The organism is Enterococcus sp. DIV0175, assembly GCF_050529075.1.
Taxonomy (GTDB): domain Bacteria; phylum Bacillota; class Bacilli; order Lactobacillales; family Enterococcaceae; genus Enterococcus_B; species Enterococcus_B thailandicus.
Window position 1 is genome coordinate 230,687 of sequence record NZ_CP172880.1, and the last position, 230,686, is coordinate 461,372.

A 230,686-nucleotide genomic window follows, 5' to 3' on the forward strand; every position below is an offset into this window, starting at 1 on the left:
AATTTCATTTAAAAATGAACGCCCAACAGTACAAGATTCATTTTACTGAAGGACAAACGATGCAAGGAATTGCTGAAAGTTCAGAAATATATAATCAACTCACTACACATCAACGAATCGAAAATAAAATTCAGTGTCAAGAAACAGCTACCACTTGGGTAACTGTAATCAGCACCACAGACGTCGAAGTTTCTCCAATAGAAGTCAAACAGGTTGGTGAAACGAAAAAATTTGATCAAGCAATTGGCTTAAGATTGAAAAATCAAAAGGAGAAGTTTGATCTGTTTATGTTGCAAGAGGATATTGTTTGCGGAAATAAACTGCTAGTTAGTGAGTTCAACCAATTCTTTTATGGCCAAATTATTCTGATTGACCAGAATGAGCGAACAACGAGAATAAAATAGAAGAAACACAGGGGGCAGCATATGAAATTTTTAGTAACCGGACATGATGACTTTTCAATTGGATTGAAAAGTGCACTTACGATGATTGCGGGAACACTTGATGATGTAGTAATAGTTCCTTTCAAGGCAGAAGAACAACTTGAGGCTTATCGTACAAAAATTGATTCAGAATTACAGACAAATGATAGCGTCATCTGTTTTACCGATTTATTAGGAGGAACACCGTTTAAAACCTGTGTAGAATTAGCCATTTCAAAAAATCAGGTTTTTGTATTGAGTGGCACGAATTTAGGGATGTTACTTGAAGCAAGTCTGTTAAGAAAATTGGTTAAAGAACCAGCTGAATTGTGCCAGTTAGTGTTGCAGTCGGGTAAAGAGAATATCACATTGTTTAGTCAGAACAAGGATACCTTAGTAGAAGAAATTTCTGAAGCAGGAATCTAGTGTTGTTTATGGGAAATTGATTTTTAATAAACAACCTGGTGGAGTTTGTTTTGATAAATAAAAAAGCCTGCTCATTGAGCGGGCTCTTTGCTTTTTATAAGTGAGAAAAAAGCAACATCCAGTAGCTGGGAGTGTTGCTTGATGGACAGATTTAAGTATTTCTTTAGTCAGGTCGCATTTCTTGTAAAAGCTTCACACGACCACCGATTTGTTTGGCGAAAGTTTCAGACTTCTTTTTGTCTTTAAAAACGAGTAGATTGTCAGGATTCTTTTCACGAGTGCGGCAGCCAGTTTTGTCGATATAACCATGTAATACTTTAACAACGTACATGCTCATCACCTGCTTTTTTCTTATAATTATACGAACTTGACGCCGTAAAACAAGAAAAATGCTTGGTCCTTTTTTATTTTTCTTTCGCGTTGACCAATTGTGCATAGTTTTTAAATAGTGCATCCAACTCTGAATAAAATCGGCTAAGCTTTAATAAACGCTGATTTTCCGCGGAGAGGAAACAATGTTTACTGCTGCCAATCGTGCGTAGTTTTTGATCCTCAGCACCATAAATTTGATAACTAAAATCTAAACGTGTCCCCGTATATTTTTCAATTGTTGGATAAATAATGACTGACTCACCATAGCGAATCATTTCTTTGTATTGGCAATTGACTTCAAGAACTGGAATAATAATCCCTGTTTCTTCAATTTTTTGGTAACTAAAATCAAGATGATCAAGTAGTGCGACACGTGCTTCTTCAAACCAGCGAATATAATTGCTGTGATGAATGATCCCCATTTGATCCGTTTCATAATAAAAAGGTGTGCGCAGATATCCTGTAAATTTTTCCATAATCAAACTCCTATTTTTATTCTGTACAAAAGTGTGCCATCCATTGTGGAATGGCTTGGCTAATCAATGTCGGCAGTACGACATAGTGTGTTTGTGCTAAGTGATCACCAATGAAACTGTGTAAGTAAACGGCGGCTGCGACCGTGTGATCGTTTTGAGGAAATTGGGCAAGAAAAGCCGTAATCATTCCTGCCAAGGTATCACCAGTTCCTCCAGTTGCCATTGCGGCAGATCCAGCCTGATTATAATAGATATTTTCTTTATTATAAATAGTAGTTTGGTGACTTTTAACGACAAGAATTGCACCTAATTCGTGTTGCTTCTCCTGATTTAATTGATCTGTTTGCGTAGCGATAGCAATTCCGCTTAGGCGTTGCCATTCCATTTGATGTGGTGTTAATACAGTATGTTCCGGATAAGGCAAAGAAAGTTTTGCTTCGGCAAGCAAAGTTAATGCTGAACCATCAATGACTAACCATTGCTGATTTGTTTGAACCTTCAAGACCATTTGGAGTAAGCCTAGACTGAAAGTGGAAGTACCTAATCCTGGACCAATCAATAACACATCTGCCTGTTGAATGACTGTTAGACAGGTCGCTTGATCGTACCAGTCAACAACCATTGCTTCGGGGAGCTGAACATGGAGTGGGCCATGGTTCTTCTTGTCTGTTATCACTGTGGTCAATCCAGCACCACTGTTAACTGCAGCTAAAGCACTCATGATGATTGCGCCGCCATACTGTTGATTTCCGCCAATCAACACAACTCGACCAAAAGTACCTTTGTGAGAGTGCTTAGGTCGTTTTGTAATTACCTCTCGTAACAGTTGCTCATCAAGAATCATTCAGTATCCCCTCCAATAAGTTGAACGCCTTGAGCATTCACAAAAGAACTACAAGCTGACGAAATTGTCAGACTTTTTGAACTATTTTTTTCTTGATTTTATGGTATCATAAAACACGAAGACTTAATAAGGTGGAGGATTAACTTTATGACAATTGATTGGCAAAAAGAAGTAGAAGCACGTAAAGAAGACTTACTTGAAGATTTAAAAAATTTGTTACGCGTCAACAGTGAACGCGATGATTCTAAGGTGACTGCAGATGCACCGTTTGGCCCTGGACCACGTGATGCACTAAAACACATGCTTGCTTATGGTGAACGTGATGGTTTCGTAGTGAAAAACGTTGATAATTATGCTGGACACATTGATATGGGTGAAGGCGATGAAACGTTAGGTATCTTTGGACACATGGATGTTGTTCCTGCTGGCGACGGTTGGGATACAGATCCTTATGAACCAGTAATCAAAGATGGCAAAATTTTTGCTCGTGGTTCAAGTGATGATAAAGGACCAAGTATGGCAGCTTATTATGCAATGAAAATTATCAAAGATTTAGATTTAAAATTATCTAAAAAAGTTCGCTTTGTTGTTGGTAGTGATGAAGAAAGTGGCTGGGGCGACATGGCTTATTACTTCGAACATGAAGAAGAGCCTGATTTTGGTTTCTCACCAGATGCAGAATTTCCAATTATCAATGGTGAAAAAGGAAATGTTTCTTTAGGACTACACTTCCAAGGAAATAACGGAGGCGACTATGTCTTAAAATCTTTCACTTCTGGTTTGCGTGAAAACATGGTCCCAGGAACAGCTGAAGCAAAACTTGAAGTACCGAATGTTGATGCTGCCATCGCGATGGAAGAAGCATTCTTTAAATTTATTGAAGCAAATCCTGTTAGCGGAATGATTGAAGCGGATGAAACATTTGTATCAATCGAATTAGTCGGAAAAGGGGCTCACGGTGCAAGTCCTCAATCTGGAATCAATGCGGGAACATTCTTAGCAACATTCTTAGACACTTACGCTTTTGGTGGTGCTTCAAAACAATTTATCCATGTAGCTGCTGCTTATGTCCATGAAGATTTCTATGGTGAAAAATTAGGCGTGGCTTATGAAGATGAAAAAATGGGTAAATTAACAATGAATGCTGGGTTGTTTGCATTTAAGGCAGATGATGACAGCACACAAGCAGAAAACTTTATCAATATGAACTTCCGTTTCCCTAAAGGAGTAACTGTTGAAGGGCTAGAAATTGGCGTAGAAAAAACAGTTGGAATGGAAGGTGCCACTGTTACGCGTGGTGCACGCGTAATGGAACCACATTATGTGCCAATGGATGATCCATTGGTTGCAACGCTATTACAAGTATACGAAGATCACACTGGTGAAAAAGGCTATGAACAAATTATTGGTGGTGGAACGTATGGTCGCTTGCTAAAACGCGGTGTTGCCTATGGCGCAATGTTCCCAGGCTATACAGATACAATGCACCAAGCAAATGAATTTATGAGTCTTGATGACTTGTTCAGAGCAACTGCGATTTATGCGGATGCAATTTATCGTTTGGCTAAGTAAGAGTTGGTATGGTCATAAAAAAACAGATGCGAGACAATGTTGTCTTGCATCTGTTTTTTATTAATGATATTTATAAAATCATACGGATCGATCTTTATGATATTCATGATAGACATGGTATAAGTTCAGTTCGTATTCTTTTTTTGCATTAGACACGACAGTATCTAAAATCATACCGGTGATCAAAGAAAGCATAGCCATTGTCATTAACCCAGTACTCAAAATAGCAGAAGGAATTCGACTGATGAGACCTGTTAGCATAAATTCACGAATGACTGGTATACCAACCAAGAGTCCAAAAAGGAAAAACAGTGTGGTCCAGATACCAAAAAACAATAGAGGTTTATAGTCTTTACACATTTTGATAATCATCATGATCACTTTAAAACCATCCGAAAAAGTATTTAGCTTTGATTCGCTACCTTCTGGGCGGTCACGGTAATCAATCGGCACTTCGACCAGTTTGAATTTTTTATCCAAAGCGTGGATTGTTAACTCCGTTTCGATTTGAAAACCCGAACTCATAATTGGAAAACTCTTGACGAAAATTCGATTGAACCCACGATAGCCAGTCATAACATCTTTAATGTCTGTTTTATACAATTTTGCAATCGAGTTTTTGACTAAGTTATTACCAAAATCATGAAAAGGTCGTTTATTTTCATCGAAATACGTACCGTTTGATAAACGGTCGCCGATTACCATGTCAGCTTCGGCTGAACGTAATTTTTCTAATAAGCCATGAACAGCTTCGGCTGGATACGTATCATCGCCATCGACCATCATGTAATAATCAGCATCAATATCAAAAAACATTTGGCGAATCACGTTTCCTTTACCTTGGCGTGGTTCTTTTTTGACGATAGCGCCACCTTGAACGGCAAGCTCATATGTTTTATCGGTTGAATTATTATCATAGACATAAATATCTGCCTCAGGTAATTCCCGTTTAAAATCAGCAATAACTGTTGAAATCGTTGCTTCTTCATTGTAGCAGGGAATCAATACGGCAATTTTTTCGCGTTGCTTCATGTTGCACTCTCCTTAGAATAAAAGCTAGTTTAAGAATAGCTTATTCTTTCATAGAATGCTAGTTAAGTTCATATGTGTTGCTCAAATAGTGCTAAAAAATAACCTACTATGATGTAAAGACGCCCAAAAGTCTAACTTTTTGGGGTCACTACATGATTTTAGTAGGTTATTTTTTGCTTTTATTTAGTTTAGAAAACTGACGTTGCGGATTCATACTTCTCTCGGGAAATATCTAACACAGTTCCAGTATAAGCATCAGCTAAAAACTCATAGTAGACGATTTCGCCATCTTCCATTCGAGAAATTCCTCCGCGATAACCATTTGAATGGATAGCAAATTTTCTGATTGGTTCTTTTTCAAAAGAAATCCATGAACCTTCGATAGAACCTTCTTTTAAAAAGGCATTTTTAATTTTGGAAAGGACTTGATCAGCGGTCAATGATTTTTTGCGATGATACCAGACTGTCGAAGCAACGCCAGTCAAGAGACCAAGGCCAACACCAAGCGCTAGTCCGCCTTTAAAATAATTGTAGTCTTTTTCTTTGGACATTCAGGTAACCCTCCTTCTTTTACTTCATGTATCTGGGTTTATTCTACCATACTCTCTGTTTTTCTCAGAAATAAATAACCAAACTTTAGCAAAATAAGTTATAATGAAAACGTCGATTTATTCGGAGAAAACTTTTTTTGAATGGATCAAATAAAAGTCTGAGAGGAGTTTAGTCTGAAATTTAGACGATGTATTATGGAAGAAAAAACATTTCAACGTATTAAAGAATTAACAGAGTTACAAGGAACAAGCGGATTTGAACAAGATATTCGTGCATACATGGAAGGCCACATGGAACCATTAGTTGATGAGTTACAATTAGATGGTCTTGGTGGCATTTTTGGGTTACGTAACCATGAAGATGCAGATGCACCACGAGTAATGGTTGCGGCACACATGGATGAAGTTGGGTTTATGCTAACTCAAATCCAAGATAATGGTTTATTTAAAGTAGTTCCTTTAGGTGGCTGGAATCCTTACGTTGTTTCAGCACAACGTTTTACTTTGAAGACATCATCTGGTAAAAACTATCCTTGTATTTCTTCATCTGTTCCACCACATTTGTTACGTGGAACAAGCGGTCAAAAATCAGTTGAAGTAACAGATATTTTATTTGATGCAGGATTTGAATCACGTGAAGAAGCCATAAGCTATGGCGTTTTACCTGGTGATACAATCGTACCTTTTGCTGAAACAATCAAAACAGCAAATGGAAAAAATATCATTAGCAAATCTTGGGACAATCGTTATGGTTGTACAATGGTTTTAGAAGCACTAGAAGCGTTACAAAATGAAAAATTAGGGCACGCATTGATTGCAGGGGCAAACGTGCAAGAAGAAGTTGGCTTGCGTGGATCAAAAGCATCTGTCAATAAATTTAAACCTGATTTATTCTTTGCAGTAGATTGTTCTGCTGCAGATGATACTGTAACGAAAAAAGGAACATTTGGACACTTAGGTGAAGGCACTTTGATGCGTATCCAAGATCCGGGCTTGATCATGTTACCACGTTTGCGTGAATATTTATTAGATGTAGCAGAAACAAATAATATTCCATACCAATACTTCGTTTCAAAAGGTGGAACAGACGCAGGCGCTGCTCATACTCAAAATGAAGGAATCCCAAGTACAGTTATTGGAGTAGTTGGACGTTATATTCATACACATCAAACAATGTTTAGCATCAGCGACTTTGAAGCAGCAAGAGAAATGTTGATTCAAACATTGAAAGGCTTAGACAAATCAACAGTGAACACGATTGTTTACGGGAAATAATTGAAGCTTAAAATAAGAAATCTGATAAGATAGAAACTTTCTATTTTATCAGATTTTTTTATATCAGAATAAAAAACTTCAAACGTTTGTCACTTTGTGAGAAAGGTGTATAATTTAGGTAAAGAATGTGACAGTAGGAGGAACGAAAACGGATGATTATTCCAGAAAATTTAGAGGAATTAGCAGGATATGTAGAAAAAGGAAAAAATGTTTTTTTCTTCACAGCTGATTGGTGTGGTGATTGTCGATTTATCAAACCAAAAATGCCAGAAATTGAACAAGATTTTTCTGATTGGCGCTTCATTGAAGTCGATCGTGATAAATATATCGATCTTGCTGCAAGTTGGAGTATTTTTGGTATCCCTAGCTTTGTAGTCATTGAAGATGGCAAAGAATTAGGACGATTAGTTAATAAAAATCGTAAAACCAAGCAAGAGATTGAAGATTTCCTAAAAAGTGTCACAGTTGATTAGCATCTATTAGGAGGGGTCAAAATGGATCAAGAGTATAAAAATATTTTAGTAGGTATTGATGGTAGTGAACAAGCGAGTGCAGCATTTAAAAAAGCAGTAGAAGTCGCTCGTCGAAATAACGGGACAGTCTACGTTGCCAATGTGATTGACCAACAATTTTATAATTTTATGGGTTATGCACCAATGGATCAAAACTTGATCGATCAAGGAACAGAAAATGCCAAAGAAATGATTCAAAGTTGTAAAGACTATGGTAAATCTGTAAACTACACAAAAATTGAAGGAATTATTGCCTATGGCTCAGTCAAAGAAGCAATGGCTGTTAATTTACCAAAAAAATATCAGATTGATCTGATCATGGTTGGACAATCTGGCTTAAATGCTGTTGAACGTTTTATGACTGGTAGTGTGGCTAGCCACGTCATTCGTCGTGCACCTTGTGATGTTTTGATTGTGACAGAAACAAAAGAGGACGAGGAATAGAATCTTTGCTTTCTTTTAGTTAATAATTGTTGTAAAGTATTATGTTGAAAAGAAGTGGGTGGCAAACTCGAAAGTTGACTTTTGTCACTCCCTTTTTTTGGTCATTTTTCATGACACGAATGAAAAAAATCTCATGCAGGAGTATATTTTTTTTGTTAAGATAAACCTCAGCAAGAGATAATGGAGGAAAGAACATGATTTTTGCTTATAACAAAGCACATGTCGGAGATACCTTAATGGTAGTTGTAGCCGACGATAAAGGAACTGAGAACACGGTTGAACGAAAATGGAATGTAGCTCAAGTGAAAGATGCCTCTGGCCAAATCGTTGCTTGGAACTTTTTCCATATTTCTGATCATTTGACCATTGAAGGCAATGGACAAGTAACAATTAATGAAGAACAATTAACGGAATTAAATCGTTTGATTAAAGAGGCTGGTTTTACTGAAACTTTGATTGCAGATAACGAACCTAAAATCGTTGTTGGTTATGTCAAAACGTGTGTTCCACATCCAGACTCTGATCATTTATCTATTACTGAAACAGAAGTTGATAATGGACATGTCTTACAAATCGTTTGTGGTGCGCCAAATATTGAAGCGGGTCAAAAAGTAGTTGTAGCAAAACCAGGTGCAATGATGCCTGATGGCTTGATGATTTGGCCAGGCTCATTACGTGGCGTAGAGAGCTATGGGATGATCTGCTCAGCTCGTGAATTGCATTTACCGGATGCACCAACAGAAAAAGGAATTTTAGTCTTACCAGAAGATGCAGTTGTTGGTGAAGCATTTCCTAAATAGAAATTAAATGAATAGAAAAAGGTGGAACAAAAAAGGTGGGACAAAACGTGTTTCGTTTTGTCCCACCTTTTTTGTTCCACTTCATTACTCATTCGAATTATTTTGTTTCAATGAAGATTGATCGATTGTCAACTCTACCGTAGCAGTTTTTTCTTCAGATCCTCGGTAGTAAGTCACTTTGACACTGTCGCCGACTTTTTTCTTGTAAAGTGCAGTTTGTAACTCAACACCAGAAGAAACTTCGGTATCATCAATCTTAGTGATAACATCGTATTGTTTCAATCCCGCCTTTTCAGCAGGAGTAGCTGCTTGAACATTGGTTACAATGACACCATTTGTTACAGAAGTTGGAATCTTCAAGACTTGTTCTTGTTGTTGTGTAGAAACAGCAGATAAATCGACCATCGTAATTCCAAGAGCTGGACGGGTTACTTTTCCGTCTTTTTCTAATTGATTGATTACATTTACTACATCATTACTTGGAATTGCAAAACCCATTCCTTCCACATTCACATCAGAGGAAGATTCTGAGGTACTAGCAATCTTACTTGAATTGATTCCGATTACTTGTCCTTCAATGTTTACTAATGGGCCACCTGAATTACCAGGATTGATTGCAGCATCTGTTTGGATTGCGTTGATGTTGACTGTTTCGTTTGATTCATTCGTACTAGTTACTTGACGATTTAAAGAAGACACGATACCTGAAGTTACTGAGTTAGCATAAGCTGAGCCTAATGGTGAGCCAATCGCAATAGCAGGTTCACCAACTTTTAAGGATTCAGAGTCGCCAAATGAAGCGACTGTGTCGACTTTGTCAGCACTGATTTTTAATACAGCTAAGTCAGAGTAGGCGTCTGTTCCAACTAGTTCAGCCTTCACTTTACTGCCATCTTTCAGTAAAACTTCCAAGCCTTGTTGCCCATCAACCACGTGATTATTTGTAACGATGTAGGCAGAGTCGCCATCTTTCTTATAAATGACACCACTGCCTTCACTATAAGCTTCTAAAGCTTCATCAGAGCTGCTTTGTTCCTGTTGTCCAAAGAGCTGACCGAATTCACTTGATTGATTTTGATTTTGTAAATTGATTACTGAAACAACAGCGCCTTGTACTTTATCAACAGCGCTAGTAATATCTGATTCAACGTTTACTTTGACATTCTCAACGACTGTCTCACCAGCAGAATTTTGATTTCCACTTGCGCTTGTCGAAGAAGTTGTAAAAGACGATCCCATAGCGCCGTAAAAAATTCCTGCAGTAATCAATCCACCAAGGACGCCACCAACAAGTCCGAGGCCTAACTTCTTCCAAAATCCATACTTATTTTTTTTCATTTTAGGTGTCACATCTTTTTTATCCATGTGTTTCCTCCTCCGTTCACTTTTTTATCTATCATTAGTATAGACTCATTTAATAAATTTAGTCTACTTTTAGACTGTGAACTTTTTATGAAAAACTTTAGGAAAAATATCTGTTTTCAGATGAAAAAATCGCGTTTTACTTTTCCACAGTATCTGTGTAAAACTTTTTCATTTTATTGAGGAAAACTCAGATAAAAAAGTTATCCACAGGTTGTTGATAAAGGGGATAAAAAAGGTGGAAACATATGTTTGTATAAGAAATAGTGATAAAATAAGGAAAAAAAGCGCAGTTTCTGTGGATAAACCTGTGGATGTTGTGCATAAGTATGTGTGTAAAACTTTTCCACTTGGGCTGAAGAAAAAAAGAAAGAAGCATGATAAACTAAGGTGAAGTGCTAATAGTAGCAATTTTGTGTTGATAAAGGAGTAGAACATGAATATTAAAATAATATCTGTTGGGAAATTAAAGGAAAAGTATCTCATTCAAGGAATCAACGAATATGTAAAACGTCTTGGTGCTTATGCAAAAATGGAATTGATTGAGGTACCTGATGAAAAAGCACCAGAAAATTTAAGCGATGCACAGATGCAACAGGTCAAAGATAAGGAAGGCGAGCGTATTCTTTCAAAGATTAAGGAACATGATTATGTCTTTGCATTGGCAATTGAAGGGAAAAATCCAACGAGTGAAGCATTTGCAAAACAAATTGATCAGTTAGGTATTCAAGGGAAGAGTCATCTAACATTTGTGATTGGTGGGTCGCTTGGACTAAGCGAATCTGTCATGAAACGGAGCAATACGCAAATCTCATTTGGAAAAATGACTTATCCACATCAATTGATGCGCCTGATTTTAGTGGAGCAAATCTATCGTGTGTTTCGGATTAATTCTGGGGCGCCTTATCATAAGTGATGCGGTTTTTATCATTGATCCTAAAAATCTTAGCAAGACAAAAAGTACGTAAGAAAGTAAAGACTAAATACTTCGGAGGAACAAATGAATAACAATGATAGATTATTGCGATTACGTTATGCGATTGATTTGAAAGATACGGATTTGATTAAAGCTTTTGAGCTAGGCGGTGTACCACTGACTAAAGAAGAAGCTCAGGCGGTACTGACCAAAGTACAGGATAAGAACAAAGATAATGCAGAAAATAATGTGTATGAAAAAACCATCAACAACCAAGTTTTTGACGCATTCCTAAATGGCCTGATTCTCTTGGCGCGTGGTCCGCAAAAAGATAAGTCGATAGTAGACACGCCGCAAAAAAGCAAGGAAATCAAATATATCAACAATGTGTTGCTAAAAAAATTAAAAATCGCCTTGTCTATGACCACTGATGATATTTTAGACGTTTTTGCTGAGGCAGAAATCTATCCATCAAAAGGCGAAATCGGGGCATTTTTGAGAAAAGAAGGCCAACGAAATTTTAAGCCTTGCGGAGATAAATATATGCGTAATTTTCTCAAGGGGTTAGGAATTTATAATCGGAGAAAAGTATAAAGAAATTTCATGAGAAATCAAAACAATGGTTGTTTCGATGAGAGCTAGTTTTTGTATGAGATTAAAATATTATCTTAATCGAGGAGCTGGATTGGTTTTATGAATGATGAATATAAGAATGATGAAGATAAGATGCTTTTTGAAGAGATAGAGAATCGATGTAGGCTCAATTTTGAGCTTCGGGGAAAGATGTCTTTAATACAACAAAAAAAGTATTTAGCGAATAAATCAGAGTTTACTCTGGGACATGTTGAAAAATTAATCTCGGATTGGATTAGTAGTAGAAGCGAATTTACAAAAATAAAACAGCCGATTAAATTTGACATGAAAAAACTTTTGTTAAATAAGAGTGAGATAGGTAATAGAGATCAATATATTAGAGCTAAAGGGCAAGAAATAATTGATTCATTAGGTGAAATGAGGTCATACAATTATTTGTATGTAACACATAGAGCTGATGGAATGGTCATTACTGTGGGGAAATCTTCTTCTAATGATATTTTTTTAGCTGGAGATCTTTTTTATCAACTCAATACAAATCACTTGTCTGGCACTGAAAATATAATTTTAAGGACGGAATATGGCAATGAAATATTTGCCAAATATGATGAGCTTTTAAAAAATTATTTGGACTGGGCTTGGATAATTCCGGTTGAGTCAGGAGATGCTAAGAAACTGGAGAGATTATTGGGCGATGAACTAATTAATAAAAAAGTACCAATTTTAAATTATTATTCCCATAGACAATAAAAGGCTATTTTTCATGATAATACTAGTTATAACTGTAAAAATGGAAGAAAATCTGGGAAAGAACTTTTTAAATAAGTGTATTGTTCGATTTTAATAAATAATAAGCAATACCATCCGTCTGTGTTGCGCAACATCGTACTAAAATGAATAGTTTTTCACAAAAAGAAAATCATCCATCGAATGAATGGAAGGTTTTAGTATACACGAGGTTAATGCCCCACTCTTTTATAATCAGAGGAGTGAGGTTTTTTCTATGAATGTTTCTATTTTCTTATTGCTAGTCTAGTTTCTCTTACGATGAAATTGGGATTCTATTCCAGTTTTTATTGATTTGCTGATAAAATAACTTGAATAGTGGATATAAACATGATAAATAAGAGAAGAATAACAAAACAAGATTGTGAAATGATTCTCAAATGAGTATAATAGAAAGAAAAAGGAGGAAGAATCAATGAAAATAGCAATTGCAGGCGCTGGCGCAATGGGAAGTCGCTTTGGGTTAATGCTTCACCAAGGTGGGAACGAGGTATTATTAATCGATGGCTGGGCAGAACATGTCCAACAAATCAAAGAACATGGATTACAAGCAAATTTTAATGGTAAAGAGGTAGAAGCAAAACTACCAATCGTTCTTCAATCCGAAGTAGAAAAAGAAGATCAAGTTGATCTGATTATTCTGTTTACCAAAGCGATGCAGCTGGAAAAAATGCTGCAGGATATCCAATCATTAATCAAAAAAGATACAGAGGTCTTATGTCTATTAAATGGTATCGGGCATGAAGATATTATTGAGAAATTTGTACCAATGGAAAATATCTATATTGGAAATACCATGTGGACGGCAGGTCTTGAAGGTCCTGGTCAGGTCAAATTATTTGGAAGTGGTTCAGTAGAATTACAAAATTTAGGTGATGGAAAAGAAGCAGCTGCAAAAAAATTAGCAGACAAATTGTCTGAATCAGGATTAAATGCTCATTTTTCTGATAATATTCACTATTCTATTTATCGCAAAGCATGTGTGAACGGAACAATGAACGGACTATGCACAATCTTAGACGTTAATATGGCTGAGCTAGGAAAAACATCGACTGCTCATAAAATGGTGGCGACGATTGTCAATGAGTTTGCCAAAGTAGCAGCAGTAGAGAAGATTGAATTAGATGTCCCAGAAGTCATTGCACATTGTGAATCTTGTTTTGACCCGGAAACAATTGGGCTACATTATCCTTCAATGTATCAAGACTTGATTAAGAACCATCGATTAACAGAAATCGATTATATCAATGGCGCAATTTCTAGAAAAGGGAAGAAATATGGTGTTGCGACGCCTTATTGTGATTTCTTGACTGAGCTTGTCCATGCAAAAGAAGATAGCTTGAACGTAAAATAAAGGAGAGATTGAATGGAAACTTCACAAAAAATATCACCGAAAATTTTTCTGAATAAAGTCCTCGCTGGTACAGCAACAGGAATCATTATTGGATTGATTCCTAATGCAGTATTAGGTGCCATTTTAAAATATTTTAGTGCGTATCCCTTTGCGGTAACGATCGCACAGTTAGCAGTTATTTTTCAACTAGCAACACCTTTGATCATTGGTGGTTTGATTGCCTTACAATTTGGATTTGATCCGATGAGAATGATGGTTGTAGCCGGAGCTTCTTTTGTTGGTTCTGGTGTAGTCAAATTCACACCTGATTTGGGTGAAACAGGTGTTTACGTTGGTGCTGGTACAGGCGATATTATTAATACGATGCTGACAGCGTCGATTGCTGTCGGGCTGATTTTACTGATTGGAAATAGTTTTGGGTCAGTGTCGATTGTGTTAACACCGATTGTTGTAGGTGTAGGTGCAGGTTTACTTGGTTTTTATTTATTCCCTTTTGTAACAGCAATTACTTCTGCAATTGGATCATTGATTAATAACTTCACTACCTTACAACCGCTGTTAATGTCTATCTTGATTGGTTGTTCCTTTGCCTTTTTGATTATCTCTCCTATTTCAACAGTAGCAATCGGAATGGCAATCCAACTAGATGGTGTTTCTGCTGGTGCGGCTGCGATGGGCGTAGCTGCAACCACTTTTGTTTTAGTAGTGAACTCTTGGAAGGTTAATAAGTCAGGTGTGACAATTGCGATTGCTTTAGGCGCTATGAAGATGATGATGCCTAATCTATTTAGAAAACCTGTGATTCTTATTCCTTGTTTAGTTAGTGCAGTGATTACAGCTATTCCTGTCGCTCTATTTTCTATTTCAGGTACGCCTGCTTCTGCTGGTTTCGGCGTGGTCGGACTTGTTGGTCCGTTGGCTTCTTTAGATGCAGGGCTAAATGGCTTTCTTGTTGTTCTTTGTTGGTTAATCATCCCTGTTTTTGCGGCACTAATTACTCAATTTTTATGCGAGAAAGTATTTAAACTGTATGATCGAGAAGAAGTCTTCAAATTTTTAGGCTAGTAGATTTTACTAAGAAATTTTCAATCAATGGATGCGTAAGTGAGATGTCAACAACATCTGACTTACGTTTTTTTGCCTTTTTGAGTAGGATTGATGCTGACAACTGAACTCTTCAGTGCCATTCGATTTTTTTAAGTGTAGAAGAAACTCACCTTTATGTTATTGGTTGTTCAAAAGGTAACTAGAATAAAAATATGTGTTAAAATGAGAAAAAATTTGATTGTTGGATGTATCGAATAATCACTAAAAAGTAGGGGAAGAAAATGATTTTTTTGCAAAAATATGGTTTTTATTTTTTATTATTAGGTGTGATTAGTGATTTATCGACACCGTATATCCTTGGCCTTTTTTATCCCAAACTGAATCAAATGACTACCGTAATTAGTGTGTTTGGTGACGTAGATAGTCCAGTCAGACGTGCTTTCTTGGTCTGGTCAGTTGTATCTGGACTTTTTTTTGTTCTTTCGTTGCCTGCGTTGTATCACCTATTTGTTGGAACATCAAAAACACTTGCAATACTTGCTGTTGCAACAGTTGGTTTATATGGGATAGGTGATTGTGTTTTTACTGGGTTATTCAGTATCAATACAAATGAAAGCTCTTGGAATCTATCGACTTGGATCCATAATATAGGTTCTGGGCTAGGCTATGCAGGCTTTCTACTTTTCCCATTGTTACTTGTTCTGCTTTATCGTCAAAGTGGTCAAGGTACGCTTAGCCATTTTTATCTTGTTTTAACAGTTATTAGTTTACTAATTGCAGGTCTTTACGGATTAGCACGGATTCCGTCGATTAGTCAGTTTGCCTTCTTTAAGCAATTGGGCTTCTTTCAACGCTTAAGTTTTTTCTTTAACTATTTGCCGATGATTTGTTTAAGTTTTTTTCAACTACGAAAGTAGAAAAAGCAGTGTGAAGCTGATTAAGTAAAAGAACTTCTCTGTGGGTAACCATTCGTGTGGATGTGTTCGACTAAGAATAGAGATGAGGAGAGCGAAAAGCAAGTTAGTCTTAACTTGTTATGCGTTGTGCTAAATTTCAGGTAGTCATTTTTTGAATGAATAAGAAGAAAACTTGAAAGAGGGTGACTTCATGTTAGATGTGGAGCAGATGGAAATAGACCTTTATAATATTATTTTAAATCGAAATACAAGAGAATGGGAAAGAACACAATTTGAAGAGGCAAAAGAAGACCTAGCAAAAATGTCGATAAAGCAGGTGATAGAAAAACTAGAGGTCAACTTGCGTCCGCTAGCACTACGAGATAATTTGACACCAGATGCGATGGATTTTTATTTAAGAATCACAGGGGAGTCAGCGAGTGCAAAAGCTTATGATTATGCCAAACATAAGATAACGTCACCCTTATACCAAGAACGGGCGATTTTTGCCGGTGGCTGTTTCTGGTGTATGGTTGAGCCTTTTGAAACAAAACCAGGTGTAATCTCAGTGTTATCTGGTTATACAGGTGGAGAGACCAAAAAACCAAATTACGATCAAGTCAGTGGTGGATATACTGGGCATGTTGAAGCGGTTGAAATCATATTTGATACACGTCAAATAACCTATGAAGAGCTGTTGGAGATTTATTGGCAAATTTCAGACCCTACAGATGCCTTTGGTCAATTTCAAGATCGGGGGAAACAATATCGTTCAATTCTATTTGTTGTTAATGAAAAGCAAAGGCGATTGGCTGAAAAATCAAGAGAACAACTGATTCAATCTAACCGATTTAGCCGTCCTATCGTTACAGAGATTCGCCAAGCAAAGACTTTTTGGCCAGCTGAAAATCATCATCAACAATTTTATCAGAAGCAACCTAAAAGATATAAAAAGATCAAGCATTCGCATCAGCTTCATTTATTTTTTCAGCGACATAGATAGAGGAAGGTTGTGGCGCAAAGCGTTCAGCTTCAAGTCGCAAGGAAACAGGAGGTATGACAAGTCTTTTGTCACAACTCCTGTTTTTTTACTAGCCTTTATTTCCATGTGAAAGAGAATTCGAATTGTAGAATCTTGATTTTTCTATGGAATTTTGTAGAGAATCATCTTGATAATCAATAGACACCTAATCGAATTCCACATTAATGATGAACTAAATTCCGTATGAAAGCGCAAACAATAACTATAAAATAAAAATGTATTCAGGAGGTGCTTATGTGAGTATCAAGTTAGACGATCGTCAAATGAGAATTTTAAATTTTCTATTGGAAAATGATCACACCACTTATCAAGAATTAGCTGAGCAACTTCAAGTTTCGACGAAAACAATTAGTAAAGCTATTGCTAATTTAAAAACTGTAGTTGAAAAGGAGATAAATCTACAAATTGTTGTTCAACCAAAAAAAGGTGTTTCGTTAGTAGGTGATAAAGAAGATTTAAGAAAACTACTGCCAGATTTTGAGATTACTAAAGTTGATACATCAGAAGATCGTATCACTTATGTCTTTGCTAAGTTACTGAATACAACTGGCTCTTTGAAAATACAAGATCTTGCAGATGAGCTTTTTGTTAGCAGATCAACGATGGAAAGTACGATCAAGGAAGTAAAAAAGAGAGTGATGAAGCACGGTATGGCAGTAATTTCTGACCGCAATGGATTGAAAATCAATGCGAGTGAGAAGGGTAAACGTAAGCTAATGTCAGAAGTATTGAATTATTATTGGGGTGGTTTTACGGCGTCTAGTAATAAATCAGATTTATTGGATTTGAATATTAATCTCTTGGGTGAAGCAAATAATTTTTTGGATAAAGAAATTTTGAAAAAAGTAGCAATGATTCTTAATCGCTTCATGGAAGAAACCCAGTTACAATTTACGGATTACGAATTTCAAACGCTAGCTATTCATCTAGCAATTGCGCTGGAACGAATTGATTCCAATAATTTTTTATTACAAGAAGGCGGGACAGAAAAAGAAATTTTAGAAAACACTAGCTACTTGATTGACATGTTAGAACAAGCCTTTCATTTTAACATTCCAAAGTATGAGCAAGAATATATTGATATTCATATCTCAGCGATCGAAAAAAATGCCATGAACCATAACTTGAGTGAGACCGCTTTACCTAATCTTGATCTGGGAGAGCAACTTAAGCAACTGGTACTTGATGAGCTGAATGAGTTTCATGCAGATGCAGAGCTCATTAACAATCTTGTGCTTCATCTCAATGCAGCTGTTAAACGATTACGTTTAGGCGTGAACATCCATAATCCATATACAGAAAAAATTAAATCATCATTTAAACAAGCCTTCTTTCTTAGTGTCGATTTACTCGAAAAAATAGAAGAACAATTTTTGGTGAGGTTTGATGATGACGAAATTGCTTATGTGACACTTCATATCCAATCCTTTTTGGACAGGTACAGACCTAATAAATCTGAAGTGTTGTTAGTTTGCAGCAGTGGATACGGAACTTCAAAATTATTGGAACAACGAATCAATAGAAACTTTGCAGATTCGATAAAAATCAAAAAAGTCCTGAGCATCAATGAACTTCAGGAAGAATATATCACAGATGAATTAGTAATCAGTACGATTCCAATTAAGAACGCTAAATTTCCGGTAGTAGTCGTTAGCCCATTGATGCTTGAAACAGATATCAAAAGAGTTCAACGATACTTGAAAGTTTCATTAGATCCAGAAAGTACATTTTTCGCATTACTTGATAAGAAATTTTGCTTTTTTAGCAAACAAAAAGGGGATACACAGAAAAATGTTCTTAGAATGATTACTTGCACCCTTCAAGAAATGGGCTATGCGAAGATAGGTATCTTAGAAAGTGCAACCCGTAGAGAGCAGTTGTCTTCTACTGCACTAAATGATTTTGCAATGCCGCATGCGGAGATAGCCTATGTCAATGAACCTGTTATTAGCATCTATGTTAATCCACAAGGCATCGACTGGAACGGAACTGTTGTACATTCAGTGTTTTTCTTCGCGTTAAATGAGCAAGTAAAACCAGAATTAAATAGCTTGTATGAAACATTTAATGAAATTGTTTCGAATCAACAAGCCCTAACAACACTAAGAGCTAGTTCCTCTTTTGAAGAATTAGTAAAAATATTGAAAGAGGCGGTATAGATGATACGTGAAAAAATCGACGAACGAAATGTCGTATTAGACTTAGAGGCTGGCTCTAAAGAAGAAGTAGTAGATCAATTAGCAACGTTACTGACAACTAACGGGTTTGTCTCTGAAGTTAATCAATTTAAAAAAGATGTTTTTGAACGAGAAGAACATATGACAACTGGAATTGGTCACAACATAGCGATCCCGCACGGAAAAAGCCAAGCAGTGATTGATTCAACGGTTGCAGTTGCCAAACTAAAGAATGAAGTCGACTGGGGTTCATTGGACAATCAGCCAGTAAACATCGTTTTCTTATTAGCTATCAAAGAAGCTGATAAGGGAAACGAGCATTTACGTGTTCTTGCAGAGCTATCTGGGAAATTAATGGATGATGATTTTGTGAAGGAAATCAAAGAATCAAAAAATAAAAAGGAGTTAATCAAAGCATTGACTTTTTAACAATTGGAGGAGAAGGAATATGACAAAAATGGTTGCAGTAACAGCATGTATCGCAGGAATCGCGCACACTTATATGGCGAAAGCAAACTTGGAAAAATTTGCTAAGAAAAATGGTATTGAAATCAAAGTTGAAACACAAGGCGCAATGGGAATGGAAAATAAATTGTCTGAAGCAGAAATTGCCGACGCCGACGTAGTCATCTTTGCGGTAGATACGAATGTGGCAGAACGTAGCCGGTTTGACGGAAAAAAAATTCTTACCGTGAGCACTTCCGAAGTGGTAAAAGATGGAGAAGAAACAATCAAGGAAGCAATGGCACGAATCAATAACTAATAATTTTTTGGGGGTAGGATCAATGGATATCAAGAAACAGGGAAAAGAAATATTAAACCATTTCCAAAGTGGAGTTTCCTATATGATTCCACTAGTAGTAGCTGCAGGTTTGTTGACTTCAATTGCTGTAATATTTGGTGGAACCGGTGTTTGGGATCAGACGGATACTTTCTGGGGTGTCTTGCGAATGATTGGTCAAACAGGGTTACAATTTATTGTGCCAATGATTTCCGCCTATATCGCGTACTCGATTGCTGATCGTCCTGGTTTAGCACCTGCATTTATTACAGGTATGATGTGTCAAAACTTAGGAATGGGCTTTATTGGAGGGATGGTTGCTGGTTTAGCCTGTGGTTACTTAGCAAATGCGTTGAAAAAAGTGAAAGTTCCGATGCAAGTAATCAGTTTAAAATCAATCATGCTAATTCCTTTTGTAACAACTTTAGTAGTAGGGCTAGTTTTATGGTATGTATTAGCAGCACCAATTCAAGGAATGACAGCTGGCTTAACGGCTTGGTTAGAAGGGATGTCTGGTGTTAATGCAGCACTAATGTCCGCAATATTAGGTGCCATGATGGCCTTTGATATGGGTGGACCAATCAATAAAATTGCGTATGCTTTTGGTGTTGCATCATTTTCAAGTGGAAGTTTTGGACCAAGTACAGCAATGCTGTTAGCTATTGCCATTCCCCCGTTTGGCATGTTTTTAGCAACTTTATTAAATAAAAAATTATATGATGATGCAGAACGTGATAACGCTAAGACTGCCATGATTATGGGATTAGTTGGTATTACAGAAGGAACGATTCCTTTTGCGGTGAAAGATCCATTACGTGTTATTCCAAGTATTGTAGTCGGAACTTCAATCGGCTGTGGATTGAGTGGTTTCTTTGGAATTACGCAAGAAACGATGCTTTCTACTTTCATGGCGATTCCATTTGTCACAAATATTCCATTATACCTAGTATCTATTGCAGTTGGCGGAATCATTACTGCGTTAATGGTAAATGCTTTGAAATCAATTAAATACAAGAAAGATCTAAAAACGACACAAGAAACATCAGTAGAATAAAGAAAGTAGGGTAATCGTAAATGGTAAAAGCACACGTTATTCAGCATACTCATTGGGATCGTGAATGGTATTTTACAAAAGAAGATGCCATCGTGTTATCCGATCAAGTATTTACTGAAGTTTTGGATGAGTTAGAGCGTAATCCAAACGTGAATTTTTGTTTGGATGGTCAAACATCTATTGTTGATGAATATGTAGAAATCAATCCAGAGAAACTAGAAACAATTCAACGATTAATGAAAGAAGGTCGGCTTTTTGTTGGCCCTTGGTACGCGCAAACAGATGCTTTGTTAGTTGACGCAGAATCTATTTTACGTAATTTAATGATTGGCATCAGCGACACAATTAATAAATATGGTGAACCAATGATGGTAGGCTACTTACCAGATACATTTGGATTTAATGCAAACTTACCAACATTGTTGCATCAAGCAGAAATTGATAATTTTATGTGCTGGCGGGGATTGAATTTTGAAACGATGGTATCGTCACCATATTTTATTTGGAAAGGTTTAGGGGATAAAATTGTTTATGCGATGAACTTCCCATACGGTTATATGACTGGCATGATGAATCTTGATGCCATTAATGATGTGCCGAAGTTTGTGAAAGATAAGTTGGATGTTGCTGTAGAAATGCTTCATATGCATGGGAACAATGAAGATATTTTGGTTCCATCTGGTGTGGATCAAAAGTCAATGGTACTTAACTTTGACCAAATCATCAATGAAATGAATCATTCGAGTAAGTATGACAATGTAATTTCGGATTATCCTTCTTATGTGGAAGTCATTCGGAGTAAAAAAGACTTACCACAATATGAAGGAGAGTTGAGACAACCAGTTTATTCTCGGGTTCATCGTTCAATTGGTTCTGTTCGAACACAGATGAAATTAGCTAATTTTAAACTGGAGCAAAAGATTTTGAAACGAATTGAGCCATTGATGCTGATTGCTGAAAAAAATGGAATTCGTATCGGAAAAGGTTTACTACGCCGTCTATGGAAAAAGGTATTAGAAAATCAAGCGCATGACAGTATCGGCGGCTGTGTTTCTGATAATGTTATGGAGGACATCAACCATAGAATCAAAGAAGCTAATGAGATTGCAGATGGGATAGAAAATCTCATTGTCAAAAGAATTGCAGATGCTTTAGATTTAAATGCAAATCAAGTTTTGGTCTTCAATACGACAACTGCACAGTATCAAGGTCCTAAGACAGTTCATATTGTTGCTAATTCAAAAAAAATTCAATTCAAAGGAAGCTCTTATGCCATTGTTGAAAAAGAAATATTTTATCCTGAACGTCAGAATGCTTATCGGATGACCGCCATTGGCTATGAATATTTTGACGAACCAGCTTACTATGAGTTAGATGTCAAAATAGAAGTAGAAGTCCCCGCGTTAGGATACACAATTGTTGAATTCGAGGAGAGCGAAGAAGAATTAGAAGCAGCTGTGAAAATGAATAAGACAGAAATCAAAAATGATGCACTAACAATTACCTTCAGCAAAGGTTCTCTGAAACTGATAGTCGGGAGCGTTGAATACCCTGATTTTATTCGTTTGGTTGATTCAGGGAATGCGGGTGACACTTATGATTATTCACCTCTTGAAGGAGATCACGAGGTACCGTTGAACTTCGACAAAGCAGAAGTGTTACTTGATTCTTCTAAAGAAACCTTGATTATTAATGGAAAGACTAAGCTACCGAAAAACTTGGAAGATCGACTAGCAAAACATCCAGAGGAAGCAGAAGTGGACTATCAAATTACTCTGAGCATTGGTGCTGGGGAAGTTGTGGAAGGTTCCATTAAAATAAAAAATACTATTTACTCACATCGTATTCGAATGGTAGTAAATGTATTGGATGACTCTGAAAAATCAATTGCCCAAATTCAAAATGGCTTTATCGAAAATAAACCGGACATTATTCCTGAAGATTGGCAAGAACGAATGGTTGAGAAGCCAGTGAATTTAGAAATTTTTGATAAAAGTGTGTCAGTTGTCAAGGATGATTCTTATCTAACTTTTTACGCAGATGGTTTGAAGGAATACGAACGGATTGGCCAAAAATTGTACATCACATTAATGGCAACAACTGGTGAACTTGGAAAGCCAAACCTTGCATGGCGTCCAGGGCGTGCTTCCGGAGATACGACTAATGAAGGACATATCATGATGCAAACACCATTAGCACAGGAAATAGGTGAATATCATTTTACTTTTGGATTTACGGTAAGAAATGGTGTGTTTGATGAATGGAAAGTCGCGAAACTATCCGAATCACGATTAGACCAATCAATTTCCTATCAAAAACAAAACTTAAACGTTTTTATTCAGCGGATAGATAATAAGATTTGGCCGTTGCAAAATGAATTAACTATTCCAACAGAATTTTCATTGGTTGAGTTTCCCGAAGAGCTACTCGTGTCAGCAATTTATCCCTCCTATTTTAATGAAGGCTATTATGTGGTTCGTTTTGCCAATCCAACAGCGAAGGAAGTGATTTTGCCAAAAGAAATTCTGGAAATGGGTGACGTGGTGAATGCTATTGAAAGAAAACAAGCGTCAACAACGATCCAACCTTATGACTATTTATCTCTTTTAATAACTATAGAAAAAACAACTGAAAAATAAGTAAACATCATTTAAAAATGAATAGCAACAAAGGACTCTGTGGGGATGACTGCAGAGCCTTTTTTTGGTTTGTATTTGTTCTTTTTCTCAGTCAGTTTTCTAGAAGACTGACTGATAAAAAGATTGATATTCTTGAATTTTTCAGTATGGCTGAAAAATTATGCTGTTGAATAAACAAAAGCAAAAAACTATTGATATCTTAACCAATTAAAGCATTCCCAAAGAAAACATGCTAAAATCGAGACAGAAATGATTTTCGTGTGAGGTCTGATTGGAGAGAAAATAATGAACATTGAAAAATTTATTACGGCAAGAAAGGCTGCCAACTTATCTCAAAAAGAAGTGTCTGAAGGAATTTGTACACAAGCAACATTAAGTAAATTTGAGAACAATGGTCAAGTCCCTTCGTTAAAAATTTTAATCAAATTATGTAATCGAATCAATCTTCCGTTAGTTGAACTTTTTTCTTCGATGAACGTGATCAATACACAACTTGATGAACAGCTAGAAAAAGCAGAGTTTTCATTGATTACGAGTGAATATGAACAATTGACACAGATTTTAGCAGCCATTGATCCCAAGGTAATTGACGAGTCTGAGCTGATTGCACGTTACTACTATCTAAAAGGATTTGAAATGATTTTTACGAATGCACCAATTACGGATGTGTTGTTCCATTTTGATCAGTTGTTGATGGCAGAAACAGCCAATACGTTGTTTCGTTTATTGGCATATACAGGTATTGGAATGGTCTATGCTAGAGAAAAAGAGTTGGAAAAAGCAGAAGTTTATTTCAATCGAGTGTTTGAAAAAATTTATACGTATCCGATTCATACAACAGAAGATATCTGGCGGGTGTTAAATATCGTCTTTCATTGTGGTGTTTTTTTTGCGCAAGACGGTGATTTGGAAACAAGTGATGCACTACTAAATTACGCAATCGATATTTGTTCGGATAACCATTTGACTTATTACTTAGCACGAGCTGCTGCCCAATTAGCGAAGAACGCACAGGCTAAAAATAAGTCGAAGGCAGAAGTGCTCGAATTGATTCAAGATGCACTAGCTTTTGCTAAAATTAATAAAAACAAAAAATTAATTGATGAATTAAATCGTATGAAAAAAAATGATACTATTGATTAACGAAGGAAAAAATACTTATTTTTGTTATGCTAACTTTGAAAAAATTCACCAAAGATGATTAGGGATAGACGGGTATGGCAGCAAGATAGAGTAATAAAATAAAGTCGTAATTCTCGTAAAATACGTTATAAAGCATGCTTGATCTCCGTTTGTCGTTGCAGTATTTATTTTAAGTAGGTTAACCATCAAATAGAAAACGATAGTTAGAGGGAAATAAGCAACACACAAAAATGTGTTGTTTGTTTCCCTTATTTGTTTTTTTACAATATAAAATTTTATATTAAAATTACCTTATTATATAAAAAAATATATAAAATTGGTTGACAAATAAATCTAGCAGGCGTATCCTCTGATTGTGAAAACAGTAACAAAAATAAAAACTAATTACTCATGTAATCCGTAGTTCAAGTAAAGAAGGTACAAAAATGAATCAGGTGATCGAAGAAACGAAAATCTGGCAAATGATGGGGACAACAATTACATTACAAGTTGGGCATGAAGAGCCTAGTCGATTACTAGCAGAGTTAGGCGAATGGTTGCACGTTTATGAACATCGCTTCAGCGCACATGATGCAACATCTGAATTAATGGCCATCAATCAAGCTGCTGGACGACAAGCTGTGATTGTACATCCTGAACTTTTTGAGCTCATCAAATTAGGAAAAGCACATAGTTGTGCAAGAAATAGTTATCTGAATATTGCTATTGGTCCGGTTGTACAAAAATGGCACATTGGGTTTGAAGATGCATTGGTTCCAACAAAAGCAGAGATAACTGAGTTACTTCCGCTAACGGATCCACACCAAATTCAATTAGATGAAAAAATGAAAACCGTTTTTTTAACCAAACCAGGAATGATGATTGACTTGGGGGCGTTAGCAAAAGGTTACATTGCAGATAAATTAATTACACATTGCCGAGAGCGAAATGCAGCGTTTGCTTTAGTTAACTTAGGAGGAAATATCGTTGTTTTTGGTGAATCACCAAGACGTTCGGATGGTGCTTGGCGTATTGGTTTGCGAAATCCTAAAGGTTCACGTGAAGAGTCGCTTGCGGTGGTTAAATTAAGCAACCAATCTTTAGTTACCTCTGGAATCTACGAACGTTATCTACAAAATGGTTCGTCAGTGTATCATCACATCATTGATCCGAAAACTGGCTTTCCAGTTAAAAATGACGTAGCAAGCCTGACGATTTTGTCTGATTCTTCTGTAGATGGAGAAATCTGGACTACACGTTTATTTGGAGCATCTTCTTTAGAAGTGTTGAAAGCGCTTGAAGAACAGCCGGGTATCGAGGGAGCAGTTGTAACAAAAGAGAATCAATTCTTGTATACAAAAGGATTTGAAAAAATTTAGTACGTGCGAACAGTCAGAAATCGATGTTAGAAAGGAAAGAGAATGAAGATGAAATTTATTGGATTAGTAGGAACAAATTCAACGCGGTCAACAAACCGTGAATTATTACAGTTTATGAAAAATTATTTTGTAAATGAGGCAGAAATCGAAATTGTCGAAATCAAGGAGCTGCCACTATTTAACAAACCTGAAAACACAGAACTACCAAATGTTGTTAAAGAAATTGCTGGAAAAATTGAACAAGCAGATGGCGTAATCATCAGCACACCAGAGTATGACCATGCGGTTCCTGCTTCATTGATTAACGCATTAAATTGGCTTTCATATGGTATTTTTCCGTTTGTGGATAAACCAGTGATGATTACCGGAGCGTCTTACGGCACGTTAGGTTCTTCACGCGCACAAGCACATTTGCGCCAAGTATTGGATTCACCAGAGTTAAAGGCACGAATTATGCCAAGCTCAGAATTTTTATTGGGTCATTCACTCCAAGCCTTTGATGAGCAAGGACGACTCATTGATGAAGAACAAGTCGCAAAATTACGTGAACTATTCAAAGATTTCTTACTCTTTGTCACAATCACTAGTCAATTGCAACATGCGCACCAAGCAAATAAACGTGAAGCCGAAAACTTTTCATGGGAAACGATTTAATCGAGGGGAGCAAACAAAGATGAAATTAATAGGTATCGTCGGATCAGCAGCTGAACTTTCATATAACCGTAAATTATTAACATTTATCCAAAAACAATATCATGAACTATTTAATTTAGAAATCATTGAAATCAAAGATTTGCCTCTGTTCAATCAAGATGATGATCAAACAAATAGTCCTGCTATTCAACAGCTAAATCGCAAAATCTTAATGGCTGATGGGGTAATTATTGCTACGCCAGAACACAATCATACGGTTCCAGCAGGATTGAAAAGTGCACTTGAATGGCTATCATTTAAAATCCATCCACTTGAAAATAAACCTGTAATGGTTGTGGGTGCTTCTTACTACGATCAAGGAACTTCACGCGCGCAATTACACTTGCGCCAAATTTTGGACGCACCAGGTGTGAATGCATTAGTGATGCCCGGAAATGAATTTTTATTGGGAAAAGCAAAAGAAGCATTTGACCAAGAGGGTCGCTTGATTGATCCACGAACTGTTGACTTTTTAGGCAGTACATTAGCAAGTTTTGTAAAATTCATTAAAGTCGTGTCTACCTTAGCAGGGCCTAAAAAGCTTCCACCAGAAGATTTGCATGCGACAGGAACAATTGCTACGACAATACCCGATGTTGATATGTCAGATGATCATTGGTTGGAAAAAGCTTCTGAAGCAGTCGGTGCCGTTTCTGGAAATACTTACGTCAAATTAAATCGTGGGTTATTGACAGTGGATCAAATCAATTACTTTTTAGATTCGATGCCGATGGAATTAACTTTTGCAGATAATAATAACCAATTTTTATATTATAATTTGCGCCAAGAAGCGAAAGAGATGTTAGCTGCTCGTGTGCCCGGTCAGGTAGGGAATCCATTAGCCAACTGTCACCCAGAAAAATCGTATAAAAATGTAGAGTGGGTAATTCAACAACTGCGAAGCGGAGCAACAGATGCGGTACGTGTTCATGTACCAAAACAAGTGCCAGAAAAATATATTGTGCATAATTACCAAGCAATGCATGATGAAAATGGAGAGTATGCTGGAATCAATGAATACATTCTTGATTTCAAACCAATCATTGAGTGGTATTTACAACAAACGGGTCAACAACTTGTTGGAAATGAAGATGCGGTTTCAAGTGCATCTGTTCATGATGAAAAAACAGATGCAGTAACCAGCGCCAGCACACACGATGAAACTGCAGTAGATGCAGTTTCGAGTGCTTCTGTAAAATAAAAACAATAAAACAATCAGGACAGCGCTCAATTCGTTGTTTCTGATTGTTTTTTATTGGCGCAAAAAAGTTGTTAGTAGAAAACAGTTCCTTTTTTTAATATGAGCAATGATCTTTGGTATAATGAGCGATGAGTTAAGAAACGAAATTGCGTCATTCACAACGCATCATTCATAATAAGAGGAGCAGACACATGAGAAATATCAAACTAACAATTGAGTATGATGGACGTCGCTATCTTGGCTGGCAACGACTTGGTGATTCAGATAAAACGATTCAAGGTAAAATTGAAGCTGTGTTAAAACAAATGACAGGTGAAACCATTGAGATTATTGGCTCAGGGCGTACAGACGCTGGTGCACATGCGAGAGGACAGATTGCTAATTTTAAGACAGAGTCAACAATGGATCGTTTGGCTATGTGTGAATTTTTGAATCGTTTCTTACCTGGTGATATTGTCGTTAAGAAGGTTGAAGAAGTGCCAGAAAGATTCCACGCTCGTTACAACGCAAGTGGTAAAAAGTACAGCTATTATGTTTGGAACGACCCAATCCCAACAGCTTTTGAACGTTATCACAGTTTTTATGTTCCACAAGAGTTAAATCTGGATACGATGAACGAGGCTTGCAAACGATTAGTAGGTACACATGATTTTATTGGTTTTTCTGCCTTGAAAAAGAGCAAGAAATCTACAACAAGAACGGTTGAAAAAATTACGATTGAAAAAGATGGAAGTATGCTTCACTTTACTTTTGTTGGTAATGGTTTTTTATATAAAATGGTTCGAATTATGATGGGCACATTGTTAGAGATTGGTGCAGGAAAGATGCCAGTGGCTGCCATTGATGAGATTTTTGAACAAAAAGTGCGGAAAAGTGCGGGAGAAACAGTGCCAGCGCAAGGACTATTTCTTGATGAAGTATATTACCACTAAATCCAAAATAATTAAAGTAGCTGAAAAAGAAGAAATGAGCCTTTGGGTTTCATTTCTTCTTTTTGCAACTATTTTCAAAATGTAAAAATAGATTCATGATAACAAATCACAATCAAGTCGCTAAAAAGCTGTGCTACACTTTGGTTGAATAAATATGAAAGGGGTTTCTTTTATGAAAAAGTTATTTTGTGTATTGGCTGTGGTAAGTGTTGGATTGAGTTTAGAAAAAGTGGTAGCAGCAGAGGAACAAATTCCAGAAAAAAATGGATATACCCTAGATTTTCATGATGAATTTAATGGACCAACTTTGGATCAATCAAAATGGAGCGATAAGTATTTGGAACATTGGGCAGATAATCCGGATGATGCCAAAGCAAATTATCGTTTTGAAGAAGGAAAATTGATTGAGTCTATTCAACCAGATCAAAAAGCTTGGGCACCAACACTAGACAAGGATAATTATGGATACGGAACAACAGGTGTCAAATCCAGTGCAATTCAATCATTTAATAAAAACTGGATTCATAATTTTAGTGGCAGCAAGAAGCTAATGTCTCCTATCTCACCTGAAAATGAAATGTTGGGGGATGAGAAAACTGGTGGTTATGCGACAACGTATGGTTATTTTGAAATTCGAGCAAAATTATCAAATAGTAGTGGTGGCGGTCATCAAGCATGGTGGTTAGTTGGTATGCAAAATGACACGAATGATTGGGAAAATTCAAAAGAAACAGGCGAAATTGATATTATTGAAACTTTTTTTGATTACAGTAAAAATGTTCAGCGACCAGTTGGAACAAAGAACGTTACAGAAGACAATCGCCAGAAAGGCTTATGGCAAGTATGCACATATGGTTGGAATGATCCTTTCTTTTCAAGATCGTGGACAGATAGTACGACAGCAACAATTGGCGGTGCAGAAGCTGTTGTTCCAGGAGCAGTTGGAGTAGATAGCTTAACTAATGAATTTCATACGTATGGTATGGAATGGGAACCTGGTTCACTGAAATTTTATTTTGATGGTCAATTGTTCAGGACAATTAATCAAGCACCAGATTATCCAATGGGGATGATTTTAAATATATACACAGATGCAGGATCAGGAAAACACAATGAGGTCTATCCTAAAGAATGGGCGATTGATTATGTACGGGTTTATAAAAAAGATGCGGGCTATGATATACCAAAACAAGGAATTAAAAATCGTGAGACAGGTGAATTTCTTAGTTTGGCTACGGAATCAGACAAGGTGATTCTGTCTACGACAAACGAAAATCTTGAAAAGTGGCAAATGATTCCTAAAGGTGAGTATTTTCTGATTAAAAATGCAAGGACAAATGAGTTGTTACACAATGAGCACCAAAAAGGTTATGTAGAACACGGCGTAGTGCCAGAAACGTATTACAGTGCACAGTGGAAAAAAGAAACCGTCGGTAATTACACTCGGTTCGTGAATCGTTGGAAACCGACACAAGTAATCCATATAGAAAATAACCTAGGCTATCTTGAATGTAGTCCTATTCACACTGGCGCTTGGAGAAGTCAATGGGAAATGATTGACTAAAAAGACCAAAGGAAATTTTGTTTTTTCTACGGGAAACGGTGAGGCTTATAAAATAATAAATAATATCAGAAAAAGGACGCGAGGAATGTACTGCCCCAAAAAATAGATTAAAAATCTAATGTTTTGGAAGTGGGTACAAGATTAGCGTCCTTTTTTTGCATCGCTGATTGGTAAAAATCGATGCGTTGATTCAACAAGTGAATAGAAACAATAGCAAATTTAGTAGTGTTATCAATTGGCATAACGAGCAATCAGATACTCAATCAAATTTAAAGCATTACCGAAAAAATAATTTAGTTGTTGATTTTCTGGCCCAGAGTCAACAGTACCACTTTCGACTAGAAATGAGAGATCTCCTTTTTTGGCATAACTGCTGTTTTCGTTAGCCGTAATCGTGATAACATGTCCACCGTAATTTTTGCACTCGTTCATTTTGATTAAACCATTTTGATTTTCACCAGATTGAGAAAAAGTAATCAAGGTATGTGGGGTTTCGTCAGTAACGAGGCTAATTTCCACTCCCTCTAAGTCGATTGCATAAATTTTTTTTAGTAATAATTTTCGGTAAGTATAATCAACGAGAAACTGGCAAAATCCCTCGCCAAACAGATAGATCTTTCTCTCAGAAAAAGCTTCATTGAAGTAACAATCAATTTTTTCCCACTCATGATTAGTTGTGACAAACGAAAGTTCTTCGATTTGATTGACTGAAGAGGCAGAAAACTTATTGGAAAGAAAAAAAATAAGTTCTTTGAAATTATTAAATCCTGCTCGTTTGGCTAGGCGGCTGATTGATGAAGGCGAGGTGTAATTGATCTTGGCGATATTGCGAATATCTAAGTTTTCATCACTATGGATTGCTTCGACAATTTTTTCAATCATTCGTTCATCATCTGAATGAAATGAGTTATTTGGGAATAAACGATTAAGATAATAAATTTTTGTCATTGAATAGTTCCTCTCTTGAAAATATTTTCAGTGTGTGAAAACGGAGCCAACCTGTTAAATAAGCATTGTATGCGCTTTATTAAGATACTATACTATGGCTATAAAGAAAGCAAATACAATTGTATGAATCTATTTTCTTTGATGAAAGAAGGTTAAGCATGAAAAAAGTAATTATCAATGCAGATGATTTTGGTTATTCTGCAGCTGTCAACGCAGGAATTATCAAAGCCTATCAAGATGGGGTATTAACTTCGACTACTTTGATGGCGAACATGTCAGGAAGAGACGGAGCGATTCAGCTTGCAAAAGAGAATCAGGGACTTGGCGTAGGTGGGCATCTTGTATTGACTTGCGGGCAACCATTGACACCTGCAACGTCATTAACAAATGAAGAAGGGCAGTTTTATCATTTGGAAGATTATAAAAAAAATCGTCCGCTTATGAAAGAAGAAGAGATTTTCCATGAATGGTCAAGTCAAATTGATTACTTGTTGGAAAATGGTTTGAAACTAACCCATTTAGATAGCCATCATCATGTGCATACATTCCCAGAAAATTTAGCGATTACGCAACGAATTGCTGAAAAATACCAGCTATGCTTTCGAAACGCATTTGATTTGGAAAAACAAATCAACTTACCTTATCAAAAAAATATCAGTGGATTTCTTGATTTGATGAATTATCCTTCGATTCGTGATTTGAATCAATCATTTGCTGAAAATATGGCTGCTTGTTTGGCCGAGATCCAATCAGTAGTGGAACAAGTAGAAGATGATGAGGTGACTGAATTGATGGTTCATCCAGCATTTGTTGATGAGTCGTTATACTTTGGCTCAAGTTTTCATCTTCAACGAACCAAAGAAGTTGCCATTTTGTGTGCTGAACAATTAAAAAATTTATTGGATGAGCAAGAGATCACGTTGTGTAATTATCAAGAGATCTCAGCAGGTCACTTGATTGTCAATCATTAGCAAGTAGCTTAGTAGCATAAAGCCAAACTAAAAAAGGAGAAATAGAATGAAAGAGAAAGTTATGAAGTCGGCTAGTGTTTTTTCTAAAGCAATTATCCAACCAGTGATGTTCATGGCTGTTACAGGGATTATTTTGTCTGTCTGTGCAATCTTAAAACTTGAGATGATGCCAACTTTCACCAAAGATGTCGGAAATTTTGTATTTAATATTTTGTCTTCAGGTATGATTGGCCAGCTAAGTGCGATTTTTTGTGTGGGGATTGCTGCAGCTTTAGCAAAACCAAAGTTCAAAACGGATGCCGCCATTTTAGGAATTATTACTTACTTGCTTTTCTTATACGCAAATAATTCATGGTTAACAATAACTGATCGTTTGGCAACCGCAGGTGAACAAGGTCTTTATGGAACTGGTCAAGGAATGGTCTTCGGGATTCAAGTCACAGACATGGGGGTCTTTTTAGGAATCTCATTAGGAGTGATGGTTGGCTGGATGGTGAATCGATTTGGTGAGATTAAGTTGCACCGGTATCTTTCACCTTACTCTGGGACAAAGTCTGTTTACTTATTGATTGTCTTTGTTACGATTTTGTTTGCAATGGGTATTACTTATGTTTGGCCAATGATTAATTTCGGTGTTGAAAGCTTAGTTAAGGCAACAACAACTGCTGGCTCAGCCGGATTTTTCTTTTATGGTTTCTTAAATCGTTTATTGCTACCACTTGGATTACATCATTTCTTATGGATGCCGATTTTTTATACACCATTAGGGGGAAGCGCCGAAATTGCAGGTCAAGTTTATGAAGGAGCTTACAATATTTGGCTGGCAGAATTGGGGAATGCTAGTCAAATCACATCAATGCATCCATCTATTGGTTATCTATCTAATTTTGGTTCGATTTCATTGCCTATTGGGATTGCTTTTGCTATTTGGAAAACAGCTAGAATCGAGAATCGTAAAAAAGTTGCGGCTATTTTAATTCCAATGGTTACAACGGCATTTTTAGCGGGTGTGACTGAACCATTAGAATTTTTATTTTTATTCTTGTCACCTGTTTTATGGTTAGCACATTCAGTTGTTTACGGACTAAGCTTATTCTTTACAAATTTAGTGGGTATCAATATCCAATTTGATACAGGCATCAATATGATTATCAACAGCTTTGCATTTCCAAGTCGGCTAGGTCATCAGTACTTGATTCCAATTATGTTTCTTGCAACGGCTGTCTTAGAATATGTCGTATTTAAGCAATTGATTGTTCGTTTAGATATTCCGACTTTAGGACGCGAGAAAAGTGAAGCTCAACTTGCGGCACTTGATGAAACAGTTGTTACAACAGGTATCGATAGCGAATTTGAGCCGCAAACACAAACAATTGTTGCTGGTTTAGGCGGTGCGGAAAATATTGAAAGCATCGTTAACTGCTATACGCGTCTACGAGTAGATGTAAAAGATGAACAAAAAGTTGACATCGACTTACTGAAACAAAAAGTGAAGGCGTCAGGTATTGTGGATAAAGGAAAGCATATCCAGATTATTATTGGGATGGGTGTAGAAGAAGAACGGGAAAAAGTAGAAGCGTATCTGACTCATCTAAAAGAAATGAATAATTAAGATAAATGGAGGAAAACAACAGTGGGAAATAAATTTGTAATGATTGGTGGAGGATCAACACAGTCACCAGGAATTTTAGAAGTTTTACGAAAACGTGCAGAAGAATTGAATCTAAGTGAATTAGTTTTATATGATATTGATGAAGAAAGAGTGTCACTACTTGGCCAATATACGAAAATGTACTATCAAGAACTAGGTTCAAAAGTGACAGTTAGTTATACAACAAACATTGATGAAGCATTAGTTGATGCTGATTTCTTATTCATGCAAATTAGACCAGGCTTGAACAAACAACGTGCAATTGATGAAAAAATTTGTCTTAACAATGGTGTTGTTGGGCAAGAAACTTGTGGACTAGGTGGATTTTCATTTGCTATGCGTGTGATTCCAGCAGTGTTAGAAATTATTCGAAAGGTAAAAGAAATTTGTCCAAAGGCGTGGATTCTCAATTACACAAATCCAGAAGCCATTTTGTCAGAAGCAATCTATCGAGAATTTCCTGATGCAAATGTATTGTGTATTTGTGATATGCCGATTTCAATTGAAGGTGCGATAGCTAAATATTTCAATAAAGATTTACGTGACTTAACCTTTAAATATTTTGGAATGAATCATTTTGGTTGGTGGACGAATATTATTGATGAGACAGGAACAGACCTTTTACCAATCTTAAGAGAAGACGTTCTTTCTGGTAAAATCGATACATTATTACAATCAAATGATGAAACGAAAGAAGATCAATATTGGATCGATACCTATCGTCAGATGATTAGTTTATTCAAACGGTTCCCAGAATATTTCCCAAATTGCTACTTGCAGTATTATTTAACACCAGACGAAATGATTGTGCATGATGATCCTTCGTTTACTCGTGGCGATTACGTAATGCAAGGTCGTGAAAAACGAATTTACGAAGAATGTCGGCGTGTGATTGCTAATGGCAGTGCCAAAGATTCAAGCTTACACGCGGGTGTCCACGGAAATTATATTGTGGATATTGCCTATGCGATTATCCACAATACGCGCGAACGCTTTACGGTCAACAAAAAAAATCAGGGCTCAATCGCAAATTTTGATCCAGAAGCAGTAATCGAAGTTCCAGCATATGTGGGAAGTATGGGGGCAGAAACAATTACCGTCGGACACATACCAACTTTCCAAAAAGGACTGATGGAGATGCAAAAAGCTTACGAAAAAATGACAGTCGATGCAGCTTTGTCAGGTTCGTATCAAACAGCATTAGAAGCAGTTATGTTAAATAAAACAATTCCTAACTATACAGTGGGTAAAAAAGTTTTAGATGAGCTTCACGAAGCAAACAAAGAGTTCTGGCCAGAGTTAAGTTAAAGCAACTGTCAAACGCAAAAAATAAAAAAGTAAAGAAAGCGGTTGACAAAATACTATTTGGTCTATACAATTTAATTGTTAACAATATTGATTTCATGTGACTAGATCATACTAGGCATGGAAAGATGACGTGGGAGAGCAATTTTCCAGGTGATTTTTCCATGCTTTTCTTTTGTCTGGAAATTCTTTAGGCCAAAAAATTTCTGGAAAATGATTGTTAGTTGTGAAATCAAAAACCTATTTCTGCAGAAAAGGAACTCATTATGAAAATCAAAAAAATCTTTAATCAAAATGCTGTGTTGGTAGACGATGACGGACAAGAAAAAGTTGCAATTGGAAAAGGAATCAGCTTTGAGAAGAAACGAAATGACCTTATTTTTATGAAGGACATCGAGCGCCTCTTTGTCATGGAACCGGAAGGACAACTTCGTTTGCAAAACTTATTGAATCAAATTGATGAAAAATATTTATTTGCAGCTGAGGAAATCATTCAGCATGCAGAAACGATTTTAATGGAGCCGTTGAATGAACATATTTTGATTGCATTAACAGACCATATCGCATTTGCTGCCGAAAATATGAAAAATGGTATCGTGATTCGTAACAAACTATTACGAGAAATCGAAGTTTTGTACGCTGAAGAATTTCAAATTGCACAATGGGCAGTAGAACATTTGACGAAAACGTTAGATGTGCCATTTACTTACGATCAGGCAGGCTATATTGCCATTCATATTCATTCGAGTCGCAGAAATCAATTGAACAATCATCGAAGTATTCGAGAGGTGACAATTATTTCAGATGTGATTCGTTTAATCGAAGCAGAGCTTGAGGTTGATTTGCATACTCAAGAGATGTCTTTGAGCTACACGCGTTTAGCAAATCACTTGAGATTATTATTACAACGTTATAAGAACCAGCAGTACGCTGTTTTGGATGAAGATATTTTAAAAATGGTCAAGAAAAAATATATAGCAAGTTATGAAATGACGAAAAAAATTCGTGTTTTATTACTTAAACAATATCAAATGTCGATTACGAGTGAGGAAATGGGATACTTAGCAATCCACATTGAACGCTTACGTAGCGCTGTTTGTGATTAAAAATTAGGGAGAGAAAAAGATGAAAGCTTATATGCAAAGAATGGGTCGCTCATTGATGTTGCCAGTTGCAACATTACCTGTAGCAGCTTTGTTCATGGGGATTGGTTATTGGATTGATCCAAGTGGTTGGGGTGGCAATAATATTTTGGCGGCTTTTTTAATTAAAGCTGGTAGTACGATTTTAGATAATTTAGGATTGTTGTTCGCGGTCGGCTTGGCATTAGGAATGTCGAAAGACAAAGATGGTTCTTCAGCTTTGGCAGGGTTGGTTGCTTTCTTGACACCGATGACTTTGGTAAGTAGTGCATCAGTTGCATTGTTCACAAAAGTTGATGTTGAACAAGTAAACATTGCGTTTGGCGCAATTAACAACAAAAATGTCTTTATTGGGATTTTGGCTGGGCTAGTTGCCGCAGCAATGTACAATCGTTTTAGTAAAGTAAAATTGCCAATGGCTTTATCTTTCTTTAGCGGGAAGCGCGCAGTTCCCATTGTAACTGCCGGTGTAATGACTTTGATTTCGGCATTATTGATTTTTATTTGGCCACCAGTTTACAATACGCTTGTTTCATTTGGTGAATTAATTTCTGGAATGGGAGCAGTTGGTGCTGGACTATATGGTTTCTTTAACCGTCTATTGATCCCAACAGGTTTGCATCATGCGTTGAACAATGTGTTCTGGTTCAACCTTGCAGGAATTGATGATATTGGTAAATTCTGGGCAAGTGAAGGAACAAAAGGAATTACAGGAATGTATCAAGCTGGGTTCTTCCCAGTAATGATGTTTGGATTGCCAGCAGGTGCGTTAGCCATTTATCAATGTGCTCGTCCAGAGAAGAAAAAACAAACAGCTTCATTGATGTTAGCAGCTGCATTTGCTTCATTCTTTACTGGTGTTACTGAACCACTAGAATTTTCATTTATGTTTGTTGCTTGGCCACTGTATGTTGTTCATGCAGCTTTAACAGGTATTTCAATGTTTGTAGCAGCACTTTTCCATTGGACAGCAGGATTTAACTTTAGTGCTGGTTTTATTGATTTCTTCTTGAGTTTACGCGTACCAATTGCGAATAAACCATACATGTTGATTTTACTAGGTTTGGTTATGGCTGTCGTTTACTATGTTACCTTTATGTTTGTTATCAAGAAATTTAACTTGATGACACCAGGCCGCGAAGAAGGTACAGGTGAAGAAACGCCTGATTTAGCAACTGGTAACGATAAGTTTTCTGCTTTAGCAGATAGCATCTATGCGGCTCTTGGTGGAGCAAGCAATGTGACATCAATTGATAACTGTACAACACGTCTTCGTTTACAAGTGAAAGATACAAAACAAGTTGATCAATCAAAAATCAAAGCAACTGGTGTTCCGGGATTGAAAGTAATTGATGATCAAAATATCCAAGTTATTGTTGGAACAGAGGTTCAATTTGTAGCAGATGAAATGAGTAAATTACATGGAAGTCCTGTCAGCCAATCAGCTGGGACAGTAGTAGTTACCGAAGAAATCAGCAAACCAGAAGGACCACAAACACAAGATGTATATGCTGTAGCTACTGGGAAAGTGATTCCAATCACTGAAGTCGGTGACGAAGTGTTCTCACAAAAAATGATGGGTGACGGTTTTGCAGTTATTCCTGAATCAGGCGAAATTTTTGCGCCAGTTGCTGGGAAAGTGACAAGTGTCTTTCCTACAAAACATGCGATTGGTTTAGTAACTGACTCTGGAATTGAAGTCTTAGTTCACATGGGAATCGATACTGTTCAATTAAATGGTGAACCATTCACTGTCTTTGTTAAAGAAGGACAACAAGTGGGACGTGGACAAATGCTTGCAAAAGTCAATCTAGCAAGTTTGAAGGCAAGTGGTAAAGAAGCTGACATGATCGTTGTCTTTACAAATCCAGATAAAATCGATACATTCTCAGTAACAACTGGCCAAGATGGTGAAGTGAACGAAATTATTGGGACGGTAACGAGTAAATAGAGGTTGTGGCGCAAAACATTTAGCTCCGACTAGATAATGAGCAGGAACTCAAAGTAACTTCCAATGCTTTGTAGTAAATGTAAGTTATATCTATATAGAAGAGTCACTTTGAATCAACTCATGTAACTAAAAAAGGTTGCGACTTTTGTCGTAGCCTTTTTTTGATGAACAATAAAACGTGTGAATATTTGCTATACTAGAAGAAATAACTGGGAAAAATGAAAGATAGGTCTGCTTATCATGAGTTGTCATCATTTATAGATGAGGAGTTTTTTTATGAAAAAAAAGGAATTTATTGTTCAAGATTTGCTGAGTAAAATTTATCAAGAAGAGTTCAAGGATGGTAAGTTGCCTGCCCAACGAACACTCGCACAAAAATACCAAGTATCTCGTTTTACGATTCAACAAGCAATCAAAAGCTTAGAGGAGATTGGAATTGTGCGCGTCGTTCAAGGATCAGGAATCTTTGTTCACGAAAAATGGGTTAAGAACCCATTGATATTTAATTCTTTGACACGCACGCCTTATGATCGAATAGAGTCTAAAATGTTGACGTTAGAAAAACGTTTAGCAAGTAGTGAAGAGTGTCAACTATTTCAATTAGAAGTTGGAGAAGAAATCTGGTCATTTTCGCGAATTCGATTAGTGAACTATAAAATTGAGCAACTAGAAAAATCATTGTTGCCAGTTAAATTGTTCCCTAAAGTAACAAAAGAAGTAGTCGAACATTCGATTCAACGCTTTGTTGAAAAAGAAGGGTACCGAATTTCACATTATATTAGTAACTACACACCAGTGACTTTAACAAAGGCACAATCAGAAGTTTTAATGGTTAGAAGAGGAACACCAGCAATGCAAATCAAAAATCGAGCTTTATTGGCTGATGGTCGGATTTTTGAATATAGTGAGATTACAGCTATTGATTACTCGGTTACCTATATTCGTCCATTTGATCGAATGATTCATCAATCAAGAATTGATTGATGAGCTAATGAGAAAGAGGCAAGGACAATCAGTTGAATTGTCTTTGCCTCTTAGTGTATATCTTGAATTTTTTTGTTGGTACTTGTTTTTTTCAAATCTAACCGCTTTATGCTGCAACCTTATTCACGGTGTTCCCAAAGCAGCTCCTTCGGCAATAAGTCCTCTTTTCTTAAAATATGGAAAACTATTTTTAGAAAAGCATTCTTATTGCTTGAAGCTAAACGCTTTGCGCCACAACCTTATTCACGGTGTTCCCAAAGCATCTCCTTCGGCAATAAGTCCTCTTTTCTTAAAATATGGAAAACTATTTTTAGAAAAGCATTCTTATTGCTTGAAGCTAAACGCTTTGCGCCACAGCCTTTTCCTCGGTGTTCAAGAAGTAACTCCTTCCAAATAAGCCTAAATTACTCAAAAATTTGGGAAGCAATTTCTGGTAATTTTTTCTTATTTATTGGAGCTAAGCACTTCTCTCACAACCTTTCTCACGGCGTAACAATTGCCCCATCTGGCGTCCTACTTTGTGTCCATTCATGCGGTCGATAAACAACCGGAAATTCAGCCGCTAGTTCTTCATTAAATGTAACACCAATGCCGACTTCTTCAATTGGATAGAAGAAACCATTTTTAGGTTGAGGAATATGCCCAAAAAGCTGTTGTGTATTTTTTGGCACATCAATATTTTCTTGGATAGCAGCATTATGAAGATGAATATTTAAATGTGTATTTACAGCTAAGCCAATTGGTGTGATATCTGACGGAGTATGCCAAGCAATACGAATTCCCATTGCATCACAAAAATGAGCTAATTTTAGTGCAGGTGTAATTCCACCAATCTGAGAAACGTGTGCACGCAGATAGTCGATCATTCGATTTCGTACAAGTTCTTGCCACTCCATTGGATTATTAAATAGTTCCCCAGTAGCAATAGGTGTAGAAGCTTGATTTCTGAGTTGTGTAAGCCATTCATTTTGATTAGGAGGCAAAAGGTCTTCTAGGAAAAATAAATGATAAGGTTCAGCAGCCTTTGCAAAACGAATCGCCTGATTTGGATGAAGACGTTCATGAACATCATGAAGCATCTGAAATTGATGACCATATTTTTGTTGAATGGTAGCAAACATTTTTAGTGTGGTATCCATGTATTCTTCTTGATTGAAATAAGAACCAGCGATTGGATTTTCAGGTGTTTGCAAATTTTTTGGATTACCTCCATAAAAACCTAATTGGCAACGAATATACTGGTATCCCTCAGACAAGAAACGATCAATTTCACTGAATAAATCGTCAATATTATCAGCAACTGCATGTGTATATGCGGGAATTGCGGTGCGTGCTTTTCCGCCTAGTAGTTGATAGAGTGGCATATCTGCTAACTTTGCTTTGATATCCCATAAAGCCATGTCAACACCTGCAATTGCATTGTTGGTAATTGGACCGTTTCGCCAATAAGAATTAACGTTCATCATTTGCCAAAGATCTTCAATTTGATTTGCATCTCGCCCTATAAGCAGAGGTTTGAGGTAGTCATCCACAACAGTTTTGACAGCTAGTGGGCGGAACTGAAAAGTACCACAACCTAAGCCAAAAACGCCCTTATTTGTTTCAACTTTGACCACTAATAAATTATGCCGATCTGGTTTGATCGCAAAACTTTTTATGTTCGTAATAATTGTTGGTGTCATTATATTCACTCCTATAGAAAATAATCTTGTGCTTCGTAGTTAGTAAAACATGTCATTTATAGCGCTGTCAATTTGGCCTAAAAAAAAGGTCGTATAGCTTTAAAAATCAGTCCAATTATCATTTTTTTTGTTTGGGAATATTGTTAAATAAAGTTTTTTGTTAGTTGTTTGTATAATAGGACTGGTTTTACAACGAGATGTCTCCATGCTAATATAGCTCGTGTAAACGCAAACAAGGAGGAGCGAGAAATGAATCATAAAGAAACTTCACAAGCAATCATTGAAGCTGTTGGTGGAAAAGAGAATGTTAATAATGCTTGGCACTGTATGACACGCTTACGATTTAACTTAAAAAAAGTTGAAGCAGTTGATTATGAGGCGTTAGAAAAAATTCCACATGTGGTTGGGACAAAGTATCAGAGCGACCAACTACAAGTAGTTATTGGAACGGATGTCGCAGACTATTTTCGTCCATTGGCAAAGGAATTAGGGTTGGAGGAAACACGGATAGTTGATTCAGGTGAAAAGAAGGGACTTGTATCATTGTTTATGGATACGGTTTCTGGAGTTTTTGGTCCGCTGGTGCCGGCGATTGCTGGTGCTGGGATGATCAAGGGACTGATGGCTGGATTGGTAGCATTGAATGTACTTTCAAATCAAACAGATTCCTATTTGGTTATTGATATGATTGCAAGCGGTGTGTTTACTTTCTTGCCATTTTTTGTAGCAGCATCTGCTGCGAAAATTTTTCAAACGAATCAGTATTTAGCAATTGCGATTGCAGCAGCTATGCAATTTCCAACTATGACGGCAGCTGTTGCACAAGGAGAAGTCTCTCAATTCTTATTATTTGGCTTAGTTCCAGTTCCTGTATTTAATTATGCTGGAACAGTTATTCCAATTATTTTTGCCGTATTAGCGTTAAGTTATATTTATCGTTGGGTCGACAAAGTTCTACCGCAAGTGTTACGAACTGTTTTCACGCCAACGTTGTCATTATTTATTGCAGGAATACTTTCGTTAACGGTCATTGGACCCATCAGTATTTTTCTAGGAAACTTATTGGCAAGTGGGGTAGAAGGGCTATTTGCAATATCACCGATCTTAGCTGGAATTGTCGTTGGCGCAATTCGCCCAATCGCGATATTTACGGGGCTTCATCATGCAATGACCCCGATTGCGTTACAAAATTTTGCAAATCAAGGCTATGATATGTTAATGCCAATGATGTTTATGGCGAACATGGCAATCACTGGTGCAACTGCAGCAATTTATACCAAGGTAACGACAAAAGAAGAAAAAACACTTGTCTTATCTTCAGCAATTTCAGGTATTTTAGGAATCACTGAACCGGCGCTATTTGGTATTTTATCGAAGTATAAGAAAGCTTTTGCTGCGGCTACGATTGGTAGTGCCTTAGCTTCAGCGTTCATTAGCTTTTTTGGGGTTAGAATTTATGGTTATATTTTGTCGAGTATTTTTAGTTTGCCGGCCTACATTGGGCAATATTTTATTTTTGCAGTGCTAGGTATTTTGATTGCTTTAGTTTCTTCGTTTCTAGTGACATATCTACTTGTACCAAAAGAAGAAACAGAAGATTTTGTAACCAATGAAGTTGATTTACATGCGGTAGCCCAAGGTGCTTATGTACCTTTAGAGGATGTTCCCGATGAAGTATTCTCGACAAAAATGATGGGAGATGGATTTGCTATTGAGCCAATCAATGGTGAAATTTATGCGCCAGTATCCGGAGTTGTTACCACAATTTTTCCTTCTAAACATGCGATTGGAATCAAAACAACTAATGGCGTGGAAATTTTGGTTCATATGGGAATCGACACAGTTTCGTTGAATGGCGAAGGATTTGAGCTATTTGTTCAAGCTGGAGATAAAGTTTCAAGTAAAACAAAAATTGCAAAGATGGATTTAGATTATATTCGCACGCAAAAAAAATCAACAATAGTCATGGTCATCATCTTGAACATGGAGCGCGTAGTGACACTTCATGGTGAAAAAAGGTTGGATGGCACGCATCAATCTGGTGAATTGTTAGAAAAAGTTGTTTTGAATTAATCAATTTTGTGCACGAAAAAGGATGAGGCAAAACGTTATTTCGTTTTGCTTCATCCTTTTTTCTCTGTTAAGTAAAAATTAGGCTTCGTAAGAACGGGTGAATAATTCAACGATGTCTGACTTTGTACCTTTGCGTGGATTTGAAAAGGCGTTGCCGTCTTTTAACGCATTTTCAGCCATCAATTCAAAATCTTTTGGGTCTGCCCCAATTGATTTGATATTTGTTGGGATACCAACATCTTCAGAAATTCTTTCGAGTGCATGAATTCCCTTTTCAGCTGCTTCCATTGGAGATAATCCAGTAATGTTTTCTCCTAAGAAAGTAGCAATATCAGCAAAGCGTTCTGGACTAGCAATCATATTCCAACGTTCAACAGTCGGCATTAACACAGCGCAGCAAACGCCATGTGGGGCATCATATTGACCACCTAATTGATGTGCCATCGCATGAACGTAACCTAGGTCGGCATTGTTGAATGCCATTCCGGCAAGTAAAGAAGCATAAGCCATATTGGTACGTGCTTCAACATCATGACCATTCGCAACCGCTCGACGTAAATATTGGCCAATCAATTTCATTCCTTGAATTGCTTGAGCATCTGTAATTGGATTACGATTTTCTGAAACGTAAGATTCTACACAGTGACACAAAGCGTCCATTCCAGTAGCTGCTGTCAATTTACTTGGAACATCAAGCATCAACAATGGATCATTGAAAGAAACTAAAGGTACATTTCGCCACGAAACAATGACAAATTTCAAATGTGTATCTTCGTTTGTTAGCACGGCATGTCGTGTAATTTCAGAAGCTGTTCCAGCGGTGGTATTCACGGCCATCAGTGGTGGTAATGGTTGGGTCAACGTTTCGATTCCAGCTAATTTTGCAAGATCTTCACCATTTGTCAGGGCAATCCCAATTCCTTTACCACAATCATGGGCAGAACCACCACCAACAGTGATGATACTATCACAATTATTTTCTTGATACATCGCAGCTCCGGCTTGAACGTTACGAATTTTAGGATTTGGCTCGACACCGTCAAAAATAGTATAAGAAATCCCAGCTAATCGTAAGCTTTCTTCGGTTTGTTTGACAGGTCCATCTTCTAAATGATGTAAAAAAGAATCAGTTACAATCAAAATATTGTTCATGCCTAACAATTTTGCACGTTCACCAATTTTGGCAATGACCCCAGGACCAAAGAAATTGACGCTAGGTATCATAAAATCATAATTTGTTTTCATGTCAGTTGCTTCTTTCTAGTTAAGATAAGGTAATAACGTTTGGAATAAAATAGCGCTGGAAGCAGCACCCGGATCAATATGGCCAATAGAACGCTCACCCAAGTAAGAAGCGCGTCCTTTTTTGGCTTGTAACTCTTTTGTATGTTCTTTGGCAGATGTGATTTCTTCTGTTGTTAAGGGTTGATTTTTTTTGAGTATTTCAGCTACAGGAGCCCAAACATCGACCATTGTTTTATCGTCTACATTGGCTTTTCCACGTAATTGGATCCCGTTCAATCCTTCTTGTATAAGTTCACCTAGCTGTTCTTCATTTGTAATGGCAGTAACTTCTTTTGTTGCTTTGGCAAAATTCATGAATGCTGTACCATACAATGGACCTGAAGCCCCACCTACTTTTGAAATCAAAGACATGGCTAAGATCTTAAATGTATCAGTAATAGTTTTCGGTTGTTGTGCAGCAAATGCTTCTTGATAAGCTGCCATGCCACGAGCCATATTGTTTCCATGGTCACCATCACCAATTGGCGTATCTAATTCACTGAGCATGTGTTTATTTTTTTCGATTTCTTGAGAAAAATCATTCAACCATGCTTGTATTTTTTCGACTGTTAAATCCATTGTCATTCTCCTTTAGTCAATCATTTTCTTAAATTAGCCCCATGAGATGGTTGCAACTGGACTGGTTAAAGCTTTTGTCCATTCCGTTGTTGTCAAATCAATCAATGTCAGAGAAAGACCTTGCATATCAATAGAGGTCATATAGTTCCCAACCTTGTGGAAATCAACGTCAATATCTTTAGCCGCAAGTAAAGTTAACACATCATTTATAAAGACAAATTGTTCCATTAAAGGAGTGCCACCCATACCATTGACCAAGACACCAACTTTTTTTGGCGTTTCTGGATAAGCCTGAACTAATTTTTCAACTAATTCTTGTGCTAATTGTTTTGAAGGTTGTAATTTTTCGCGACGATATCCTGGCTCTCCATGAATACCAACGCCGAATTCGATTTCATCTTCTGCTAAAGTAAAACCAGGTTTCCCAACTTCAGGGACAGTTGCCGCTGCTAAAGCAACGCCAATCGTTTTGGTTGCTTGGACAACCTTTTCACCGAGCTCTTTTAATTCTGCTAAAGAAGCGCCACTTCGTGCAGCGTCACCTAAGATTTTATGAACAAGAACTGTTCCGGCAACACCACGCTTTCCAGCGGTATAAGTGCTGTCTTCTACAGCAATATCGTCATCAACAACAACGATTTCTGTTGGAATGTCGTTCATTTCGGCTAAGTCTTTTGCCATTTCAAAGTTCAAGATGTCACCAGTATAATTTTTAACAATCAATAAAACACCTTTGCCTTGGTTGGTTGCTTCGATAGCGCGTTCGATTTGATCTGGTGTAGGAGAAGTGAAGACATCACCTAAAACCGCTGCACTTAACATTCCGTCACCGACAAAACCAGCATGTGCAGGCTCATGTCCGCTTCCGCCACCAGAAACTAATCCGACTTGTGCATTCTCTGTTTGATTTTTAGCAATTACTCTGGAATCATCGACGCGATGAACAAGTGTTGAATAACTTTTTACCATTCCTTCAAGCATTTCTTCGATAATATTTTGTGGTTCATTAATGATTTTCTTCATTTTATTTCCAACCTTTCTTTGCTGCCTGCTTTGCTTCATTGACAATGTGATCAGGATCGTCAGAAACACTTGCTGTGATTCCAGCTGCGAATGCTCCTTCAACTAAGGGGGCATCAACTAACACATATTTTTCTTGTTGTTCTGGTTCTAATAAATCATATGCAAGTTCAGCACTTAAGACAGCACTGCCAAGATCAGCGAAGACAAAAAAGATATCACTATCAGTTGCTTCATTGATTGCATCTACAATTTTGGTTGGATCGCTACCTAATTCTCCGTCAGAAGTTCCACCTAGGGAAAAGAGCACGACATTCTCACTTTTGCCCATTTGCTCAATCATTTCTTTGAGCCCATCTGTAATCATTTGACTATGAGAAACGAGTAAGATACTTTTTTTCATTCCAAAAAACTCCTTTTTAGTTACGCATTCTATCTTTGTAGGCTTGTCCAATTCGATCAGCGACGATTAGAGCGTTTGCGACATCTTCGACAACAATTGGGAACGGCATTGAATGAATGGATTCTTCAGGAATGCAAGCGATTTTTGCTACTTCAAGTGCTTCTTCATAAGTAATGTGATCCACACCTAGATCAGCTAGCGTCAATGGCAATCCAACAGAAGCCATGAAGTCCATGACGTCATTCATTTCTTCCGTTTTTGCATCTTCCAGAACTAACTGAGTTAAGGTTGCAAAAGCAACTTTTTCACCATGAAGGTAACTATGTGCACCAGGTAAAACAGTCATTCCGTTATGAATGGCATGAGCTGCAGCTAAACCACCACTTTCAAATCCTAAACCAGATAACAAAATATTTGTTTCGACAATTTTACTCAATGATTCAGTCACTAAATTCGCATCACAAGCAATTTTTGCATTCAAGCCGTCTTCTTGTAAATGTTCCCAACATAATTTTGCCATCGCTAAGGCAGCATAAGTGCCACTAGCCGGAGGAGTTAATCCTTCTCTTGAACCCATTGGCAAACTTGCGTTAACGCGGGAATAAGAATCATGCGTTGCACGTGCTTCAAAATAAGTTGATAATGCGTCACCCATACCAGCAACCAAGAAACGAGTAGGTGCTTTTGCCACCACTTTTGTATCCACTAAGACAACGCTTGGACTTTGTTTAAAGTAAGCATAGTCGTCAAACGAACCGTCTTCATGGTACAAAACAGCCGAGTGAGAGGTTGGCGCATCTTGTGCTGCAATTGTTGGAACAATAATTAATTTTTCACCCTCAGCTACAACTTTTGAAGCATCAATCGCTTTTCCGCCACCTAAACCAATAATGCAATCAGTATGTTGTTCTTTAGCTACTTGTTGCAATCGTTTTGTTTCTGCTCGAGTGACTTCACCACTGAAACCGCCTTCAATAAATGATACGCCAAATTTCTCTGCGGTAGCATCTAGTTGTGGTCGAATACGATCCACATCAGCCGGGTTTGCAATCAGTAATGCAGAAGACCCAAAAGTCGATACGAAGTAACCTAAGTTCAGTAATTCATCTTCACCTTGTACATATTTGGTTGGTAAAATTAGTGCTTTTCTCATCAATAGTTCCTCCTTGTTATCGTTTACTATTATAGCATAAAGCGTTATCATCAAAGAATCATTGAACTTTGATACCGCTTTCTTTCGAGAATGTGTTGAAGTATTTTGTGAAATAGGATTATTTTGTCATTTTTAGAAAATCGTCCTATACTACTAACTAGAGGTGAGAAAATGAGCACAACTTTATTTGATATCGAACAAGTTTTAGATTTAGATAAATGGGAAAAAGTTCAAGAAAGTCTAGCCCTCGCTACACATTTGGCCATTATTTTAGTAGATTATCGAGGTAGACCAATTACGAAACACAGCCAAGTTCAACCTTTTTGCCAGTTAGTACGTAATCACCCTGAATTGGCTGTTTATTGTGAAAAATGTGATTCAAGAGGAGGCCTGGAAGCTGTTCGAACAGGAGAGCCGTTTATTTACCGTTGCCATTTTAATATTGTTGATATGGCAATCCCAATTATGGTTGATAATCAATATGTTGGTGCAATCATGGCTGGAGAAGTTCGGCTAATAGATGGACAAGAAAAGTTAGAACAAGTTTTACAAGTAGAAGACCAAGAAAGATTGGAAGCATTTAAAGAAGAACACCACGAATTATTTGAACAATATCCCCAGTTTACCTTGGCTGATTTGCAGAGAACAGCTGTAATGTTAGAAAGTTTAAGCGAATACATCGTAACGGAAGCAATCAAAAAAGATTATTTAATCAAAGCGTATAAGCAGACACTCCGCATTTCAAAAAAAGCAGAAGTACCGGATCAATCAGTTGATTTAAAAACAGTGCAAGCAGACATTCGTCAATCTTTATTGGAAAACCAATTAGGGACAGAAAAAGATAGGTATCTAGCCAAAAATAAAATGCTGCAACCTGCAATTGATCTGATTTTTGCTAATAAAGGAAGTCATGTCGATCTAAATATGTTAGCCGATGTAACGAATTTGAGTCCAAGCTACTTAAGCCGACAGTTGAAAGAAGAGTTTGGAGAACCTTTCAGTCAAATTTATGCGAAATTAAAAATCTATTGGGCGGAACAATTATTGAGGACAACAGATTTAACAATCAGCGAAATTAGCGATCAATTAGGTTATGTTGAGGCCAGTTACTTTGTACGTTCATTCAAAAAAATCAAGGGAATCACACCATTGAATTACCGTAAGCGACACAAACATTTTCCGATGGATTGAAGCAAGTTGCTAATCAAGCACAAGAAAAAAGCAGTTGACATTCTTTTTTTTGAACGTTATGCTTTTTTTGTTAATTGAATATGTTTCTTCGGGGCAGGGTGTAATTCCCGACCGACGGTGACAAGTCTAACTTGAAGTCCGTGACCCGCAATAGTTTGCGGTTGATCTAGTGAAAATCTAGAACCGACAGTTAAAGTCTGGATGGGAGAAGAAAAACTTATCGAAAAAATGACGGGAAAAGTGTCCCTTTTTTTGTCGTGTTTCTTTGAGTTTATTTTGACTATGAGCCTCGTGTAATTACACGGGGCTTTTTTGTTTGGAAAGGAGGAATTCATTTGCATGAACGATTTATGAAAAAAGCGATTCTAGCAGCGGAAAAAGGGCGTGGGAAAACATTTACGAACCCTTTAGTCGGTGCAGTCATTGTGAAAGGCAATCAAGTCCTAGCAGTCGGCGCACATTTAGCATATGGCGATGCGCATGCGGAAAAAGTAGCAATTGATTATTTATGCGATACTCCCGAAAAACTACTCAATTCAACAATTTATGTCACTCTAGAACCTTGTGACCATCACGGAAAACAACCACCTTGTACAGAGGCAATTATTGCTGCTGGAATCAGACAAGTAGTAGTCGGACAAGTAGACCCTAATCCTATAGTGTCTGGTCAGGGAATAAAAAAACTACGAGATCATGGGATTCATGTTTTAGTTGGTGTGTTAGAAGAAGAGGTTCGAAATTTAAACAGACATTACAATTATTTTTTTGAAAAGAAGCGGCCATTTGTTGCGCTAAAACAAGCAATATCATTAGATGGAAAGTTAGCATTATTGAACCAACGAACCAGATTAACAAGTGAATATGTGGTGCAAAAAGTTCGCGAAGAAAGGGCGAATTACCAAGCAATTTTGGTAGGAAGTCAAACTATTTTGACTGACAATCCCAAGTTAACAAGTGCGATAAACGATTTTCCGTTTTATCGAGTAATCTTAGATCGACGAGGAAGGGTGTTCGAACACGAAAATCTTGCTGTTTTTCAAGATGAAACAGCGCCAGTTTTGATTTTTACAGAACAGTCTGAAATTTGTCGGACATTACCGAAACATGTTGAGGTAATTTATCTGCCGAAAGTTTTGATTTCCGAGGTATTAACGAAATTAGGAGAACGACTGATCCAATCTGTGTATGTTGAAGGTGGTGCAAAAATCCATGATGCTTTTTTGGCAAGTGCGTGTTGGGAAGAGCTGATTACTTACGTTGCACCTAAAATTTTAGGTGGTGATAGTGTTGCGAGTATGTCCTCTAGTCGACATGTTGAAAAAGTAACAGAATTGAACAATGTCACAGTCCAAGCGTTAGACAACACAATAAAAATCGTGGGGAGCAGAGTATAAAATGTTTACTGGATTGATTCAAGAGCAGGGAAAAGTGACTAAGATTACACGACATGGACACACAATCGAACTTACTTGCGAAGCGTCTGAACAATTGTTAGACAATTATCGAATTGGAGACAGTATGGCTATCAATGGTACATGTCTAACGGCTATTGCAATCAACAATCAACGATTCTGTGTGGAAATGATGCCAGAAACGTATCAGCGAACGACTTTTTCGCAAATGAAAGTCGGAGATCCGGTCAATTTGGAACGCGCATTGCCTTATAATGGACGACTAGAAGGACACTTGGTAACCGGGCACGTAGATGGTACGACTCGTTTGCTACAAAAAAGAATGCAAGAAAATGCCTTTGTTTTTGTTTTCGGATTACCGGGTACTTTTAAAGGTGAAATTATCCCGCAAGGATCGATTGCAATCAATGGTGTTAGTTTAACTGTTACATCAGTGACCGAGCAGACCTTTTCGGTTAGCTTGATTCCACACTCAAAAGAACAAACGAATTTAGGAAAACTGGTTCAAGGACAGTTGGTCAATGTTGAAACTGACTTACTAGGCAAGTATGTAAAGGCACAAGGAATTCTTAAGTGGTGAAAGAAGGACAAGAGAGATGAACCATAAAAAAATTGAAGAAGCTTTACTAGAATTACGAAAAGGAAACTTAATTATCGTAGCAGATGATGAAAGTCGGGAGGCAGAAGGAGATTTAGTTGGGATTGCAAACTTAGTATCACCAGAAACAATTAATTTTATGACTAAATTTGCTCGAGGACTCATTTGTGCGCCAATCTCTCTTCAACGTGCCAAGCAGCTACAGTTAACGGAGATGGTCCAAAAAAATACCGATCCATTTGGTACGGCATTTACGATCAGTGTTGATTATGAAACAACGGTAACTGGTATTTCTGCTTACGATCGAGCAAAGACGATCAAAGCTTTAGGGCAAACAACAACGAAAGCTACGATGTTCCATCAACCGGGCCACATTTTTCCGTTGATAGGCAAGGAAGGCGGCGTCTTGAAGCGAAGAGGACACACGGAAGCTGCACTTGATTTAGCAAAATTAACCAATCAATCAGAAGCTGCCTATATATGTGAGATTTTAAATGAAGATGGAACTATGGCACGTTTGGAGCAACTAAAAGTTTTGGCGCATAGCTGGCAGATGCCACTTATTACTGTCGAAGAGTTGAAACAATATTTGGAAGAGCAACGACCAACTGTTCAACTACCTACAGCATACGGTGACTTTGAATTAACTTTGTTTGAGGACAGCGCTGGTGAAGAACATTTATTGCTAACAAAAGGTGACTTGCGAAAGAGTGAAGAACCTTTACTCGTGCGTATTCATTCTGAATGTTTGACTGGCGATGTATTTGGTTCCCACCGTTGTGACTGTGGCGACCAGCTTCATGAAGCTATGAGGATGATTTCGGAAAGAGGAACAGGCGCTATTCTTTATTTACGTCAAGAAGGCAGAGGCATTGGTTTAAAAAATAAATTATTGGCTTATCAACTACAAGAAACAGGTATTGATACTTATGATGCGAATCTTGCTTTAGGATTTGAGCCAGATGAGCGAACGTACCAATTTGCGGTAGAAATGTTAAAGAAAACGGGTATTCAGAGAATCGAATTATTGACGAATAATCCAGAAAAAGTGACACAGTTGATGGAACAAGGAATTGAGGTCGTTAAACGCGTGCCGCTTGAGATCCCGCCAGAAAAAGAAAACTATACGTATCTACAAACGAAAAAAACAAGATTTCATCACTTACTATCAATTTGAGAATGGAGAAAACAATGCATACTTTTGAAGGAAACTTTCATGGACAAACGAAAAAAATTGGGATTGTTATTGGACGATTTAACGAATTTATTACATCAAAACTACTAAGCGGGGCAATTGACAGCTTGGTTCGTCACGGCGTAGAAGAAGAAAATATTGATGTTTATTGGGTTCCAGGAGCCTTTGAAATTCCCTTTATGACCAAAAAAATCGTTGCAACGAATCAATATGATGGTGTGTTGACTCTTGGGGCGGTGATTCGTGGAGCAACGACTCATTACGAATTGGTTAGTAATGAAGTAGCAAAAGGTGTGGCACAAGTTGGTTTAGCATCAGAAATTCCAGTTATGTTTGGTGTTCTGACGACAGAAACAATTGAACAAGCAATTGAACGTTCAGGCACAAAAGCTGGAAATAATGGGGCAAACGTGGCACAAGGATTACTCGAGATGATTTCCTTAACGCAACAAATTAGGAACAACTGATTGCGGCTGCCTTAATTTGTTCGTTTACTTCAGTAAAGAATAAAAAGAGCAAGGGTTGAACTTTTTACTGACTAGAAACAGTAGGAGGTTCAACCCTTGCTCTTGTATAAGTGATGCGTATTTGTAATAACAGAATTTTTCTTGTTTTCGATAGAAAAATAAGGAAAATTGTATAACGTTTGTAATAAAAACGAAAAACGGTTACATTTATCATTGACTTTTGAAGAAGTTACCGTTATGATGTTCACATAAAAGGCGTGTTACTGGTCCGACCAGGCATCAACCAGCATGTAATAGACTGTGGGAGCAGTGTATTAATGTTGGCTTTTTTATTGTCTTAGATTGGAGGTGGCGAGTTGGAGATCATCAAGAGTATCAACAACAATTTTGCATTAGCGATGAAAGATGGCAAAGAAGTTATTGTTGCAGAAGTGGGAATTGGCTTTGGAAAATTTCCTAAAACGATTGCAGAAGATGAAGTCGAAAAAGTATATCAATTAAATGATTCCAATTTAAATGGGATTAACTTGGCTCAGTTTCCGCTAGAAGTCATGAACTACTCTCATCAAATTGTCAAAAAAGCTGAGCAAGAACTCCAGTTACCAACGACAGATCTTTTGTTTTTAAATGTTGCGGATCACACGAACTACATGTTGCAACGTTTGGACCAAGGAATTTCTTTAAGTGCACCGTTTCGAATTGAAATCGAAAAGTTTTTCCCGAAAGAATTTGAGCTGGGAAATTGGGCGGTGAATTATTTGGCGGAAGAGACAGGTAAACAAATTCCTAGACAAGAAGCACACGCCTACGCCTTACATTTTATCAATAGTCAAGCAAGTCTTGGTGAGCGTGAAAAAGTAGATCCTTACATTAAAATTATCAGTGATGTGAACAATATTATTACGTATCATTTTCATAAAGAGTTCCCAGAAGATTCATTCTACTACTTACGTTTTGTGACGCATCTTAAATATTTTATTGCTAGGAAACTTAACCATGAGACAACTGAGTATCGAAAAAATGAATTATATCAAACACTGCGTGCACAATATGTGCAAGAAGCGCAGTGCGTAAAGAAAATCGAGCATTATTTGCAGGAGTCTTACGGTTGGACGTTGGACGAAGAAGATTTGCTTTATCTGCTAATCCACATCAAAAAAATAAGTGAAATTTGAGTGTAACTGGTTCGACCAGGCATAACCAAAAAAACGACTCTCTTTTGATTGAAGAGGGCTAGTTTTTTTGGTTTTTTGTTTTTTACGAACAATTTTTAAGGAGGAAAAAGAAATGGACGATCGACAAAGAGCACAAGCAATTTTAGAAGCAGTGGGAGGAAAAGAAAATGTTTCATCACTAACACACTGCGCGACGCGCCTACGTTTTTATTTAAACAATGGACAAAAAGTTGAAAAAGAAGAAATCAAAGAAGTACCTGGTGTGATTCAATATGTCGAGTCTGGTGGACAACATCAAGTAGTAATTGGAAGTGACGTGGTGGATGTCTTTGATGAATTAGTGAAACTATTACCAGAAGATGCGGAGAAACAAGTAAATGAGCCAAAAGAGAAACAAACATGGTACGATGAATTATTTGCGACAATTTCAGCTATCTTCACCCCATATATTGGTGTGTTGGCAGCAGCGGGGATTTTAAAAGGATTTTTGATTCCACTTTCCATGTACAATATTTTGCCGGCAGATAGCGGACTATATCAATTGTTAAGTATCTTAGCATCTGGTGTCTTCACATTATTACCCTTGTTTATCGCAGTAACAGCAGCCAATCGATTTAAGACAAATCAATTTATAGCGTTGGCAATCGCAGCGGCAATGATCTATCCATTAACAGATGCTAGTATTTTAGATAGTGCGTCATTGCTGGGATTAACGATTAGTTTCAAAACTTATGGTGGTGCTGTTGTTCCAACGATTTTAGCAATTTGGGCACAAAGCTATATCGAACGTGGTGTCAAAAAAGTTTTGCCTAAAGTCACTCACACAGTATTTGTTCCTTTCTTTACAATCATCATTACCGGAATTGCAGTCTTTGCTTTGATCGGTCCTTTAGGAAATGGAATCGCCAATTTGATTGGTACAGCATACTTTAGCGTGTATGCGTTTAGTCCGATTTTAGCGGGTGCATTATTAGGTGGCTTGTTCCAATTATTAGTGATGGTTGGTTTACATTGGGGAATTTTACCAATTGCGTTAATCAATATTCAAAACACTGGTGCAGATACGATTTTACCAATTGGTTCTAACGGTGTATTTGGTCAATTTGGTGCTGTAGTTGGCGCGTGGCTATTTTTAAGAAAAGGAAAAGATAAAGAAATTGCTGCCTCTGCTTCATTATCAGGCTTTTTTGGGATCACAGAGCCTGCCATTTATTATTGGTTCGATTTCTGCAGCACTTGGCGGCGCAATCAGTGGCTTTTTTGAAACCAAAGCTTATTCTTTTACCCCAGTAGCCAATATTTTTACATTCTCAATGTTTGTAGGACCTGGAAATAATTTTAGTGCACAATTATTAGCGAATGGTGTGTCATTCTTCGTGGCGCTAGTAGCTACTGCTTTGTGGATGCGTAAGCAAATGAAAACAGTCTCAATTAGTGAAGAAGAACAGAAAATAATTTCTGCAGAACCAGTTGCATCTACTAACTTAGTAGTAGCACCTTTAAATGGAGAGTACTTGCCGATTTCAGAAATCAATGATCCAGTATTTTCTTCAAAAAGCATGGGCGAAGGTTTTGCAATCAAACCAAGTGAGGGTACGGTATATGCACCTGTTAGCGGTGTTGTAGAGCTAGTGGCTCAAACAAAACATGCGATTGGGTTCACTGCTGATGATGGTAAGCAATTATTAATCCATATTGGTCTCAATACAGTAGAATTAAATGGAAAAGGTTTTTCTTGGCAGGTTAAACAAGGTGATCGAGTAACTGCAGGACAAGTCATTGGACAAGTGGATTTCAGTCAATTAGCTGATTACGATACGACAACAGCAGTCGTTTTAACAAACACACTTGATTATCCAGAAGTCAAGATTTCATTAACAGATAAAAATCATCTGATTCAAACGAAGTAAGTGAAAAGGAAGGCTGAATGATGAGAAAATTTATTTTAAATGCAGATGACTTAGGAATGTCAGAGGCTATTAATTTAGGAATTGCCAAAAGTGTGGAAGAAGGAATCGTTAGGAGTACTTCGTTAATGGTGAATATGCCTGAAGCTAAAGCTGGAGTTACGTTGATCCAAGCAATTGATCCAACGGTTGAAATCAATCTGCATATCAACTTTACTTTAGGAAAACCAGTGACAGATGCGAAAAAAATTCCTAGTTTAGTGGATGAAAAGGGGCTATTCCTCTCTTCAAGTCATTACAAAAATGGTGGAACATTGACGTTTAACTATCATGAAATCAAACAAGAAATGGAAGCACAAATCTTACATTTTAAGGAATTACTTGGTGAATTCCCAGTGCACATGGAAACACATTCTGTTGGCGATCAAGCAGTTGGACAAGCTTTATTTGAATTGGCTGAAAAATATGGCATCCATGCCAATTTATTTTATGGATACCAACCACCAAAAAAATTGCCCTATCAACTGGCAGAAATTCCTGATTTTGATAAATTGATGACGGTCCTCAATCGTGGAACGAAGCTTAGTGACTTTGCAGACGATGCGTTTGGTTACCAAGCATTACCAGAAGAAACAGTGATTGAATTACATCTTCACCCTGGTTTCTTAGATCAATACGTTTTAGACCACAGCACATTAACCTTGCCACGTTGTCAAGATTTAGAAACATTGACTTCCTCTGAGTTAAAAAAATGGTTTGAAACAACAGAGTATCAAGTTGTTGATTTTGCCAGTTTAAAATAGAAAAAGAGAAGCTGGACAAAGCGTAGTTACGCGCTTTGTTCAGCTTCTCTTTTGATCTTTTGGACTAATGCTTTTAGAGCATCTAAACGAGTTGGTGTTAAAGAAGAGATCCGAATACATGTCTTACCCAAATTGCTTTTGCCAAAGATCTGAGCATATTGTTCAACCAATGGCGGTTCATTTTCATCAATGGGTACATAAATATTCACTGTTTTTGCGTATTGCTTGACTGCAATTAGTGGTGAAGCGGGTTCTTCTGGCGAATGTTGGATAAATAGCCAGCCAATGCCTGTGAACTTTCCAACAGTGAAGCTTTTGCCTGCTTGATTGGTTTCTTGTTCAATGAGTTGTTTGATCTGAGTATATGATTTTTCACTATTCACTAGATTCACCTCTTAGTTATTTCCTATTTTCTATCCACTTATTGTATCATGTTTATAAGGGAAAAGACTCATCGGAAGAACCAGATGAGCAAAGGAGCTTGTTATGAAAAAAAACTGGTTGGACAAGAAAAAGATTATTTTTTATTTAGTCTTTATTTTACTAGCAATTTCTACCGTATATGCCATTGTCATGATGATTCAAACGCCATCTGGAACATCGACAACTGAGTACGAACATGTCAAAAGTGATTATGTGTTGATGATTTTGCAATGTGTGGCAGGAATGATTATTATTTTTTTACCAAGGCAAGTAGAACAGAAATTTGATATTGAGATTCCTGATACGATGGAAATTCTTTTCTTTCTTTTTTTGTTTTGTGCAATTTATTTGGGTGAGGTACGCAATTTCTACTATAAAATACCATTTTGGGATATGATCTTACATGGATTTAGCGCGGCAATGCTGGGTTCGCTAGGATTTATTATTGTCGCTTATTTAAATCGAAGTAAACGAGTAGCGCTTCAATTAAGTCCATTTTTTATTAGCTTGTTTGCCTTTTGCTTTGCAACAACAGTCGGGTTGCTTTGGGAAGTCTACGAATTTTTAGCGGATCATTTATTAGGGACTAACATGCAAAAATTTATGACAGGCGAAGGCGAGATTTTAAGTGGGCATGAGGCACTGATTGATACGATGAAAGATTGCATCGTAAATATGCTTGGTGCTCTGGTCATAGTTAGCTGGGGATATATTCATTTAAAACATCAAGAAAAGCGATTAAGTAATCTTTCTCGAGTACATCAAAAAGTTGAGGAAAACAATTCAGAAAGACACAAGAAGGAAGAATAAAAAATGACTGATATATTTTTAGGTATTGACATCGGAACCACTGCAATCAAATTTGGTGCAATTGCTCAAGGAGAAACCATTTTTTATCATCGTGTACCATTGGAAACTTACAGCGAATCTGGGGGTGTCCGTTATCAAAAAGCTTCTGAAATTTTAGTGATTATCCAAAATGAATTGCGAGAAATACCTCGCTCATTAAAACAGAGAATCACAAAAATCAGTTTTAGCGTGGCGATGCACAGTTGTATGCCTGTGGTTGCTGGTGAATTTGAACAAGTCTTTATTTGGTCTGACACTCAAAGCAAAGAAGCGATAGCGGTCTTCAAGCAGGCGAATGAAGCCGAACGTTTTTATCAAAAAACAGGTACACCGATTCATGAAATGACACCTTTTGCCAAAATTCTCTATTTTAAGAAAAGAAAAATGTATCCTGAAAATACGAAATGGTTGGGTCTGAAGGAATTGCTCATGGGCTTTTTCACTGGTGTTTCAACAATTGATTTGTCTACGGCGTCTGCTACAGGTTTATTGAATTTAGCCAAACGTCAATGGGATAAAGAAATCTTAGGTTACCTTGGTATCAGCACGGATCAATTAGGCCAGTTAGTAGAACCAACTACTTCATATTTAATCAAAAGAGAACTGGCTGACGAGCTACACTTTTTACCTGGCGTACAAGTTTTTGCAGGGGCAAGTGATGGTTGTTTAGCGGCTTATGGTGGTTATCTGGCAAACGGATTGTCAGCAAGTTTGACCATTGGTACGAGTGCTGCTGTTCGAGAAATAACTAGTACACCAGTTTTGGATTGGCAGCGTCAAAACTTTTGCTACTATCTAACTGAAAATATTTATGTGATTGGTGCGCCATCAAATAACGGTGGGAAAGTACTTGAGTGGGCAAGCCAAGTCTTTGCAGATGACCCCGTACAATTCTATGAAAAGATTCCGGACTATTTAGCACAATCGCCAATCGGTGCCAAGGGATTACGTTTCTTCCCCTATATCAACGGTGAGCGAGCTCCACTTTGGAAAGCCAATCAAACAGCGGAATTTAAAGGTTTAACGATTCATCACCGCCGAGCTGAGATGGTTCGAGCAGTGATTGAAGGGGTACTGTTCAACGTTAAGCGACTCCATGAAATGGTGAATGAACCAAGTAACTTAGCAGTCAGTGGTGGTTTTTTTGAGTCAGCTGTTTTGTGCCAATTAACAGCAGATATCTTAGGAGCAGATTGTTGGTTGGCTGGTGAAAATGAACCGATTTATGGTTTGTATGGGTTAATTACTCAGGTAGCTTCAAAACAGTCGCCAATTCGTCTGCAGAAATGGTCGGCTAATCAAGAAAGCCATGCGGAGTTTCAACCAGTATTTCAGACTTACTTTGACTAACGTGTAGCTCAACGACGAAAATTGCGTGAGCTATATGCTGTTTCAAAGATGAGTCGTGTTTTGATTGTCTATTTCAGTCGGATTGACTTATTTTATGAATGACGACTGCCATTTTTGAGAAAAGTAGAACTGAAATTTTTTCAGTTTGAACAGATATGAGCGAGGGGAATTGTATGACTTTTTATAGCATCACCTATTTGGAAGCACAAACGAACTTAAATGATTATGTAAAATATTTTTTTATTTTTGGTTCATTGATTCTATTGGTCGTAGTTTTTAGTTTGTATTTACGACATCGAATTCAAACGAAGTATCGAGATCTTAGCATTATCTTTTTCTTATTCTTATTGTTTGTTTCTGGCGTTCAGTATTCGGATTATCAAGTGAACCAAAGTAGACACTCCCAATCTTCTCAAATGGTTAACCTAGTGGAACAAATTTCAAAAGAAAAAAACTTAGCGAAAGAAGAGATCTTGGTCAATTCCACACAATTGGCAGACGGAATCATTGTGAAAATCGCAGATGATTTTTATAAAGTCAACTTAAGCGGTGACCAGACATCTTATACGCTAGAACGAGCATATGTTACTAATCCAGAGATTAAAATCATCAATGAGTAAGGAGAAAAAATATGCAGTTTTATACACCAATTATTATTAAATTTGCGTTAGGTATCATTTGTTTGATTATTCAAATTAATTTGATGGGAAAAGGAAACTTGGCTCCTTCTTCAGCATTGGATCAGGTTCAAAATTATGTATTGGGTGGAATTATTGGCGGTGTTATCTATAATGACTCAATTACTGTATTGCAATTTGTACTGGTGCTGATTATCTGGACGTTACTAGTATTAGTTCTCAAATTTGCTAAAGAACACAACCGCTATGTGAAACGAGTGGTGGATGGTCGACCGATTACCTTGATTCAAAATGGTGTCGTTGATGTGAATGAATGTTTGAAAAATGGAATCTCAGCCAATGAATTGATGTTTAAGCTTCGAGCAAATGGCATTTACGAAGTAGAAAATGTAAAACGTGCTGTCTTGGAACAAAACGGCCAATTGACACTGATTGAATTTGGGGATGAAAACATCCGCTATCCAATTATCGTTGATGGTCAATCTAATGAAGATGTGTTGGAATTGATCAAAAAAGATGAGGTTTGGTTAGAAGAGCAAATTCAACAAAATGGGTACCAGAAAATCAATGAAATCTATCTTGGAGAGTACTTGTCTGGAAAATTAAATCTCTATGGCTATAAGAAATGAGTAGTGTACAATCAATTTAGTAATCAAAAATAATTAAAGTGTGAAGCAGTTGATCGAAAGAAAACTGTTTCACGCTCTTTTTTTGCACAGAAATCACGTATGAAACCGAAAACACTGCACACTAATAATAACTTGTGTATTTTTATTTATTAGTGTGCGCACGAACGGTTTGTGGCTGTAACCCTTGATAGAGTAGTGCTGTAAAGCGCTTTTATTTTTGGCACGGTACTTGCGTTATATAAAAGTGTAAGTAAGAGAAAAGGATGTGTTCTAAATGGAAAAGAAAACAATTATGCTTGTCTGCTCAGCAGGAATGAGTACTAGTCTATTAGTAACGAAAATGCAAAAAGTGGCTGAAGAAAAAGGTGTAGAAGCAGATATCTTTGCTGTATCAGCATCTGATGCTGATCGTCATCTAGAAGATAAAAATGTAGACGTTTTACTTTTAGGCCCACAAGTTCGTTTTATGAAAAATCAATTTGAAGAAAAACTTGCACCAAAAGGAATTCCTTTAGACGTAATCAATATGCAAGACTACGGCATGATGAACGGTGCAAAAGTTTTAGAACAAGCGGAAAACTTAATTAACCAATAAAAACTTGAATAGAAAATAGAGGGGATGAAGAACAATGGAAGATCAAAAAAATCTTGAGGCAATCATGGGCTTGATCATGTTTGGCGGAAACGCAAAAAGCGATGCAATGGAAGCGATTGCTGCTGCAAAAAGTGGCGACTTTGAATTAGCAGATGCAAAAATCAAAGATGCAGAAGAATCTTTAGTGCAAGCACATCATTCACAAACAGAAATGCTTACACAAGAAGCACAAGGCAATCATGTGGACGTTACATTATTGACTGTTCATAGTCAAGATCACTTGATGACATCAATTGCATTTACTGATTTAGCAAAAGAAATTATTGATTTATACCGTCGAATCGACGCGTAAAGGGGTAAAAGAAAGAGGTAGGAAAGATGGATAGATTTGTTGCATTTATGGAGAAACATTTTATACCTGTAGCATCAAAAATTGGTGCTCAACGACATTTGGTTGCCATTCGTGATTCATTTATGGTAAGTATGCCGTTAATGATTCTAGGAGCGTTAGCAGTTATGATCAATAACTTGCCAATCCCTGGATTCCAAGAGTTGATGAATTCAATTTTTGGTGGCGAAGCATGGAAAGGTTTCGGTGGCGCAGCTTGGAACGGAACATTCGCAATCCTTTCAGTACTGATTGCTTTCTTGTTAGCTTATCATTTAGCGAATGGTTATAAAAAAGACGGTGTGTCTGCCGGTGTTATTTCATTAGGATCATTCTTCGCTTTAGGCGGAGCATTGGGCATGAGCTCAACTGGTTTATTTATTGCAATTATTGTTGGGATCGTCTCAACAGAAATTTTTGTTCGATTAAGTGGAAATGAAAAATTAATTATTAAAATGCCTGACGGTGTTCCGCCAGCAGTTGCAAAAGCATTTGCTTCATTATTACCTGCAATGATTACTATTTCATTCTTTGCACTAATTGCTGCAATCTTTGCTGCATTTGGCGTAGCTGATATTGTAGGTGCATTTTACACATTAGTTCAAGAACCATTTATGGGACTTGCAAACTCATATCCATCAGCATTATTATTAGCATTCATTACACCATTCTTATGGTTCTTCGGATTACATGGGGCAAACATGGTTGACCCATTGATGCAAACAATCAATGCACCTGCAATCGAAGCAAATGTGAAAGCAATTGCTGCAGGACATGATGCACCTTTTATTGTTAATAAACCATTCTTTGATAGTTTCGTTAACTTAGGTGGTACAGGTGCTACATTAGGTTTGTTATTAGCTATTTACTTGGTTGGTCGTAAAAACAAACCTTATATGGTCGTAACAAACTTATCAATTGCACCAGGTATCTTTAATATCAATGAACCAACAATGTTTGGTTTACCAATCGTATTGAACCCGATTATGTTTATTCCGTTTATCTTGACTCCAATGATCTTAGTTAGTGTTGCTTACTTCGCCACACTAACAGGAATCGTTCCGGCAGCAACAGTTATGCCTCCATGGGTAACACCACCAGTTATCGGTGGGATTTTGGCAACTAAGAGTATGGCAGGCGGAGTGTTAGCTGCGGTTAACTTGCTTCTTTCAGTCTTGATTTACTTGCCATTCGTAAAAGTTGCAACAGTACAAGAACAACGTAAAGTAGCGCAATAAAAAGAAAATTAGCTGTTCGGTTAAGAATGGACAAGCTTGAAAGCAGTGAGGTTGTGACGTTAGTCGCAACCTCTTTTTTGTGTCCGCTAATAGCTTGAAATAGTTCATAAAAAACAAATTAGTGTGTAATTAGCCACGTATTGTGAAAATAATACGTGTTATAAAAAAGTTTTCGAAATTTTCTATCATTTTAATTTCATAAAAGGATAATTATTTATCGTTAGTATAAAGCCTTGATACATAGCTATTAACAAACAAAAAATTAAAAAACAATGAATTTTCATTTGTTTTAGATTAGAGAATAAAGTATAATCTAATTGTAAATATTAGATTGCGGTTAGATTGATTGTTAGATAATGAACTTTTGATAAGTGGAAGGAAGGGTGATTGATAGTGAAAGTTGTTTCTAAGTGGATGATGCCTTTAATTGCAGTTGGGATGATTCTTGCACCTTATATCGAAACAGCTGTGAGTGCACAACAGGTATTTGCTGAAGCGCAGACAGCAGAGAAACAAACCGTGCAAGAAGAAGCAGAAATAGACTTGGAAGTGTTATTAGATGAAGATTACGCAAAGGTGGAAGGAGGTTATATTGAAAAAGAAAATGCCTTAGAATGGACGATTCAATTTGAAAAAAAGGCCAGCACGAATGAAGGACGGATTCGACTAGCAATTGATACAGCAGCTGCTGGAATTGGCACGGTAAAAAATGTTCGCGGACAGGGACTTTCTTCTTATGATTCAGAAGGTACAGATTTGAAGACAGAAGAAATTTCAGGTGAAACTTGGTATGTTGGAAAGGTTTATTCGACAGAAGCAAAGAGCGGGACGCTGACTTTCGAGACAGAAAAAGGGACAGAAATCACCGATGGAGAACTTCCCTTGCAAGTTGTCGTAGATGAAAAAGTGCAAGAAGAAAGCGCCGATGAAGAAGTAAAAGAAACAGATAAAGAAATAGAAACAAGTAAAACAGAAGACAACGCAACACAAAACACCACAGATGAAAGCGTCCAAAATGAAGATGCTGAAAAAACAAACACCACAGAACAACCCAACGAAACAAGTGAAGTAGAAAGTCAAGGAACACCATTGGTTAGAAATCAAAGTCCGCTGTTTGCGGGTATCCTTGAAAGACTTGGCCCCACAGCAACAAATGATCCTTACAAATATATTTATCCAACAAACGGAAATACACAACACCGTTACCCATATTTTGCAACAAATGATTATACGAAAGTATTAGCTGGTGGACAAGAATCTGCTACATATACTGGTGATAAAGGTGAACTATATGAGGATGGCAATGACGAACCAATTTCAGATGAAGAATATCAAAGTGGCGGAGCCAATTGGCGTAATTATAACTATGCAACTGACAATGGTTCAACAGCAGGAACTGGCGAAACAGATACACGCGCACCGACAGTTCAACTGTGGGGAAATGATCGAACATTTGCAAATAGTTATTTAGACTATAGTGGTGCTTATATTAAAAAATGGGTAGAACCTGTTTTGCAAGAAAGCACTAGTAGTGAGATAAACCCAGAAGACAATACCACATTATACAACGTTTATCTTGATGTGATTGGTGGAGAAAACCGTGATGTTCACCCAGTTGATGTGGTTTTCGTATTAGACAAATCAGCAAGTATGAATGAAACCACGGGTACAAATAATAACCAATCAAAAAATAATGCTTTAGTAGAAGCCGTTGAAGAACTCAGTCAGAATCTACTGTCCAACCCAACAATGGATGCACGAATCGGAATGGTCAATTTTTATTCCAATGGCAAAGCGGGAATCAATTCGAATGTAACAGCAATGACAAATGATATTAGTAGGCTAACTAACCAAGCGAGTAACAATGCGCTATACAAACTACCCAGTGGCGGAACACCTCTTTCATTGGGACTAAGAAAAGGCTATGAAGTTTTATACGCAAATAACGGTGGTAACGAGAGAAATCCAGAAAAAATCTTAATCGTTATTGGAGATGGTATTCCAACGTATAGTTACGGACCAGTTAAAAGTAATGGTAATGTTATGTCAAGTAAGGTCGTCACGACAACAGTGAATAATATTGAACCTTTCAAAAATTTTGAAACCTATTCTGGAAATACATCAGGTGCAGGTTTTGTTGGACCTTTGACTTATCCAAGTGATTTTAATCGACCGTCTGGCGATCAATACACTGGTGGTGAGGTTAAAGATAATGAAAGTACATCGCTTTGGGTTGGTGATGGTTCAGCAAATAATTCGACAACTGGAGCTGCGAGTACAAAAGAAAAAAGTGCAGCAATTAATACAGTTGCTTATCATCACTGGTTAAAAAATAAGATGGCTGATCCACCGAATATTTTCACGATTGGTCTAGGAATTGATGGTTCTGTTAGTGGCCGTCAACGATTAGATGCGATTGGTCGGAATGTGTTACAAAATATTGCTGATTCCAAAGACGACGGGACCTCGTACTATTACAATGCAAGCAATAAACAAGATATTGTTACAGCGCTAGAATCGATTTCTTCAACATTTACAAAAACAATTCGTCAAGCAACTTTGTATGATGAAACTGGTTTTAATGTTTCCTTATTTAATGGCGGAACATCGGCTGAAATCAACTATTATCATCTTGATAATAACTCGGAAGGTAGCGTTCGCTATCAAGCACCGGAACTATGGGATGAGGAAAAGCATGGACAAAGGCCAGCTGATGTTGTAGCAATGCCGACTAGTTATCAAGGACGAGATAATCATGCCTATAAATTTTCACCAATTTCGTTGGGTGAAGGCGAAATGGTACGAATCAAGTATCAAGTGAAACTAGATGGTGGTGCCCAAGATGGGAATTTCTACACCGTCAATAACTTAGCTTATATCCAAAACCAAGAGGATTACGAGAATGATGTTGAGTCAGGGAAAATGTTTTTCCCAGCACCGTCGATTCGTTTTGAACATCCTGACCGTAATCTACAGATTAAGAAAACTGGAGAAGATGGACAGCCATTAGCAGGTGTGTTGTTTGGCTTATATGATGCAGATCCGAGCTTGTCTGAAGCTAATTTAATTGAGCAAAGTCGAACGACAGATAATGGACAAGCTATCTTTAATACGAAGATTGATGTACTAAGTGATGGAGAAGACGCTACTAGTGATGTTTATTGGGTGAAGGAAATTGACGGACCTGAAAGGTATGAACTAGTAGAAGACGCCTTGAAGTTCCAAATCAAAAAACATATCGCAAAACCTGGTGAATCATTAGGTCATTACGAATTAACTGTGGCAGGGACTTCAGGTAACCGAGTAAGCGAAATCAATGATACCGAAGGTGATGATCCTGATTCTTATTTTGAAGGAAGTCATCATAAATTATCAGTCGTTCAGAAGAAAAACGAATCAGAAACGGACTTTGACGAACTATTTGTACAGTTAGAAATGAAAAATGAGTACAAACCTGTTCAACTAAACTTGAAAAAGGTAGCCAAAGAAAGTCGATTAGCAATCGATGGTGCTGAATTTTCTCTTTATGAAACGAATGGTTCGGGGGAACTTCAAGGGAAGCCTGTGGCAAAAGGCGTTTCTGGAGAAAGTAAAGATGCTATTAAAGGAACGCTGACTTTTTACGAGATTGATGACACCGGAACGTATGTGTTAGACGGAAATGGACAAAGAAAAGTCTATTCTTTAGCCAAATCAGGCAGCTTTGTTCATTCTGGCGATGGTTATCAGTATGTAGAATATCGAGTTGTTGAAACAAAAAATCCCGCGGGGTATCAAGACCCGGTGGAAGAAGAGGATTGGTTATTACAGATCCAAAATAATGATCGGATCCGACTAAAACAAATAAATGCAGCAGATTGGACATTCTTGTCTTATACCGTTGATGAAACTGATAATACGTTGTGGATCGAATTTGAGGTTGAAAATACCTTCTTATATCGAGAAGTCCGCGTGAAAAAATTAGATGCGAATGATCAGCTGTTAAATGGTGCAGGATTTACGATTACAAAAGAAAATGATGCATCTTTCCCTGCTTACCGTGCCTATACAGGGAATCCGTTAGAGCCAAACACGGAACGACAAGCGGATGGTATCGGTTATTTCTACGCCTATCGTTACCATACTGAAAAATATGCTGATTTAGACTATGACATACCGCTGAGATTGATGCCAGGTGAATACACAGTTACAGAAAGCGTTGCACCAAGTGGCTATCAATTATCCAATAAAGTCTTTCAATTTGAAGTTAATGAAGAAGGTAATTTTATTGTTGATGGAATAAATCTTGATGAAGAGTCAGCTCAATCCCCAACTGGCTACCAAATGATTGACGATATTTTAGAATTAACTTTAACGAATGACTTAGCTCCAATATATTTGACACTGGAAAAATTAGACAGTGTAACCAAGCGGAAATTGGAAGGTGCAAGTTTTAGTATTGAGAAACAACTAGATGATGGCTTCGAGTTGATCGAAAATGGATTGGCTGTGGATGAAAATGATTCAGCAAGTTTTATCTCCAAAGATTTAGCAGCTGGTAATTATCGAATTATTGAAACAAAGGCACCAGAAGGTTATCGAAAATTGCCGGGCTATTTCTTGTTAACCATTAGTTACCGAGAACAAGCAGCGCTAGATGGGGATTCAAAAGTCATTCCTGGAAAGGAAAAGGGAAGTTTGAAAGCAGAAATAGCTTATTATCCGACAATGGATGCAAGCTCTCCTGCTGAAACAAAGGAACTTACTTATGAATTGATTGATAACGAGAGAATTGCGTTGTCAGTTGAGGTAGGTAATGATACGGAAAATCCACTTCCAGCTACAGGCGGTCAAGGTAGGCAAATCTTTATGCTGATCTCAGCAATTTTAGTTGGCTTGGCTGGAATAGTTGGTGGAAGTTACTTCTATTATCAAAACAAAAGAAAGAAGGGATTAAAATGAGTCGCAAACTGTTAAATCTAGCTGGTGTGATACTAACGACTCTTTCTTTTCTTTTCATTCCGATGACAATCGTTCAGGCACAAACTAATGATGAAGTTGAGATTATTTTGCATAAGCGCATCATTCGTGATGTGGATTACAGTCAGGAAAATTTTGAGATGTATGAAAATGATGGCAAAGAAATTGATAAGAAGACGACGGATGTAGATGTCATCACACAAACAACGCCATTGAATGGAGCAAAATTTCAGGTGTATGATCTGACCGAATACTATGGTAAAGCAAATAATGGGACAGCAAAACAATTTGTGCAAACCATGGCGGGCTACAGTTTCCAACAGATTGATACATTGATTGAAAAAGAAGCAATTCCATTGGTTGGCACCATTCAAACACAAGATGAAGGTGAAACAAATGGAAAGTATGGCGGAGGAATCGGCAGAATTCGTCTTCCGCGAAAGAGTAACGCCCAAGATGCGGTGTATTTGTTTGTTGAACAAGAGACAGATACGGGGAGTGGAACGAATCTGGCTAAAGATACATTGACTACTCCTCTAGCCGTTGTTTTACCAATTATGGATCCAATGGACACAGCGAAGGAACTACAAGAAATTCATTTATATCCCAAAAACATTGGCTATTTACGAGACCCTTATTTCTTTAAATATGGCCGAACGAAGGGAACAAATGAAGAAGGTACGCCATTAGCAGGAGCAAAATTTGTCCTATATAAACTCGAAGAAGGGGAAAAACTTTATCTGACAGCTGATTCTACTAAAAGCTTTAACAGCAAGTGGGAGAAAGCAAAGAATAATGAGCCATTAACAGACGAAAATATTCGTAAATATCAGTCAAAAGACAATGGGTTAGTCGACACAGATGGTTTGCTTCTAGCACCGAATACTTATTATTTTGAAGAAGTTCAGAGTGTTGAAGGGTATGAGATTAACGAAGAGAGTAAAAAAATCGAGGTGAAAATTCCTGCTTCATGGGTTGATGATGAAGGAAACGAAACCTTTGTAACTGTTGCTGGACAAAAAATGTTGGAACTGCATTCAGGAAAAGTACCTGAGGAGGCAAAAGAAAGTGCAACACCGCGCGTTTATAATGAACGACAAAAAACACCTACAAAAGATTCAGAAGAACCGACGAATATTGGGAATAAACCGCCATTCAGTAAGTTTCCACAAACAGGTGCAGTTAAGACAGGGACGTTTTTGCTTGGCGTCATGATTCTGGTAGGCGTTGGGTATTACTTGCGAAGACAAAAAACAACTAAAAAAGGTTCATAGGAGGAAAAAATGAAAAAATTTTGGAAAGTACTAACGATTATGGGGATGCTTGCCCCACTGTTTCAAGGATTTGGGACTAGTGTTGATGCAGCAGCAGTAACAACGAAACCAGAGGAAGTAACGATTACGCTACATAAACGTAGTTTCTCATCACTGCCTGCTGAAGTACCTAACAATGGACTCGAGGATAATGATTTTGGTGGTGATCCGTTACCAGGTGTCGACTTTAGTCTGTTTGATGTCACAGACGTCTATTATGATTTGCTAAAAGACAATCCAACAACAGTTGGAGTGGATGATGATGGGATGACCTCAGCAGAAGCAATCCAATTGATTCAAAGTGACCTTACGAGTGAATGGTTCCAAGATTACCAGTTAACCGCTGAAAAAACTGTCACGACGACTGGCACAGGTGAAGCCGTCTTCAGCCAATTGGAAGTTACAGAAACAGCTAATGAAAAACGGGATAAAGCGTATCTGTTTTTAGAAACATATTCGCCAGCTGCTATTGCCAAAGTGGCAACACCAATGGTTGTGTTGATGCCAGTGATGATGCCGGATACAACTAATCCAGGGCAATGGTTAGACACATATAATGATGATATCCATTTATACCCAAAAAATGAAACACAAGAGTCTAGTAAAGTCATGAATATTGATCCTTCTGAATTACAAGAAATCGAATTAAGTGATGGGTCGACAGTTTCTTACGCGGATTTAGAAAAAGGTCATTTGATCAATTATACGATTACTGCTCCGATTCCTTACTTTATTGACTCAGTGAATGATGACGGCACACCGGTAATCAATCACTTTATCATTGAAGATAAACCAACTGCTGGCTTAACCTATTTTAATCAAGGATTGGTTGTGACAGCAGGGACGACAGAACTAACTTTAAATGAAGATTATACATTGGAAGAAGTAGATAATGGATTCAAATTAACAATCTTAACAGAAAAAGATGGTACAGCTAACACAACTACATTAACTAAACTTGCCGCTGCGCGTGGAGGACAATTAACCGTCAATTATGCGATGAAGCTCACAGCAACAATCACACCGGATGACCTACAAGATAATACGGCGAAAATTGCGATTGGACGCGGTGATGCGTACGACTACTCAGAAGATGTGACGCCACCAGAAAAAGTAGCAACAGGAGGCCGTCAATTTGAAAAGTATGACGCATCAAGTAAAGCAAAACTTGCAGGAGCAGAGTTTGAATTATGGGATGCAGCAAAAGAAAAATATGCTGTTTTCTATAAAGATGGGACTGCCCTAAGTAGTTATCAGAACGATGCAGATAGCGTTGAATGGGTTGACGATCAAACAGGTGCCACTAAGTTTGTTTCTTTGGTAGACACTGGGAAATTTGAAGTCCAAGGATTAGAGTATGGGACTTATTACATGAAAGAAGTGAAAGCTGCTGACGGCTACGCATTACCAGCTGGGGCTGCTGCGTTTACAGAGTTTACGGTAGAACTTGGAAGCTATAACGGTTTTGAAGAAATTGGGCAACCAACTGATGTAGAAGTTCCTAATACGAAAAAAGGTGCTTTACCTTCAACTGGTGGAAACGGAATTTATCTGTTCTTGCTAATTGGTTCATTCTTAATGCTAGCTGCTTATGGTGGGTATCGTAAATTAAAAAAACCAACAGAAATTTAAGGACATGAAGAGTGGGCGATGATAACTGATGTTAAAGTTGTCGTTGCCCATTTTTTTAATTAATCAAACGTTGGCGAAAGAGGTGAGAGATAATGAAGAAACTGACAAAAAAAGAAAAAAATCAAGCGCAAGAAGAGCCGCTAGGTCTGTTTTTAAAGGGCAGTGCTTTGACGTTGTTTTTGATTGGTTTCTTTATTTTTTTGTATCCATTTGTTGTTGATTCGTTGAACAATGTAATTGACCAAGCTAGGCTACAAACTTACCAACGAGAAGTTCGCCAAAAAGGAGAAGAAGAACAAAAAAAACGGCTAAGCAGTATGGCAAAAGTAAATCAACAGCAACGCGAACAAGGCTTGCTGATTGGTTCTGAAAAATTAGAGGATTATTTCTCAAAGAGTTTCCAAAAGAAAGAGGGAAAACAAAACCAACAATTGAATAATCATTTAATTGGAAGCATCTATATTCCTAAAATCAACGTTAGTCTGCCAATTTTTGATCAGACGAACGAATTGTTTCTGGAAAAAGGAGCGACTTTACTGCAGGGAACGTCCTATCCAATTGGTGGGAAAAGTACACACGCAGTGATTACAGGACACAGTGGTTTGCCCGAGAAAAGATTGTTTACCGACTTAGAGCAATTAAAAATCGGCGATCAATTTTATATTGAAACGCTGGGCAAAAAACTAGCATATGAAGTTAGTCAACTTACGGTTGTTTTACCAACTGACGTGGATGCCTTAGCTATCAAAGAAAATGAAGATTTAGTGACTTTATTGACATGCACGCCTTATGGGATAAATACGCATCGTTTATTAGTTACAAGTAAACGGATTCCTTATGAGGAACAGCAGGCGCAATCAGCGGAAAAGCGAGTAGCAACGTATCATATCAGCAGGTTTATTTTACTTGGGCTGATCTGCTTGGTTCTTTTGGCTAGTGTTAGTCGTTGGTGTTGGCTAAAATGGAATCAGATAAAAAGTAAAGATTTTTATTATTCCTTAGCGTTTTCACTTTTTGTAGACGGTCAACCAAAAGAAAATCAACCTGTGTATCTTACTGATTGGAATCAACAAATAATCATGGATGCACAGGGACAACCTGTTCAACAAAACAGTGATGCGCAGGGACGCGTTTTATTTGAACAATTGCCAGGGGGACGCTATAAAATAATCATCAAAGAGAAATCAAACGAACAGATTGTAAAAGCGAGCATCAACAATTACAAGAAGTTAGTTTTTGTGTTGAAAGTGAAGCGTTTTGGCAACTATCGTCTGAAAAAACAAAATAAGCAATTTATTTTGTGGAAGAAAACGAAAGAATATCATAAATAAAAACAAAAAAAGACTGGAAAAATTCAGTCTTTTTTTCGTATCTATTTATGAATCAGAAACAAAAGTAAAATTAGGGAGTCATGAGTGTGGAGAAATAATCTGTTTTATCTGCTTCAGTAATTGTTCGCAGTATGCGACAGGGATTTCCAACAGCAATGACGTTTGCGGGAATATCTTTTGTAACGACACTGCCAGAGCCGATAATTGTATTTTCGCCAATGGTCACGCCTTGATTCACCGTAACGTTTGCGCCTAGCCAAACTTTGTTGCCAATTGAAACTGGTTTCGCATAGCAGGCACCAGCTGCTCTTTCTTCTGGGTCAATTGCGTGATTGGTAGTAAAAATCCCAACACGTGGTCCAAATAAGACGTCATCACCAATTCGAATTTCTGCACCATCTAGTAAGATACAGTCAAAATTGCTATAAAAACGTTCGCCAATATGAATGTTTTTGCCAAATTCGCAACGAAATCCTAGTTCGAAAAAAGCAGATTCTCCAACAGAACCAAGTAAGTCAGATAGAATCTTTTTTCTGGCAGGTTCATCTGTCCCGTAGAGGTTGTTGTAAGTCAGAAGTGCCCGCATTGTTGTTTGGCGAGTCTGAATCAGTGTGTCAGTTAAATCGTTGTACATCTTTCCGGATTGAATAAAATCAAGATAGTTCTCTTTCATAATGCACCTACTTTGTTTCGTTTGGTCTTTCTTTCAGTTAAGCATAATCTGATTACAAAGACAAACAACTTTGTTAGTAGAAACTCGTGGATGAACATTCATACTGACCCGCGTATCATGGGAACGCATCTACGTGTTGTAAAAGGTATATGCTTAAGTCAAATGTTTATTGGTGGTACAATTAATGGCAGAATGAATCGAAAAGTGAATTAAGGTACGCTAGTTTTTTATGATGAAAGTTGGTGAGTGAGATGCTACGTGAGGTATTAGTAAAAGATGCTGCGGCATTAGCTACAATCAATGCTGATGATCTGGGCTATGAATTAGACAAACAACGTGTTCAAGAAAAAATCAGAGAATTTCAGCAAGATTCATTGCATCATTTTTTGGTCGTTTTCGAAGACTCGAATGAAGAAGTAGTCGGCTATGTTCACGCAGAAGTGTATGCGACATTGTATTCGGAAACGATGTTCAATGTCTTGGGCTTAGCTGTAGCAAAAAGAGCACGACATCAAGGAATTGCAACTTTATTGATGACTGCATTGGAACAAGAAGGAAGACGGCGGAAGTATGCAGGGGTTCGACTGAATTCTGGTGAAGAGAGGATGGGTGCTCATCAATTTTATGAAAAGTTAGGCTATCAAGCAACAAAAAGCCAGAAACGTTTTATAAAGTATCTTTGAAGTTTGAAGATGGGTTTTAAAAGCATAAAAAATGAGAGGCTAGGATCTTACAGTTTCCTAGTCTCTCATTGATTTATTGGTTGCTACAGGAAAATAACATTTATTCAAACATTTTTTTCGCTGCTCTTGCAAGTGTTGGTATGTCTTTATCATAACGCGGTGTTTTGACAAGACGTGACATTGGGATTCCAGCAAAATGGAACGCGGCAATCTCACCAGAACGAACAGCACTTTGTTCTGTAAAAATCATTTGATAAGGTTGTTCGACAAATTCACCTGTAAAGGCAAGATTTGTTGAATGTTGTGGAATAACTTTTGGTCGATCTGTTTTTGCACGATTATTGAACAATGCAGAAGCATATGGCATATACACTGGAATGTTATTAATAACACTAGCAAAAATTTCTTCTTCTTTTTCTCTGATATTTACTGGACCAGGGTCAACTTTTGAGAGTTGTCCAATCAGTTCTTGCAGCATTTCTCGACCAGTCATTTCAATGTAAGGCTTATTCACAAATTCACCGTGACGACGTGGGTAAAGGAAGTAGCCCCAAATAACCGTTTCGTTTGGTTTTTGTGAAGTAAAGTGTGGTTGATGATGAACCACGATCGACATATTGACATCTTTATGTCCTAAAGGTGTGATTGGCGTTGTTGAAATAAATGAATTTAATGCATTGCCAGGTTCTTGAGTTGTGATTCTTGCAATTTCGTTCAACAACAAATGATTTTTGGTTGTTAAAGTAAAGCTGACCCATTCACTAGTGTCTCGATCAGCGAAAAATTTATCAGGATTTCCTAGATTATAGAAACGTTCACTTGCTTTTTTCCATAAACTTGAAGCGGCACCATAGTCCATATTTTCGGCAGCAGGTGTTTCGTAATCGCCCAAAGTTGCTGAGTCAGTGATTGATCCATTAGTAAAGATAACAGCTGTATCATCGTCAACAATGACATGTTCTTTTTCGTTTGTTTCTGTATTGATCATTTCTAAACCAGTCACAGTGATTTCATCTTGCATAGGTGTTTCTTTGAATTCCCAATCAGTGACTAAACGATTTAAGATAATTTGACAACCTTGATCTTTTAAATAATTGATTAGTGGTAACATAATACTTTCGTATTGATTGTAGCGTGTACGATTGACCCCTACTAAATGTTCGATTTGAGTAAATTCATAAATCATTTGGTGCATATAACGACGAAGCTCTTGAGCTGAACTTTGAGTACGGAAAGCAAAAGTTGTTTCCCACATGAACCAGAAATTTGTTTCAAAGAAATGAGGAGAGTCCTTGAAGTATTCAGCAATTGTCACGTTGTCTAATTTTTCTTCTTCTGAATCAGGCATCGAAATTAGTTTTGTTAAGAGCAAGCGATCTTTATTGTTGAATCCTAATTTTCCACCATCAATAATTCCTTTTCCGCCTTCTAACAGACGTGCTTTATCATATGTCCGATGCTTGGCATCGAAATCGCGCGTGTCTTCGGCTGCAGTCATCCCTGGCTCTGTTGCAGATGGAATTCGGCTGAGCAAATCCATCAAGTCAACATAAGTTCGATAGTTGAGCATTCGACCACCACGAGCGATATACCCTTTTGTGTTTTCCATCGGATGATTTTTATTCCAGTATTCATCTGTGACAGTGTCTGTTGGTGCCCCATCATTTGCACCATGGTCATCTAATGAGTAAAAGGTGATTTGATTTCCTTGCCATTTTCCTTCTTGAATTAAATACACAGCAGCAGCCATATTGGCAATGCCTGCCCCGATCATGATTGCTTTACTTTTTTTCATTGTGATTCTTCCTCCAGTACTTGGCTTTGGCAACTATTAAATGATGATTGGACGACTAGATTGATTCATATTCGTCATATAAATGACTATCGTCTTCAAAGAAACCAGTTTTCTTTCCAACGATCAGTGCGCCAATTGCTAGTACACCTAAACCAATGCTTAATTTTATTAGTTTTTTGTTCATAAGAAAATCCTCCTTTATTTCTCGTGACATCCTTCTTATGCTTTAAATGATAGACCCAATTTTTGAAACAACCAAATGATACGCGTGCTGAAAAAAAGATTTTTTGACAAGTTTTATTGTCTGTCTAATTTATCAAAGCAATATGAAAAAGAATTCTTTTTTGTTTTGATTGGACGAGACCTCTTGCATTCTTTACAATAAAGTTATGGAGAATGGAAGAGGTGTGATAAGCGATGTTTGATGAAACGTTTGTTTTCTATTTAGAATGGGCTATTTTTATTTTAAATATTTTTTCCATTTTAATTTTGATCGTAGGAATATTTTTGGTGCTTAAAACGCTGTTTCAGTTTCACTCAATAAGAAAAAGTTATGCACAAAGAAATCAACGCAATGCAGAAGTTAGAAAATTGTTGGCTAGTTATATTTTATTGAGTTTAGAAGTTTTAGTTGTAGCGGATATCGTTGAATCGATTATTCGACCAACTTGGGCAGACATTTTGAAGTTGGCTGTGATGGTTATCATTCGAACAGTGATTTCTTATTTCTTGAACAGGGAAATTTCAGATAAAAAAAACGAGCAAGGGGGAGTGAAGGATGAAGGATATGTTGAGTGAACAATTCTTATCTTATGCACAATACCTCGTTTTAGGATTTAACTTTTTTGCTATCTTATTGTTGTTGTGGGGAGCGGTATTATCTGCAAAAGATTTCTTCTATTTTTCATTTGATAAGCAATTAAACAAGCAAGCAAAAATCAAAAAGAATACCGAAGTTAAAAAAATGTTAGGTGGCTACATTCTTCTAAGCTTAGAAATTATTATTTCTGCTGGAATCATCGAGTCGATCATCAAACCAACGTTGAAAGATATTTTTCAACTAGCGGCATTAGTAGGGATTCGCACGATTATTTCTTATTTCTTGAATGAAGAGTTGGGTGCTATTCATCCTTCTGAAAACGAAGAATGAATAGCACGTAAAGGAAACCAGCTAATAGATGAAATAAATGAAGATGGTTGAATTATTTTCACGAGTGGAAGTTTCTTTTAGTGTAAGTCCAAGACGAATTACTTGAACCTATGAAATCAAAAAAAGTGAGCCAAAACATTTTTCTGTTTTGGTTCACTTTTTTTGGCTGAATAAAAATAACTATATAATTATTTGTTTAAAGTTATTTTAAATTCAATAAAGGTTTTGTTTTTTATTTTTTTGTTCTTATTTTAACAAGATGGATAGCCAATTGTATATTCATTGAAAAGGCTTGCTTGTGTAGTGGGTAGTGGTATAATTTAAAATGGTTAAGTAGCAATTATTTGTTCTAAAAAACAACAAAATATTTTAAAAAAGAGTACAAAAAAAGCACCGAATACAGTGCCAAAGTTTGTTTACGGACTAAGCCTTATTTTAACTCGCTATGTTGTTTTGAATGCTACCAACAAATATATTTTATCACATATTCGAGAATACACAACAGAAATATTCTTTTTATTTTTTACAAGGATCGTTACAGAAGAAAATCCGGGAGGGGTAAAGATGAAGAAAAATTACACGATTGGCCTTGATATTGGAACAGCAAGTGTCGGGTGGGCAGTACTGACAGAAGATTATGAGTTGATAAAACGAAAAATGAAAATTTCGGGTAATACACAAAAAAAAGCAGTCAAAAAAAATTTTTGGGGTGTTCGCTTATTTGAGCAGGGTGAAACAGCTGAAGGACGCCGATTGAAACGAACGACTCGCCGAAGAATCGCTCGACGCCGTCAACGAATTCAATATTTGCGTACAATATTTGATGAAGGAATGAATCAAGTTGATGCGAATTTCTTTGCTCGTTTGGATGAGAGCTTTTCTATCATAGATGAAAAAGAAAATGAACGTCACCCGATTTTTGGAAATGTAGCAGAAGAAGTAGCTTATCATGAACAGTTTCCGACGATTTATCATTTACGTGAGCATTTAGCCAATTCCTCTGAGCAAGCAGATCTACGTTTGGTTTATCTTGCACTAGCGCACATCATTAAATTCAGAGGACACTTTTTGATTGAAGGGGAGCTGAATACAGAAAATTCTTCTGTTTCTGGGACGTTTGAACAGTTTATTAAAGTCTATAATGAAACATTCAACGTTGAAAAAGCATTGGACTTAACGGTCGATTTAGACGGGATTGCCGAGCAAAAAATCTCTCGCATGAAGCGAGCAGAACTGATTTTAAGTTTATTTCCTGAAGAAAAAAGTACAGGAGACTTTGCTCAATTTATCAAAATGATTGTTGGAAATCAAGGGAATGTCAAAAAAACATTTTCGTTGAATGAAGACGCTAAAATCCAATTTTCAAAAGAAGAGTATGAAGAAAATTTGGAAACGTTACTTGCTGAGATAGGTGAGGATTTCCGTAGTGTATTTGATGCAGCAAAAAGTGTCTATGATGCGATTTCGCTAGCCAATATTTTGAAAGTAACGGATGCTACGACACGTGCCAAATTATCAAGTAGTATGGTTGTGCGTTTTACAGATCACAAAGAAGATCTAAAAACATTGAAGCGATTTGTTCGTGAAAACTTACCAGACGAATATGATGATCTATTTAAAAATAAAAAAGTAGCTGGGTACGCAGGGTATATCGATGGCAACGAGACACAAGAAGCATTTTACAAATATTTGAAAAAAACGTTGGCGAAAGCGACAGGCGCGGAAGGTTTCTTAGCAAAAATGGAGCAGGAGGATTTTTTACGCAAACAAAGAACTTTTGATAACGGTGTGATTCCTTATCAACTTCATTTAGAAGAATTAAAAGCAATTATCAAAAATCAAAAATCCTATTATTCATTTTTGGATGAAGAAAAAATTAGTCAGCTCATGACATTTAGAATTCCTTACTATGTAGGTCCGTTGGCTAAAGAAAAGGGACAGTTTGCTTGGCTAACGCGAAAAGAAATGGGGAAAATCACACCTTGGAATCTGAATGAAAAAGTAGATATTGAAAAATCAGCAACGGACTTTGTGGAACGGATGACAAACAACGACTCTTATTTGCCAATGGAAAAAGTCTTGCCTAAGCATAGTCTGTTATATGAAACATTTACTGTTTACAATGAATTGACTAAGGTGAGATACATTGATGATAACGGGCGTGCACAAAATTTTTCGAGTAAAGAGAAACGGCAAATCGTCAATGAGTTATTTAAACAACAACGAAAAGTCAAAAAAGAAATGCTAGAGGCTTTCCTGAAAAATGAGTATGGCATTGAAAATCCAAAGGTTGAAGGAATCGAAAAATCTTTTAATGCATGTTTAGGGACATATCATGATTTAATCAAACTGGGGATCCGCCCAGAGTTATTTGAGCAACCAGAACATGAACAACAATTTGAACAAATCGTGAAAATATTGACTGTCTTTGAAGATCGTAAAATGCGCCGTGAACAATTAGAAAAGTTCTCCAACATATTGACTGAAGAAGAACAAAAGCAATTGGAACGTAAACATTACAAAGGCTGGGGACGTTTATCTGCCAAACTGATTCATGGCATTGTTGACCAAAAAACACAGAAAACGATTCTCGATTATTTAATTGATGATGATGATCTGCCGAAAAATCGTAACCGTAACTTTATGCAATTAATTAACGATGAAAATCTATCTTTTAAAGAAGAAATCGAAAAAATAGCTTTTGATAATGACAAGAGCACAGAAGAAATCGTACAGGAACTAGCAGGTAGCCCCGCGATCAAAAAAGGTATTTTACAAAGCTTAAAAATCGTGGAAGAAATCATTGATATCATGGGAGAATTACCAACAAATATTGTTGTAGAAATGGCGAGAGAAAACCAAACAACCGCTCAGGGAAATCGTGCTTCGAAAGCGCGCATGAAATATTTAGAAGAATCCATCAAAAAATTAGGTAGTAGTATTTTGGAAGATGAACCGATTAGCAAAGACGCTAATTTACTAAGAAATGATCGTTTGTTCTTGTATTATCTGCAAAATGGGCGTGATATGTATACCGGCAATGAGTTAGACATTAACAACTTATCTTCCTATGATATCGATCACATTATTCCTCAAAGTTTCGTCAAAGATGATTCAATCGACAACCGCGTGTTGACTACCTCTAGCATGAATCGTGGAAAATCAAACACAGTACCTGCTGAAAGCGTAGTAAAAAAAATGCGACCTACTTGGGAAAGACTTTTGGCTTCTGGTCTAATCAGTAAAAAGAAATTTAGTTATTTGACGAAAGCAACCAACGGCGGTTTGACTGAAGAGGACAAAGCACATTTCATTCAACGTCAGTTAGTTGAGACACGCCAAATCACAAAAAATGTTGCCCAGATTTTACACCAAAAATATAACAATGAACAATCATCCGAAAAACCAGTTCGTGTGATTACGTTAAAATCTGCTTTAGCAAGCCAGTTTCGAAAAGACTTTTCGTTATATAAAATTCGTGAACTCAATGATTATCACCATGCACAAGATGCTTACTTGAATGGGGTCATTGCTCAAGCTTTATTAAAAGTTTATCCGAAACTTGAGCCTGAATTTGTTTATGGTGAGTACCAAAAAGTTTCGATTCGTGCCCTTAACAAGGCAACTGCAAAAAAAGAGTTCTATTCAAACATTATGAACTTTTTTACAAGTGATGAGATGGTAGCTAACGAAGAAACGGGCGAAGTCCTTTGGAATCGTCAAAGAGACATCAAGACAATCAAAAAAGTGATGAACTATCATCAAATGAATATTGTAAAGAAAGTTGAAATACAAACAGGTGCGTTTACGAAAGAATCAATCTTACCTAAAGGACCGTCGAAAAAATTGATTGCTAGAAAAAACAATTGGGCACCTGTCAATTATGGCGGGGTTGACAGTCCAACGGTGGCGTATTCTGTTATTATTACTCATGAAAAAGGAAAAGCTGCAAAAGTTGTCCAACAATTAGTCGGAATCAAAATTTTAGAACGTCAAGCGTTTGAACAAGACGAAGTCGCCTTCTTAGAAGAAAAAGGCTTTATCCATCCCAAAGTTCAATTGAAGCTACCAAAATATTCTTTATATCAATTTGCTGATGGTCGTCGCCGCCTATTGGCAAGTGCAGAGGAATCACAAAAAGGCAATCAAATGGTCTTGCCAGTGCATCTGATTGAATTGCTATATCATGCGAAACACGTGAGCGATTCTAGTGGTAAAAGCTTGGAGTATTTGAATGAGCATCGCCACGAATTTGCTGAATTACTAGAAGCAATTTTACAGTTCACTGAACAATACATTGATGCGGAAAAAAATAAGAAGAAAGTCCGTGATTTATATGAAAAGAATCAGGATACTGATATGAAAGAACTAGCTTCTTCATTTATTCAGTTACTTCAATTAAATAAACAAGGCGCACCAGCCGATTTCAAATTCTTTGGTGAGACTATTCCACGTAGAAGATATAAAAATACGGCAGAAATAGTTGATGCAACATTTATTAACCAATCAATTACAGGATTATACGAGACTCAAAGAAGGTTGGTCTGAGTTAATGGGTTGGCGGACAGTAGTAGTAAATACGCATTCTAAATTGACTTACAAAAACAATCATCTAGTTTTTCGGACATATGATCGACAAGAATTGATCCATCTGTCTGAAATTGATGTTCTCTTACTGGAAACAACAGACATTACGTTAACTACCATGTTAATTAAACGTTTGATTGATGAAAATATTCTGATTCTTTTTTGCGATGATAAGCGTTTGCCTATTGGTAAATTGTTATCTTTCTATGCACGTCATGATAGCAGTTTACAATTAGCTCGGCAGTTGGAATGGGAAGAAAACAGAAAAGCGGAAATTTGGACCGAAATCATTTCACAAAAAATCTTGAATCAAAGTCAGTTGCTAACTGGCTTTGATCTTCAAGAGAAAGCAGCTTCACTCCTCAACTTGCAAAGCGAGTTAGAAATTTTTGATCCAAGTAATCGCGAAGGCCATGCCGCAAGAATCTATTTCAATGCCTTGTTTGGTAAAGAGTTTACACGTGAGGCGGACAATGCAATCAATGCCGGGTTGAATTATGGCTACACGTTATTATTGAGTATGTTTGCAAGAGAGGTTGTTCAAACAGGTTGCATGACGCAATTTGGATTAAAGCATGCGAATCAGTTCAATGATTTCAACTTAGCAAGTGATTTTATGGAACCATTTCGACCGTTAGTTGATCACATCGTTTATGAAAATCGACATCAGGAATTTCAAGTAATCAAGCGATCACTATTTGATTTGTTTACGAACAACTATCCTTATCATAACAAAAAAATGTTTTTGACCAATATCATCAGTGATTATACGAAAAAAGTAGTGAAATCACTAAATAAAGAGATAGAAGGGGCGCCTAATTTTAGGATATGAGCTATCGTTATATGAGAATGATTTTGATGTTCGACATGCCGACAGAAACTGCAGAAGAAAGAAAAATTTATCGGAGATTTCGGAAATTCTTGCTTAGTGAAGGCTTTATTATGCACCAATTTTCTGTTTATAGTAAGATTTTGCTGAATAACACTGCCAATACTGCTATGATCAATCGCTTGAAGCAACATAATCCTAGAAAGGGATTGGTAACAATTTTGACGGTTACGGAAAAACAATTTGCACGAATGATCTATTTGACAGGAGAACAGGATACTTGCATTGGAAATTCGGATGCAAGGGTCGTTTTTTTAGGAGAAGCACATGATGAATCTGAACTTTAAGCTACTTGATGAATCGTTAAAATTAAATTTATCAACGATTTTAGTAGTTGAAGATGTAAAGACTTACGCACGTACCGTTGAACAGTTTTATCGCTATGATGAGATGAGCGAACTAAAATTGTTTGATAAAAATCAAAAAAATCTCAAAGAATCTGAACTGATTTTGATAACAGATATCTTGGGGTATGAAGTAAATTCACCTGCAACATTGAAATTTATTTATGCAGATTTAGAAAATCAGCTGAATGAAAAGCCAGAAATCAAAACCAAAATTGATCGTTTGTCGATGGAAATTGCCAAAGTGATGCAACACGAATTGTTAGAACATGTGCTAGATCTTGAAGAAGATGAGTTGACCCTCATGGAGATATTTAAGTGCTTAGGAATACGGATTGAAACGAAAAGTGATACCATTTTAGAAAAAATGATTGAAGTAATCCAAGTATATCGTTATCTAGTGAAAAAGAAGCTATTGGTATTCGTGAATGCTTGTTCTTATTTAACCACGACAGAATTACAAACATTAATTGACCATATTTCTTTATACAATGTAGATGTATTATTTTTAGAACCTCGACCAGTTGAGGGAGTTGCACAACAAATTCTAGACCAAGATTATTTTTTGACAAGAAGATAACAGATAGGACTAATTTTTTCGTTCTTTGACAAGTAAATCAAACCAATGAAGCATTCAGGCTGAAGCCTTGCTATGGGCGAATAGTGCGATTACGGAACCTCAAAAATTTGAGCCGAGGTTTTAGAGCTATGTTGTTTTGAATGCTTCCAAAACATCTCAACAAGTAAACCCAACATACCCACTGTTTTAGAGCTATGTTGTTTTGAATGCTTCCAAAACGTACAGATAAGCAACTGTTACAAATGACTAGTTTTAGAGCTATGTTGTTTTGAATGCTTCCAAAACTACACACAACAACACTAATGTAGCAAGTGAGTTTTAGAGCTATGTTGTTTTGAATGCTTCCAAAACTTAAATTTGGCAACGCCTTTTCCTACATTGGTTTTAGAGCTATGTTGTTTTGAATGCTTCCAAAACAATCGAAAAAATACTCGATTTACTACGGCAGTTTTAGAGCTATGTTGTTTTGAATGCTTCCAAAACTTCAGTGATGGTTTTGCTATGTTCTTGTCTGTTTTAGAGCTATGTTGTTTTGAATGCTTCCAAAACTATTTAGTTTTCATTCGTATAGGATTTATCGTTTTAGAGCTATGTTGTTTTGAATGCTTCCAAAACTCTCAATCACAATTCGCAGATAGCAGTACTGTTTTAGAGCTATGTTGTTTTGAATGCTTCCAAAACATATTCTTATACTAAACTTTCAAACGTTGCAGTTTTAGAGCTATGTTGTTTTGAATGCTTCCAAAACATTTGCACGTGTGAACTTGATACGCCACCAGTTTTAGAGCTATGTTGTTTTGAATGCTTCCAAAACGAAACGACCGTTGTCTGTTCGACCGCTTTCGTTTTAGAGCTATGTTGTTTTGAATGCTTCCAAAACTACATTCAATACCTTTTCGTTACTTGGGGCGTTTTAGAGCTATGTTGTTTTGAATGCTTCCAAAACACAACCAAAATTTGGACGTGTTCGCTTTGCGTTTTAGAGCTATGTTGTTTTGAATGCTTCCAAAACGTGAGTATTTTGACCAAAATACAGAACTATGTTTTAGAGCTATGTTGTTTTGAACGCTTCCAAAACTGTTTTTGTCATTTTGTTCCAGTCGAAACTGTTTTAGAGCTATGCTGTTTGACGGACAAACTCATCTGTTTCTGAAAGCAAGCAGTACACATTCATACGATCAAATAAAAAAAGATGTAACAAATGGAAAAATAACAATGATTGAAGATGCAAAAAATTTTGAAGGAAATCCAGTGGTGAGGGTTATAGCACAAACAAGTAAAGAAGATGTCGGAAAGAGTGACACGCTAGGACGAAGCGATTTCCAGTTCCTAGGTGCTAATACTGAATTATTTACACCGCTACTTAGCAAATAGATAGGCAAAAAAAGTGTAAAGGAAGTATTTATGAAAAAGGTTGTTGTTACACTCATAATAATAACTATCCTTGTCGTAGGGTTTCTTTTCGTAGACGCTAAACGTACAGAAAATCTACTACAAAATAAGGTTGAAAGTACCACTACAAGTGATGAAGAGGCAAATGACAGTTCAATCCAGTTCAAAATTATTGATTCAAATAAAAGAGATTTGGGAAAAATGATTAACCTGAATAAGTTAGACTCAAATGAAATCTGTTTTATCTTTGATTATTTGCCTTTCGATTATTATACTGGTCTTTATTTGGATGGCGAAGAGGTCCAGCAACCAACTGGTGCCACTAAACTGGAATTTGGATTTTATTTGGATGAGGACAAAAATAGTCAGTTTTTGAAAAAAGGGAAATACAAGATTGATATAAAAATAGTTGAAATTAAAGAAGATAGTAAAAAAAGGCAATATTTTGAAGAAATATCTTTTGAATATTCCATACAATAATGCTTTGGAGCTATACTGTCTTGAATAGGTACAAAGATTATTTTTGGCACAAATCTGAGGGGAATGCTAGAGACTGTGAAATTTTGTTAATTACTTTAAGTTTTTTTGCTACAAAAACTCATGATTCATGAGCTTGATAGGATGATCCTCTCTACTATATACATAATGTTCACCGAGAATAGACAAAGATACGATGTCACTGGCAAATACTTGATATAATCAGAGAAGTAACGAGTACAGATTCAAAGTAGGGAGACTTGAGACTTTTAAATAAACTTCATTTGTTGGTTGAGTTGCAGGTCGATCGTTTCTAGCGTAAAGTTTGCTCTTGTGATTGTATTTCTGATTTTTACGATAATAATATTAGGGACAGTTTCATAAAATTCATAAAAATTAATACAAAAAATCCTACAAATACAGTGTTTTTTACTGTGATTGCAGGATTTTTTTGCTTATTATAAAATGAAAAATCGAAGAGCTGCTAAAGAGATCATCCCTACGATGACAATTACTAGTAAGTTTTTAGAAATGATTGCACTGATTACTGTTGGCAAGGAAGCAAGTAAGTTTTCCCAGTCAATGCTTGGAAGATGTCCCAGGTTTTGAATGAATAAACTATTGAACCATAAGGCAGACATGATAACGATTGGTACGAAGCTCAAAAATTCTGCTACGGGTTGGGAAAAGTTCATTCGCTTAATAAAAAGAAAAGGTAAGACTCGTGATAACCAAGTCGCTAAGCCGCAACCTAAAATAGTAAAAAAAAGATAACTAGTAGAATACATGTTTCATCATCACCCCAAATCCACAGCCTAAAAGTGTTACCACAATAATTAATAAATTACTTGGTATAAAGATTAATCCAAGAACGATTAATACGAGTGTAAATAGAATAACGGAAAATTGCAGAGAAAGAGGTAATGTCCGATCTGCGATTACCTGAAGATAAAGCAGGCCAATAAACATCGCAACAATTGCAAAATCAAGTCCGAGTTGTTTGGGATCGTTAATAAAGTTACCCATCAGAGCACCAATCATTGTTGCTCCAACCCATGTTAAATAAGAAATAATATTTGCTGTATTGAGCCACTCAAATGATAGCTTTCCTTTACTAAAATTCAATTTGTTCATTCCCAACGCAAAACTTTCATCTGTTAGTAGTGTTCCTAGCATCATATTTTGTGCTAATGTATTTTCTTTCAAATAATTTGCTAAGGTTGTACTCATTAAGATCATACGTGAGTTGACTAGAAAAGTGGATAAAATAATTGATAATACAGGGCTTGAAACAGTTAGCATGCTGACAGTGATGAATTGTGCAGAACCTGCGTAAACAAAAGCTGAGAGCATGAAAATAACGAATAAATGAAGACCAGCAGCGTGTCCAACGACACCGAATGCAATGCCAATGCCGATATACCCAAAAACAGTAGGCAAAGTATCTTTAATGGCTGTTTTATAATCTAATTGTCCGTTCATCCTTTTTCTCCTTTCTTGATGTGCCGCTAAGCATAGCAGAAAACTTATTGAGTTTCTACTTGTGTGTCAAAATAAATACTTGGAAATTTTCTCTAAAGTTTTGTCAAGAAAATTGAAACATTTAGTTAAGCGTAAACGATTGCGTTAGACTGAGAGTAAGTGATTGTATTTTTTGGAAGGAGAAAAGAAGTATGAATGATTTAGAGATGTATCGCAGGCTATTAGCGATTGCTGAAGCAGGATTGTACTATGGAAAAGATGAATTTGACAAAGAGCGGTATCAAGAGTTAAAGAAGCTTTCTTTGGAGCTACTGAGCAAGGTGGGGAAGGAGTCCGTTGACGAGCTAGCTCAATTAACAGAAAGAAATGAAGGATACCCGACACCTAAAGTTGATGTTCGCGCGTATATTAAGGAAGAAGCTAAAGTGTTGCTGGTTGAAGACAAAAAAACAAAAGAATGGGCGTTACCAGGTGGTTATGCCGAAGTAGGTTTGTCTCCAAAAGAAAATATTCAAAAAGAAGTATTAGAAGAAACCGGATTAATTGTTCAAGTGAATGATTTATTAGGTGTTTTTGATACGAATTTGAGAAAAGATATTCCGCAAGTCTATCAATATTATAAACTGATTTTTAGTTGCTCGATTATCAAAGGTTCTTTTGTTGAAAATAACGAAACTTCAAATATGGCTTTTTTTGCATTAGATAGCTTACCTAAACTGTCGGTAAAACGAACAACGAGAGAACAACTAGCGTATTTGCAGCAACAAGAGAACACTTATTTTGAGTGAAGTAATTCAAACCATTGAGTCAAATCAATTAGCAGATGAGCGGATTGATTTGGCTCTTAGTTAATCAAAATAAATTGTTGCATTTACAACAAATAAGAGTAAACTAGAAAATAAATAAGTGAAAAGAGGGGTTTAATTGGTAGAGATTCTTCGAGATATTGGTGTGATTGCTCGAGCATTGGACTCAATCAGTAATATTGAATTCAAAGAAGTTGATTTGACGCGTGGGCAGTATCTTTACCTGGTTCGAATTTGTGAAAATCCCGGAATTATTCAGGAAAAATTAGCAGAAATAATCAAAGTAGATCGGACAACAACTGCTCGTGCCATTAAAAAATTGGAAAAAAACGGGATGATCAAGAAAGAGCAAGATCAAGAAAATAGAAAAATAAGACATCTTTACCCAACAAGTAAAGGAAAAACTGTTTATCCTTTGATCATTCGAGAAAATGAGCATTCAAATCAAGTTGCGTTACAAGGGATTACAGAAGAGGAAGCACAACAACTGAAAACTTTATTAGAAAAAGTGAGTGCAAACGTAAGTGATGATTGGAATTTTGTAAAAAAAGGAAATAAACGAATTTATTGAAAGGAAATCTTATTTTATATGGAAGAAATAACGCTAAAAAAACTAACAGAAGACGATGCACAACAACTACAAACAATCAGCATTGAAACGTATGTAGACACATTTGGAGAATTCAATACAGCAGAAAATATGGCGACTTATTTGGAAGAAGCTTATGAAATCGATAAGTTACGTCGAGAATTAACTACGATTGGTTCGGAATTTTATTTATTAATGGTGTCCGATATCCCAGCAGCTTATCTAAAAATTAATATTGATGAACAACAATCAGAAGAGATGCCAGCAATCTTTTTAGAAATTGAACGCATTTATGTGCGAAAACAGTTTAAACGTATGGGCCTAGGAAATCGTTTGATGGAACTAGCGATTGCTAAAGCGAAGGAAAAAAAGAAAGAAAAAATTTGGTTAGGTGTTTGGGAACACAATAAAACAGCATTAGCTTTTTATGATAAATGGGGATTTACTCATTTTAGTGAACATATTTTTTATATGGGTGATGATGCACAAACAGATTATATCTTTGTCAAAGAACTTCTTGGAGAGGATGAAAAGTGAAATGAAAAAGGTGATAGTTGATACAACATTTTGGGAAGTTTTTCCGGAGGCGACGATTGAACTACTAGTTATTGAAGGAATGAATAATCAGGTTGATCTGTCCAATGAACCGGGATTTACTCAGTTACTGGATCAAGCGGCGAAAAAAGCACAAGTTTATCTAACGGAGGAGCCATTTAGTCAAAATGAAGTGATTGCACAGTGGCGTAAAGCTTTTACGAAATTCAAAACTAAAAAAGGTGCACGTTCATCAATTGAAGCTTTATTAAAGCGAGTTAGCCAAGGCCGCAAATTTTTGCCAATTAATCCATTAGTGGACTGCTACAACAGTATTTCTTTAGAATATGGTGTGCCATGTGGGGGCGAAGATCTAGAAAAAATCAAAGGTCATTTACAACTGGGAAAAGCAGTTGGTGGCGAAAAATTTTTGCCTTTGGGTGCACTAGATGATGCGCCGGCTTTACCAGAAGAACTAATTTATTTTGATGAAGAGGGCGCAATTTGTCGGTGTTTGAATTGGCGTGAAGCACAGCGAACGATGCTGACGGAAGAAACCACAAAGGCAGTCTTGGTGATTGAGTCAATCAATGAAGAGCAAGCATTTCGTGGCGCACAAGCAATGGAAGCTTTGAAAGAATTAACGGAGAAAACGTTCAACATAACTGGAAAAAGAAGTACGTTAACAGCTGAAAACCCTGAAACGGTTATTCAATAAAAAAACTAATGTTAGTATGATCGTCTTAAATGAAAGCTTAGGCTGAAAAATGTTCGTGTTTTGCTGATTATTCTAAATTTTGGTTTACTTATGTTGCTAATTATTATATGATTAAACACGTCGTTTTAGTGTTTAATCATTTTTTTGCGGACTTATTTTTTAATGTTCGGATTTTTAGGAGGATGTCAGATGAAGGAAAAAATACTTTCCTACTTCGAGCTAGAAAAGCTAAATACTACGGTCAAACGTGAGGTGTTAGCTGGTTTTACTACGTTTATTTCGATGGCGTATATTTTATTTGTTAATCCAACTGTATTGGGTGCTTCTGGTATGGATGAAGGAGCGGTCTTTACAGCAACGGCCTTAGCAAGTGCGCTGGGCTGTATTTTAATGGGCGTTTTGGCACGTTATCCGATAGCAACTGCACCAGCACTAGGAATTAATGCGTTCTTTGCTTATTCTGTTTGTTTGGGAATGGGTATTCCTTGGGAAACAGCACTAGCAGGGGTATTTGTAGCTTCGTTGATTTTTATAATCATTACGATTTTTAAATTACGTGAGATGATTATTGATGCGATTCCAGCAGATTTAAAGTATGCGATTTCCGGGGGAATTGGTTTATTTATTGCTTTCTTAGGTTTAAGTGAAGGTGGAATTATTGTAGCAAATGAATCAACATTGGTAGGCTTAGGCCCGTTGAACGTGGGATCTACTTGGTTAACTATATTTGGTTTGGTAGTGACAGCTATTCTATTGGTTCGTCGTGTTCCAGGTGGAATTTTTATTGGGATGATTGGAACCACATTACTTGGTTTAGTTACTGGTTTGATCCAAATGCCAACACAAATCATTTCAGCTGCACCAAGCTTGAAACCAACATTTTTGGTTGCTCTGAAACACATTGGTGACATTAATTCTCTACAAATGTGGGTCGTTGTCTTAACTTTCTTATTAGTTACTTTCTTTGATACAGCCGGAACTTTAGTTGGTTTAGCCAATCAAGCGGGCTTCATGCGAGAGAACAAAATGCCTCGAGTTGGTAAAGCGTTGGCAGCTGATTCAACAGCAATGTTAGCTGGCTCATTGTTAGGAACTTCGCCAGTTGGCGCCTATGTAGAATCTTCCGCAGGGATTGCTGTGGGCGGACGCTCTGGTTTGACTGCTATTACAACGGGTGGATTTTTCTTGCTAGGTTTGTTCTTCTCACCTTTATTAGCAATCGTAACACCACAAGTTACGGCACCAGCATTGATTATTGTAGGTGTACTGATGGCTCAGTCACTTCGCCAAATTGAATGGGGAAAAATGGAAATTGCGATTCCTTCTTTCTTGATTTTGATTGGTATGCCATTAACTTACAGTATCTCTGATGGGATTGCGTTAGGATTTATTTTCTATCCAATCACAATGATTGCTGCCAAACGTGGAAAAGAAGTTTCGCCTATCATGTATTTATTATTCTTTGTTTTTATTGGCTTTATGTGGATTTTAAATGTGAATTAGCAGATAAATCATGGTCTATTTGTAAGTGAAATAACTTACAGATAGGCTTTTTTCTTAATTAAAACAGAAGAAAAGATACAATTTATTGATTTGTAGGCGTTTTATTAGTAAAATTATGATGAGTAAAACTAACTCACAACAATTGGAGGTAACATCATGAAACACACAAAATTAGCAACAACAGTCGTAACTTTGGCAGCAGCAGGAATGTTTTTAACAGCTTGTGGCTCAGATTCAGATAAAGGAACAGCAGCATCTTCTTCAAGCACTGCTTCAACAACAGAAGTAGTTTCAGGTGCATCAGTAAGTGATAAAGCAAGCGACTTAGAAAAAGCATTAGGTGCTGACGGTAACTGGATCGTTGCAACCACTGCAGACGTTACATTTGATAACGACGTAACCGTTGCTGGTGAATTCCACGACAAAGGTGAAGCAAGTAACGATATCTACCGTAAATTTGCTTTGTATGCACAAGATGATAAACATACAGTAACAGATGAATATACAGTAACAGTTCCAACATTGATCGTTGAATCAGAAAACTTCAACATCGTTCACGGAACAGTTAAAGGAAACATCGAAGTAAAAGCAAACGGCTTTGTTTTAAACGGTGCTAAAGTTGACGGAAACATCACATTTGAAAAACAAGAATATAAAGATTCTGCTGTTTTAGATGAAGATGGTGCATCAGTAACTGGTGACGTAACAGTCGCTGAATAAAATGATGTATTTAACTAAATAGCATCTAGCTTTTTCACCAAGTGATCTTGGTAGAGAGAAGTAATCCAGAGGAGAAGTCCTCTGGATTTTTTTGTGTTGTGAAGAGATGTTAATTGATTCAAAAATTGTTATCGTTAACATTTATCACGAATATTCTTTCTAGTGATTGTTGTGAAAGGCTTTTTGTTTTTTTTAATGAAAAACGACAAGAAACGGTCTATTTACTATTTGATTTAGTCACGCTACAATTCAATCAACAAGATTTAAAGCGAAAAAGCTAATTTAGTTGAACAAAAACGTAAGCGATTTCTTTTTTTGCTTTAGTAAATGTGCAGGAGGAATGAATATGAGTGAACAGTGGTGGCAACGCGCAGTCGTTTACCAAATCTATCCACGTAGTTTTCAAGATACAAATGGAGATGGAGTTGGCGATTTACAAGGAATCATTCGGCGATTAGATTATTTAGAAAATTTAGGGATTGATGCTATCTGGCTTTCACCTGTTTATCAATCACCGAACGACGATAATGGGTACGACATCAGTAATTACGAAGAAATCATGAGTGAATTTGGCACGATGACGGATATGGAAGAATTGATTGCAGAAGGAAGAAAGAGAAATATCCGAATCATTATGGATTTGGTAGTCAATCATACCTCAGATGAACATGCTTGGTTTGTTGAAGCACGCAAGAGTCCAGAAAATCCTTATCGTGATTACTACATTTGGCGTGACCCTGTTGCCGGTCAGGTGCCTAATGAGCTGCGTTCTACTTTTAGTGGTTCTGCTTGGGAATTTGATGAGGCATCAGGACAATATTTCTTGCATTTATTTAGTAGAAAACAACCGGATTTAAACTGGGAAAATGAAAAAGTCCGTCAAGAAGTCTATGACATGATGAATTTTTGGATTGAGAAAGGCGTCGGCGGATTCCGAATGGACGTGATTGATTTGATAGGCAAACTTCCAGATCAAGAAATTACAGGAAATGGACCAAGACTTCATGAATATTTACAGGAAATGAATACTGAAACGTTTGGTGGAAAAGATCTCTTAACGGTTGGTGAAACATGGGGTGCCACGCCAGAAATTGCGAAGCGATATTCTGATCCAAAGCGAAATGAACTATCTATGGTTTTCCAATTTGAACATGTTGGCTTAGACCAACAAGCAGGAAAAGAAAAATGGGATTTAGCACCATTAGATTTAACCAAGTTGAAGGAAGTATTGTCAAAATGGCAAACTTCTTTAGGAAACGAAGGGTGGAATAGTTTATTTTGGAATAACCATGATTTGCCGCGAATCGTTTCAAGATGGGGAAACGACCAACAGTATCGAGTAGAGAGTGCCAAAATGTTTGCGATTCTTTTGCACATGATGAAAGGGACGCCGTATATTTATCAAGGAGAAGAAATTGGAATGACGAATTATCCGATTTCTGACATTTCAGAAGCAGAAGACATTGAAACCATCAATATGTATCATGAACGAATTGAAAAAGGCTATACCAAAGAAGAAATTATTCGGTCAATCAATACAAAAGGACGAGATAACGCACGTACCCCCATGCAGTGGGACGACAGTCCAAACGGTGGATTCACTACAGGAACACCATGGTTACATGTGAATCCAAACTATCAAACGATCAATGTGGAACAAGCATTAACAGATTCGAGTTCGATTTTTTATACCTATCAGCAATTGATTGCTTTACGAAAAGAACATGACGTTATTGTGTGGGGGGAGTATGAATTAGTGCAAACATCCACAGAGATTTTTGCTTATTTACGTAGTTTAGGTGATGAAAAATGGCTGATTGCATGCAATTTATCTGAACAAAGTCAGACACTTTCAGTTCCAAAAAGTAAAGAAATTATTTTAACCAACTATGAATTGACTGAGGTACCTGTTGGGGAAGTGACGATGCGTCCTTATGAAGCGTTTGTGTTAAAGGTTTGACAAGAAATAAACGATAAAAGTCAGGCAATTCCAATAATTTTCGTGAGCTGTCTGACTTTATTGACAAGTTATTACGAAAAAATAGGTATAGATTTTTGACAAATAATCCAAAGCATCATATGATATGCACACATGATTTTTTCAACAAAGGTATACAATTGTTTTGTAACTTTAAATAACGAAAATTAAGATGCTTGAATCATTTTTTTCGTGAAAAGAAAGAGTAGCTAACAAATGCAACCGGCGTGGTTCAAATCATTGGAAGTTTTTGCTTAAGTAATAATTCTTGATCAGAAACTTTACATAAATTCGCTCCAATTCATTTACAATTCAAACACACACAAGAAAACTTAGTAAAAGAGACGAACTCACCTGAGGGAGAGAAGGATTCTTTTTTTCTGAGTTTTTTTGTTGTTTTTAAGAAAAAATCGTTAAGAAGAGTGATATTTTTGAAACATTTTGGTTGAAATGCTATTCTGCAAATAGGAAGATCAGAAAAGGAGAACATAGATGAAGATTGTAATCATTGGTGGTTCATTCGCAGGAATCCGCGCAGCTCAATTACTTAACGAAGCGTGTCCACAAGCAGAAATCTATTTGATCGAAAAACAAAATGAAATCGGTTTTATCCCAAGTAGCTTTCATCTGCTTTTGACGAAACAAATCGTTGATAAAAAACAAAGTCACTGGATAACAAAAGAAAGACTTGAAGAAACTAGTCGAATCAATGTATTGACACAAAAGTCAGCGATTGGATTAGTTGAAAACGAAGTGTTATTAGACAACGGCGAAAAGGTGCCTTTTGACCAATTGATTATTGCGACGGGTTCAGCACAAAGCTTTAAACGATTGGACGAGGCTGAGGCACAGCATATTTATTCAGTTAAGAGTGGAACCAATTTTACTGAGCTGGAAACAGTGCTCGCACAAGCGGATAAAGTAGCGGTGGTTGGGGGCGGCCAAGTGGGTGTGGAATTAGCAGAAGACTTAACAACTCTAGGGAAGAAAGTTGATCTTTATGAAAGCCGCAACCAGATTTTGTTTCGTTATCTTGATGAACAAATGACAGAGCCAATCCTGAATGAGATGACAAAAAGCGGCATACAGCTTTTCTTGAATGAACAAGTCCAAGTTTTAGCCGATAAAAATGGTGCTATTTTAGAATCTGAAAAACGCAAAGCTCGTTATGATGTAGTTTTATTAGCGAATCATACGCGCCCAGATAACCGTTTGTGGGCAGAGACTATCAAGCTGAATGATGATGGAACGATTTGGGTAGACGACTATTTACGAACTTCACGAAAAGATGTGTATGCTATTGGCGATGCCATCCAAGTAACCTTTCGACCAACACAAGAAAAAATGTATGTTTCGCTAGTGAACAATGCCATTCGAACAGCACAAGTAGTTAGTCAAACAATCAGCGGCAAACCGACGAAAGATGTGGGCACCTACCGACCCGTTGGTAATAAATGGTTTGGTCACTTTGTTGGCAGTGTAGGCTTAACGGAAAGTGAACGATTTTTTTATGCAAGAAAAGTTCGGAAAATCAATCAAGAACATCGTGTTTCGCTGACGAATAATGAAAAGATTTCTCTTCAGTTATTAGTTGATCAAGAGACGGATCAGTTGATTGGTGCACAACTTCAAAGTAAATCATCGGTTTTCCGATTATTGGATTTATTGACGATTGCGATTGAGCAGCAGTGGACGCTACAACAACTGGAAGCGCATGAGTTATTTTTCAAACCAGAATACCGGACTCCAGAAACGATTTTGACAGAGATGAGTGGGTCTTCCTATGAGGATTGAAGAATTACTAGAAAAGAAGGAGCAACTACAAGTAACAATTTTACGTCAGTTGGTCTTGCGAGGTGGACAGGCATCCTTGAATGAGTTACGTCATGAAGTGGATTTGTCCAAGTCATCCTTTGATTCCTACTTGGAAGAAATTGAACTGATTGGTTTAAGTATGCAAAAAAAAGTAGAAGTTGTTCGAACCGATTATCAAGTAATCTTGTCTTTGGATGAAACAGTAAGTTTGGAACAAATTGTGTTACATCTTTTACAAGATAGCTTGAAATATAAATTACTGACATATTTATTGGAACATCAGCAAGCTTCAATCGTTCAATTAGCAACGGCTTTTTCTATCAGTGAGTCGTCTGTTTTTCGTAAAATCAAAGAATTAAATCTATTATTGAAAGAGTTTGGAATCCAGATAAAGAATGGTCAACTTTACGGAGAAGAACTCCAAGTACGGTATTTTTATTACGAATTATTCCAATTTATTCCTGAAGAACAACGTCCACTTTATCTTCAAAATACACCAGATAAAAAGACCATTATTTTAGGGTTGGAAAATGTGTTAGAAACTAGTTTTTCCGCATTTTCGACTGCCCAACTAGCTTGTTGGGTTGGAATTACGAAGAAGCGATTGGTGAGCGAAAAAACTACTTTTTCAACTTTGCGGGAAAAGAAAAAGCTGTATCAAGAGGACCGGCTATATCAAGCAGTTGACTCGATCTTGATTTTATATTTGAGTCGATTAGCAGCGGATTTAAGTGCATATGAAACACTGATGTTTTATAGTTTTTTTGTTTCTTTTTCTATTTTAGAAGAGGAGACTTTTTACCAATATGAGTTAACCCGAAGCAAAAAATTACCAACTGCGGTTTTGGATACATACATTCGAGAAACAATGTTATGGCATTACCGTCCAAGGAGATTAAAAATTAGTGAAGAAAAGGCTGTGGGGTATCAACTCTCGCAAATCAACAATGAATTATATTTCTTTTATGGTAAATTAACGATTTATGATCGTAAACATTTGCTCGAACAGCAGAAAAAAATGCTTGGTCATTCTTTAAGCAAGTTATTGGAACAACTAAAAGAAACAGCAATCAAGCAGTTACCTGCGAAAAAGTTTGATGCTCAAACGTTGGATAACTTAATGATTTTATATGCCAGCGTTCTGATGATGATTGATTTTTATATTGCTAAATTGGTAGTTATCGGGATTGATTTGACAACGTTACCGATTTACCGCATTGCTTTCCAACAATTTTTATTGAGCGAGCTTAAGGGAATCAGCGGTGTTCAGGTAGAATCGTATCAAGAAGGGAAAAAATACGATCTTATCATAACGTTTAATCAAATCAATAAGGAAGAGAATCGGTATTATCTTTCTGAATTTGCTTCTAGTTATGACATTGTGCGATTGAAAAAACAAATTGAACGCTACAAAAAAGAAAAAAATTAATATCTTTGAAAACCAGATGTATCAAGGGGTTGAAAGAAAACTGTCAAAAATAATTCAAAAAAATCAATTTTTGGCAGTTTCTTTTTTTAAATACATTGTATGATTAGTTCAGTTAAAGAAAGCGTTTGCAAAAAATGGAGGGATAACAATGACAGAATCAACTTACATTATGGCCATTGATCAAGGAACAACGAGCTCACGAGCGATCATCTTTGACAAAAAGGGAAGACACATCGGCAGTTCGCAAAAAGAGTTCACTCAACATTTTCCTCAAGATGGTTGGGTAGAGCACGATGCAAATGAAATTTGGAACTCAGTTCAATCAGTTATTGCAGGAGCATTTATTGAATCAGGAATCAAACCCAATCAAATCGCTGGGATTGGTATTACGAATCAACGTGAAACGACAGTTGTTTGGGAAAAAGATACAGGACGACCAATTTATCACGCAATTGTTTGGCAATCTCGTCAATCAGCAGATATTGCGAATCAATTGAAAGAAGAAGGTTATCAAAAATTCTTCCATGAAAAAACAGGATTAGTGATTGATGCTTACTTCTCGGCTACTAAAATTCGTTGGATTTTAGACCATGTGGAGGGTGCGCAAGAGCGTGCAGAAAAAGGCGAATTACTTTTTGGAACAATTGACTCATGGTTGGTTTGGAAGTTGACGGATGGACAAGCACACGTAACAGACTATTCAAACGCCAGCAGAACGATGTTGTTTAATATTCATAACTTAGAATGGGATCAAGAGATTCTTGATTTGTTGAACATTCCTCGTGCAATGCTACCAAAAGCAACGTCAAATTCAGAAGTTTATGGTCATACACAAGGCTATCATTTTTATGGTAGTGAGGCACCAATTTCAGGAATGGCTGGCGACCAACAAGCAGCATTATTTGGTCAGATGGCATTTGAACCTGGGATGGTAAAAAATACGTATGGTACAGGTTCATTTATTGTCATGAACACTGGAGAAACGCCACAATTATCAAAAAATAATTTATTAACCACGATTGGTTATGGGATCAATGGCAAAGTGTACTATGCGTTAGAAGGAAGTATTTTTGTGGCAGGTTCTTCTATCCAATGGCTACGCGATGGGTTACAGATGATGCAAAAAGCAAGTGACTCAGAGGAAGCGGCAAGACGTTCAACAAGTGATGATGAAGTCTATGTTGTTCCAGCATTTGTAGGTCTAGGTGCCCCTTATTGGGATCAAGCCGCACGTGGAGCAATGTTTGGGATTACTCGTGGAACGACGAAAGAAGATATCATTAAAGCAACATTACAAGGAATTGCTTATCAAGTGCGTGACATCATTGAAACAATGCAGGCAGATACGGGCATTCAAATTCCAGTATTAAAAGTAGATGGTGGAGCTGCCAACAATGAGTATTTGATGCAATTTCAAACAGATATTTTGAACACACCAATCCAACGAGCTGAAAACTTGGAAACCACTGCTTTAGGAGCAGCTTTCTTGGCAGGTTTAGCAGTAGGTTATTGGAAAGATATGGATGAAATTCGTGAATTTTACGAAGCTGGAAAAATGTTTGAGGTTCAAATGGAAGAACCAAGACGTGAGAAACTTTACAGTGGCTGGAAAAAAGCTGTAGAAGCAACACGCGTATTTGAATAAGGGAGGAAAAACCATGTTCTCAAAGAAAACACGACAAGCAAGTATTCAAGCAATGCAAAAAGAAGAGTTGGATTTACTCATCATTGGTGGTGGGATTACTGGTGCTGGGGTAGCAGTGCAAGCTGCTGCGGCTGGCATGAAGACTGGTTTAATCGAAATGCAAGATTTTGCTGAAGGAACTTCTTCACGTTCAACTAAACTAGTTCATGGTGGAATTCGTTATTTGAAAAATTTTGATGTCGAAGTTGTAGCAGACACAGTTACTGAACGTGCTGTGGTACAGCAGATTGCACCACACATTCCTAAGCCAGATCCAATGCTACTACCTATTTATGAAGATGAAGGTGCAACGACTTTCAATATGTTTTCTGTCAAAATTGCTATGGATTTATACGATCGTTTGGCTAATGTGATTGGGACAAAGTATGAAAATTATACATTGACGCCAGATGAAGTTTTAAAACGTGAACCATTTTTGAAAAAAGAGGGGTTGTTAGGTGCGGGCGTGTACCTTGATTTTCGTAACAATGATGCACGATTAGTCATTGACAACATCAAAAAAGCAGCTGAAGATGGTGCTTACTTGGTAAGTAAAATGAAAGCGGTTGGCTTTTTGTATGAAGGAAATCAAATCGTTGGCGTTAAAGCAAGAGATTTATTGACCGACGAAGTAGTTGAAATCAAAGCAAAAGTTGTAATCAATACAAGTGGGCCTTGGGTCGATAAAGTTCGTAATATGAATTTCTCTCGGGCAGTTGTACCAAAAATGCGTCCGACAAAAGGGATTCATCTAGTTGTTGATAGCAAGAAATTACCAGTACCACAACCAACTTACTTTGATACTGGCAAGCAAGATGGTCGAATGGTCTTCGCTATTCCTCGTGAAAACAAAACGTATTTTGGAACAACAGATACGGATTATCAAGGAGAATATACTGATCCAAAAGTAACACAAGAAGATGTTGACTATCTTTTAGATGTTATCAATCATCGTTATCCAGAAGCAGCGATTACTTTAGATGATATTGAAGCAAGCTGGGCGGGATTGCGTCCATTATTGATTGGTAATTCTGGTTCAGATTACAATGGTGGCGATAATGGTTCCATCTCAGATAAAAGTTTTAATCAAGTGATTGATGCAGTAACTCAATTTAAAGAAAATCAACTTTCTCGAATTGAAGTCGAAGATGTCTTGAATCATTTAGAAAATAGTCGTGGCGAAAAAGATTTAGCACCATCTGCCATTTCTCGAGGAAGTTCTCTTGAAATCGAACCAGATGGATTAGTAACTTTGTCAGGTGGGAAAATTACCGATTACCGCAAGATGTCTGAAGGGGCATTGACCTTGATTCGCAAACTATTACAAGAAAAATATGACTTGACCTTCAAAGAAATTGATTCAAAAACCTATGCTATTTCCGGTGGCGATTTTGATCCAACAAAACTAGAAGAAACAGTCGAAGAATTAGCAAAAAGCGGTGTGGAAGCTGGCTTGTCTGAAGAAGATGCACGTTATATCGCTGATTTTTATGGGACGAATGCTAAACGAATCTTTGAATTAGCTAAAGAAATGACACCATATGCTGGGTTGAGTTTGGCAGAATCTGCTCGGTTACGTTATGGGTTAGAAAATGAAATGGTTTTAACACCAGGTGATTACTTCATCCGTCGAACAAACCATCTGTTGTTTGAACGCGATCAGTTAGATGAATTAAAACAACCTGTGATTGACGCAATTGCTACTTATTTCAACTGGTCTGAAGAAGAAAAAGAACAAGAAACAAGTCGCTTCAATCAATTGGTCGATGAGTCAGATTTACGTGAATTAAAGGAGGAGAATAAATGAGCGCAGAAATGACCCAAATCATGGGAGAGTTTATTGGTACGTTGATTTTAGTATTACTTGGTGATGGTGTCTGTGCAGCTGTTAACTTGAACAAAAGTAAAGCACAAGCGTCTGGTTGGATCGTCATTGCTTTAGGCTGGGGGATGGCAGTAACGATGGCTGTTTATATTTCTGGGTTTATGGGACCAGCCCACTTAAACCCTGCAGTTAGTATTGCAATGGCGATGACAGGTGCAATCGGTTGGAATCTTGTTTTTCCATTCATTATTGCTCAAATGTTAGGTGCATTTCTTGGTGCAGTATTAGTATGGCTATCTTACTTACCACATTGGGAAGCAACGAAAGATCAAGGTGCTATTTTAGGAACGTTTGCCACTGGACCAGCAATTAGAAATTATCCTGCAAACTTTATTACAGAGTTGATTGGGACCTTTGTTTTAGTTTTAGGTCTACTAGCATTTGGTGAAAATACATTTGCTGCTGGAACGAACGTATTTGCTGTTGGAGGCTTGATTTTAGCAATCGGTCTATCACTTGGTGGACCTACGGGATATGCAATCAATCCAGCTCGTGACTTGGGTCCGCGTATTGCTCACGCCGTGTTACCAATTGGTAATAAAGGAACTTCGGACTGGGCGTATTCTTGGGTACCAGTTCTTGGACCAGTTGTTGGTGCCATCGTAGCTGTCGGTGTCTTTTCATTGATGGTTTGATTATTAGACAAATTAAATCGTGAATCTTTATCAGTGTGAGGTGAAAATTTGCCTCACACTTTTTTTGCGGACAAGCATTTTATTTTAACTTACAAAAAGTAAGCTGTATACTGGATGTAATCAAATAAATAGAAAAAGAGGATAGAGCGATGGCAATTTTAATACCAGATTTTCAATTAACAGCTACGGCACACATCGGAGTAGTTGCATTAAATGTTTCAAACTTAGTAAAAATGACTGATTTCTATGAACGTGTCATCGGATTAACGTTACTTGAATCAACAGAAAATCAAAGTGTTTTGGGCGTGAAAGATCAAGCGCTATTGATTTTAACCAAAATCGAAAATCCATTACCCGTTACTCGAAAAACTGGGTTATATCATGTCGCGTTTTTATTACCTACACGAGAAGCGTTGGGTGATGCTTTACTTCACTATTTACAAATCGAAGCGCCGATTGCGGGTGCTAGTGACCATGGGTATAGCGAAGCATTGTATCTAACTGATCCCGAAGGAAATGGCATCGAAGTTTATCGAGATAAACCGATGAGTGAATGGATGATTAAAGAAGATGGTGAAATCGTCGGAGTAACGGAAGAGTTGGATGGCGATGGTGTACTGGAAGCAGCTAGCCGGCACTGGCAAGGCTTTCCTAAGGGTACGATTGTAGGTCATGTTCATTTAAAAGTTAGTGATTTAGACCAAACACAAACATTTTTTACAGAAGTGCTCGGTTTGAGTTTGAAAAATGATTTTGGTAACCAAGCAAAATTTTTTGCGGCAGGTTCTTATCATCATCATATTGGTAGCAACATTTGGTTAGGAACACATATCCCAGCGATGGAGCCCAATGATCTTGGCTTAAATTACTATACGTTTGAAGTACCACTAGCTGAATTGACTCGTCTAGAGAAACATTGGAAAACAAAAACAATCGACTATGAAAAAAATGAAGAAGGACAATTGATTCTTTTTGATCCAAATGGAATTCAAGTCAGAATCACTGGCAGAAATCCACAGATTGATGCATAAAATTGACAAACTAAAATTCGCTTGCTATATTTAAGTAGAAAATAAATAAACCTAGATGAATGGGGAATTTTTGTGAGTGTAGCAGGTATCTAATTAGTAAGTTGAATAACCAATGAACCACTAGAGGTTTATTTGGTGTGCTTATGAGTGATACCTGTCAGAAGAACATACTTTTTGACCTTTTAAGGATGGGACACAACTTCTAAGCTGTGTTGCGTCCTTTTTTTGTACGAAAAAAGACGTCATAAGCGAATGTGGGTTGCGTTGCTCCAATGAGTTTTGAAAAGGGCTTGAAGTAAGTGTTTATTTTGTGCAATGAAATGTTTCTAGGTGTTTATTTATTTTGAGACGGGTATCTCTTCGCAGAAAAGGAGAGAATATGAATAATCAAATGATTGAAAAACTACAATTTAATGAAATCAAAGAAGAAGTAAAAAAACGTGCGATTGGGCAATACACCAAGGAGCGAATTGAACAAACAACTGTTCAAACAAATTTGCAAACTGTTCAGGTTTGGCAAATCGAGACAAAAGAAGCACGAATGATTTTGGAAAGTAACCAACATGTACCATTTATGGGACTTAGTCGAATTGGTTATTTAACAGATCAAGTAAAAAAAGGCTTGGTTTTAGCACCCGCAGACTTGGTTGAATATGCTGATTTTTTGAGAAGTAGTCGAATGATTACGAAGTTTTTTGAGAAAAATCAATATCAAACACCCACTTTACATGTGTATAGTAATCATTTGCCAGATTTATTGCCAGTTGAAGAAATGATTTATCAAAAAATAACTAATCAACAAGTAAGCAATGACGCTTCACGAAATTTAAGAAAAGTACGAAAACAATTACAGAATTTAGAAAAAGAAATTCAAGAACGCTTACTAAAAATTTTACGGCATCCGAATCATAAAGAAATGATTCAAGAGGCAATGATTGTTCAAAAGGGTGAGCATTACACGATTCCAATCAAGGCAAGTTATAAAAATAAATTTTCAGGAACGATTATTGAACAATCAAATAAAGGAACGACTGTTTTTATCGAACCCACGGTTATCGCTAAGTCAAACGAGCAGTACCAGTTGCTGAAAGCAGAAGAAATTGCGGAAGAATACCAAGTGTTAGCTGAACTAACCGGGTTACTAGCAGAAGAAGAGCAAGCAATCAGTTTGATTATTGAAACAATTACAGCGTTAGATATCATTTTTGCCCGCGCGAAGTATAGCCGTGAATTACAAGGAATCACGCCACGCGTCAATAAGTCAGAACGAATTTCAATCAAGCAAGGAAAACATCCTTTCTTAGCTGAAAATGCAGTACCATTAGACTTTGAGTTAGGAATTGATTATCGTGGATTGGTGATTACAGGCGCGAATGCTGGTGGGAAAACAGTTGTATTAAAAACAGTAGGATTATTTACATTGATGGCGATGTTTGGTTTGCAAGTTCCAGCACAAGAAGGAACCGAACTTGCTATTTTCGATGAATTATTCGTAGACATTGGCGATCAACAAAATTTAGAAAATGCGTTGAGTACTTTCTCAGGTCATATGCAAAACATTGCAGAAATTCTAAAAAGGGTGAACAGAAATACGTTAGTTTTACTTGATGAAATTGGCAGTGGAACAGAACCAAATGAGGGTGCGGCACTAGCTGTTGCGATTATGGAAACAATGTATGAGCAAGGTGCCTTGTTAGTTGCGACGACCCATTATGGTGAAATCAAAAAGTTTGCTAAGGAGCATGAAGATTTTATTCCTGCAGCGATGGCATTTGATAGAGATGCTTTACAACCGAAATACTTATTACAAGTAGGTGAAACAGGGGATAGCCAAGCGTTGTGGATTGCGAAAAAAATGAAGATGTCTTCCAAACTGATCGATCAAGCACAAACGTATATCCAACAAAAAACGTATCAAACAAAGAAAAAAGACTTTGCTGATTTGGGTCAAATCTTTGAGAATAAAAAGAACGAATTAGCTAAACGGCATTTTGAAAAAGGGGATCGTGTATGGCTAACAGAACATCAAAAAGAGGGACTAGTATTTGAAGATGACGGTTCAGAAAAAGTAATGATTTATTTCAACAACGAAAAGATAGCAGTTCTTCGTCAACGTGTGCAGTTCAGACGAAGTGCAAGTGAACTATATCCTGAAGGTTACGATTTAGATAGTTTGTTTATTGATTTTAAAACGAGAAAAAAACAACGTGATTTAGAAAGAGGATCAAAAAAGGCGCATAAAGAGTTGCTGAAAGAAATGCGTACGCGACAGCATCAAAAGAGAAAAGAAACAGATAGTTACTATCACTAAGAAGCGTAATCCACTACGGTAGTGTTTTAGTAGAGCTTAAGTTAAAATAAAATGGAACAAGTTTTGATAAAGGAGTTGTTAACAGATGAAAATTACGCAAAATTGGCGAGAAGAAATCAAAACAATTCCCAATGGGCTTTCGCTTTTTCGAATCGTTTTGTTGCCGGTATATCTTTATTTTGTTTGGCAACGTTCCTTTTATTTGGCAGGGTTAGTGATTGCTGTCTCAGGATTAACTGATTTTTTGGATGGTTATATCGCGCGCCGTTTCAACCAAATTACTGAATTAGGGAAATTATTAGATCCTTTGTCTGATAAACTTACTCAATTTGTATTGATTTTATCAATGGCATGGTATCGACCATGGATCTGGTTATTGCTGGGGTTATTTGTGATCAAAGAAGGCTTTATGATGATTGCAGGAATAATTGGACTGAAACATGGGGTAAAATTAAGTGGAGCCAAATGGTATGGAAAATTGGCGACAGCAGTGATTTATTTAGGGATGGTAATCTTATTAGTATTCCCTCAATTGGCGGAAACGTGGGTAAGTGTAATCTTCGGTGTAATTGCTATATGCTTGATGTTGTCGTTTGTTCTATATGCCTTAGAGTATCGAAAAATGTTACGTTCGACTAAACTTAACTGAATGTTTTATGAGAAGGTTGTGGCGCAAAGCGTCAAGCTTCAAGCAATAAGGATGCTTTTCTAAAAATAGCTTTCCATATTTTTAAGAAGAGAAGACTTATTGCCGAAGAAGTTGCTTTGGGAACACCGTGAATAAAGGTTGTGGCGCAAAGCGTCAAGCTTCAAGCAATAAGGATGCTTTTCTAAAAATAGCTTTCCATATTTTTAAGAAGAGAGGACTTATTGTCGAAGAAACTGCTTTGGGAACACTATTTATTCGGAAGAAAAGGCTGTGACAAAATATTGTCATAGCCTTTTTTTGTGGAGAGGAACCAACAATCTTTATTTTTTAATAATCATATTGATTGCTTGTTCTAGTTTTTTTGACTGTTCTTCAGGATTGGTTTCAGGGTTTTCAAAACAATTTTTAAGATTGTCGGCAACAATCATTCCCATCACCCGATCAATACTTGAGCGGACGGCGGTTAGCTGAGTGATGACGTCAATGCACTCTTGTTCATTTTCAATCATTTTTTGAATGCCACGGATTTGTCCTTCGGTTCGTTTGAGACGATTCATGATTTTTTTGGTTTCTTTGGTTTCGTTTTCCAATGTGACGTCCTCCTTTGATGATAATAAATGAAATATACCTCAGGTAGGTATTTTTTGCAAATAAAAATCTTTTTTTCAAAGTTAACAAAATTGTTTTTCTTGACAGTTTTGAAATACTTCTGTTAAATATACCCCATGAGGTATATTTCTAAAAAAGAAAAGAGGGAAAGGAATGTTTTCATTTTTTAAGGTTATTCCGACAATCACTACGCAAGAATTGGCTGAAAAATTACCAACTAATCCTAAAATTGTTGATGTTCGGACAAGTTCTGAATACCGAGGGGGGCATATTCGACAAGCCAAAAATCTTCCTTTAGCGCAAATCAATAATTATCGCGGAAATCAAGAAGAAACGGTTTATGTGATTTGTCAATCTGGTATGCGGAGTAAACAAGCTGTTAAGAAGTTAAGAAAAGCGGGCTATTCTGCTGTGAATGTTCGTGGTGGTATGAATCAATGGCGTGGAACGAAAGTGAGAGGAAAGTAAAATGAAGATTGTTATTATCGGTGGTGTAGCTGGTGGGATGTCTGCTGCTACGAGATTAAGACGTTTGATGGAAGATGCAGAGATTATCGTATTTGAAAAGGGTCCATTTGTTTCGTTTGCAAACTGTGGATTACCTTACTTTGTTTCAGGAGAAATTGATGAGCGAGAAAAGTTATTGGTTCAAACACCAGAAGCATTGGCTGCTCGTTTTCGCTTAGATGTCCGACCAAATCATGAAGTAGTGAACATTTCTCCAGAAGAGAAGCAGGTAGAAGTGGTAGCAAATGGACAGAAAGAAACGGTTGAATATGATGCACTGATTCTATCTCCAGGGGCAAAACCATTTGTTCCTAATATTTCGGGAATTTCAACAGCTGAAAATGTTTTTTCAATCAGAAATGTACCTGATATTGACCGAGTAATGCGTGCATTGGAAGCGAAACCTCAAAAAGCGGTTGTTGTTGGTGCTGGTTTTATCGGTTTAGAGATGGCAGAAAATTTACAAAAGAGTGGACTGCAAGTCACGATTGTAGAGCAGGCGCTACACGTCTTACCAACGCTTGACGAAGAGATGGCAGTCTATGTCCAACAAGAATTAATTAAACAAGGTGTAGCAGTTTTAACAAGTCAATCAGTTGTAGGGTTTGAAGAAAAAGGGAAGAAACTTCGTTTAGCAAATGGTGAAACGTTAGCTTCTGATTTGACGATTTTATCAGTGGGTGTTCAACCAGAAAGTACGTTGGCTGAAAATGCTGGATTAAAACTGGGCTTACGTGGCGGAATCGTTGTGAATGAAAACTATCAAACAAGCAACCCTGCGATTTATGCTGTGGGTGATGCAATCGTAGTCAAACAGCAAATTACTGGTGAAGATGCACTGATTTCGTTAGCTTCTCCAGCCAATCGTCAAGGGCGTCAAGTTGCTGATGTTATTGCTGGGTTGCCGAGAACGAATCAAGGAAGTATTGGAACAGCGATTGTTCGAACGTTTGATTTAGCTGCAGGTTCAACTGGCTTGAGCGAAAAAAGTGCGAAAGCAGCTGGGTTGTCAGTGCAAGTGACACATGTGCTTGGAAAAAGTCATGCTTCTTATTATCCTGGTGCAACTGAGTTGTTGTTAAAATTAATTTTTAATCCAATGACTGGTGAAATTTATGGTGGGCAAGGTGTGGGTGTTGCAGGAGTTGATAAGCGTCTAGATATTTTGGCAACAGCAATCAAAGGACAACTGACGATTTTTGATCTACCTGAATTAGAATTTACGTACGCGCCACCGTTTGGTTCGGCAAAAGATCCAGTGAATTTATTAGGATATGCGGCGATGAATATCGCGGAAGGAGTGAGTGAAACGATTCAGTGGCACGAACTTGCAACAGAGCTAGAAAACGGGAAAATTCTTTTAGATGTGCGCGATGAAAATGAGCTAGCTCAAGGAAAATTTAAAGAAGCAATCACTATTCCACTAAATGATTTGAGAGAGCGTTTAGGTGAGTTGGATCAAGGTAAAGAATATATTGTGAGTTGTCATAGTGGATTGCGTAGTTATCTTGCGGAGCGTATTTTGAAACAAGCAGGCTTTAAAGTGAAAAATTTAGACGGTGCGTTTGCGCTGTATAAAATGGTGTTACCAGAGGAGATTAGTTATGTATAGAAGTATTGGTCCAGCAGAATTTTATCAAGAAACAAAAAAGAAAAGTATACCTGTTATTGATGTCCGTGAATCAGTTGAGTATCAAATGGGGCATGTGCCAAGCGCGGAATCATTTCCGTTAAGTGAGCTAGAAGCTGCCAGCTCACAGTTGAAAAAAGAGAAGACGTATTATGTCATCTGCCAATCAGGCGGACGTTCAGCAACTGCTTGTAATTGGTTAGCTTCACAAGGATTTGATGTTATCAATGTAATGGGGGGAACTTCAGCTTGGCCAGATCGTCTGGTTTAGATGGAACTGAATGATAGAATTTAGTGACTGCTTTTTTTGGGCATGTGATCTCAGTAAATGATCTCAGTAAATGATTTTAATTAGTGATTTAAATAAACAGTTAGCTGATAGCTACTCAATTTGATAATAGTGTAAGAGTGGATTGCTAGTAACTTGGTTTTATTAGACAGATTCCTTCGAATGTTTATGTTTCTTTTTCTTGATTTGTTTTATACTAAAACGAATATTGAAGAATAAGGACGGGATCCAGGCATGAAAAAATTTGTTACAAGTCTAGCAGTGACCGTTACTGCTTCGGGATTGTTTTTTTTAGCACAACCAGTCTTAGCAGAAACAACGGGAATAACACAAGCAACTAGCTCGACAAGTATCGAGGACACGGTGACAACGAGTGAGTCACAATCAGCAACACAACCAAATGAGTCAACAGAATCAATGATCACTTCTGATGAAATCGAAAATACAGAATCTTCAACACAGCGATTCGACCCTGATTGGTTTCAAAAGTTGGAAGAACGACGAAAAGAAATCGAACAGTCTTTAGAAGATGCTAAGAATCAATTGAAAGAAAATCAAGAAACAATTCATCAAGATTTGACTGAACTAAAAGAGAACGCACAAAAAAATCATGAACAATTGGAACAAAATTTAGCGCATGCACAAGAAATTGCTGATGCGACACAAAAAGATATTGACGGAAAAATTCAAAAAGCCAAAGAGATTCAAGAACAAATTCATTCATTGGGGACAGACGCATCTACTACTTTAACCAATACACAATCAGATATTGAAACAGCGAGTGCTGAAATTGATGCGAAAATTCAAGATGCACAAGCGGCGATTGAAGACGCAAAGGCAAAGAAAACAGATCTTGAGTCAAGTATCGGTCGAATCAAGTCTATTTTACACTCAGCTGGTTCTAACGTAGAAAACCAAGAAGTTTATGCGGCAGACACGAAACAAAGTGTGGAACCTTTAGCAGCTAGCTCTACGGTAAAAGAGTTACCTAAAACGAATGACGAACAATCAATTGGGTTAGCTGTTTTAGGATTAGGATTGGTTAGTTTCACAGCTATTTTAATGAAAAAAAGAGCCTGAATAGCTTTAGTTAGGCTAAGTAGGAAAAAATTGTTTCTAGTGTTTTAAACGAAAATATGCTAAAATAAGTATAGAAAAAGGAGTTGCGTCAACAACTCCCTAACAGCACCGTTTAAGACGGTGACCAGATTAATTTAACGAAAAAATAATTGTCCTGGTTAGAAGCAGTAGACGGTTATTTTTTTTTGTCTTGGTTGACTACTGCTAGGATGCCAAAAATGATCGTTGCGATTAACGAACCGAAACCGATCATTAGCTCCAAAGCTGATTCAACAGGCAAAAAGGCTTCTCCTCTCTCTGGATTTTGGAAGTACGCACATACGCATCCCCCCTCACTTTTAATTGGATAGCCACCGTCATAAACTCTACTGTCGTTTGTTAGTATACCATGTTCGTCAGGAAAAAAACTTGACTTTAAAATAATCCTGGATGTTTTTTTATAGCACATCCATTCACTTTTAGAAACAGAATAAAAGCATCGCTTTCTCAAAAATAGTCGTTCTTTTGAGAAGCGATGCTTTTGTCTCGTTCTAACTTGTAGAAAAGCTGTTTATCGGGTAGCTACAGCAGTTCCGCTACAAGTAACCATTAACATACCGTTGTCACTACCAAGAACCTCATAGTCCATTTTTACACCAATGATGGCGTTAGCGCCAAGAGTCTCCGCGCGACGTGCCATTTCAGCTAGCGCTTCTTCTCGAGCTTGTAATAGCTCATCTTCGTAGCTTTTTGAGCGTCCGCCAAATACATTTCGTAATCCTGCACCGATATCTTTAAACACGTTGATACCAGTAATTACTTCACCAAACACGATTCCTTTATAAGCCTCGATTGTTGTTCCTTCAACACTATTTGTAGTTGTTGTAATCAATTCGATCACTCCTTTCTTAGCAAAAGTATAGCAAATTTTTTAATAAAGCGCTCTTTTTCAGCGGAAGTGTTGAAAATCTAAGTAAAAATTGCAACTTTGACTCGAGCTGTTTACAATAAAACTGGTGACAGAAAGAGGTGCGCACATGGAATTGAATCAAGCTGATTTCCAATTATTTGATCGAGAAATATATACTTTCAAGCAATTAAAAGAACAGTATTCAACACAAGAAATCGAAGAAATCAAAGCAGATTATAAAAAACAGTGGCAAAAGTGGAAAACGTTACAGTTAGAAGTTGCAACAGCGTTACCTGTAGAATATGGGATGCAAAAACCCAAAGTTGAAAGTTGGACGAATGGCTGGAATTTACGAAGTCATTTTTGGAGTGCTTACCGCAGCGAAGATCGCCAGCGAGAAAATGCATGCTTGGCTGTGTTATTAAATAAAAAACAATTTCAAGTTTATTTGATGTTTCAACAGTATAAAAGTGAAGAGCGAAGTGGTGGAGTGGAAGAATACAATGAGTTGCTAGCTGCATTACCAGAATGGAGTAAACAAGTTGCGATAGAACGCTATTACATTTGGCCTCAAGTGGAACACGAGTTGGAGGATCACTTACCTTTGGCTACCTATTTAGCAGATTCGAAAGGGCAAGAAAAATTGAGAGAAGCAATGGGGAATCGTTCGTTTCAGATTGGTCGCTTGTTTTTTGAAACAGAGGCTCCAGTAGAAAATCTTGTAGCAGAAACAATCAAAGCGTTAAAAGAGTTAGCACCTTTGTATTTTGCATTAAAAAAATAAACCTGTCCCTGTCTTTTCTAGCAAGGCTTGTGAAAAAGTGTGTTAATTTTGAATGAAAATAATAGTAAAGAGGCGTATAATAAGCGAGCATTCATGATTAAAAAGGAGGATGTCAATGAAAGAATTGGATTTATCAAAGTCTTTGTTTGAACTAGTTTCCCTTTACCCCGAAGTAAAGGAATTGATGTATAGATTAGGTTTTGAAGCAATTGCAAAACCAGGAATGTTACAAACAGCGGGTCGTTATATGACGATTCCTAAAGGTGCAAAAATGAAAAAAATTCCTTTAGAAAAAGTGATCGGATTATTTGAAGAAAATGGATTTATTGTGAAAGGAGTAGAGTGATGGAGCGAACAAGACAGCAACGACAAGAACGCATTGTAGAAATTTTAACGTTGTTACATGAAGGTGGTTCGTTTGAAGCAGCGAAAGAATTGTTTAATCAAGAGTTTGACGGAGTGGATGTGACAGAAATCACAGCAGCTGAAAAAGCATTGATTCAGAGTGGCTTAAATCCACAAGAAATCCAACGATTATGTAACATTCATGCGGCAGTATTTAAGGGATCAATTAATGAGATTCATCGATCGAATTTGGAGCATGAACAACCTGGGCATCCTATTCATACGCTGAAGTTAGAAAATCAAGTGTTACAATCTTTGTTAACAGATGAAATTGATGACTTATTGTTAAAAATCAAAGCAGGCGATTGGACACAAAAAGAACGACTACTTAAAGCACTCAAGGATCTAAGACAAATTGATAAGCATTATGCACGTAAAGAAACATTGATTTTTTCTTACATGGAAAAATATGGAATTTCAGCACCACCCAAAGTGATGTGGGGTGTGGATGATGATATTCGCGACATGGTAAAAGCTTTGATTCAGCTAGCGGAAGACGAACGAGCAGCATATAACCCCATTGCTACCAAATGGGAAGAAACGAAAAACGAAATCGAGGAAATGATTTTTAAAGAAGAAGAAATCATGGCGCCGATGACGCTGGATGTCTTTAGTTTATCTGATTGGGAAAAAATCGCAGCAGATAGTTTTGATATTGGTTTTGCCTTTATTCCAGAACCGCTTCCTTGGAAACCGAGCCAAGAGGCATTGGAAAAAGAAAGCGAGCGCGAACCAGCTCGTCAGTTGGCAATCCAACAAGCAAAAGCAACCACAGACGGAATTGCCGAAAGCTTGTTGAACGAAACGGATAGCGTACCAGTATTTGTAGAAAAACAAGACAAAGCCGAAATGAAAGAAGTTTCTGAGCCAATTGTCCTACCAACAGGAACGTTAAAACTGGAACAAATGATTGCAATGTTTCAAGTTCTACCCGTTGATTTAACCTTTGTGGATAACGACGATCGAGTACGCTTTTTCTCTGAAGGAAAAGAACGTGTTTTTCCACGAACGACGTCAGTGATTGGGCGAGAAGTAGTAAATTGTCATCCACCAAAGAGCATGCATATTGTGCAGCAAATCTTAGATGATTTTCGTTCAGGTGCCCGTTCTGAAGCCGAGTTTTGGATTGATATGCGTGGGAAAAAAATCTATATTCGCTATTTTGCGTTAAGAAACGAAGCAGACGACTATCTTGGTTGTTTAGAAGTAACCCAAGATGTGACACCAATCCAGTCACTTGAAGGACAAAAAAGATTATTGGACTAAAGCTAAGGATAAAAGGTTGTAATGAGTGTGACCGCTCATTGCAACCTTTTTTGTTTTCTTGATAGCTATCAATGTTTTTCGCTTCTCTTTTGATTATTCTGTTATTGAAAAGTAAAGGAGGAGTTAGAATGAATAGTCAAAAAATAATTTTAAGTCATAAAAAACAATTGATGGTAATTAGTGGGAGTTTCATCTTTTTAGCGCTTGTTGCTAAATTTTTTTCGTATCAAGAAGGGTATCGTTTAAGTATGGCGATTTCGGCTCTTTTTGGGATTTTACCAATTGGACTTCAAGCATACCAAGCAATTAAAGTGAAAGTTATCAGTATTGATCTGTTAGTAACAATTGCGATTTTTGGTGCGTTTGCGATTGGTGAGTATAATGAAGCTGCGATTGTTGCATTCTTGTTTTTATTTGGTCATTTTCTTGAACAAAAAACATTGGAAAAAACACGTTCTGCTATTCAAAGTCTTGTTCAATTAGCCCCGACGACAGCTTGGAAATTTTTTGAAGACACGGTGGAAAAGATTCCGATTGATGAGGTCGAGGAAGATGATTTGTTATTAGTTAAAACTGGTGCCCAAGTTCCAGTAGATGGGGTAGTTATAGAAGGTGAAGGCTCAATTGATGAATCAAGCGTTACCGGTGAAGCGCAGCGAGTAGCAAAAAAAGCCAAGGATCAAGTGTTTGCTGGAACAATTTTAGAAAATGGAACATTGAAAGTACAGGCAATGCGAGTCGGTGAAGAGACAACTTTTGGGAAAATTATTGAACTAGTTGAAGAAGCACAAGATGCTAAATCAACAACTGAACGATTTATTGACCGATTTGCAACATACTACACACCGTTTGTGTTGATTCTTGCACTTTTAATTGGGGTGTTTTCTAAAGATATTCGTTTGGCAATCACAATTTTAGTTTTAGGATGCCCAGGAGCGTTAATCATAGGTGTTCCTGTCTCCAATGTTGCTGGAATTGGGAACGGTGCAAAAAACGGTGTGCTGGTCAAAGGTAGCGAAGTAATGCAAGTGTTTAGCCGAGTAGATACCATGGTTTTCGATAAAACAGGAACGTTAACTAATGGAAAACCAAGTGTTTCAAGTGTTAAGTCTTATGGTCAATCAGCGACGAATGTTCTGCCATTCGTCGCTAGAATCGAGCAAGAATCAGATCATCCTTTGGGACAGGCAATTGTAAAGTATGTGGAAAAACAGATGGGAAATATTGAACAGTACCAAGTAACAAATACCACTGTAATCAAAGGAAAAGGAATTATTGCGACAGTAGCAGGAGAAAAACTATTTATAGGTAATCGCCAATTGTTAAGCGATCAAGCTATCTCTCTGTCAGAGGTTGAAGCAGACGAGCAACGACTACAACAAGAAGGTAATTCTTTAGTATTTGTGGCAACAAAAAATGAGGTCGTCTTATTGATTGGAATCAAGGATCAACTTCGTGAGGGCGTCAAAGAAACTTTACAGAAACTGCAAGAAAAAGGGATCAAACGGCTCGTGATGTTATCTGGTGATAATCAACTGACTGCTGAAAGCATAGGAAAAGAAATCGGTCTGTCGGAAATACATGGAAACCTATTACCAGAAGAAAAAGCAAACTATATCAAAAAAATACAAAAAGAGGGTCAAGTAGTTGCTTTTGTTGGTGATGGAATCAATGACAGCCCTTCTTTAGCGATTGCAGATATTGGAATTGCAATGGGGAACGGGACAGATGTTGCGGTGGAAACTTCCGATATTGTGTTGATGCAGTCTGATTTTAAAAAATTGCTTTATGCGTTTGATTTAACCAAAAAATCAGTTTTGAATATGAAAGAAAATATTGGGATTGCGTTAGGAACAGTTTTATTCTTACTAATCGGATTGATTTTCGGCTATGTCTATATGGCGAGTGGTATGTTATTTCATGAATTAAGTATTCTACTAGTCGTTTTTAATGGTATGCGTTTATTATCTTATCGGCAAAAAAAGAAAAAACTTGATAGAAATCAATTATTTAAAGAAACAGAGGAATTAAACTAGAGATGTAGTGAAAGGGAGGATTTATCATGAAAAAAGTAATTATCCAATTAGGAACACTGACTTGTCCATCTTGTATGCAAAAAATCGAACAAGGACTTAGTCAACAAACTGGTGTTGAAAAAGTAAAAGTTTTGTTTAATGCCAGCAAAGTAAAAATTGAAATAAATGAAAAAGACATTCAACCAGAAGATTTAAGCAAGAAAATCGAAGCGTTAGGTTATGATGTCGAAGGAATGAAAGTAAAGGAGTTAGCTTAAGATGAATTCAATTCAAAAATATGAACAAGAAAAACTTCAAAGTGAACAAGATCATCATACGCCAACTGCTGCAGCAATGATTAGTCATATTCTGTCTAACTTAGTTATTCATCGTACAAAACTTAAACAGATAAGAGCGTACCTTAAAGGTAACCAACGTAGTTATTTAGAAACCAAGTTACCAACAATCATCGCGAAAGAAGATGAGTTGTTTGACGAATTAAGTCAATTGGTATTAGATGAAGGGGAACTCATTCCAACAACGACTACGGAATTTGTCGATTATACAATGATTAAGGAAAGTGGTCAGCTGAAATATGAATCTCCTGAAAAAATGTTGACCGAGATGGTCGCTGATTTTGCAACTCAAAATTTATTTGTTACTCGTGGAATTGTTTTAGCAGAAAAAGAAAATAAATATGGATTAGCAGAATGGCTCAAAGGATTATATGCTTGGCTTAATCACCAATTGTATACTTGGCAAAGTTATTTAGGAAATGATATTCGAGAAGGGTTAATGGAGGAAGAATAAGGAGGGAGTTACGTGGAACATCAACATTTGTGTGTCTCAGTCGTACCATTATTCAATCATCTGGCAGAAGCAGAACAACAAAAAATCCATGAATTAGTGAGCCACCGAAAGTTTAAGAAAGGTGAACAAATCTTTTCACCAGCTGACGAGGCTCAATTAGTGATTGTCGCTCAAGGAAAGTTGAAAGTGTACCAGCTTTCTTCTAGTGGAAAGGAGCAGTTGTTGCGTGTTTCTTTGCCAGGAAGTTATGAGGGAGAAAGCCAATTGTTTGGTGTTCCTAATGACTCCTTATTTGCTGAAGCATTGGAGCCCACAGAAATTTGCTTGTTAAGACAACGAGATTTTTCAAATTTGTTACTTCATTATCCAGAATTAAGCTTAAAGTTGTTAGAAATTAATGCAGAAAAAATGGCGAAGATTGAGCAACAAACACAATTTTTGATGATGGAAAAAGTGGAAGAACGCTTAGCCACGTATTTGCTTGACCTGTTTCAAGTAGAAGAAAATGTTCAATTAAACCTCCCGATGAAAATGAAAGAGTTAGCTGCTTTTTTGGGAACTACCCCTGAAACATTATCCAGAAAATTCAAGTTGTTGGAAAAACAACAACTAATTCAACGAAAAGGTCGAGTCATTGAACTGACTGACATCGAGGGATTAGAAGAACTGTAACTATTATTAGAATGTCAAAGAGAGGATGAATCCAAACTGATGGTTTGGACTCATCCTCTTTTTAATCGACAATCAAATCTCTTTGACGATAGCCAAGGGCACCTAAGCAAATCATACCTATACTAATGACCATTATCGTGCTAAACGTTGAAAAATCAAATGTTTCCACTGGCATCTTAGGAAACCAACTTTGGATGGCCGTTTTGGCAAACCAATCAGGCAAATTTAAAATTCCGCCGAAGTAATTCAGCATGAACGAATAACCTAAATAGATGTAACTAATTTTGCCGAGTTTGGGTGCCCAACCTAAGAACAATCCAGCTAACCCAATGAAAAACAAAATTGTCGGAAAAAGATTAAACCCAGCTGCTAAAAAAGTAGCTAGTGTCATTGGCGATGTGGCAGTCATCACTGACAATGCTGTTACCCCGAGAGAGCCCGCGCTCAACAAAGTTGCTAACACGCCGGCAATCACAGCCAAAATAATTGTGGTCCAATAAAATGTATTACGAGAAGTCTTAGTTGAAAACAATTGATCCAGGTGCCCGCGAGTTTCTTCTGAGAATAATTTATTCGTTAACGCAATTGGCAAAATGGCCGAAAGGCAAATTAAGACCATCATAATCGTGCTAGTAAATGATTCTTCTATAGAGGAACCTGATTGCATAAACATTTGTTTCATTAACTCATTACTTTCTAAAAAATCTTGCATATCGCCATAAATCGAACCATAAGCAGCACCCATGACAGTAAAAGCTACGAGCCAACTGATAATGACTCCTCGATTTAGACGGAAAAACAGACCGGGAACGGATAATAACGAGCGTTTGGCTCTTGCATGTCCCTCACTTTCTGGAAAATAACCAGAATTCAAATCACGATGTTCTTCTAATAAACCAGCACCAACGCTGATTACTATACTAAACAAAAGGAGGTAAAGGAGTGGAATCCAGTTATTTTTAGTAAAAGGATACGTTAAATAGGTCCAACCTAAAGGATTAAGCATGGACAAATCACTTTTGCTAACGTCAGTCCAGGCTCTCATTAAGTACATCAGACCTAATAGTGAAAGTGATGTGCCAGTCGCGCTTGAAGAAACCGGCATGAGTTGAGCAAAGAATAAAGCAATCACACCACCTAAAAAACCAGCAGCTCCCACGGAAAAACCAAACAGCAAGGATCCTTCCACTGTTATAGAAGAAGCTTGAAAGACAATCATAATTCCACCAGTGAGTCCTGCTAGTAACAAATTGATTAACAAAGTTTCAGCTAAAACAGCAAATGAATTGGCTTGTCGACCAACTCTGAAGGAACGAATCAATTCTGCTAAGCCAAGATCTTCTTCTTTTCTTGTATGGCCGACCACGTGTAAAATGGATAGCACAGCTGCAAATAACCCACAGAAAAGTAACATTTCGTTTGCGTACATCGCACCTAGTGTATAGTCAGCTGCTGAATGGACAGGTGAAGGTCCGACCATTGAAATCATCGCAGGGTTTTGCATCGTTTCATACATTCCTGTTAGACCATTTCCTTTTGCAATCTCTTCGAAGGCTGGAACATAAGCACCAGAAAATAAACCCAAACCAATGACCCAAAAACTTATTTTTTTCCAATCACGCTTGAGGTACTGCAAGAAAAGAACAGACCAACGTGAAAAACGTTCGTTCATAATAAAAAACCTCCCTGTGACTTAATTTTCATAATGACGCATAAATAAGTCTTCGAGTGTTGGTGGGACAGACTCAAACTTCTTCACTCCTAATTTTGTAGCGGCAAGTAAAATTTCATTGAGTTGTTCAGTATCCGCAGAAAAATGTGCTTGATTTTCTTTTTGAACAAAGTCGTGAACACCAGGCAAACTTGCAAGAGTTGCGACATCGCCTTGTGTTTCAATAGTGATTGTTGAGCGAGTCAAGTGTCTTAATTCGGCTAACGAACCTTCTTCGACAACTGTTCCTTGCCGGATAATAACAATCTTATCTGCCAAGCGTTCCACTTCACTGAGAATGTGTGAAGAAAGCAAGATTGCTTTCCCAGCACGTTAGATTTTTTCGACCTCTTCTTGAAATACTGCTTCCATTAACGGATCAAGACCTGAAGTTGGTTCGTCAAACAGATACAAATCAGAATCTACGGATAATGCAGCAATCAATCCAACTTTTTGGCGGTTCCCCTTTGAATAATTTTTGGCTTTTTTCTTAGGATCTAATTCAAAACGTTTAATCAACTCATCACGTTTTTCTTTGTTCCCATTTCCATGTAATTTCATAAATAAGTCAATGATTTCGCCACCAGTCAAACTTCCCCATAAAGCAACATCTCCTGGAACATACGAGAGACGTTCGTGAATGACAAGACTCTCTTTAAATACATCTTTGCCGAAAATTTCAGCTTGTCCGCCATCTTTACGAATGATTCCTAACAATGTTTTGATAGTTGTTGATTTTCCTGCCCCGTTTGGGCCGATAAAACCAACAACTTCACCAGCGTTCACAGAAAAAGACACGTCTTTTAGTGCTTCGAATTTTCCAAACTTTTTTTGTAAATGCTGTACCTTAACAACTTCTGACATCCCCAAGTCACTCCTTTCACATTCAACTACAGGTTCATGTTTGGTTAACTGTAGTGAATCTTGTCACTGATGATATTCCTTTTATTTTTCACTGTCAATAAAAATCATTGCGCAAATAAAACTAAAATACTATTGTTGGTTTAATTTTTTGGGTGTATAATGCCTTTAATTATAAAAATGAACTATTTCTGATAGTAAAGTTTAAAAAAGAGGTTGGTAGAATGAATGGTTTTGAAAAAAGAACAGAAGAAAAAAAGAAACAAATTGTTGAAGCAACATTCGATATAATCAACTCTGAAAATGGGTTGGCAGGTTTAACGATTGATGAAGTAATTGCTAGGACATCTGTTAGTAAAGCAACAGTTTTTAAGTACTTTGGAAACAAAGAAGCGTTAATTTATCAAGTATTCTTTGAGTTTATGGATGAGTTAAAAGATTCAGCAAAACGAATTATGGCACAAAATCTTTCGTTTGAAGAAACTTTAATCAAGATTAGTGAAAATAAGATTGATTACTTAAAACGAGTAGATCAACAATTTTATCTTGATTTAATGGCTTATTATACGAAAAGAAATAACCAACAATTTTCAGAAATGATGGACGAATATACGAAAGAGAGTTTAAACATGATGCTAGACCTTTTTTATCGTGGACGAAAAGAAGGAAAAGTGGACTTGAAATACTCAGATGAATTTTTGTTGCTGTACTTTCAAGCAATGATCGAAGGGATTTCTAAACCTGCTATTTATAGTAAATTATTACCTTACACAGCGGAGTGGACAGAGTTATTATTAAAAGGAATCTCGCCTAACAATTGAAATTGGTATAGATTGGTTTTGCGCGTTTTTATTTTTACAATCGAATATAAGTTTATTTTTAAGTATGAAAATAGCTGGATGAGGAGCATCTTTCTTGTTTGGTGAAATTTTCATGCTTTTTTTTATTTGGAGTGGTATACTTTATTTTGTTGATTTTTTATTTTTCATGAAAACTTTCCGAGAATGAAAATCAATAATAATTTGGACTAGATAAGGGAAATAAATGGTCTTTTTTTTTTTTGGGAGGAAGAGAATGAAAGCATATATGCAAAGGATGGGTCGCTCGCTAATGCTACCCGTTGCAGTTTTGCCAGCGGCATCACTTTTAGTTGGGATTGCGAATTGGATCGTAGGAATGGGGATCAGTAACGCGGGAACAACTTTTTTGATGAATGCTGGTTTAGCTATTTTAAATCATTTGGCTCTATTATTTGCTGTTGGGTTAGCGTTAGGAATGTCTAAAGATAAGGATGGCTCGGCTGCTTTAGCTGGTTTAGTTGCTTATTTAGTTCCACAAACTGTTTTAACTCCGCTTTCTGTTCAAGGATTGTTGGGCTTAACCAATCTTGTTGACGTCAATCCAGCGTTCAATAGTATGGATAACAATGTTTTTGTGGGAATCGTAGCTGGTTTAGTGGCTGCTGAAATGTACAATCGTTTTAGTCAAGTCAAGTTACCAATGGCTTTATCATTTTTCAGTGGGAAACGGTTGGTTCCAATTATGTCAGCATTAGGAATGTTGGTGGTTTCGGCTATTTTATTATTCATTTGGCCTAGTGTATATGATGTGTTAGTTGCATTTGGTAAAGGGATTTCTGGTTTAGGATTCATTGGCGCCGGCGTATATGGTTTGTTTAACCGTTTATTGATTCCTACTGGATTACACCATGCGTTGAATTCGGTTTTTTGGTTTGATGTAGCTGGAATTAATGACATTGGAAACTTCTTGGCCGGACAACAAGCGTTGGATACTGGCAAAGCAATTGTTGGACAAACGGGGATGTATCAAGCAGGATTTTTCCCTGTAATGATGTTTGGCTTACCAGCTGGAGCGTTAGCTATTTATCAAAGTGCTCGTCCTGAAAAGAAAAAACAAACGGCTTCCCTGATGCTTGCAGCAGGCTTTGCTTCATTTTTTACTGGCGTAACGGAACCATTAGAATTTTCATTTATGTTTGTTGCTTGGCCGTTGTATGTTTTGCATGCTATTTTTACGGGAATCTCATTGGCAGTTAGTGCCTTTTTCCATTGGACGGCAGGCTTTGCCTTCAGTGCAGGTTTTGTTGACTATTTTTTGTCATTGAAAAACCCAGTCGCAAATCAACCTTTGATGTTGCTTGTTCAAGGTGCTGCGTTTGCAGTTATTTATTATTTTGGGTTCCGATTTGCTATTCAAAAGTTCAATTTGATGACTCCGGGAAGAGAAGTGGGAACTGGAGAGGAAACACCAGAAGTTGCCACCGGAGAAGACAAGTTTTCACACCTAGCAACTGAAATTTATACAGCACTTGGTGGTAGTGACAATGTTCGAGTAATTGATAATTGTACCACCCGCTTACGTTTACAAGTAAAAGATACTGATCAAGTGAATCAAGAAAAAATCAAAGCAACCGGTGTTCCAGGAGTTAAAGTAATTGATGATACAAATATTCAAGTTATTGTTGGAACTGAGGTACAATTTGTTGCTGATGAAATGGGTAAACTACATGGACAATCAGCACCAGCTAAGAGGATGAACGTACCAAAACAATCATTTGAGGATGAAACGCCAGTTGATAAGGAAGTTGCAAAAACAAATGAGCTGTACGCTGTAGCAAATGGGAAATTGATTCCAATTAGTGAAGTTGCAGATGCGGTTTTTTCTGAAAAAATGATGGGAGATGGCTTTGCGGTTATCCCAACTTCAGGAGAAATTTTTGCACCGGTTTCTGGAACGATTGCAAGTATTTTCCCAACGAAACATGCTGTTGGTATCAAGACGGATAGTGGTATCGAAGTGTTGCTTCATATGGGAATCAACACGGTTGACTTAAAAGGAGAACCGTTTACGATCTATGTTGAGGAAGGTCAGCACATTGCGCGCGGACAATTGATTGCAGAAGTGGATCTAGCCATGTTAGCAGTGAATGAGAAAAAAACCGATATGATTGTTGTTTTCACAAACGGAGAAGCAATTGAAACAGTCATAGTAGACACGGTGACTTCTGTTCATGGAAATGAAGTAATCGGAAAAGTAGAAGCAAAATAAAAAAAGGGTGTGGCTCAAAGTAAATAGCTTCAAGCAATAAGGATTTTTTCTAGAAATAGTTTCTCGTATTTTTGTGAAAAAAAGACTTATAGCCGAAGAAGCTGCTTTGGGAACACCATTTATTCGTAGAGGCTGGGATAAAAGTAGCCTAAATAGAAAAAAGCCTAAAATTCGTTTTTGAAAACGTTGATTTTAGGCTTTTTTTTGTGGAAATTTGTTGAGAACGACTGGCTATCTAGTTTTGTCCCACACTCTTATTTGTGACAGAGTGAGAAAAAGTTGTTACTTTGAAAAAATTTATTTCTTGATGTTTCTTTTTTCTGACTCTCTTTGGATGAATGCTTCTATTAGCTTAACCCACGAGCTTGTTTATCAACAACAGAAGGCACGTTGATGAACTGCTCTAAGACATTATTTTGACCCGAAAGTTCAGATTCAAAGCGAATGCCGTCAATATTGATCCGTGCTTGTCGGTAATAGTTTGCACCTAATTGTCCCCAAGAAGGAGTAGAGGCATCGACATTACAGAAAATTGAAAAACCTTGTGATTTTAAGTAATCAAATTTTTGATTTTCAGCTGTATAGTCGTGCCAATCGCTGATATCTGCGCCAAAAGGATAAATCAACATGGTTGTTTTTCCTAAGATTGGAGCGACTTCGTTTTGCCAAAGTTCATTGTCGCGTTTCACATCTTCCAGGGAAGCATTCGTCATATTCAGATGCCCCCAAGTATGAGAAGCGAAGGTCCAGCCATCTTTTTTCAATTGTTCAGCAACTTTTTTCGCTTTTTTGATTTCTGTATTTGTTTTCTCATTATCCCCGTATTCAGATTTGGATGTTCGATAACCAAGCACACCATTGTAGCCAGTTAATGCGAGTGTTCCCTTAGCTCCTTGATAAGAAAAATCAGGATGTTCTTCAACAAATGTATCGATTAAGGGAACCATATCAAAATCACCGATTTGTTCTTTTTTATTATTAACATACACATTTTTCACTTTGTCCTTATCAATGACCAATTTGTCAGGAAAACCTGAATCTTTCATGTATTCATAGTAGCTGACATCATCTTCTGAAAGGACGAGTGGCTTTTTGTCTTTAGGCAAAGAAACACCTACAAAGGAAACATTTCCTTGATCATCAATCGTAACTAAGTCGGGTAAATTGACTAAAACATAATTATTTTTATAAAGCTGTTCAATCGTTTTGTTGAACTCAGGAATTGTGACCATATATTCCTTATAGCCTTGTGCTTGTTGTGACTGGAATGCTTTAGCTGGATCAACAATCAAGCTATGGAAAAACAAATGAGAAATTTTTGTTGGGTCATCCCATTTGACTAATTGTTCTTTTTCTTTTTTGATGGTTTGAAGGAACGCCTTCGCTTCATCGGAATGAGCGTCAGCTAGTTGCTTGATCGCTTCATCATAGTGATAACTTTTGACTAGTTGTTGTGCTTCACTCAGTTTTTTATCATCGGAATTGACAGCTGCTGGTTGGCTTTCGGTTGATTGTTCAGCCGTGGTTGAAGAAGCTGACTTTTCATTAGAAGTTGCATGAATAATCAAAAATAGGCTGAAGATTGAAATTAGCACTGTTATACCAGCAGTGACTCCAAGAATCTTTTTTTGTTTTTGTTCCATTAACTTATACCCCTACCTTTACACTTTTACTCAAATAATAGAATAACTTTGTTTCTTTTATTGTAACGAAGACAGGAAAGAAGTGAAAGTGATACGCTGATTTATGAGAAAATCAGCTATTTTTATCATCAATTTTGACGAAAAAAATGATATGTTATAAAATTATTCAAAAAACTGCTCGAATGTGATTTTACTCATCATAATTATTAATGTTTTTTGTTATTTAATAAAAAAATATTTGTTTTGTGTTGACAAAGAAAAAAACGGGCTCTATGATAGACACATGTTAATAGATAACAAGACGAAGAACGAAACGAAGTAGTGATTAAGGTCGATGTTTCAGAAAGCTAGTGGTTGCTGCGAACTAGTACAAGCCTTAAAACGAATTACATTTCAGGAGTCTTTGACAGTTTTTGTCACGCGACAGCGTTAAATGTTTGAGAGATATGTTCTTGAAGAACATATAATTTGGGTGGTACCGCGAATTTTCGTCCCTTGACTAGTTATTAGTCAAGGGACTTTTTTTGTTCACTCAAAAAAGTTTTACTAATTTTACGAATGCTAGCAGGTTCCTGCTTTCATAAAAAACTATACGGAGGTCAATATAATGAATATTATTGATGAATTAACTTGGCGTGATGCCATTAATCAACAAACAAACGAAGAAAGACTTCGCGAACTCGTTGAAGAGAAGAGTATTTCACTTTATTGTGGCGTTGATCCGACAGGCGATTCTATGCATATCGGACATTTGATTCCCTTTATGATGATGAAAAGATTTCAATTGGCAGGCCATCATCCATATATTCTTATTGGTGGCGGAACAGGAACAATTGGTGATCCAAGCGGACGACAAACAGAACGTGTTTTACAAACAATGGAACAAGTACAACACAATGTTGATGCACTTTCAGCACAAATGGGTAAATTATTTGGCGCAGATGCAAACATCACATTTGTAAATAACTACGACTGGTTATCAAACATTTCTTTACTAGAATTTTTGAGAGACTACGGTAAAAACTTCAACATTAACACAATGTTGGCAAAAGATATCGTTGCAAGTCGTTTAGAAGTAGGGATTTCATTTACTGAATTCACTTACCAAATCCTTCAATCAATTGATTTCTTGCACTTACACAAAACATTTGATGTGCAATTACAAATCGGTGGCGCTGACCAATGGGGAAATATCACTGCTGGTTTAGACTTAATCCGTAAACTAGAAGGTCCTGATGCAGAAGCCTTTGGACTAACAATTCCATTGATGCTAAAAGCAGACGGAACAAAATTCGGGAAAACAGCTGGTGGAGCAATCTGGCTAGATCCTAAGAAAACATCACCATTTGAATTCTACCAATTCTGGTTAAACCAAGATGATCGTGACGTTGTGAAATACTTGAAATTCTTCACATTCTTAACAGAAGAAGAAATCGATGACTTAGCTAAAAAAGTTGAAACGGAACCTGAAAAACGTGAAGCACAAAGACGTTTAGCAGAAGAAGTAACTGCTTTTGTTCATAGTAAAGAAGACTTGGAAGAAGCGCAAAAAATAACAGCAGCTTTGTTCTCTGGAAACATTAAAGAACTAAATGCTGAAGAAATCGCGCAAGGCTTTGGTAAAATGCCAAACGTTGACATTTCAAGCACACCTGAAAATATCGTGGAACTACTTGTTTCAACAAAAATTGAACCATCAAAACGTCAAGCACGCGAAGATGTTTCAAACGGAGCTATTAGTATTAACGGTGACCGTGTTACCGATTTAAATTTTGTCGTAAATCCATCAGATGAATTCGATGGTAAGTTTGTGGTTATTCGAAAAGGTAAGAAAAATTACTTTTTGGCCAAAGTAGTTGATTAGAATTTAGTAATTTTTTGCCTTGAAAAAGGTAAGCTCTATTACAAGATTCAAACTTTTGAAACCCTTCCTAAAAGGGAACGACGGTTGTCGTTAATACAATCTTTAAGAGGGAATTTACTTTTGTAAATTCCCTCCTTTTTTTAATTTTTTTTAAAATCACATACAATTCGTTCAATTACATATTATTAGAAAATGATTATAAAATCGACTTATTTTTAGTTTACAGAATTAAAGAACAGGTGTAATGTAGGGCTCGACAAAATTTAAATATTTTTTTAGGAGGGTTTCACATGAGTGAATCATTGTCAAATGATCTAAACCTAAATGCACTATTCATTGGTGACAAAGCGGAGAACGGCCAAATCTATAAAGCTTTGTTAAATGAGTTAGTTGATGAACATTTAGGATGGCGTCAAAACTACATGCCTCAAGACATGCCTATTATTACGCCGGAAGAAAAAAGTAGTGCTAGTTTCGAGCACACTGTAAATAAAACGAAAGACGTTTTATCAGAAATTTCAGCACGTATGCGTACCCATTCTGTTCCTTGGCACAATGCCGGACGTTATTGGGGACACATGAACTCTGAAACATTAATGCCATCTTTACTAGCGTACAATTTCGCAATGTTATGGAATGGTAATAACGTTGCCTACGAATCTTCTCCAGCAACAAGTCAAATGGAAGAAGAAGTAGGACATGAATTTGCAAAATTAATGAGCTATGAAGATGGCTGGGGACACATTGTTGCCGATGGTTCTTTAGCAAACTTAGAAGGTCTTTGGTATGCTCGTAATATCAAATCTTTACCTCTTGCGATGCAAGAAGTAACACCTGAATTAGTTGCTGGTAAGAGCGATTGGGAATTAATGAACATGTCAACAGAAGAAATTATGAATCTGTTAGATAGTGTTCCAGAAAAAATTGATGATATCAAAGCTCATTCAGCACGTAGTGGTAAACATTTAACAAAATTAGGTAAATGGTTAGTGCCACAAACAAAACACTATTCATGGCTAAAAGCAGCCGATATCATCGGTGTTGGGTTAGACCAAGTTATTCCAGTACCAGTGGATCATAACTATCGCATGGATATTAACGAATTAGAAAAAATCGTTCGTGAATTAGCTGCTGAAAAAACACCAATCTTAGGTGTAGTCGGAGTTGTTGGTTCAACTGAAGAAGGCGCAATTGATAGCATTGATAAAATCGTTGCTTTGCGTCGTGTCTTAGAAAAAGAAGGAATTTACTTCTACTTGCACGTAGATGCTGCTTACGGTGGATATGGTCGCGCAATTTTCTTAGACGAAGACAACAACTTTATTCCTTTTGAAGAATTAAAAGATGTTCATGCGAAACATCATGTCTTTACTGAAAACAAAAATTATCTTTTAGAAGAAGTTCATCATGCATATGAAGCAATTTCTGAAGCTGAATCTGTAACAATTGACCCACATAAAATGGGTTATGTACCTTATTCAGCTGGTGGAATCGTTATTAAAGATATCCGCATGAGAGACGTTATTTCTTACTTTGCTACTTACGTATTTGAAAAAGGAGCAGATATTCCTGCTTTACTTGGTGCGTACATTCTTGAAGGTTCAAAAGCTGGGGCAACTGCTGCTAGTGTTTGGGCTGCTCACCATGTATTACCTTTAAACGTAACTGGTTACGGAAAATTAATGGGTGCATCAATTGAAGGGGCACATCGTTTCTTCAATTTCCTAAACAACTTGTCATTTAAAGTTGGCGATAAAGAAATCGAAGTTCATCCATTAACTTATCCAGATTTCAACATGGTTGATTATGTGTTCAAAGAAAAAGGAAATGATGATCTAGTTTCTATGAATAAATTAAACCATGACGTGTATGACTACTCTTCATATGTGAAAGGTAGCATCTATGGAAATGAGTTCTTAACTTCACATACTGATTTTGCTATTCCTGATTACGGTAACAGCCCATTACAATTTGTGAACCAACTAGGCTTCTCAGATGAAGAATGGAACCGTGCTGGAAAAGTAACAGTTTTACGCGCAAGTGTAATGACACCATATATGAATAAAGCAGAAAACTTTGAAGAATATGCTGAAAAAATTAAAGCTGCTCTTCAAGAAAAATTGGAAAAAATCTACGCAGACCAATTATTGGCAAGCGAAGCAAAATAAGTTAATCGAGATGGAGTACCCGTTTATTTCGTGAAGGTAGGAGAAGTCTGGGAATGATTGCCCAGACTTCACTTCTCCATTTCTTAGTTTTGAGGTCGTCTTTGGAGCATTGTCGTTTAAGCGATAGGCTGAAGCATGAAACCGAACTTTGAATCGATGGAATTACTTTTGTTTATTGCCAAACTTAGATTGCTTCAAAGACACTATTTTATCCAACAAATCAAGGAGAGTGTCAACCGTGAGTGAATCTAAAGTAAGTAAGATGGGTCTTGGAACCTTTATTGGTCTGACAATGGCATTGTGTGCTACAGTCCGAAGTATTCCGACTTTGGCAGCAGTAGGTTGGACGTTAATTTTTTATTCGATTTTTGCAGTTTTATTCTTTGCTGGTCCGATCTCAATGGTTTCTGGTGAACTTTCAACGATGCTTCCTCAAGAAGGCGGCCCACAGTTATGGGTAAAAACAGCTTTGGGTAGTAAATGGGGATTTGTCGTTGCTTGGTTGCTATGGGTTCAAATGTTCCCTGGTATGGTAATGGTTGCTTCAACATTAGGCCCATTGCTTGGAAATACGTTTGGGAATGTTGAACTAGGAAATAATCATTGGTTCGTATTAGCTTGTATTCTAGTTATTTATTGGGTTATTACTTTATTGAATTTAAAATTTGATATGGCAAAAGTCGGCGGAAATATCGGTGTTTGGTTAGGTGTATATATTCCCGTTGTCATTATGTTTGTGCTTGGTTTATTGGCAGCATTTAAAGTTGGTTTGGTTTCAAACGGCTATCTAGGTGCATTTTCTTGGTCAAAAGCTTTCCCAGACTTAGAACACGTGGAATCATTAAAATATCTAGCTGGTATCACTTTTATTTTTGTAGGGATTGAAATGAGCTCGGTTTATATGCCTCGCTTAAAAGATGCAACGAAAAACTATACGAAAGGTGTATTCATTGCCTTGATTGGTTTAGTTTTATTGAATGTCATCAATGCGATGTTAGTTGCTAACGTTGTTCCAAATGGAAAAATGGAGTTGGCAAACATCACACAACCAATCTTGATTGATTGCCAAATTTTAGGTTTACCAGAAGTAATCGGAAATATTTTTAGCTTCATGGTCTTTATTGGTGTGTTGTTACAATTATCTGCTTGGGTTACTGGACCATCAAAAACAATCATCCAAGTGGCCAGAGAAGGCTTTTTACCACCAAAATTTGGTTTCCACAAAGAAAACAAATATGGTGTTTCTAAAAATGTCGTGTTAACACAATCTATTGTTATTTCATTATTTGCACTTCTTTATGGTGTAATGGATGATGTTAGTGCTGTTTTCTTGACATTAACAAACGCAACTACAGTTATTTATTGTATTGTTTATGTGTTGATTGCTATTTCTTTACTTGAAATGAGAAAAAAACATCCAGAATTGAACCGACCTTATCGTATTGGTAAGTCAGGAAACTTCTTTGCTTGGGTTGTTAGTTGTATGTTGATTTTCTCAATCGTTGTCGTTGTTTTTGCTACATTAGGAACAGCAACAATGGGGGATGCATTACTTGTAACAGCTATCGCAGTTGTTATGTTTGTAATCCCATTGATCATCAATCATTTCAAGAAAGATTCTTGGAATACTGCAGTTGAAGCAAGTTTAGAAGAAAATTTAGATGAATACTCTGATCAAGTGACACATAGTCACTAATCCAGATTGTCCTACCAAGAGAATAATATTTTCGAGGTGGGACTTTTTTCATGAAAAAATAATGGAGAAGTGAGAACAAGTGAATAAAAAAAGTTCGATAAAAGAAAGTATCGCTGTGTTGGTGGTACTATTAGCAATATTAGGCGTTTTGATTATTGGGTTTCATTTGACACCACATATTCCCATCTTAATCGTTTTTATGGGTTTGTTATTTTATGGTAAAATCAGAGGCTTTTCTTGGGATGACATCCATGCAGGAATCGTGCAAGGAATCACACCGGGAATCATTCCAATTTTGATTTTTTTGTTGATTGGTGTGTTAGTTGCCTCATGGATTTTAGCAGGGACAATCCCAACAATTATGGTTTATGGCTTCCAATTGATTTCTATCCGTTTCTTTTTACCTACGGCGTTTTTGGTTTGTACAATTGTGGGGATTACAGTAGGAAGTTCGTTTACGACGATTTCAACTATCGGAATTGCTTTCTTGGGGATTGGTCATTTGTTAGGATTTTCTGACGCAATGACAACAGGGGCTGTGGTCTCTGGGGCATTCCTTGGAAACAACTGTTCACCACTATCTGATACGACAAATTTAGCGGCAGGAATTGGTGGGGTAAATCTATTTGACCACATTGCAGCGATGCGCTATACGGATTTGCCAGCGTTTATTGTGTCCTTGATCTTGTATACATTGTTAGGTCAAAATAGCCATTCGGCAGATTTATCAAATATTACTGGAATGATTGATAAGATGCAGGCGAGTTTTTGGATCTCTCCTTGGACGTTGATTCCACTAGTTATTTTATTTGGTGGTGCAATTAAAAAAATTCCAGCTATTCCAACTTTATTAGTTGGTTCTTCAGCAGCAGTTGTCTTGGCATTTATCCATCAAAAAATAACGATTCAAAAAGTCGCTGATATCTTGATGAATGGTTATCTTGCTCAAACCTCAGATGAAAAGTTGAATACATTGCTTTCTCGAGGAGGAATTATGAGTATGCTTGGTTCTGCCAGTTTGATTTTGTTAGCTTTGGCATTAGGTGGATTGCTAATCAAGTATGAAATCGTTGGGACGATCGTTCAAACGCTGCGCGAGAAAATGGATCGACCTTCACGTTTGATTGGCTTCACAGCGTTAAGCAGCATCGGGATTAATTTGATTGTCGGTGAACAATATCTATCGATTATTTTACCGGGAGAGACCTTTAAAGAGTCGTTTGAGCAAACTGGTTTACGTAAGACCTATTTGACACGCACGTTAGCTGATGCGGGTGCTGCGGTCAATTCTTTAGTTCCATGGGGAGTTAGCGGTACGTTTATTATGGGCACGATGAAAGTTAGTGCGTTACAGTACCTACCGTTTGCTTATTTTCCGTTGTTTGCACCAATATTTACAATAGCAATTGGGTTTCTTTTGAATAAGAGAATTAAATTGAAAAAATAAAAATAATCGGCATTTAGGACATGTATTGTCCTGGATGCCGATTATTTTTGTTGAACAGATAGCTAAATAAGAACTGAATCATTTCTTTGTTATAGTGAAGTAAAGAAAGTGATAGCACCTAGAAAGATTCCTGGAACATTGGCAACGATGATAGGCCAGTCCTTTTCTTTTTTGAACGTACCGTAAATGGTCCAAATAATACAGTTGACCATTGCTACTAGAGGTTGGATAGGATTTCCCTTTGAACCAGCTAGATTATCCATGATTTGTGGGATATAGGAAACGTACATCATCACAGAAAGAACCGATGCAACACGCCCGATGTGCCCAATAATTTTTTCTCTTTTTTCTTCGTTTTCCATGTAAACACTCCTTGATTTTCACAATCGTTCTATCTAACAGTATAAAGTTTCTTGCGTTAATCGTCTAACTAAAAGAAATCAACTGTTATTGAACAGAAAAAAAGGGGGCTGGGGAAAAAGGAGCCCAAATAGAAAAAGCCTAAAATTTGTTTTTGAAAACGTTAATTTTAGGCGTTCTTTAAATTGAAAAAGGTGTTAAGAACGGCTGGTAGTTTTTTCGCAGTCTCAAAAAGCGTTAGGATGGACGTCCTAACGCTTTTTATTTTGTTCAATTATTTGGTTATTCAGCCAATGGAATGACTGTTTCTCGTTTAATTAATTTATGAGGGATTACCATGCGAACGCCACTGCTTAATTCATCATGGATGATCTCTCTTAGCTTCTGCATAGCCATTCTACCTAATTCTGAAATATCGATATCAATACTTGTTAGGTAAGGGTGCGTTAATGTTGAAAAAATCGAATTATTAAAGCTCACTACTGACAAATCATCAGGAATAGAGTAGCCATACATTTCTGCAAGCTGCATGGTACGCAGTGCAAAAATATCATCAATGACAACCAAGGCAGTCGCGTTTGTTTTCGCTAACGTATCATTAAAAGTCAGATAGTCTTCTGGCTTTTCCAAGACGACGCTAGGGAAAGGGGGGAATTGATTAAGCATCAGCGCTTTTTGGTAACCAAAATACCGCTCAAAGTATAAACTTTCATGCGTAGTATTTGTGACAAATAAGATATTTTTATGCCCATTTTGGATTAAAAATTCGGTTGCTTGTTTTCCAAGTAGTTGATTGTCGTTATCGACATAAACAATATTATTTTCATGTTGATAAGGTTGTCCAATCAAGGTAAACGGAATCTGGTTCTCGTATAAATACTCAATCACTGGATCAGCGCTATCTGAATAAACGAGAATGAAGCCATCAACTTGCTTTTGGAGGTGCATGCGTTTGACGTTCTCGAGCAAAAGCTCAAAACTTTTAGCTGTTGCAATCGCTGTTGTCATGTCATAAAGCCGAGCTTCGTCATTAATTGCTTCCATAATTTCAAGATAGAACGGATTGCCAAGTCTTTCTTTAGAATCCAGTGGGGGCAAAATAACACCAACGGCATTGGATGTCCGCTTTCCGAGATTTCTGGCAGTCATGTTTGGAACATAGCCAAGGTCATCCATCACTTTACGGACTTTTTTCTTGGTTGTTTCCGAGATGCTTGGGTGATCGTTGATTACACGCGAAACGGTTGAAGTAGCAACGCCTGCTTTTTTTGCGACATCTTTTACAGTGATAGCCATTATTTTGCCACGCCTTTCTTGTAACTATGAGGTAGTCATAAATTGATAAATTGTTTGGGTAACGCGTTCTTGACCAGGATGTAGTGTAATAGATCCCCATTCTGGAAAGTGAACGATGTCGGGTACTTCCTGTGGTTCAATAGCTAATCCGTAGTTTGAATGCATTTTCTGACCATTCAATTTAAAATCAGCATGAAAACCAGTCGTAGAAAATAATACCACACTTTTGTTAGAAGTTGCTACAGCCATCTGTCTGCCTGATTGCTTTTCTTCTAGAAGAAGTGAAGGTTTAGTTACTTTAGGATAACGTAATAAAAAAACATCATCCAAACCAACTGGGTAAGCATCGAGAATTTGTTTTAGCGAATTTTTTTTCTTGAAGTTTATACATAAGTCGCTTTCTTCGAGTAAATTTCCTGTGGGTAATTTGTCAGAATCTAACTCCAACATTCCTAAGGTGTTTAGCGTCAAAGAATGCGTTAAAATATCTCTTTGTCCATTACCTGAAAGATTGAAATAAGCATGGTTGGTTGGATTAGTAATGGTGGTCACGTTACTGGTTGTTTTCGTGGTCATTTCAAGCTGATTATTCTGTAAACGATACGTTACGGTAGCTTTTATTGGGCCTGGGTAACCAGAAAAAGTATCTTTTAAATAAAAGACCACGCCGATTGCATCAGGTTCTTCAAAAATTTCGATGTCCCAATATTGAAAAGACCAGCCATTTGTTCCGCCGTGAATGTGATGTGTGCTATTGTTTTTTTCAAGTTGGTGATTTTTCCATTTGCCGTCGCGGATTCTCCCCGCGACAGGGCCGACAGTTGCACCAAAAAAACTTTTATCAGCTAAAACATCTTCGTAGTTATCATAACTTAACAAGATGTTTTCAACGTTTCCTTCTTTGTCAGGTGCAAATATTTGATGAAGACGAGCGCCATAATTGAGAAGAACGACTGTTAAAAAGTCGTTCTTCAAAGTGATTTTTTTTAAATTGTGAGTAATTGGTGTAACGCGGATGTTCGGTTTATTCATGTTCTCGCCACACTTCTTTAAGGTAAGCTAGTGTTAATTCGGTTGTGTCAGAAACGATTGGAATATTTTCACCCAGGTCTTTCTTTTGACCAACGCCCACGGGTTGAGCGCCACTCGCCACAATTGCTTGGATTCCAGCTCGCGCATCTTCAATACCAAGACATTCTTTTGTTGTTAAGCCTACTTCTTTAGCAGCCAGCAAAAAAATATCTGGTGCTGGCTTACCATGAGCAATTTTCTCAGGATCTGCGATTGCGTCGAAATAAGAAGTTAAGTTCATTTTTTGAAGTAAGAAAGGCCCGTTTTTACTTGCTGAAGCAAGAGCGATTTTAATCTTCGCTGTTTTCAAGTCTATTAGTAGTTCTAAAATTCCCGGATAAACGTCTTTGGGCGTAATTGCTTGAATCATTTCCAAGTAATAATCGTTTTTTCTTTGAGCCAGCTCAGCAAATTCTTCAGCTGTAAAATCGTTCTCTTTATTTCCATAACGTAGCATTAAAGATAAAGAGTCTTCACGGCTAACACCTTTTAACTGCTCGTTGAATGAGCGATCAATTGAAATACCGATTTCTTCACCAAGTTTTTTCCAAGCGTGGTAGTGATACTCAGCTGTATCAGTAATAACACCGTCTAGGTCAAATAAAACGCCCTTAAACATTTTCATCTTCCTTTCTAAGTGATAGAGATAGTGTATTTGCTAATTCATAGGTTTTGTTATAGACAACGAAAGTTAACGGTTCACCTTCTAGTAAAGTGAAAGTGACTTGATTGTTATCAACAACAACAGAGATCAAACGATTCCGATAATTGATATGGAAAGAATAGGCTTCCCAAGTTTTAGGCAAAAATGGTGCAAAACTTAATGTTTCGTGGTCTGTTTTCATTTGCGCAAAACCTTGAACGATCGCTAACCAACTGCCGGTCATTGAAGTAATGTGAAGCCCGTCTTCGGTATCATTATTATAATTATCCAGATCTAAACGTGCAGTACGTTGGTACATTTCAACTGCTTTATCTTCCATCCCCAATTCTGCAGCCAAAATGGCATGGATGCTTGGAGAAAGAGATGACTCATGAACGGTCATTGGCTCATAAAAATCAAAATTACGACGTTTCTCTTCAGTTGTGAATTGATCATTGAAGAAATAGATTCCTTGTAAAACATCTGCCTGCTTGATGAAGCAAGAACGTAAAATTTTATCCCAAGACCAATGTTGATTCAAAGGTAAGTCATTTGGAGAAAGGGCTGTTACTGGTTGTAGATCCTTGTCTAAGAAAGTATCGTGTTGTACAAAAATTCCTAACTCTTGATCTGTCGGGAAGTACATGTTTGTGGCAATTTCTGTCCATTTCGCTAACTCTTCGTCAGAAATCGTTGCAGTCGCTTCTTTTTTGAACTCAGAATACTTTTCAGCTGTGTAACGTAAGACCCAAGCAGCAATCGTGTTCGTGTACCAGTTGTTATTGATGTTGTTTTCATATTCGTTTGGTCCAGTAACTCCATGAATCATGTATTTATTTTGTCGTTTTGAGAAGTGAACGCGATCTGCCCAAAAACGTGCGATTTCAGCTAAGACTTCTAAGCCCTCTTTTTTCAAGTATTCTTGATCGCCAGTATAATTTGTATAGTTATAAATAGCATAAGCAATCGCGCCATTTCGATGGATTTCTTCGAAAGTGATTTCCCACTCATTGTGGCATTCAACACCTGTGAAGGTAACCATTGGATAAAGTGCGCCTTTTAATCCTTGCTGTTGCGCGTTGTGAATAGCTTGTGGCAATTGGTTGTGACGATATTTCAAAAGGTTTTTTGTTACTTCTGGTTTAGCTAAAGCTAAATAAAGTGGTACAGCGTAAGCTTCAGTGTCCCAATAAGTTGCACCACCATATTTTTCACCAGTAAATCCTTTTGGTCCGATGTTCAATCGTTGATCTTCTCCATAATAAGTTGAAAATAGTTGGAAAAGATTGAAACGGATTCCTTGCTGTGCTTCATCATCACCTTTGATGACAACGTCAGCCAGTTCCCAACGTTTTGCCCATGCTGCTGTTTGATCTGATTTTTCTTGTGCATAGGTTTGATCAAGCTGAGTAAGCATCTCGATTGCTCGTTGAACTTGTTTTTCTTTTTCGACATCGCGACTGGTTAAAACAATGACTTCTTTATCAATAGTGAACGATTCGCCAGCTTGTAATGTTTTGGTGAATGTTGCTGATAAAGTCAATTCAGTTTCTTCATATGTTGGTAAAGCTAGCTCACCATCAATTAAATGACGCATGGCAGAAGTTACAGTGAAAGTTTCAATTCCAAAGTTATTAGGGATTGTTTCGGTAGTTAAATAGCCAATCGCTTCTTTTGAACCGACTGCTATTGGCAACCAAAAATGTTCTTCATAATTACTGTCTTCATTTTGAACATCTCCGTCTAATTTTGAACGAAGCTTGATTGTACCTGTGCCTTCAAGCATTTCAACAGTCAAGTGAATAAACGCAGCTTCTTTTTTAGATATACTTAGAAAACGTTCGAAAGAAAAGCGTACTTTATTTGTGTCAGTAGTGATCGTAAATTGACGTGATAGTAGCCCGTTCTTCATATCTAATTCTAGATAAAAATCTTCTGGCTGGTGTGTCGCTAAGTCGATTGGTTGGTCATCAATCAGTAGATCCATTGCGATAAAATTCACGGCGTTGATTACTTTACCGAAATATTCTGGGTAGCCGTTTTTCCACCAACCAACTCGCGTTTTGTCCGGATACCAAACCCCTGCAAGATATGTTCCTTGGTGATGGTCGCCAGAATAGCTTTCTTCAAAGTTGCCACGCATACCCATGTAACCATTTCCGATACTAGTAAGGGACTCTTGTAGACGTAGTTCATTTTTGTTTAGTTGATTCGTTTTGATTTTCCATGGGTCGATTTGAAAAAGACGTTTGATTTGTTTCATGATTTGCCTCCTAGATAATTCATATTGATACGTCCATAATAAACGCAACCGATTGCGTTAGTCAATAAAAATAATTCAAGAAATCTTTTTATTTTAAACGGAGTAAGAGAAAAGCACGGAATACTGAGCGTTTACGGTTATTTTGAAAAAATAATGTGGTTAGCAGGGAAAGAGACTAATAGAAGTAGGAAAAATTTTTTTGGCACTGATTAAAAATAAAGCATTTACAAAAAATAAAACCCAAGCTATAATGGCAATGTAGCGAAACCGATTGCGTAAAGGAGAGAGAACATGAAGAAATTATTTAGTTTTGAGTTTTGGCAAAAATTCGGAAAAGCATTGATGGTTGTTGTTGCAGTGATGCCAGCTGCAGGGTTAATGATTAGTATTGGGAAGTCACTACCACTAATCAATCCAGATTTTGCACCACTAGTTACAACTGGTGGTGTAGTTGAGAGTATTGGTTGGGCAATTATTGGAAATCTACATCTTTTATTTGCATTAGCTATTGGAGGTAGTTGGGCAAAAGATCGTGCAGGCGGTGCATTTGCTGCAGGGATTTCATTTGTATTAATCAATCGAATCACTGGAGCAATTTTTGGTGTTACTACTGATATGTTGGCGAATGAAGAGGCATTTACTCATACCTTATTTGGTACAAAAATCATGGTTAAAGGTTTCTTCACTAGTGTTTTAGAATCGCCTGCTTTAAATATGGGGGTTTTTGTTGGGATTATCGCCGGATTTGTTGGTGCGATGGCTTACAATAAATATTACAATTATCGAAAATTACCTGATGCATTATCATTTTTCAATGGGAAACGTTTTGTCCCATTTGTTGTAATCTTATGGTCTACAATTGTTGCTTTGATTCTTGCTATTGTGTGGCCAAATATCCAAGCAGGGATTAATAACTTTGGTCTATGGATTGCTCAATCACAAGATAGTGCGCCAATTTTAGCACCATTCTTATACGGAACACTTGAAAGATTACTTTTACCTTTTGGTTTGCATCATATGTTAACGATTCCAATCAATTACACACAATTGGGCGGAACGTATGAAATTTTATCTGGTGCACAAGCTGGAACTCAAGTATTTGGTCAAGATCCATTATGGCTTGCTTGGGCAACGGACTTAGTCAACCTTAAAGGTGCTGGTGACACATCACAATATGCTTTTGTATTAGAAAATTGGACACCTGCACGTTTTAAAGTCGGACAAATGATTGGTTCGTCTGGTATTTTAATGGGCTTGGCTTTGGCAATGTATCGTAATGTGGATGCTGACAAACGCTCAAAATATAAATCAATGTATTTCTCAGCAGCATTGGCAGTTTTCTTGACAGGTGTGACAGAGCCACTTGAGTTCATGTTTATGTTTGCAGCAATGCCTTTATATATTGTGTATTCTTTTATCCAAGGGGCAGCTTTTGCAATGGCAGATATCTTGCCATTACGAGTACATTCTTTTGGGAATATTGAGTTATTGACACGGACACCATTAGCGATCAAGGCAGGATTAGGTGGCGATCTACTTAACTTTGTTCTGTGTGTCGTAGTGTTTGGTGTAGGAACTTATTTCTTAGCAAACTTTTTAATCAAAAAATTCAATTTTGCGACACCTGGACGTAATGGAAATTATGACAATGACGGCGGGGAAGCAACGGAAACGGCAACTACAAGTGAAGGTGTAGCAAGCGAACAAGTTATTCAAATCATTCATTTGTTAGGTGGTAAAGAAAATATTAGTGAAGTAGACGCATGTATGACTCGTTTACGTGTGAGTGTCAATGATCGCGAAAAGGTCGGAGCAGAAGATGCTTGGAAACGTGCTGGAGCAATGGGATTGATTGTAAAAGACAATGGAGTGCAAGCCGTTTATGGACCAAAAGCAGATGTTTTGAAATCTGATATTGAAGATTTGTTACAATCTGGTGCAACTATTCCTTTACCAAAAAATAATCTAGTAAGTTCAACAGAAGAACAAACGACTTTTTTAGGCAAAGAGCAAGCGATTCATGCGGTAGCAACAGGAGAACTGATTGCGCTAGAAGATGTTGGTGATCCTGTATTTTCTCAAAAAATGATGGGTGAAGGATTAGCTATTATTCCAGCACAAGAAACTGTTGTAGCACCAGTTGATGCGAAAGTCATTAGTATATTCCCAAGCAAACACGCAATGGGCTTGCAGACAACAGATGGCATTGAAATCTTAATTCATATGGGGATTGATACAGTTGAATTAACGGAAACAGCTTTTGAAGTTTTTGTTAAAGAAGGACAAACAGTTACTGCAGGAACAAAACTTGCATCGATGGATCTAGCTGTTGTCGAAAAAGCGGGTAAAGAAAAAACAATTATGGTAGTTTTTACTAACAGTGATAAAATTGAAACGTTAGAAATCCCACGTTTTGGAAATGTTCAAGCGAATGAAGTGGTTGGAACTATCCATATTTAAAGGGAAAATCTGTGGAATAAAAAAGGAGTCAGACAAATGAATTTGCTCACACTAAATACACATAGCTGGCTAGAAAAAGAGGCTGAACAAAAGTTACAACAATTAGTTGAGAAAATTATCGAAGCTGATTATGAGGTGATTGCATTACAAGAAGTGAATCAATTAGTGGATTCAGTTATTGTTTCTCAAAGTGAGCTTATTGGTTTTTGCCCAGTAAGTGGTCAAAAAAGTATTCATGAAGATAACTTTGCTTATTGTTTAGTCAAAAAGTTGGCAATGAAAGGGCGGACCTATTATTGGAGCTGGGACATGAGTCATATTGGCTATGATATTTATGAAGAAGGAAATGCTCTGCTTTCAAAAAATCCTTTGACAAGTGAAGCAATTGTTGTGTCTGAAACAAGTAATTATCAAGATTATCGAACGAGAAAACTACTGATTGGCAATACGTTATTCCAAGGAAAAGAAATTTGCGTCGTAAGTACTCACTTTTCTTGGTGGCAGGATGAAAATTCTGGCTTTGCTTTCGAATGGCATCAGTTAGAAAAACGATTATTAACAGAAACTAATCCCCTTTTCTTACTTGGTGATTTTAATAATCCAGCGCAAGAAGCAGGCTACTCACTCGTTGAAAAAAGTCCACTTGCTCTAAGAGATAGCTATTCTATAGCAAAAGTAAAGAGCGGTGAAGCAACGGTAGAGCAAGCCATTGATGGTTGGAAAGAAAATACTCGGAAACTAAGAATTGATTATATTTTTGTTCCGGCAAATAGTATTGTTGACGCACACCAAGTCGTATTTGATGGTAAAAATGCGCCAGTTGTTAGTGATCATTTTGGTGTTGAAATAGAAATTACTAAATTTTAAGCAGCACACGCGTTGATGAAATGAAACAAGAAACAATAACAAATAAACTACTGACTAGAAACCTTTGGTCGGTAGTTTTTTTGTGCGTTGTTTTTTTCGCAGAGCTAGCTTTAAGACGTTGTTTTTAGAGTATAAAACTAAGAATAATCTATGAGCATAAAGATATTTCTTTCTTCGTGTGTATGGTAAATTTAATACATAAAATAGAATATGTATGCAAAAAAATGCTCTCGAAGGACGTAGAGTAACTGTGAGTAGTGAGCATTTCAGGTTGGTTTAGTTGAGTCATAGGTTAAAGGACTTTTTATCGTTTTAAAAGAAGTTTGTCTATGTTAAACAATAACGTTTTATTTTAAGTGGAGGTTTTGCAGTAGTCAAAAGATAAAAAACTGGTAAGACTTTGAATGAGAGGAAGCTTTCATAAATTGGAAGGTGGGAGTAGTGAATGCATAATCTATTGGTTGCTACGGATACAAAAGGTAAAGTGAAATTTTATGTTCCGGAAACAGAAGAAACGACTGATGAGTCATCTGTAGAGAGCAAGGTGGAAGAAAGTTCGGCTAGTTATCCCTCATCTAGTAAAGAAAACTTGATTGAGAGTGAAGGAAAACAATCTATCGCGTCCTTTGGAGAAAATGTTTATATTGAATTGGTCGTAGCAGGAATCATTTTGATTATTATTGCAGTTTTATTTGCTTTGGGGAGGAGACGAAGAAAATGAAGTAGTGGTTTACTTATTTCGCCACCTGACGCTGAATAAATGAGCTTCCGCCACCTATAAAATGACTGGCTTTTTACAGGATTAAACGTCGTTTTACTTGGCATAAAATTAGACGATTGACTCAAAACACCCCTATGATAGCTGAGAATGTCAGCTATCATAGGGGTGTTTTTTGAGTCAGTTGTTATACATGAGAATAGTTTCTTATTTAAAAAAATTTCCTAACTGTTTATTTGCTTTTGCGGAAGGCTTTATATGCTTGATACTCAAAAAACAATAATAAGATTCCCCAAGTAACAAGGGAGACAACGACAGAAAAATAAAAATAAAACGGTGGTGAGTAATGAACTGTTACTTTATTGATTCCTTTGTGTTGCTTAATGATTGGCGTACCAATATCAGTTAATTGATAGTCTGTAATTGTATGGCCATTTCGAACTAATTTTGTTCGATCGTAGACAATAATTGGCAGTTTTACTGTTTGGGTACCCGTGTTTTTCCACGTAACAGTTAAAGCACCGTCGGAATAGCTCTTGATATATTTTGTTTCATTATCTAGAATGTCTTGACTATAACGGTCATATTTATTTGCACTAGTTTCTTGATAGATTGGTAGATAATCTGGCGTTGTTTTTTGAAAAGCAAATAAACTAGTTTCTAAATCTTTATTAAAAAATGTTTTCCTGGTGGTAGCTTGGTCTTCAAATAAATAAGTATGTCTGCTGACAAATTTTGTTTGTTCCCACTGGGCTAAGTGACTAGAGAGTGTCTGAATAGTTTGAACAGTACAAATAATTACCAAAGATACACCGATTACCTTTAACCATTTTTGGGAATGCCAATGGCTGAAGACCAATGCAAGGAGTAGTAAGAACAGTACCGTGAAGGGCACGAAAAAACGAAAAGGGAATTGGATCAAACGAATAAAAGGGACACCATTTGTTATCAGGGTTGTCCAAGGTACCAGACTGGTTGAGAGTAACAAGAAAAACAAACTTGTCCCAAAGAGTAATTTATCAAAGAAAGTTAACTTTTTTCGGAATAAAACTAGTAACAGAACACCTATAGCTAAAATAATAGGAAATATTCTTGGATAGTGTAACCAATAATTTCCACCGAGATTAATTGCCTTTTCACTCATGTTTTTATTAACGAACGGTGCTAAAATGTCATTTCCAGAGTACACAATTAGTAGACTAACCCAGATATTCGCAGTGAGAAGAAAGTAAAGTAAAATTGATTTTCCAAGTTGTAGTAATTGGCTTCCTCGATCGGTTTGCGAAAAAAAGAAAGCTACATAAAAAGGCACGTACATTAAAATAAGCATGATAGTTGAAAGTAAATGAATTTGAGTCATTAAAGCTATGGAAACAGCTACTTTTTTCAAAGGGAACTTTTTATTAACGATAAAATCAACGATTGGTAGTAAACATAAAGGCAAAAAGGCTGTTCCCCAGCTAGTAAACCCTTGATTGATTGTCCAATACTGTATAGAATAAGTACTCATAAAAATGACAGCAGTTGGTACAACAATCAAATCCACTATTTTTGCATACTTCAACAAAGTAATCATAGAGCAACCAGCGATCAAATACAAAATAAAATTAGAAACTATCTGATAATGGAACCAACTTCCAGAAATCAGTACAAGTAATCCTTGAAAATAAGCAAAAAATGGCCCGTAAACAGCGTTGACAATCCGGCCGCTTTGTTGGAATCCATAAACGGAAATAAAGTAATGAAAATTATGGTTTTTAATTTGCTGAGCTGTTTCATAAAAGCGATTATAATGAAACGAAGCATCTGCACCAAGAATCAGTTGGTGTGTGAACAAATGTGGAAGAATAAAAATAAACGCAATCAAGCCAATCACCATAAAAGGTCTGATTTTTTTCAAAGGGAAATCTCCTTTCAATTGAATGAATTAGTTCTATGATAAAACCAATTGAAAATGGAGGCAAGAATTTCGAAAAGAAATTGAAACAACTGTCTATTGTTGAAAAAGGTTATTAACTATGTAATGATAAATGAAAAGGGTACCAAAGGAGGCGTGTGTATGAAAAATGAAAAGCCAACTCAAAGAAAACAAAATATAAAAAAGCTATTACTGAAAATAACGATGTTATTGTTGATTCTCGTTGGGTTGCTGATAGCCCTCTACCCTTTTTATGTTGATTCTTTGAATGGATTGATTGATCAAAAGAGAATTGAACAGGCGCAAAAGAAATCTGTCGAAGAAACGAATGCCTTACAACAAAAAATGACAGCGGAGAACGAACGTTTACAAAAAAACGGGCTCAATCCTGGTGCAGATCCTTTTAAAGATGAAAAAAAGGTAGAGAGCACGCAAGCCGAATTGATTGGCAGTATCAATATTCCTAAAATCAACATCAATTTGCCACTTTACGATGAAACAACTACTGATGTTTTAGAAATTGGTGCAGGAGTTTTACAGGGAACCTCTTTTCCTACCGGCGGGAAGTCAACACATTCGGTTATTTCCGCACATTCAGGCTTACCCAATCGCTTGTTTTTTACTGATTTAGAAGAATTAAAAATTGGTGATCAGTTTATCTTAACTGTCTTAGACAAAAAATTAGCTTATCAAGTCGATGCGATTGAAGTGGTAATGCCAGATGATACTTCGTCCTTAACGATTCAAGAAGGCAGAGATCTGGTTACATTGTTAACTTGTACACCTTATATGGTTAATTCCCATCGTTTATTAGTGACGGGGTACCGCATTCCTTACAACGAAGCAGTGCAGGCAACTGAATCAAAAGGAAATCAATGGCGAGTTTTACGGTATGTTTTGATTCTGGTTGGTGTGCTTGTTGCCACGTTAGCCTTAATTTATTTAGCTTACCGTTTAGTTTATCACCATCAATTGAGTAAAAAAATATTTGATTTTTCTTTTACTGTGCTTGATACGTCTGAGGTGCCAATAACAGAAACTACTTTTCGTTTAATGCAAAAAGGACGACTCGTTTTTAGAGAGGGAGAACCTGTTGAAGCAACGAGTGATCCATTTGGACGGGTAGAATTTAAGCAATTGCCAGGTGGACAATATCAATTAGTAGATGTCTCCCATAACGACAGCAGGATTAAGTTTGGTGTGAAAAAGAAGAAGGAATCAGCTATGTTATTCATTAGTAGAAGAAAAAGAGTTAAACAGTTAGCAATTGGTAAGCGAAAATTTATCGTCGAATAAAATCAAAATAAAAAGCTGGGACAAGTGATACACACATTATTTGTTCCAGCATTTTTTTGTAAAAAAATTTACTTTTTGACACACAAAAATAAAAAAAGACGTAACTACATGATGAAGGGGATCGAAAGTTGTCAGTTAGAGAGAATAAAGAATGGAGTGTTTTTGATGGAATATGTGGTAGGGATTGATTTAGGAACGAGTTCGTTAAAGGGAATTGTGACAAATAAAGCTGGCAAGGTAATCGCTTGTGCGAGTGAGCATTATTCCTTTTTTCAGAAGCAGACTGGTTGGAGTGAACAAAATTCAGATGATTGGTTCATTGCGTTACAAAAAGTGTTAAGGAAGTTTATAGCAGAAGTAGCAAATTTTAGCGAAAATCTAAAGGGAATAAGTTTTTCAGGACAAATGCACAGCTTAGTATTATTAGATGAAAAGAAGCAGGTATTGCGTCCAGCTATCTTGTGGAATGATGTTCGCACAAGCCGAGAATGTGAACAGATTAAGGACAAACTGGGGGAACAGCTTTTAGAAATTACGAAAAATCAAGTTCTGGAGGGATTCACCCTTCCAAAACTATTATGGGTAAAGAAAAATGAACCAGAAATCTGGTCGAGAGTTCGCCATATTTTATTACCAAAAGATTATCTTAGATATCGATTAACTGGAAAAATGCACATAGATTTTTCAGATGCAGCAGGAACCTTGTTACTGGATCTCGAACGACAAGTTTGGTCAGAAGAAGTGGCAAAAAGTTTTGGCATTCCATTCACATATTTTCCACCATTAGTCGAATCATTAAAGTGTGTTGGGACGTTGTTGCCCGAGTCTTTAGGCGATGTAAAGATTAGTCCAAAAGTAAAAGTTATGGCTGGCGCGGCGGACAACGCTTGTGCAGCGTTAAGTGCGGGGATTTTTTCCTCAGAAAAAGGCTTAGTAAGTATTGGTACGTCGGGCGTATTTTTGACTTGTGGAGAGGGGCAGGAACCAGTCACTGGGGAGCTTCATTGGTTCAATCATGCAGTTCCTGCTAGCTGTTATTTGATGGGTGTTACTTTAGCGGCAGGGTATAGTTTGCAGTGGATGAAACAGACGTTTGCTCAAGAGAAGAGCTTTCCAGAAGCTTTATCAGGAATTGAAAAGGTTTTGCCAGGAGCAAATGGGTTGCTCTTTACTCCATATATTGTTGGAGAAAGGGTACCTTATCCAGATGGACAAATTAGAGGGAGCTTTTTAGGGATTGATACGAAGCATACATTTCCACATTTTATGCGTGCGGTGATAGAAGGTGTTACTTTTTCCTTGAAAGATGTTCAGGTATTGCTTGAAAAAATGCTGCGAAAAACGTTCACTGAAATTATTTCTGTGGGAGGAGGTGCTAAAAATAAAGAATGGGCACAGATTCAAGCGGATGTTTTTGATGCAGAAATTTTTGCCTTGGCTGTTGAAGAAGGACCAAGTATGGGTGCTGCAATGATTGCAGCAGTGGGTGTTGGTTGGTTTGACTCACTGGAAATTTGTGCAAAAAGCTTTGTGAGTTATCACAAAGTAGCAACACCAATCACCGAAAATGTTCGAACCTATCAAAAAATTTATTCGATTTATCAACAAGTTTATGGTCAGACAAAGGTGATAAGTCATGAATTGCGTGCATTTGACGATGAGAATGTGGAAGAAGAATAAAAAAGCAAAAAAAAAGAACCACTCACTTAATTGTGCTCAAAATAAATTGAGTTGAAGAAGAAAATGAGTGTTTCAAATTTTTGAAATTTATTTTGAGCGATCGAAGACTAAGCTTCTCTAATTAGTTCTTTAATGTCTACGTTTTCAGCTACAGGGACGATTTTGTACGTTAATTCATCTGTTTCATCATCATGGATAATATAAATTTGAGAGTCATCTTCTTTGAAATCCCCAAATGAAATCGCTGTATAACGTTGATCGAATAATTCGATTTCTTTGATACATTTTGAAAAAACTTTACGAACATGATGCATTTTTTGAATATGAGCAGTTGCTTTTTCAACAGCTTTCGTCAAAGTATATCCTTCATCTAAGTATTGTTTGATAATTTCAACCTTAGCAACTGTAGGCAAACGATATTTTCTTGGCCCAGTGGAATCGGTTTCGACAGATTGAATAAAACCTTTCGTTTCCCAATAACGCAATTGACGTGGAGAAACACCAACAAGTTCACTAAGTTCACTAATACCAACAAGTAAATGATCATTTTTTAATAGTTCTTTGAGGTGGTTATAAATCATTTTTGTCACTCCTTTTGACCTTCTTCTTTCCTTAATTATACTTTTGTTGACTTTCGTGTCAAGCATGTTGACAAATTATCTGATTAGGAATAAAGTATTCTAGTGATTTCGCAAAAATAATTAGAAAGAAGGAGACACATGAGTAAAAAACAGCCCGTAGATATTTACGGCAAACCATATAACCGCTCATTGTTAGTGGTTGTTTTACTAATTGGTACCTTTTGTACCGTATTGAATCAAACGCTGTTGACAACAGCTTTTCCTACATTGATGAAAGCTTTTGATATTACAGCTTCCGATGTACAGTGGCTAACAACCGGATTCTTATTAGTGAATGGGATCATGATCCCAATTACAGCTTGGCTGATTAACAAGTTCAGCTCAAGAAGCTTATACCTTTCAGCGATGACTGTGTTTTTAATTGGAACGATTACTTGTTATATCGCACCTAACTTTTCAACATTGTTGATTGGTCGCTTAATCCAAGCTGCAGGTGTTGGTGTTTCAATGCCATTATTGCAAAATATTATGTTATCGATATTCCCGCCAGAAAAAAGAGGTTCGGCCATGGGGATGTCTGGAATTGTTATTGGACTTGCACCAGCATTAGGACCAACATTATCCGGTTATATCATTGATAATTACCAATGGCGTGATTTATTTGGAATGATTATTCCAATCGTTCTTTTGGTTTTAGTCTTGGCAATCTTCTTGATGAAGAGCGTAATTCCGTTATCTAATCCAAGTATTGATATACTTTCAGCAATCCTATCAACAATTGGATTTGGTAGCTTGCTTTATGGATTTTCTAGTGTAGGTAATGAAGGTTGGGGAAGTGTCCAAGTAATTGGTTTCTTGATTGTTGGGATAATTTTTATTATCTTATTCTCATTACGTCAGTTACGTCTAGAACATCCATTCTTAGAGCTTCGTGTCTTTAAATCAGCAACTTTCACCATTGCAGCCATTTTAGCTGGTGTAACGAACATGGCGATGGTTGGTGCTGAAATGGTTGTTCCATTATATATTCAAAATATTCGTGGAGAATCAGCCTTCCACTCAGGATTGATGCTACTTCCAGGTGCATTGATCATGGGAGCGATGATGCCAATCACAGGGATGATTTTTGATAAGCATGGTGCGAAACGCTTAGCTATCACGGGTATGTTTATTTTAACTGCTGCCACTGCACCATTTGCATTTTTAACAGAAACAACACCAATTGTTTATATCGTGATTTTATATGCGATTCGGATGTTTGGTATTTCAATGGTTATGATGCCAGTTACAACTTCAGGAATGAATGCTTTACCAAATAATTTGATTAGCCATGGTACGGCAGTTAATAATACATTCCGTCAAATTGCAAGTTCTATTGGGACAGCGATTTTGATTAGTGTCTTGACCAATGTTACAAAAGATAATTTACCTGACAAAGAAATATTAAAAGCAACACCGTTGGCTTATAAAGATCAAGCAATCAATGCAACTTTATCTGGCTATCATGCTGCGTTTGTTGTTGCGATTATTTTTGGAATCATTGGTTTTGTCATTGCTTTCTTCTTAAAGAAAAAAGAACCACTTAAAGAACTTTCAGTGAAGGGGGATCAAGCATGATAATTGGTGTTTTAATTATTAGTTTACTTGCCTTTGCTTTGGTTAATGTTTTTGCCAAAAAAGCATGGCAAACAGTCCTTTCATTAATCTTTGGTGCCGTTTTTGTTGGAGCTTTAGGATTGATTGTAGCGAATGTTTCTAACCATTTTGGAATGGAAAGAGTGACGGAAACAACAACGAAAAAAATTGTTTCTAGTGCTGATTCGGGTGCCAATCTGCTACTTTATAAAGAACTTGGTGATGGCACTGAAAAAATCTACTTGTATAAAACCAAAGACAGTCAGAAAAAACCAACAGCTACTGGAACAGACAATGTAACGAACAAAGTAGAAACAACCACTGGAGCTGCTGAAAAAGTCACAAAAACGACTTACTGGGTATACAAGAACGACCATTATAAATTTTGGTTTAATTTAGCAGATAATAATCACGAATTTGACAAACGCGTCAATACGTTTAAGTTACCAAAAGACTGGATTACTTTAAGTACAGATCAAGCAGAAAAATTAGCTAAACTTTCCAAAGAACGTCAAGGTACCATGGAAAGTGAAGCAAAAGCTTATGTTCAGGACGGCTTGAAACAAGCGATGATGAATAATCCACAAATGAATCAATCTGAGCAAGAGGCGCTAACCAAGAAATTGACAGCTGCTTATCAACAAGAAGCATTTGCCAAATTGATTCAAGAAGTGAAAGAAAAATAAATGACAAAAACAGTTGTTTGACCAACTGTTTGAAAAATAGGCTGGGACCTGTAAAGGTTCTAGTCTATTTTTTTGAGTGATTGTAGGAAGATTTCTAACGTGTTAAACTAGTGTAAGATAGCGCTTTCTTTTTTTGCGGTGTGGGGGATATCTGAAAAAAGATTGGAGGAGTAGTAATGGAAGAACAGATACCGAAAGCAATCAAAGTGGAAAATGTAGCCAATATTTTGAAAGTAGATTTTGATAATGGTCAGACCAAATACCTAAAATCACACTGGGTTGAAGATCTCGGAGATGCTTTCAAACTAAACAGCAAAGGGGTACGTAAAAACCTTTTAGGAACAACGACAAATATGTGGATTGGGAGCAAAGCTGAAATTCGACCAGATGGAACGATTGTGTTGAATGAAACCGATCGCTACACTGCAGAAGAACTTTGGCATAAGGGACAAGATAGTATTCCAAAGCTGTGAATAGTTGAAAAATAAATAAAAAAAGCAGTTGAAATCAGCGCTGATTTCAACTGCTTTTTTGGTTGTAAATATAAGTTGATTATTCAGCACGTAAAGCAATAGCAGCATCTTTTTTAGCTGCCATACGAGCTGGAATGTGTCCGCCAAGCATTGTTAAAATAGTTGAAACAACTACTAAAATCAATGCGTGAACAGGGTTTAGTTGAGCAACATTTTTCAAATCAGTCATGCTATACAAGATACTGTTGATTGGGAATGTAGCTAACCAAGCAATCAAGATTCCTAAAATACCAGAAGAAATCCCTAAGATACAAGTTTCGGCATCAAAGACTCGAGTAATATCTTTTTTACGAGCACCCAAGGCTTTTAACACACCGATTTCTTTTGTTCGTTCAATTACTGAAATATAGGTGATGATACTAATCATAATCATGCTTGTAACCAATGAAATTCCTGCAAAAGCGACTAATACATAAGTGATGGCATCCATCAATCCGCCAGTTAATTCAGTCATCGTACCCGCAAGGTCAGAATAGATGATTTTATCTTCTTCTGATTTCCCTTTGTTGTAGTCATCTAGATAATTAAGAACTTTATCTTTGTCTTCAAAGTTATTTGGATAAATCATAATACTTGATGGTAAGCTGTCGCCACCAAGATAACTAATAAATGTTTCTTTGGCAGAGGCATCTAGTTTTTCAGTGGTCATCACATTTGTATCACTGTCTCGTTGTGCTTTAACGATTTCAGAATCCTTGTTGTTGTTCACGATTTGTGTTGTTAGCTGGTCGCTGTAAGCAATACCTGGAGATAAAAGATTCATTGTTGAAGAAGATTTCACACGTAAAATACCCGCGATTTTTAATTCTTCTGTTGAGTCATTGTACATTTTTTCATAGTCAGAATTCGGAATAAATGTTCCAGTTGGCAATTGTGAGTAGTAATCATTGTTGTTCACTAGTTTTAATGTTGTGCCAATAATTTGATCAAAATCAAATTTTTGATCTTCTTTCACATCAAAACCAAGATTTTTAAGTGCGTTGATATTTGTATTATTGTTTCCATCAACGATCAGAACGACATCAGTTGCTGCACTTGGATAATTACCCGCAAGTAGGGAATAGTTGTCTTTTAAAAAGTTTCCTTTATCAGCTGCTAATTGTGTTGGAAAAGTTGAGACCCCAACGCCAGTCATGGAAGCCATCGTACTTGAGAAAGAAAGTCCATCGTTGTCAGGGTTCGCATTCGAGAAGCTTACTGGTTGAGCTTTTCCATCAATTTCACGAAGCAAATTAATTCCTGTTGAGCGAGTAAAACCAATGTTATTGCTTAGATCAGGATCAATATCATTTACATAATCGACGTATTTTTGATCAATTTTATTTGTGTGTTGAGCTTTATCTTCATCGCTAGTTTTTGCGGTGATTGTTTTTTTGTTTGGATAGTCAGCTTTACTTGCGCCAAGTGCGGCAGAGTTATTTGTTTGACTAGTTGTAACTTTTGAAATCGTAATTGGGAATTTTGACATTGTTTCTGATTGTGTACTATCAATTTGTTTTTGGAAGCCAGTAGACAAGGCTAAGACGATCGCAATCCCAATAATCCCAATACTTGATGCAAAAGAGGTCAAAAATGTTCGCCCTTTTTTTGTTCGGATATTATTGAAAGAAAGTTTTAGGGCTGTCCAAAAACTCATTTTTGTTCGGCGCAAATTGAATTGATCATTTTTTGGTCGCTCAATATGTGGATGAGAGTCTGCCAAAATTTTTCCATCTGAAAATTCAATGATTCGATCAGCGTATTGATTAGCTAGTTCAGGGTTGTGTGTGACCATGATGACTAATTTTTCTTTAGAAAGTTCTCGAATCAATTCCATAATTTGGATACTTGTTTCGGTATCTAGCGCCCCAGTTGGTTCATCACATAATAAAATATCAGGATTATTTGCTAAAGCACGGGCAATTGCTACACGTTGCATTTGACCACCAGAAAGTTGATTTGGTTTTTTGTGCATGTGGGCAGAAAGGCCAACGCGAACCAAAGCATCTTCTGCTTTTTTTCGTTTTTCTTCTTTAGGAACGCCACTTAAAGTCATCCCAAGTTCGACATTTTCAATAATTCCTAAATGTCCAATCAAGTTATAACTTTGGAAAACAAAACCAATCGAATTGTTACGGTAGGCATCCCAGTCACTATCTTTGAAATCTTTTGTTGATTTTCCGTTGATGACCATGTCGCCTGAATCATAATTATCTAATCCACCGATAACGTTCAACATAGTCGTTTTTCCAGAACCACTTGGACCGAGAATCGCGACGAATTCTTTTTGTCTAAAAGCAACGGAAACGCCGTCTAATGCTTTAGTTGTCGTTTCACCAACTTTATAATACTTTTTAATATCTTTTAGTTGTAGCATCTTCATCCTTCTCTCATTAAAAATATTCTGTATAATAACAACTATAACAGAATGATAGTAGAAGTATAATGAATGAATGTTAACTGAATATGAACTGAGTGAAACATTCAAGAAATTTTTTAGAAAAATGAGGAAAAGCGTAATGAACCGACTTTTAGTTGTTGAAGACGATGAAAATTTACAATTATTGTATCAATCGGTGTTAAAACGAGCTGGATTTTCTGTGATCCTCGCATTTAATGGCGAAGATGCGCTGAGAAAACTTGAAAATAATCATGTTGATTTGATTATTACCGATGTGATGATGCCAGCGATGGATGGCTATACACTATTGGATACTTTACGAGGAAGTAATATTGAAACGCCTGTATTAATTATTACTGCAAAGCATGCCTTTGAGGATAAGAAACGTGGGTTTCATTTGGGTGCAGATGATTACATGACGAAACCAGTGGATGTCAATGAAATGGTTTTGCGGGTAGAGGCTTTATTACGTCGAGCAAAAATCAATCATAGTCAACGTCTGATAATTGGTGAGACTTGTTTAGACCAAGAAACATACGAGGTGACATGCAAAGAGGATGCAATGATTTTACCGCAGAAAGAATTTTTATTATTGTATAAATTGTTATCCTATCCTAATAAAATCTTTACGCGCCAACAACTAATGGATGAGATTTGGGGTATTGACACGAATACGGAGGAACGAACGATCGATGTTCATGTGAAACGTTTGCGTACGCGTTTTGAGAACAACCAAGATTTTCAAATTGTGACGATTCGTGGACTCGGATATAAGGCGGTTATCAAAAAATGAAGAAAAAAATATTTTCTCAGCTCTGGATTTATTTTGCATTGATTGTCTTTTTGTCTATTTTAGTGACACTTGCTTGTTTTGTAGGATTAGTTTATTTACTGGCAAATCAACGCTCTTGGACACCGACAGAACGGCCAACGTTGTATCCAATCATGGTTTTAGCTGGCTTTAGTGCAGTAGTTGGTACAGGGATTTCTGCTTTTGTTGGTAGAGGGATCTTGTATCCGATTAGTGAACTACGAAAAAACATGAGCCAAGTAGCAAAGGGTGATTTTACAATTCAGATGAATGAACAACAAAAAGTAGCAGAAGTTCAGCAATTGTATCAAGATTTTAATGTGATGGTACAAGAATTAAATAGTATCGAAACTTTACGTAATGATTTTGTTTCCAATGTTTCACATGAATTCAAGACGCCTTTGTCAACCATTCAAGGATATGTCCAATTATTACAAAATCCTGACCTCTCAGGTGAGGAACGACAGGTATTTTTACAACGAATCATTGAAGGAATCACGCAACTTTCGCAATTAACAGAAAATGTTTTGAAATTAAATAAGCTAGAAAACCAACATACATTGATGGAGAAAAAAGAATTTCGTTTGGACGAACAAATTCGAGAAGTGATTTTATTTTTACAACCAAAATGGGAAAAGGAACAGTTGCAGTTGGATATCCAAATGGAAAAAGTGAAGTATTTTGGAAATGAAGAACTCTTGTATCAAGTTTGGCTAAATATTATGGATAATGCTATCAAATATAATCTTCCTACTGGCAAAATTTCAGTAAAACTAGCGCAAACAAAGGAAGAAGTCGTGCTAGAAGTGACAGATTCTGGGATTGGAATGAATGAAGGAACTGTGACAAAAATTTTTGATAAGTTCTATCAAGGTGATACGAGCCATCAAAATGCAGGGAATGGTTTGGGTCTTTCACTAGTAAAGAAAATTTTAGAATTGCATCAGGGTCGGATTGATTATAGCAGTATTGAAAATGTGGGGACAACGGTGATGATACGTTTGGAGAATACCGAGAAAAATGTTGTGGCGCAAAGCGTTTAGCTTCAAGTAATAAGAAGGCTTTTCTAAAAATAGCTCTCTCTATTTTTATGAAAAGAGGATTTATTGCCAAAGGAACTACTTTGGCAACACAGAAGGTTGTGGCACAAAATGCTTAGCTCCGAACAGATAGCGCACATGGTACAAAAGAGTTAACCAAAAAAGCTCCTCATGATTTTTTATATCAGAGAAGCGAAGAAAAGATACATTATTTTATACAGTTTCTTAGAAGTTGAACAAGAAAGTTAACTTCTAAGAAGCTGTATATTTTGTTTTAAGTATTTCCAAAACGTATTTGAGGCTAAAGAATGTTCACCTTGTTTTCTAGCAAATGCCAGAAAACTTTCTCTGTTTGGTGTGATGGGAACAAGTATTGTATCTTCCTTTAATAGATAATTAACCGTTTTTTCCATCACAATCGAGATGCCCATATCGTTTGCGATCATGTTGAGAATCAAGTCCATTCGAGAACCGTTATAGACAATGTTAGGCTCAAACCCAACTTCGTGGCAAAGATCAATTACGGGCTGATAAAGATTGGTCTGTTGTCCGAGTAATAAAAAGGATTCGTCTTTTAGTTCGCGCAAATTTAATTTTTTAGCTTGTGCTAAAGGATGATGAGCTGGAAGTACGGCAACAAAATAATCTTTTTCGGTTGGAAGCCATTCAAAGTTTGCCGGCGGCTCATGAAAATTTCGACCAAAAATAATTGAGTCAGTTTGCTCAGTTGAATAATAGGGGACTTCTGCACTTTCAACCTCTTTAAGTTGAATTGAAAATTCTGGATGAAGTTTCAAAAATTGGGTGATGTGGCGAAAGCCAGCATAATGAGTCATAGTAGGTATGGTTAAAATGCTTAAAGAAAGATTTTGCTTTTTTGTATGCGTTTCTAGTACATCGTTCATCTCTTGATATTGTTCGACAATTTTTTTTGCATATGGTAGAAGGAGTTTAGCGGCTTCAGTTAACTCGATTTTTCGATGTGTACGATCAAAGAGTTGAACGTCCAGTTCTTTTTCTAAAGCAATGATTTGTTTGGAAATGGTTCCTTGTGTCGTGAAAAGGTGTTCTGCTGTTTTAGTAAAGCTTAATGTTTTTGCTAGATCAAGAAAGACAACAAGTTTTTGAATATTCAAGGAATCCTCTCCTAACTATTCCGTTTACGAATACTTTAACATGAAATTTGAATTGGTTGAATAAAAAAACTTTGATAGACTAAAAAATGCAGCGAAAAGGAACGCTTTTTTGATAAAAGGTAAATGAAGAGCGTTAAAGTCGAAGGGAGTTTTTTTATGCCAACTGGAGTATTGATCAACGTCGGAACAGTCTTTTTTGGCGGACTGTTTGGAGGTTTTTTAGGAGAGAAGCTAAGTAATCGATTTAAAACACAATTGATGATGGTATTTGGTGTCTGTTCAATGGGAATGGGAATTTATTCGATGGGTCCGATGAAAAATATGCCACCTGTCATTTTTGCTTTAGTGATTGGGACAGTGATTGGGCTAGTCATTCATCTGGGCAAGCGAATCGATCAAGGTGCAAATCTGATGCAAAAGCCAATTTCAAAGTTATTTCCTAGTGAAAATTTGGGTTTGTCTCATGAAGAGTTCATTAACACGTTAGTCACGGTGATTGTATTGTTTTGTGCAAGTGGGATGGGGATTTACGGAAGTATTGATTCAGGAATGACCGGAGATAATACAATTTTGATTTCAAAATCAGTTTTAGATTTTTTTACAGCAACGATTTTTGCTTGTAATTTAGGATTTGTAGTTTCCGTCGTTGCAATACCACAATTTATTATTTTTTATGCTTTGTTTTTATTAGCAAAATTCATTTTCCCGATGACCACGCCAGCAATGATTTTGGATTTCAAGGCTTGCGGTGGCTTCTTGATGCTTGCGACGGGTTTTCGAATGATCCATGTCAAGATGTTTCCAGTTGCTGATATGATTCCAGCGATGATTGTAGTGATGCCACTTAGTTGGTTGTGGACGAATATCATTTTGCCACTGCTCTAAAATCTAAAATCAATAAACAATTACAGTAAGAGAGCGCAACTATAACAAATCTAACTTATTTTAAAGTTAAGTGTCCTCAATTCTACACACATCCTATCAGATGAAACTAGAGTTTGTGCCGGTGGCTAGCCAATCAAAAGTGAGAAGAAGCAAAGGTGCGTATTTCCTTGATTCAGAGAAAGGAAATACTTTTTTACCAGTTGAATCAGCTTTAGAGCTAATCGTCGGTTTTTGTGTATTCATCGCGACAATCATTTTTTGGCATCTTAGCTTGGCTAACCAAAATAAAAAAGGAACCAGTCCTCAACCGCGAACATAGAGTGGCTGATTATTTTTTTATTGCTGAACTTGTTGCTGTCTTACATAGTGTTATTGAAGACCGCGATAAAGGTAGTTATTTCCAAGAAATAAGAAGGACTATCCGAAAAGAGTTTCACCCATTTTTGAGCTGGTTTGAGTTATTTCCGAAGGAGTTGCTCTGAGAATAACGTTTATTCGTAAAAAGGGTCGTGACATAAATTCTGTCACGATCCTTTTTTACAAGAAATCTTTAGTTGAAAAACTAAAAGTAATTGTTTTCAGTGCGTTGTTGTATACGGAAATCAATTCTTGAATGTTAAGACTGTTTATTTTTTTGTAGCTGTTGTTTCTTCTTTATCAGGTACTTCTTTTGTGAATGACTGTAAGCTATTTTCAAAGTCTTCATCTTTAATTTTGACATTAGCATTTTTTAACTCTTTGCTGATTGTTGCTTTGATAAATTCAGGATCAGCTAATTTAGCTTTTGTTCCGATTTCTTTTAACTCATCTAAATAGTGGCTTTTGTCAGTTCCTTTGTCTTGATTTTTAAGCATTTTAACAAGGTAATATTCTTTCGCCATTGTTTTTGGATTAGTTGCCGTAATTAGATTTGAGACTTCACCGTCTTTTAACTTGAAGCTTGCATCCTTTACTTCGTTTGCAATCGTTTCGGTTCCGGAGTCAAAGGTCTTTTTTCCTTCATCGTTTTTTACATTTGGTTCTATGGATTTTTCTTTTGCTAATTCAGAAAAATCTCCGTCAGCAGCTAAAGCCTTTTTCACTTCGTTGGCATCCGTTTCACTACGTAACTGAATAAGTTGCGTTTTTACTTCTGGATGGAAGGACGCCCACAATTTTTGTAGATCCTCATCTTTTAGTTCGACATTTTTTTCTAGTCCTTTTTTGTATGCCAATTGTTGTCTAATTTCTTCTTTAAATGTTTTCTCAGTAAAGCCAGCTTGCTTTAGCTGTGCTTCAAAATAGTCACCTAAACTGTCTTTTGTTTTATCAAATTCAGCGTCAATTTCTTTGGTAGATAAGGTAGCCCCATACTTATTGTCGAAGATTTGATAAACAACTAACTGCTGAACAGCTGCATCAGCTCCTTGAATTTTTTTTAAATGATTAAAAATGTCTTTTTCTGAGATAGTTCCACCTTTGAAACTAATAGCCGTTTGGTTTTCGGGATTCGCTGTGCAGGCAGCCAAGAAGAACAGGCTGATGAAGATAGGTAGGAATAAGCTTGTTTTTTTCACGGAATAATGTCCTCCAAATTTTTTAGTGAAGGCAGGAAGTGAATTAGGAACTAGAGAATGATTCATTTTTTATGCTTCCTCTTCAACTAAGTAGTTATAAATAAATGCTCATTTCGACCGTACCATTAAAAGTTAGCATAAACCACTTTCAATTTTGTAATGTAGCTTTGAAGGTGGTCTCTTGAAAAATTTTTTTGTAGACAATTTTTTGTGATCAAGAAGTTACATGACGAATGAAGAAATGTGTATCACTATATTTCTTGAGAGCAAGATTCTTCTGTGCTCGGATGTTGTTTTTCTAAAATAAACTTTATGATCTATTGTCTTAACTATATTATATCTGATATAATATAGTGGAATTAAAAATATTGTAAAAGAAGGTGGCGCTATGCATATTCAAATTCCAACGGTTCTTCTTGATGGAACTGTGTTAGCAGCATTAAGCCGAGAAGATATGTATGGATACGCACTAACAAAAATTGTGCAAGAAAGTTTATCAATTAGTGAATCTACCATGTATCCCGTGTTAAGAAGGTTGAAACAAGAAGGGTATCTAGAAACCTATGATGAACCATTCGAAGGTCGAAATCGAAGATATTATCGTTTAACACCAATCGGACATACACATTTGGAAGAAATTATTGATGAATGGATTGTTTTTCGAGACTCTTTAGATCGGTTATTGGAGGATAATAGACATGAATGAATACTTAAGTGAGGTCTTAAATGAACTTCAAGAAATTCCTGAAGCTGACCGTTTTGATTTGATCCAATATTACGAAGAATATTTTTTGGATTCAGGTAAGACAGTTGATGAAATTTTAGAAGAATATGGTACACCTAAACAGTTTGCGTTGAAGTTAAAAATCAATTATTTTTCGGAAGCAGATGATTTAGGGCAAGAAGAGGTACAACAAAGTAGTCCAAAAAGACAAATGCGTTTGATTTGGTTAATTGTACTTGGATTATTTGCATCGCCAATCTTGATTCCATTAGCATTGTTATTTGTTGCTGTATTGGTTGGTTTGATCATCGCATTATTCGCAGTTATTTTTAGTATCTATGTTGTTTGTATTGTGATTTTAGGAGTAGGCGTGGTTATGACGTTAGCAGGACTGATGGTTTTGGGACAATCGATTGTCAGTGGCTTATTCTTCGTTGGACTAGGTTTGTTTGCGACTGGTGCAGCCATCTTTTTCACTCCGATTTTAGTGAGATTAACAAAATGGTTAGCCCAGTTGATTATGCGTTTTGTTAAATGGGTCGGACGTCGGTTTGTTACTAGACGTGGTCTTCATCCAACACATGATGGGAATGAGAGGTGAGTAAAATGAAACTAAAACACTTTTTATTGATTGGTACAGGTTTTATGTTATTTGGTGGAATTCTGGTAGCAGGAACGTACACTGCAGGAGCACAAAAAACAATCGTTTGGGAAAATGGACCTAAACTATTGGATATGAAAGAACATACGGAAAAATTTAAGGCGAATGAAATCAAAAACTTAGTTATCCAAGCAGAAAATCAAGAGATCAATATCAGACAAGGATTGGATTTTGAAGTTACGACGCAATATGAAAAGTCGGATGAACCAAAAGTTGTTCTCAAAGATCAAACTCTGTCGATTCGAGCAAAAGGAAAACAAGAATATCCAATGCAAATTAGTTTAGAAGATACTCATCCAGAAATAACAATTACGGTACCAAAAGAAATCTCATTAAGTGATATTACGATTGAAAGCAGCAATAATCGCTTAACGATGACAGATATTACAACTAAAAATTTAGCGGTTGACTCATATTCAGATAGCTGGTTGAGTTTTATTGGTTTAAAAACAGATTCAGTGACAGTCAAAGACCGATTTAGCTCTGTTGATTTCAGTCGATTAAAGGCTAAAAAAGGAAACTTTACTGGTGAGGGAAGTAATTTTTACTTTTATGACAGTGCGTTGACAGACTCAAGTACGATTGTTGCTAAAAATGGTTCTGTTCGATTGAATGACGTCGATGTTCCTGGGTATCAATTGACACTTGCGGGAGATTCAACTTTCCAAGTAAACAATGAAACACGTGAAGGCTCTTCTTTTGAAAAAGGAAATTCGAAAAAAGGACTAACGATTGAAGGTAAAGATACATTTATTGAATGGATGGATGAAAAATACCAAAATTCGATGAGTGAACAGATGGACGAAATGGATGACATGGACGATATGGGGGATCATATGGATCAACAAATGGATCACATGGATAACCATATGGAAGATGAAACTGAATAGAATTTCCGAAAAATGGTATTGAGACAGTTTTTTTGTTTCAATATCATTTTTTGTTTCGCTTAAGTTGTTTTCTTATAGTAAGATAGGTATAGACAAATGAGATGTTGAAACTTAGCAAAAGAATTAGGGTGGGGAAAATGAAAACAGAAGATGTTCAGCGAGAACAACTACGAGAAAAAATGCTTGAGTTACACGCGCAATTAAAATCATTGAACGAATTGTATTATGATGATGACAATGAAAAAGTAGCGATTGAGTATCCCAAAAATTCAGAAGGCCGTCAGTTAGAACAAGTACATAATGAAATGTTTCGCCATTTAATGAAAGTGAAAAAGGAGATGGATTATTACTCTTTGCCAATCACAGATACTGGTGTTTTACAATATGATGCTAGTAAAGAACGCTTTATTTTTAAGTCTGTCCGAAAAAATATTGTTCTTAATGCGGGAATGGATTTGGAAATTTTAGTTGAAGATTACTTTACAGAACAAAAACACTGGGTCAGAACTCGATTGGAGTATTTGCCGAAAGCTGCTGGCGGAACGCACTCAACGGGGTGGTTCATCAGCGAAGATAAAGATTTGGAATTAGAAGGTGCATTAGCAAGACTGAGAATAACGGAATAGTCAGTAAAGAAAGTTGATGCTATTGTGCAGAAGGAGGAGAGATTTTGAAAATGAATGAGAAAAAAGCACTCTATATCAATGGGTATATTGGCTTAGTTGGTGTCATTGTTTTAGCAATCATGGGTGCCATTTTATTCTATTTTGGAACGGTAGCAACTAGTCCAGCATTAATAATTATGAGTGTCATTTTGTGGGGAATTGCTTGTTTATTAGTTAGTTCAGCAACTGTGGTCAGTCCAAATCAATCAAAAGCTATTTTGCTTTTTGGTAATTATTTAGGAACAATTAAAGAGAATGGTTTTTTTCTAACGGTTCCGTTAACCAATAAAATCAACGTATCACTTAAAGTTCGAAATTTTAACAGTTCTGTTTTAAAAGTAAATGACTTAGATGGAAATCCAATTGAGATTTCTGCTGTTGTCGTTTTTAAAGTAGTCGATACGGCGAAAGCTTTGTTTGATGTTGCTTATTATCAAGACTTTGTGGAAATCCAAAGTGAAACAGCTGTTCGTCATATTGCAAGTCAATATCCATATGATACTTTCAATGATACTGATATTACTTTACGTGGAAATACGACCGAAGTTTCAGATAAATTAGCAACAGAACTTCAAGAACGTCTAGCTGTTGCCGGAGTTGAAGTCATCGAAGCACGATTGAATCATTTAGCTTATGCAACTGAAATTGCGAGTGCCATGTTGCAAAGACAGCAAGCAAAAGCAATTCTTTCTGCACGTCAAACAATCGTTGAAGGTGCGGTAACAATGACTCAAATGGCACTGGAACAAATTGAAGCGGGTCAAGAAATCAACTTTACGGACGACCGCAAAGTTCAACTAATCAATAACTTGTTAGTCTCGATTATTACGGATAAAGGAACGCAGCCGGTGATTAACACAGGGGATTTAACTGACCGAAAATAAACAATGATTGAAAGTAAAAAAACAAAGAGAGTGGGGCGGTTTGCCTCACTCTCTTTGTTTTGAAGAAAGTTCATTATCAGGTCGAAAGGCCTTCTTTGACACGTGCTAACAATATTGAAAGATGACTGATAGAGGAATCTAAGGCATGTTCGTTTTTTTTTTTCTATACTTAGTTCATCAAGTTAAAAGAGAGGGCAAAATGATGAAAAAATTTTTGATTGGCTTATTGATTGTCGCTGGTATCGGAGTCGCTGGTTTGAAAATAGCGGATGCCGTAGTTTTAGGTGGCGATGACTATTATGTACAAATTACGACAAACGGTGAAAAATTAGTTCAAAAAGATGATAAAAATCAAGAAGTGATTACTTATCAATACACTTTGCCAGGCTTTAACAAAGAAGGCGCAGAAAAAGAATTAGAATTTGAGGGCATGCAAACACGTCCGTTGCGAAAAAATGCGTATCTTAAAGTAGTCTGGAATAAAAATAAAGGTGTAACTGGTTATGAAGAAGTTGAAAAATCAGCAATACCTAAAGCAGCACAAGAAAAATTAACTAAAGGGTAGGCGCAAAAATGGAAAAAATTGTTGAAATTCAAGACGTAACAAAAGTATATGGAAAAAATAATGAAAAGAAAACAACAGCTTTAGATGGCATTTCATTTTCAGTAGAAAAAGGTGAATTTATCGGAATCATGGGAGCATCTGGTTCTGGTAAATCAACTTTGTTGAATATTTTATCTACTTTAGATAAACCAACAGATGGTCACATTCGAATCAATCAAAAAGACGTAACTACTTTAAAAGGGAATCAACTAGCTGATTTTCGTGCCAAAGAAATTGGATTCATTTTCCAAGACTTCAATTTATTGGAAAACTTAACAGCACAAGAAAATATTGCAGTACCATTATCTTTGCAAGGTGTTCGTCCAAAAGAAATCAAGCAAAGAGTCAAACAAATTGCAGAACGTTTATCAATCAGCCATATTTTAGACAGCTATCCTTCAGCTATTTCTGGTGGACAAAAACAACGTGTAGCGGCTGCTAGAGCATTGATTACCCAACCAACGATTCTATTAGGTGACGAGCCAACCGGAGCGTTAGATTCCAAGAGTGCGCGGGATCTATTAGATACAATGGATGAATTGAACCAAAAAGATAACGTTTCTATTTTACTCGTAACACATGATCCTTTTTCAGCAAGTTATTGTCAACGAATTTTATTTATCAAAGATGGCGGAATCCATCAAGAAGTTAAACGAGGCGATCAAAGTCGTGAAGCATTTTATCGTCAAATTTTAACTATCCTAGGAAATTTGGAACAGTAAGGGGGAGAGAATATGCTTTGGAAACTATCACTTACTGGTATTAAGAGTCGCTTGCGAGATTATCTTGTCCTATTTTCAGGATTAGTTATGGCATCAGCAATTTTTTACATGTTTGAGTCAATGGCAAGTAATGAAGCCTTTCTAACAAGTAATTCAACGATTTCATCAACAGTCATTATCTTTCGACTAGGCTCAGTATTATTGAGTATTATCACTTTTGTCTATATCCTGTATGCTAATTCATTTTTGATGACGATGCGTCAAAAAGATTATGCGATGTTTATGATGCTAGGTGCTAAGGGTCGAAAAATTGCGCAAATGATTTTTTCAGAAACCTTTATTGTGGGGATTTTGGCAACATTGGTTGGCTCAGTTGTTGGAATGGGATTGACTAGTATTGTTAGTCATTTATTAGTCCAACAATTAAATATAAAAATCTCTCATTTTTCACCATTTAGCGTTCATGGATTGTTGATTACGATTGTGTTCTTCTCTATTTTATTTTTATTAGCAGCCATTGTTAATGCATTTTCAATCGTTAAAAAACCAATCTTAACATTGATTCGTGCGGATCAAACTCCGACACAAATGAAGCAACATAAGTTTTTATTTTTCCTTGAAGTTGTGTTGGGGATTGCCAGCTTAACATGTGGCTATTACATGATGCAAAACTTAGAAAAATTCCAGTTGTTTGGAATCGTCATTGCTTTGGTTACGATTGTTTTAGGGACGTATTTTATTTTCCATTCGGTCATTATCTTCTGTTTATCATTACTGAAAAAAGCAGATGGTATCGCATTAAGAAAGCTGAATAATTTTACTTTATCACAGTTAAGTTTTCGAATTCGCGAATATACACAAATGCTTTCGATGGTAGCAATGTTGTTTGCTTTAGCATTAGGTGCGCTCACTGTCGGTTTGGGCTTCAAAAATGAAATTTCAAAAATGACAAATAGCTTTACTGTTTATGATGTCGTGTTGAACAACGCGCAAAAAATTGATCAACAAGAGGTTGCAAAACTAGATCCTAAAGTGAATGCTTCTTATACGCAAAAAGAAGATGAACAAACCATTTACTATCTTTCTGAACAATTTGAGCAAACGCCATTTATTGTGAAAGAAGGAATGAATGGCGATAGAAATATCAAACCAAAGAACAAAGAAATTACAGCAACACAATTGGCTCAAGAGCTTACTTTACAAGATAGTTTACGGGAGTATGAGTTGCCTGAACAGCAACCAAAAGAAATAAAATTGGTTTCACAAGAAGAATTCAGTCAGTTGAATTTACCTGAAACGACTTTACAACTTATTCAAGTAACAGATTTTGACAAGCAATTGAGTAACCTTGAAAAACTGGTAGCGGAAAATAAAGCAAATAATGAAGAACTAAAAAACGTTGACTACAGCTTTACGCAAAAAGCAGATGTTTACAATACGTTTAACAGTATGTTTTCAGGATTTGAATTTATGGGCTTCTTCTTAGGCTTAGCTTTCTTGACAATGTTAGCAAGTTGTTTGATGTTCAAGATTCTTTCTGGAAGTAAGAGCGATCAAGTGCGTTATGAAATGTTACAAAAAATTGGTACACGTCAAGGGTTACTAACACAATCGATTCGCCGAGAAATTGGTGTCTTATTCTTAGCACCAGGACTTTTAGGTGTCGTTCACGTCCTATTCGGCTTACAAATGTTCAAATTATTGATGAGTGATCCTTACGATAATTTGTGGTTGCCATTTACAATTTTCTTTGTCTTATACTTTGTTTATTATGTAATAACGACATGGTTGTATACGGGAATCGTATTGAAAAAGAAAGCATAAAAAACAGGAAGAGGACTAACATGCGCGCGCATGTTAGTCCTCTATTTTTTGCGGATTTGCTTTCTGACCTAAAAAAAACGGAACAACTACTTTTTGTGTATATCTTTGTTTTTTTTTACAAAAAAATCATGTTGCACGTCCTACAATTGCTTGCTGTTCTAATAATTCCATAATAGATTCCAGTGAAAGATTGGTGTGCTGTTTCTGACTAGCTCGTTTTCGATAAGCAGTTGGTGTTTCACCAGTCTTTTTTTTAAAGATTCGGCTAAAGACAACTAAGCTATGAAAGCCGGACTGAAAAGCAATATTTTCAACGGAATCATCTGACATCAACAATAAAAAAGCAGCACGATTGATTCGGATACCTAATAACCATTCTTTGACACTTACCCCAATGTTTTCATGGAAGGTACGGGAGAGGTGGCTACGGTTGACCGATAATGCGTCAGCAACTTCTTGGATAGTGAGTTCCTCTGTTGCATGGGCTTGAATGTATTCGATTGCTTCAATCGTTAAACGTGAAATATTTTGAGGTGTGCTTAAGTGATTTTTTCCACCATCTACTAGTAATTTTTCAAAAAAGCGATACAGCAATGCATTCAATTTGATTTCATTTAGTAGCGTGTCTGGCGCATAATCAAAACAAGCTAAAATCAATTGACTATAGTCAACTAACTGATTTGAGCGAAACGTATACTCATTTTCTTTAAAAGGGGAATGCTTAATCAATTCCTCTGCTTCTTTTCCACCAAAGGAAAGCCAAGCGTAGACCCAAGGATTGGTTACATCAGAGCGATAAAAAGTTTGATCGCCTGGACGAATGAGAAATAAATCTCCTTTTTTTAAATGATACTTTTGCTGATTGACCGAGTACACACCCTCACCATCCAAGATGATATGTAGAACAAAATGTTGTCGGATAGCTGGTCCAAAAGAGTGAAAAGGCATGGTTTTAGAAAATCCACAAAAATTAAAGTAAAGTTCACTTGATAAAAAATGATGTTCTTTTCGTAAAAATACAGTTTGTTCCATCTGCTCAGCCCCTTTTCTTCAAGGTACGCTTACTCGGAAAAAAATGCAACAAAAAGTTAAATTTGTATCACATGATAGTAATAAAAAGAAAGCGATTACTTGATATAATGAATGAGAAATAATCAACTATGGAATGAAAAGAGGGCGACAGTATGCAAATCAAAGAGCAAGAATTTGGAAATGATTCCCATTTGATCACATTAATCAATGATCAAAAGACAGAATTGGCTGTTACTGATTTTGGCGCACGAATCGTTCATTTACAGACGCTAATTGATGGAACAAAACGTGAATTGATCCTAGGGTTTGATCATGCAGAAGAATATCTTTCGAAAGACGCGTATATCGGTGCAACAATTGGTCGAACAGCTGGTCGAATCGCTAAGGGAAAATTTTATCTAGACAATCAAGAGTATCAGGCAAAAGTCAGTGAAGAAACAGGACATTGTTTACATGGTGGAGATCCTAGCTTTGAAAAGAAAAATTGGCCATACACGATTATCAAAGGTGAAAATGAAGCTTCAGTTATTTTCTATTTAACAAGTCCTAATCAAGAAAATGGTTTTCCGGGTAATTTAGACGTGGAAGCACGCTATACTTTAACAAATGATGATGTTTGGCGAATAAGTATTCGCGGGATTAGCGATCAATTGACTTTATTTAATCCAACCAATCATGTGTATTTTAATCTAACAGGAGATGTAACTGAACCAATCGATCAGCATGAACTATGGTTAGCAAGCCAATTTTTTGCTCCTTTACAAAAAGATTTGATTCCAAAAGGGGAAGTCGCACCGGTCAAAGGGACAGCATTCGATTTTACAACGCCAAAAGTCCTTTCAGATGTTTTTATTAGTGATTTTTCACAAGCCAAAATGGTTGGCGGGATGGATCATCCGTTTTTCTTACAGAAAACAGGACAAATGAATCAAGTAGCAAAATTAACAAGTCCAGATAAAAAGGTTGCGATCCAAGTTGCAACCAATGTAGGAAGCATTGTCTTGTTTACCGCAAATTTTGGTGATGATGCACCAGTTATGCGCGGAGACAAACTAGTGAATCATGGCGGAATCACCTTTGAAACGCAAGAAGCTCCTGGATCAGAACGATTTGAAAGCTTTGGCGACATTACGCTTTTACCTAACCAGGCACGTGAGTTTGTGACAGAATATCAAATAAAAAAATAGATGAATGAGGGATATCAGATGGAAAAAATAGCTGAAGTAACAGCAGCATTTCATAAATTATTTGGGGAAAAAGCAACCAGTGCATTTTTTGCTCCAGGTCGAATCAATTTGATTGGAGAACATACGGATTACAATGGGGGACATGTGTTTCCAGCATCAATTACGTATGGAACTTATGGTGTAGCAGCGCCAAGAGAAGACAATCAAGTGAAAGTTTACTCGCTAAATTTTGAAGAAGTTGGTTTGATTACTTTTTCTTTGGATAACTTAAATTATACAAAAGAGGATAACTGGGCAAACTATGTCAAAGGATTTATTCTAAAAGTCCAAGAAGCAGGCTATCCGATTACTCATGGTTTTGAACTTGTGATTGAAGGAACGATTCCCAATGGTGCTGGTTTATCAAGTAGCGCTTCATTGGAACTGCTAGTCGGAGTAATGTTAGAGGATTTGTATGATTTACCAATTAGTCGTTTAGAATTGGTTAAAATCGGTCAAAAAGTTGAAAATGAATTTATTGGAGTCAATTCAGGAATTATGGATCAATTTGCAATTGGTTTTAGTCAAAAAGAACAGGCTATTTTATTAGATACGAATACCTTAGTCTATGAAATGGTGCCGACCGAATTAGGAGACTACGCAATTGTAATCATGAATACGAACAAACGTCGCGAACTAGCAGACTCGAAATATAATGAGCGCCGTGGTGAGTGTGAAGAGGCATTGAAACGCCTACAAACAGTTGTCGATATCCAATCATTAGGGGAATTAGATGAAGAAACATTCCGAAGTTACAGTGAAGCGATTGGGGATGCTATTTTAACAAAGCGTGCCAAACACGCAGTGACAGAAAATCAACGGACATTGAAAGCGAAAGATGCTTTAGTAGCGGGTGATTTAGTTTTATTTGGGCAACTGTTGAATGCCTCGCATGAATCATTGCAACATGACTATGAAGTGACTGGCATCGAGTTGGATACTTTAGTTCAAGCAGCTCAAGCGCAAACGGGTGTATTAGGTGCTAGAATGACGGGAGCAGGTTTTGGCGGATGCGCGATTGCATTAGTAAAAGAAGAAGCTATCCCTGTATTTGAAGAAAAAGTCAAAGAAACTTATCTAGAAAAAATTGGTTATGCACCTGATTTCTATGTTGCTCATATTGGGGATGGCGCACAGAAGATCAAATAAGCGAAAGAAAATATAAAAAGGGAGGGGCTGTGACAAGCGTATTGTCACAGCCCCTCTTTCCGAATTGTTTGAAGCTTAACGTTTAAAGCCACAACCTTATTCTCGGTGTTCCCAAAGCAACTCCTCAAGATAGTTTGCAACCACTTCAAAATATGGAAATCTATTTTGAGTGCTTGCTCGCTATCTTGTCGGAGCTAGACGCTTTGAGCCACAACCTTACCCTCGGTGTTCAAGAAGCAACTCCTTCAAAATAAGCCCAAATTACTCAAAAATTTGAAGAACAATTTCTGATAATTTGTTTTTATTTATTAGAGCTGGGCACTTCTTTTACAACCTCACTTTTACTTTATTTAAAAAGTGGAAAGTCTAACCAAAAGGATTTGTTTAAACTTAAAAAACTAACCATTGGTAATTCATTTGATTTAACTGTTAACGTTTGTGTTTCTGGAATCTGGTTCACAGTGAAGTGATACCATAACTCCCAAACATTTGCGACTTTCAATCCAGAAAGGAAAGCGGGTGAATTGATGTTTGATTTAATGATAGGTAAATCTAGCACATCACTAAACGTTAAATGATTCTTTTTCCAAACAGTTGGAACCGTTAGAAGTTGTTCTGTTGATTTTGTTTGTGTCTTAATTGGTTCTTCTTTGGCTTCATCATATTTTGTTAAATCATACGCTTTGATGATCGCATTTAATTTTTTCGAATACTGCTTATCTGTTGCGTAGCGACCTTCAAGATATTTCGTCGCATCTTCGTAAGATTTAGCTTCAGATTTCCAAATTGGCTTATAGAAATCTTTATTTCCAGATAAACCATTTTTGATTAAATCAGCATAGTCTTCCAAGCTTTCTTTGTAAGAAGGATATTTACGGAACTGCGCTTTGATTTGGTAGCTCTGCCCAGCTTCGTCTTGCTCAAGTGTGTTAAAGGAAACGCTTGAACCTTCAAAATCGCCTTTGATTCCAAAAAGATTATAATTTGGTTCGCTAGACAATAAGCTATTTCCTGAACCACTTTCTAGAATAGCCTGTGCCATCATTACTGAAGCGTAGATGCCTTCTTTTTGTCCAATCTCTTGAGCAAAATCAGCAATTTCCTTTAAGAAATCATCAGTTGATTGATTTTTAGAAAATGAAAAATCACCTAGATTATCTAAAGCAGAGGAACCAATAGAATTAGCTAATGATCCAGATGCTACTGGCAAACCAGCTAAGTTCACCCGGACGGCAAAGTCAGGTGTGTAATCAGCAATGGAAGTAATACGAACATGATCGCCTGGTTGAGGGGCGTGAATGTATTGTCCATTACCAATGTAGATTGCTACGTGATGTGTCACACCAGAAGATGGTCCCCAGAATAACAAGTCACCAGGTTGTGCTTGGCTAACTGGAATTTGAGTACCAGCGTATTGTTGTTCACCTGTCCAGCCACCAATATAATGACCAGTAGCTTGCATATACACGTAATAAGCTAGCCCAGAACAATCAAAAGTTGAAGCGCCTTTTGCTCCCCAAACATAAGGACTTCCAAGATATTTGTATGCTTCTTTGACGATGGCCTGCTGAACGCTTGTCGTATTCGCTGGTAAAACGGCATCTGTTGGTGTTTTTGTGACAAAGTCAGAAGTCGAAGCAGAAGGACTTTCTGTCTTTGGTTGTGTTACATTTGTTGAAGGTCGCTGATTGTTTGTTGAAGAATGATTCCCAGTGCTTGGTTTAGATGAACCTTTTTGTGAATTATTCGTTGATCCAGCAGGCTTCGATGGTTTATTAGTGCTTGAATTTGATGTATTACCTTTATCAGAAGAGTCTGTTGTACTACTGCTTTCTGTAGTGCTTGAATCAGGAGTTGTACTGTCTTCTGTCGGAGCTGTTGAGCTGTCCGAGGTATTTTCAGTAGTGCTATCTGAAGTATTGTCTGTACCTTCACTTGGAGCAGTCGAAGGTTCTGTTGATTCTTCTGTTGAAGAATCAGGAAGGGCTTCAAAGGTTGCATTGATTACTAAGTTGGCTGCGCCAACAACAAATATTTGATTTGTGTAATCCACGGTTTGAACACCATCAATTTGAACAGATGCAACTTGTTCGCCAGCATCTGGTGTAATCGTGTAGTTCAATTGTGTTCCTTCTGTTAACCCAGTTAAGACACCACCATTGATAGTTAAAGGCTGACCATCCATTGTTGTAATAGTAATCTTGCCAATCAATGCTGGATTAATTGTTGCTGTGTAAGTAGCTTCTGCTGGTGTTTCGCTCTCTGGTTGAGAGGAAGAGTCAGTAGAAGTTGTCGTGTCTGACGTGCTGGTCTCGGGTTGTTCCGAGGCTACGACTGAACTTTCGGCCGTTGCAACTTGTGGTTCTTCTGTTGCAAAAACGGACTGAGTAGATAAGATAGTCGGAGCAATGAGCCACGTAGCCGCTAACAGGCGAATCGCCTTATTATTCTTCATAGTCATCTAGTCCTTTTCATTTTTTTTGCTCATATCCAAGTAGTTCATAAAATACTCTTTAACTGGTAAAGCGGTTCGCCATTTTTTAATGAAAGAACCTACTTTTCTGACAGAGTAGCTGGCATAGTTACGAGTAAAAGTTGTCTGGCTTAAATTTTTGGGTATCGTTCTTACTTTGTTGGGGAAAGAGTGTGGTTCAAAATAAGATACGCATACTCTATCCAATTGTACCAGAAGATGAGCAGTTCGACAAAAAATTAGTTAAATAAAGGGACGTAAAAAATAAAAAAAACTCCAAACAGTGAGAAAACTCATTGACTCATTGTTTGGAGGAAAGATTATTCTTGGGGCATTAAAGTTTCATCAAACCCGCTAACTAAGGTAGTAATCATTGCAACTACTAAGCTGACAGCAAGTCCGATGACGTACCACCAAAATGTACTTGAAATAAATGCAGGAAGAGTGGTCAAGCTACCAAAGACAAAAGCGATTGCTTTTACTTTCGCAAAGCCCATGACTGCGCCACCAGCTGCAGCACCGATACAAGCAGCTACAAAAGGTTTTTTCAAAGGAATTGCAATGCCGTAAACAGTTGGTTCAGTGACTCCGGCTAATAAAATAGAAGCAAAAGCTGAGCCAGAAATCGAGCGTGTTCTTGACTGTTTACTTTTTAGAAACACACCTAAAGCTGCTCCAGCCATTCCAAAATTTGCTGCTCCAGTTAATGGAACGATGCGGTCAAAGCCAAAACTTGAAATGTTGCTAATCATGACTGGGTTGACAGCCCACTGAATACCGAAAATCACCAAGATATTCCAGCCACCGGCAATAATTGCGCCACTAATTGGTCCGTTAATGTCCATCATCCAAGTAATGACAGCAGCTAATCCTTCACCCAAGTACACACCTGCGGGGCCAAATACCATTAAGGTCAATGGGACTGTAATCACTAAAGAAAGCAAGGGAACAAAAACTAATTGCATACTTTCACGAATATATTTTTTTAGAAATTTTTCTACAAAAGAGTAAAAGAAAATCCCTAAAATAGCTGGCATCACTGTAGATGTATATTGCATTAGTACCACGGGAATACCTAGAAAATCAGTTGAAGCTTTCCCTCCACTTGTCAAAAGACCAGTCAAATTTGGCTCAATCAAAGCAGCTGCAATGACACCTGCAATATAGCCGTTGACTTTAAATGTTTTGGCTGCAGAAAATGCTAGAAAAATAGGTAAGAAATAAAAGACAGCGTTGGAAGCAGCGGCTAAGATATGGTAAGTCCCGCTGGTCTCACTTAACCAACCAAGTGTTGTTGCTAATACAACTAATCCTTTTAAAATTCCTGAACCAGCAAAAAGCGGGATGATTGGTGTAAATATTTCAGAAATCAAGCCAAATAATTTTTCGATGGGGTTCAACTTTTCTTTGGTTGCTGATTGATCCAACTGTTGGCTCAAGGCTTTATACGTTTCACTTAATCCTTGTTCCATGATGACTTCTGCGTATTTATCTAAAAGAATGAAATATTTTACATCAGGAATTTGTTGGATGATTTCATTTGACTCAGTCGCAGGTTGTTTCTTTAGCTGGATACGCAATCGGGTTGCACAAGGGGTAATCGATTCAATATTATTTTTTCCACCTAATTGAGTAAGCAAAAGCTGAACTTGTTCCGACAATAAAAGTTGTTCTGGTTGAATGATTTTTTCCATTAGAAAACCACTCCACTCACCAAAATAATATTTGCATAAGGCGTCATTTCACCTGTGCGGATAAACGCATGGCAATTCGTTAAGTCTTGTTTCATTTCCTCATGAGGAATAAAAGTGATAGACGTTTCAGGCATCAATTGTTTGATTTGCTCTAGTACATCAGGATTCATTGTCTTTATTTCTTCTGCCAGTTCAATTGATTGGACTTCTAGTTCTTCTAAGACATTTTCTAAAACAGTCATAAAATTAGGTACACCATTCGTGACAGCAAGATCAATTTTTTCAGTTCCAAAAGGTACGGGCATTCCAGCATCACCAATACTTAGTTTGTCAAAGTGTCCCATTTGTGAAATAACTCTAGAAATATCTGAATTGATAACTTTACTTTTTTTCATATCAAGATCCATCCTTTTTTATTAAATGTATGTGGTCATGTTATTCAAATGTTAAGTCTGTACGACGTGGGATTGATGGTTGTGCACCATAACTTTGAACAGCGACAGAAGAAGCAAGATTGCCGTAACGAATTGCCTCTGGTAAGTTACTAAAATCTGGATTCAATTGGCTACTTAAGGCACCAATGAATGTATCTCCGGCAGCGGTAGTATCAACTGCTTTTACTTTAAAAGCAGGGACAATACCATGTTGAGTTGCAGTGTGATAGAAGGCACCTTTGCTTCCTAAAGTAATAATCACTGTTTCAATTCCAAGTTGGTGAAGAGCAGTAGCAGCTTGGAATAAGCTTGCTTCATCTGTTACTTCAATTCCAGTAATAATTTCTGTTTCAGTTTCATTTGGAATAATGACATCTGTTTGTGCAAGTAGTTCTGTTGGGATTGTTTCAAGAGCTGGTGCAGGATTCAAAATCGTTTTCTTCCCAGCTTTTTTGGCAAGGGTAAAAGCAGCCAAGGTTGCATCTAAACTACTTTCAAACTGTGCAATTAGGAAATCACTGTTTTCAATCAGCGCTTTTTGTTGTTGAACTTCTGCTTCATGAAAAGCATTATTTGCACCAGCATGGATCAAAATACTATTTTCGCCAGCATCGTCAACCATAATCATTGCTTGACCAGTTGCAGTGTCAGCAATTGTAGAAATGCCAGAGATGTCGATTTGTTCCTTTGCCAATAAATCAAGTAGAGTAGCCCCTTCATTATCATCGCCAACTGCACCGATAAAAGCTGTGTTTGCACCAGAACGTTTTGCTGCAACAGCTTGATTTGCACCTTTTCCTCCGCCTGAATGGAAGATGTCACTTGTGTGTAGTGTTTCGCCTGGTTTAGGCATTTTTGTTAAACGTAAAGTCGTATCCATATTGATACTGCCAATAACTGTAACCGCGTTCATTTTTGAACCTCCAAAAAGTCAATGAGATTTTTCCTTGCAAGAAAATAAATTAAAACGTTTTATTAAAACGTTTTAATAACTTGGCTAAAATATAGCACACCTTGAAAGCTATTTCAAGGGTGCTGTTGAAAATCTTTTTTCTAAATGGACTGGCAGTAGTTTCTCTTCTTGATTTTTTTCGGGATGCTGAATACGTTCTAATAAAAGTTTCGCTGCTTCTTGTCCTAACTCGAAGATTGGTTGAGCAATTGTCGTAAGTTTTGGTTTTACATACTCAGACATATCTACATTATCATAACCAATAATACTATAATCATCGGGTATTATTTTTCCTAATTCTTCTAGCCCGCGATACAAGCCAAATGCTAATTCGTCATTTAAAGCAAAAATGGCGGTTGCTTCAGAAGCAACGATTTGGTTAGTTATTTGGTAACCACCTTGTTTGGAAAAAGCTGTCGGGATGAGAAGCAGTTGATTGTAGTCAATTTGATAAGCATCTGCTGCTGATTTAAACCCTTCGATTCTTTCTTGAACATTTGCTGGTGGATTCTCTGGATAAACGAGGGCAACTTGTTGATGTCTTAAAGAGAACAAGTGTGTACCAGCTAAGTAGCCTCCGCGAAAATCATCTGTGCGCACTGAGTCACTAAAATCTTCTGCTTTCTTTTGATCCAAGACAATAAATGGACGCCCTTGTTGTTGCAAATCTTCCTTGATTGCCTGAGTCGAGATTGCAGAAGAAGCGATGATAAATCCATCTACACCACGGCGTGTTAGTTCTGAAAGATACTGGACTTCTTTTTGTTGATTGGAGTCGGCATTACAAAGAATGGTAACGAAATGTTGTTGATATAAAATTTCTTCGATCCCTCGCATGAGTAGATTGAAAAAAGGATTCGTAATATCAGGAACAAGTACACCAATTGTTTTTGTTTCTTTCGTAATCATTTGACGCGCAAAATAATCGGCTTGGTAACCAAGTTCATTTTTGGCAGCTAGGACTTTTTCGACCGTCTTTGAACTAAATTTATCTTCGTTGCCATTTAAAATTTGCGAAACAGTGGCAATCGAGACACCGGAATGATGTGCAACATCTTTAATTGTTACTTTTTTTTTCACCATGACTTTCCATACTCCTATCTAAATCTTGTGGCTATTTTCCCATGAAATGTTAAAGAAGTAAACGAAATCATTCGATAAAAGTAGATTCAGATTGATTTTAAAAAAAGAAAAATTTTTTGAACTAGGATGAGGCAGGCAGTTAGTCGAAAATAGTCAAGTAAGTTTTACAAACGCTTCCTTTTCAGCTATAATAATTTTGAGTAACTTGTATATATAAGTTTGGAGACGAATAATTTAATGGAGGAGAGTATATGTCATTTAAAGAAAAAGTCATTTATCAAATTTATCCAAAATCATTTAATGATACGGATCATGATGGAATTGGCGACTTGAATGGTATTCGAGAGAAATTACCTTATTTACGTGAGCTGGGTATAGATATGGTTTGGTTAAATCCAGTTTATCCTAGTCCACAAAAAGATAATGGCTATGATATTTCAGATTATTTAGCTATTGATCCATTGTTTGGGACGATGGAAGAATTTGAAGCGTTAATCAAAGAAGGAAAAGATTATCAGATTGAGTTTATGCTTGATATGGTTTTGAATCATGTATCGATTGAACATGAATGGTTTCAAAAAGCACTAGCGGGAGATAAATATTATCAAGATTTCTTTTATATCCGTGATGAACCAACTGACTGGGTTTCAAAATTTGGTGGGAATGCATGGGCACCATTTGGAGAAACAGGAAAATATTATTTACATCTATACGATACTACGCAAGCGGATTTGAATTGGCGTAATCCAGCAGTTCGCGAAGAGCTGTTTAAAGTTGTGCGTTTCTGGATGGAAAAAGGTGTGAAAGGATTTCGTTTTGATGTCATCAATGTGATTGGAAAGGATGAAGTTCTGAAAGACAATCCAGTGAATGATGGAAAACCTGAATATACTGACAAACCAGTCACTCATGATTACTTAAAATGGTTGAATCAAGAAACTTTTGGACGAGATCCAGAGATTATCACAGTTGGTGAGATGAGTGCGACTACTGTTGAAAATTGTATCTTATACACTGAACCAAGTCGACATGAGCTAACAATGACTTTTAATTTCCATCATTTAAAAGTGGATTATGAAAATGGAGATAAGTGGACAACTCCGGCTTTTGATTTTGAAGAATTAAAACGTTTGTTCCATACGTGGGGAGAAGAGATGAGTAAAGGAAATGGTTGGAATGCTTGGTTTTTAAATAACCACGATCAACCACGAGCTTTGAATCGTTTTGTGTCAGTAGACCGTTACCGAAAACAAGGAGCAGAGATGTTAGCGACATTGATTCATCTTAATCGTGGAACACCTTATATTTATATGGGGGAAGAAATCGGAATGATTGATCCGGCGTTTACGTCTATGGCTGATTATGTTGATATTGAAAGTAAAAATGCTTATCAAATGTTAGTGGAAAAAGGCTTGTCAGCTCAGGAAGCCTTTCGTAGAATCCAAGCTAAATCTCGTGATAATTCACGAACACCGATGCAGTGGACCGATGAAGAACATGCAGGTTTCACTACAGGAACACCATGGCTGAAGGTGGGAGCCAGTTATCCTGAGATCAATGTTGAGGCAGCAAAAAATGAGAAAGACCAATCAATTTTTGCCTATTATCAACACTTGATTCAGCTACGCAAAACACACCAAGTAATTTCTGAAGGAGATTATCAAGCCTACGCACCAGAACATCCACAAGTTTATGCCTTCTTACGATCTTATGAGGGACAAAAATTACTTGTTCTAACAAACTTTTATGAAGAAACAACCACAGTTGATCTTCCAGAAGAATTTGTTGAAGGCGAAAGACTGATTGATAACTATTCTGATACAGTCGTAAGCAAAGAATTAACGCTTAAACCGTATCAAGCGATTGCATTACTTGTGAAATAAAAAAGAATTCCTACTCAATTGTTCATTGAGTAGGAATTTTTTTATCAAATAAATATCAATCAAAATAATCATCTTCTGAAAAATCAGCTTCTTCGTATTCACCTTTATCACCGTAATACTTATTGTAACGTTGCTTGAATTTTTTAAAAGCAAAGACAACCAGTAATTTTAGTAAAGTATAGATTGGGATACCAAAGATCACACCCATTATTCCAAGTAAGTCACCCATAACGAGCAGCACAATCAAAATCGTTATAGGATGAACTTGTAGTCGGTTCCCAATCACACGCGGAATGACTAGGTCACCATGAAGCAACTGGACTATGAACCAAACAAGGACAAATTTTACGACCATAAAAGTTGAATCTTGGAAGGCGATAAAAAGTCCAGGAAAGAAGGCAATGAATGGTCCAATATAAGGAATGATACATAACACACCAGCAGCAATAGCTAGGATGCTAGCAAAATCAATTCCAATGAGTAAAAATGTGACCCAGTAAATAGCTCCTAAAATAAACGAAGAAATAATTTGTCCTTTCAAAAATGCACCTAATTGTTGGTTAGCGATTTTAGTCAATTCTTGGAAATCCTTGCGAAATGCCGGTGGAACGATTTTTAATACTGATTGGTAGAAACCATGTGGATTTTGAAGCAAGAAAAATGCAACGATAGGACCAGTAAACAGAGTAATAAAAGTAGTTGTTACGGCAGAGAACAGATTACTGATACTTTGCGCTCCACTTTCCCAGTAATTACCAATGAAAGATGTTGCTTGGTCTGTAAAATTATCAATTGAAGAGAAGAATTCATTGAATTTATTAGCAAAAGGTGTGTGTTCTAAAATATTTCTGACACCTTCTTGAAAATCATTAAATAAGTTTGGTAAGCTGTCAAATAACTCGGTTGCTTGCTGTTGTAGAAAGGGTGCAAACCAGACACTTCCTAAACCAATCACGGCAAAAATCAAGACATACACCAAAATAACAGCAATATTACGTGACATCCATTTACTTAAACGCCGAATAATTGGATCCAGTAAATAATACAAAATAAGTGCAAATAGTACAGGTGGTAATGATGCTGCAAAAATAACTCCTAAAGGTTTAAAGATAAAGGCAACTTGCCAAAACACATAAATGACTAAGGCAAGCATTACTAACAAGCCCAGTACGTAATACGAAGTTTTTCCCCCTAAAAATTGAATCAGTCGAGCGTTCGATTTTTTGTTCAATTTTTTTCCTCCTTTTCTTTCTTTTGTTTTTATTATAGTCAGAAGTTAACCGAAAAAGAAAATGAAACAAACTAAATATGGAAGAAATCTGATATTAAAAAAAAATCCTCAATCGATTAGTAAAATGCTAACGAGTTGAGGAGTAAGCTTGTTATGAAATAATTTTTTTTAAGCCGCGAATCGAGATGGGGACTGTTTCACCGTTTGCTAAAGTGACTTCTCTTTTTTTCTTATCAATAGTCCGAATATTTAGTTTGTTAATAACGTATGACTTGTGGCAACGAATAAAGTAATTATTTTTTTTCTCAATATCTTTGATTTTATCGTAGAACTGAAGATGAGCATGAGTCATGTGTACTTCAAGTTTATGTGGTGTAACTGCTGATGTGGAAAAATATTGAATCTCGTCTAGTGGGAGAAATTTGATTTCTCCGTTGAATTCTAGCTTAAAGATGTCCTTTTGAGGTTGAGAATTATGAAAGTTAAGAACGATTTTACTTAAGATGTGTTCTAAACGGTCTTTTAACTCAAAGACATCTTCTTTCAAAATATAATCGGTTGGTTCAATTCGATTTTTTAGAATTTCTAAAGAAAAGTCAGAGTTAGCCGTCACATAAATAATCTTGCCTAATGGATCCATTTGACGAATTTCTTTTCCAAGCGTAATGCCGGTTAATTCATGGCTTTGGATTTCCGTATCCAAAAAATAAATACCGAAATCAGCAGTTCGACGACGGGCAATTTCAAGAAGTTCATTTGGATCAGTTGAAGAAACAGCAACTTGACTGTTGAGGTCTTCAAGAGTGATCTGATTTTTTATGACAGTTGTGATAATTTCTAATTGCCGTGGGTCTTTTTCGCAAATATAAATCGGAATCATATCAATACTCCTTCACTTAAAATAAATTGCTAGGTATCAAACAATGTTTCAGTAAATGAACGCTATTTTTGTTATGTTCATTCCAGTTCGGTTAGTTAGAGACCTGAACGTTAGATTGTAGCTGAAGTCTAATGTTTATCGTGAGAAACCATCATCTAAATTTTAAGGATTATTGCTTAGTCAGAGATTCTTTTTCCTCACGGTGTACCAAAAATAGCTGAAAACTCTTAGTTAAAAGTGTAATAAAAAAAAGTGAACAAAAACGGTTCACTCAAAAAATGTATGTTTCAGCTCATAACTGTCCGATTTCATTTAACTGTTATGTATAATTACTAGATCTTGTGAAATTTGTGAAAAAAGTTCACAGTTTTGATGCGAGAAATGCTTTTTTTGAGTGTGTGTACTAATTTTTTATTTCTATGTTAAAAAAGTACTAACCTGATAAAAGGTGATGGAGGTATTCTTATGGAAAATGAACAATTATTTGAAGTAGGCGAAACTTATGAATTTCATTCGGATTTGTTTGAATCACCAGTCAAAGGGAAAATCGAAAAAATATATGAAAATAGTGTAATGATTCGCGTAACGAAATGTGCAACAGATGAAACAGAAACAGCCGATAATCTACAATGGCAACTGATTGTTCGCAAATCGAACGCTTTAATCGAAAATAACTAAGTAAACAGGAACTAGTTGTTTTCCAATAGTTCAATTTTGTAATTAATAATTAAAAAGACTAACCTTTCAAAAAATAGCAGAAAAATTGTTATTAACTATTGAAAAGTTCAGTCTTTTTTTGTGGTAAAATGAGAAGCAGAATTTATAAAAGGAAGGATGCCGATAATTGTGATTATTGTTGCGGGAACTATCGGAGCTGGGAAAAGTACATTAACAGAAATGTTAGCGCAAAACTTAGACACTAAGCCATTTTATGAAAATGTTGAGGACAACGAAGTCTTGCCTTTGTTCTACTCAAACCCAGAAAAGTACACTTTTTTATTACAAATTTTCTTTTTAAATAAACGTTTTTTAGCAATTAAAGATGCATTTTGTCATGATGATAACGTGTTAGATCGATCTATTTACGAAGACAGTTTACTGTTTCATTTAAACGCAGATTTGGGCCGAGTGTCACAGGTAGAAGTCGAGCAATATCAAGGATTACTTGAAACGATGTTAAATGAACTAGAAGACATCGCGCCGCAGAAGAAGCCTGATTTATTAGTTTATATTCGAGTTTCTTTTGAAACAATGCTTGAGCGTATCAAAAAGCGCGGACGAGAATATGAACAAATCGAACAAAATCCTGAGTTGTTTTCTTATTATCAAGAATTAAATCGCCGTTATGAGGAATGGTTTGATGCGTTTGATGTCTGTCCAAAGCTTGTGATTGACGGAGATCGTTATGATTTTGTGGCAGAACCAGAATGTGGCGAACAAATCGTTCAAACAATTAAAGCACAAGCTAAAGAGATGAGCGAGACAGCAATGAAAGAAAAAATTCGGTATACAACCACAGTTCCAGAAGCAAAGGGAATTTTTTCTTACAAAAAATAAATAAGAAAAAGGACGCGACAAAGATGTTTTTTCTTTGTTGCGTCCTTTTGAATTAATTATTGTAGTCCAATTGATCAAAGTGGATATTTATTGGTTCTGAAAAAGCGCCAAAGCTGGAATGTTTGGCTGAGTGCCATTGCCAAAAAGAGAAACGACACTAATAAAATAGCTTGAGCACCAAATAAATGATAACAAAAAACAGAAACGATAGCGCCTAAAATGAATGCTAGTACAACTGTGAGGAAGTGAAAAAATTGATCAAAATCAGATTTTTCTTTTGAAATCAAAAAATCATAAAGATTGGTTGCCACACCTTTCAAATTTCCGGTTGTAAAAAGATTTGTATAGGCACGTCCATTGATTTTATCGAATGACACCCATTGGATTGCAGCTGTAAAAGCAATCAAAACTGTTACAAGTGAGGGATGAATGTTGATTATTCTTAAGCTAACGAGGAAAAAAATCAGGGCTTCGTAGTAAAGAACAAATAATCGCCAAAAATGTTTTTCCCGCTTTCGAAAATAATCAATCAAAAACTTGGTCAATAAAATACCAAGAAAAAAGAAAAGAGTTGATAGCACTTTTTTTCCAAAGTTAATCCATTCGCCATCAAAGGCTTGAATAATTGCCAGAATAATATTACCAGTTTGTGCAGAAGCAAAGACATCGTAATGAATGTAAGTATAACTATCCATTGCACCGCCGATAAATGTTAGTAACAGTCCGATAGTACGATCCTCGTGAAACGAAGTACGCATGATTTTTCCACCTTCAATTATTATTTTACTGATGTAGTTTCCTCTATCTTAGCATAATTTTCCGAAAAACATGATAAATTTTCTGAAACAAAGTGATTGGATAACGGCGTTTCATTTTCAATAAAGGTCTGGTAGTATAAAGAAAACAAGAATGACACGATAAATAAGAAAATTTTGAAAAAGAAAGTTGGTGGCACTGATTACTCAGCTAAATGAAAAGGAAATGTTGCGGTTAAAAAATGAGCTGAAGTCTTGGAAGAACAGATATCACAAACTTCAACAAATCTTTCGATTACAAGAAGAGATAATTGCTAGTTATGAGGCTGCTTATGGGGAAGCACCAGGATTAATTGAAGAAGATCAGCCAGCTGAAAGAGTGGATGATTCGTTTTTTAAAATGATGGAAAAACGCTCTTATAATCAGTTTAACCAAGAACAAAAAGCTGCAATTACGTATGACATGGAAAAAAATCTTCGTATTATTGCTGGCGCTGGTAGCGGTAAGACGCAAACGATTTGTGCAAAAGCCGTCTACTTAATGACACAAAAACAAGTTGCCGAGCAGCGAATTTTGATGATTACGTTTACGCGGAACGCAGCGAATGAATTGAAAAAAAGAGTGGATAATTTTAGCCAACATAAAACAGCGATACATATCGGAACATTCCATAGTATTTTCTTTCGTCTTTATAATGAAATTTGTAAGGAATTCCCAGACATTGCAATGCAAGGTATTCATGGAGACTTTTCAAAAGATTCTGGCCAAAAAATTGGAGCGATTTTACAGCAATTGATTCGTAAATATAATCTTTATTCTTTTGATCAGTATGGTGAGAAAAATTTGCCAGCGCGTTTAGATTATTGGCAAAACATGAATCTATCGCAAGAAGAAATTATCCATTTGGTGAAAGAAAAGTTTGATGGAATAGAAAAAAATGCAAATCAACCACTTTCTGAACGCATCGGTCTGTTGATGACGGAGCTAAAGGAGTTAAAACAGCAACAACATCTGGCTGATTTTAATGATATTTTGCAAAATCTAAAAGAAGCTTTACTTGACGAAAATGTTCGACAGTTTGTTGGCAAGAAATATGATTTTTTATTTATTGATGAGTTTCAAGATACGAATCCTCTGCAATGGGCGGTCGTAAAATTGATTACTAAAGGAACAAACATCAAGCTAGTCGTAGTCGGAGATGACGATCAAAGTATTTATGGTTTTCGTGGATCAGAGCCAGCCTACATCAAAGAATTTGAACAAGAATATCCGACTGAAACACTCTTCTTACTAACGAATTACCGTTCTCGTGCCGCAATTGTTCAAGGCGCAAACCGATTGATTAGCTACAATAAGGGGGATCGTATTCCCAAAGCTATGATTCCTGCACAAAAAGAAGCAGGTGTTATGGAGGCAATTTCTTTTAAGGATCTTCAAGCAGAAAGCCAGTGGGTGATTCGCCAGGTTCAAACATTTATCAAACAGAAAGGTAAATACAAAGAATCTATTATTTTGTACCGTTCACTTTCGCAAACACAAAGATTGGTACAGAATCTTTTGCAAACGGACATTCCGTTTGTCCTTGAAGCAGATGCACCATATGAAGGAATTTTTGGTGTACGAAACTTTCAACAGTTATATAGAAGATTTCTTGACTGGCACAGAGCAACAACTAGTCAGAAAAAAGAGCAAAGTTACCAACAAATTTTGAGACAAATCATGATTAACTGTTATTTGAAAAAGTCGGAATGTGATCGTTTCTTCTCTCAAAAACAGTCAGATACCGACCTAACTGCGTACATTGTTCAGATGAAACCCTCATTAAAATCACGGCAAAAAGAAATTGAGCAATTAGTAAAAGAATTACAAGGATTTACGCAGCAACCAAGAAAAAACATGTACCAGTTTTGGCAATTATTCATGAATCTTCCGCGAGCAAAAAAAGAACTCGAACAAAGTGAGCGCGATTGGTTAATAGAAGAAATCAAAAAACAACCGACATTGTTGCAATTGATAGAGTTAGAAAAATCAATTCAATCGCAAGCAAAGCAACTGAAAACACGATTGATTGCTTATCGACAAGGAAAGCTAGATGCGTTATGTATTCAAAGTATTCATAAAAGTAAAGGATTGAGTTACAGAAATGTTTTCTTGATTGGCTGTAACGAAGGCGCGTTGCCACATAACGGCGCTGCAGAAAAAGGATCCGTGTCGTCGGAACAAATCAAGATAGAACCTGTGACAACGATTGAAGAAGAACGCCGCTTATTTTATGTGGCGATGACCAGAGCTCGAAATCGCCTGTATTTGTGTGTACCGCAAATGAAAGGAACTCGGCAATTAAAGCCATCTCGTTTTATTAAAGAGTCTGGTATTCAACTCAGGAAATAACTAAAAAATTGTGCCGCAATTGATAATTGTGGCACAATTTTTTTAGTTTACTTAGCGAATGATTGGTCTTTTTGAAATAATTCAGTTAAAATGGGATTATAATTAAAGAGGAGTGAGAAAATGATAAAAGTATATACCTCACCTAGTTGTACTTCTTGTCGTAAGGCTAGAGCATGGTTGCAAACGAATCAACTTGAGTTTGAAGAAAAAAACATTTTTGTCGATCCGTTACTTGAAGAAGAGATTAAAGAAATTCTAGCAGCAACTGAAGGCGGGGTTGAGGATATTATTTCCACTCGGTCAAAAATTTATGAAAAATTGTGTTTGGATTTCAATGAATTAACGCTTAAACAAATGATTGTTTTGTTTAAAGAGTACCCTTCGCTGATTCGTCGCCCTATCTTAATTGATGAAAAGAGAATTCTGATTGGTTTTAATGAGGATGAAATTCGCTCATTTGTTCCTAGAAAAATTCGTTGTGTTGAACGAAATCTGATTTATTTGCAAAATTATGGCTCGTTGAACTCTTAGCCAATTAAAAGAAAGAGGGAGGTCCTGTGAGAATAAAAGTATTTGGATCAAAAGATTGCTTGACTTGTTTGAAAGCTAAAAAGTGGTTAGAAAATCATCGTTTAGCTTATCAATTTATTGACTTAGAAAAAACAGCATTGAGTATACAGGACGCCAAAGAACTATGTAGCTTTAAAGAAGTCCAAGCAACTCAATTGTTTGCTACTTGGTCCGAAGCATTTCTCAAAATGCAGGTGGATCTATCAAATTTACAAAATTCTCAGTTGATTTCACTTTGTAGAGAGCACACAGAAGTCTTGAGACGTCCGCTGATTATTATTGATGATGTTTTATTTATTGGCTATGATGAACAATTATTAGAACAGTTAGTTGTTCATGAATAAATTTGAGTGAAGAGTAGGACGTAATCGTGTCTACTCTTTTTTGATGTTTCAAAAATTGAATATTATTGAATGTTATATAGAGGTAAGGAACAACGCTTGCAATCACTTTAATGTATCTTTATAGTTAACTGTTGATTAGTTAACCATGATTGCTAAGATAAAATAGTAAGTAACACTATCTAAGTAACGTTATATAGAATAAAAGAAAAAAGCGAGGCGTTTTTAATATGAAAAAGCAAGTACAGTTTCTATCTGCTGATGGAAAGACTATGGTGGAAGTAAGCTGTTGGTATCCTGAGCAACAGCCCGTAGCCACTTTACAGATTGTTCATGGGATGGTTGAATTTATCGAACGTTATGATCTATTCGCTGAGTATCTTAATAAAAATGGGATTATTGTGGTAGGGCATGACCACTTGGGACACGGCCAGTCTATTCAATCAAAGGAACATTTTGGCCATTTTGCAGATGAAAATGGTTCAGAACTCTTACTTTCAGATATTCATACAGTAAATGAAAAAATTAGTGAACAATATCCAACACTCCCACATTTTATTTTTGGTCATAGTATGGGTTCTTTTTTGGTAAGAAATTATTTGGCACAGTTTGAGACGAATTTTTCCGGTGTAATTATTATGGGGACTGGGTGGCACAATCCCAAAGAGATGACAGTTGCTGAATTAATGGCTTCGACAATCGTCACTATTCGCGGAGCAATGTATCGTTCAAAATTTCTAGATCAATTAGCATTTGGCGGGTTTAATCGACAATTTGAACCTGCAAGAACTTCAAAAGATTGGCTTACGCGTGATGAAATAGAGGTGGATAAGTATTTACTGGACCCTAGAACGCAATTTATTTTTACAGCGTCTTCTTATAAAGAGCTATTCCGATTAGTTAGACAAGCTTGTAGCCGTGATGAAGTACAACGGATTCCAGATCATCTTCCAATGTTAGTTGTTTCGGGAGCGAAGGATCCAGTAGGTGCGAATGGCCGTGGTGTTCAAACCTTTGTCCAAGTAGTGAAAGAATATACTACTAGTCGATTAACACTTTTGCTATATGAAGAAGCACGCCACGAATTGCTTAATGAAATCAACCAAAAGGTGGTATATCAAGATCTTTATTTTTGGTTAAAAAAATATATTGATACTTATTGACAGGTAAAAAATTACATGATATATTTATTCCCGTTGTTGCGAAAGTAACATTCATGAAACTTTCGTAAATAACATGAAAAATAGTTGTTGACATGTGAATTATCACATGATAAGATAACTAAGTCGTTTAAAAAGGACTGCTTATGAAGCTTGATTTCATCAAGAAAAACTTCAAAAAAGTTCTTGACAAATAACAAACGATGCGATATGATAAATGAGTTGCTGAAAGATTTCTCAAACGAAATCAAAAAAACTTTTTGTAAAAAAGAGTTGACATTCAAATGTCACTCTGATATGATATAAAAGTTGCTACGGCAATTCAAGTAGACCTTTGAAAACTGAACAAAGTAAGACAAACCAAATGTGTAGGGCGTCTTGATTCAATTCAAGACAACAAACATTTTTAAACAGCAAGCAATATGCTAGCAAACAAATTGAGCTTAACAATCGAAAGGTTGTTCTAACTTTTATTATGAGAGTTTGATCCTGGCTCAGGACGAACGCTGGCGGCGTGCCTAATACATGCAAGTCGTACGCTTTTTCTTTCACCGGAGCTTGCTCCACCGAAAGAAAAGGAGTGGCGAACGGGTGAGTAACACGTGGGTAACCTGCCCATCAGAAGGGGATAACACTTGGAAACAGGTGCTAATACCGTATAACAATCGAAACCGCATGGTTTTGATTTGAAAGGCGCTTTCGGGTGTCGCTGATGGATGGACCCGCGGTGCATTAGCTAGTTGGTGAGGTAACGGCTCACCAAGGCCACGATGCATAGCCGACCTGAGAGGGTGATCGGCCACATTGGGACTGAGACACGGCCCAAACTCCTACGGGAGGCAGCAGTAGGGAATCTTCGGCAATGGACGAAAGTCTGACCGAGCAACGCCGCGTGAGTGAAGAAGGTTTTCGGATCGTAAAACTCTGTTGTTAGAGAAGAACAAGGATGAGAGTAACTGTTCATCCCTTGACGGTATCTAACCAGAAAGCCACGGCTAACTACGTGCCAGCAGCCGCGGTAATACGTAGGTGGCAAGCGTTGTCCGGATTTATTGGGCGTAAAGCGAGCGCAGGCGGTTTCTTAAGTCTGATGTGAAAGCCCCCGGCTCAACCGGGGAGGGTCATTGGAAACTGGGAGACTTGAGTGCAGAAGAGGAGAGTGGAATTCCATGTGTAGCGGTGAAATGCGTAGATATATGGAGGAACACCAGTGGCGAAGGCGACTCTCTGGTCTGTAACTGACGCTGAGGCTCGAAAGCGTGGGGAGCAAACAGGATTAGATACCCTGGTAGTCCACGCCGTAAACGATGAGTGCTAAGTGTTGGAGGGTTTCCGCCCTTCAGTGCTGCAGCTAACGCATTAAGCACTCCGCCTGGGGAGTACGACCGCAAGGTTGAAACTCAAAGGAATTGACGGGGGCCCGCACAAGCGGTGGAGCATGTGGTTTAATTCGAAGCAACGCGAAGAACCTTACCAGGTCTTGACATCCTTTGACCACTCTAGAGATAGAGCTTCCCCTTCGGGGGCAAAGTGACAGGTGGTGCATGGTTGTCGTCAGCTCGTGTCGTGAGATGTTGGGTTAAGTCCCGCAACGAGCGCAACCCTTATTGTTAGTTGCCATCATTTAGTTGGGCACTCTAGCAAGACTGCCGGTGACAAACCGGAGGAAGGTGGGGATGACGTCAAATCATCATGCCCCTTATGACCTGGGCTACACACGTGCTACAATGGGAAGTACAACGAGTCGCGAAGTCGCGAGGCTAAGCTAATCTCTTAAAGCTTCTCTCAGTTCGGATTGTAGGCTGCAACTCGCCTACATGAAGCCGGAATCGCTAGTAATCGCGGATCAGCACGCCGCGGTGAATACGTTCCCGGGCCTTGTACACACCGCCCGTCACACCACGAAAGTTTGTAACACCCGAAGTCGGTGAGGTAACCTTTTTGGAGCCAGCCGCCTAAGGTGGGATAGATGATTGGGGTGAAGTCGTAACAAGGTAGCCGTATCGGAAGGTGCGGCTGGATCACCTCCTTTCTAAGGAATATTACGGAGACTACACACGTTTGTCATCATTACTTTGTTCAGTTTTGAGAGGTTTACTCTCAAAATACTTTGTTCATTGAAAACTGGATATTTGAAGTAAGATCAAAACAAACCGAGAACACCGCGTTGAATGAGTTTTTTAATAAGTTCAATTGCTTATTTTTCTTGACTAGTTTCTATCGCTAGAAATGATGTCAAAACCCAACCGTAAGGTTGATAAGGTTAAGTGAATAAGGGCGCACGGTGGATGCCTTGGCACTAGGAGCCGATGAAGGACGGGACTAACACCGATATGCTTTGGGGAGCTGTACGTAAGCTATGATCCAGAGATTTCCGAATGGGGGAACCCAGCATCTTTTATAGGATGTTACAAATATGTGAATACATAGCATATTTGAGGTAGACGCAGAGAACTGAAACATCTAAGTACCTGCAGGAAGAGAAAGAAAATTCGATTCCCTGAGTAGCGGCGAGCGAAACGGGAAAAGCCCAAACCAACAAGCTTGCTTGTTGGGGTTGTAGGACTCCGATATGGTAGTTTTTTCAGATAATCGAATGACTTGGAAAAGTCAGTCAAAGAGGGTAAAAACCCCGTAGATGAAATTTGGAAGACACCTAGGAGGATCCTGAGTACGGCGGAACACGAGGAATTCCGTCGGAATCCGGGAGGACCATCTCCCAAGGCTAAATACTCCCTAGTGACCGATAGTGAACCAGTACCGTGAGGGAAAGGTGAAAAGCACCCCGGAAGGGGAGTGAAATAGAACCTGAAACCGTGTGCCTACAACAAGTCAAAGCCCGTTAATGGGTGATGGCGTGCCTTTTGTAGAATGAACCGGCGAGTTACGATTGCATGCGAGGTTAAGTCGAAGAGACGGAGCCGTAGCGAAAGCGAGTCTGAATAGGGCGTTTGAGTATGTAGTCGTAGACCCGAAACCATGTGATCTACCCATGTCCAGGTTGAAGGTGCGGTAAAACGCACTGGAGGACCGAACCCACGTACGTTGAAAAGTGCGGGGATGAGGTGTGGGTAGCGGAGAAATTCCAAACGAACTTGGAGATAGCTGGTTCTCTCCGAAATAGCTTTAGGGCTAGCCTCGGAATTGAGAATGATGGAGGTAGAGCACTGTTTGGACTAGGGGCCCATCTCGGGTTACCGAATTCAGATAAACTCCGAATGCCATTCATTCATATCCGGGAGTCAGACTGTGAGTGATAAGATCCATAGTCGAAAGGGAAACAGCCCAGACCACCAGCTAAGGTCCCAAAATATATGTTAAGTGGAAAAGGATGTGGGGTTGCACAGACAACTAGGATGTTGGCTCAGAAGCAGCCACCATTTAAAGAGTGCGTAATAGCTCACTAGTCGAGTGACCCTGCGCCGAAAATGTACCGGGGCTAAACATATTACCGAAGCTGTGGATAACACCTATGGTGTTATGGTAGGAGAGCGTTCTAAGGGCGTTGAAGGTAGATCGTGAGGACTGCTGGAGCGCTTAGAAGTGAGAATGCCGGTATGAGTAGCGAAAGACAGGTGAGAATCCTGTCCACCGAATGACTAAGGTTTCCTGGGGAAGGCTCGTCCGCCCAGGGTTAGTCGGGACCTAAGCCGAGGCCGAAAGGCGTAGGCGATGGATAACAGGTTGATATTCCTGTACCCGTTGTTTTTGTTTGAGCAATGGAGGGACGCAGGAGGCTAAGGAATGCAGACGATTGGAAATGTCTGTCCAAGCAGTAAGTCTTAGGTTGAGTCAAATGCTTAATCTTTTAAGGACAAGCTGTGATGGGGAGGGAAATAATAGTACCGAAGTTCCTGATGTCACACTGCCGAGAAAAGCTTCTAGTGAGAAAACAACGGCCCGTACCGCAAACCGACACAGGTAGTCGAGGAGAGAATCCTAAGGTGAGCGAGAGAACTCTCGTTAAGGAACTCGGCAAAATGACCCCGTAACTTCGGGAGAAGGGGTGCTGATCGTCAGATCAGCCGCAGTGAATAGGCCCAAGCGACTGTTTATCAAAAACACAGGTCTCTGCAAAATCGTAAGATGAAGTATAGGGGCTGACGCCTGCCCGGTGCTGGAAGGTTAAGAGGAGTGCTTAGCGTAAGCGAAGGTACGAATTGAAGCCCCAGTAAACGGCGGCCGTAACTATAACGGTCCTAAGGTAGCGAAATTCCTTGTCGGGTAAGTTCCGACCCGCACGAAAGGCGTAACGATTTGGGCACTGTCTCAACGAGAGACTCGGTGAAATTTTAGTACCTGTGAAGATGCAGGTTACCCGCGACAGGACGGAAAGACCCCATGGAGCTTTACTGTAGTTTGATATTGAGTGTCTGTACCGCATGTACAGGATAGGTAGGAGCCGTAGAAATCGGAACGCTAGTTTCGATGGAGGCGCTGGTGGGATACTACCCCTGCGTTATGGCCACTCTAACCCGCACCACTAATCGTGGTGGGAGACAGTGTCAGATGGGCAGTTTGACTGGGGCGGTCGCCTCCTAAAAGGTAACGGAGGCGCCCAAAGGTTCCCTCAGAATGGTTGGAAATCATTCGAAGAGTGTAAAGGCAGAAGGGAGCTTGACTGCGAGACCAACAAGTCGAGCAGGGACGAAAGTCGGGCTTAGTGATCCGGTGGTTCCGCATGGAAGGGCCATCGCTCAACGGATAAAAGCTACCCTGGGGATAACAGGCTTATCTCCCCCAAGAGTCCACATCGACGGGGAGGTTTGGCACCTCGATGTCGGCTCGTCGCATCCTGGGGCTGTAGTCGGTCCCAAGGGTTGGGCTGTTCGCCCATTAAAGCGGCACGCGAGCTGGGTTCAGAACGTCGTGAGACAGTTCGGTCCCTATCCGTCGCGGGCGTTGGAAATTTGAGAGGAGCTGTCCTTAGTACGAGAGGACCGGGATGGACTTACCGCTGGTGTACCAGTTGTTCTGCCAAGGGCATTGCTGGGTAGCTATGTAGGGAAGGGATAAACGCTGAAAGCATCTAAGTGTGAAGCCCACCTCAAGATGAGATTTCCCATTTCTTTAAGAAAGTAAGATCCCTGAGAGATGATCAGGTAGATAGGTCAGAAGTGGAAGTACAGTGATGTATGGAGCGGACTGATACTAATCGATCGAGGACTTAACCAAGAATGGTAAAAGAAAAAAACTCGGTAGAGTTGAGATTACTTCAAATCCAGTTTTGAGTGAGCAAAAGCAAACTCAATAAGATAACACCACAGTGTGGTGGCGATAGCGAGAAGGATACACCTGTAACCATGCCGAACACAGAAGTTAAGCTTCTTAGCGCCGATTGTAGTGAGGGGTTGCCCCTTGTGAGAGTAGGACGTCGCCACGCAACGGTAAAAAACAGATGAGTGATTAAACTCATCTGTTTTTTTGTATTCTTTTTACTATTCAGCAAGAAGCTTTTCGATATCATCAATCATCTTTTCAGGAGAAGTCTGCGGTGCAAAGCGTTTGATGACAGTTCCATCTTTATCAATTAAAAATTTGGTGAAATTCCATTTAATTGCGTTAGTCATTGTACCAGGTGCATTTTCCTTCAAATAGGCGAATAAAGGATCAGCAGCTGCTCCATTTAATTCGACTAATTGATGCATTGGAAATGAAACACCATAAGTAGTTCGACAAGCTTGCGCCGCTTCTTCAGCAGAATCCAGTTCTTGTTTAAATTGGTTGGAAGGAAAGCCTAAAACGACTAATCCTTTTTCTTTATAGGTAGTGTAAAGTTGTTCAAGCTGCTCAAATTGTGGAGCAAGTCCACATTTGGTTGCAGTATTAACGATAATCATTGGATGATTCTGGTAGTCGTTTAGAGAGTAAGTAGTTCCATTTTCCAAAGTTGCATCAAAATCATAAACTGTCATAAAAATTCTCCTTTAGTAATTGAGTAAGTACACACTTATTATAGAACAAAAAAACTGAGAAGCTTGTTTAAAAGCTCTCAGTTTTTTTAGTTAAATTATGCAAAGACGTCAGACCATTCATCGCGTTTTGCTAAGAATTCACGTGCTAGTGCTTGCGCACCCTCTAAAGTGTGACTTGCAGCCCAACCACATTGTGTTTCATTGCTTGCGGGTACTTCAGTAGCTTCAAGAACGTCCTTCATTGTTTTTTCTAAAACATCTAGTACATCGTCATAACTTTCATGATTCAGCACAGTTAGGTAAAAACCTGTTTGGCAGCCCATCGGCGACCAATCCACAATGTAGTCAGCATGATTACGAATTAGTTCAGCTGTTAAATGTTCAAGTGAATGTAAGCTTGGCATCTCCATATGCTCTTTGTTTGGTTGTTTGAAGCGGACATCATATTTGATGATCATGTCACCATTTTCACCAGTTTTGCGATCAGCAACACGGATATAAGGTGCTTTTACTTTTGTGTGGTCTAGATTGAAACTTTCAACATTCATTTTCATGTAAGTTACCTCGATTCATTTTTTGTTCAGTAGTGATAGCTAAATTCTAACATTTATTTAGAATAAGTTATAGGTACATCTTTGATTTTTAACCTTATTTCTATAAATGAAGAAATTTATTTAGTACTTTCCATTTTATCTAAGGCTTGGGTTAAGTCTGCTAATAAATCATCTATATGTTCGATACCTACAGAAAGACGAATCAACCCATTTTTGATTCCTGCTTTTTCACGTTTATCTTTTGGAATAGAAGCATGAGTCATAATCGAAGGAACCTCAACTAGACTTTCTACGCCACCTAAGCTTTCTGCTAGAATAAATAATTTTAATGATTCAACAAAAGGTACTGCTTTTGCATCTTCTTTTAAGTCAAAAGAGACCATACCACTAAAACCACTCATTTGTGTTTTTGCAATCTGATAGTTTGGATGACTTGTTAGTCCAGGATAATAAACAGTTTCAACAGCTGGATGATTCTCAAGAAAAGTTGCTACTGCTAAAGCATTTTTTTGATGTGCTTCCATTCGCACACTTAGCGTTTTGATCCCACGTTGGATTAGCCAACTATCCTGAGGGCCTAAGACTGCACCCATCGCATTTTGTAAAAAGCCAATTTTTTCCGCTAAGTCTGCTTTATTAGTGGTGACTAAACCAGCAACAACATCACTGTGTCCACCAAGATATTTCGTACCACTGTGAACAATGATATCTGCGCCAAGTGCCAATGGCTGTTGGAAATAAGGTGTCGCAAATGTATTGTCAACGATTGTTAATAGATTATGTTTTTTTGCGATGGCAAGACTAGTTTTTAGATCAGTAATTTTAAGGAGTGGATTACTTGGTGTTTCAAGATAAAGTGCCTTTGTGTTTGGTTGAATCGCTTGCTCAATTTGTTTAAGATCACTTGTATCAATAATTGTGTATTCTAAACCGATTTTAGAAAATACCTTATCAACTAATCGAAAAGTTCCGCCATAAACATCATCACCGAGTAAGATATGGTCGCCAGGTTCAAACAGTGATAAAACTGTATGGATTCCTGCCAATCCTGACGAGAAAGCAAAGCCTTGGATTCCACCTTCAAGGTCTGCAATTAGTTCTTCTAATGCAAATCGGGTTGGATTACCTGAACGAGAATACTCGTATTTTTTTGGTTGACCAACACCGTTTTGCCGGTAAGTTGAGGTTTGATAAATTGGAACACTAACAGCACCCGTTGTTGGATCTTCACTAATACCACCATGAATTAATTTTGTTTGAATATGCATTTTTATTCCTCCTATAAATAAATATTTTTTGACAGATAACGATCACTTGCATCAGGGAAGATGGTTACGATTGTGCTTCCTGCAGGCAATTGTTGCACTTCTTTGAGGGATGCTGCAAAAGCGGCACCACTTGAACTACCAACTAATAATCCTTGATTTTTAGCTAAAGCACGCGTGTAATAGAATCCTTCCTCATCTGAGATAGTTTCAAAACGAGTAATAGGCAAAGACTCAATAAACGGAGGAATAAATTCTACACCAATTCCTTCAATTTCATGAGAAGCTGCTTTGCCACCATTCAAAATAGAGCCTTCGGGTTCAACACCAATTAGTCGAATATCACTTATCTGTTCTTTAAGATAACTTGCTGTGCCAGAAAAAGTTCCGCCACTACCAATTCCAGCCACGAAACTATCTATTTTTCCTGCTAGTTCGTCAATCAACTCTGGTCCAAGTGTGTGATAATAAGTTGCTGGATTGTCAGGATTTTCAAATTGTTTTGGGAGATAAACATTTTCTAATTTGGCTGCTAACTCCTGACTTTTTTTGATAGCACCGACCATTCCAAGTGAAGTAGGGGTATGAATGATTTCTGCACCTAGTGCCTTCATAAGTTGTTGTTTTTCAATACTAAACTTTTCTGGTACTACAAAAATAGTTTTTAAATGGTAGTTTAAAGCAGATAAGGCTAAACCAATTCCGGTATTGCCAGCGGTTGGCTCAATGATCGTTGTGTCTTGGTTGATCTTGCCAGTTTTCAAACCTTGTTCAATCAAATAAAAACCAAGTCGATCTTTAACGCTACCTCCAGGATTCAAATATTCAAGTTTCGCATAGATTTTTGAATCTTTTGGTATTTCATAAGCATCATGCGTAAACTCAAATAAAGGTGTCTTGCCAATATAATCATGAATCGTTGTTAATATCATAGCTTCCTCCTAAAAATTCGATAAAAAAAGGAGCTGACTATTAAATCAGCTCCTAGATATCATAAATTATTCGTGCTTTTCCAGAGAGTACACGTAAATTATGAAGGGCAATTAATAGACACGGCAAATAGTATGCTGCTTTTTTGCACCATACAACAACAAGTAATCAATTGATTGAAGTTACTTTGTGTGTTCATCATGTCTGTTCCTCCAGTAATATTTTTATCAAAAATAACATGAAAAAATGTCAGAGTCAAAGTATTCGGTGATTTTTAGTGATAGGAATAATTGGATAGAGTGCATGATAAAGTGAATCACAGAATCAAATGAAGAAGTGTTGCTAGATAAAAATGAAGATTTGCTAGTCTTATCCACTGTTGTTTGATACAATAAAAAAGATGATGATAAACAAAAAAGGAGCAATTTAAATGATTTCAGCAAGCGATTTAAAAGCCGGTATGACATTTGTACAAGATGGAAAATTAATTAAAGTTTTAGACGCAAGTCACCACAAACCTGGTAAAGGAAATACAGTTATGCGTATGAAACTAAAAGATGTTCGTTCTGGTGCAACATATGATACAACTTTCCGCCCAGAAGAAAAATTTGAAAAAGCACACATTGATACAAAAGCTGTTCAATACTTGTATACAATGGATGACACAGCGTTCTTCATGGATCTAGAAACATATGAACAATATGAGATTCCTGTTGAAACAGTTGAAGAAGAAATGAAATACATCCTAGAAAATATGGAAGTAAAAATTCAATTTTTCGGCAGCGAAGTAATCGGTGTGCAATTACCAACAACTGTTGTTTTACGTGTTGTTGAAACACAACCTTCAATCAAAGGTGCAACAGTAACTGGTTCAGGTAAACCAGCAACAATGGAAACTGGCTTAGTTGTCAACGTTCCTGACTTTGTTGAAGTAGATGAGTTATTAGAAATCAATACAACTGAAGGTTCTTATATCAAACGTGCCTCAAAATAATGAAATAAAAAAGTGCCGCAAAGATCTGTTCAGGTCTTTGCGGCACTTTTTTATAAGGAGAAAATCATTTTCAAGCTTAAATGATTAGTAAGTGACAGTGGTATCTTCATTGGTAATTAGTTGAATGACATGCGTTAAAAATTTTTCGGGATCTTCTCCTACTAATTTTTCCTCACGTTTCCCATCAAGTAAATGATACATTTTTTTGGCATCTTGTAAGAGATAGTAGTCATTTTCACCTTCAATGTGAAATGCTTGAAGATCGTTTGGAAATTCAATATGGATGTCAATTACGCTAATTCCACCCAAACGACTGGTTAAATAATCTTCTATTTCTTTTGCTGTTACAGTTTTCATATTTCTCGCCTCTTTGCTTTAATAATTTTATTATATACCTATCAAAAAAGAGTGGGGTAAAAAACGTCTTGCTGAAGCTGAGGCATAATGATCAACTAAGTCTATTTGTTATGCTAAACTATGAAACAGTACGAAGAAGAAAGGACGTAATCGTGATGAAGACCTTAGTAATTGTCAGCCATCCCAATCTTCAAGAATCATTGAATCAACAATTTTTTAAAGAGGCATCTCAATCGCTTTCGATTACATGGCATCATTTAGAATCTGTCTATCCAGCCGGAGAAATCAACCAAAATGACGAATTAGCGTTGTTAGCAACGCACGAGCGAATCATTTTCCAATTTCCTCTTTATTGGTATAGCGCACCTGCACATTTAAAAATATGGCAAGACACAGTGTTGGCTAAAGCAAGTAAAGTGCTAAAAGGAAAAGATTTTGGTGTTGTAGTAACGACTGGCGTTGCAGAAAAAGAATATCAAGCAGGCGGAAAAGAAGAGTTCACGCTGTCTGAATTTTTGCGACCATATCAACGAATTGCACACAAATTTCAAATGAATTATTTGCCTCCATTCGTATTAGCACAATTTATGTATCAGACTTCAGAGATACGATTTGAACGCTTAATTGCTTATCAGCAATATCTTTCTTTAACTGGAAAACCAAGTCTTGTTCAGCGAATCAACTGGTTTCTTGAACAAATAGAAAAAAATACGCATTTTTCAGAACCACAAAAATCCTATCTCCTAGATGGCTTAAAAGAACAACAGGAGATGATCGAAGACTTGACCTTCACACTGGGTGAATTAAAGGAGGAAAATGAATGAGTAGTGAGTGGTTACAGCAACAAATTGACGAGCTGAATGAAAAAAATGTTCATTATGAGGATGCTGCTTTGTTATTTGAATTGAAAAAATTAGTCAAAGAAAGCGACGAGCGCATCACTCAACTGCAGGGAGAAATTGATGGAAAATCATGGAATCATCGTGAGTGGTAAAAAGGATTAGAAAATTTTAAGAAAAAAATGTGCATAACTATTGTTATTTGTTACAATGAGGATAAGGCATAACACTATTTTTAACATAAATTATTGGTGGTGAACTTATTGAAAAACAAAAATGAACGAGATGAAAATGTTCGGATGTCTAGAAGGCGTCAGCAAAAGCAACGAATGCAAAAAAGATTGTTGATTATTGGTGCCTGTTTGGTAGCAGTCTTGGTGATTGGCGGCTCAGTCTGGGGATTGACGCAGTTCGGAAAATCAACTTCTAGTGCCAAAGAAACACCTGAAACAACTGTTTCTTCAACGCAAAAAAATGAAAAAAAAGCGAAGAAAAAACAAAGTAAAAAAGCGACAAAAACAACCGATAGTTCAACAAAATCATCAACAGAAACGAGTAGCACAGATAAAGAGTCAGCAGATGAACTACAAACGATTTTGACGACTTACTCAGAGAAGTTGACTGAACAAACACCGATATTGATTGATGAATATCAAACAGAAATTCAATCAAATCAAAATGGGGTTGCAGGATTATCTTCGATTGCTAATCAGAAAGCATTAGCACTACAAGCAATTTCAAATGAAGGAATCAGCAAATTAAAAGCTGCACATCAAGCAGATAGTTCCTCAACTGTCGATATTAATTCTTTGGTTGACCAGCTATCAAGTAAATACACAACTGAAGTAGCAAAAATATCAGATATTTATTTACGAACGAGTAGTGCGCTGCAAGCTGAAGAAGCAAACAAACAGGAAACAAGTAGTTCAACCTCAGAAGAAACAATGACTTCAACTACCGAACAAACGGCTGAAACAACAAGTAATCAAATGACTGATACGTCAGAAACTACAACGAATCAATCTGCAACAACTGTTGTATTAGCTGGTGAAGGCCCCAATCAAGTTGCACAACGTACAGGTGTACCAGTCGAAACAATCTTAGCATTGAATGGAATGACGATGGATGATTATTTCTTAACGCCTGGTGCTGTACTTCAATTGCAATAAGCAATAAAAAACTGCGAGATGTTACTAACTCTAGAAAGGTCCCCTTTCCAAGAGTAGAACAGACTCGCAGTTTTTTTGTTGTTTAAGCTTTCTTCAAGCGTTTTTCGCGAAGAAAGTAATGAATCGTCATTAAAAACAAGAAGGCTAACCCAATAAGCAAGGAAATTCTTGTTTCAGGGTTAATAAACATGAAACAAAGAATAATAGCTAAAAATGCTAAAGTTAAATAATTGGTGTAAGGGGATAATGGCATTTTGAATGGATGTTTTGTCATTTGTTCAGCGTGGATTTTACGGAATTTGATTTCACTGATTAAAATGACAATCCAAGGAATCATTCCTGGTAAAATACTTGAACTATAAACAAAGACAAAAATATTTTCAGAGTGAGTAACAAACATTGGTAGCAAATAATTGATGACCAAACCAATCAAGATACCTCCTGAAATGGCAACAACGGGATAAAATGGAACACCATGACGAGATAGTTTTAAGAAACGCTTCGACATTTTTCCATTAACTGCCAATGTGTAAATCATGCGACTGGCGCTGAAAATACCAGAGTTACAGCCAGATAAGGCAGCAGTGATTACCACAAAGTTAATCAATCCAGCGGCAAAAGTAATCCCAATTTTCGCAAATGTTTGAACAAATGGGGACCCGATTTCACCAAGCTGATTCCATGGATAAATACTTACGATAATAAAAATAGCACCAATATAAAAAATAAGAATGCGTCCAATGGTAGATTGAACAGCTTCAACGATTGTTTTTTGTGGATTTTTTGCTTCACCAGCAGTCATCCCGATTAACTCAATTCCTTGATAAGAAGCTATCACGATGGATAAAGCAAAAAAGAAACCTTTCACGCCACCGGTAAAGAAGCCACCATTTTTCCAAAGATTTGAAATACCAATAGGTTGACCATGATTGCCAAAGCCAAAGAAGATAACGCCTAAACCAGCCACAATCATCAAAATGATCGTTACGACTTTGATCATCGAAAACCAAAATTCTAATTCACCGAAGGCTTTTACTGAAAACAAGTTAGCTAACATCAAGAAAAGTATCACAGCGATACCAGGAATGATGGTTGGCAAATTTGGCCACCAATAATTCATATACTCGCCAACGGCAATGACTTCACTAATTCCAACTACGACATACTGAAAGATATTGCTCCAAGCAGTTAAGTAACCAGCAACTGGATGGATGTAATCACTCGCGTAATTAGCAAATGAACCTGTAGAAGGGTCAACGTAAAGCATCTCGCCTAATGCACGCATAATCAAGTATAAAAACAAGCCAGCAACAGCATAGGCAATCATTACAGAGGGACCAGTCCAGCGAATGGTTGAAGAGGCACCCATAAACAATCCAACGCCAATTGTTCCTCCCAACGCGATCATTCGAATATGACGTGCGCTAAGACTTCGATTTAATTTTCCTTCTTCCATACAAAAACTCCTTTCATAATTTAGAGAATAAGCCAACACATTTGATTAAATTTATCAGTCAAAAAAATAAATTATTGATAAATAAAAACAGTTATTAAATTAATCTCTTGATGTGATTTTACAGAAAGGATTCAAAAAACGCGAGAAGAAATTTAATTTAATTGCAAAGTTTTTTGTTGAAAATGTTTTCTTAATGAGTTAAACTATCTTTAAATAAAAAGTTAGGTAAACCTAAAAAGGAGTGCTTAGGATGGCGAAACCAACAATCAGCGTAGAGAATCTTTCCGTTGCGTACCAAGGAAAGATCGCTTTAAAAAATATATCTTTAACGATTCAATCAGAAAAAATGACAGGAATTATTGGACCGAATGGTGCGGGGAAATCAACTTTTATGAAATCTTTGTTAGAATTAATTCCCAAATCTTCTGGTACGGTGACGTTTTCAGGTCAATCTGTAAAAGAGGTTCGGAAAAAAATTGCTTACGTTGAACAACGAAGTGCAATGGATCTATCTTTTCCAATTGATGTTTTTGGTGTGGTATTACTTGGAACGTATCCTTCGCTAAGGATTGGAAAAAGACCAGGAAAACTGGAGAAAGAACGAGCAGCACAGGCGCTAGTCAAAGTCGGAATGGAAAAATTTGCTAATCGACAAATCAGTGAACTATCTGGTGGTCAATTACAACGAGTGTTTATTGCACGGGCATTGACACAGGGTGCGGAATGGATCTTTTTAGATGAACCCTTTGTGGGAATCGATGCTGTTAGTGAGAAAAAGATTTTTTCGATTTTACAAGAATTGCGTGCAGAAGGCAAAACAATTTTGATTGTTCATCATGATTTGCATAAAGTAACTGAATACTTTGATGAAGTAATTTTATTAAATCGTGAGCTGATTGCAGCTGGGACGGTTCAAGAAACTTTTACTTCAAATAATCTGCAGTTAGCTTATGGTGAAGTAATTGGCCAGTTGGTAAAGGGGGAACAAGCATGATTCAGTCATTTGTTGATGGGGTATTCAATTATCAATTTTTACAATATGCATTGATTACATCTATTTTAGTCGGATTAGCTTCAGGAGTGATCGGTTCATTTATTATTTTACGCGGAATGTCTCTGATGGGGGATGCGATTTCTCATGCAGTTTTACCCGGAGTGGCAATTTCTTATATGTTTGGGTTTAGTTATATTTTGGGCGCAACTGCTTTTGGTGTGCTGACTGCTGCATTGATTGGTTTTGTCACACAAAAGAGTCGCTTAAAAAATGATACGGCAATCGGGATTGTTTTTAGTTCATTTTTTGCATTAGGAATCATTCTTATCTCTTTTGCTCAAAGTGCAACTGATCTTTATCATATTCTATTTGGTAATGTTCTAGCTGTTCGTGAGAGTGATTTATATCTCACGGCAATCGTTAGTGCTGTTGTCTTATTATTTATTTTCATTTTTTATAAGGAATTGAAAATTACTTCTTTTGATCCAATGATGGCAAAAGCCTATGGGTTAAACACAACATTTATTCATTACGCATTGATGTTTTTCTTAACTTTAGTTGCTGTAGTGAGTCTTCAAACAGTTGGAACAATCTTGGTGATTGCCATGTTGATTACACCAGCTGCAACAGCGTACTTGTTAACGAATCGTTTATCTATAATGATTGCTTTATCTGCGAGTTTTGGTGTGTTGAGCGCAATCGTGGGTGTATTTTTCAGTTACAGTTATAACTTACCTTCAGGGGCAACGATCGTGTTGGCATCAGCTGTGTTTTTTGCCCTAGCATTTTTATTTTCACCAACAAAAGGCATTTTGTTTCAAAGAAAGGAGCAAACAAATGAAGAAATCTAAATTACTAATCTTGTTATTCGCACTAGGAATTTTCCTAGTAGGTTGCTCAGCAAAGAGCGAGAAATCAGAACAAACGAAAGATGGAAAACTAACTGTTGTTGCGACAAATTCAATTCTGGCAGACATGGCAAAAGAAGTTGGAAAAGACAAGGTAACGATTCATAGTATCGTGCCCGTGGGAACTGATCCACATGAGTATGAAGTTTTACCAGAAGACATCAAAAAAGCTAGTGATGCAAAAGTTATCTTGTATAATGGACTGAATTTGGAAACAGGGAATGGTTGGTTCAATAATTTGATGGAAACTGCTAAAAAAGTCGAAGATGAAGATTATTTTGCCGTTAGTCGTGAAGTAGAGCCACTTTATTTAACAAGTGCTGGTCAAGAAACACAGGCAGACCCGCATGCATGGCTGGATGTGTCTAATGGAATCAAATATGTTGAAGAAATCACTCGAATTTTGAGCGAAAAAGATCCTGAGAATAAAGAAGTTTATGAAAAAAACAGTCAAGAATACCGTAAAAAACTTGAATCATTGGATCAACAAGCAAAAGAGTCATTTGCTACGATCAGTGAGGAGAAAAAGTTACTAGTCACCAGTGAAGGTGCATTTAAATATTTTTCAAAAGCGTATCAATTACCAGCCGCTTACATTTGGGAAATCAATACAGAAAGTCAAGGAACACCCGATCAAATGTCTGCAATTATTGACCAAGTCAAAGCGTCAAAAGTCCCTGGTTTGTTTGTAGAGTCGAGTGTCGATCCTCGGAGCATGGAACGTGTATCGAAAGAAACCGGTGTTCCTATCGCTGAAAAGTTATTTACAGATTCAGTAGCCAAATCAGGTGAAACAGGTGATTCTTACTATGGAATGATGAAATGGAATATTGAAGCAATTCATGATGGGTTATCAAAATAAATTCATTATCCAAAAGGTTGAACTAAAACATTCTTTTGTTTTAGTTCAACCTTTTTCTGTTTTTGTATATGGATAGCAAAAGGAAGTATCAATGACAGATAGTTATTCGAAAAAAGAAAAAACATCTTCGAAAAGTTCTTTTTTAATTCAATGAGCTAGTTACTTTGGATCATAATTTTTTTTCGCGTTTTTTTAGTGTAATAATGTTTTTTTCTTTCGATTTCCGTTATAGTTAAGGGTAAGAAGGAGAGGTGTAGCTATGAATTTCACACGTAAAGATAAGCATCAAATTAAAGAAGACGTCTTTCGTTTGCTTGACCAACAAGAAGCAACTAAAAAAGACCAAGACCTTCAATTTCTTGAAACCGAGATGGCAAAATTATTCATAGCGAATGCAACAGATGACGCAGTTGAACCAGAACGTTACATTGGAAAGTGGATTTTTGATGAGTTTCAGTCACTGGATGAAACGGCCGGAATTGGTTACTTTGTTTTCATTTCTGCAGTTGGATTTATACCAGGAGTCTTAGTCAAGCAAAATCAAGAAGTTCAAACGAAAGCTTGGCCAGCACTTTTTTCTGTCATTGGTACTGAAAATGTTATTCAGAAAATCCAAGCAGCGTATTATAAGAGTTCATTTATTGCACACAGTAAGTTAATGAATAGCTATTATAACCAGTTGATGTTAGTAGCACGACCAGGAAAAATACCACAAACATTTACTTATACGCAACAAAAAAACTTACATGAAGATGTGTTATACTCTCGAGATTTATCAGAACTTCCTCAAACAGAGCAAGTACGTTTACATCAATTGTTGAATACAAAACCAGTCTCTTGGAACTTCTTCCAAGCATTGGATGACAAAAAAAAGCTAATCTCAACGAATTATTGGGAAGTTTTTGTTACTCGTAATCGTTGGCTAAAGGAAAAGAAAGTCGCTGATCAACAAATTGAGTTCGTCCAATTAAAAAAGGAAAAATTATATTATGGATTATATAGTCGGTAATCTTGCTACCAATAATCTATTACTTAATATAGAAGAAAAATGAAATAAGCGAGGAAATTTATGACTTTAAAGGAAGAAATCATTCGCGAAAGTAAACGCTTGGGTATTGATAAAATCGGGTTCACGACTTCGGAGCCTTTTGATCACTTGAGAGAATCACTGGAAGAACAAAAAGCCGCAGGGCATACTTCTGGTTTTGAGCATCCAGTAATTGAAGAACGACTTTATCCAGAAAAAACATTTGATCAACCTCAATCTATTATTTCAATTGCATTGGCATATCCCACAAAAATTCATGAGGAAATCCCAAAAGATGAAAAAAGAGGGCAATTTGCTCGTGCTTCTTGGGGAATCGATTATCATGATATTCTGCGAGATCGTTTAAATCGTTTGATTGAATTTATTACAACACGCGGAAAACAGTGGCAAGCAGAGGAAGAGTGGCGCTTTGCTCCACAAGTAGACACAGGAGAGTTGATTGATGTAGCAGTCGCACAGCGAGCTGGCTTAGGTTTTATTGGACGCAATGGTCTGCTGATTACGGAAGAGTTTGGTTCTTTTGTTTATTTAGGTGAAATTGTTACAAATATTGTTTTTGAACCGGATGAACCAGGTGTGTTTGGTTGTGGAGATTGTACTCGTTGTATCGACGGCTGTCCGACGAAAGCGCTGCTTGGAGATGGGCGAATGAATGCCCAAAGATGCTTGTCTTATCAGACCCAGACAAAAGGGTTGATGCCAGAAGAGTATCGAAAAAAGATGCGTAATGTCATTTATGGTTGTGATATCTGTCAGCTAGTTTGCCCATATAATAAAGGGAAAGATTTTCATTTCCATGAAGAGATGGAGCCAAAAGTTGATGAAGTATACCCTAAACTAAAACCAATGCTTTCTATTTCTAATAAAGAATTTAAGCAACAATTTGGTCATCTAGCTGGTTCGTGGCGTGGGAAAAAGCCACTTCAACGAAATGCATTGATTGCCTTAGCAAACCTCGGTGATCGAGACTCATTACCGGAGATTGCTGCTTGTCTCAAAGATGTCCGTCCAGTGATTCGTGGAACGGCCGCTTGGGCAATCGGACGTTTGGGTGCGAAAGCTCCAGAAGAATGGTTAACAGTTCTGCAAGACTCATTGGCGAAAGAAACAGATGAAGAAGCGAAGCTAGAATTTGAAAAAGCAATCGAAATTTTACAAACGAAGCAGAGAAAAAAACAGAAATAGCTCAAAAGTGCAAGGATTTGCCTAATTTTTGCTAATTCATTCATTTTTAGTCAGTAATTGTTGTAACAATTACTGACTTTTTTGCTGTTTTTGTTGTTTTTTGACTGAAATTCGTTATTTAAGCAAAAAAAAATGCATTTTTCTTCTAAAATTTTCGTTGTAATGTTACAAAATGTCGAGTTTTTGTGAAAAAACACACGGGTTGATGAAAATGTTTTCTTCTTTGATACCAACGGTTTCTACGACTTTAGTCTGAGAGGGCAGACTAGTGAAATGTTACAAATATTAAAAAAAATGTCATTTTGTCATCAAATGTCATCATTCTTTTACCTATGAAATATTTTCAAATGTTAAAGTTAATGACGTTGAAAGAAACTAAGAGGACATGAGGGAGTTTAATATATGAATTCAATGAAGAAGATCGTTTTAGGAACAACTTTTGCTGCAGGTGCTGCAATGTTTGTGGGAGCTACAGAAGCTCATGCTGACGAAACTTATACAGTCAAATCAGGTGACACTTTATCTACAATTTCACAACAATTTGCAGGTGACAATTCTTTAATTAACACAATTGCAGAAAAAAATTCTATTTCTGATATTAACCGTATCTACGTTGGTGAAGAATTAACTATCCCAACATCAGGCGAAGTTTCAACTAAAGCAGAAGTAAAAACTGAAACTAAACAAGAAACAGCAGCAACTGAACAAGCAACTCAACAATATACATACGTTGCACCAGTTGAAACTGTTGAACCAGTAGTTGCAACACCAGCAGCTCCTGCAGCTCCTGCAGCTTCAACAAGTGATGCAAAAGAATGGATCGCTCAAAGAGAATCAAGCGGTTCTTATACAGCTACTAACGGACGTTACATCGGACGTTACCAATTAGATTCATCATACTTAAATGGTGACTACTCAGCTGCTAACCAAGAACGTGTTGCTGATGAATATGTATCATCACGCTACGGTTCATGGGATGCTGCTAAAGCATTCTGGTTATCAAACGGCTGGTACTAAGTCGAGTAATCAACTGAAACCAAAATAGTTGAAGCCAAGGAAATTACTTTCGAGTGATTTTCTTGGTTTTTTTTTGTTTTTCAAAAAAATAATTGCTATTCTTACATATCTAATTGTGTAGAGGAGCGGATGAGGGATGCCGTAAGACAAAAAAATAGTGCTGAGATATAATAGTTATAAAGCGTTTTCTATTTTTGGTTTAAAAAAGGGAAGGTGAGCGGATGAGTACGATAACGGGATATCCACAAGCAGCAATCAACTCAAAGAGCAGCTTATTTTCGAGTATTCGAGTAATTATTGAAACAGCATTTTATGGAAATAATGTACAAGTGATCGAGCATTTAGCACAAGCATATCAGTTAGCAGCTAATAGTCCTGGGACGATCGTGACAGATTTAGCTGTCTCTCACACAGAAGAGTTAAAACTTCCAAAAGATAGCAAAGTTTTAGTTTTTAATGATGGTGAAATTGTTGGTCGAACTGCGGCAGCACGTAGGGTAATCGGTGAACCAGAGATTAACCAGGTGAAGTATGAAAAAATTTTACGGGAAGCAATTTATCAAAGTAGAACACGTCAGTTTTATCATGGTGAAGTCATTGTTGGGTTGGACCAGGAATTTTCAGTTAAAGCACATGTGCTGATTCCTGAAGGTTTTGAGAATAATCTATACTCGTATTTATTGAACTTTCAAGCGTTAACAGCAGAAATTGAAAACGAGTATCAGCATTCGCAAACATATCATGAGGGCGACTTGTACATCTTTGCTGATCCAGAATGGCAAAACCCAGCGTTTCCTGATGGCTTGGTATTGATTGATGCTGTGCATAATGTAGCAGCCGTTTTGGGACTACGTTACTTTGGTGAGCTAAAAAAAGCAACGCTGACTCTTGCTTGGGCGCTAGCAAATCGAAATGGTTTCATTGCGTGTCATGGAGGACTGAAGCAATATCAATTTCCATCACATCATTACACGATGGCCGTTTTTGGCTTATCTGGTTCTGGAAAGTCAACGATTACGTTAGCAAAACGCGCAGATGATGTAGTAACTGTGCTGCATGATGATGCGTTTGTCATCTCAAAAACAAAAGGATCAACCACGGCACTTGAGCCAGCCTACTTTGATAAAACACAAGACTATGCTTCAGATGATCCAACAATTGCATCATTTTTAACCTGTCAAAATGTGGGGGTGACGCTGAATGACTCTGGGAAAAAAGTATTGGTGACTGAAGATATTCGTAATGGCAATGGTCGGGCAATCAAATCACGATTTGTTACGCCAAATCGTGTAGATCATTTAGATGATAAAATCGACGCAGTTTTTTGGATTATGAAAGATGATGTTTTTCCGCCGGTTGTTAAAATGAATGATCCTATCTTAGCCGCAATTTTCGGTGCAACATTAGCAACAAAACGGTCAAGTGCAGAAAACATTCGAAATCAAGAAGAAGTGGATCAGCTAGTCTTCGTTCCATACGCTAATCCATTTAGAGTATATCCATTAGCTGAAGACTATCAAGCTTTTAAAGAGCTGTTTGAGCAACAAAACACCGATTGCTATATTTTAAATACAGGATTTTTTGACCAAAAAAAAATTACACCTGAAATCACATTGAAAAGTGTAGAGGCTATTGCTAAAAAACAAGTGCAATTTCTGCCACTAGGAAAGTTAACGGAATTGTCTTATTTACCGATAGCTGGATTTTCTGAGCGATTTAATGAGGTAACTTATCAAGAACGTTTGTATCAGCGGTTGAGTTCAAGAAATCAATTTCTGCAAGAACAAGCAGAGCTTTTAGGGGGATACCATGAACTTCCTGCTGAAGCAACGGAATATTTGGAACGATTATTGAAAAAGTTGAAGAAATAAAGAGAGCCTGTGGAAATCAAACAGTCATCTTTTGAGAGCAGACAACATATTGGTTTGCAGTATAGGAGAAAGAGATGATTTTAACAAATTTTTTGGGGTAAATTAATGATTGATTGACCTATCAAGTGAACAAGAAGAACAAAAAAGAGCGAGACAGATGTCCGCTCTTTTTTTAACTCACACTCAACTAACTGACTTCGAGATATAAGTTTTTATTTCTTTTTGATAATTTTTTTTCTGCCAATTTCCCGTGTTTAGGTAGTCCGCTAACAAATACCCGATATAAGGACCTGTTGTTAAACCAGAGGAACCTAGCCCGCTTGCAACTAATAAGGTGGGATCATCTGGAACCGAACCGAAAAATGGTGAAAAATCAGACGTATATGCACGAGTACCCACACGAAAATGATAGTGCCAATCGTTTAGTTGCTCCGGTTTTGCTAAAAATTGTTTCGTGTGAGTAGTAAGCATTTCATAAGCTGTTTTAGTAGGAGCTAAGTCCCAACCACCGTCGTTTTCATGCGTGGCACCAATCAAAATTTTACCAGACATGAACGGAATAAAATCAGCTTCACCATCAAGCATCGCTACAGGCCATTCGCTACTGTGTTGATATGGAGAGTCAAAAACTAATAATTGTCCTTTTTGAGGTCGAATATCAACTGTATAGCCAATTGTTTCCAGCAAAGGTTTTAATGCGGGACCCGGAGTAAGAATGATTCGATCAACTAGTTTTTCACCAAAATCGCCTTGAATCAACCATGCATCACCTTTTGGTTGAAACGAAACGCGATCATTGATAATTGCCACTTGCTGATGGGTTAATCGTTTTGCTAGTTGCGTTAAATAAGCTTTGCCGTCAAGTTTTCCTCCACCACTGATATGAAGTGAAGGTGCTGGTTTAAGCAGTTCAAGTTTAGTGGCCGTTTGAGTTGGTGTTAGTAGTTCGATATCACCGATTTCTGGTGCTTCCTTTTTGCGTTCCTCCGCTAATTCTGCAAGTGAAATTAAGTCTTCTTGAGAACGTAATAAAAGAGTTCCTGAACGATCATAAATGGTTGAATCCAGTTGAAAATCTTGAATCAATTTATCGAAGAAAGCAGCACCATCTTTTGCTAGTTGATACCACTGTTTGTTCCGTCTTTTGGAAAGCCAAGGAGAAATTATTCCTGCACTGGCTTTTGTTGCTTGACCAGTAGCGTCATCGAATAAAGTGACCTCGAATTTTGTTGTATCTAAGTAATTTGCGAGGGTCATACCGATGATTCCACCGCCAATAATGGCAATTTTTTCCATAAAAGAGCCTCCTTTTTCGTTCTCATTCTTACACAAAAAGAAGATGGATGCAAACACCCATCTTCTTTCGTTTAATTTTATTTTTTATTTAAATAGTAAGGCATGAATTGAGCAAAGCTGATAATCAGCAAGACAAGTAAAACACCGAGTGCTGCTTTTGAACCTAAAGTAGTAGCTGCTTCATAATTCAAAGTGGAATGGTCTTGTACAAGGTTGATAATGATTGCTACCAGTGATGTAGCAATCGCACCAGAGAATTGTTGAAGAGTGTTGAATAGCGCATTTCCATCTCCTTGTAACTCTTCGCTTAAGGCGTTCATCCCAGTAGTCATCATATTGCTGTAAGAAAGTCCGATACCAATCATGTAGAAAACATGACAAGCCACTAACCAAATCAAAGAAGCATGACCAATCAATAGAACGAGCGCCAACCAACCAATGAAGGATAAGATCAAACCAACTAAGATTGGTTTTTTAGGTCCATGTTGGTCGAGTAATTTTCCAGAGAATGGAGATAAAATCGCACCGATTGCGGCTCCCGGAAGCATGGACAAACCAGCGATAAAGGCAGTATCTCCCTGAACGATTTGAATGAAATTTGGTAGGACAAATGAAACGCCAAGTAATAGAAATTGATAAATTAAGAAACTAAATAGAAATAATCGGAAGGTTTTGTTAGATAAAATTGATAAGCGAATCAATGGTTGCTCGATTGTTTTCGAACGTTGATAGAATAAAAAGAAACCAATGATTGCGATAATCAAAGCAAGCCAACTAATTAGCTGACCAATCGTGCTCAGGAAGGTTAAAGCACCGCTGAAAAGTAAACATAAACCTAGTACGCTAAGAAAATCTAAGTGGCCACCTTTTTCTACACTTGTTTCTGGGATGGAGAATAGACCGATCACTAATGAAATCAGTAAAACTGGTACAAGGAATAGGAAAATGTGATTCCAAGTAAAAGCGGAGGTCAAAATTCCACCATAAGTTGGTCCAATAGCCGGAGCAATTGCAGTAGTCAATGTTCCGACACCAATCATCGTACCACGGCGATTCATGGGGGCATACGTCAAAATGATATGAAACATCAATGGAAGCGCGATACCAGTCGCAATCCCTTGTAATAGGCGCCCCATTAGGAGAATCATGAAAGTTGGTGAGAAAAAATCAACTAAGATACCAGTAAGAAACAGAAAATTTGAAAATAAAAATAATTTTCGAATACTAAAATTGCGGTTTAAATAGGTTGATAACGGCACGATGATTGAAATCATCAATAAGTAAATCGTTGTTACCCATTGGACTTGAGCCGTTGTCAAATCAAATTGAGTAATCAGCGTTGGAAAAGTTACGTTCATCGCAGTTTCAATCAGAACACCTGCGAAGGACATAATACCAGTTGCAATCACTGCGGGAACAAGTAGTAGTTCTTTTTGTTTTGTCATACATTTCACCTCTTAAAAATTTCGCAAAAAAAGAGAGAAGATTTCTATTAAAAAATAGAAACCGCCTCTCTCTCGACACGCATTTACGTGTTATCTGTACGATTGTTTGCTGGGATTATTTTAGCATAGACTCAAATTTTATGTCAATAAGATTAGTCAAGGATCCTCAAAAAGGTTATGATTGAATGGAGTGTGAAAATGGAAACAAATCAAAAAAATCGTAAATACATAAAGCAAGGGTAGGAGAAAAACAAAATGGATAAAATTGAATGGCGTAAAGCTGAACCAGGCTATCGGGTAACAAAAAAAACGCAGATTTTAGAATTGCCTGAACAAAATTTTTTCACAATTAAAGGTGTAGGAGATCCAAACCAAGAAGATTTCCAACGACGTATTGGGACATTGTATCCAGTGAGTTATGCAATTAAAATGTCACCGAAAAACAATTGGAACATTCCTGGTTATCAACCCTATACTGTCTATCCATTAGAAGGTCAATGGGGATTACAAGAAAAGTATTTGCAGGAAAAAGTGATGCTAAAAGACCATTTTGCTTATCAATTGATGATTAAACAACCTGATTTCGTGACACCAGAGATTGCCCAGCTTGCAATTGAGCGTTCGGCAAAAAAAATTCCCGAAGATTTGCTTACACAATTACAATTCGAGGTGATTGAAGAAGGGGTAGTTGGACAAATTTTACACATTGGTTCTTATGATGAAGAGCAGGAGAGTTTTGAAAAATTAACCGCTTTTCTTGAAGAAGAAGGCTATTATCGAGTATCCAAAGAGCATAAAGAAATCTATCTAAGTGATCCTAGAAGAGTGGCACCAGAAAAACGAAAAACAATTTTACGTGTGCGCATTGCAAAAAAATAGGCGAATCAGAAGTAATTTCTAAAGTAAACACGCAAATGATTGAGTAAGTTTGTTATAATTATGGATGAGAGAGGTGTCCAGGATGAAAAAAAGTCAACGACAGGCATTGATTCGCCAAATAATTACAGAATATCCAATTAGCACGCAAGAAGAGTTGCTTGCACGATTAGAGGAATCGGGTGTTAGTGCAACTCAAGCAACAATTTCTCGTGATATTCGTGAAATGAAAGTGATTAAGGTTCAAGACGAAGAGCAACGTGTTCGTTATTCTCTTTTTAGTCAACCATCCGTTTCGTTAAATGAGCAACGTTTGCGCTCTGCCGTTAAGCGAGAAGTTTTACGAATTGAGACAGTCCAATTTATGGTTGTTGTGTTAACTGAAAAAAATGGAGCAGATGTGGTAACAAACTGGTTGGATGAAGTTGCTTATCCAGAAGTTGCAGCGACAATTGCAGGCTTTGATACATTTATCGTCGTTTGTCGTTCAGAAAGTGAAGCACAAGCATTCGCCGAAAAATTAGAAAGTATGCGCGAATAACGCCAAAGTCAAATAATAAGTAGTAGTAATAGCTAGAACTGTTTTTGACACAAAGATTGTGAACTTGAATTTTTGGTAGTTATTTGCAGGACTTATTTATGAAAGCGTTATAAAAGCGAGCTTGAGTGGCTGGAAGATCTATCTGAGTTAGGGTAAGAAAGAAGTCAAAAGGTGAGGAAGTTTGTTCGTTTTCTGGTAATGGAGGAGGAGGAAAAAATGATGACGGGTATGATTATTTTTTTGACTGTGTTGGTGTATGGAGTAAATTTTTTAGTATATATGTATCTTAAAATCAATAAAATTAAGGATTATCTAGAAAAATTAGCTATTTATTTTGGAACAAACATGACGTTGTTATTTACAAGTGGTATTTTTATGTTTTTTGGTAAACTAGTTGAAGATGGCATTTTAGCATTTGAATGAGCAGATTCTTTGAATAAACGTCTCCAATAGGCTTACACTAGAAGTGTAGTAAGAAAGTCGAAAGGAGTAGTACAATGAAAAAATTATACGAAACAGCGATGATTAATCATGGCGGGCGAGAAGGCTCAGTCGAAGCACCAAATGGTTCAATGCACATGAAGATCACACCACCAGGAATCCATGCGGAGGGAACAAATCCTGAACAATTATTTGCAGCGGGATATGCTTCATGTTTTAATGGTGCATTACAGCACATGGTCAAAGAAGCAGGCTTAGATGCTGATTCAACAGTTAAAGCACGCGTTTCACTTTACACATTAGATGATGGTGGCTACCAAATTGGTGTTGTTCTAGAAGCTCATGTGGAAGGTGTTAGTGAAGAAGAAGCACGAAAATTAGTTGATGATGCACATGAATTTTGCCCTTATTCAAAAGCAACTAAGGGAAATATCGAAGTACAAGTAGACCTTGTTTAATAGTATTAATGTAAGAATATTTGAACGTAAGAGCTGACTTAGCTGTCAGTTTTTACGTTTTTTTGTTTTTTAATCGTTCAAACATTTATAATCAATTATAAAGAAACGGAAACCACAGTTGTCATGGGCTGTGGGGTTTGCTATTGTAGATGCAAGAAGAGAAAGTGGGAGGATTAGTCGATGGCAAAAATCATGGTAGTCGAAGACGAAGAAGTCATTCGTCAGCTAATTATGGAAGAGTTAGAAAAGTGGCAATTTGAAACGTTTGGAACAACTGATTTTAATCAAGTTTTTTCGGATTTTGAAGAAGAAGCACCGCAATTAGTTTTATTAGATATCAATCTTCCAGTTTTCGATGGTTATTACTGGTGTCAAAAAATTCGCGAAGTATCAAAAGTACCAATTATTTTTATCTCAAGCCGTAATACGAATATGGATATGATTATGGCAATGAATATGGGAGCAGATGATTTTGTAACCAAACCATTTCAAGTGGACGTGTTGATTGCTAAGATCAACGCGCTATTGCGTCGATCTTACAATTATACGGAGCTGTCTAGTGAAATGATGAGTCATAATGGCATCACGTTAAACGTTGATAATGGCAGTATGGAAATTGACGGAGAAATCATTGATCTAAGTAAAAATGAATATCGATTATTATTTATTTTAATGAAGCAACATGGGAAAATTTTAAGTCGTGAAAAGTTATTGCGCGCTTTGTGGGATGATGAACGTTTTGTTGATGACAATACGTTGACCGTGAATATCAATCGCTTGCGAAGAAAAATCGAACAAGCCGGAATCATGGGCTACATTGAAACAAAAGTTGGACAAGGATATATTGTTCCTTAGAAAGGGCGGACAATAGCCAATGAATTTTTTTAGGTATTTAAAAGATCAATGGTCTTTAATTTTAGGCTGGCTTTTTTTCATGATATTGACAGCTTTCGTTATGTGGTTAGCGCCTAATATCGTAGTTGATTGGGAAACGATTGCTTATCTGACTGTTATCCAAAGTGTTTTTTTAGCATTTTATTTATTAGGTGGTTACCTCGGAAAACGTCGCTGGTGGTCACATTTGGCAAACGTGAAAGAACATTCTCCTTTGCAAAGTTACTTAGAGGGCGGTCATACGGAAGAAGAGAAGCTAGTTGAAGAATATATCAATCAACTGATTCGAGAACATCAAGAACTGATGCAGCAAGCCATCAGTAATCAACAGGATCAAAAAGATTACATTGATTCATGGGTGCATGAAATCAAAGTGCCTTTAGCAGCTTCAGAATTGTTGGTGCGTTCGGTTGAATTTGATATTGATGATAAAAAGTATATGTTATTAGAAAATGAGCTGTCAAAAATTGATGAGTATGTTGAGCAAGTGTTATACTACGCACGCTTAGATAGTTTTTCGAGAGATTATTTAATCCAAGAGTATAGCTTAAAAGGAATTATCCAACCTGTGATTCGCAGTCAAGCCAATTATTTTATTCAAAAACAAATCCGTTATGAGATTATTGGCGAGGATGCCGTGGTATTAACCGATGCGAAATGGGTTGCATTTATTTTCAAACAATTATTAAGTAATGCAATCAAATACACACCAAATCATGGAGAAATCATGATTTTAATCGAAACAACAGCTCAGGGAGTAACTTTAGCGGTGAAAGATTCTGGAATTGGTATCCCTACTGAAGATGTAAAACGAATTTTTGACAAGGGCTTCACAGGTGTCAATGGCCGCTTGACGCAGCAGCATTCAACAGGTTTAGGTCTGTACTTAGCAAAGAATCTGGCAGAAAAATTAGGTCTGAAATTAACCGCGGATTCAATCCAAAATCATGGTACAACGATGACTATTTTATTTCCAACCTTAAATTTCTACAATGAAGAACGTTAGAAAATCGTTAGAAAAGAAAAAATTTGCTTGTGTTGTTAACGTTTTCCCTGATAAGTTTCTTTACATGTGAAATAAAAGGAGAAAAGTTATGGAAATATTAATAGCATTAATCCCTATGCTTGCTTGGGGAAGTATCGGCTTAGTCAGCGGAAAAATTGGTGGCGATGCCAATCAACAAACTTTAGGAATGACCATAGGTGCATTCTTGTTTTCTTTAGTCTTATTTTTTGTAGTAAATCCAGTAATTACCCCTTGGATTTTCTTGATCGGATTTTTATCTGGTTTAGCGTGGAGCGTTGGTCAAAATGGTCAATTCCATGGAATGAAATTTATGGGTGTATCTGTTGGCTTGCCATTATCAACTGGTTTTCAATTGATTTTGAATACGATTGCGGGCGCGGTGTTCTTCCATGAATGGACGCAAACAAAAGATTTTATTTACGGTTTTATTGCTTTAGCGTTACTTGTAAGTGGTGCTTATTTGACTGCCCGCCAAGATGAGGACGGAAAAGTAAACACGGATAATAAAATGCTTGATTTTGGAAAGGGTTTTAGAGCATTAATCTATTCAACATTAGGTTATGGCGTCTACACGATTATCATTACTTGGGCACATCTTGACGCATGGTCAATTATCTTGCCACAAAGTGTTGGGATGATTTTAGGTGCAAGTTTCTTTGCCTTTAAAAAAGTTAAAATCGATCAATTTGTTTGGAAAAACATGATTTCTGGCTTACTTTGGGGAATCGGTAATATTTGTATGTTGTTAACAGTTAAATCACTAGGCTTAGCAGTAGGTTTTTCTTTATCACAAATGGGAATCATCATCTCAACTTTAGGTGGTATTTTCATTTTAGGCGAACACAAAACCAAAAAAGAAATGGTTTACGTGATTGTTGGTTGCCTTCTAGTCATTTTAGGTGGTATCCTTTTAGGGTATATGAAAACAGTTTAATTACTGTTTTCCAACCTAAAATGGGGAGGAACTTCAATGGATTTATTTCGTAAGAAAAAGATCGAGCTCAATCAAACGAGTGGTATGAAAAAAGAATTAAAAACAACGGATTTGATTATGCTAGGTATTGGTGCAATCATCGGAACCGGAATATTTGTAGTGACAGGAGTTGCGGCCAATCAAAATGCAGGCCCAGCACTGTCACTTTCGTTCGTTCTAGCGGCAGTTGTTGTTATTCTATCAGGACTAAGTTTTGCTGAATTTGCATCACGCGTACCAATACTTGGTGGGCCATATGCGTATCTGTACGTCGTATTTGGGGAATTCATTGCATGGTTGACTGGTTGGTTGCTGATAGGCGAATTTTTACTAGCTGTATCATCAGTTGCATCTGGTTGGTCTGGATATGTTCAAGGATTTTTGGCTAGTCTGGGTGTGGAATTACCGACAGCATTAACCGGAGGATATAATCCTGGAAAGGGTACGTATCTGGATCTAATTGCGATCTTAGTTGTTGTGTTTGTAACTTATATCGTTTCATTGGAAGCAAAGAAAGCTTTGCGTTTAAATAATGTAATGGTATTTGTTAAATTTGGAATTATTGCTTTATTTATTGTTGTAGGAATCTTTTTTGTAAAACCTGCAAATTGGACACCGTTTACGCCATTTGGTTTTTCAGGTGTGTTAGATGGGGCGGCACTAGTCTTTTTTGCCTTTCTAGGTTTTGATGCGGTAGCAATGGCAGCTGAGGAAGTGAAAAATCCACAAAAAGATGTTCCAAGAGGAATTATTGGTTCGATTTTAATTGCGACAGTTTTATACATTGTAGTGACGTTGATTTTAACAGGAATTGTACCATTTACAGAATTAGGTGTGAGTGATCCAGTAGCGTTTGCGATGCGTTATGTAGGCCATGATACAGTCGGGGCAATTATTGCAGTCGGAGCGATACTGACGTTATTAACAGTGACGATTTCAATGATGTATTCTTTAGCCAGATTGTTATTTGCGATTAGTAAAGATGGTTTGTTGCCAAAATACATGACGGAGATTGACGAAAAACATCGGACACCTAAAAAAGCAACTTATACAGCCGGTGTGGTAGCAGTCTTTTTTGCTGGGGCATTTCCACTTGATATTTTAGCTGAATTAACTAATATCACTGCGTTAACTTACTTGATTCTGGTAAGTTTAGGATTGTTGAAATTAAGAAAGCAATTTGGTCAACCAAAAGCGGGAGAATTCAAAGTGCCGTTTGTACCAGTTCTACCGGTGATTTCTATTTTGACTTGTGTGGTATTGATGTTACGTTTACAGGCGATTACGTGGATCGTTTTTGCAATCGTTATGGTGATTGGCTTGCTTATCTACTTTACTTACGGGTATAAAAATAGCGTTATGAATCAACAACAAGGCGAGTAATAATTGAATAAATGACAATGAAAAAGGGGTTGTGACAATGATTTTGTCACAACCCTTTTTTTCAAAGAAATGGTGTTTCAGAAGTAATTCTGGGCTTATTTATTGATGCTAATGGAGCCACAACCTCTATTCACGGTGTTCCCCAAGCAACTCCTCGAAATAATCTGTAACTGACCAAAAATATGAAAAGCTATTTTTGCCAGTTACTTTTTATTTTTCGGAGCTGACCGCTTGGAGCCACAACCTTTATCCACGGTGTTCCCCAAGCAACTCCTCGAAATAATCTGTAGCTGACCAAAAATATGAAAAGCTATTTTGCCAGTTGCTTTTTATTTTTCGGAGCTGACCGCTTGGAGCCACAACCTTTATCCACGGTGTTCCCAAGGCAGCTTCTTCGGCAATAAGTCCTTCTTTCATAAAAACATGAGGAACTGTTTTTAGAAAGAAATTCTTATTGCTTGAAGCTAAACGCCTTGTGCCACAACCTTTTTAGTCACTTTATTGTGTTAAATCAAGTAATTTTTGTTTCAAGTCTTCTTCCATATTTGATAGTTCAAGTTCTGCATGGCGACGTTTTTCTTTACCTTCTTGTTGGATACGTAAAGTTTCTTGGATTGTTTCAACGAGATCATTTTGTGTTTTTTGTAGTGTTTCGATGTCCACAATTCCTCGTTCGTTTTCTTTCGCCGTTTCAATAGCAGAAATTTTCAACATTTCTGAGTTTTTCTTCAGTAAGTCATTGGTTGTTTCAGAAACTTGACGTTGCGCAGTGACAGCATCTTTTTGACGAAGCAACGTCAATGCAATGACAACTTGGTTTTTCCATAAAGGAATCGCTGTCGCAACCGAAGCTTGAATTTTTTCTGCTAGTGCTTGGTTGGTATTCTGAATCAGCCGAATTTGTGGTGCTTGTTGAATCGTGATTTGTCTTGCTAAACGTAAATCGTGGGTACGCTTATCTAAACGATCTAAAAATTGGGTGTAGTCGTTAGCAATTTGGACATCCATTTGATCGCCGGTTTCTTCTGCTTTCTTCATTGCTTCAGGAATAGTCGTTGTTTGTAACTCTTCCATTTTTAGTTCCCCAGCGGCAATATAAATGTTTAGCGCATCAAAATAGTCTTTATTTTTTTGATAAAGCTGTTCAAGCATTAAATTATCTTTTAGGAGGCCATCTTTTTCTTTATCTAATTTAACAGCAATTTTATCGATTTGTGCACCAATTTTTTGGTATTTTGCAGTTACTTCATAAATAGATTGCTTTACTTTACCAAAAACACGTTGGAAAATATTTCCTTCACCAGCGCGTAGCTCATCTGGATTTGCTTCTTGTAAACGATACATCAATTCTGTTAAAGAATCCCCAACTGGTCCAATGTCTTGTACTTGTACATGATTCAGCATTGATTGTGAAAATTCACTTAGTTTGGTTTGCGCAGCAGAGCCATAACTGATGACTGATTGTGCATCGGTGGCATCAATCTTTCCAGCTAGTTGTTTTGCTTGTTCCTGGCGTTCTGGGGGTAATTTATCAATCAAGCGTGTTGCGACTTGTTGCTCTTGTAAAGCATTGATTTCTGCTTGTTGCGTTTGAGTTAATGTATCTGTCGGTGTTGAAAAAGGATTGTTTAATAGGTCATCTAACGTACTATCTACAGGTGTAACATTTTTTAGTTCATTTGGCTTGTTATTGTCCATCTGAGTTCCTCCTTAGGGCTTGTGGTAAATGGTATAAAAAATCCGAGAGACGGAAATTGACAGCTAAGTTTGAAAATAACTCGAAGCACACCGAAAAAGCGGCAACTGCTTCGAGTCATTAGCTGACTATTCGAGTGACTCAGAAAAGATTAGTCTTCTTCTCTTCTATTATCACGTTTTAAGTTTTGTTTCGCAACTGATATCTCTAAATCTAGGTCATCTAAATCATCTGATACAAATTGTTGATAGTCTTGCGCAATCAAGCTAGCAACCTGATCGATGATCTGCGCACTTTCTTCTAATTTTGCATAAGTCTGCTTATTTTTGATTTCATGATTATTAATTTCGATATATTTATCCGTCAAATCAATGAGGTTTGGCAGATGTGTATAAAGAAAGTGACTAGCATCATGTAAGCGATGTGGCTCTTTGACCAATTCTTTAAAGAGTGCTTTGGCTGCTTTGACGGTGTCGTGACGTAGGTCAATTGCTTTAAGTTTTGCTGTTTGATTTAAGTTTACTTGAAGTCGATTGATTTGCGTTTTTGTGTGATTCATTGTTTCTCGAAAAAAATTAATTTCGCTTGGCGTCATACCAACTTCTGTATAGTGAACTTTTAAATCATCTGATAGTTCAGGAATTTCTTTTGAACGTTTTTTATTTTTTCCAGAACCAAATAGCTTCCATAAGACCAATAAAATGCCGGCTAAAATGATTGAGCTACTAATTAGCGAAGAATCTCCGCTGCTTGAAACAAATAGCAGAATTAGTCCGATTCCTAAAATCCATGGCCATTTTCGTTTTTTCATAATATGCCCTCCAGATTATTCTTTCCATTGAGTATCTATCGATGTTTCGATTTATTTCCCGTTTACATCTTTTATTTTAGCATATCCAGCTTAAGAAAGAGTATCGGGCTAAGGATGGATTTTCATATTTTAGGAAAATTCTAAGGTTTTTCTATGGTAAACTAGTAAGGAGTTTCTAGGAAAATTGAAAAAATAAAAAAAAGCAGTTATTATTACAAAAGAAAGCAGGAAACAGGATGCTGAATTATGACCAATTTGAAGAAAAAACAATGACGCGTAAAGAAATTTTTCATGGAAAAATTATTGATGTCGCTTTAGATGAAGTTCGTTTACCTGATGGAAAAATAGCTCAGCGTGAATTAGTTTTTCATCCGGGTGGCGTAGGAATCATCGCCTTTGATGAACAAGAACGTTTATTGTTAGTCAAACAGTTTAGAAAACCACTAGAAAAAGTGATTTTAGAAATTCCTGCTGGGAAAATTGATCCGGGAGAAGGACGAGAACCTGAATTAACTGCACGCAGAGAATTGGAAGAGGAAACTGGCTACCGTGCACAAGATATGACCCACATCACCTCGATGTATTTATCACCAGGTTTTGCTAATGAATTGTTGCATGTGTATCACGCAACAAACATAGAAAAAGTTGTGAATCCATTAGCGCAAGATGAAGATGAAGTATTAGAACTTTATGCGCTAACAATGGCAGAGGCGAAACAAGCAATGACTGAAGGCGTCATTTGCGATGCAAAAACCATTTTTGCGATTCAGTATTGGGCGTTATTGTCTAAAGGAAAGTAGAGGGATCGGCTGATGGCCAAAGGACCGCTGATTACGCGTTCAGAATTACGAAAACGACAAGAAGAGCAACTGAGAGAACCAGTTGATGAAACCAACTATCAGGTAAACAATCAGAGTGAGCCAGAGTCGGCTAACAGCTCAAATTTTTATCGTAAAGAAAGTAAAAAGAAACAAAAGGTAACGAAGACTCGAACAAGTGAACGAGAAAAAACACATAAGTGGAATGTTTTTTTGATGAAAGCATTAGCGATTGTGATCTTGTTGCTTTGTGTTGTTATTTTGGCAATCATATTTATTTAAGAGAGAAGGAATTTTTATGAAAATCGGTATTATCGGAGCAATGGAAGAAGAAGTAAAAATTTTGCGAGAAAATTTAAGTGAACCTTTGTCTTGGGAACGTGCAGGAGCATTATTCATTTCTGGCTCACTGGGAAAACATGAAGTTATCGTTGTTCGCTCAGGTATCGGTAAAGTATTGGCATCTATTACAACTAGTTTACTGATTCAACAATACGGTGTGAATATGGTTATCAATACTGGTTCTGCCGGTGGCATTGGTGAAGGCTTAGCTGTTGGTGATATTGTTGTTTCAGATAAAGTTGCCTATTTTGATGCAGACGCAACGGGATTTGGCTATGAACCAGGTCAATTACCAGGAATGCCACTTTATTATGAAGCAAGTACTTATTTACGTTCGGAAATGGTGAAGGCAGCAAACGCAACCAACTTAAATGTAAAAGAAGGCTTGATTGTAACTGGGGATACATTCGTAGATTCTCCAAAAAAAGTACAAGAAATCTTGACGAACTTCCCAGAAGCATTGGCTTGTGAGATGGAAGGGGCAGCTGTAGGACAAACGGCACGTCAATTCAATATTCCATTCTTGATTGTACGCGCAATGAGCGATACAGCAGATCACTCAGCGACACAAACATTCGATGAGTTTATTGAAGATGCAGGTAAACGTTCAGCAGAAATGGTTATCCAATTTGTTAAACATCTCGTTTAAGGAGGAAACACATGAAAGCATTAGTGTCAATTGATTATACAAATGACTTCGTTGCAACTGATGGGAAATTGACGACGGGTGCTGCGGGACAAGCAATTGAAACAGCAATTACAGCACATACCCGTGAATTTATTGAGGAAAATGAATATGTGGTATTCGCAATTGATGCCCATGATCCAAAAGATGTATTTCATCCAGAGAATCGTTTGTTTCCACCTCATAACGTAATTGGAACTGATGGTCGAGAATTATTTGGGACGTTAGCGCCACTTTATCAAAAATACCAAGAACAAGAAAACATTTACTGGATCGATAAAAGACATTATTCTGCTTTTAGTGGAACAGACTTAGATATTCGCTTGCGAGAAAGAAAGATTACAGACTTATATTTAACAGGTGTTTGCACAGATATTTGCGTCTTGCATACGGCTGTTGATGCGTATAATTTGGGTTATAACTTATTTATTTACAAGGATGCTGTGGCAAGCTTTGATGAAATGGGGCATGAATGGGCGCTCAGACATTTTGAAAATACGTTGGGAGCAACGATTGTCTAAAAGGTTGTGGCACAAGGCGTTTAGCTTCAAGCAATAAGAATTTCTTTCTAAAAATAGCTCCTCATGTTTTTATGAAAGAAGGACTTATTGCCGAAGAAGCTGCCTTGGGAACACCGTGGATAGAGGTTGTGGCTCCAAACGTTTAGCTTCAAGCAATAAGGATGCTTTTCTAAAAATAGTTTCTCATATTTTTATGAAAAGAGGATTTATTGCCGAAGAAGTTGCTTTGGGAACACCGTGGATAAAGGTTGTGGCTCAAAACGTTCAGATCCGACTAGATAGTGGGCAGACACTCAAAATAGCTCCTCATATTTTGTAGGGGATGCAAGCTATCTTGAGGAGTTGTTTTGTGAACACCGTAAATAGAGGTTGTGGCTTCAAGTGTTCAGCCCCGAAAAAATAATGAGCAACTGACAAAATAGCCTTTCCTATTTTGGAACAGTTATGAGTTTATTTCGAGGAATTACTTGAGGAACACCGTAGATAGAGGTTGTAAAAAAATATTCAGCTTTGAATGGATAATGAAAAAATTATGTTCACCAAGAGAAAAATAGGAATAAAAAATGAGGGCTGATTTATCAGTCCTCATTTTTGATAGTTCGTTTGTGATCAATAGTCAAAAGTCAGAAATTTTAGTGCACTATGTTACCAAATATGCACACGCTTTTCTGGTACACGATACATAGCATCATCTGGAGTAACATCAAACGTAGTGTAGAATTCTTCTAAATTTTGTGGTTGGATATTTGCGCGAAGCTTTGCTGGCGCATGAACATCCACTTGCAATAGTAGTTGTTGGTATTCTTTTTTTGCTTTGGTGCGCCAAATGGTTGCCCAGTTAACAAAGAAAGCTTCTAATGAAAGATCTGGTTCACCTTTAGCCGCTTCCAAGGCACAGCTTAGCCCACCTGCATCTGCGATGTTTTCTGAAACAGTTAGTTTTCCGTTTACGGTACCTTCTGCAAATTCAATTCCATCAAACTCTGCAATCATGGCTTTTGCTTTTTCTTGGAAATGAGCTAAGTCTTCATCTGTCCACCAGTTGTTTAAATTCCCATACTCATCAAAAAGTGCGCCGTTATTATCAAAAGCATGTGAGATTTCGTGTGCGATGACAGCACCAATCCCACCAAAGTTTGCAGAGCTCGATTGATCCAAACTGTAAAAAGGTGCTTGTAAAATTGCTGCTGGGAAAACAATGATATTTCTAAATGGATGATAATAAGCATTGACTGTGTCAGCGCTCATTTCCCATTCTGTTCGATCAACAGGTTTGTTCCATTTGCTGAAACGGTCAATCAGTACTTTTTTACTAAAATCGAAGGCATTTGAAAGTAAAGAGCCTCCTTCTTCAGAGGATACTGTTTGGAATTGATCAAAAATCGCTGGGATTTTCTCAGGATAACCAACTTGAATACCTAATTTGTTTAATTTAATAATGGCTTTTTCGCGTGTTTCATCACTAAGCCAATTGTTTTCTTCTAATCGTTTTTGATAAACAGCAATCATCTTTTGTACCATTTGTTCAACATCTTTTTTAGCCGCTTCACCAAAATATTTTTTGCCGTAATAATCACCTACGACTTGATCGAATTGACCAGAAGCTAAATAGAAGGCTGCTTTCTTTTGTGGCATCGCTTCATCAGCACCAGAAAGTGTACGGGAATAGATGCTGCCGATTTGTCGAAAGTCTTCGGAAAGATAACCACTCAATGAACGAACGGTTTTAACAAATAACCAGCTCTTCAATAATGAAAAATGCGCATCGGTTAGTAATTCATCCAAATGTTCAAAGTAAACGGGATCCGTTACAATTACTTTATCTGGTTGTGTCCCAATCAAACCAATCGTTAATTTTTCTAGGTCTAATTTTTCGCTGTAACCGACAAAAGTTTCAAATGATTTTGGGTTATACATTTTGCTGTAATCTGCATTTTCTTCCGCACTCTTAACATGTGGAGCAATCAGTTTGTCAAATTGAATGGCTTGTTCCACGATTGATTCAGCATGCTGTCTTTCTTTACCAGTAAGCTCTAATAACTGAACCATCATGTCAAAGAATACAGATAAAAGCTGTGCGCCGTTTGGATGTTCAGGTGTGTAATACGTTTTGTCGGGTAGAAATAAAGAAGGTGAATAAGCAAAATAAGCATTTGTTTGCGCGTTTTTCATATCTGCATCAACATCAACTGTGAATGGCAATGCAAATCCTTCCAGTGTCCAGTCAGGAAACAACGCATTTAAATCAGAATAAGAATTGATGGCTTCGATTTTTTCCAATAAAGGTAAAAGCGGTGTTGCGCCTAAGTCGTTTCGTTTGGAGTAATCATTTGCTAGTTGATAGTAGGCGAGAAAGTTTTTCATTTTTTCGGAAGAAACTTTTTCGGGATGTGCGAGTAAGTTGTCTACTTCGCCCATCAAAAGCTGGTCGATTCCTTCAACTAAATCTTGAAATCCACCTGTAGCAGGTTTGTCAGCAGGAATTTTTGCTGTCTTTAGCCAGTCTTCATTGACTGCTTCAAAGAAATCTTGTTTCAATCGTTCTTTATTCATTCATCAGTCACTCCTTTTTTCTCGTGAATTCATTATCTAACAAAAAGTTTTTTTAAACAAATACTATGGTGTTTGTCGGTTTTTTTGTGAGAAATGAAAAATCAAAGTCATTTGTTTTTTAGTTGGCATCTATTATAATGAAAAAAAGGAGGCGAAGACAACTGAAATCAGAAATGAAAGAGTTTTCTTTAGCTGAAACAACCAATCAAATGATGAAAGAGCAGTGGGTTGGTTTGCCAGAAGAACGTTTTGAAAAGTACCAGAACTGGAAAACGCCATCTGGCTACTTATGTGGCACTTACGCGACGGCAGTTTTGTTAGCTTATTATCAAGATTACCGACAAGAGTTCACATTGCCGGAACGAATTCGTGTCAAAGATAGTCCAGATGAATCTGTACTAATTGATTTGTTACGTGCCTATATCCAACCACTAGGAATGCCGACAATCCCGTTACAAGTTAGTCAGGGACTTTCTCGATTTTTAAAAGCAATGGGAGAAGCGCAGCGCGCTAGAGGAACCTTGCTTGGGTCATGGCAACGTGCAACCAAACGAATTCGGCAAGGAAAACCAGTGTTAGTTGGTTTGTTGAAAGGATTAGGAAGTACCTACGGAAATCATTGGGTGGTGGCTTACGCATATTTTGAATCAACAACAGGAGAACGTTATTACAAGGTACATGATAATTGGGGAAATGCGAAAAAAATCATTCCAGTAAGCTGGACAAATGGAACTGTTTCACTTTCGTAACAATTTGCTGAAATTACCAGAAAATATGTTGAAAGTATGTTAAACTAACGTGGAATAGAAGTTTTAGGGAGGCCTACATGAGTAAAAAGTATCAGGATGACACGCTGAAAATTTTTAGCTTGAATGGAAATCGTCCATTAGCTGAAAAAATTGCAAAAGTGTTTGGGACAGAACTAGGAAAAAGTGTGGTAAAACAATTTAGTGATGGCGAAATCGCAATCAATATTGAAGAGAGTATTCGTGGCGATCATGTTTACATCGTTCAATCAACGAATGCGCCGGTGAATGATTATTATATGGAACTATTGATAATGATTGATGCAATGAAACGTGCAAGTGCTAAAACGATTAACGTTGTTTTGCCTTATTATGGATATGCGCGTCAAGACCGTACAGCGAAGCCTCATGAACCAATTACAGCAAAACTGATTGCTAATTTAATTGAAGAAGCTGGAGCAACACGTGTTTTAACATTGGATTTACACACGGTTCAAGTACAAGGATTCTTTGATATTCCTGTAGATAATTTATTCACGATGCCACTTTTTGCACATTACTATCGCGAACTTGGCTTAACAGGTGATGACATCGTTGTTGTGTCGCCAAAAAATAGTGGAGTCCAACGTGCGCGTAGTCTTTCTGAATACTTAGATAGTACTTTGGCAATCGTTGATCACGCAGATGATGCTGACTTAGATAGTGGCTATGTGATTGGTGATGTTGAAGGGAAAACATGCATTATGGTAGATGATATCTTAAACACAGGTGCTACATTTGCACGCGCTGCAAATGTCTTGAAAGAAAATGGTGCGAAAGATGTTTATGCTTGTGCCTCTCATGGGTTACTTTCAGTACCTGCAAAATCCATTCTAGACGGAGCACCAATCAAAGATATCTGTATCACTGATTCTGTTTGGACAAAGGACGAATTCCATCCAGAAAACTTGACGATTATTACTTGTTCTGAACTGATGGGTGAAGCTGTGAAACGAATTCACGAAAACACACCGATGAGTCCATTATTCAAGTTAGAAGAAAAAGCTTTTGACTAACCAATCGAAAGGTTGCTAATCAAAAAGTGAGAATAGCGAGTAGTTTCCTCAAGTTGTGGGAGGAGCTATTCGTTTTTTTTACTCAGCAAGTTGCTTACTTTTTTCTGAGGAATGAAGGAGTTATTTTTGGTAAGTAAGCTATTCTGTGCTAGAATGTGCCTAGTTATAAGTGGAAAGGATGAAATAAGGTGGAAAAAATTTATTTGGATCATGCGGCGACGACACCAATGCATCCTCAAGTAATCAAAGCAATGACTGATATTATGAATGAAACATTTGGAAATCCTTCAAGCATTCATGGATTCGGAAGAGTAGCACATGAAAAACTTGAAACAGCACGTCAAATGATTGCTGATACATTACAGGTGAAATCGCATGAAATTATTTTTAATAGTGGTGGAACTGAAGGCGATAATACAGCAATTCTTGAAACAGCTTTTGCAAGACAAAGTGAAGGCAAACATCTGATTACCACTGCAATCGAACATCCTGCAGTATTGAATACGATGAAATATTTGGAAACGCAAGGGTTTGAAGTCACTTATTTACCTGTTGATGAAAATGGGAATCTTTCAATCGCTGACTTTCAACAAGCATTGCGTGAAGATACGATTTTAGTTTCGATTATGTATGGAAATAATGAAATTGGAAATTTAATGCCTATCAAGGAAATCGGTGAATTATTGGCAGAGCATCCTGCGTATTTTCACACCGACGCTGTCCAAGCCTACGGAAACCAAACGATTCGTCCGGAAGCTTTGGGCCTTGATTTGTTGAGTGTTTCTGCACATAAAATCAATGGACCAAAAGGTGTTGGGTTCTTGTACAAACGTGACGGTGTGGTGATTCCAGCCCTACTTTTAGGTGGAGAACAAGAAGAAAAACGACGCGCAGGAACAGAAAATCTAGCAGGTATCTGGGGTATGGCAACAGCTGCAACGATTTTAGATGAAGAAGAACGTCAAGCTAGAAGTGAGAAATACCAAAAATTCCAACAAATGATTTTAACAGCGCTGGAAGATCATGGAATTGAGTATCAAGTGAATGGTGATTTAGCGAATAAATTACCTCATGTTTTGAATTTAAGATTACCTGGTGTGACGAATGATTTATTACTCATGAAATTGGATCTTAGAGGAATTGCTATTTCAACAGGATCAGCATGTACAGCAGGAAATATTGAACCTTCCCACGTGTTAGAAGCAATGTATGGTGAAGACACACCAATTCTAAAAGAATCAATTCGAATTAGCTTTGGGTTTGGGAACACAGAAGAAGAGATTCAACATTTTATCGAACAATTGCTTTCAATTTTAGAAAAATGAAAAAAGGACGGGCAAACGTGATTTCGTTTGCCCGTCCTTTTTTCTTTGTGCTTTTATAAAACTTTTGCCAAAGAAGCTAGTAAATTAAATTGGAAACTTTTATAATTAAGATAGAAAATAATTTTATCGAGGTGAAGAACGTGGCATTTGAAAAAACAGCGACAGTTCTTGGTGCAGAAACTAGTTATCGTTTAGCGCCAAGCGCAAAACGATATACACTGAGAGATAATGGCTTTATTGAAACAAATGGGGGAAATTACCAATTGATCCGCCCTTTAGATGCAACTCCACAAAGTAAAGAAGGTTTTAAGTTAAAGGTAACCGTATCAAAGGATATCCAAACAGTAAAAATGTCGATTACCACAGCTAACGGTCTGAAAGCTGTGAATATTTTTAAAGATCCTAAGCAAAAAATGAGTCAAGATAAGTTTTACTTCTTGATGGATGGAATGATCAGCCGAGGATTATTTGAAAAAGTTGAAGACTAAGCAAAAAATAACTAACCTCTCAATCAGTTGAAGGGTTAGTTATTTCTTTTTTATAACAAAGATATCTATAATTAGATTATTCTATACTATTTACAAAGCTTGAACATTCAATGTTTATTGAAAAAAATAATTTACGCATTTTTGGTAAAAAAACACCCCAGTTTTTTGTAGTTTTTATGTTTTTCTTGACTACTGGATACGCTATCAGTATCATAAGTGGCAGATAGAAACAGCCAAATAAAAAAGGCACCTCAGCAAATGGTGGCAGCCAAATGCTGAGGCCTTGAATCAGTCAACCAAACGGACCAATCAAGTTTGCCATAGTCAACGCAATGCATCAACCTCGTTCATTGTAACGAATCTGGAAGTATAAATCTAGTTTTTTAGAGAAATTTTCTAGAGGATGTATTCGGTTTATTTGCTATGCTGAAAGGTATTGGACAGATTGTGTTCGATACCTTTTCTTTTGTCTTAAAATACGCGTAAGAGACAAAAACTACTAAAAAGTGGCATCGTTTGTGCTACATAATTGTAGGAGCGAAGATTTTTTGTGATTTTATTGCCTTTTTTCATCGTTTGAAATAAAGTCCGCGTATTAATTTATGAAGGCACATTTCAATGTGGCTGTTTCTGTCATAAAAAGGAGGCATGCAGGTGCAAGTGATTTTGATATTGAATCATAATGCAGTCGTTGCAAGATCAAAGAAGGGAGAGTGGGTACTCATTCGACGAGGAATTGGATTTGGTAAGAAGGTCGGTGATCTCGTCGAACCAAAGAATGTGGAATGTATGTACCAAAAGATATCAATAGGATAACTAGGGGAGTTACTGTCTGGCAGGCTTGACCCATTCCAATGTTTGGAATGAGTCAGGTCTATTTTTTTTAGGAGGATGATTGGTTGGAAGCACTTGATATTCAGGAAATTATTCATAAAGACTTACTTGTTGTAGATTCGAAAGCAACGACCAAAGGCCAGATTCTGAAAGAACTAGCCGATTTATTAGAACGCAAAGGGTACGTAGCAAGCTCAGAAATATTTTTAACAGATGTCTATCAGCGAGAATCAGAAGGCGCAACTGGTATCGGACAGGGAATTGCGATACCGCATGGTAAGTCCACTACCGTGAATCAAACCGTAATTCTCATCGCTACTTTAGCACAACCAATTCCTTGGGAAACGCTCGATGATCAAGATGTCAAAGTTGTTCTTTTATTTGCAGTAAAAGCGGAAGATGCCAATCTTAAACATCTGCGGCTATTACAAAAAATTGCAACTTTGCTTGCAGATAATGAATTTATTCATGAATTAAAAGAAGTAGATACAGTTGAAGCTTTATATCAATTAATGATTAACCAATAAAAAAGGAGTGTCGATTAATATGTTAGTAACAGGAAAAGAAATTTTAGCAGTGGCAAAAGAAAAAGGGTTCGCAGTACCAGCATTCAATGCAGGTTCAGGTCAGTTATTGAATGCAGTGATGGAGGCGTGTGAGGAAGCAAAAGCGCCAGTTATGATTGCGATTCACCCAGAGGAACTACGTTTTTTAACAGATAGTTTTGTTTCACAAGTTAAATATTTAGCAGAAAAAGTAACGATTCCCGTTTGTATTCATTTAGACCATGGAGCAAATTTTGAGCAGGTTATTCACGCGATCCAATTAGGGTTTACGTCTGTAATGATTGATGCGTCTCATCATTCTTTTAAAGAAAATATCGCAATTTCTCAAAAAGTCGTAGAAGCAGCCCATGCAGTGGGCGTCTCGGTCGAAGCAGAGTTAGGAACGATTGGTGACACAGGGAACACAGTTGAAGGTGGCGTTAGCGAAATTATTTATACGGACCCAAAAGTTGCGCAGAAGTTTATTGAAGAAACGGGTGTCGATAGCTTAGCTGTGGCAATCGGAACAGCGCATGGGATTTATCCAAAAGATGTTGATCCAGAGTTGCGCTTAGATATTTTAGAAGAGATTGAATATCTGACTGATGTCCCATTGGTTTTGCATGGTGGCTCAAGCAATCCGGATGATGAAATTTCAAAAGCTGTAGTGATGGGTGTCAATAAAATCAATATTTCTAGCGATATCAAAATTGTTTTCGCAGAAAAACTACGTGAAGTCTTAAATGAAGGAAATCTGGAAATTCGTGAACCAAATGTGCTGTTCCCACCATGTATGGAAGCGACAAAAGAAGTTGCGTTACAAAAAATTCATTTATTTAAAGCTGACGATAAGGCAAAATACTACACTACATCGAAATAGGAGGAGATCAATCCATGAAGATTGTTGGAATTGCTGCATGTACAGCGGGAATTGCGCATACTTACATCGCCCAAGAAAAACTACTTCAAGCTGCTAAGGCACGCGGACATGAGATCCATGTGGAAACACAAGGCCTAGCTGGTACGCAAGATGCTTTATTATCCAGCGATATTCAAGCTGCTGATATGGTATTGATTGCTGCGGATATCAAAGTTAGCGGGCGTAGTCGATTTACGGGAAAACGTATCGTGGACGTGCCTACAAGCTTGGTTGTTAAATCACCAAATAAATTGATGGAAAAGCTAGAAGAAATGCTCAAATAAATTTCAGGAGGACAAAATGGATAAAATCAAGACTTTAGGCATCAAAAAACATTTGATGACTGCAATTTCATTCTTTTTACCAATCGTTGTTGCTTCAGGTTTTTTATTAGCAATTGGAAACATGTTAGATGGTGTTGCAATTGAGACTTTTTCTGAGGGATTCGCATTTGCAGATACGTTGACTTCAATGGGAAATTATGGATTAGGTTTGTTGCCAATGATTGTTTCTTGTGCGATTTCTTACTCCATTGCCGACAAGCCGGGGATTGCTCCTGGTTTAATTATTGGGATGGTTGCAAAAGGAATTGGCGCAGGGTTTCTAGGGGGAATGCTTGGTGGGTACGTTTCGGGGATCATCGTGGTTCTCTTAACAGCTGGAATCAAAGTACCTAAATGGATGGAAGGTTTGATGCCGACTCTGGTTTTACCGTTTCTTAGTTCATTGATTGCCGGGCTGGTCATGTACTATGTAATTGGGACGCCAATCAATTGGTTTACAAACTTGATTACGAACTATTTGACTGGATTGGATACTTCTTCACTCTTTTTATACGGTGCAGTAATTGGTGTGCTTTCTGCGATTGATTACGGGGGAGCAATCAATAAAGTTGTCTTTGCTTTTGTCTTTGCTTTATTCTCAGAGGGAATCTATGAACCGGTCACTGTACTGATTTTGGCATCAATGGTAACGCCTTTTGGTTTGACGATGGCATTTTTCCTAGGAAAGATCATTCAAAAAGAAATTTTTAATCGTCAAGAAATCGAAACGCTAAAAACTGCGTTTCCGATGGGCATTTGTCAAATCACCGAAGGCTGTTTTCCTATTGTATTGAATGACTTGGTCCGCAATGTTATTGCTACTGGTGTTGGCGGTGGAATTGGCGGCGGACTAAGTATGTTGTGGGGAGCAGACAGCCATATTCCTGCTTCAGGGATGTTTGCTGTTGCTACGATGACCAGACCTTGGGCATTCATAGGTGCATTAATGATTGGTTCGTTTGCAACGGCTGTAACGATTTTAGTTTTGAAGAAACGTGTAGATCCAAATGCAGAAGTTGTTGTGGTCGAAAAAGCAGAAGAAGAAATTTCTTGGGATGATCTAACAATCAATTGAGGAGAACAGTCATGGACTATCAAACAAAAGTAAAACAGCTATTTTTGGATTCAGGAATGATTTTTACAGATGAAGAACTAGAGACCATTGAATTTGTTGATTTTGGCTTAGGTGCTATCGAGGTCGAAGGACTGAACTTATTTGTATATGAAAACAATGAACGCTATTGTGGAAAAGAACTAGCTTTGCTACCCTATCAAACATGTCCTGAACATCGACACCTACCAAGAAAAAATGATCTTGGTAAAAGAGAAACGTTTCGGTGTCGAAAAGGAATCGTCTATTTGTATGTTGAAGGAGAGGGACCTGAAGTCCTATCATGCGAATTACCTGAAAATAATCAAGCAACTTATACAGTGAGGAAAGAGATTGTTTTACGACCAGGTGATCAGTATACGATTGAACCAAATATCAAACATTGGTTTCAAGCAGGGGAGACTGGCGCCGTGGTGACAGAATTTTCTTCTAGTAGTGATGATGCGAGTGATATTTTTACTAATCCGATGATCCAACGATAGTAAAAAGCAAAATAAAAATGGATTTGAAAAAAAGAATGTGTAGTTCATTTTTCGAAGAAAAGATGAAAGAGGTCTGGAAAATTTTCCAACCTCTTTTTTGTGCTTCGCGAAACATTCTTACTTAGTGAAACATAACAAATAAAAAAATTTTTGGAAAAAATGAAGAAAATGTTTGAACCAAGTTGAAGAAGCGAATGAACAAACGGTTGAAAAAAATGTGTTATTCTTTCACATAAGATAATAAATAAGCCAATGGGAAAGAAAGTCATTTCAATTATTTAGGTATCTGTTATTTTTCTTGATTTTTCATGAAAAAATAAGAAATAAAAGTTTTAGGGGTAAATCACTATATATAGTGTTTTTTTATTGTATACCACTAAAAATGCACAAAATCTAGTCTTTTCTTTTAAAAAAACACGAGTAGAATGAAGATAGATTTTAAAGTGAGGAAGTGTTTTTTTGAAATTAACTGTTTTTTGCGGTTCCCGTTTTGGCGAAAAAGAAAGCTACAAATTTATTGCCCAAACGTTAGGAAAATATATAGCACAAGAAGAAATAGAGCTCGTTTATGGTGGTTCAAATGCTGGAATCATGGGGATCATCAGCCAAACTGTGCTCGAAAATGAAGGAAAAGTTACTGGAATCTATCCAACTGGTTTATTTGAAGCAGAAACGCCAGCTGAAGAAGTAACGACGTTCATTGCAACAGAAACAATTGATGAGCGTAAAGAGTTATTATTTAGTGAAGGCGATGCTGTCTTAGTGTTTCCAGGAGGTTTGGGTACATTAGAAGAGTTTTCTCAGCTACTTTCATGGATTGCGATCGGATTAGTGCCAGAAAAACCAATTGGGATTCTGGATATTGGTGGGTATTATACAGGACTGGAGCAGTTGTTGAAGAATTTTGCCAAAGAAGGGTTTATGGATGAAAAATGGCTTGATCAAGTTGTTTTTTCAAATAACCCATTAAAATTAGTTGATTTATTAAAAGGGACGCATCAAGAAAATCGTCCTTTAGTGAAGGAGATTTATTGATGAGCCAAATTTATTTAGCAGGACCATTTTTTTCAGAGGAACAAGTTGAACGTATTCAACGAATCGAGCAAGCATTAGAAGACAATACTACCGTTTCGACTTTCTATTCGCCACGACATCACCAAGAGAGCGATTATGAAATGTTTAGCGCAGGCTGGGCACAAGAAGTGTATCAACGAGATATGACGGAAGTAACCGATGCGCAAGCTGTAGTAGCTATTTTGGATTTCGAACATCAAACGATTGATCCTGGCACCGCATATGAGCTAGGTGTTGCGACAATGTTGAACAAACCAATAATTATTTTCCAAGAAGAGATAGTACCAGTGAATTTGATGGTTACAGAAAGTCTTCATGCTTATTTAAAAAATGATAGAGAAATTCAGCAATATGATTTTGAAAAAATGCCGAAACATGCATATATTGGTGAGTATTTATAGAAAAGGAAGGGTTGTATGTCAGTGATTTTAATTTCAGGAACGATTGGCGCAGGAAAGAGTAGCTTAACAGATATGCTTGCAACAGAGATCCGTTCAAAGCCATTTTATGAAAGTGTAGAGGATAATGAAGTATTACCACTTTTTTATTCAAATCCAGAACAGTATGCATTTTTATTACAAATCTTCTTTTTGAACAAACGATTTTTAGCGATGAAAAACGCATTGATCAATGATGATAATGTTCTTGATCGTTCAATTTATGAAGATAGTTTATTGTTTCATCTAAATGCAGATCTTGGTCGTGTGACGGATATCGAAGTACAGCAGTATGATAATTTATTAGATACGATGTTAAACGAGTTAGATGATGTGGCGCCTAAAAAACGTCCTGATCTAATGG

At 37.1% G+C, this 230,686-nt stretch carries 211 protein-coding genes, 3 rRNA genes, 2 pseudogenes, 1 CRISPR repeat array, 1 riboswitch and 1 other annotated feature (2 of these 219 cut by a window edge); of the genes and pseudogenes, 161 read left to right on the forward strand and 55 right to left on the reverse strand.

Annotation, left to right across the window (positions count from 1 at the left end; genetic code table 11):
* Together IGJ76_RS01185 and IGJ76_RS01190 are read left to right on the forward strand one after the other, a co-directional pair.
* Window positions 1-404: the 3' portion of an alginate lyase family protein gene (locus IGJ76_RS01185; protein ID WP_075491905.1), read on the forward strand. Its footprint begins 1,522 nt before the window's first position; the window shows 404 of its 1,926 coding nt (coding positions 1,523-1,926); its start codon lies beyond the left edge, outside the window; the stop codon is at window positions 402-404.
* A gap of 21 nt (window positions 405-425) precedes the next feature.
* On the forward strand, window positions 426-848 hold the full coding sequence (locus IGJ76_RS01190) for a PTS sugar transporter subunit IIA (protein ID WP_075491903.1): 423 nt from the start codon (window positions 426-428) through the stop codon (window positions 846-848).
* 163 nt (window positions 849-1,011) lie between these two features.
* Here the strand turns inward: IGJ76_RS01190 and IGJ76_RS01195 are convergent, their stop codons facing one another.
* From IGJ76_RS01195 to IGJ76_RS01205, 3 genes are all read right to left on the reverse strand, one after another.
* Window positions 1,012-1,179 (reverse strand): hypothetical protein, encoded by a 168-nt coding sequence (locus IGJ76_RS01195; RefSeq protein ID WP_172843716.1) that lies wholly within the window; start codon window positions 1,177-1,179, stop codon window positions 1,012-1,014.
* A gap of 73 nt (window positions 1,180-1,252) precedes the next feature.
* On the reverse strand, window positions 1,253-1,696 hold the full coding sequence (locus IGJ76_RS01200) for an acyl-CoA thioesterase (protein WP_270346190.1): 444 nt from the start codon (window positions 1,694-1,696) through the stop codon (window positions 1,253-1,255).
* A 16-nt stretch (window positions 1,697-1,712) separates the two neighbouring features.
* Window positions 1,713-2,540 carry an NAD(P)H-hydrate dehydratase gene (locus IGJ76_RS01205; protein WP_067483275.1) on the reverse strand — a complete coding sequence of 276 codons (828 nt, stop codon included), beginning with the start codon at window positions 2,538-2,540 and terminating at the stop codon, window positions 1,713-1,715.
* A gap of 147 nt (window positions 2,541-2,687) precedes the next feature.
* Here IGJ76_RS01205 and pepV point away from each other — a divergent pair, with 147 nt between their 5' ends.
* Window positions 2,688-4,112, forward strand: coding sequence for a dipeptidase PepV (pepV, locus tag IGJ76_RS01210; RefSeq protein WP_349702628.1), 1,425 nt, complete (start codon window positions 2,688-2,690; stop codon window positions 4,110-4,112).
* Window positions 4,113-4,190: 78 nt separating this feature from the next.
* Here the strand turns inward: pepV and IGJ76_RS01215 are convergent, their stop codons facing one another.
* Window positions 4,191-5,144 (reverse strand): glycosyltransferase family 2 protein, encoded by a 954-nt coding sequence (locus IGJ76_RS01215; protein ID WP_067483264.1) that lies wholly within the window; start codon window positions 5,142-5,144, stop codon window positions 4,191-4,193.
* Between the two features lie 188 nt (window positions 5,145-5,332).
* Entirely contained in the window at window positions 5,333-5,695 is a 363-nt protein-coding gene (locus IGJ76_RS01220; RefSeq protein WP_067483262.1) for a PepSY domain-containing protein, read from the reverse strand.
* 195 nt (window positions 5,696-5,890) lie between these two features.
* On the opposite strand from IGJ76_RS01220, the gene pepA reads away from it, so the two are divergent.
* The 4 genes from pepA to ytpR all read left to right on the forward strand — a co-directional run bounded on the left by pepA (window position 5,891) and on the right by ytpR (window position 8,726).
* Window positions 5,891-6,970: a glutamyl aminopeptidase gene (gene pepA, locus IGJ76_RS01225; RefSeq protein ID WP_430596681.1), complete on the forward strand. Its 1,080-nt coding sequence runs from the start codon at window positions 5,891-5,893 to the stop codon at window positions 6,968-6,970.
* 152 nt (window positions 6,971-7,122) lie between these two features.
* Window positions 7,123-7,443: a thioredoxin family protein gene (locus IGJ76_RS01230; RefSeq protein WP_071868551.1), complete on the forward strand. Its 321-nt coding sequence runs from the start codon at window positions 7,123-7,125 to the stop codon at window positions 7,441-7,443.
* Window positions 7,444-7,464: 21 nt separating this feature from the next.
* Complete coding sequence (locus IGJ76_RS01235; RefSeq protein ID WP_067483256.1) at window positions 7,465-7,926, forward strand: universal stress protein; 462 nt, start codon at window positions 7,465-7,467, stop codon at window positions 7,924-7,926.
* Window positions 7,927-8,120: 194 nt separating this feature from the next.
* Window positions 8,121-8,726 carry a YtpR family tRNA-binding protein gene (ytpR, locus tag IGJ76_RS01240; protein WP_067483255.1) on the forward strand — a complete coding sequence of 202 codons (606 nt, stop codon included), beginning with the start codon at window positions 8,121-8,123 and terminating at the stop codon, window positions 8,724-8,726.
* An 84-nt stretch (window positions 8,727-8,810) separates the two neighbouring features.
* On the opposite strand, the gene IGJ76_RS01245 is transcribed toward ytpR, so the two are convergent.
* A complete protein-coding gene (locus IGJ76_RS01245; RefSeq protein ID WP_067483253.1) occupies window positions 8,811-10,091 on the reverse strand; it encodes a S1C family serine protease in 1,281 nt (426 codons plus the stop codon).
* Between the two features lie 433 nt (window positions 10,092-10,524).
* Here IGJ76_RS01245 and rlmH point away from each other — a divergent pair, with 433 nt between their 5' ends.
* The 18 genes from rlmH (at window position 10,525) to IGJ76_RS01335 (ending at window position 30,265) form a co-directional block, all read left to right on the forward strand.
* A complete protein-coding gene (rlmH, locus tag IGJ76_RS01250; RefSeq protein WP_270346196.1) occupies window positions 10,525-11,004 on the forward strand; it encodes a 23S rRNA (pseudouridine(1915)-N(3))-methyltransferase RlmH in 480 nt (159 codons plus the stop codon).
* Window positions 11,005-11,088: 84 nt separating this feature from the next.
* Window positions 11,089-11,598 (forward strand): DUF1456 family protein, encoded by a 510-nt coding sequence (locus tag IGJ76_RS01255; protein ID WP_270660157.1) that lies wholly within the window; start codon window positions 11,089-11,091, stop codon window positions 11,596-11,598.
* A gap of 99 nt (window positions 11,599-11,697) precedes the next feature.
* Window positions 11,698-12,348 (forward strand): hypothetical protein, encoded by a 651-nt coding sequence (locus IGJ76_RS01260; protein WP_270660154.1) that lies wholly within the window; start codon window positions 11,698-11,700, stop codon window positions 12,346-12,348.
* Between the two features lie 451 nt (window positions 12,349-12,799).
* On the forward strand, window positions 12,800-13,738 hold the full coding sequence (locus IGJ76_RS01265; RefSeq protein ID WP_071868556.1) for a 2-dehydropantoate 2-reductase: 939 nt from the start codon (window positions 12,800-12,802) through the stop codon (window positions 13,736-13,738).
* 12 nt (window positions 13,739-13,750) lie between these two features.
* Window positions 13,751-14,803, forward strand: coding sequence for a PTS sugar transporter subunit IIC (locus IGJ76_RS01270; RefSeq protein WP_071868557.1), 1,053 nt, complete (start codon window positions 13,751-13,753; stop codon window positions 14,801-14,803).
* A gap of 263 nt (window positions 14,804-15,066) precedes the next feature.
* On the forward strand, window positions 15,067-15,702 hold the full coding sequence (locus IGJ76_RS01275; protein ID WP_071868558.1) for a DUF998 domain-containing protein: 636 nt from the start codon (window positions 15,067-15,069) through the stop codon (window positions 15,700-15,702).
* A gap of 190 nt (window positions 15,703-15,892) precedes the next feature.
* Window positions 15,893-16,684 carry a peptide-methionine (S)-S-oxide reductase MsrA gene (gene msrA, locus IGJ76_RS01280; protein WP_430596682.1) on the forward strand — a complete coding sequence of 264 codons (792 nt, stop codon included), beginning with the start codon at window positions 15,893-15,895 and terminating at the stop codon, window positions 16,682-16,684.
* Between the two features lie 275 nt (window positions 16,685-16,959).
* Complete coding sequence (locus tag IGJ76_RS01285; RefSeq protein WP_430596683.1) at window positions 16,960-18,882, forward strand: BglG family transcription antiterminator; 1,923 nt, start codon at window positions 16,960-16,962, stop codon at window positions 18,880-18,882.
* Window positions 18,883-19,329, forward strand: coding sequence for a PTS sugar transporter subunit IIA (locus tag IGJ76_RS01290; protein ID WP_071868561.1), 447 nt, complete (start codon window positions 18,883-18,885; stop codon window positions 19,327-19,329).
* Between the two features lie 19 nt (window positions 19,330-19,348).
* The gene (locus IGJ76_RS01295) at window positions 19,349-19,663 is read left to right on the forward strand and encodes a PTS fructose transporter subunit IIB (protein ID WP_071868562.1); all 315 of its coding nucleotides are present in this window, start codon (window positions 19,349-19,351) and stop codon (window positions 19,661-19,663) included.
* 22 nt (window positions 19,664-19,685) lie between these two features.
* Window positions 19,686-20,735 carry a PTS fructose transporter subunit IIC gene (locus IGJ76_RS01300; RefSeq protein ID WP_067483239.1) on the forward strand — a complete coding sequence of 350 codons (1,050 nt, stop codon included), beginning with the start codon at window positions 19,686-19,688 and terminating at the stop codon, window positions 20,733-20,735.
* A 20-nt stretch (window positions 20,736-20,755) separates the two neighbouring features.
* A complete protein-coding gene (locus tag IGJ76_RS01305; RefSeq protein ID WP_071868563.1) occupies window positions 20,756-23,374 on the forward strand; it encodes an alpha-mannosidase in 2,619 nt (872 codons plus the stop codon).
* Window positions 23,375-23,659: 285 nt separating this feature from the next.
* Window positions 23,660-24,517: a helix-turn-helix domain-containing protein gene (locus IGJ76_RS01310; RefSeq protein ID WP_071868564.1), complete on the forward strand. Its 858-nt coding sequence runs from the start codon at window positions 23,660-23,662 to the stop codon at window positions 24,515-24,517.
* A 425-nt stretch (window positions 24,518-24,942) separates the two neighbouring features.
* Window positions 24,943-25,875, forward strand: coding sequence for an FAD:protein FMN transferase (locus IGJ76_RS01315; RefSeq protein WP_067483233.1), 933 nt, complete (start codon window positions 24,943-24,945; stop codon window positions 25,873-25,875).
* A 48-nt stretch (window positions 25,876-25,923) separates the two neighbouring features.
* Window positions 25,924-26,529: an NADPH-dependent FMN reductase gene (locus IGJ76_RS01320; protein ID WP_425319445.1), complete on the forward strand. Its 606-nt coding sequence runs from the start codon at window positions 25,924-25,926 to the stop codon at window positions 26,527-26,529.
* A 19-nt stretch (window positions 26,530-26,548) separates the two neighbouring features.
* Window positions 26,549-27,769 carry an NAD(P)H-dependent oxidoreductase gene (locus IGJ76_RS01325; protein WP_368027232.1) on the forward strand — a complete coding sequence of 407 codons (1,221 nt, stop codon included), beginning with the start codon at window positions 26,549-26,551 and terminating at the stop codon, window positions 27,767-27,769.
* Between the two features lie 191 nt (window positions 27,770-27,960).
* Window positions 27,961-28,701, forward strand: a complete 741-nt coding sequence (gene truA, locus IGJ76_RS01330) for a tRNA pseudouridine(38-40) synthase TruA (protein WP_430596684.1) — start codon at window positions 27,961-27,963, stop codon at window positions 28,699-28,701.
* A 172-nt stretch (window positions 28,702-28,873) separates the two neighbouring features.
* Window positions 28,874-30,265, forward strand: coding sequence for a glycoside hydrolase family 16 protein (locus IGJ76_RS01335; protein WP_067483224.1), 1,392 nt, complete (start codon window positions 28,874-28,876; stop codon window positions 30,263-30,265).
* 231 nt (window positions 30,266-30,496) lie between these two features.
* Here IGJ76_RS01335 and IGJ76_RS01340 read toward each other — a convergent pair whose 3' ends face one another.
* Entirely contained in the window at window positions 30,497-31,213 is a 717-nt protein-coding gene (locus IGJ76_RS01340) for a MurR/RpiR family transcriptional regulator (RefSeq protein ID WP_075491851.1), read from the reverse strand.
* Between the two features lie 158 nt (window positions 31,214-31,371).
* On the opposite strand from IGJ76_RS01340, the gene IGJ76_RS01345 reads away from it, so the two are divergent.
* The 7 genes from IGJ76_RS01345 to IGJ76_RS01375 all read left to right on the forward strand — a co-directional run bounded on the left by IGJ76_RS01345 (window position 31,372) and on the right by IGJ76_RS01375 (window position 39,614).
* Window positions 31,372-32,184: a carbohydrate deacetylase gene (locus IGJ76_RS01345; RefSeq protein WP_071868569.1), complete on the forward strand. Its 813-nt coding sequence runs from the start codon at window positions 31,372-31,374 to the stop codon at window positions 32,182-32,184.
* A gap of 46 nt (window positions 32,185-32,230) precedes the next feature.
* The gene (locus tag IGJ76_RS01350; protein ID WP_067483218.1) at window positions 32,231-33,796 is read left to right on the forward strand and encodes a PTS transporter subunit EIIC; all 1,566 of its coding nucleotides are present in this window, start codon (window positions 32,231-32,233) and stop codon (window positions 33,794-33,796) included.
* Window positions 33,797-33,817: 21 nt separating this feature from the next.
* Complete coding sequence (locus IGJ76_RS01355) at window positions 33,818-35,143, forward strand: 6-phospho-alpha-glucosidase (protein WP_075491853.1); 1,326 nt, start codon at window positions 33,818-33,820, stop codon at window positions 35,141-35,143.
* A 263-nt stretch (window positions 35,144-35,406) separates the two neighbouring features.
* Window positions 35,407-36,246, forward strand: coding sequence for a PRD domain-containing protein (locus tag IGJ76_RS01360; protein WP_067483214.1), 840 nt, complete (start codon window positions 35,407-35,409; stop codon window positions 36,244-36,246).
* Window positions 36,247-36,265: 19 nt separating this feature from the next.
* Window positions 36,266-38,233, forward strand: a complete 1,968-nt coding sequence (nagE, locus tag IGJ76_RS01365) for an N-acetylglucosamine-specific PTS transporter subunit IIBC (protein ID WP_067483212.1) — start codon at window positions 36,266-36,268, stop codon at window positions 38,231-38,233.
* A gap of 276 nt (window positions 38,234-38,509) precedes the next feature.
* Window positions 38,510-39,217 (forward strand): GntR family transcriptional regulator, encoded by a 708-nt coding sequence (locus tag IGJ76_RS01370; protein WP_071868572.1) that lies wholly within the window; start codon window positions 38,510-38,512, stop codon window positions 39,215-39,217.
* Between the two features lie 7 nt (window positions 39,218-39,224).
* On the forward strand, window positions 39,225-39,614 hold the full coding sequence (locus IGJ76_RS01375; protein ID WP_430596685.1) for a hypothetical protein: 390 nt from the start codon (window positions 39,225-39,227) through the stop codon (window positions 39,612-39,614).
* Window positions 39,615-39,699: 85 nt separating this feature from the next.
* On the opposite strand, the gene IGJ76_RS01380 is transcribed toward IGJ76_RS01375, so the two are convergent.
* Window positions 39,700-40,899: an enolase C-terminal domain-like protein gene (locus tag IGJ76_RS01380; RefSeq protein ID WP_270492922.1), complete on the reverse strand. Its 1,200-nt coding sequence runs from the start codon at window positions 40,897-40,899 to the stop codon at window positions 39,700-39,702.
* A 249-nt stretch (window positions 40,900-41,148) separates the two neighbouring features.
* On the opposite strand from IGJ76_RS01380, the gene IGJ76_RS01385 reads away from it, so the two are divergent.
* On the forward strand, window positions 41,149-42,972 hold the full coding sequence (locus tag IGJ76_RS01385; RefSeq protein ID WP_270607943.1) for a glucose PTS transporter subunit IIA: 1,824 nt from the start codon (window positions 41,149-41,151) through the stop codon (window positions 42,970-42,972).
* Between the two features lie 78 nt (window positions 42,973-43,050).
* On the opposite strand, the gene IGJ76_RS01390 is transcribed toward IGJ76_RS01385, so the two are convergent.
* From IGJ76_RS01390 to IGJ76_RS01410, 5 genes are read right to left on the reverse strand one after another with little or no spacing between them, the layout of a single operon-like run.
* A complete protein-coding gene (locus tag IGJ76_RS01390) occupies window positions 43,051-44,217 on the reverse strand; it encodes an iron-containing alcohol dehydrogenase (RefSeq protein ID WP_270607945.1) in 1,167 nt (388 codons plus the stop codon).
* Between the two features lie 15 nt (window positions 44,218-44,232).
* Window positions 44,233-44,835, reverse strand: coding sequence for a dihydroxyacetone kinase subunit DhaL (dhaL, locus tag IGJ76_RS01395; protein ID WP_086270556.1), 603 nt, complete (start codon window positions 44,833-44,835; stop codon window positions 44,233-44,235).
* Between the two features lie 33 nt (window positions 44,836-44,868).
* Window positions 44,869-45,858: a dihydroxyacetone kinase subunit DhaK gene (gene dhaK, locus IGJ76_RS01400; protein WP_075491857.1), complete on the reverse strand. Its 990-nt coding sequence runs from the start codon at window positions 45,856-45,858 to the stop codon at window positions 44,869-44,871.
* Between the two features lies 1 nt (window position 45,859).
* Window positions 45,860-46,258: a dihydroxyacetone kinase phosphoryl donor subunit DhaM gene (dhaM, locus tag IGJ76_RS01405; protein WP_067483198.1), complete on the reverse strand. Its 399-nt coding sequence runs from the start codon at window positions 46,256-46,258 to the stop codon at window positions 45,860-45,862.
* A 16-nt stretch (window positions 46,259-46,274) separates the two neighbouring features.
* A complete protein-coding gene (locus IGJ76_RS01410) occupies window positions 46,275-47,411 on the reverse strand; it encodes a glycerol dehydrogenase (RefSeq protein WP_067483196.1) in 1,137 nt (378 codons plus the stop codon).
* Window positions 47,412-47,582: 171 nt separating this feature from the next.
* Between IGJ76_RS01410 and IGJ76_RS01415 the strand changes: the two genes are divergently transcribed.
* The 9 genes from IGJ76_RS01415 (at window position 47,583) to IGJ76_RS01455 (ending at window position 56,159) form a co-directional block, all read left to right on the forward strand.
* Complete coding sequence (locus IGJ76_RS01415) at window positions 47,583-48,602, forward strand: PocR ligand-binding domain-containing protein (RefSeq protein ID WP_411372626.1); 1,020 nt, start codon at window positions 47,583-47,585, stop codon at window positions 48,600-48,602.
* Window positions 48,603-48,682: 80 nt separating this feature from the next.
* Window positions 48,683-48,819: riboswitch (FMN riboswitch) on the forward strand.
* A 118-nt stretch (window positions 48,820-48,937) separates the two neighbouring features.
* On the forward strand, window positions 48,938-49,996 hold the full coding sequence (ribD, locus tag IGJ76_RS01420; protein ID WP_270344456.1) for a bifunctional diaminohydroxyphosphoribosylaminopyrimidine deaminase/5-amino-6-(5-phosphoribosylamino)uracil reductase RibD: 1,059 nt from the start codon (window positions 48,938-48,940) through the stop codon (window positions 49,994-49,996).
* Between the two features lies 1 nt (window position 49,997).
* Window positions 49,998-50,594 carry a riboflavin synthase gene (locus IGJ76_RS01425; protein WP_270344455.1) on the forward strand — a complete coding sequence of 199 codons (597 nt, stop codon included), beginning with the start codon at window positions 49,998-50,000 and terminating at the stop codon, window positions 50,592-50,594.
* A 16-nt stretch (window positions 50,595-50,610) separates the two neighbouring features.
* Window positions 50,611-51,789 carry a GTP cyclohydrolase II gene (gene ribA / locus IGJ76_RS01430; protein ID WP_095803379.1) on the forward strand — a complete coding sequence of 393 codons (1,179 nt, stop codon included), beginning with the start codon at window positions 50,611-50,613 and terminating at the stop codon, window positions 51,787-51,789.
* Between the two features lie 14 nt (window positions 51,790-51,803).
* Window positions 51,804-52,274, forward strand: a complete 471-nt coding sequence (ribH, locus tag IGJ76_RS01435; RefSeq protein WP_067483187.1) for a 6,7-dimethyl-8-ribityllumazine synthase — start codon at window positions 51,804-51,806, stop codon at window positions 52,272-52,274.
* A 356-nt stretch (window positions 52,275-52,630) separates the two neighbouring features.
* Window positions 52,631-53,449, forward strand: a complete 819-nt coding sequence (locus IGJ76_RS01440; RefSeq protein ID WP_071868582.1) for a PRD domain-containing protein — start codon at window positions 52,631-52,633, stop codon at window positions 53,447-53,449.
* 112 nt (window positions 53,450-53,561) lie between these two features.
* Window positions 53,562-54,713, forward strand: coding sequence for a PTS transporter subunit EIIC (locus IGJ76_RS01445; protein ID WP_430596686.1), 1,152 nt, complete (start codon window positions 53,562-53,564; stop codon window positions 54,711-54,713).
* Entirely contained in the window at window positions 54,637-55,359 is a 723-nt protein-coding gene (locus tag IGJ76_RS01450; RefSeq protein ID WP_430596687.1) for a glucose PTS transporter subunit IIA, read from the forward strand. The genes IGJ76_RS01445 and IGJ76_RS01450 overlap by 77 nt, the downstream gene beginning before the upstream one ends.
* A gap of 20 nt (window positions 55,360-55,379) precedes the next feature.
* A complete protein-coding gene (locus tag IGJ76_RS01455; protein ID WP_067483181.1) occupies window positions 55,380-56,159 on the forward strand; it encodes a ChbG/HpnK family deacetylase in 780 nt (259 codons plus the stop codon).
* A 26-nt stretch (window positions 56,160-56,185) separates the two neighbouring features.
* Here the strand turns inward: IGJ76_RS01455 and IGJ76_RS01460 are convergent, their stop codons facing one another.
* Complete coding sequence (locus IGJ76_RS01460; RefSeq protein WP_067483179.1) at window positions 56,186-56,542, reverse strand: hypothetical protein; 357 nt, start codon at window positions 56,540-56,542, stop codon at window positions 56,186-56,188.
* A gap of 103 nt (window positions 56,543-56,645) precedes the next feature.
* On the opposite strand from IGJ76_RS01460, the gene IGJ76_RS01465 reads away from it, so the two are divergent.
* The 11 genes from IGJ76_RS01465 (at window position 56,646) to IGJ76_RS01515 (ending at window position 71,504) form a co-directional block, all read left to right on the forward strand.
* Window positions 56,646-57,392, forward strand: a complete 747-nt coding sequence (locus IGJ76_RS01465) for a hypothetical protein (protein WP_086270559.1) — start codon at window positions 56,646-56,648, stop codon at window positions 57,390-57,392.
* 3 nt (window positions 57,393-57,395) lie between these two features.
* Window positions 57,396-58,781 carry a gluconokinase gene (locus IGJ76_RS01470; RefSeq protein WP_176694894.1) on the forward strand — a complete coding sequence of 462 codons (1,386 nt, stop codon included), beginning with the start codon at window positions 57,396-57,398 and terminating at the stop codon, window positions 58,779-58,781.
* A 173-nt stretch (window positions 58,782-58,954) separates the two neighbouring features.
* Window positions 58,955-59,401, forward strand: coding sequence for a DUF3290 domain-containing protein (locus IGJ76_RS01475; protein WP_075491863.1), 447 nt, complete (start codon window positions 58,955-58,957; stop codon window positions 59,399-59,401).
* Window positions 59,402-59,412: 11 nt separating this feature from the next.
* Window positions 59,413-60,048 (forward strand): DUF421 domain-containing protein, encoded by a 636-nt coding sequence (locus IGJ76_RS01480; protein ID WP_071868588.1) that lies wholly within the window; start codon window positions 59,413-59,415, stop codon window positions 60,046-60,048.
* A gap of 274 nt (window positions 60,049-60,322) precedes the next feature.
* Window positions 60,323-60,643 (forward strand): PTS sugar transporter subunit IIB, encoded by a 321-nt coding sequence (locus tag IGJ76_RS01485; RefSeq protein WP_067483171.1) that lies wholly within the window; start codon window positions 60,323-60,325, stop codon window positions 60,641-60,643.
* A gap of 34 nt (window positions 60,644-60,677) precedes the next feature.
* Complete coding sequence (locus IGJ76_RS01490) at window positions 60,678-60,995, forward strand: PTS lactose/cellobiose transporter subunit IIA (RefSeq protein WP_067483169.1); 318 nt, start codon at window positions 60,678-60,680, stop codon at window positions 60,993-60,995.
* Window positions 60,996-61,021: 26 nt separating this feature from the next.
* On the forward strand, window positions 61,022-62,269 hold the full coding sequence (locus tag IGJ76_RS01495; RefSeq protein ID WP_067483167.1) for a PTS sugar transporter subunit IIC: 1,248 nt from the start codon (window positions 61,022-61,024) through the stop codon (window positions 62,267-62,269).
* 393 nt (window positions 62,270-62,662) lie between these two features.
* On the forward strand, window positions 62,663-67,210 hold the full coding sequence (locus tag IGJ76_RS01500; protein WP_430596841.1) for a SpaA isopeptide-forming pilin-related protein: 4,548 nt from the start codon (window positions 62,663-62,665) through the stop codon (window positions 67,208-67,210).
* Window positions 67,207-68,502 (forward strand): pilin N-terminal domain-containing protein, encoded by a 1,296-nt coding sequence (locus IGJ76_RS01505; RefSeq protein ID WP_071868590.1) that lies wholly within the window; start codon window positions 67,207-67,209, stop codon window positions 68,500-68,502. The genes IGJ76_RS01500 and IGJ76_RS01505 overlap by 4 nt, the downstream gene beginning before the upstream one ends.
* A 9-nt stretch (window positions 68,503-68,511) precedes the next feature.
* The gene (locus IGJ76_RS01510; RefSeq protein WP_429941091.1) at window positions 68,512-70,173 is read left to right on the forward strand and encodes a SpaH/EbpB family LPXTG-anchored major pilin; all 1,662 of its coding nucleotides are present in this window, start codon (window positions 68,512-68,514) and stop codon (window positions 70,171-70,173) included.
* A 92-nt stretch (window positions 70,174-70,265) separates the two neighbouring features.
* Window positions 70,266-71,504 carry a class C sortase gene (locus IGJ76_RS01515; protein ID WP_285701250.1) on the forward strand — a complete coding sequence of 413 codons (1,239 nt, stop codon included), beginning with the start codon at window positions 70,266-70,268 and terminating at the stop codon, window positions 71,502-71,504.
* 70 nt (window positions 71,505-71,574) lie between these two features.
* Here the strand turns inward: IGJ76_RS01515 and IGJ76_RS01520 are convergent, their stop codons facing one another.
* Window positions 71,575-72,177, reverse strand: coding sequence for a sugar O-acetyltransferase (locus IGJ76_RS01520; protein WP_270344452.1), 603 nt, complete (start codon window positions 72,175-72,177; stop codon window positions 71,575-71,577).
* Window positions 72,178-72,428: 251 nt separating this feature from the next.
* Here IGJ76_RS01520 and IGJ76_RS01525 point away from each other — a divergent pair, with 251 nt between their 5' ends.
* Complete coding sequence (locus IGJ76_RS01525; protein WP_067483157.1) at window positions 72,429-72,860, forward strand: GNAT family N-acetyltransferase; 432 nt, start codon at window positions 72,429-72,431, stop codon at window positions 72,858-72,860.
* A 100-nt stretch (window positions 72,861-72,960) separates the two neighbouring features.
* Here IGJ76_RS01525 and IGJ76_RS01530 read toward each other — a convergent pair whose 3' ends face one another.
* Window positions 72,961-74,655, reverse strand: a complete 1,695-nt coding sequence (locus IGJ76_RS01530) for an oleate hydratase (protein WP_067483155.1) — start codon at window positions 74,653-74,655, stop codon at window positions 72,961-72,963.
* A 55-nt stretch (window positions 74,656-74,710) separates the two neighbouring features.
* Window positions 74,711-74,839 carry a methanol dehydrogenase gene (locus IGJ76_RS01535; protein ID WP_067483153.1) on the reverse strand — a complete coding sequence of 43 codons (129 nt, stop codon included), beginning with the start codon at window positions 74,837-74,839 and terminating at the stop codon, window positions 74,711-74,713.
* 233 nt (window positions 74,840-75,072) lie between these two features.
* Here IGJ76_RS01535 and IGJ76_RS01540 point away from each other — a divergent pair, with 233 nt between their 5' ends.
* From IGJ76_RS01540 to IGJ76_RS01575, 8 genes are all read left to right on the forward strand, one after another.
* Window positions 75,073-75,453 carry a DUF1622 domain-containing protein gene (locus tag IGJ76_RS01540; RefSeq protein WP_071868594.1) on the forward strand — a complete coding sequence of 127 codons (381 nt, stop codon included), beginning with the start codon at window positions 75,073-75,075 and terminating at the stop codon, window positions 75,451-75,453.
* Window positions 75,434-75,805 carry a DUF1622 domain-containing protein gene (locus IGJ76_RS01545; protein ID WP_067483149.1) on the forward strand — a complete coding sequence of 124 codons (372 nt, stop codon included), beginning with the start codon at window positions 75,434-75,436 and terminating at the stop codon, window positions 75,803-75,805. Before IGJ76_RS01540 ends, IGJ76_RS01545 begins: the two co-directional genes overlap by 20 nt.
* A 564-nt stretch (window positions 75,806-76,369) precedes the next feature.
* Window positions 76,370-80,353, forward strand: coding sequence for a type II CRISPR RNA-guided endonuclease Cas9 (gene cas9 / locus IGJ76_RS01550; RefSeq protein WP_430596688.1), 3,984 nt, complete (start codon window positions 76,370-76,372; stop codon window positions 80,351-80,353).
* 4 nt (window positions 80,354-80,357) lie between these two features.
* Entirely contained in the window at window positions 80,358-81,224 is an 867-nt protein-coding gene (gene cas1 / locus IGJ76_RS01555) for a type II CRISPR-associated endonuclease Cas1 (RefSeq protein ID WP_075490984.1), read from the forward strand.
* Entirely contained in the window at window positions 81,221-81,568 is a 348-nt protein-coding gene (gene cas2 / locus IGJ76_RS01560; RefSeq protein WP_075490982.1) for a CRISPR-associated endonuclease Cas2, read from the forward strand. The genes cas1 and cas2 overlap by 4 nt, the downstream gene beginning before the upstream one ends.
* A complete protein-coding gene (gene csn2, locus IGJ76_RS01565) occupies window positions 81,552-82,205 on the forward strand; it encodes a type II-A CRISPR-associated protein Csn2 (protein ID WP_067483143.1) in 654 nt (217 codons plus the stop codon). The genes cas2 and csn2 overlap by 17 nt, the downstream gene beginning before the upstream one ends.
* A gap of 117 nt (window positions 82,206-82,322) precedes the next feature.
* Window positions 82,323-83,283: direct repeats of the CRISPR family, unit length 36 nt; unit sequence GTTTTAGAGCTATGTTGTTTTGAATGCTTCCAAAAC.
* A gap of 137 nt (window positions 83,284-83,420) precedes the next feature.
* Window positions 83,421-83,579, forward strand: coding sequence for a hypothetical protein (locus IGJ76_RS01570; protein WP_430596689.1), 159 nt, complete (start codon window positions 83,421-83,423; stop codon window positions 83,577-83,579).
* Between the two features lie 30 nt (window positions 83,580-83,609).
* Window positions 83,610-84,077 (forward strand): hypothetical protein, encoded by a 468-nt coding sequence (locus tag IGJ76_RS01575; protein ID WP_430596690.1) that lies wholly within the window; start codon window positions 83,610-83,612, stop codon window positions 84,075-84,077.
* Between the two features lie 455 nt (window positions 84,078-84,532).
* Here the strand turns inward: IGJ76_RS01575 and IGJ76_RS01580 are convergent, their stop codons facing one another.
* Window positions 84,533-84,862: an AzlD domain-containing protein gene (locus tag IGJ76_RS01580; RefSeq protein ID WP_071868598.1), complete on the reverse strand. Its 330-nt coding sequence runs from the start codon at window positions 84,860-84,862 to the stop codon at window positions 84,533-84,535.
* Window positions 84,849-85,556 (reverse strand): AzlC family ABC transporter permease, encoded by a 708-nt coding sequence (locus tag IGJ76_RS01585; protein WP_071868599.1) that lies wholly within the window; start codon window positions 85,554-85,556, stop codon window positions 84,849-84,851. Before IGJ76_RS01585 ends, IGJ76_RS01580 begins: the two co-directional genes overlap by 14 nt.
* 191 nt (window positions 85,557-85,747) lie before the next feature.
* Here IGJ76_RS01585 and IGJ76_RS01590 point away from each other — a divergent pair, with 191 nt between their 5' ends.
* The 15 genes from IGJ76_RS01590 (at window position 85,748) to IGJ76_RS01660 (ending at window position 103,843) form a co-directional block, all read left to right on the forward strand.
* Window positions 85,748-86,344, forward strand: coding sequence for an NUDIX hydrolase N-terminal domain-containing protein (locus IGJ76_RS01590; protein WP_067483134.1), 597 nt, complete (start codon window positions 85,748-85,750; stop codon window positions 86,342-86,344).
* A gap of 136 nt (window positions 86,345-86,480) precedes the next feature.
* Window positions 86,481-86,933 (forward strand): MarR family winged helix-turn-helix transcriptional regulator, encoded by a 453-nt coding sequence (locus tag IGJ76_RS01595; protein ID WP_430596691.1) that lies wholly within the window; start codon window positions 86,481-86,483, stop codon window positions 86,931-86,933.
* Window positions 86,934-86,951: 18 nt separating this feature from the next.
* On the forward strand, window positions 86,952-87,488 hold the full coding sequence (locus tag IGJ76_RS01600) for a GNAT family N-acetyltransferase (RefSeq protein ID WP_067483130.1): 537 nt from the start codon (window positions 86,952-86,954) through the stop codon (window positions 87,486-87,488).
* A 1-nt stretch (window position 87,489) separates the two neighbouring features.
* Window positions 87,490-88,203, forward strand: a complete 714-nt coding sequence (locus IGJ76_RS01605) for a B3/B4 domain-containing protein (protein WP_067483694.1) — start codon at window positions 87,490-87,492, stop codon at window positions 88,201-88,203.
* Window positions 88,204-88,392: 189 nt separating this feature from the next.
* The gene (locus IGJ76_RS01610) at window positions 88,393-89,706 is read left to right on the forward strand and encodes an NCS2 family permease (protein ID WP_067483128.1); all 1,314 of its coding nucleotides are present in this window, start codon (window positions 88,393-88,395) and stop codon (window positions 89,704-89,706) included.
* A gap of 156 nt (window positions 89,707-89,862) precedes the next feature.
* A complete protein-coding gene (locus IGJ76_RS01615; RefSeq protein WP_067483127.1) occupies window positions 89,863-90,426 on the forward strand; it encodes a polymer-forming cytoskeletal protein in 564 nt (187 codons plus the stop codon).
* A gap of 346 nt (window positions 90,427-90,772) precedes the next feature.
* Window positions 90,773-92,386, forward strand: coding sequence for a glycoside hydrolase family 13 protein (locus IGJ76_RS01620; RefSeq protein ID WP_430596692.1), 1,614 nt, complete (start codon window positions 90,773-90,775; stop codon window positions 92,384-92,386).
* Between the two features lie 510 nt (window positions 92,387-92,896).
* A complete protein-coding gene (locus tag IGJ76_RS01625) occupies window positions 92,897-94,198 on the forward strand; it encodes an FAD-dependent oxidoreductase (protein WP_430596693.1) in 1,302 nt (433 codons plus the stop codon).
* Complete coding sequence (locus tag IGJ76_RS01630) at window positions 94,188-95,648, forward strand: helix-turn-helix domain-containing protein (protein WP_067481503.1); 1,461 nt, start codon at window positions 94,188-94,190, stop codon at window positions 95,646-95,648. Before IGJ76_RS01625 ends, IGJ76_RS01630 begins: the two co-directional genes overlap by 11 nt.
* A 148-nt stretch (window positions 95,649-95,796) precedes the next feature.
* Entirely contained in the window at window positions 95,797-97,293 is a 1,497-nt protein-coding gene (glpK, locus tag IGJ76_RS01635) for a glycerol kinase GlpK (RefSeq protein ID WP_071868602.1), read from the forward strand.
* Between the two features lie 13 nt (window positions 97,294-97,306).
* A complete protein-coding gene (gene glpO, locus IGJ76_RS01640) occupies window positions 97,307-99,139 on the forward strand; it encodes a type 1 glycerol-3-phosphate oxidase (protein WP_067481499.1) in 1,833 nt (610 codons plus the stop codon).
* Window positions 99,136-99,852: an MIP/aquaporin family protein gene (locus tag IGJ76_RS01645; RefSeq protein WP_067481497.1), complete on the forward strand. Its 717-nt coding sequence runs from the start codon at window positions 99,136-99,138 to the stop codon at window positions 99,850-99,852. The genes glpO and IGJ76_RS01645 overlap by 4 nt, the downstream gene beginning before the upstream one ends.
* A gap of 149 nt (window positions 99,853-100,001) precedes the next feature.
* The gene (locus IGJ76_RS01650) at window positions 100,002-100,883 is read left to right on the forward strand and encodes a VOC family protein (protein WP_067481495.1); all 882 of its coding nucleotides are present in this window, start codon (window positions 100,002-100,004) and stop codon (window positions 100,881-100,883) included.
* Between the two features lie 379 nt (window positions 100,884-101,262).
* The gene (locus IGJ76_RS01655) at window positions 101,263-103,194 is read left to right on the forward strand and encodes an endonuclease MutS2 (RefSeq protein WP_430596694.1); all 1,932 of its coding nucleotides are present in this window, start codon (window positions 101,263-101,265) and stop codon (window positions 103,192-103,194) included.
* Between the two features lie 85 nt (window positions 103,195-103,279).
* Window positions 103,280-103,843 (forward strand): CDP-alcohol phosphatidyltransferase family protein, encoded by a 564-nt coding sequence (locus tag IGJ76_RS01660; protein WP_218658060.1) that lies wholly within the window; start codon window positions 103,280-103,282, stop codon window positions 103,841-103,843.
* Between the two features lie 320 nt (window positions 103,844-104,163).
* Here IGJ76_RS01660 and IGJ76_RS01665 read toward each other — a convergent pair whose 3' ends face one another.
* Window positions 104,164-104,400 carry a metal-sensitive transcriptional regulator gene (locus IGJ76_RS01665; RefSeq protein ID WP_067481516.1) on the reverse strand — a complete coding sequence of 79 codons (237 nt, stop codon included), beginning with the start codon at window positions 104,398-104,400 and terminating at the stop codon, window positions 104,164-104,166.
* A 205-nt stretch (window positions 104,401-104,605) separates the two neighbouring features.
* Here IGJ76_RS01665 and IGJ76_RS01670 point away from each other — a divergent pair, with 205 nt between their 5' ends.
* From IGJ76_RS01670 to IGJ76_RS01685, 4 genes are all read left to right on the forward strand, one after another.
* Entirely contained in the window at window positions 104,606-104,920 is a 315-nt protein-coding gene (locus tag IGJ76_RS01670) for a rhodanese-like domain-containing protein (RefSeq protein ID WP_067481490.1), read from the forward strand.
* 1 nt (window position 104,921) lies between these two features.
* Entirely contained in the window at window positions 104,922-106,571 is a 1,650-nt protein-coding gene (locus IGJ76_RS01675; protein WP_430596695.1) for an FAD-dependent oxidoreductase, read from the forward strand.
* Window positions 106,564-106,860, forward strand: a complete 297-nt coding sequence (locus IGJ76_RS01680; protein ID WP_095803389.1) for a rhodanese-like domain-containing protein — start codon at window positions 106,564-106,566, stop codon at window positions 106,858-106,860. The genes IGJ76_RS01675 and IGJ76_RS01680 overlap by 8 nt, the downstream gene beginning before the upstream one ends.
* A gap of 252 nt (window positions 106,861-107,112) precedes the next feature.
* A complete protein-coding gene (locus tag IGJ76_RS01685) occupies window positions 107,113-107,958 on the forward strand; it encodes an LPXTG cell wall anchor domain-containing protein (RefSeq protein ID WP_067481484.1) in 846 nt (281 codons plus the stop codon).
* Between the two features lie 175 nt (window positions 107,959-108,133).
* On the opposite strand, the gene IGJ76_RS01690 is transcribed toward IGJ76_RS01685, so the two are convergent.
* Both IGJ76_RS01690 and IGJ76_RS01695 read right to left on the reverse strand, forming a co-directional pair.
* Window positions 108,134-108,238, reverse strand: a complete 105-nt coding sequence (locus tag IGJ76_RS01690; RefSeq protein WP_231885371.1) for a putative holin-like toxin — start codon at window positions 108,236-108,238, stop codon at window positions 108,134-108,136.
* A 270-nt stretch (window positions 108,239-108,508) separates the two neighbouring features.
* Window positions 108,509-108,829, reverse strand: a complete 321-nt coding sequence (locus tag IGJ76_RS01695; RefSeq protein WP_067481482.1) for a putative heavy metal-binding protein — start codon at window positions 108,827-108,829, stop codon at window positions 108,509-108,511.
* Between the two features lie 145 nt (window positions 108,830-108,974).
* Here IGJ76_RS01695 and IGJ76_RS01700 point away from each other — a divergent pair, with 145 nt between their 5' ends.
* The 7 genes from IGJ76_RS01700 to IGJ76_RS01730 all read left to right on the forward strand — a co-directional run bounded on the left by IGJ76_RS01700 (window position 108,975) and on the right by IGJ76_RS01730 (window position 114,799).
* Complete coding sequence (locus tag IGJ76_RS01700) at window positions 108,975-109,631, forward strand: HI_0552 family protein (protein WP_067481480.1); 657 nt, start codon at window positions 108,975-108,977, stop codon at window positions 109,629-109,631.
* Between the two features lie 115 nt (window positions 109,632-109,746).
* Window positions 109,747-109,977: a DUF1858 domain-containing protein gene (locus tag IGJ76_RS01705; protein ID WP_067481478.1), complete on the forward strand. Its 231-nt coding sequence runs from the start codon at window positions 109,747-109,749 to the stop codon at window positions 109,975-109,977.
* Window positions 109,977-111,302 (forward strand): DUF438 domain-containing protein, encoded by a 1,326-nt coding sequence (locus IGJ76_RS01710; RefSeq protein WP_067481476.1) that lies wholly within the window; start codon window positions 109,977-109,979, stop codon window positions 111,300-111,302. Before IGJ76_RS01705 ends, IGJ76_RS01710 begins: the two co-directional genes overlap by 1 nt.
* Window positions 111,303-111,430: 128 nt before the next feature.
* Window positions 111,431-113,338, forward strand: a complete 1,908-nt coding sequence (locus IGJ76_RS01715) for a heavy metal translocating P-type ATPase (RefSeq protein WP_086270566.1) — start codon at window positions 111,431-111,433, stop codon at window positions 113,336-113,338.
* Window positions 113,339-113,364: 26 nt separating this feature from the next.
* On the forward strand, window positions 113,365-113,595 hold the full coding sequence (locus IGJ76_RS01720) for a heavy-metal-associated domain-containing protein (protein WP_430596696.1): 231 nt from the start codon (window positions 113,365-113,367) through the stop codon (window positions 113,593-113,595).
* 1 nt (window position 113,596) lies between these two features.
* Window positions 113,597-114,127, forward strand: a complete 531-nt coding sequence (locus IGJ76_RS01725) for a ferritin-like domain-containing protein (protein WP_067481470.1) — start codon at window positions 113,597-113,599, stop codon at window positions 114,125-114,127.
* Between the two features lie 12 nt (window positions 114,128-114,139).
* On the forward strand, window positions 114,140-114,799 hold the full coding sequence (locus IGJ76_RS01730) for a Crp/Fnr family transcriptional regulator (RefSeq protein WP_067481468.1): 660 nt from the start codon (window positions 114,140-114,142) through the stop codon (window positions 114,797-114,799).
* Window positions 114,800-114,860: 61 nt separating this feature from the next.
* Here IGJ76_RS01730 and IGJ76_RS01735 read toward each other — a convergent pair whose 3' ends face one another.
* Together IGJ76_RS01735 and IGJ76_RS01740 are read right to left on the reverse strand one after the other, a co-directional pair.
* On the reverse strand, window positions 114,861-116,471 hold the full coding sequence (locus tag IGJ76_RS01735; protein WP_430596697.1) for an ABC transporter permease: 1,611 nt from the start codon (window positions 116,469-116,471) through the stop codon (window positions 114,861-114,863).
* A 21-nt stretch (window positions 116,472-116,492) separates the two neighbouring features.
* Window positions 116,493-117,374 (reverse strand): annotated as a pseudogene (locus tag IGJ76_RS01740) (ATP-binding cassette domain-containing protein).
* Window positions 117,375-117,595: 221 nt separating this feature from the next.
* Between IGJ76_RS01740 and IGJ76_RS01745 the strand changes: the two are divergent.
* Window positions 117,596-118,192, forward strand: coding sequence for a TetR/AcrR family transcriptional regulator (locus IGJ76_RS01745; RefSeq protein WP_430596698.1), 597 nt, complete (start codon window positions 117,596-117,598; stop codon window positions 118,190-118,192).
* A 253-nt stretch (window positions 118,193-118,445) separates the two neighbouring features.
* Window positions 118,446-120,440 carry an N-acetylglucosamine-specific PTS transporter subunit IIBC gene (gene nagE, locus IGJ76_RS01750; protein WP_270608007.1) on the forward strand — a complete coding sequence of 665 codons (1,995 nt, stop codon included), beginning with the start codon at window positions 118,446-118,448 and terminating at the stop codon, window positions 120,438-120,440.
* 347 nt (window positions 120,441-120,787) lie between these two features.
* Here nagE (IGJ76_RS01750) and IGJ76_RS01755 read toward each other — a convergent pair whose 3' ends face one another.
* A complete protein-coding gene (locus IGJ76_RS01755) occupies window positions 120,788-122,083 on the reverse strand; it encodes a polysaccharide deacetylase family protein (RefSeq protein ID WP_067481456.1) in 1,296 nt (431 codons plus the stop codon).
* A 295-nt stretch (window positions 122,084-122,378) separates the two neighbouring features.
* Window positions 122,379-122,582 (forward strand) — a binding site (T-box leader).
* Window positions 122,583-122,690: 108 nt separating this feature from the next.
* On the opposite strand from IGJ76_RS01755, the gene tyrS reads away from it, so the two are divergent.
* The 4 genes from tyrS (at window position 122,691) to nhaC (ending at window position 129,258) form a co-directional block, all read left to right on the forward strand.
* On the forward strand, window positions 122,691-123,947 hold the full coding sequence (gene tyrS, locus IGJ76_RS01760; protein ID WP_067481454.1) for a tyrosine--tRNA ligase: 1,257 nt from the start codon (window positions 122,691-122,693) through the stop codon (window positions 123,945-123,947).
* A 290-nt stretch (window positions 123,948-124,237) separates the two neighbouring features.
* Window positions 124,238-126,115 carry a tyrosine decarboxylase gene (tdc, locus tag IGJ76_RS01765; protein WP_067481452.1) on the forward strand — a complete coding sequence of 626 codons (1,878 nt, stop codon included), beginning with the start codon at window positions 124,238-124,240 and terminating at the stop codon, window positions 126,113-126,115.
* Window positions 126,116-126,377: 262 nt separating this feature from the next.
* Complete coding sequence (gene tyrP, locus IGJ76_RS01770; protein WP_370629925.1) at window positions 126,378-127,811, forward strand: tyrosine-tyramine antiporter; 1,434 nt, start codon at window positions 126,378-126,380, stop codon at window positions 127,809-127,811.
* A gap of 79 nt (window positions 127,812-127,890) precedes the next feature.
* Entirely contained in the window at window positions 127,891-129,258 is a 1,368-nt protein-coding gene (gene nhaC / locus IGJ76_RS01775; RefSeq protein ID WP_067481448.1) for a Na+/H+ antiporter NhaC, read from the forward strand.
* An 89-nt stretch (window positions 129,259-129,347) separates the two neighbouring features.
* On the opposite strand, the gene IGJ76_RS01780 is transcribed toward nhaC, so the two are convergent.
* The 5 genes from IGJ76_RS01780 to IGJ76_RS01800 form a co-directional block, all read right to left on the reverse strand.
* Entirely contained in the window at window positions 129,348-129,620 is a 273-nt protein-coding gene (locus IGJ76_RS01780; RefSeq protein ID WP_067481446.1) for a SemiSWEET family transporter, read from the reverse strand.
* 280 nt (window positions 129,621-129,900) lie between these two features.
* Entirely contained in the window at window positions 129,901-130,914 is a 1,014-nt protein-coding gene (locus tag IGJ76_RS01785; protein ID WP_067481444.1) for a LacI family DNA-binding transcriptional regulator, read from the reverse strand.
* 24 nt (window positions 130,915-130,938) lie between these two features.
* The gene (locus IGJ76_RS01790) at window positions 130,939-131,946 is read right to left on the reverse strand and encodes an aldose epimerase family protein (protein ID WP_075490962.1); all 1,008 of its coding nucleotides are present in this window, start codon (window positions 131,944-131,946) and stop codon (window positions 130,939-130,941) included.
* Complete coding sequence (pgmB, locus tag IGJ76_RS01795; protein WP_075490960.1) at window positions 131,939-132,604, reverse strand: beta-phosphoglucomutase; 666 nt, start codon at window positions 132,602-132,604, stop codon at window positions 131,939-131,941. Before pgmB ends, IGJ76_RS01790 begins: the two co-directional genes overlap by 8 nt.
* Window positions 132,597-134,891, reverse strand: coding sequence for a glycoside hydrolase family 65 protein (locus IGJ76_RS01800; protein ID WP_071868613.1), 2,295 nt, complete (start codon window positions 134,889-134,891; stop codon window positions 132,597-132,599). The genes pgmB and IGJ76_RS01800 overlap by 8 nt, the downstream gene beginning before the upstream one ends.
* Before the next feature lie 291 nt (window positions 134,892-135,182).
* On the opposite strand from IGJ76_RS01800, the gene IGJ76_RS01805 reads away from it, so the two are divergent.
* The 3 genes from IGJ76_RS01805 (at window position 135,183) to IGJ76_RS01815 (ending at window position 138,939) form a co-directional block, all read left to right on the forward strand.
* On the forward strand, window positions 135,183-137,351 hold the full coding sequence (locus IGJ76_RS01805) for a PTS transporter subunit IIBC (protein ID WP_067481435.1): 2,169 nt from the start codon (window positions 135,183-135,185) through the stop codon (window positions 137,349-137,351).
* A gap of 36 nt (window positions 137,352-137,387) precedes the next feature.
* A complete protein-coding gene (locus tag IGJ76_RS01810) occupies window positions 137,388-138,218 on the forward strand; it encodes an endonuclease/exonuclease/phosphatase family protein (protein ID WP_086270574.1) in 831 nt (276 codons plus the stop codon).
* Window positions 138,219-138,663: 445 nt separating this feature from the next.
* Window positions 138,664-138,939, forward strand: a complete 276-nt coding sequence (locus IGJ76_RS01815; protein WP_071868616.1) for a hypothetical protein — start codon at window positions 138,664-138,666, stop codon at window positions 138,937-138,939.
* 229 nt (window positions 138,940-139,168) lie between these two features.
* Here IGJ76_RS01815 and IGJ76_RS01820 read toward each other — a convergent pair whose 3' ends face one another.
* Window positions 139,169-140,836 carry a hypothetical protein gene (locus tag IGJ76_RS01820; RefSeq protein WP_413124759.1) on the reverse strand — a complete coding sequence of 556 codons (1,668 nt, stop codon included), beginning with the start codon at window positions 140,834-140,836 and terminating at the stop codon, window positions 139,169-139,171.
* Between the two features lie 159 nt (window positions 140,837-140,995).
* Here IGJ76_RS01820 and IGJ76_RS01825 point away from each other — a divergent pair, with 159 nt between their 5' ends.
* Together IGJ76_RS01825 and xylB are read left to right on the forward strand one after the other, a co-directional pair.
* The gene (locus IGJ76_RS01825) at window positions 140,996-142,150 is read left to right on the forward strand and encodes a class C sortase (protein WP_082904060.1); all 1,155 of its coding nucleotides are present in this window, start codon (window positions 140,996-140,998) and stop codon (window positions 142,148-142,150) included.
* Window positions 142,151-142,315: 165 nt separating this feature from the next.
* A complete protein-coding gene (gene xylB, locus IGJ76_RS01830) occupies window positions 142,316-143,830 on the forward strand; it encodes a xylulokinase (protein ID WP_067481427.1) in 1,515 nt (504 codons plus the stop codon).
* Window positions 143,831-143,937: 107 nt separating this feature from the next.
* Here the strand turns inward: xylB and IGJ76_RS01835 are convergent, their stop codons facing one another.
* The gene (locus tag IGJ76_RS01835; RefSeq protein WP_067481425.1) at window positions 143,938-144,411 is read right to left on the reverse strand and encodes a MerR family transcriptional regulator; all 474 of its coding nucleotides are present in this window, start codon (window positions 144,409-144,411) and stop codon (window positions 143,938-143,940) included.
* Window positions 144,412-144,549: 138 nt separating this feature from the next.
* On the opposite strand from IGJ76_RS01835, the gene IGJ76_RS01840 reads away from it, so the two are divergent.
* From IGJ76_RS01840 to IGJ76_RS01850, 3 genes are all read left to right on the forward strand, one after another.
* Window positions 144,550-146,028: an MDR family MFS transporter gene (locus IGJ76_RS01840; protein ID WP_067481423.1), complete on the forward strand. Its 1,479-nt coding sequence runs from the start codon at window positions 144,550-144,552 to the stop codon at window positions 146,026-146,028.
* On the forward strand, window positions 146,025-146,732 hold the full coding sequence (locus tag IGJ76_RS01845) for a DUF4811 domain-containing protein (protein ID WP_067481421.1): 708 nt from the start codon (window positions 146,025-146,027) through the stop codon (window positions 146,730-146,732). Before IGJ76_RS01840 ends, IGJ76_RS01845 begins: the two co-directional genes overlap by 4 nt.
* Window positions 146,733-146,908: 176 nt before the next feature.
* Window positions 146,909-147,205, forward strand: coding sequence for a hypothetical protein (locus IGJ76_RS01850; RefSeq protein WP_067481419.1), 297 nt, complete (start codon window positions 146,909-146,911; stop codon window positions 147,203-147,205).
* 79 nt (window positions 147,206-147,284) lie between these two features.
* On the opposite strand, the gene IGJ76_RS01855 is transcribed toward IGJ76_RS01850, so the two are convergent.
* Complete coding sequence (locus IGJ76_RS01855) at window positions 147,285-149,621, reverse strand: ATP-binding cassette domain-containing protein (protein WP_430596699.1); 2,337 nt, start codon at window positions 149,619-149,621, stop codon at window positions 147,285-147,287.
* A 142-nt stretch (window positions 149,622-149,763) separates the two neighbouring features.
* Here IGJ76_RS01855 and IGJ76_RS01860 point away from each other — a divergent pair, with 142 nt between their 5' ends.
* Window positions 149,764-150,438: a response regulator transcription factor gene (locus IGJ76_RS01860; protein ID WP_067481415.1), complete on the forward strand. Its 675-nt coding sequence runs from the start codon at window positions 149,764-149,766 to the stop codon at window positions 150,436-150,438.
* Window positions 150,435-151,499 carry a HAMP domain-containing sensor histidine kinase gene (locus IGJ76_RS01865; RefSeq protein ID WP_067481413.1) on the forward strand — a complete coding sequence of 355 codons (1,065 nt, stop codon included), beginning with the start codon at window positions 150,435-150,437 and terminating at the stop codon, window positions 151,497-151,499. The genes IGJ76_RS01860 and IGJ76_RS01865 overlap by 4 nt, the downstream gene beginning before the upstream one ends.
* A 242-nt stretch (window positions 151,500-151,741) precedes the next feature.
* On the opposite strand, the gene IGJ76_RS01870 is transcribed toward IGJ76_RS01865, so the two are convergent.
* Window positions 151,742-152,632 (reverse strand): LysR family transcriptional regulator, encoded by an 891-nt coding sequence (locus tag IGJ76_RS01870; protein WP_067481411.1) that lies wholly within the window; start codon window positions 152,630-152,632, stop codon window positions 151,742-151,744.
* A 156-nt stretch (window positions 152,633-152,788) separates the two neighbouring features.
* Between IGJ76_RS01870 and IGJ76_RS01875 the strand changes: the two genes are divergently transcribed.
* Window positions 152,789-153,517: a DUF554 domain-containing protein gene (locus IGJ76_RS01875; protein ID WP_067481408.1), complete on the forward strand. Its 729-nt coding sequence runs from the start codon at window positions 152,789-152,791 to the stop codon at window positions 153,515-153,517.
* Window positions 153,518-154,143: 626 nt separating this feature from the next.
* Here IGJ76_RS01875 and IGJ76_RS01880 read toward each other — a convergent pair.
* Entirely contained in the window at window positions 154,144-155,073 is a 930-nt protein-coding gene (locus tag IGJ76_RS01880) for a peptidylprolyl isomerase (RefSeq protein WP_256924722.1), read from the reverse strand.
* 388 nt (window positions 155,074-155,461) lie between these two features.
* Here IGJ76_RS01880 and IGJ76_RS01885 point away from each other — a divergent pair, with 388 nt between their 5' ends.
* The 8 genes from IGJ76_RS01885 (at window position 155,462) to IGJ76_RS01920 (ending at window position 162,047) form a co-directional block, all read left to right on the forward strand.
* Window positions 155,462-155,779 (forward strand): PadR family transcriptional regulator, encoded by a 318-nt coding sequence (locus IGJ76_RS01885; protein ID WP_067481404.1) that lies wholly within the window; start codon window positions 155,462-155,464, stop codon window positions 155,777-155,779.
* Entirely contained in the window at window positions 155,772-156,398 is a 627-nt protein-coding gene (locus tag IGJ76_RS01890) for a DUF1700 domain-containing protein (protein ID WP_067481402.1), read from the forward strand. Before IGJ76_RS01885 ends, IGJ76_RS01890 begins: the two co-directional genes overlap by 8 nt.
* A 5-nt stretch (window positions 156,399-156,403) precedes the next feature.
* The gene (locus IGJ76_RS01895; protein WP_067481400.1) at window positions 156,404-157,348 is read left to right on the forward strand and encodes a DUF4097 family beta strand repeat-containing protein; all 945 of its coding nucleotides are present in this window, start codon (window positions 156,404-156,406) and stop codon (window positions 157,346-157,348) included.
* A gap of 137 nt (window positions 157,349-157,485) precedes the next feature.
* Entirely contained in the window at window positions 157,486-157,974 is a 489-nt protein-coding gene (locus IGJ76_RS01900) for a DUF5348 domain-containing protein (protein ID WP_067481398.1), read from the forward strand.
* Between the two features lie 50 nt (window positions 157,975-158,024).
* The gene (locus IGJ76_RS01905; RefSeq protein WP_067481510.1) at window positions 158,025-158,897 is read left to right on the forward strand and encodes an SPFH domain-containing protein; all 873 of its coding nucleotides are present in this window, start codon (window positions 158,025-158,027) and stop codon (window positions 158,895-158,897) included.
* 202 nt (window positions 158,898-159,099) lie between these two features.
* Window positions 159,100-159,462, forward strand: coding sequence for a YxeA family protein (locus IGJ76_RS01910; protein ID WP_067481508.1), 363 nt, complete (start codon window positions 159,100-159,102; stop codon window positions 159,460-159,462).
* An 8-nt stretch (window positions 159,463-159,470) separates the two neighbouring features.
* Window positions 159,471-160,223, forward strand: a complete 753-nt coding sequence (locus IGJ76_RS01915; RefSeq protein ID WP_067481396.1) for an ABC transporter ATP-binding protein — start codon at window positions 159,471-159,473, stop codon at window positions 160,221-160,223.
* Between the two features lie 12 nt (window positions 160,224-160,235).
* A complete protein-coding gene (locus tag IGJ76_RS01920; protein ID WP_067481394.1) occupies window positions 160,236-162,047 on the forward strand; it encodes an FtsX-like permease family protein in 1,812 nt (603 codons plus the stop codon).
* Window positions 162,048-162,173: 126 nt separating this feature from the next.
* Here the strand turns inward: IGJ76_RS01920 and IGJ76_RS01925 are convergent, their stop codons facing one another.
* Complete coding sequence (locus tag IGJ76_RS01925; protein WP_067481391.1) at window positions 162,174-163,079, reverse strand: AraC family transcriptional regulator; 906 nt, start codon at window positions 163,077-163,079, stop codon at window positions 162,174-162,176.
* A 152-nt stretch (window positions 163,080-163,231) separates the two neighbouring features.
* On the opposite strand from IGJ76_RS01925, the gene IGJ76_RS01930 reads away from it, so the two are divergent.
* The gene (locus IGJ76_RS01930) at window positions 163,232-164,266 is read left to right on the forward strand and encodes an aldose epimerase family protein (RefSeq protein WP_067481389.1); all 1,035 of its coding nucleotides are present in this window, start codon (window positions 163,232-163,234) and stop codon (window positions 164,264-164,266) included.
* Window positions 164,267-164,284: 18 nt separating this feature from the next.
* Complete coding sequence (locus IGJ76_RS01935) at window positions 164,285-165,454, forward strand: galactokinase (RefSeq protein WP_430596700.1); 1,170 nt, start codon at window positions 164,285-164,287, stop codon at window positions 165,452-165,454.
* A gap of 346 nt (window positions 165,455-165,800) precedes the next feature.
* On the opposite strand, the gene IGJ76_RS01940 is transcribed toward IGJ76_RS01935, so the two are convergent.
* From IGJ76_RS01940 to rbsR, 5 genes are all read right to left on the reverse strand, one after another.
* Window positions 165,801-167,909, reverse strand: coding sequence for a glucosaminidase domain-containing protein (locus tag IGJ76_RS01940; RefSeq protein ID WP_067481386.1), 2,109 nt, complete (start codon window positions 167,907-167,909; stop codon window positions 165,801-165,803).
* Window positions 167,910-168,247: 338 nt separating this feature from the next.
* Complete coding sequence (locus IGJ76_RS01945; protein ID WP_067481383.1) at window positions 168,248-169,621, reverse strand: PTS transporter subunit EIIC; 1,374 nt, start codon at window positions 169,619-169,621, stop codon at window positions 168,248-168,250.
* A complete protein-coding gene (gene rbsD / locus IGJ76_RS01950; RefSeq protein ID WP_067481381.1) occupies window positions 169,621-170,016 on the reverse strand; it encodes a D-ribose pyranase in 396 nt (131 codons plus the stop codon). Before rbsD ends, IGJ76_RS01945 begins: the two co-directional genes overlap by 1 nt.
* Window positions 170,017-170,056: 40 nt before the next feature.
* The gene (rbsK, locus tag IGJ76_RS01955; protein ID WP_067481379.1) at window positions 170,057-170,968 is read right to left on the reverse strand and encodes a ribokinase; all 912 of its coding nucleotides are present in this window, start codon (window positions 170,966-170,968) and stop codon (window positions 170,057-170,059) included.
* Between the two features lie 108 nt (window positions 170,969-171,076).
* Window positions 171,077-172,090: a ribose utilization transcriptional repressor RbsR gene (rbsR, locus tag IGJ76_RS01960; protein ID WP_067481377.1), complete on the reverse strand. Its 1,014-nt coding sequence runs from the start codon at window positions 172,088-172,090 to the stop codon at window positions 171,077-171,079.
* A gap of 251 nt (window positions 172,091-172,341) precedes the next feature.
* On the opposite strand from rbsR, the gene treC reads away from it, so the two are divergent.
* Complete coding sequence (gene treC, locus IGJ76_RS01965) at window positions 172,342-173,973, forward strand: alpha,alpha-phosphotrehalase (protein WP_067481375.1); 1,632 nt, start codon at window positions 172,342-172,344, stop codon at window positions 173,971-173,973.
* Between the two features lie 55 nt (window positions 173,974-174,028).
* On the opposite strand, the gene IGJ76_RS01970 is transcribed toward treC, so the two are convergent.
* Entirely contained in the window at window positions 174,029-175,237 is a 1,209-nt protein-coding gene (locus tag IGJ76_RS01970) for an AI-2E family transporter (protein WP_306297864.1), read from the reverse strand.
* 118 nt (window positions 175,238-175,355) lie between these two features.
* Window positions 175,356-176,084 (reverse strand): LytR/AlgR family response regulator transcription factor, encoded by a 729-nt coding sequence (locus IGJ76_RS01975; protein WP_067481371.1) that lies wholly within the window; start codon window positions 176,082-176,084, stop codon window positions 175,356-175,358.
* Between the two features lie 465 nt (window positions 176,085-176,549).
* Between IGJ76_RS01975 and IGJ76_RS01980 the strand changes: the two genes are divergently transcribed.
* Window positions 176,550-176,762, forward strand: a complete 213-nt coding sequence (locus IGJ76_RS01980) for a hypothetical protein (protein WP_067481368.1) — start codon at window positions 176,550-176,552, stop codon at window positions 176,760-176,762.
* A 156-nt stretch (window positions 176,763-176,918) separates the two neighbouring features.
* Window positions 176,919-177,641 carry a deoxynucleoside kinase gene (locus IGJ76_RS01985; RefSeq protein WP_067481366.1) on the forward strand — a complete coding sequence of 241 codons (723 nt, stop codon included), beginning with the start codon at window positions 176,919-176,921 and terminating at the stop codon, window positions 177,639-177,641.
* 74 nt (window positions 177,642-177,715) lie between these two features.
* Here the strand turns inward: IGJ76_RS01985 and IGJ76_RS01990 are convergent, their stop codons facing one another.
* Window positions 177,716-178,399 carry a YoaK family protein gene (locus tag IGJ76_RS01990; protein WP_067481364.1) on the reverse strand — a complete coding sequence of 228 codons (684 nt, stop codon included), beginning with the start codon at window positions 178,397-178,399 and terminating at the stop codon, window positions 177,716-177,718.
* Window positions 178,400-178,622: 223 nt separating this feature from the next.
* Here IGJ76_RS01990 and IGJ76_RS01995 point away from each other — a divergent pair, with 223 nt between their 5' ends.
* From IGJ76_RS01995 to rrf, 7 genes are all read left to right on the forward strand, one after another.
* Window positions 178,623-180,788 (forward strand): ATP-dependent helicase, encoded by a 2,166-nt coding sequence (locus IGJ76_RS01995; protein WP_067481506.1) that lies wholly within the window; start codon window positions 178,623-178,625, stop codon window positions 180,786-180,788.
* Between the two features lie 120 nt (window positions 180,789-180,908).
* Complete coding sequence (gene spx / locus IGJ76_RS02000; protein WP_067481362.1) at window positions 180,909-181,319, forward strand: transcriptional regulator Spx; 411 nt, start codon at window positions 180,909-180,911, stop codon at window positions 181,317-181,319.
* Window positions 181,320-181,345: 26 nt separating this feature from the next.
* Window positions 181,346-181,702: a Spx/MgsR family RNA polymerase-binding regulatory protein gene (locus IGJ76_RS02005; RefSeq protein WP_067481360.1), complete on the forward strand. Its 357-nt coding sequence runs from the start codon at window positions 181,346-181,348 to the stop codon at window positions 181,700-181,702.
* A gap of 227 nt (window positions 181,703-181,929) precedes the next feature.
* A complete protein-coding gene (locus tag IGJ76_RS02010; RefSeq protein ID WP_067481358.1) occupies window positions 181,930-182,862 on the forward strand; it encodes an alpha/beta fold hydrolase in 933 nt (310 codons plus the stop codon).
* A 468-nt stretch (window positions 182,863-183,330) separates the two neighbouring features.
* A 16S ribosomal RNA gene (locus IGJ76_RS02015) occupies window positions 183,331-184,891 on the forward strand.
* A gap of 229 nt (window positions 184,892-185,120) precedes the next feature.
* Window positions 185,121-188,034 (forward strand): 23S ribosomal RNA (locus IGJ76_RS02020).
* A 92-nt stretch (window positions 188,035-188,126) separates the two neighbouring features.
* Window positions 188,127-188,242, forward strand: a 5S ribosomal RNA gene (gene rrf / locus IGJ76_RS02025).
* Together the 16S, 23S and 5S rRNA genes form the textbook arrangement of a ribosomal RNA operon.
* Before the next feature lie 55 nt (window positions 188,243-188,297).
* On the opposite strand, the gene IGJ76_RS02030 is transcribed toward rrf, so the two are convergent.
* The 4 genes from IGJ76_RS02030 to IGJ76_RS02045 all read right to left on the reverse strand — a co-directional run bounded on the left by IGJ76_RS02030 (window position 188,298) and on the right by IGJ76_RS02045 (window position 191,525).
* Window positions 188,298-188,774: a glutathione peroxidase gene (locus IGJ76_RS02030; protein ID WP_067485398.1), complete on the reverse strand. Its 477-nt coding sequence runs from the start codon at window positions 188,772-188,774 to the stop codon at window positions 188,298-188,300.
* Window positions 188,775-188,869: 95 nt separating this feature from the next.
* Window positions 188,870-189,328: an S-ribosylhomocysteine lyase gene (locus IGJ76_RS02035; RefSeq protein ID WP_067485396.1), complete on the reverse strand. Its 459-nt coding sequence runs from the start codon at window positions 189,326-189,328 to the stop codon at window positions 188,870-188,872.
* A 116-nt stretch (window positions 189,329-189,444) separates the two neighbouring features.
* On the reverse strand, window positions 189,445-190,596 hold the full coding sequence (locus IGJ76_RS02040; protein ID WP_067485394.1) for a cystathionine gamma-synthase: 1,152 nt from the start codon (window positions 190,594-190,596) through the stop codon (window positions 189,445-189,447).
* An 11-nt stretch (window positions 190,597-190,607) separates the two neighbouring features.
* Window positions 190,608-191,525, reverse strand: a complete 918-nt coding sequence (locus tag IGJ76_RS02045) for a PLP-dependent cysteine synthase family protein (RefSeq protein WP_067485391.1) — start codon at window positions 191,523-191,525, stop codon at window positions 190,608-190,610.
* A 428-nt stretch (window positions 191,526-191,953) separates the two neighbouring features.
* Here IGJ76_RS02045 and efp point away from each other — a divergent pair, with 428 nt between their 5' ends.
* Window positions 191,954-192,517, forward strand: a complete 564-nt coding sequence (efp, locus tag IGJ76_RS02050; protein ID WP_067485388.1) for an elongation factor P — start codon at window positions 191,954-191,956, stop codon at window positions 192,515-192,517.
* Between the two features lie 84 nt (window positions 192,518-192,601).
* Here the strand turns inward: efp and IGJ76_RS02055 are convergent, their stop codons facing one another.
* Entirely contained in the window at window positions 192,602-192,874 is a 273-nt protein-coding gene (locus IGJ76_RS02055; RefSeq protein WP_067485385.1) for a hypothetical protein, read from the reverse strand.
* A gap of 155 nt (window positions 192,875-193,029) precedes the next feature.
* Here IGJ76_RS02055 and IGJ76_RS02060 point away from each other — a divergent pair, with 155 nt between their 5' ends.
* The 3 genes from IGJ76_RS02060 (at window position 193,030) to IGJ76_RS02070 (ending at window position 194,882) form a co-directional block, all read left to right on the forward strand.
* Window positions 193,030-193,698, forward strand: coding sequence for an NAD(P)H-dependent oxidoreductase (locus IGJ76_RS02060; protein WP_067485382.1), 669 nt, complete (start codon window positions 193,030-193,032; stop codon window positions 193,696-193,698).
* Entirely contained in the window at window positions 193,695-193,868 is a 174-nt protein-coding gene (locus IGJ76_RS02065; protein WP_172843717.1) for a hypothetical protein, read from the forward strand. Before IGJ76_RS02060 ends, IGJ76_RS02065 begins: the two co-directional genes overlap by 4 nt.
* A gap of 108 nt (window positions 193,869-193,976) precedes the next feature.
* Window positions 193,977-194,882, forward strand: a complete 906-nt coding sequence (locus tag IGJ76_RS02070) for a peptidoglycan-binding protein LysM (protein ID WP_086270584.1) — start codon at window positions 193,977-193,979, stop codon at window positions 194,880-194,882.
* An 82-nt stretch (window positions 194,883-194,964) separates the two neighbouring features.
* Here the strand turns inward: IGJ76_RS02070 and IGJ76_RS02075 are convergent, their stop codons facing one another.
* Entirely contained in the window at window positions 194,965-196,338 is a 1,374-nt protein-coding gene (locus IGJ76_RS02075) for an amino acid permease (protein WP_067485379.1), read from the reverse strand.
* 250 nt (window positions 196,339-196,588) lie between these two features.
* Here IGJ76_RS02075 and IGJ76_RS02080 point away from each other — a divergent pair, with 250 nt between their 5' ends.
* The 7 genes from IGJ76_RS02080 (at window position 196,589) to IGJ76_RS02110 (ending at window position 204,223) form a co-directional block, all read left to right on the forward strand.
* The gene (locus IGJ76_RS02080) at window positions 196,589-197,332 is read left to right on the forward strand and encodes a metal ABC transporter ATP-binding protein (protein ID WP_067485376.1); all 744 of its coding nucleotides are present in this window, start codon (window positions 196,589-196,591) and stop codon (window positions 197,330-197,332) included.
* The gene (locus tag IGJ76_RS02085; protein ID WP_067485373.1) at window positions 197,329-198,183 is read left to right on the forward strand and encodes a metal ABC transporter permease; all 855 of its coding nucleotides are present in this window, start codon (window positions 197,329-197,331) and stop codon (window positions 198,181-198,183) included. The genes IGJ76_RS02080 and IGJ76_RS02085 overlap by 4 nt, the downstream gene beginning before the upstream one ends.
* Window positions 198,170-199,102 (forward strand): metal ABC transporter substrate-binding protein, encoded by a 933-nt coding sequence (locus IGJ76_RS02090; RefSeq protein WP_067485370.1) that lies wholly within the window; start codon window positions 198,170-198,172, stop codon window positions 199,100-199,102. The genes IGJ76_RS02085 and IGJ76_RS02090 overlap by 14 nt, the downstream gene beginning before the upstream one ends.
* A gap of 259 nt (window positions 199,103-199,361) precedes the next feature.
* Window positions 199,362-200,111, forward strand: coding sequence for a hypothetical protein (locus IGJ76_RS02095; RefSeq protein ID WP_067485367.1), 750 nt, complete (start codon window positions 199,362-199,364; stop codon window positions 200,109-200,111).
* A gap of 60 nt (window positions 200,112-200,171) precedes the next feature.
* The gene (queG, locus tag IGJ76_RS02100; RefSeq protein ID WP_067485364.1) at window positions 200,172-201,335 is read left to right on the forward strand and encodes a tRNA epoxyqueuosine(34) reductase QueG; all 1,164 of its coding nucleotides are present in this window, start codon (window positions 200,172-200,174) and stop codon (window positions 201,333-201,335) included.
* A 402-nt stretch (window positions 201,336-201,737) separates the two neighbouring features.
* Entirely contained in the window at window positions 201,738-202,352 is a 615-nt protein-coding gene (locus IGJ76_RS02105) for a LysM peptidoglycan-binding domain-containing protein (protein ID WP_095803412.1), read from the forward strand.
* A 221-nt stretch (window positions 202,353-202,573) separates the two neighbouring features.
* Window positions 202,574-204,223 (forward strand): phosphoenolpyruvate carboxykinase (ATP), encoded by a 1,650-nt coding sequence (locus IGJ76_RS02110; RefSeq protein ID WP_067485358.1) that lies wholly within the window; start codon window positions 202,574-202,576, stop codon window positions 204,221-204,223.
* 183 nt (window positions 204,224-204,406) lie between these two features.
* Here IGJ76_RS02110 and IGJ76_RS02115 read toward each other — a convergent pair whose 3' ends face one another.
* Together IGJ76_RS02115 and IGJ76_RS02120 are read right to left on the reverse strand one after the other, a co-directional pair.
* On the reverse strand, window positions 204,407-205,519 hold the full coding sequence (locus IGJ76_RS02115) for an NAD(P)/FAD-dependent oxidoreductase (RefSeq protein WP_067485355.1): 1,113 nt from the start codon (window positions 205,517-205,519) through the stop codon (window positions 204,407-204,409).
* Between the two features lie 77 nt (window positions 205,520-205,596).
* Window positions 205,597-206,964 carry an MFS transporter gene (locus tag IGJ76_RS02120; protein ID WP_067485354.1) on the reverse strand — a complete coding sequence of 456 codons (1,368 nt, stop codon included), beginning with the start codon at window positions 206,962-206,964 and terminating at the stop codon, window positions 205,597-205,599.
* A 255-nt stretch (window positions 206,965-207,219) separates the two neighbouring features.
* On the opposite strand from IGJ76_RS02120, the gene IGJ76_RS02125 reads away from it, so the two are divergent.
* The 8 genes from IGJ76_RS02125 (at window position 207,220) to IGJ76_RS02160 (ending at window position 213,557) form a co-directional block, all read left to right on the forward strand.
* Complete coding sequence (locus IGJ76_RS02125) at window positions 207,220-207,843, forward strand: GyrI-like domain-containing protein (RefSeq protein WP_067485351.1); 624 nt, start codon at window positions 207,220-207,222, stop codon at window positions 207,841-207,843.
* 82 nt (window positions 207,844-207,925) lie between these two features.
* A complete protein-coding gene (locus tag IGJ76_RS02130; RefSeq protein ID WP_067485348.1) occupies window positions 207,926-208,381 on the forward strand; it encodes an arginine repressor in 456 nt (151 codons plus the stop codon).
* Window positions 208,382-208,597: 216 nt separating this feature from the next.
* Window positions 208,598-208,804: a hypothetical protein gene (locus IGJ76_RS02135; protein WP_067485345.1), complete on the forward strand. Its 207-nt coding sequence runs from the start codon at window positions 208,598-208,600 to the stop codon at window positions 208,802-208,804.
* Window positions 208,805-208,878: 74 nt separating this feature from the next.
* Window positions 208,879-209,280 (forward strand): organic hydroperoxide resistance protein, encoded by a 402-nt coding sequence (locus IGJ76_RS02140; RefSeq protein ID WP_067485342.1) that lies wholly within the window; start codon window positions 208,879-208,881, stop codon window positions 209,278-209,280.
* Between the two features lie 180 nt (window positions 209,281-209,460).
* A complete protein-coding gene (sapR, locus tag IGJ76_RS02145; RefSeq protein WP_067485340.1) occupies window positions 209,461-210,135 on the forward strand; it encodes a two-component system response regulator SapR in 675 nt (224 codons plus the stop codon).
* 19 nt (window positions 210,136-210,154) lie between these two features.
* Window positions 210,155-211,180, forward strand: coding sequence for a two-component system sensor histidine kinase SapS (sapS, locus tag IGJ76_RS02150; protein ID WP_430596701.1), 1,026 nt, complete (start codon window positions 210,155-210,157; stop codon window positions 211,178-211,180).
* Between the two features lie 88 nt (window positions 211,181-211,268).
* Entirely contained in the window at window positions 211,269-212,135 is an 867-nt protein-coding gene (locus tag IGJ76_RS02155; RefSeq protein ID WP_067485334.1) for a GRP family sugar transporter, read from the forward strand.
* A 36-nt stretch (window positions 212,136-212,171) separates the two neighbouring features.
* Window positions 212,172-213,557: an amino acid permease gene (locus tag IGJ76_RS02160; RefSeq protein ID WP_067485331.1), complete on the forward strand. Its 1,386-nt coding sequence runs from the start codon at window positions 212,172-212,174 to the stop codon at window positions 213,555-213,557.
* A 498-nt stretch (window positions 213,558-214,055) separates the two neighbouring features.
* Here the strand turns inward: IGJ76_RS02160 and IGJ76_RS02165 are convergent, their stop codons facing one another.
* Window positions 214,056-215,255 carry a toxic anion resistance protein gene (locus IGJ76_RS02165; protein ID WP_067485325.1) on the reverse strand — a complete coding sequence of 400 codons (1,200 nt, stop codon included), beginning with the start codon at window positions 215,253-215,255 and terminating at the stop codon, window positions 214,056-214,058.
* A 149-nt stretch (window positions 215,256-215,404) separates the two neighbouring features.
* A complete protein-coding gene (locus IGJ76_RS02170) occupies window positions 215,405-216,064 on the reverse strand; it encodes a 5-bromo-4-chloroindolyl phosphate hydrolysis family protein (RefSeq protein WP_067485323.1) in 660 nt (219 codons plus the stop codon).
* Between the two features lie 236 nt (window positions 216,065-216,300).
* Between IGJ76_RS02170 and IGJ76_RS02175 the strand changes: the two genes are divergently transcribed.
* The 4 genes from IGJ76_RS02175 to IGJ76_RS02190 are packed head-to-tail and all read left to right on the forward strand — an operon-like array spanning window position 216,301 to window position 218,430.
* The gene (locus IGJ76_RS02175) at window positions 216,301-216,864 is read left to right on the forward strand and encodes an NUDIX hydrolase (protein ID WP_071868775.1); all 564 of its coding nucleotides are present in this window, start codon (window positions 216,301-216,303) and stop codon (window positions 216,862-216,864) included.
* Between the two features lie 12 nt (window positions 216,865-216,876).
* Window positions 216,877-217,164 carry a cell wall synthase accessory phosphoprotein MacP gene (macP, locus tag IGJ76_RS02180; protein ID WP_067485317.1) on the forward strand — a complete coding sequence of 96 codons (288 nt, stop codon included), beginning with the start codon at window positions 216,877-216,879 and terminating at the stop codon, window positions 217,162-217,164.
* Between the two features lie 16 nt (window positions 217,165-217,180).
* Window positions 217,181-217,873, forward strand: coding sequence for a 5'-methylthioadenosine/adenosylhomocysteine nucleosidase (locus IGJ76_RS02185; protein WP_071868776.1), 693 nt, complete (start codon window positions 217,181-217,183; stop codon window positions 217,871-217,873).
* 11 nt (window positions 217,874-217,884) lie between these two features.
* On the forward strand, window positions 217,885-218,430 hold the full coding sequence (locus IGJ76_RS02190; RefSeq protein ID WP_067485311.1) for a cysteine hydrolase family protein: 546 nt from the start codon (window positions 217,885-217,887) through the stop codon (window positions 218,428-218,430).
* Between the two features lie 645 nt (window positions 218,431-219,075).
* Here IGJ76_RS02190 and IGJ76_RS02195 read toward each other — a convergent pair.
* A complete protein-coding gene (locus IGJ76_RS02195; RefSeq protein WP_067485305.1) occupies window positions 219,076-220,983 on the reverse strand; it encodes a M13 family metallopeptidase in 1,908 nt (635 codons plus the stop codon).
* Between the two features lie 224 nt (window positions 220,984-221,207).
* Between IGJ76_RS02195 and IGJ76_RS02200 the strand changes: the two are divergent.
* The 13 genes and pseudogenes from IGJ76_RS02200 to IGJ76_RS02260 all read left to right on the forward strand — a co-directional run.
* A pseudogene (locus IGJ76_RS02200) lies at window positions 221,208-221,732 on the forward strand (dihydrolipoamide dehydrogenase); the annotation flags it as partial.
* A 77-nt stretch (window positions 221,733-221,809) separates the two neighbouring features.
* Entirely contained in the window at window positions 221,810-222,784 is a 975-nt protein-coding gene (locus IGJ76_RS02205; RefSeq protein WP_067485302.1) for a ribose-phosphate diphosphokinase, read from the forward strand.
* 188 nt (window positions 222,785-222,972) lie between these two features.
* Window positions 222,973-224,109: a cysteine desulfurase family protein gene (locus IGJ76_RS02210; protein ID WP_067485299.1), complete on the forward strand. Its 1,137-nt coding sequence runs from the start codon at window positions 222,973-222,975 to the stop codon at window positions 224,107-224,109.
* A 140-nt stretch (window positions 224,110-224,249) separates the two neighbouring features.
* A complete protein-coding gene (locus tag IGJ76_RS02215) occupies window positions 224,250-224,597 on the forward strand; it encodes a DUF1831 domain-containing protein (protein ID WP_067485296.1) in 348 nt (115 codons plus the stop codon).
* A 648-nt stretch (window positions 224,598-225,245) separates the two neighbouring features.
* On the forward strand, window positions 225,246-225,413 hold the full coding sequence (locus IGJ76_RS02220) for a CAT RNA binding domain-containing protein (protein WP_231885469.1): 168 nt from the start codon (window positions 225,246-225,248) through the stop codon (window positions 225,411-225,413).
* An 83-nt stretch (window positions 225,414-225,496) separates the two neighbouring features.
* On the forward strand, window positions 225,497-225,958 hold the full coding sequence (locus IGJ76_RS02225; protein ID WP_231885468.1) for a PTS sugar transporter subunit IIA: 462 nt from the start codon (window positions 225,497-225,499) through the stop codon (window positions 225,956-225,958).
* 19 nt (window positions 225,959-225,977) lie between these two features.
* The gene (locus IGJ76_RS02230) at window positions 225,978-226,856 is read left to right on the forward strand and encodes a ketose-bisphosphate aldolase (protein WP_218658083.1); all 879 of its coding nucleotides are present in this window, start codon (window positions 225,978-225,980) and stop codon (window positions 226,854-226,856) included.
* A 14-nt stretch (window positions 226,857-226,870) separates the two neighbouring features.
* Window positions 226,871-227,179, forward strand: coding sequence for a PTS fructose transporter subunit IIB (locus tag IGJ76_RS02235; RefSeq protein WP_067485290.1), 309 nt, complete (start codon window positions 226,871-226,873; stop codon window positions 227,177-227,179).
* A 16-nt stretch (window positions 227,180-227,195) separates the two neighbouring features.
* Complete coding sequence (locus IGJ76_RS02240; protein WP_067485287.1) at window positions 227,196-228,293, forward strand: PTS fructose transporter subunit IIC; 1,098 nt, start codon at window positions 227,196-227,198, stop codon at window positions 228,291-228,293.
* An 11-nt stretch (window positions 228,294-228,304) separates the two neighbouring features.
* Window positions 228,305-228,811 carry a D-lyxose/D-mannose family sugar isomerase gene (locus IGJ76_RS02245; RefSeq protein ID WP_430596702.1) on the forward strand — a complete coding sequence of 169 codons (507 nt, stop codon included), beginning with the start codon at window positions 228,305-228,307 and terminating at the stop codon, window positions 228,809-228,811.
* A 459-nt stretch (window positions 228,812-229,270) separates the two neighbouring features.
* Window positions 229,271-229,846, forward strand: a complete 576-nt coding sequence (locus tag IGJ76_RS02250; protein WP_071868780.1) for a TIGR00730 family Rossman fold protein — start codon at window positions 229,271-229,273, stop codon at window positions 229,844-229,846.
* On the forward strand, window positions 229,846-230,286 hold the full coding sequence (locus IGJ76_RS02255) for a nucleoside 2-deoxyribosyltransferase (protein ID WP_430596703.1): 441 nt from the start codon (window positions 229,846-229,848) through the stop codon (window positions 230,284-230,286). Before IGJ76_RS02250 ends, IGJ76_RS02255 begins: the two co-directional genes overlap by 1 nt.
* Window positions 230,287-230,301: 15 nt before the next feature.
* Window positions 230,302-230,686: the 5' portion of a deoxynucleoside kinase gene (locus IGJ76_RS02260; RefSeq protein ID WP_071868782.1), read on the forward strand. 317 nt of this gene lie beyond the right edge of the window; the window shows 385 of its 702 coding nt (coding positions 1-385); the start codon lies at window positions 230,302-230,304; the stop codon falls past the right edge of the window.

Excerpts from the sequence above, each read along its gene's own strand:
- IGJ76_RS02095 (WP_067485367.1), top strand. The coding sequence starts at position 199,362 with ATGAATTTCACACGTAAAGATAAGCATCAAATTAAAGAAGACGTCTTT.
- IGJ76_RS02155 (WP_067485334.1), top strand. The coding sequence starts at position 211,269 with ATGGAAATATTAATAGCATTAATCCCTATGCTTGCTTGGGGAAGTATC.
- IGJ76_RS01340 (WP_075491851.1), bottom strand. The coding sequence starts at position 31,213 with ATGACAAAAATTTATTATCTTAATCGTTTATTCCCAAATAACTCATTT.
- tdc (WP_067481452.1), top strand. The coding sequence starts at position 124,238 with ATGAGTGAATCATTGTCAAATGATCTAAACCTAAATGCACTATTCATT.
- IGJ76_RS01350 (WP_067483218.1), top strand. The coding sequence starts at position 32,231 with ATGAAAGAGAAAGTTATGAAGTCGGCTAGTGTTTTTTCTAAAGCAATT.
- cas2 (WP_075490982.1), top strand. The coding sequence starts at position 81,221 with ATGAGCTATCGTTATATGAGAATGATTTTGATGTTCGACATGCCGACA.
- IGJ76_RS01190 (WP_075491903.1), top strand. The coding sequence starts at position 426 with ATGAAATTTTTAGTAACCGGACATGATGACTTTTCAATTGGATTGAAA.
- IGJ76_RS01345 (WP_071868569.1), top strand. The coding sequence starts at position 31,372 with ATGAAAAAAGTAATTATCAATGCAGATGATTTTGGTTATTCTGCAGCT.
- IGJ76_RS01910 (WP_067481508.1), top strand. The coding sequence starts at position 159,100 with ATGAAAAAATTTTTGATTGGCTTATTGATTGTCGCTGGTATCGGAGTC.
- pepV (WP_349702628.1), top strand. The coding sequence starts at position 2,688 with ATGACAATTGATTGGCAAAAAGAAGTAGAAGCACGTAAAGAAGACTTA.
- ribH (WP_067483187.1), top strand. The coding sequence starts at position 51,804 with ATGCATACTTTTGAAGGAAACTTTCATGGACAAACGAAAAAAATTGGG.
- IGJ76_RS01930 (WP_067481389.1), top strand. The coding sequence starts at position 163,232 with ATGCAAATCAAAGAGCAAGAATTTGGAAATGATTCCCATTTGATCACA.
- rbsD (WP_067481381.1), bottom strand. The coding sequence starts at position 170,016 with ATGAAAAAAAGTAAAGTTATCAATTCAGATATTTCTAGAGTTATTTCA.
- IGJ76_RS01570 (WP_430596689.1), top strand. The coding sequence starts at position 83,421 with ATGATTGAAGATGCAAAAAATTTTGAAGGAAATCCAGTGGTGAGGGTT.
- IGJ76_RS02085 (WP_067485373.1), top strand. The coding sequence starts at position 197,329 with ATGATTCAGTCATTTGTTGATGGGGTATTCAATTATCAATTTTTACAA.
- glpO (WP_067481499.1), top strand. The coding sequence starts at position 97,307 with ATGTTCTCAAAGAAAACACGACAAGCAAGTATTCAAGCAATGCAAAAA.
- csn2 (WP_067483143.1), top strand. The coding sequence starts at position 81,552 with ATGAATCTGAACTTTAAGCTACTTGATGAATCGTTAAAATTAAATTTA.
- IGJ76_RS01680 (WP_095803389.1), top strand. The coding sequence starts at position 106,564 with ATGTATAGAAGTATTGGTCCAGCAGAATTTTATCAAGAAACAAAAAAG.
- IGJ76_RS01945 (WP_067481383.1), bottom strand. The coding sequence starts at position 169,621 with ATGGAAAAAATCATTCAACCAGAACAACTTTTATTGTCGGAACAAGTT.
- IGJ76_RS02080 (WP_067485376.1), top strand. The coding sequence starts at position 196,589 with ATGGCGAAACCAACAATCAGCGTAGAGAATCTTTCCGTTGCGTACCAA.
- IGJ76_RS01720 (WP_430596696.1), top strand. The coding sequence starts at position 113,365 with ATGAAAAAAGTAATTATCCAATTAGGAACACTGACTTGTCCATCTTGT.
- IGJ76_RS02090 (WP_067485370.1), top strand. The coding sequence starts at position 198,170 with ATGAAGAAATCTAAATTACTAATCTTGTTATTCGCACTAGGAATTTTC.
- ribA (WP_095803379.1), top strand. The coding sequence starts at position 50,611 with ATGAACCATAAAAAAATTGAAGAAGCTTTACTAGAATTACGAAAAGGA.
- IGJ76_RS01465 (WP_086270559.1), top strand. The coding sequence starts at position 56,646 with ATGAAAAAAAACTGGTTGGACAAGAAAAAGATTATTTTTTATTTAGTC.
- IGJ76_RS01610 (WP_067483128.1), top strand. The coding sequence starts at position 88,393 with ATGAAGGAAAAAATACTTTCCTACTTCGAGCTAGAAAAGCTAAATACT.
- IGJ76_RS01580 (WP_071868598.1), bottom strand. The coding sequence starts at position 84,862 with ATGTATTCTACTAGTTATCTTTTTTTTACTATTTTAGGTTGCGGCTTA.
- xylB (WP_067481427.1), top strand. The coding sequence starts at position 142,316 with ATGGAATATGTGGTAGGGATTGATTTAGGAACGAGTTCGTTAAAGGGA.
- IGJ76_RS01925 (WP_067481391.1), bottom strand. The coding sequence starts at position 163,079 with ATGGAACAAACTGTATTTTTACGAAAAGAACATCATTTTTTATCAAGT.
- IGJ76_RS02195 (WP_067485305.1), bottom strand. The coding sequence starts at position 220,983 with ATGAATAAAGAACGATTGAAACAAGATTTCTTTGAAGCAGTCAATGAA.
- IGJ76_RS01290 (WP_071868561.1), top strand. The coding sequence starts at position 18,883 with ATGATACGTGAAAAAATCGACGAACGAAATGTCGTATTAGACTTAGAG.
- IGJ76_RS01300 (WP_067483239.1), top strand. The coding sequence starts at position 19,686 with ATGGATATCAAGAAACAGGGAAAAGAAATATTAAACCATTTCCAAAGT.
- IGJ76_RS01825 (WP_082904060.1), top strand. The coding sequence starts at position 140,996 with ATGAAAAATGAAAAGCCAACTCAAAGAAAACAAAATATAAAAAAGCTA.
- IGJ76_RS01315 (WP_067483233.1), top strand. The coding sequence starts at position 24,943 with ATGAATCAGGTGATCGAAGAAACGAAAATCTGGCAAATGATGGGGACA.
- IGJ76_RS01840 (WP_067481423.1), top strand. The coding sequence starts at position 144,550 with ATGAGTAAAAAACAGCCCGTAGATATTTACGGCAAACCATATAACCGC.
- IGJ76_RS02230 (WP_218658083.1), top strand. The coding sequence starts at position 225,978 with ATGTTAGTAACAGGAAAAGAAATTTTAGCAGTGGCAAAAGAAAAAGGG.
- IGJ76_RS02160 (WP_067485331.1), top strand. The coding sequence starts at position 212,172 with ATGGATTTATTTCGTAAGAAAAAGATCGAGCTCAATCAAACGAGTGGT.
- IGJ76_RS02110 (WP_067485358.1), top strand. The coding sequence starts at position 202,574 with ATGAGTACGATAACGGGATATCCACAAGCAGCAATCAACTCAAAGAGC.
- cas1 (WP_075490984.1), top strand. The coding sequence starts at position 80,358 with ATGGGTTGGCGGACAGTAGTAGTAAATACGCATTCTAAATTGACTTAC.
- IGJ76_RS01920 (WP_067481394.1), top strand. The coding sequence starts at position 160,236 with ATGCTTTGGAAACTATCACTTACTGGTATTAAGAGTCGCTTGCGAGAT.
- IGJ76_RS01670 (WP_067481490.1), top strand. The coding sequence starts at position 104,606 with ATGTTTTCATTTTTTAAGGTTATTCCGACAATCACTACGCAAGAATTG.
- IGJ76_RS02175 (WP_071868775.1), top strand. The coding sequence starts at position 216,301 with ATGCTGAATTATGACCAATTTGAAGAAAAAACAATGACGCGTAAAGAA.
- IGJ76_RS01235 (WP_067483256.1), top strand. The coding sequence starts at position 7,465 with ATGGATCAAGAGTATAAAAATATTTTAGTAGGTATTGATGGTAGTGAA.
- IGJ76_RS02125 (WP_067485351.1), top strand. The coding sequence starts at position 207,220 with ATGGATAAAATTGAATGGCGTAAAGCTGAACCAGGCTATCGGGTAACA.
- nagE (WP_067483212.1), top strand. The coding sequence starts at position 36,266 with ATGAAAGCTTATATGCAAAGAATGGGTCGCTCATTGATGTTGCCAGTT.
- IGJ76_RS01535 (WP_067483153.1), bottom strand. The coding sequence starts at position 74,839 with ATGAACAAAAAACTAATAAAATTAAGCATTGGTTTAGGTGTACTAGCA.
- tyrP (WP_370629925.1), top strand. The coding sequence starts at position 126,378 with ATGGGTCTTGGAACCTTTATTGGTCTGACAATGGCATTGTGTGCTACA.
- IGJ76_RS01735 (WP_430596697.1), bottom strand. The coding sequence starts at position 116,471 with ATGAACGAACGTTTTTCACGTTGGTCTGTTCTTTTCTTGCAGTACCTC.
- IGJ76_RS02115 (WP_067485355.1), bottom strand. The coding sequence starts at position 205,519 with ATGGAAAAAATTGCCATTATTGGCGGTGGAATCATCGGTATGACCCTC.
- IGJ76_RS01875 (WP_067481408.1), top strand. The coding sequence starts at position 152,789 with ATGCCAACTGGAGTATTGATCAACGTCGGAACAGTCTTTTTTGGCGGA.
- IGJ76_RS02170 (WP_067485323.1), bottom strand. The coding sequence starts at position 216,064 with ATGAAAAAACGAAAATGGCCATGGATTTTAGGAATCGGACTAATTCTG.
- IGJ76_RS01725 (WP_067481470.1), top strand. The coding sequence starts at position 113,597 with ATGAATTCAATTCAAAAATATGAACAAGAAAAACTTCAAAGTGAACAA.
- pepA (WP_430596681.1), top strand. The coding sequence starts at position 5,891 with ATGGAAGAAAAAACATTTCAACGTATTAAAGAATTAACAGAGTTACAA.
- IGJ76_RS01200 (WP_270346190.1), bottom strand. The coding sequence starts at position 1,696 with ATGGAAAAATTTACAGGATATCTGCGCACACCTTTTTATTATGAAACG.
- IGJ76_RS01685 (WP_067481484.1), top strand. The coding sequence starts at position 107,113 with ATGAAAAAATTTGTTACAAGTCTAGCAGTGACCGTTACTGCTTCGGGA.
- IGJ76_RS01790 (WP_075490962.1), bottom strand. The coding sequence starts at position 131,946 with ATGAATAAACCGAACATCCGCGTTACACCAATTACTCACAATTTAAAA.
- IGJ76_RS01710 (WP_067481476.1), top strand. The coding sequence starts at position 109,977 with ATGGAGCGAACAAGACAGCAACGACAAGAACGCATTGTAGAAATTTTA.
- IGJ76_RS01525 (WP_067483157.1), top strand. The coding sequence starts at position 72,429 with ATGCTACGTGAGGTATTAGTAAAAGATGCTGCGGCATTAGCTACAATC.
- IGJ76_RS02140 (WP_067485342.1), top strand. The coding sequence starts at position 208,879 with ATGAAAAAATTATACGAAACAGCGATGATTAATCATGGCGGGCGAGAA.
- IGJ76_RS01845 (WP_067481421.1), top strand. The coding sequence starts at position 146,025 with ATGATAATTGGTGTTTTAATTATTAGTTTACTTGCCTTTGCTTTGGTT.
- IGJ76_RS01375 (WP_430596685.1), top strand. The coding sequence starts at position 39,225 with ATGAGAAAGAGGCAAGGACAATCAGTTGAATTGTCTTTGCCTCTTAGT.
- IGJ76_RS01215 (WP_067483264.1), bottom strand. The coding sequence starts at position 5,144 with ATGAAGCAACGCGAAAAAATTGCCGTATTGATTCCCTGCTACAATGAA.
- IGJ76_RS01835 (WP_067481425.1), bottom strand. The coding sequence starts at position 144,411 with ATGATTTATAACCACCTCAAAGAACTATTAAAAAATGATCATTTACTT.
- IGJ76_RS01785 (WP_067481444.1), bottom strand. The coding sequence starts at position 130,914 with ATGGCTATCACTGTAAAAGATGTCGCAAAAAAAGCAGGCGTTGCTACT.
- IGJ76_RS02190 (WP_067485311.1), top strand. The coding sequence starts at position 217,885 with ATGAAAGCATTAGTGTCAATTGATTATACAAATGACTTCGTTGCAACT.
- IGJ76_RS01480 (WP_071868588.1), top strand. The coding sequence starts at position 59,413 with ATGCAGTTTTATACACCAATTATTATTAAATTTGCGTTAGGTATCATT.
- queG (WP_067485364.1), top strand. The coding sequence starts at position 200,172 with ATGACTTTAAAGGAAGAAATCATTCGCGAAAGTAAACGCTTGGGTATT.
- IGJ76_RS01445 (WP_430596686.1), top strand. The coding sequence starts at position 53,562 with ATGGACGATCGACAAAGAGCACAAGCAATTTTAGAAGCAGTGGGAGGA.
- IGJ76_RS02105 (WP_095803412.1), top strand. The coding sequence starts at position 201,738 with ATGAATTCAATGAAGAAGATCGTTTTAGGAACAACTTTTGCTGCAGGT.
- IGJ76_RS01655 (WP_430596694.1), top strand. The coding sequence starts at position 101,263 with ATGAATAATCAAATGATTGAAAAACTACAATTTAATGAAATCAAAGAA.
- glpK (WP_071868602.1), top strand. The coding sequence starts at position 95,797 with ATGACAGAATCAACTTACATTATGGCCATTGATCAAGGAACAACGAGC.
- IGJ76_RS02130 (WP_067485348.1), top strand. The coding sequence starts at position 207,926 with ATGAAAAAAAGTCAACGACAGGCATTGATTCGCCAAATAATTACAGAA.
- rbsK (WP_067481379.1), bottom strand. The coding sequence starts at position 170,968 with ATGAACGCGGTTACAGTTATTGGCAGTATCAATATGGATACGACTTTA.
- IGJ76_RS01940 (WP_067481386.1), bottom strand. The coding sequence starts at position 167,909 with ATGAAGAATAATAAGGCGATTCGCCTGTTAGCGGCTACGTGGCTCATT.
- IGJ76_RS01195 (WP_172843716.1), bottom strand. The coding sequence starts at position 1,179 with ATGTACGTTGTTAAAGTATTACATGGTTATATCGACAAAACTGGCTGC.
- IGJ76_RS01335 (WP_067483224.1), top strand. The coding sequence starts at position 28,874 with ATGAAAAAGTTATTTTGTGTATTGGCTGTGGTAAGTGTTGGATTGAGT.
- efp (WP_067485388.1), top strand. The coding sequence starts at position 191,954 with ATGATTTCAGCAAGCGATTTAAAAGCCGGTATGACATTTGTACAAGAT.
- IGJ76_RS01255 (WP_270660157.1), top strand. The coding sequence starts at position 11,089 with ATGAATAACAATGATAGATTATTGCGATTACGTTATGCGATTGATTTG.
- IGJ76_RS01625 (WP_430596693.1), top strand. The coding sequence starts at position 92,897 with ATGAAGATTGTAATCATTGGTGGTTCATTCGCAGGAATCCGCGCAGCT.
- cas9 (WP_430596688.1), top strand. The coding sequence starts at position 76,370 with ATGAAGAAAAATTACACGATTGGCCTTGATATTGGAACAGCAAGTGTC.
- IGJ76_RS02185 (WP_071868776.1), top strand. The coding sequence starts at position 217,181 with ATGAAAATCGGTATTATCGGAGCAATGGAAGAAGAAGTAAAAATTTTG.
- IGJ76_RS01995 (WP_067481506.1), top strand. The coding sequence starts at position 178,623 with ATGTTGCGGTTAAAAAATGAGCTGAAGTCTTGGAAGAACAGATATCAC.
- IGJ76_RS02040 (WP_067485394.1), bottom strand. The coding sequence starts at position 190,596 with ATGCATATTCAAACAAAATTAATTCATGGTGGTATTAGTGAAGATCCA.
- IGJ76_RS01265 (WP_071868556.1), top strand. The coding sequence starts at position 12,800 with ATGAAAATAGCAATTGCAGGCGCTGGCGCAATGGGAAGTCGCTTTGGG.
- IGJ76_RS02165 (WP_067485325.1), bottom strand. The coding sequence starts at position 215,255 with ATGGACAATAACAAGCCAAATGAACTAAAAAATGTTACACCTGTAGAT.
- IGJ76_RS01810 (WP_086270574.1), top strand. The coding sequence starts at position 137,388 with ATGAATTTGCTCACACTAAATACACATAGCTGGCTAGAAAAAGAGGCT.
- pgmB (WP_075490960.1), bottom strand. The coding sequence starts at position 132,604 with ATGTTTAAGGGCGTTTTATTTGACCTAGACGGTGTTATTACTGATACA.
- rlmH (WP_270346196.1), top strand. The coding sequence starts at position 10,525 with ATGAATATTAAAATAATATCTGTTGGGAAATTAAAGGAAAAGTATCTC.
- IGJ76_RS01585 (WP_071868599.1), bottom strand. The coding sequence starts at position 85,556 with ATGAACGGACAATTAGATTATAAAACAGCCATTAAAGATACTTTGCCT.
- IGJ76_RS02065 (WP_172843717.1), top strand. The coding sequence starts at position 193,695 with ATGAGTAGTGAGTGGTTACAGCAACAAATTGACGAGCTGAATGAAAAA.
- IGJ76_RS01855 (WP_430596699.1), bottom strand. The coding sequence starts at position 149,621 with ATGCTACAACTAAAAGATATTAAAAAGTATTATAAAGTTGGTGAAACG.
- IGJ76_RS01370 (WP_071868572.1), top strand. The coding sequence starts at position 38,510 with ATGAAAAAAAAGGAATTTATTGTTCAAGATTTGCTGAGTAAAATTTAT.
- IGJ76_RS01885 (WP_067481404.1), top strand. The coding sequence starts at position 155,462 with ATGCATATTCAAATTCCAACGGTTCTTCTTGATGGAACTGTGTTAGCA.
- IGJ76_RS01530 (WP_067483155.1), bottom strand. The coding sequence starts at position 74,655 with ATGAAAAAAAGTAAAGCAATCATGATCGGGGCAGGCATTGCCAATATG.
- IGJ76_RS01650 (WP_067481495.1), top strand. The coding sequence starts at position 100,002 with ATGGCAATTTTAATACCAGATTTTCAATTAACAGCTACGGCACACATC.
- IGJ76_RS01615 (WP_067483127.1), top strand. The coding sequence starts at position 89,863 with ATGAAACACACAAAATTAGCAACAACAGTCGTAACTTTGGCAGCAGCA.
- IGJ76_RS02030 (WP_067485398.1), bottom strand. The coding sequence starts at position 188,774 with ATGACAGTTTATGATTTTGATGCAACTTTGGAAAATGGAACTACTTAC.
- IGJ76_RS01325 (WP_368027232.1), top strand. The coding sequence starts at position 26,549 with ATGAAATTAATAGGTATCGTCGGATCAGCAGCTGAACTTTCATATAAC.
- ytpR (WP_067483255.1), top strand. The coding sequence starts at position 8,121 with ATGATTTTTGCTTATAACAAAGCACATGTCGGAGATACCTTAATGGTA.
- treC (WP_067481375.1), top strand. The coding sequence starts at position 172,342 with ATGTCATTTAAAGAAAAAGTCATTTATCAAATTTATCCAAAATCATTT.
- IGJ76_RS01410 (WP_067483196.1), bottom strand. The coding sequence starts at position 47,411 with ATGAGAAAAGCACTAATTTTACCAACCAAATATGTACAAGGTGAAGAT.
- IGJ76_RS01895 (WP_067481400.1), top strand. The coding sequence starts at position 156,404 with ATGAAACTAAAACACTTTTTATTGATTGGTACAGGTTTTATGTTATTT.
- IGJ76_RS01510 (WP_429941091.1), top strand. The coding sequence starts at position 68,512 with ATGAAAAAATTTTGGAAAGTACTAACGATTATGGGGATGCTTGCCCCA.
- macP (WP_067485317.1), top strand. The coding sequence starts at position 216,877 with ATGGCCAAAGGACCGCTGATTACGCGTTCAGAATTACGAAAACGACAA.
- IGJ76_RS01545 (WP_067483149.1), top strand. The coding sequence starts at position 75,434 with ATGAAGGATATGTTGAGTGAACAATTCTTATCTTATGCACAATACCTC.
- nagE (WP_270608007.1), top strand. The coding sequence starts at position 118,446 with ATGAAAGCATATATGCAAAGGATGGGTCGCTCGCTAATGCTACCCGTT.
- IGJ76_RS01900 (WP_067481398.1), top strand. The coding sequence starts at position 157,486 with ATGAAAACAGAAGATGTTCAGCGAGAACAACTACGAGAAAAAATGCTT.
- IGJ76_RS01260 (WP_270660154.1), top strand. The coding sequence starts at position 11,698 with ATGAATGATGAATATAAGAATGATGAAGATAAGATGCTTTTTGAAGAG.
- IGJ76_RS01205 (WP_067483275.1), bottom strand. The coding sequence starts at position 2,540 with ATGATTCTTGATGAGCAACTGTTACGAGAGGTAATTACAAAACGACCT.
- IGJ76_RS01515 (WP_285701250.1), top strand. The coding sequence starts at position 70,266 with ATGAAGAAACTGACAAAAAAAGAAAAAAATCAAGCGCAAGAAGAGCCG.
- IGJ76_RS01800 (WP_071868613.1), bottom strand. The coding sequence starts at position 134,891 with ATGAAACAAATCAAACGTCTTTTTCAAATCGACCCATGGAAAATCAAA.
- IGJ76_RS01485 (WP_067483171.1), top strand. The coding sequence starts at position 60,323 with ATGGAAAAGAAAACAATTATGCTTGTCTGCTCAGCAGGAATGAGTACT.
- IGJ76_RS01220 (WP_067483262.1), bottom strand. The coding sequence starts at position 5,695 with ATGTCCAAAGAAAAAGACTACAATTATTTTAAAGGCGGACTAGCGCTT.
- IGJ76_RS01270 (WP_071868557.1), top strand. The coding sequence starts at position 13,751 with ATGGAAACTTCACAAAAAATATCACCGAAAATTTTTCTGAATAAAGTC.
- IGJ76_RS02055 (WP_067485385.1), bottom strand. The coding sequence starts at position 192,874 with ATGAAAACTGTAACAGCAAAAGAAATAGAAGATTATTTAACCAGTCGT.
- IGJ76_RS01385 (WP_270607943.1), top strand. The coding sequence starts at position 41,149 with ATGAATCATAAAGAAACTTCACAAGCAATCATTGAAGCTGTTGGTGGA.
- IGJ76_RS01865 (WP_067481413.1), top strand. The coding sequence starts at position 150,435 with ATGAAGAAAAAAATATTTTCTCAGCTCTGGATTTATTTTGCATTGATT.
- IGJ76_RS01630 (WP_067481503.1), top strand. The coding sequence starts at position 94,188 with ATGAGGATTGAAGAATTACTAGAAAAGAAGGAGCAACTACAAGTAACA.
- IGJ76_RS01415 (WP_411372626.1), top strand. The coding sequence starts at position 47,583 with ATGAGCACAACTTTATTTGATATCGAACAAGTTTTAGATTTAGATAAA.
- IGJ76_RS01620 (WP_430596692.1), top strand. The coding sequence starts at position 90,773 with ATGAGTGAACAGTGGTGGCAACGCGCAGTCGTTTACCAAATCTATCCA.
- dhaK (WP_075491857.1), bottom strand. The coding sequence starts at position 45,858 with ATGAAGAAAATCATTAATGAACCACAAAATATTATCGAAGAAATGCTT.
- IGJ76_RS01520 (WP_270344452.1), bottom strand. The coding sequence starts at position 72,177 with ATGAAAGAGAACTATCTTGATTTTATTCAATCCGGAAAGATGTACAAC.
- IGJ76_RS01985 (WP_067481366.1), top strand. The coding sequence starts at position 176,919 with ATGCCGATAATTGTGATTATTGTTGCGGGAACTATCGGAGCTGGGAAA.
- IGJ76_RS02045 (WP_067485391.1), bottom strand. The coding sequence starts at position 191,525 with ATGATATTAACAACGATTCATGATTATATTGGCAAGACACCTTTATTT.
- IGJ76_RS01490 (WP_067483169.1), top strand. The coding sequence starts at position 60,678 with ATGGAAGATCAAAAAAATCTTGAGGCAATCATGGGCTTGATCATGTTT.
- spx (WP_067481362.1), top strand. The coding sequence starts at position 180,909 with ATGATAAAAGTATATACCTCACCTAGTTGTACTTCTTGTCGTAAGGCT.
- IGJ76_RS01590 (WP_067483134.1), top strand. The coding sequence starts at position 85,748 with ATGAATGATTTAGAGATGTATCGCAGGCTATTAGCGATTGCTGAAGCA.
- IGJ76_RS02120 (WP_067485354.1), bottom strand. The coding sequence starts at position 206,964 with ATGACAAAACAAAAAGAACTACTACTTGTTCCCGCAGTGATTGCAACT.
- tyrS (WP_067481454.1), top strand. The coding sequence starts at position 122,691 with ATGAATATTATTGATGAATTAACTTGGCGTGATGCCATTAATCAACAA.
- IGJ76_RS02135 (WP_067485345.1), top strand. The coding sequence starts at position 208,598 with ATGATGACGGGTATGATTATTTTTTTGACTGTGTTGGTGTATGGAGTA.
- IGJ76_RS01540 (WP_071868594.1), top strand. The coding sequence starts at position 75,073 with ATGTTTGATGAAACGTTTGTTTTCTATTTAGAATGGGCTATTTTTATT.
- IGJ76_RS01975 (WP_067481371.1), bottom strand. The coding sequence starts at position 176,084 with ATGATTCCGATTTATATTTGCGAAAAAGACCCACGGCAATTAGAAATT.
- IGJ76_RS01360 (WP_067483214.1), top strand. The coding sequence starts at position 35,407 with ATGAAAATCAAAAAAATCTTTAATCAAAATGCTGTGTTGGTAGACGAT.
- IGJ76_RS02220 (WP_231885469.1), top strand. The coding sequence starts at position 225,246 with ATGCAGGTGCAAGTGATTTTGATATTGAATCATAATGCAGTCGTTGCA.
- IGJ76_RS01455 (WP_067483181.1), top strand. The coding sequence starts at position 55,380 with ATGAGAAAATTTATTTTAAATGCAGATGACTTAGGAATGTCAGAGGCT.
- IGJ76_RS01645 (WP_067481497.1), top strand. The coding sequence starts at position 99,136 with ATGAGCGCAGAAATGACCCAAATCATGGGAGAGTTTATTGGTACGTTG.
- IGJ76_RS01495 (WP_067483167.1), top strand. The coding sequence starts at position 61,022 with ATGGATAGATTTGTTGCATTTATGGAGAAACATTTTATACCTGTAGCA.
- sapS (WP_430596701.1), top strand. The coding sequence starts at position 210,155 with ATGAATTTTTTTAGGTATTTAAAAGATCAATGGTCTTTAATTTTAGGC.
- rbsR (WP_067481377.1), bottom strand. The coding sequence starts at position 172,090 with ATGGTGAAAAAAAAAGTAACAATTAAAGATGTTGCACATCATTCCGGT.
- IGJ76_RS01860 (WP_067481415.1), top strand. The coding sequence starts at position 149,764 with ATGAACCGACTTTTAGTTGTTGAAGACGATGAAAATTTACAATTATTG.
- IGJ76_RS01275 (WP_071868558.1), top strand. The coding sequence starts at position 15,067 with ATGATTTTTTTGCAAAAATATGGTTTTTATTTTTTATTATTAGGTGTG.
- IGJ76_RS02010 (WP_067481358.1), top strand. The coding sequence starts at position 181,930 with ATGAAAAAGCAAGTACAGTTTCTATCTGCTGATGGAAAGACTATGGTG.
- IGJ76_RS01990 (WP_067481364.1), bottom strand. The coding sequence starts at position 178,399 with ATGCGTACTTCGTTTCACGAGGATCGTACTATCGGACTGTTACTAACA.
- IGJ76_RS01320 (WP_425319445.1), top strand. The coding sequence starts at position 25,924 with ATGAAATTTATTGGATTAGTAGGAACAAATTCAACGCGGTCAACAAAC.
- IGJ76_RS01600 (WP_067483130.1), top strand. The coding sequence starts at position 86,952 with ATGGAAGAAATAACGCTAAAAAAACTAACAGAAGACGATGCACAACAA.
- IGJ76_RS01815 (WP_071868616.1), top strand. The coding sequence starts at position 138,664 with ATGCATAATCTATTGGTTGCTACGGATACAAAAGGTAAAGTGAAATTT.
- IGJ76_RS01245 (WP_067483253.1), bottom strand. The coding sequence starts at position 10,091 with ATGGATAAAAAAGATGTGACACCTAAAATGAAAAAAAATAAGTATGGA.
- IGJ76_RS01605 (WP_067483694.1), top strand. The coding sequence starts at position 87,490 with ATGAAAAAGGTGATAGTTGATACAACATTTTGGGAAGTTTTTCCGGAG.
- IGJ76_RS01780 (WP_067481446.1), bottom strand. The coding sequence starts at position 129,620 with ATGGAAAACGAAGAAAAAAGAGAAAAAATTATTGGGCACATCGGGCGT.
- IGJ76_RS01390 (WP_270607945.1), bottom strand. The coding sequence starts at position 44,217 with ATGAAAACAAATTATGATTTTATGATACCTAGCGTCAATTTCTTTGGT.
- dhaM (WP_067483198.1), bottom strand. The coding sequence starts at position 46,258 with ATGAAAAAAAGTATCTTACTCGTTTCTCATAGTCAAATGATTACAGAT.
- IGJ76_RS01700 (WP_067481480.1), top strand. The coding sequence starts at position 108,975 with ATGGAATTGAATCAAGCTGATTTCCAATTATTTGATCGAGAAATATAT.
- dhaL (WP_086270556.1), bottom strand. The coding sequence starts at position 44,835 with ATGGATTTAACAGTCGAAAAAATACAAGCATGGTTGAATGATTTTTCT.
- IGJ76_RS01805 (WP_067481435.1), top strand. The coding sequence starts at position 135,183 with ATGAAGAAATTATTTAGTTTTGAGTTTTGGCAAAAATTCGGAAAAGCA.
- IGJ76_RS02075 (WP_067485379.1), bottom strand. The coding sequence starts at position 196,338 with ATGGAAGAAGGAAAATTAAATCGAAGTCTTAGCGCACGTCATATTCGA.
- IGJ76_RS01660 (WP_218658060.1), top strand. The coding sequence starts at position 103,280 with ATGAAAATTACGCAAAATTGGCGAGAAGAAATCAAAACAATTCCCAAT.
- IGJ76_RS01675 (WP_430596695.1), top strand. The coding sequence starts at position 104,922 with ATGAAGATTGTTATTATCGGTGGTGTAGCTGGTGGGATGTCTGCTGCT.
- IGJ76_RS01380 (WP_270492922.1), bottom strand. The coding sequence starts at position 40,899 with ATGACACCAACAATTATTACGAACATAAAAAGTTTTGCGATCAAACCA.
- msrA (WP_430596682.1), top strand. The coding sequence starts at position 15,893 with ATGTTAGATGTGGAGCAGATGGAAATAGACCTTTATAATATTATTTTA.
- IGJ76_RS01575 (WP_430596690.1), top strand. The coding sequence starts at position 83,610 with ATGAAAAAGGTTGTTGTTACACTCATAATAATAACTATCCTTGTCGTA.
- IGJ76_RS01425 (WP_270344455.1), top strand. The coding sequence starts at position 49,998 with ATGTTTACTGGATTGATTCAAGAGCAGGGAAAAGTGACTAAGATTACA.
- IGJ76_RS01745 (WP_430596698.1), top strand. The coding sequence starts at position 117,596 with ATGAATGGTTTTGAAAAAAGAACAGAAGAAAAAAAGAAACAAATTGTT.
- IGJ76_RS01230 (WP_071868551.1), top strand. The coding sequence starts at position 7,123 with ATGATTATTCCAGAAAATTTAGAGGAATTAGCAGGATATGTAGAAAAA.
- IGJ76_RS02035 (WP_067485396.1), bottom strand. The coding sequence starts at position 189,328 with ATGAAAATGAATGTTGAAAGTTTCAATCTAGACCACACAAAAGTAAAA.
- IGJ76_RS01915 (WP_067481396.1), top strand. The coding sequence starts at position 159,471 with ATGGAAAAAATTGTTGAAATTCAAGACGTAACAAAAGTATATGGAAAA.
- IGJ76_RS02240 (WP_067485287.1), top strand. The coding sequence starts at position 227,196 with ATGGATAAAATCAAGACTTTAGGCATCAAAAAACATTTGATGACTGCA.
- sapR (WP_067485340.1), top strand. The coding sequence starts at position 209,461 with ATGGCAAAAATCATGGTAGTCGAAGACGAAGAAGTCATTCGTCAGCTA.
- IGJ76_RS01470 (WP_176694894.1), top strand. The coding sequence starts at position 57,396 with ATGACTGATATATTTTTAGGTATTGACATCGGAACCACTGCAATCAAA.
- IGJ76_RS01755 (WP_067481456.1), bottom strand. The coding sequence starts at position 122,083 with ATGGAACAAAAACAAAAAAAGATTCTTGGAGTCACTGCTGGTATAACA.
- IGJ76_RS01295 (WP_071868562.1), top strand. The coding sequence starts at position 19,349 with ATGACAAAAATGGTTGCAGTAACAGCATGTATCGCAGGAATCGCGCAC.
- IGJ76_RS02205 (WP_067485302.1), top strand. The coding sequence starts at position 221,810 with ATGAGTAAAAAGTATCAGGATGACACGCTGAAAATTTTTAGCTTGAAT.
- IGJ76_RS01890 (WP_067481402.1), top strand. The coding sequence starts at position 155,772 with ATGAATGAATACTTAAGTGAGGTCTTAAATGAACTTCAAGAAATTCCT.
- IGJ76_RS01705 (WP_067481478.1), top strand. The coding sequence starts at position 109,747 with ATGAAAGAATTGGATTTATCAAAGTCTTTGTTTGAACTAGTTTCCCTT.
- IGJ76_RS01505 (WP_071868590.1), top strand. The coding sequence starts at position 67,207 with ATGAGTCGCAAACTGTTAAATCTAGCTGGTGTGATACTAACGACTCTT.
- IGJ76_RS01305 (WP_071868563.1), top strand. The coding sequence starts at position 20,756 with ATGGTAAAAGCACACGTTATTCAGCATACTCATTGGGATCGTGAATGG.
- IGJ76_RS02255 (WP_430596703.1), top strand. The coding sequence starts at position 229,846 with ATGAGCCAAATTTATTTAGCAGGACCATTTTTTTCAGAGGAACAAGTT.
- IGJ76_RS01850 (WP_067481419.1), top strand. The coding sequence starts at position 146,909 with ATGGAAGAACAGATACCGAAAGCAATCAAAGTGGAAAATGTAGCCAAT.
- IGJ76_RS02235 (WP_067485290.1), top strand. The coding sequence starts at position 226,871 with ATGAAGATTGTTGGAATTGCTGCATGTACAGCGGGAATTGCGCATACT.
- IGJ76_RS01905 (WP_067481510.1), top strand. The coding sequence starts at position 158,025 with ATGAATGAGAAAAAAGCACTCTATATCAATGGGTATATTGGCTTAGTT.
- IGJ76_RS02245 (WP_430596702.1), top strand. The coding sequence starts at position 228,305 with ATGGACTATCAAACAAAAGTAAAACAGCTATTTTTGGATTCAGGAATG.
- IGJ76_RS01715 (WP_086270566.1), top strand. The coding sequence starts at position 111,431 with ATGAATAGTCAAAAAATAATTTTAAGTCATAAAAAACAATTGATGGTA.
- IGJ76_RS02060 (WP_067485382.1), top strand. The coding sequence starts at position 193,030 with ATGAAGACCTTAGTAATTGTCAGCCATCCCAATCTTCAAGAATCATTG.
- truA (WP_430596684.1), top strand. The coding sequence starts at position 27,961 with ATGAGAAATATCAAACTAACAATTGAGTATGATGGACGTCGCTATCTT.
- IGJ76_RS01475 (WP_075491863.1), top strand. The coding sequence starts at position 58,955 with ATGACTTTTTATAGCATCACCTATTTGGAAGCACAAACGAACTTAAAT.
- IGJ76_RS01665 (WP_067481516.1), bottom strand. The coding sequence starts at position 104,400 with ATGAATCGTCTCAAACGAACCGAAGGACAAATCCGTGGCATTCAAAAA.
- IGJ76_RS01980 (WP_067481368.1), top strand. The coding sequence starts at position 176,550 with ATGGAAAATGAACAATTATTTGAAGTAGGCGAAACTTATGAATTTCAT.
- IGJ76_RS01310 (WP_071868564.1), top strand. The coding sequence starts at position 23,660 with ATGAACATTGAAAAATTTATTACGGCAAGAAAGGCTGCCAACTTATCT.
- IGJ76_RS01935 (WP_430596700.1), top strand. The coding sequence starts at position 164,285 with ATGGAAAAAATAGCTGAAGTAACAGCAGCATTTCATAAATTATTTGGG.